At 66.2% G+C, this 222,787-nt stretch carries 222 protein-coding genes, 1 tRNA gene, 1 pseudogene and 1 riboswitch (2 of these 225 cut by a window edge); of the genes and pseudogenes, 119 read left to right on the top strand and 105 right to left on the bottom strand.

Annotated features, from left to right (window positions below; all coding sequences use genetic code 11):
- The 9 genes from ABID97_RS15885 to ABID97_RS15845 all read right to left on the bottom strand — a co-directional run.
- Positions 1–1,036, bottom strand: the 5' portion of a protein-coding gene (locus tag ABID97_RS15885) for a PqiB family protein (RefSeq protein ID WP_354399406.1). It extends 608 nt beyond the left edge of the window; the window shows 1,036 of its 1,644 coding nt (coding positions 1–1,036); its start codon is at positions 1,034–1,036; its stop codon lies beyond the left edge, outside the window.
- Positions 1,033–1,749, bottom strand: coding sequence for a paraquat-inducible protein A (locus tag ABID97_RS15880; RefSeq protein ID WP_354401776.1), 717 nt, complete (start codon positions 1,747–1,749; stop codon positions 1,033–1,035). Before ABID97_RS15880 ends, ABID97_RS15885 begins: the two co-directional genes overlap by 4 nt.
- Positions 1,749–2,381: a paraquat-inducible protein A gene (locus ABID97_RS15875; protein ID WP_354399405.1), complete on the bottom strand. Its 633-nt coding sequence runs from the start codon at positions 2,379–2,381 to the stop codon at positions 1,749–1,751. Before ABID97_RS15875 ends, ABID97_RS15880 begins: the two co-directional genes overlap by 1 nt.
- A gap of 20 nt (positions 2,382–2,401) precedes the next feature.
- Entirely contained in the window at positions 2,402–3,844 is a 1,443-nt protein-coding gene (locus tag ABID97_RS15870; protein WP_503012775.1) for an MFS transporter, read from the bottom strand.
- A gap of 221 nt (positions 3,845–4,065) precedes the next feature.
- Entirely contained in the window at positions 4,066–4,956 is an 891-nt protein-coding gene (locus ABID97_RS15865) for an AP2/ERF family transcription factor (RefSeq protein ID WP_354399404.1), read from the bottom strand.
- Between the two features lie 292 nt (positions 4,957–5,248).
- The gene (locus tag ABID97_RS15860; RefSeq protein WP_354399403.1) at positions 5,249–5,863 is read right to left on the bottom strand and encodes a pyridoxamine 5'-phosphate oxidase family protein; all 615 of its coding nucleotides are present in this window, start codon (positions 5,861–5,863) and stop codon (positions 5,249–5,251) included.
- Between the two features lie 18 nt (positions 5,864–5,881).
- Positions 5,882–6,439 (bottom strand): methylated-DNA--[protein]-cysteine S-methyltransferase, encoded by a 558-nt coding sequence (locus tag ABID97_RS15855; protein ID WP_354399402.1) that lies wholly within the window; start codon positions 6,437–6,439, stop codon positions 5,882–5,884.
- Positions 6,440–6,460: 21 nt separating this feature from the next.
- Positions 6,461–9,538: an FAD-binding and (Fe-S)-binding domain-containing protein gene (locus ABID97_RS15850; protein ID WP_354399401.1), complete on the bottom strand. Its 3,078-nt coding sequence runs from the start codon at positions 9,536–9,538 to the stop codon at positions 6,461–6,463.
- Between the two features lie 12 nt (positions 9,539–9,550).
- The gene (locus ABID97_RS15845) at positions 9,551–10,246 is read right to left on the bottom strand and encodes a GntR family transcriptional regulator (protein WP_354399400.1); all 696 of its coding nucleotides are present in this window, start codon (positions 10,244–10,246) and stop codon (positions 9,551–9,553) included.
- 121 nt (positions 10,247–10,367) lie between these two features.
- Here ABID97_RS15845 and ABID97_RS15840 point away from each other — a divergent pair, with 121 nt between their 5' ends.
- The 3 genes from ABID97_RS15840 (at position 10,368) to ABID97_RS15830 (ending at position 13,632) form a co-directional block, all read left to right on the top strand.
- Positions 10,368–11,612 (top strand): pyridoxal-phosphate-dependent aminotransferase family protein, encoded by a 1,245-nt coding sequence (locus ABID97_RS15840; protein WP_354399399.1) that lies wholly within the window; start codon positions 10,368–10,370, stop codon positions 11,610–11,612.
- 54 nt (positions 11,613–11,666) lie between these two features.
- Positions 11,667–12,644: a Bug family tripartite tricarboxylate transporter substrate binding protein gene (locus ABID97_RS15835; RefSeq protein WP_354401773.1), complete on the top strand. Its 978-nt coding sequence runs from the start codon at positions 11,667–11,669 to the stop codon at positions 12,642–12,644.
- A 217-nt stretch (positions 12,645–12,861) separates the two neighbouring features.
- Positions 12,862–13,632, top strand: coding sequence for a 2-keto-4-pentenoate hydratase (locus tag ABID97_RS15830; RefSeq protein WP_354399398.1), 771 nt, complete (start codon positions 12,862–12,864; stop codon positions 13,630–13,632).
- Here ABID97_RS15830 and ABID97_RS15825 read toward each other — a convergent pair.
- Positions 13,581–14,543, bottom strand: coding sequence for a LysR family transcriptional regulator (locus ABID97_RS15825; RefSeq protein ID WP_354399397.1), 963 nt, complete (start codon positions 14,541–14,543; stop codon positions 13,581–13,583). The two genes, ABID97_RS15830 and ABID97_RS15825, sit on opposite strands and share 52 nt — an antisense overlap.
- A 97-nt stretch (positions 14,544–14,640) precedes the next feature.
- Here ABID97_RS15825 and ABID97_RS15820 point away from each other — a divergent pair, with 97 nt between their 5' ends.
- The 3 genes from ABID97_RS15820 to ABID97_RS15810 all read left to right on the top strand — a co-directional run bounded on the left by ABID97_RS15820 (position 14,641) and on the right by ABID97_RS15810 (position 17,532).
- Entirely contained in the window at positions 14,641–15,831 is a 1,191-nt protein-coding gene (locus ABID97_RS15820; protein ID WP_354399396.1) for an MFS transporter, read from the top strand.
- Positions 15,832–15,866: 35 nt separating this feature from the next.
- Entirely contained in the window at positions 15,867–16,904 is a 1,038-nt protein-coding gene (locus ABID97_RS15815) for an aldo/keto reductase (RefSeq protein WP_354399395.1), read from the top strand.
- A gap of 292 nt (positions 16,905–17,196) precedes the next feature.
- Complete coding sequence (locus ABID97_RS15810; protein ID WP_354399394.1) at positions 17,197–17,532, top strand: hypothetical protein; 336 nt, start codon at positions 17,197–17,199, stop codon at positions 17,530–17,532.
- A 152-nt stretch (positions 17,533–17,684) separates the two neighbouring features.
- On the opposite strand, the gene ABID97_RS15805 is transcribed toward ABID97_RS15810, so the two are convergent.
- Positions 17,685–18,497: a DUF7822 domain-containing protein gene (locus tag ABID97_RS15805; RefSeq protein WP_354399393.1), complete on the bottom strand. Its 813-nt coding sequence runs from the start codon at positions 18,495–18,497 to the stop codon at positions 17,685–17,687.
- A gap of 171 nt (positions 18,498–18,668) precedes the next feature.
- Positions 18,669–19,370, bottom strand: coding sequence for an FMN-dependent NADH-azoreductase (locus tag ABID97_RS15800; RefSeq protein WP_354399392.1), 702 nt, complete (start codon positions 19,368–19,370; stop codon positions 18,669–18,671).
- A 109-nt stretch (positions 19,371–19,479) separates the two neighbouring features.
- Here ABID97_RS15800 and ABID97_RS15795 point away from each other — a divergent pair, with 109 nt between their 5' ends.
- Complete coding sequence (locus tag ABID97_RS15795; protein WP_354399391.1) at positions 19,480–20,484, top strand: LysR substrate-binding domain-containing protein; 1,005 nt, start codon at positions 19,480–19,482, stop codon at positions 20,482–20,484.
- A 100-nt stretch (positions 20,485–20,584) separates the two neighbouring features.
- Here the strand turns inward: ABID97_RS15795 and ABID97_RS15790 are convergent, their stop codons facing one another.
- From ABID97_RS15790 to ABID97_RS15705, 17 genes are all read right to left on the bottom strand, one after another.
- Entirely contained in the window at positions 20,585–21,490 is a 906-nt protein-coding gene (locus ABID97_RS15790) for an SDR family oxidoreductase (RefSeq protein WP_354399390.1), read from the bottom strand.
- Positions 21,491–21,605: 115 nt separating this feature from the next.
- On the bottom strand, positions 21,606–22,544 hold the full coding sequence (locus ABID97_RS15785) for a glutathione S-transferase family protein (protein ID WP_354399389.1): 939 nt from the start codon (positions 22,542–22,544) through the stop codon (positions 21,606–21,608).
- A gap of 35 nt (positions 22,545–22,579) precedes the next feature.
- Positions 22,580–24,220, bottom strand: a complete 1,641-nt coding sequence (locus tag ABID97_RS15780; protein ID WP_354399388.1) for an isovaleryl-CoA dehydrogenase — start codon at positions 24,218–24,220, stop codon at positions 22,580–22,582.
- A 53-nt stretch (positions 24,221–24,273) separates the two neighbouring features.
- A complete protein-coding gene (locus ABID97_RS15775; RefSeq protein WP_354399387.1) occupies positions 24,274–25,290 on the bottom strand; it encodes an NADP-dependent oxidoreductase in 1,017 nt (338 codons plus the stop codon).
- Positions 25,291–25,309: 19 nt separating this feature from the next.
- The gene (locus ABID97_RS15770; RefSeq protein ID WP_354399386.1) at positions 25,310–25,771 is read right to left on the bottom strand and encodes a PaaI family thioesterase; all 462 of its coding nucleotides are present in this window, start codon (positions 25,769–25,771) and stop codon (positions 25,310–25,312) included.
- A 3-nt stretch (positions 25,772–25,774) separates the two neighbouring features.
- The gene (locus ABID97_RS15765) at positions 25,775–26,569 is read right to left on the bottom strand and encodes an SDR family oxidoreductase (protein ID WP_354399385.1); all 795 of its coding nucleotides are present in this window, start codon (positions 26,567–26,569) and stop codon (positions 25,775–25,777) included.
- Positions 26,570–26,608: 39 nt separating this feature from the next.
- Positions 26,609–28,759 (bottom strand): acyl-CoA dehydrogenase family protein, encoded by a 2,151-nt coding sequence (locus ABID97_RS15755; protein WP_503012774.1) that lies wholly within the window; start codon positions 28,757–28,759, stop codon positions 26,609–26,611.
- A 200-nt stretch (positions 28,760–28,959) separates the two neighbouring features.
- Positions 28,960–30,135 (bottom strand): acetyl-CoA C-acyltransferase, encoded by a 1,176-nt coding sequence (locus ABID97_RS15750; RefSeq protein WP_354399383.1) that lies wholly within the window; start codon positions 30,133–30,135, stop codon positions 28,960–28,962.
- 40 nt (positions 30,136–30,175) lie between these two features.
- Positions 30,176–31,651, bottom strand: a complete 1,476-nt coding sequence (locus ABID97_RS15745) for a M20 family peptidase (protein ID WP_354399382.1) — start codon at positions 31,649–31,651, stop codon at positions 30,176–30,178.
- A gap of 20 nt (positions 31,652–31,671) precedes the next feature.
- Positions 31,672–33,777, bottom strand: a complete 2,106-nt coding sequence (locus ABID97_RS15740) for a 3-hydroxyacyl-CoA dehydrogenase NAD-binding domain-containing protein (RefSeq protein ID WP_354399381.1) — start codon at positions 33,775–33,777, stop codon at positions 31,672–31,674.
- A gap of 259 nt (positions 33,778–34,036) precedes the next feature.
- Positions 34,037–34,732: an ABC transporter ATP-binding protein gene (locus ABID97_RS15735; RefSeq protein ID WP_354399380.1), complete on the bottom strand. Its 696-nt coding sequence runs from the start codon at positions 34,730–34,732 to the stop codon at positions 34,037–34,039.
- A gap of 5 nt (positions 34,733–34,737) precedes the next feature.
- Positions 34,738–35,514 carry an ABC transporter ATP-binding protein gene (locus tag ABID97_RS15730; RefSeq protein WP_354399379.1) on the bottom strand — a complete coding sequence of 259 codons (777 nt, stop codon included), beginning with the start codon at positions 35,512–35,514 and terminating at the stop codon, positions 34,738–34,740.
- A complete protein-coding gene (locus ABID97_RS15725; RefSeq protein ID WP_354399378.1) occupies positions 35,514–36,830 on the bottom strand; it encodes a branched-chain amino acid ABC transporter permease in 1,317 nt (438 codons plus the stop codon). The genes ABID97_RS15730 and ABID97_RS15725 overlap by 1 nt, the downstream gene beginning before the upstream one ends.
- 90 nt (positions 36,831–36,920) lie before the next feature.
- Positions 36,921–37,874 (bottom strand): branched-chain amino acid ABC transporter permease, encoded by a 954-nt coding sequence (locus ABID97_RS15720; protein ID WP_354399377.1) that lies wholly within the window; start codon positions 37,872–37,874, stop codon positions 36,921–36,923.
- An 80-nt stretch (positions 37,875–37,954) separates the two neighbouring features.
- Positions 37,955–39,193, bottom strand: a complete 1,239-nt coding sequence (locus ABID97_RS15715) for a branched-chain amino acid ABC transporter substrate-binding protein (protein WP_354399376.1) — start codon at positions 39,191–39,193, stop codon at positions 37,955–37,957.
- 198 nt (positions 39,194–39,391) lie between these two features.
- Positions 39,392–40,621 carry a branched-chain amino acid ABC transporter substrate-binding protein gene (locus ABID97_RS15710; RefSeq protein ID WP_354399375.1) on the bottom strand — a complete coding sequence of 410 codons (1,230 nt, stop codon included), beginning with the start codon at positions 40,619–40,621 and terminating at the stop codon, positions 39,392–39,394.
- A gap of 122 nt (positions 40,622–40,743) precedes the next feature.
- Positions 40,744–42,387, bottom strand: coding sequence for a 3-(methylthio)propionyl-CoA ligase (locus ABID97_RS15705; protein WP_354399374.1), 1,644 nt, complete (start codon positions 42,385–42,387; stop codon positions 40,744–40,746).
- 168 nt (positions 42,388–42,555) lie between these two features.
- Between ABID97_RS15705 and ABID97_RS15700 the strand changes: the two genes are divergently transcribed.
- From ABID97_RS15700 to ABID97_RS15680, 5 genes are all read left to right on the top strand, one after another.
- Positions 42,556–44,037, top strand: a complete 1,482-nt coding sequence (locus tag ABID97_RS15700; protein ID WP_354399373.1) for a protein adenylyltransferase SelO — start codon at positions 42,556–42,558, stop codon at positions 44,035–44,037.
- On the top strand, positions 44,034–44,444 hold the full coding sequence (gene msrB, locus ABID97_RS15695; RefSeq protein WP_307700903.1) for a peptide-methionine (R)-S-oxide reductase MsrB: 411 nt from the start codon (positions 44,034–44,036) through the stop codon (positions 44,442–44,444). Before ABID97_RS15700 ends, msrB begins: the two co-directional genes overlap by 4 nt.
- Positions 44,445–44,465: 21 nt before the next feature.
- On the top strand, positions 44,466–45,008 hold the full coding sequence (locus ABID97_RS15690; RefSeq protein WP_354399372.1) for a septation protein A: 543 nt from the start codon (positions 44,466–44,468) through the stop codon (positions 45,006–45,008).
- Positions 45,005–45,286, top strand: coding sequence for a BolA family protein (locus ABID97_RS15685; RefSeq protein ID WP_354399371.1), 282 nt, complete (start codon positions 45,005–45,007; stop codon positions 45,284–45,286). Before ABID97_RS15690 ends, ABID97_RS15685 begins: the two co-directional genes overlap by 4 nt.
- Before the next feature lie 140 nt (positions 45,287–45,426).
- Complete coding sequence (locus ABID97_RS15680) at positions 45,427–46,212, top strand: peptidylprolyl isomerase (protein WP_354399370.1); 786 nt, start codon at positions 45,427–45,429, stop codon at positions 46,210–46,212.
- Between the two features lie 70 nt (positions 46,213–46,282).
- On the opposite strand, the gene purL is transcribed toward ABID97_RS15680, so the two are convergent.
- Positions 46,283–50,278, bottom strand: a complete 3,996-nt coding sequence (purL, locus tag ABID97_RS15675) for a phosphoribosylformylglycinamidine synthase (protein ID WP_354401772.1) — start codon at positions 50,276–50,278, stop codon at positions 46,283–46,285.
- A 156-nt stretch (positions 50,279–50,434) separates the two neighbouring features.
- On the opposite strand from purL, the gene map reads away from it, so the two are divergent.
- From map to pgm, 3 genes are all read left to right on the top strand, one after another.
- Positions 50,435–51,259 carry a type I methionyl aminopeptidase gene (gene map / locus ABID97_RS15670; RefSeq protein ID WP_354399369.1) on the top strand — a complete coding sequence of 275 codons (825 nt, stop codon included), beginning with the start codon at positions 50,435–50,437 and terminating at the stop codon, positions 51,257–51,259.
- A 34-nt stretch (positions 51,260–51,293) separates the two neighbouring features.
- Positions 51,294–53,900, top strand: a complete 2,607-nt coding sequence (locus ABID97_RS15665; RefSeq protein WP_354399368.1) for a [protein-PII] uridylyltransferase — start codon at positions 51,294–51,296, stop codon at positions 53,898–53,900.
- Between the two features lie 84 nt (positions 53,901–53,984).
- The gene (gene pgm / locus ABID97_RS15660) at positions 53,985–55,640 is read left to right on the top strand and encodes a phosphoglucomutase (alpha-D-glucose-1,6-bisphosphate-dependent) (RefSeq protein ID WP_354399367.1); all 1,656 of its coding nucleotides are present in this window, start codon (positions 53,985–53,987) and stop codon (positions 55,638–55,640) included.
- A 13-nt stretch (positions 55,641–55,653) separates the two neighbouring features.
- Here the strand turns inward: pgm and ABID97_RS15655 are convergent, their stop codons facing one another.
- From ABID97_RS15655 to ABID97_RS15645, 3 genes are read right to left on the bottom strand one after another with little or no spacing between them, the layout of a single operon-like run.
- The gene (locus ABID97_RS15655; protein ID WP_354399366.1) at positions 55,654–56,712 is read right to left on the bottom strand and encodes an amino acid ABC transporter permease; all 1,059 of its coding nucleotides are present in this window, start codon (positions 56,710–56,712) and stop codon (positions 55,654–55,656) included.
- The gene (locus ABID97_RS15650; RefSeq protein WP_354399365.1) at positions 56,709–57,707 is read right to left on the bottom strand and encodes an amino acid ABC transporter permease; all 999 of its coding nucleotides are present in this window, start codon (positions 57,705–57,707) and stop codon (positions 56,709–56,711) included. Before ABID97_RS15650 ends, ABID97_RS15655 begins: the two co-directional genes overlap by 4 nt.
- The gene (locus ABID97_RS15645; protein WP_354399364.1) at positions 57,704–58,738 is read right to left on the bottom strand and encodes an amino acid ABC transporter substrate-binding protein; all 1,035 of its coding nucleotides are present in this window, start codon (positions 58,736–58,738) and stop codon (positions 57,704–57,706) included. Before ABID97_RS15645 ends, ABID97_RS15650 begins: the two co-directional genes overlap by 4 nt.
- Positions 58,739–58,909: 171 nt before the next feature.
- Here ABID97_RS15645 and ABID97_RS15640 point away from each other — a divergent pair, with 171 nt between their 5' ends.
- Positions 58,910–59,305: a DoxX family protein gene (locus ABID97_RS15640; protein ID WP_354399363.1), complete on the top strand. Its 396-nt coding sequence runs from the start codon at positions 58,910–58,912 to the stop codon at positions 59,303–59,305.
- Positions 59,306–59,341: 36 nt separating this feature from the next.
- Here ABID97_RS15640 and def read toward each other — a convergent pair whose 3' ends face one another.
- The 5 genes from def to smc form a co-directional block, all read right to left on the bottom strand.
- Positions 59,342–59,881, bottom strand: a complete 540-nt coding sequence (gene def, locus ABID97_RS15635; protein ID WP_354399362.1) for a peptide deformylase — start codon at positions 59,879–59,881, stop codon at positions 59,342–59,344.
- A 54-nt stretch (positions 59,882–59,935) separates the two neighbouring features.
- Positions 59,936–60,382 carry a hypothetical protein gene (locus ABID97_RS15630; RefSeq protein ID WP_354399361.1) on the bottom strand — a complete coding sequence of 149 codons (447 nt, stop codon included), beginning with the start codon at positions 60,380–60,382 and terminating at the stop codon, positions 59,936–59,938.
- Positions 60,383–60,491: 109 nt separating this feature from the next.
- Complete coding sequence (gene ligA, locus ABID97_RS15625; RefSeq protein WP_354399360.1) at positions 60,492–62,576, bottom strand: NAD-dependent DNA ligase LigA; 2,085 nt, start codon at positions 62,574–62,576, stop codon at positions 60,492–60,494.
- 22 nt (positions 62,577–62,598) lie between these two features.
- Positions 62,599–63,699, bottom strand: coding sequence for a cell division protein ZipA C-terminal FtsZ-binding domain-containing protein (locus ABID97_RS15620; protein WP_354399359.1), 1,101 nt, complete (start codon positions 63,697–63,699; stop codon positions 62,599–62,601).
- Between the two features lie 14 nt (positions 63,700–63,713).
- A complete protein-coding gene (gene smc / locus ABID97_RS15615) occupies positions 63,714–67,229 on the bottom strand; it encodes a chromosome segregation protein SMC (protein WP_354399358.1) in 3,516 nt (1,171 codons plus the stop codon).
- Positions 67,230–67,342: 113 nt separating this feature from the next.
- Between smc and ABID97_RS15610 the strand changes: the two genes are divergently transcribed.
- The 4 genes from ABID97_RS15610 (at position 67,343) to ABID97_RS15595 (ending at position 70,539) form a co-directional block, all read left to right on the top strand.
- Positions 67,343–68,104, top strand: coding sequence for a hypothetical protein (locus tag ABID97_RS15610; protein WP_354399357.1), 762 nt, complete (start codon positions 67,343–67,345; stop codon positions 68,102–68,104).
- A gap of 59 nt (positions 68,105–68,163) precedes the next feature.
- Positions 68,164–68,478, top strand: a complete 315-nt coding sequence (locus tag ABID97_RS15605) for a helix-turn-helix domain-containing protein (protein WP_354399356.1) — start codon at positions 68,164–68,166, stop codon at positions 68,476–68,478.
- Entirely contained in the window at positions 68,475–69,773 is a 1,299-nt protein-coding gene (locus ABID97_RS15600; protein WP_354399355.1) for a type II toxin-antitoxin system HipA family toxin, read from the top strand. The genes ABID97_RS15605 and ABID97_RS15600 overlap by 4 nt, the downstream gene beginning before the upstream one ends.
- Positions 69,774–69,846: 73 nt before the next feature.
- Complete coding sequence (locus ABID97_RS15595) at positions 69,847–70,539, top strand: P-loop NTPase family protein (protein WP_354399354.1); 693 nt, start codon at positions 69,847–69,849, stop codon at positions 70,537–70,539.
- A gap of 9 nt (positions 70,540–70,548) precedes the next feature.
- On the opposite strand, the gene ABID97_RS15590 is transcribed toward ABID97_RS15595, so the two are convergent.
- The 8 genes from ABID97_RS15590 to ABID97_RS15555 all read right to left on the bottom strand — a co-directional run bounded on the left by ABID97_RS15590 (position 70,549) and on the right by ABID97_RS15555 (position 77,314).
- On the bottom strand, positions 70,549–71,055 hold the full coding sequence (locus ABID97_RS15590) for a disulfide bond formation protein B (protein ID WP_354399353.1): 507 nt from the start codon (positions 71,053–71,055) through the stop codon (positions 70,549–70,551).
- A complete protein-coding gene (locus ABID97_RS15585) occupies positions 71,052–72,149 on the bottom strand; it encodes a sulfate/molybdate ABC transporter ATP-binding protein (RefSeq protein WP_354399352.1) in 1,098 nt (365 codons plus the stop codon). Before ABID97_RS15585 ends, ABID97_RS15590 begins: the two co-directional genes overlap by 4 nt.
- An 88-nt stretch (positions 72,150–72,237) precedes the next feature.
- Positions 72,238–73,131 carry a sulfate ABC transporter permease subunit CysW gene (gene cysW, locus ABID97_RS15580; protein ID WP_354399351.1) on the bottom strand — a complete coding sequence of 298 codons (894 nt, stop codon included), beginning with the start codon at positions 73,129–73,131 and terminating at the stop codon, positions 72,238–72,240.
- Position 73,132: 1 nt separating this feature from the next.
- Complete coding sequence (cysT, locus tag ABID97_RS15575; RefSeq protein WP_354399350.1) at positions 73,133–74,020, bottom strand: sulfate ABC transporter permease subunit CysT; 888 nt, start codon at positions 74,018–74,020, stop codon at positions 73,133–73,135.
- A complete protein-coding gene (locus ABID97_RS15570) occupies positions 74,021–75,037 on the bottom strand; it encodes a sulfate ABC transporter substrate-binding protein (RefSeq protein WP_354399349.1) in 1,017 nt (338 codons plus the stop codon).
- Positions 75,034–75,609: an RBBP9/YdeN family alpha/beta hydrolase gene (locus tag ABID97_RS15565; protein WP_354399348.1), complete on the bottom strand. Its 576-nt coding sequence runs from the start codon at positions 75,607–75,609 to the stop codon at positions 75,034–75,036. Before ABID97_RS15565 ends, ABID97_RS15570 begins: the two co-directional genes overlap by 4 nt.
- 21 nt (positions 75,610–75,630) lie before the next feature.
- Positions 75,631–76,272: a peroxiredoxin gene (locus ABID97_RS15560; protein WP_258506056.1), complete on the bottom strand. Its 642-nt coding sequence runs from the start codon at positions 76,270–76,272 to the stop codon at positions 75,631–75,633.
- Positions 76,273–76,399: 127 nt separating this feature from the next.
- A complete protein-coding gene (locus ABID97_RS15555) occupies positions 76,400–77,314 on the bottom strand; it encodes a LysR family transcriptional regulator (protein ID WP_354399347.1) in 915 nt (304 codons plus the stop codon).
- A gap of 131 nt (positions 77,315–77,445) precedes the next feature.
- Here ABID97_RS15555 and ABID97_RS15550 point away from each other — a divergent pair, with 131 nt between their 5' ends.
- Positions 77,446–78,093 carry an FMN-dependent NADH-azoreductase gene (locus ABID97_RS15550; protein ID WP_354399346.1) on the top strand — a complete coding sequence of 216 codons (648 nt, stop codon included), beginning with the start codon at positions 77,446–77,448 and terminating at the stop codon, positions 78,091–78,093.
- A 70-nt stretch (positions 78,094–78,163) separates the two neighbouring features.
- Here the strand turns inward: ABID97_RS15550 and ABID97_RS15545 are convergent, their stop codons facing one another.
- A complete protein-coding gene (locus ABID97_RS15545) occupies positions 78,164–78,721 on the bottom strand; it encodes an NADPH-dependent FMN reductase (protein ID WP_354399345.1) in 558 nt (185 codons plus the stop codon).
- 180 nt (positions 78,722–78,901) lie between these two features.
- Here ABID97_RS15545 and panE point away from each other — a divergent pair, with 180 nt between their 5' ends.
- Entirely contained in the window at positions 78,902–79,834 is a 933-nt protein-coding gene (panE, locus tag ABID97_RS15540) for a 2-dehydropantoate 2-reductase (RefSeq protein WP_354399344.1), read from the top strand.
- A 12-nt stretch (positions 79,835–79,846) separates the two neighbouring features.
- Positions 79,847–80,524, top strand: coding sequence for an Asp/Glu/hydantoin racemase (locus ABID97_RS15535; RefSeq protein ID WP_354399343.1), 678 nt, complete (start codon positions 79,847–79,849; stop codon positions 80,522–80,524).
- Positions 80,525–80,537: 13 nt separating this feature from the next.
- Here the strand turns inward: ABID97_RS15535 and ABID97_RS15530 are convergent, their stop codons facing one another.
- From ABID97_RS15530 to ABID97_RS15465, 14 genes are all read right to left on the bottom strand, one after another.
- Positions 80,538–81,905, bottom strand: coding sequence for an NAD(P)/FAD-dependent oxidoreductase (locus ABID97_RS15530; RefSeq protein ID WP_354399342.1), 1,368 nt, complete (start codon positions 81,903–81,905; stop codon positions 80,538–80,540).
- An 80-nt stretch (positions 81,906–81,985) separates the two neighbouring features.
- Positions 81,986–82,900 (bottom strand): serine O-acetyltransferase EpsC, encoded by a 915-nt coding sequence (gene epsC / locus ABID97_RS15525; RefSeq protein ID WP_354399341.1) that lies wholly within the window; start codon positions 82,898–82,900, stop codon positions 81,986–81,988.
- A 180-nt stretch (positions 82,901–83,080) separates the two neighbouring features.
- Positions 83,081–83,419, bottom strand: a complete 339-nt coding sequence (locus ABID97_RS15520; protein ID WP_354399340.1) for a hypothetical protein — start codon at positions 83,417–83,419, stop codon at positions 83,081–83,083.
- Between the two features lie 205 nt (positions 83,420–83,624).
- Positions 83,625–83,840, bottom strand: a complete 216-nt coding sequence (locus ABID97_RS15515; RefSeq protein ID WP_007829250.1) for a TOBE domain-containing protein — start codon at positions 83,838–83,840, stop codon at positions 83,625–83,627.
- Between the two features lie 61 nt (positions 83,841–83,901).
- Positions 83,902–85,191 (bottom strand): O-acetylhomoserine aminocarboxypropyltransferase/cysteine synthase family protein, encoded by a 1,290-nt coding sequence (locus ABID97_RS15510; RefSeq protein WP_354399339.1) that lies wholly within the window; start codon positions 85,189–85,191, stop codon positions 83,902–83,904.
- A 34-nt stretch (positions 85,192–85,225) separates the two neighbouring features.
- Positions 85,226–86,056 carry an ATP-binding cassette domain-containing protein gene (locus ABID97_RS15505; RefSeq protein WP_354399338.1) on the bottom strand — a complete coding sequence of 277 codons (831 nt, stop codon included), beginning with the start codon at positions 86,054–86,056 and terminating at the stop codon, positions 85,226–85,228.
- Positions 86,053–87,030, bottom strand: coding sequence for an aliphatic sulfonate ABC transporter substrate-binding protein (locus ABID97_RS15500; RefSeq protein ID WP_354399337.1), 978 nt, complete (start codon positions 87,028–87,030; stop codon positions 86,053–86,055). Before ABID97_RS15500 ends, ABID97_RS15505 begins: the two co-directional genes overlap by 4 nt.
- 11 nt (positions 87,031–87,041) lie before the next feature.
- Complete coding sequence (ssuC, locus tag ABID97_RS15495) at positions 87,042–87,890, bottom strand: aliphatic sulfonate ABC transporter permease SsuC (protein ID WP_354399336.1); 849 nt, start codon at positions 87,888–87,890, stop codon at positions 87,042–87,044.
- An 8-nt stretch (positions 87,891–87,898) separates the two neighbouring features.
- Positions 87,899–89,068, bottom strand: coding sequence for an FMNH2-dependent alkanesulfonate monooxygenase (ssuD, locus tag ABID97_RS15490; protein WP_354399335.1), 1,170 nt, complete (start codon positions 89,066–89,068; stop codon positions 87,899–87,901).
- A gap of 32 nt (positions 89,069–89,100) precedes the next feature.
- The gene (locus tag ABID97_RS15485; protein WP_354399334.1) at positions 89,101–89,250 is read right to left on the bottom strand and encodes a hypothetical protein; all 150 of its coding nucleotides are present in this window, start codon (positions 89,248–89,250) and stop codon (positions 89,101–89,103) included.
- On the bottom strand, positions 89,250–90,206 hold the full coding sequence (locus tag ABID97_RS15480) for a sulfonate ABC transporter substrate-binding protein (protein WP_354399333.1): 957 nt from the start codon (positions 90,204–90,206) through the stop codon (positions 89,250–89,252). The genes ABID97_RS15485 and ABID97_RS15480 overlap by 1 nt, the downstream gene beginning before the upstream one ends.
- Before the next feature lie 12 nt (positions 90,207–90,218).
- Positions 90,219–90,353, bottom strand: coding sequence for a hypothetical protein (locus ABID97_RS15475; protein ID WP_354399332.1), 135 nt, complete (start codon positions 90,351–90,353; stop codon positions 90,219–90,221).
- A 102-nt stretch (positions 90,354–90,455) separates the two neighbouring features.
- Positions 90,456–91,040, bottom strand: coding sequence for an NADPH-dependent FMN reductase (ssuE, locus tag ABID97_RS15470; protein WP_354399331.1), 585 nt, complete (start codon positions 91,038–91,040; stop codon positions 90,456–90,458).
- Between the two features lie 18 nt (positions 91,041–91,058).
- Entirely contained in the window at positions 91,059–92,084 is a 1,026-nt protein-coding gene (locus tag ABID97_RS15465) for a sulfate ABC transporter substrate-binding protein (protein WP_354399330.1), read from the bottom strand.
- A 136-nt stretch (positions 92,085–92,220) separates the two neighbouring features.
- On the opposite strand from ABID97_RS15465, the gene ABID97_RS15460 reads away from it, so the two are divergent.
- The 5 genes from ABID97_RS15460 to msrA all read left to right on the top strand — a co-directional run bounded on the left by ABID97_RS15460 (position 92,221) and on the right by msrA (position 97,876).
- A complete protein-coding gene (locus ABID97_RS15460) occupies positions 92,221–92,493 on the top strand; it encodes an oxidative damage protection protein (protein ID WP_070060844.1) in 273 nt (90 codons plus the stop codon).
- Positions 92,494–92,500: 7 nt separating this feature from the next.
- Positions 92,501–94,342, top strand: coding sequence for a bifunctional tRNA (5-methylaminomethyl-2-thiouridine)(34)-methyltransferase MnmC2/FAD-dependent 5-carboxymethylaminomethyl-2-thiouridine(34) oxidoreductase MnmC1 (mnmC, locus tag ABID97_RS15455; RefSeq protein ID WP_354399329.1), 1,842 nt, complete (start codon positions 92,501–92,503; stop codon positions 94,340–94,342).
- 80 nt (positions 94,343–94,422) lie between these two features.
- Positions 94,423–95,325: a transglutaminase family protein gene (locus ABID97_RS15450; RefSeq protein WP_503012773.1), complete on the top strand. Its 903-nt coding sequence runs from the start codon at positions 94,423–94,425 to the stop codon at positions 95,323–95,325.
- 205 nt (positions 95,326–95,530) lie between these two features.
- A complete protein-coding gene (locus tag ABID97_RS15445; RefSeq protein ID WP_354399327.1) occupies positions 95,531–97,039 on the top strand; it encodes an alpha/beta hydrolase family protein in 1,509 nt (502 codons plus the stop codon).
- Positions 97,040–97,171: 132 nt separating this feature from the next.
- Entirely contained in the window at positions 97,172–97,876 is a 705-nt protein-coding gene (gene msrA, locus ABID97_RS15440; RefSeq protein WP_354399326.1) for a peptide-methionine (S)-S-oxide reductase MsrA, read from the top strand.
- A gap of 2 nt (positions 97,877–97,878) precedes the next feature.
- Here msrA and ABID97_RS15435 read toward each other — a convergent pair whose 3' ends face one another.
- Both ABID97_RS15435 and ABID97_RS15430 read right to left on the bottom strand, forming a co-directional pair.
- Positions 97,879–98,910: a class I fructose-bisphosphate aldolase gene (locus ABID97_RS15435; RefSeq protein WP_354399325.1), complete on the bottom strand. Its 1,032-nt coding sequence runs from the start codon at positions 98,908–98,910 to the stop codon at positions 97,879–97,881.
- Positions 98,911–98,955: 45 nt separating this feature from the next.
- Entirely contained in the window at positions 98,956–100,128 is a 1,173-nt protein-coding gene (locus tag ABID97_RS15430) for an NAD(P)/FAD-dependent oxidoreductase (RefSeq protein ID WP_354399324.1), read from the bottom strand.
- 84 nt (positions 100,129–100,212) lie between these two features.
- On the opposite strand from ABID97_RS15430, the gene ABID97_RS15425 reads away from it, so the two are divergent.
- The 16 genes from ABID97_RS15425 (at position 100,213) to ABID97_RS15350 (ending at position 117,476) form a co-directional block, all read left to right on the top strand.
- Positions 100,213–101,106, top strand: coding sequence for a LysR substrate-binding domain-containing protein (locus ABID97_RS15425; RefSeq protein WP_354399323.1), 894 nt, complete (start codon positions 100,213–100,215; stop codon positions 101,104–101,106).
- A gap of 144 nt (positions 101,107–101,250) precedes the next feature.
- Complete coding sequence (locus tag ABID97_RS15420; RefSeq protein ID WP_354399322.1) at positions 101,251–102,213, top strand: MurR/RpiR family transcriptional regulator; 963 nt, start codon at positions 101,251–101,253, stop codon at positions 102,211–102,213.
- Complete coding sequence (locus ABID97_RS15415) at positions 102,210–103,166, top strand: isoaspartyl peptidase/L-asparaginase family protein (RefSeq protein WP_354399321.1); 957 nt, start codon at positions 102,210–102,212, stop codon at positions 103,164–103,166. The genes ABID97_RS15420 and ABID97_RS15415 overlap by 4 nt, the downstream gene beginning before the upstream one ends.
- A gap of 22 nt (positions 103,167–103,188) precedes the next feature.
- Positions 103,189–105,066 carry a dipeptide ABC transporter ATP-binding protein gene (locus ABID97_RS15410; protein WP_354399320.1) on the top strand — a complete coding sequence of 626 codons (1,878 nt, stop codon included), beginning with the start codon at positions 103,189–103,191 and terminating at the stop codon, positions 105,064–105,066.
- 56 nt (positions 105,067–105,122) lie between these two features.
- Entirely contained in the window at positions 105,123–106,673 is a 1,551-nt protein-coding gene (gene gsiB / locus ABID97_RS15405) for a glutathione ABC transporter substrate-binding protein GsiB (RefSeq protein ID WP_354399319.1), read from the top strand.
- Positions 106,674–106,805: 132 nt separating this feature from the next.
- Positions 106,806–107,726: a glutathione ABC transporter permease GsiC gene (gene gsiC / locus ABID97_RS15400; RefSeq protein WP_354399318.1), complete on the top strand. Its 921-nt coding sequence runs from the start codon at positions 106,806–106,808 to the stop codon at positions 107,724–107,726.
- Positions 107,727–107,736: 10 nt separating this feature from the next.
- A complete protein-coding gene (gene gsiD, locus ABID97_RS15395; RefSeq protein WP_354399317.1) occupies positions 107,737–108,666 on the top strand; it encodes a glutathione ABC transporter permease GsiD in 930 nt (309 codons plus the stop codon).
- Between the two features lie 18 nt (positions 108,667–108,684).
- A complete protein-coding gene (locus ABID97_RS15390) occupies positions 108,685–109,764 on the top strand; it encodes a DmpA family aminopeptidase (RefSeq protein WP_354399316.1) in 1,080 nt (359 codons plus the stop codon).
- The gene (locus tag ABID97_RS15385; protein ID WP_354399315.1) at positions 109,761–110,579 is read left to right on the top strand and encodes a M55 family metallopeptidase; all 819 of its coding nucleotides are present in this window, start codon (positions 109,761–109,763) and stop codon (positions 110,577–110,579) included. The genes ABID97_RS15390 and ABID97_RS15385 overlap by 4 nt, the downstream gene beginning before the upstream one ends.
- Before the next feature lie 328 nt (positions 110,580–110,907).
- Positions 110,908–112,686: a nitrite/sulfite reductase gene (locus ABID97_RS15380; protein WP_354399314.1), complete on the top strand. Its 1,779-nt coding sequence runs from the start codon at positions 110,908–110,910 to the stop codon at positions 112,684–112,686.
- Positions 112,683–113,078: a DUF934 domain-containing protein gene (locus tag ABID97_RS15375; protein ID WP_354399313.1), complete on the top strand. Its 396-nt coding sequence runs from the start codon at positions 112,683–112,685 to the stop codon at positions 113,076–113,078. Before ABID97_RS15380 ends, ABID97_RS15375 begins: the two co-directional genes overlap by 4 nt.
- A 21-nt stretch (positions 113,079–113,099) precedes the next feature.
- Complete coding sequence (locus ABID97_RS15370; RefSeq protein ID WP_354399312.1) at positions 113,100–113,732, top strand: phosphoadenosine phosphosulfate reductase domain-containing protein; 633 nt, start codon at positions 113,100–113,102, stop codon at positions 113,730–113,732.
- A gap of 43 nt (positions 113,733–113,775) precedes the next feature.
- Positions 113,776–114,729, top strand: a complete 954-nt coding sequence (gene cysD / locus ABID97_RS15365; RefSeq protein WP_354399311.1) for a sulfate adenylyltransferase subunit CysD — start codon at positions 113,776–113,778, stop codon at positions 114,727–114,729.
- Complete coding sequence (locus ABID97_RS15360; RefSeq protein ID WP_354399310.1) at positions 114,729–116,069, top strand: sulfate adenylyltransferase subunit 1; 1,341 nt, start codon at positions 114,729–114,731, stop codon at positions 116,067–116,069. Before cysD ends, ABID97_RS15360 begins: the two co-directional genes overlap by 1 nt.
- Before the next feature lie 43 nt (positions 116,070–116,112).
- On the top strand, positions 116,113–116,442 hold the full coding sequence (gene fdxA / locus ABID97_RS15355) for a ferredoxin FdxA (protein WP_354399309.1): 330 nt from the start codon (positions 116,113–116,115) through the stop codon (positions 116,440–116,442).
- A complete protein-coding gene (locus ABID97_RS15350; protein WP_354399308.1) occupies positions 116,400–117,476 on the top strand; it encodes an NAD(P)/FAD-dependent oxidoreductase in 1,077 nt (358 codons plus the stop codon). Before fdxA ends, ABID97_RS15350 begins: the two co-directional genes overlap by 43 nt.
- On the opposite strand, the gene ABID97_RS15345 is transcribed toward ABID97_RS15350, so the two are convergent.
- Positions 117,473–118,774, bottom strand: a complete 1,302-nt coding sequence (locus ABID97_RS15345) for an aspartate aminotransferase family protein (protein WP_354399307.1) — start codon at positions 118,772–118,774, stop codon at positions 117,473–117,475. The genes ABID97_RS15350 and ABID97_RS15345 overlap by 4 nt on opposite strands.
- Positions 118,775–118,847: 73 nt before the next feature.
- Between ABID97_RS15345 and ABID97_RS15340 the strand changes: the two genes are divergently transcribed.
- Both ABID97_RS15340 and ABID97_RS15335 read left to right on the top strand, forming a co-directional pair.
- The gene (locus ABID97_RS15340; protein WP_354399306.1) at positions 118,848–119,582 is read left to right on the top strand and encodes a TetR/AcrR family transcriptional regulator; all 735 of its coding nucleotides are present in this window, start codon (positions 118,848–118,850) and stop codon (positions 119,580–119,582) included.
- Positions 119,583–119,608: 26 nt separating this feature from the next.
- Positions 119,609–119,717: riboswitch (TPP riboswitch) on the top strand.
- Between the two features lie 76 nt (positions 119,718–119,793).
- Positions 119,794–121,134: a purine-cytosine permease family protein gene (locus ABID97_RS15335; protein ID WP_354399305.1), complete on the top strand. Its 1,341-nt coding sequence runs from the start codon at positions 119,794–119,796 to the stop codon at positions 121,132–121,134.
- Here the strand turns inward: ABID97_RS15335 and thiD are convergent.
- On the bottom strand, positions 121,088–121,948 hold the full coding sequence (gene thiD, locus ABID97_RS15330) for a bifunctional hydroxymethylpyrimidine kinase/phosphomethylpyrimidine kinase (protein ID WP_354399304.1): 861 nt from the start codon (positions 121,946–121,948) through the stop codon (positions 121,088–121,090). The two genes, ABID97_RS15335 and thiD, sit on opposite strands and share 47 nt — an antisense overlap.
- Positions 121,949–122,007: 59 nt before the next feature.
- On the opposite strand from thiD, the gene ABID97_RS15325 reads away from it, so the two are divergent.
- From ABID97_RS15325 to ABID97_RS15295, 7 genes are all read left to right on the top strand, one after another.
- Positions 122,008–123,099, top strand: coding sequence for an FAD-dependent oxidoreductase (locus ABID97_RS15325; protein WP_354399303.1), 1,092 nt, complete (start codon positions 122,008–122,010; stop codon positions 123,097–123,099).
- Positions 123,096–123,299, top strand: a complete 204-nt coding sequence (gene thiS / locus ABID97_RS15320) for a sulfur carrier protein ThiS (protein WP_354399302.1) — start codon at positions 123,096–123,098, stop codon at positions 123,297–123,299. The genes ABID97_RS15325 and thiS overlap by 4 nt, the downstream gene beginning before the upstream one ends.
- Before the next feature lie 54 nt (positions 123,300–123,353).
- Entirely contained in the window at positions 123,354–124,157 is an 804-nt protein-coding gene (locus ABID97_RS15315; RefSeq protein WP_354401771.1) for a thiazole synthase, read from the top strand.
- Positions 124,154–125,086: a thiamine phosphate synthase gene (gene thiE / locus ABID97_RS15310; RefSeq protein ID WP_354399301.1), complete on the top strand. Its 933-nt coding sequence runs from the start codon at positions 124,154–124,156 to the stop codon at positions 125,084–125,086. Before ABID97_RS15315 ends, thiE begins: the two co-directional genes overlap by 4 nt.
- 10 nt (positions 125,087–125,096) lie before the next feature.
- Positions 125,097–127,253, top strand: coding sequence for a TonB-dependent siderophore receptor (locus tag ABID97_RS15305; protein WP_354399300.1), 2,157 nt, complete (start codon positions 125,097–125,099; stop codon positions 127,251–127,253).
- A 90-nt stretch (positions 127,254–127,343) separates the two neighbouring features.
- Positions 127,344–127,419: transfer RNA gene (locus ABID97_RS15300), tRNA-Asn, on the top strand.
- Between the two features lie 125 nt (positions 127,420–127,544).
- Positions 127,545–128,501: a HEPN domain-containing protein gene (locus ABID97_RS15295; RefSeq protein ID WP_354399299.1), complete on the top strand. Its 957-nt coding sequence runs from the start codon at positions 127,545–127,547 to the stop codon at positions 128,499–128,501.
- A gap of 65 nt (positions 128,502–128,566) precedes the next feature.
- Here ABID97_RS15295 and ABID97_RS15290 read toward each other — a convergent pair whose 3' ends face one another.
- Positions 128,567–129,292 carry a hypothetical protein gene (locus tag ABID97_RS15290; protein WP_354399298.1) on the bottom strand — a complete coding sequence of 242 codons (726 nt, stop codon included), beginning with the start codon at positions 129,290–129,292 and terminating at the stop codon, positions 128,567–128,569.
- 379 nt (positions 129,293–129,671) lie between these two features.
- On the opposite strand from ABID97_RS15290, the gene ABID97_RS15285 reads away from it, so the two are divergent.
- The 5 genes from ABID97_RS15285 to ABID97_RS15265 all read left to right on the top strand — a co-directional run bounded on the left by ABID97_RS15285 (position 129,672) and on the right by ABID97_RS15265 (position 134,684).
- The gene (locus ABID97_RS15285) at positions 129,672–129,917 is read left to right on the top strand and encodes a hypothetical protein (RefSeq protein ID WP_354399297.1); all 246 of its coding nucleotides are present in this window, start codon (positions 129,672–129,674) and stop codon (positions 129,915–129,917) included.
- Positions 129,918–129,925: 8 nt separating this feature from the next.
- Entirely contained in the window at positions 129,926–130,261 is a 336-nt protein-coding gene (locus ABID97_RS15280; RefSeq protein WP_354399296.1) for a hypothetical protein, read from the top strand.
- Positions 130,248–130,643, top strand: coding sequence for a hypothetical protein (locus ABID97_RS15275; protein WP_354399295.1), 396 nt, complete (start codon positions 130,248–130,250; stop codon positions 130,641–130,643). The genes ABID97_RS15280 and ABID97_RS15275 overlap by 14 nt, the downstream gene beginning before the upstream one ends.
- Positions 130,644–131,836: 1,193 nt before the next feature.
- Positions 131,837–133,183 carry a ParA family protein gene (locus tag ABID97_RS15270; protein ID WP_354399294.1) on the top strand — a complete coding sequence of 449 codons (1,347 nt, stop codon included), beginning with the start codon at positions 131,837–131,839 and terminating at the stop codon, positions 133,181–133,183.
- Between the two features lie 28 nt (positions 133,184–133,211).
- Positions 133,212–134,684 carry a hypothetical protein gene (locus ABID97_RS15265; RefSeq protein WP_354399293.1) on the top strand — a complete coding sequence of 491 codons (1,473 nt, stop codon included), beginning with the start codon at positions 133,212–133,214 and terminating at the stop codon, positions 134,682–134,684.
- Between the two features lie 186 nt (positions 134,685–134,870).
- Here the strand turns inward: ABID97_RS15265 and ABID97_RS15260 are convergent, their stop codons facing one another.
- Complete coding sequence (locus ABID97_RS15260) at positions 134,871–135,890, bottom strand: phage portal protein (protein WP_354399292.1); 1,020 nt, start codon at positions 135,888–135,890, stop codon at positions 134,871–134,873.
- Positions 135,890–137,668 carry a terminase ATPase subunit family protein gene (locus tag ABID97_RS15255; protein ID WP_354399291.1) on the bottom strand — a complete coding sequence of 593 codons (1,779 nt, stop codon included), beginning with the start codon at positions 137,666–137,668 and terminating at the stop codon, positions 135,890–135,892. The genes ABID97_RS15260 and ABID97_RS15255 overlap by 1 nt, the downstream gene beginning before the upstream one ends.
- A gap of 159 nt (positions 137,669–137,827) precedes the next feature.
- Here ABID97_RS15255 and ABID97_RS15250 point away from each other — a divergent pair, with 159 nt between their 5' ends.
- From ABID97_RS15250 to ABID97_RS15200, 11 genes are all read left to right on the top strand, one after another.
- Positions 137,828–138,670, top strand: coding sequence for a GPO family capsid scaffolding protein (locus tag ABID97_RS15250; RefSeq protein ID WP_354399290.1), 843 nt, complete (start codon positions 137,828–137,830; stop codon positions 138,668–138,670).
- A gap of 48 nt (positions 138,671–138,718) precedes the next feature.
- A complete protein-coding gene (locus tag ABID97_RS15245; protein ID WP_354399289.1) occupies positions 138,719–139,726 on the top strand; it encodes a phage major capsid protein, P2 family in 1,008 nt (335 codons plus the stop codon).
- A gap of 5 nt (positions 139,727–139,731) precedes the next feature.
- Positions 139,732–140,439, top strand: a complete 708-nt coding sequence (gene gpM, locus ABID97_RS15240; protein WP_354399288.1) for a phage terminase small subunit — start codon at positions 139,732–139,734, stop codon at positions 140,437–140,439.
- 111 nt (positions 140,440–140,550) lie between these two features.
- Positions 140,551–141,021: a head completion/stabilization protein gene (locus ABID97_RS15235; protein ID WP_354399287.1), complete on the top strand. Its 471-nt coding sequence runs from the start codon at positions 140,551–140,553 to the stop codon at positions 141,019–141,021.
- Positions 141,021–141,224 carry a tail protein X gene (locus ABID97_RS15230; protein ID WP_354399286.1) on the top strand — a complete coding sequence of 68 codons (204 nt, stop codon included), beginning with the start codon at positions 141,021–141,023 and terminating at the stop codon, positions 141,222–141,224. The genes ABID97_RS15235 and ABID97_RS15230 overlap by 1 nt, the downstream gene beginning before the upstream one ends.
- Before the next feature lie 4 nt (positions 141,225–141,228).
- Entirely contained in the window at positions 141,229–141,642 is a 414-nt protein-coding gene (locus ABID97_RS15225; RefSeq protein WP_354399285.1) for a hypothetical protein, read from the top strand.
- Positions 141,639–141,938 carry a hypothetical protein gene (locus ABID97_RS15220; protein WP_354399284.1) on the top strand — a complete coding sequence of 100 codons (300 nt, stop codon included), beginning with the start codon at positions 141,639–141,641 and terminating at the stop codon, positions 141,936–141,938. The genes ABID97_RS15225 and ABID97_RS15220 overlap by 4 nt, the downstream gene beginning before the upstream one ends.
- Complete coding sequence (locus ABID97_RS15215) at positions 141,931–142,506, top strand: lysozyme (RefSeq protein WP_354399283.1); 576 nt, start codon at positions 141,931–141,933, stop codon at positions 142,504–142,506. Before ABID97_RS15220 ends, ABID97_RS15215 begins: the two co-directional genes overlap by 8 nt.
- The gene (locus ABID97_RS15210; RefSeq protein WP_354399282.1) at positions 142,503–143,033 is read left to right on the top strand and encodes a lysis system spanin subunit; all 531 of its coding nucleotides are present in this window, start codon (positions 142,503–142,505) and stop codon (positions 143,031–143,033) included. Before ABID97_RS15215 ends, ABID97_RS15210 begins: the two co-directional genes overlap by 4 nt.
- Positions 143,017–143,529 (top strand): phage tail protein, encoded by a 513-nt coding sequence (locus tag ABID97_RS15205; RefSeq protein ID WP_354399281.1) that lies wholly within the window; start codon positions 143,017–143,019, stop codon positions 143,527–143,529. The genes ABID97_RS15210 and ABID97_RS15205 overlap by 17 nt, the downstream gene beginning before the upstream one ends.
- Positions 143,526–143,984: a phage virion morphogenesis protein gene (locus ABID97_RS15200; protein ID WP_354399280.1), complete on the top strand. Its 459-nt coding sequence runs from the start codon at positions 143,526–143,528 to the stop codon at positions 143,982–143,984. The genes ABID97_RS15205 and ABID97_RS15200 overlap by 4 nt, the downstream gene beginning before the upstream one ends.
- Positions 143,985–144,003: 19 nt before the next feature.
- On the opposite strand, the gene ABID97_RS15195 is transcribed toward ABID97_RS15200, so the two are convergent.
- Complete coding sequence (locus ABID97_RS15195) at positions 144,004–145,434, bottom strand: ATP-dependent nuclease (protein ID WP_354399279.1); 1,431 nt, start codon at positions 145,432–145,434, stop codon at positions 144,004–144,006.
- A 240-nt stretch (positions 145,435–145,674) separates the two neighbouring features.
- On the opposite strand from ABID97_RS15195, the gene ABID97_RS15190 reads away from it, so the two are divergent.
- From ABID97_RS15190 to ABID97_RS15130, 13 genes are all read left to right on the top strand, one after another.
- Positions 145,675–146,412, top strand: coding sequence for a phage baseplate assembly protein V (locus tag ABID97_RS15190; RefSeq protein ID WP_354399278.1), 738 nt, complete (start codon positions 145,675–145,677; stop codon positions 146,410–146,412).
- Positions 146,409–146,771: a GPW/gp25 family protein gene (locus tag ABID97_RS15185; protein WP_354399277.1), complete on the top strand. Its 363-nt coding sequence runs from the start codon at positions 146,409–146,411 to the stop codon at positions 146,769–146,771. The genes ABID97_RS15190 and ABID97_RS15185 overlap by 4 nt, the downstream gene beginning before the upstream one ends.
- A complete protein-coding gene (locus ABID97_RS15180) occupies positions 146,768–147,652 on the top strand; it encodes a baseplate assembly protein (RefSeq protein WP_354399276.1) in 885 nt (294 codons plus the stop codon). The genes ABID97_RS15185 and ABID97_RS15180 overlap by 4 nt, the downstream gene beginning before the upstream one ends.
- Positions 147,645–148,211 (top strand): phage tail protein I, encoded by a 567-nt coding sequence (locus ABID97_RS15175; protein WP_354399275.1) that lies wholly within the window; start codon positions 147,645–147,647, stop codon positions 148,209–148,211. Before ABID97_RS15180 ends, ABID97_RS15175 begins: the two co-directional genes overlap by 8 nt.
- Before the next feature lies 1 nt (position 148,212).
- Complete coding sequence (locus ABID97_RS15170; protein WP_354399274.1) at positions 148,213–149,289, top strand: gp53-like domain-containing protein; 1,077 nt, start codon at positions 148,213–148,215, stop codon at positions 149,287–149,289.
- Complete coding sequence (locus tag ABID97_RS15165) at positions 149,286–149,870, top strand: DUF4376 domain-containing protein (RefSeq protein WP_354399273.1); 585 nt, start codon at positions 149,286–149,288, stop codon at positions 149,868–149,870. Before ABID97_RS15170 ends, ABID97_RS15165 begins: the two co-directional genes overlap by 4 nt.
- A 25-nt stretch (positions 149,871–149,895) precedes the next feature.
- Positions 149,896–151,074: a phage tail sheath protein gene (locus ABID97_RS15160; protein ID WP_354399272.1), complete on the top strand. Its 1,179-nt coding sequence runs from the start codon at positions 149,896–149,898 to the stop codon at positions 151,072–151,074.
- Positions 151,075–151,118: 44 nt separating this feature from the next.
- A complete protein-coding gene (locus ABID97_RS15155; RefSeq protein ID WP_354399271.1) occupies positions 151,119–151,628 on the top strand; it encodes a phage major tail tube protein in 510 nt (169 codons plus the stop codon).
- Between the two features lie 52 nt (positions 151,629–151,680).
- Positions 151,681–151,992 (top strand): phage tail assembly protein, encoded by a 312-nt coding sequence (locus ABID97_RS15150; RefSeq protein ID WP_354399270.1) that lies wholly within the window; start codon positions 151,681–151,683, stop codon positions 151,990–151,992.
- 8 nt (positions 151,993–152,000) lie between these two features.
- Positions 152,001–152,117 carry a GpE family phage tail protein gene (locus ABID97_RS15145; RefSeq protein WP_093019185.1) on the top strand — a complete coding sequence of 39 codons (117 nt, stop codon included), beginning with the start codon at positions 152,001–152,003 and terminating at the stop codon, positions 152,115–152,117.
- Between the two features lie 78 nt (positions 152,118–152,195).
- Entirely contained in the window at positions 152,196–154,880 is a 2,685-nt protein-coding gene (locus ABID97_RS15140) for a phage tail tape measure protein (RefSeq protein ID WP_354399269.1), read from the top strand.
- 13 nt (positions 154,881–154,893) lie between these two features.
- On the top strand, positions 154,894–155,319 hold the full coding sequence (locus ABID97_RS15135; RefSeq protein WP_354399268.1) for a phage tail protein: 426 nt from the start codon (positions 154,894–154,896) through the stop codon (positions 155,317–155,319).
- Between the two features lie 2 nt (positions 155,320–155,321).
- Entirely contained in the window at positions 155,322–156,380 is a 1,059-nt protein-coding gene (locus ABID97_RS15130; RefSeq protein WP_354399267.1) for a contractile injection system protein, VgrG/Pvc8 family, read from the top strand.
- Positions 156,381–156,405: 25 nt separating this feature from the next.
- Here ABID97_RS15130 and ABID97_RS15125 read toward each other — a convergent pair whose 3' ends face one another.
- The 6 genes from ABID97_RS15125 to ABID97_RS15100 all read right to left on the bottom strand — a co-directional run bounded on the left by ABID97_RS15125 (position 156,406) and on the right by ABID97_RS15100 (position 160,941).
- Positions 156,406–156,789: a helix-turn-helix domain-containing protein gene (locus tag ABID97_RS15125; protein ID WP_354399266.1), complete on the bottom strand. Its 384-nt coding sequence runs from the start codon at positions 156,787–156,789 to the stop codon at positions 156,406–156,408.
- A gap of 12 nt (positions 156,790–156,801) precedes the next feature.
- The gene (locus ABID97_RS15120) at positions 156,802–157,113 is read right to left on the bottom strand and encodes a type II toxin-antitoxin system HigB family toxin (RefSeq protein WP_354399265.1); all 312 of its coding nucleotides are present in this window, start codon (positions 157,111–157,113) and stop codon (positions 156,802–156,804) included.
- 143 nt (positions 157,114–157,256) lie between these two features.
- Positions 157,257–158,174 carry a trypsin-like peptidase domain-containing protein gene (locus tag ABID97_RS15115; protein ID WP_354399264.1) on the bottom strand — a complete coding sequence of 306 codons (918 nt, stop codon included), beginning with the start codon at positions 158,172–158,174 and terminating at the stop codon, positions 157,257–157,259.
- Between the two features lie 89 nt (positions 158,175–158,263).
- Complete coding sequence (locus ABID97_RS15110) at positions 158,264–160,036, bottom strand: AAA family ATPase (protein WP_354399263.1); 1,773 nt, start codon at positions 160,034–160,036, stop codon at positions 158,264–158,266.
- Positions 160,037–160,139: 103 nt separating this feature from the next.
- A complete protein-coding gene (locus ABID97_RS15105) occupies positions 160,140–160,475 on the bottom strand; it encodes a helix-turn-helix domain-containing protein (RefSeq protein WP_354399262.1) in 336 nt (111 codons plus the stop codon).
- Positions 160,476–160,620: 145 nt separating this feature from the next.
- Positions 160,621–160,941, bottom strand: a complete 321-nt coding sequence (locus ABID97_RS15100) for a helix-turn-helix domain-containing protein (RefSeq protein ID WP_354399261.1) — start codon at positions 160,939–160,941, stop codon at positions 160,621–160,623.
- A gap of 89 nt (positions 160,942–161,030) precedes the next feature.
- Between ABID97_RS15100 and ABID97_RS15095 the strand changes: the two genes are divergently transcribed.
- The 16 genes from ABID97_RS15095 to adh all read left to right on the top strand — a co-directional run bounded on the left by ABID97_RS15095 (position 161,031) and on the right by adh (position 173,389).
- A complete protein-coding gene (locus tag ABID97_RS15095; RefSeq protein ID WP_354399260.1) occupies positions 161,031–161,234 on the top strand; it encodes a hypothetical protein in 204 nt (67 codons plus the stop codon).
- 29 nt (positions 161,235–161,263) lie between these two features.
- The gene (locus tag ABID97_RS15090) at positions 161,264–161,458 is read left to right on the top strand and encodes a hypothetical protein (RefSeq protein WP_354399259.1); all 195 of its coding nucleotides are present in this window, start codon (positions 161,264–161,266) and stop codon (positions 161,456–161,458) included.
- A gap of 55 nt (positions 161,459–161,513) precedes the next feature.
- Positions 161,514–161,717, top strand: coding sequence for a hypothetical protein (locus ABID97_RS15085; RefSeq protein WP_354399258.1), 204 nt, complete (start codon positions 161,514–161,516; stop codon positions 161,715–161,717).
- Positions 161,714–162,037, top strand: coding sequence for an ogr/Delta-like zinc finger family protein (locus ABID97_RS15080; RefSeq protein ID WP_354399257.1), 324 nt, complete (start codon positions 161,714–161,716; stop codon positions 162,035–162,037). Before ABID97_RS15085 ends, ABID97_RS15080 begins: the two co-directional genes overlap by 4 nt.
- Positions 162,038–162,188: 151 nt before the next feature.
- Entirely contained in the window at positions 162,189–165,041 is a 2,853-nt protein-coding gene (locus ABID97_RS15075; protein WP_354399256.1) for a toprim domain-containing protein, read from the top strand.
- 20 nt (positions 165,042–165,061) lie between these two features.
- Complete coding sequence (locus ABID97_RS15070; RefSeq protein ID WP_354399255.1) at positions 165,062–165,268, top strand: hypothetical protein; 207 nt, start codon at positions 165,062–165,064, stop codon at positions 165,266–165,268.
- A gap of 1 nt (position 165,269) precedes the next feature.
- Positions 165,270–165,416, top strand: coding sequence for a hypothetical protein (locus ABID97_RS15065; RefSeq protein ID WP_354399254.1), 147 nt, complete (start codon positions 165,270–165,272; stop codon positions 165,414–165,416).
- Entirely contained in the window at positions 165,413–165,619 is a 207-nt protein-coding gene (locus tag ABID97_RS15060) for a hypothetical protein (RefSeq protein ID WP_354399253.1), read from the top strand. The genes ABID97_RS15065 and ABID97_RS15060 overlap by 4 nt, the downstream gene beginning before the upstream one ends.
- 54 nt (positions 165,620–165,673) lie before the next feature.
- Complete coding sequence (locus tag ABID97_RS15055; RefSeq protein WP_354399252.1) at positions 165,674–165,949, top strand: hypothetical protein; 276 nt, start codon at positions 165,674–165,676, stop codon at positions 165,947–165,949.
- A 26-nt stretch (positions 165,950–165,975) separates the two neighbouring features.
- A complete protein-coding gene (locus ABID97_RS15050; RefSeq protein WP_354399251.1) occupies positions 165,976–166,677 on the top strand; it encodes a nucleoside/nucleotide kinase family protein in 702 nt (233 codons plus the stop codon).
- The gene (locus tag ABID97_RS15045) at positions 166,674–168,464 is read left to right on the top strand and encodes a DNA cytosine methyltransferase (RefSeq protein WP_354399250.1); all 1,791 of its coding nucleotides are present in this window, start codon (positions 166,674–166,676) and stop codon (positions 168,462–168,464) included. The genes ABID97_RS15050 and ABID97_RS15045 overlap by 4 nt, the downstream gene beginning before the upstream one ends.
- Positions 168,461–168,778 (top strand): DUF4224 domain-containing protein, encoded by a 318-nt coding sequence (locus ABID97_RS15040; RefSeq protein ID WP_354399249.1) that lies wholly within the window; start codon positions 168,461–168,463, stop codon positions 168,776–168,778. Before ABID97_RS15045 ends, ABID97_RS15040 begins: the two co-directional genes overlap by 4 nt.
- A gap of 1 nt (position 168,779) precedes the next feature.
- Positions 168,780–169,910, top strand: a complete 1,131-nt coding sequence (locus ABID97_RS15035) for a site-specific integrase (protein ID WP_354399248.1) — start codon at positions 168,780–168,782, stop codon at positions 169,908–169,910.
- The gene (locus tag ABID97_RS15030; RefSeq protein WP_354399247.1) at positions 169,895–170,440 is read left to right on the top strand and encodes a hypothetical protein; all 546 of its coding nucleotides are present in this window, start codon (positions 169,895–169,897) and stop codon (positions 170,438–170,440) included. Before ABID97_RS15035 ends, ABID97_RS15030 begins: the two co-directional genes overlap by 16 nt.
- 613 nt (positions 170,441–171,053) lie before the next feature.
- Positions 171,054–171,347 carry a hypothetical protein gene (locus ABID97_RS15025; protein WP_354399246.1) on the top strand — a complete coding sequence of 98 codons (294 nt, stop codon included), beginning with the start codon at positions 171,054–171,056 and terminating at the stop codon, positions 171,345–171,347.
- A 521-nt stretch (positions 171,348–171,868) separates the two neighbouring features.
- Complete coding sequence (gene adh / locus ABID97_RS15020; RefSeq protein WP_354399245.1) at positions 171,869–173,389, top strand: aldehyde dehydrogenase; 1,521 nt, start codon at positions 171,869–171,871, stop codon at positions 173,387–173,389.
- Positions 173,390–173,491: 102 nt separating this feature from the next.
- Here adh and ABID97_RS15015 read toward each other — a convergent pair whose 3' ends face one another.
- Positions 173,492–174,346 carry a substrate-binding periplasmic protein gene (locus tag ABID97_RS15015; protein WP_354399244.1) on the bottom strand — a complete coding sequence of 285 codons (855 nt, stop codon included), beginning with the start codon at positions 174,344–174,346 and terminating at the stop codon, positions 173,492–173,494.
- 10 nt (positions 174,347–174,356) lie between these two features.
- Positions 174,357–174,875, bottom strand: coding sequence for a cytochrome c-550 PedF (gene pedF / locus ABID97_RS15010; protein WP_354399243.1), 519 nt, complete (start codon positions 174,873–174,875; stop codon positions 174,357–174,359).
- Positions 174,876–175,154: 279 nt separating this feature from the next.
- On the opposite strand from pedF, the gene ABID97_RS15005 reads away from it, so the two are divergent.
- Positions 175,155–177,287, top strand: a complete 2,133-nt coding sequence (locus ABID97_RS15005; RefSeq protein ID WP_354399242.1) for a sigma-54-dependent Fis family transcriptional regulator — start codon at positions 175,155–175,157, stop codon at positions 177,285–177,287.
- Between the two features lie 24 nt (positions 177,288–177,311).
- Here the strand turns inward: ABID97_RS15005 and ABID97_RS15000 are convergent, their stop codons facing one another.
- The 3 genes from ABID97_RS15000 to ABID97_RS14990 all read right to left on the bottom strand — a co-directional run bounded on the left by ABID97_RS15000 (position 177,312) and on the right by ABID97_RS14990 (position 179,942).
- The gene (locus tag ABID97_RS15000) at positions 177,312–177,659 is read right to left on the bottom strand and encodes a high-potential iron-sulfur protein (protein ID WP_354399241.1); all 348 of its coding nucleotides are present in this window, start codon (positions 177,657–177,659) and stop codon (positions 177,312–177,314) included.
- Between the two features lie 10 nt (positions 177,660–177,669).
- Positions 177,670–179,463: a PQQ-dependent methanol/ethanol family dehydrogenase gene (locus ABID97_RS14995; protein WP_354399240.1), complete on the bottom strand. Its 1,794-nt coding sequence runs from the start codon at positions 179,461–179,463 to the stop codon at positions 177,670–177,672.
- A 242-nt stretch (positions 179,464–179,705) separates the two neighbouring features.
- Positions 179,706–179,942, bottom strand: a complete 237-nt coding sequence (locus ABID97_RS14990; protein ID WP_354399239.1) for a hypothetical protein — start codon at positions 179,940–179,942, stop codon at positions 179,706–179,708.
- Between the two features lie 240 nt (positions 179,943–180,182).
- On the opposite strand from ABID97_RS14990, the gene ABID97_RS14985 reads away from it, so the two are divergent.
- The 3 genes from ABID97_RS14985 to ABID97_RS14975 all read left to right on the top strand — a co-directional run bounded on the left by ABID97_RS14985 (position 180,183) and on the right by ABID97_RS14975 (position 181,384).
- On the top strand, positions 180,183–180,395 hold the full coding sequence (locus tag ABID97_RS14985) for a hypothetical protein (protein ID WP_354399238.1): 213 nt from the start codon (positions 180,183–180,185) through the stop codon (positions 180,393–180,395).
- Positions 180,396–180,411: 16 nt separating this feature from the next.
- Positions 180,412–180,738, top strand: a complete 327-nt coding sequence (locus tag ABID97_RS14980) for a hypothetical protein (protein WP_354399237.1) — start codon at positions 180,412–180,414, stop codon at positions 180,736–180,738.
- Between the two features lie 430 nt (positions 180,739–181,168).
- On the top strand, positions 181,169–181,384 hold the full coding sequence (locus ABID97_RS14975; protein WP_354399236.1) for a hypothetical protein: 216 nt from the start codon (positions 181,169–181,171) through the stop codon (positions 181,382–181,384).
- Positions 181,385–181,413: 29 nt separating this feature from the next.
- On the opposite strand, the gene ABID97_RS14970 is transcribed toward ABID97_RS14975, so the two are convergent.
- The 5 genes from ABID97_RS14970 to ABID97_RS14950 all read right to left on the bottom strand — a co-directional run bounded on the left by ABID97_RS14970 (position 181,414) and on the right by ABID97_RS14950 (position 186,127).
- Positions 181,414–181,716: a hypothetical protein gene (locus ABID97_RS14970; RefSeq protein WP_354399235.1), complete on the bottom strand. Its 303-nt coding sequence runs from the start codon at positions 181,714–181,716 to the stop codon at positions 181,414–181,416.
- Between the two features lie 28 nt (positions 181,717–181,744).
- Entirely contained in the window at positions 181,745–183,214 is a 1,470-nt protein-coding gene (locus ABID97_RS14965) for a DegQ family serine endoprotease (protein ID WP_354399234.1), read from the bottom strand.
- A gap of 100 nt (positions 183,215–183,314) precedes the next feature.
- Positions 183,315–184,646 (bottom strand): ATP-binding protein, encoded by a 1,332-nt coding sequence (locus ABID97_RS14960; protein WP_354399233.1) that lies wholly within the window; start codon positions 184,644–184,646, stop codon positions 183,315–183,317.
- Complete coding sequence (locus ABID97_RS14955; protein WP_354399232.1) at positions 184,643–185,302, bottom strand: response regulator; 660 nt, start codon at positions 185,300–185,302, stop codon at positions 184,643–184,645. The genes ABID97_RS14960 and ABID97_RS14955 overlap by 4 nt, the downstream gene beginning before the upstream one ends.
- Before the next feature lie 54 nt (positions 185,303–185,356).
- Entirely contained in the window at positions 185,357–186,127 is a 771-nt protein-coding gene (locus ABID97_RS14950) for an IclR family transcriptional regulator domain-containing protein (protein ID WP_354399231.1), read from the bottom strand.
- A gap of 131 nt (positions 186,128–186,258) precedes the next feature.
- On the opposite strand from ABID97_RS14950, the gene pobA reads away from it, so the two are divergent.
- Complete coding sequence (gene pobA / locus ABID97_RS14945) at positions 186,259–187,440, top strand: 4-hydroxybenzoate 3-monooxygenase (RefSeq protein WP_354399230.1); 1,182 nt, start codon at positions 186,259–186,261, stop codon at positions 187,438–187,440.
- Here the strand turns inward: pobA and ABID97_RS14940 are convergent.
- Together ABID97_RS14940 and ABID97_RS14935 are read right to left on the bottom strand one after the other, a co-directional pair.
- Entirely contained in the window at positions 187,437–187,859 is a 423-nt protein-coding gene (locus ABID97_RS14940) for an SRPBCC family protein (protein WP_354399229.1), read from the bottom strand. The two genes, pobA and ABID97_RS14940, sit on opposite strands and share 4 nt — an antisense overlap.
- Before the next feature lie 132 nt (positions 187,860–187,991).
- A complete protein-coding gene (locus ABID97_RS14935) occupies positions 187,992–190,322 on the bottom strand; it encodes a xanthine dehydrogenase family protein molybdopterin-binding subunit (RefSeq protein WP_354399228.1) in 2,331 nt (776 codons plus the stop codon).
- A 221-nt stretch (positions 190,323–190,543) separates the two neighbouring features.
- Between ABID97_RS14935 and aat the strand changes: the two genes are divergently transcribed.
- Genes aat through ABID97_RS14920 form a run of 3 tightly spaced genes read left to right on the top strand, consistent with a single transcriptional unit; the run spans position 190,544 to position 192,918 of the window.
- Entirely contained in the window at positions 190,544–191,299 is a 756-nt protein-coding gene (gene aat / locus ABID97_RS14930; RefSeq protein WP_354399227.1) for a leucyl/phenylalanyl-tRNA--protein transferase, read from the top strand.
- Positions 191,296–192,051 carry an arginyltransferase gene (locus ABID97_RS14925; protein WP_354399226.1) on the top strand — a complete coding sequence of 252 codons (756 nt, stop codon included), beginning with the start codon at positions 191,296–191,298 and terminating at the stop codon, positions 192,049–192,051. The genes aat and ABID97_RS14925 overlap by 4 nt, the downstream gene beginning before the upstream one ends.
- A 30-nt stretch (positions 192,052–192,081) precedes the next feature.
- A complete protein-coding gene (locus tag ABID97_RS14920; RefSeq protein ID WP_354399225.1) occupies positions 192,082–192,918 on the top strand; it encodes an IclR family transcriptional regulator in 837 nt (278 codons plus the stop codon).
- A 58-nt stretch (positions 192,919–192,976) separates the two neighbouring features.
- Here the strand turns inward: ABID97_RS14920 and ABID97_RS14915 are convergent, their stop codons facing one another.
- From ABID97_RS14915 to ABID97_RS14885, 7 genes are all read right to left on the bottom strand, one after another.
- Positions 192,977–194,149, bottom strand: a complete 1,173-nt coding sequence (locus ABID97_RS14915; protein WP_354399224.1) for a serine hydrolase — start codon at positions 194,147–194,149, stop codon at positions 192,977–192,979.
- Between the two features lie 115 nt (positions 194,150–194,264).
- Positions 194,265–195,803, bottom strand: a complete 1,539-nt coding sequence (locus ABID97_RS14910) for a 2-isopropylmalate synthase (RefSeq protein WP_354399223.1) — start codon at positions 195,801–195,803, stop codon at positions 194,265–194,267.
- 59 nt (positions 195,804–195,862) lie between these two features.
- A complete protein-coding gene (gene leuA, locus ABID97_RS14905) occupies positions 195,863–197,566 on the bottom strand; it encodes a 2-isopropylmalate synthase (RefSeq protein WP_354399222.1) in 1,704 nt (567 codons plus the stop codon).
- Between the two features lie 184 nt (positions 197,567–197,750).
- The gene (gene pssA, locus ABID97_RS14900) at positions 197,751–198,575 is read right to left on the bottom strand and encodes a CDP-diacylglycerol--serine O-phosphatidyltransferase (RefSeq protein WP_354399221.1); all 825 of its coding nucleotides are present in this window, start codon (positions 198,573–198,575) and stop codon (positions 197,751–197,753) included.
- 183 nt (positions 198,576–198,758) lie between these two features.
- On the bottom strand, positions 198,759–199,775 hold the full coding sequence (gene ilvC / locus ABID97_RS14895; protein WP_354399220.1) for a ketol-acid reductoisomerase: 1,017 nt from the start codon (positions 199,773–199,775) through the stop codon (positions 198,759–198,761).
- A 45-nt stretch (positions 199,776–199,820) separates the two neighbouring features.
- Entirely contained in the window at positions 199,821–200,312 is a 492-nt protein-coding gene (gene ilvN, locus ABID97_RS14890; protein ID WP_055800077.1) for an acetolactate synthase small subunit, read from the bottom strand.
- Between the two features lie 103 nt (positions 200,313–200,415).
- Positions 200,416–202,200 (bottom strand): acetolactate synthase 3 catalytic subunit, encoded by a 1,785-nt coding sequence (locus ABID97_RS14885; RefSeq protein WP_354399219.1) that lies wholly within the window; start codon positions 202,198–202,200, stop codon positions 200,416–200,418.
- A 285-nt stretch (positions 202,201–202,485) separates the two neighbouring features.
- Between ABID97_RS14885 and ABID97_RS14880 the strand changes: the two genes are divergently transcribed.
- The 6 genes from ABID97_RS14880 to ABID97_RS14855 all read left to right on the top strand — a co-directional run bounded on the left by ABID97_RS14880 (position 202,486) and on the right by ABID97_RS14855 (position 205,970).
- Positions 202,486–203,052 carry an RNA polymerase sigma factor gene (locus ABID97_RS14880; protein WP_354399218.1) on the top strand — a complete coding sequence of 189 codons (567 nt, stop codon included), beginning with the start codon at positions 202,486–202,488 and terminating at the stop codon, positions 203,050–203,052.
- Positions 203,049–203,471 (top strand): DUF3619 family protein, encoded by a 423-nt coding sequence (locus ABID97_RS14875; RefSeq protein WP_354399217.1) that lies wholly within the window; start codon positions 203,049–203,051, stop codon positions 203,469–203,471. Before ABID97_RS14880 ends, ABID97_RS14875 begins: the two co-directional genes overlap by 4 nt.
- Before the next feature lie 126 nt (positions 203,472–203,597).
- Entirely contained in the window at positions 203,598–204,365 is a 768-nt protein-coding gene (locus ABID97_RS14870; RefSeq protein WP_354399216.1) for a DUF3106 domain-containing protein, read from the top strand.
- Positions 204,366–204,377: 12 nt separating this feature from the next.
- On the top strand, positions 204,378–204,944 hold the full coding sequence (locus ABID97_RS14865) for an RDD family protein (RefSeq protein ID WP_354399215.1): 567 nt from the start codon (positions 204,378–204,380) through the stop codon (positions 204,942–204,944).
- Positions 204,941–205,348 carry a diacylglycerol kinase gene (locus tag ABID97_RS14860; RefSeq protein ID WP_354399214.1) on the top strand — a complete coding sequence of 136 codons (408 nt, stop codon included), beginning with the start codon at positions 204,941–204,943 and terminating at the stop codon, positions 205,346–205,348. The genes ABID97_RS14865 and ABID97_RS14860 overlap by 4 nt, the downstream gene beginning before the upstream one ends.
- 31 nt (positions 205,349–205,379) lie before the next feature.
- On the top strand, positions 205,380–205,970 hold the full coding sequence (locus ABID97_RS14855) for an LOG family protein (protein ID WP_354399213.1): 591 nt from the start codon (positions 205,380–205,382) through the stop codon (positions 205,968–205,970).
- A gap of 24 nt (positions 205,971–205,994) precedes the next feature.
- Here the strand turns inward: ABID97_RS14855 and ABID97_RS14850 are convergent, their stop codons facing one another.
- Both ABID97_RS14850 and ABID97_RS14845 read right to left on the bottom strand, forming a co-directional pair.
- Complete coding sequence (locus ABID97_RS14850; RefSeq protein WP_126746480.1) at positions 205,995–206,333, bottom strand: P-II family nitrogen regulator; 339 nt, start codon at positions 206,331–206,333, stop codon at positions 205,995–205,997.
- Entirely contained in the window at positions 206,330–206,668 is a 339-nt protein-coding gene (locus ABID97_RS14845; RefSeq protein WP_354399212.1) for a hypothetical protein, read from the bottom strand. The genes ABID97_RS14850 and ABID97_RS14845 overlap by 4 nt, the downstream gene beginning before the upstream one ends.
- Before the next feature lie 19 nt (positions 206,669–206,687).
- On the opposite strand from ABID97_RS14845, the gene ABID97_RS14840 reads away from it, so the two are divergent.
- The gene (locus tag ABID97_RS14840) at positions 206,688–207,869 is read left to right on the top strand and encodes a GNAT family N-acetyltransferase (protein WP_354399211.1); all 1,182 of its coding nucleotides are present in this window, start codon (positions 206,688–206,690) and stop codon (positions 207,867–207,869) included.
- Between the two features lie 77 nt (positions 207,870–207,946).
- Positions 207,947–208,699, top strand: coding sequence for a hypothetical protein (locus tag ABID97_RS14835; protein WP_354399210.1), 753 nt, complete (start codon positions 207,947–207,949; stop codon positions 208,697–208,699).
- A gap of 46 nt (positions 208,700–208,745) precedes the next feature.
- Here ABID97_RS14835 and ppa read toward each other — a convergent pair whose 3' ends face one another.
- Complete coding sequence (gene ppa / locus ABID97_RS14830; protein WP_093019105.1) at positions 208,746–209,273, bottom strand: inorganic diphosphatase; 528 nt, start codon at positions 209,271–209,273, stop codon at positions 208,746–208,748.
- A 254-nt stretch (positions 209,274–209,527) separates the two neighbouring features.
- Here ppa and ABID97_RS14825 point away from each other — a divergent pair, with 254 nt between their 5' ends.
- The 3 genes from ABID97_RS14825 (at position 209,528) to ABID97_RS14815 (ending at position 213,170) form a co-directional block, all read left to right on the top strand.
- A complete protein-coding gene (locus ABID97_RS14825) occupies positions 209,528–211,723 on the top strand; it encodes a sodium-translocating pyrophosphatase (protein WP_354399209.1) in 2,196 nt (731 codons plus the stop codon).
- 13 nt (positions 211,724–211,736) lie between these two features.
- Positions 211,737–212,105: a nuclear transport factor 2 family protein gene (locus tag ABID97_RS14820; protein ID WP_354399208.1), complete on the top strand. Its 369-nt coding sequence runs from the start codon at positions 211,737–211,739 to the stop codon at positions 212,103–212,105.
- A 216-nt stretch (positions 212,106–212,321) separates the two neighbouring features.
- On the top strand, positions 212,322–213,170 hold the full coding sequence (locus ABID97_RS14815; RefSeq protein WP_354399207.1) for a metal-dependent hydrolase: 849 nt from the start codon (positions 212,322–212,324) through the stop codon (positions 213,168–213,170).
- A gap of 10 nt (positions 213,171–213,180) precedes the next feature.
- On the opposite strand, the gene ABID97_RS14810 is transcribed toward ABID97_RS14815, so the two are convergent.
- From ABID97_RS14810 to ABID97_RS14775, 8 genes are all read right to left on the bottom strand, one after another.
- Positions 213,181–213,741 carry a hypothetical protein gene (locus ABID97_RS14810; RefSeq protein WP_354399206.1) on the bottom strand — a complete coding sequence of 187 codons (561 nt, stop codon included), beginning with the start codon at positions 213,739–213,741 and terminating at the stop codon, positions 213,181–213,183.
- A gap of 215 nt (positions 213,742–213,956) precedes the next feature.
- Positions 213,957–214,187: a hypothetical protein gene (locus tag ABID97_RS14805; RefSeq protein ID WP_055800144.1), complete on the bottom strand. Its 231-nt coding sequence runs from the start codon at positions 214,185–214,187 to the stop codon at positions 213,957–213,959.
- The gene (locus ABID97_RS14800; protein ID WP_503012772.1) at positions 214,174–214,542 is read right to left on the bottom strand and encodes a hypothetical protein; all 369 of its coding nucleotides are present in this window, start codon (positions 214,540–214,542) and stop codon (positions 214,174–214,176) included. Before ABID97_RS14800 ends, ABID97_RS14805 begins: the two co-directional genes overlap by 14 nt.
- A gap of 17 nt (positions 214,543–214,559) precedes the next feature.
- Entirely contained in the window at positions 214,560–215,459 is a 900-nt protein-coding gene (locus tag ABID97_RS14795; protein ID WP_354399204.1) for a DUF6999 family protein, read from the bottom strand.
- Entirely contained in the window at positions 215,443–217,383 is a 1,941-nt protein-coding gene (locus ABID97_RS14790; RefSeq protein ID WP_354399203.1) for an iron-containing redox enzyme family protein, read from the bottom strand. The genes ABID97_RS14795 and ABID97_RS14790 overlap by 17 nt, the downstream gene beginning before the upstream one ends.
- 3 nt (positions 217,384–217,386) lie before the next feature.
- Positions 217,387–218,343, bottom strand: coding sequence for a fatty acid desaturase (locus tag ABID97_RS14785; protein WP_354399202.1), 957 nt, complete (start codon positions 218,341–218,343; stop codon positions 217,387–217,389).
- Positions 218,327–219,115 (bottom strand): sterol desaturase family protein, encoded by a 789-nt coding sequence (locus tag ABID97_RS14780; protein WP_354399201.1) that lies wholly within the window; start codon positions 219,113–219,115, stop codon positions 218,327–218,329. Before ABID97_RS14780 ends, ABID97_RS14785 begins: the two co-directional genes overlap by 17 nt.
- A gap of 9 nt (positions 219,116–219,124) precedes the next feature.
- Positions 219,125–220,699, bottom strand: coding sequence for a phospholipase D family protein (locus ABID97_RS14775; protein ID WP_354399200.1), 1,575 nt, complete (start codon positions 220,697–220,699; stop codon positions 219,125–219,127).
- Between the two features lie 122 nt (positions 220,700–220,821).
- Between ABID97_RS14775 and ABID97_RS14770 the strand changes: the two genes are divergently transcribed.
- A complete protein-coding gene (locus tag ABID97_RS14770; RefSeq protein ID WP_354399199.1) occupies positions 220,822–221,376 on the top strand; it encodes a peroxiredoxin in 555 nt (184 codons plus the stop codon).
- A 45-nt stretch (positions 221,377–221,421) separates the two neighbouring features.
- A pseudogene (locus ABID97_RS14765) lies at positions 221,422–222,787 on the top strand (aldehyde dehydrogenase family protein); it runs 69 nt beyond the window's last position.

Raw genomic sequence — 222,787 nt, 5'->3', positions numbered from 1 at the left:
CCGGCATGCGGAACTCGCGCTCGGCGCGATCGAACTCCACGCCGATCGACTTGACCTCGCCGATCACCACGCCGCGGAAGTCGACCGGCGCTCCCGGCGAGAGGCCGCGCAGCGACTGGTTGAAGTACATGAGCAGCGTTTGCGGCGGACCGTCGGGCTCCTTCATGGCCGAGGTCTCGTCTTCCGCCAGCGTGAAGGCCGTGTTCTCCTTCGCGAGCGGCCCCATGGCGTCGTCGGGCGCCTTGAAGGCAATGCCGCCGAGCAGGATGGTGGCGAGCGATTGCGTGCGCAGCGTGAAGCCGCTGGCGCTCAGCTGCGCATCGATGCCGCTGGCCTGCCAGAAGCGCGTGTTGACGCCCACGAACTTGTCGTACGGCGCGTTGACGAAGATGCGCAGCGTCACGCCGCGGCCGTCGCCGTCGAGCTCATAGGCCGCCACCTGGCCGACCTTGATGCGCCGGAAGTACACGGGCGAACCCACGTCGAGCGAACCGATGTCCGTGGCACGCACCAGGAACTGCTGGCCCGAGGCGTCGCGCGTGACGATCGGCGGCACCTCCAGCCCCTTGAACTCGCTCGCGGTCTCCTGCGACACGCCCGCATCGGCACCGATGTAGGCGCCCGAGAGCAAGGTGCCCAGGCCGGAGATGCCGGAGGTGTCCAGGCGCGGCCGCACCACCCAGAAGCGCGAGTCCTCGGCGGTGAATCCCTCGGCCTCCTTGCTGAGCTGCACCAGCACGCGCACGTGCGAGCGGTCGCGTGCCAGCCGCAGGCTCTGCACCGTGCCGATCTGCACGTCCTTGTACTTGACGGCGGTCTTGTTGGCCTCCAGGCCTTCGGCGGTCTCGAAGGTCAGCACGATCTCGGGGCCGCGCGCCATCAGGATCCGCACGACCAGCATCACGCCCACGAGCGCGGCGACGATGGGAATGAGCCAGATCAGCGAAGGCAGCCACTGGCGCCGGCGCACCACGCGCGGCGGAGGCAGCCCCGCCGGGGCCGGTTTGTCATCGGGTCTGGCTTCTTCGTCACTCATGCTGGCTTTTCTTCCCTGTTGCCATGTGGCTGTTGCTCGCGTTTGCTCTCACCTTCGGCCTCCTGCTCTTGCCTGCTGTCCCATGTGAGCCGCGGATCGAAGCTCAGTGATGCGAGCATGGTCAGCACCACCACCGATCCGAATGCCGCAATGCCCACGCCCGCGTTGATGACCGCGAAACCCTGGATCTGCACCAGCCCGGTGAGCAGCGACACCACGAACACGTCGAGCATCGACCAGCGGCCGATGATCTCGATGATGTGATAGAGCCTGGCGCGCTCGGGCCGGCGCCAGCGGCTTGCGCGCTGCGCCAGCAAGGCAAGCAGGATCAATACCGTGAGCTTGAACAGCGGCACCAGGAAGCTCGCGATGAAGATGATGGCCGCTAGCCCGTAGGCGCCCGAGACCCAGAAATAGATCACGCCGCTCAGGATGGTGTCGTACTGCGCGCCGAACAGCGTGCGCGTGATCATCACCGGCAGCAGGTTGGCCGGGATGTACATGATGCAGGCCGCGATCAGGAAGGCCCAGGTGCGGCTCAGGCTGTAGGGCTTGCGCGTGTACAGGTGCGTGCCGCAGCGGCCGCATGGTTCACCCTCCTGTGCATCACGCCAGACGGCATCGCAATGCGGGCAGGCCAGGAGGCCGAGCGAGGCGGCGGTGGCCACCGGCGCTTCGTCTTCATCGCCTTCTGCCGGAAGCAAGGGGCCGATCACGCGGTCTCCTCCGCGGGCTCGCCGGGCGGCCGGAAGGTCATTTCCCAGAAGGCGTTGGGATTGAACGAGAGCACGGCCGTCAGCATGACGGTCAGCGCCACGAAGGCCCAGAGCGCCGGGCCGGCCACCACCGTGGCCATGCTCGACAGCTTGACGATGGCCACCAGCACGCCGAGCAGGAACACCTCGATCATTCCCCAGGGCCGCAGCATCTGCATGGCGCGCACCAGGATGGCGAAGCCGGCGGGCCGGTGCTCGCGCTGGAGCGGAACCAGCAGGTAGGCCAGGATGCACAGTTGCAGCAGCGGAAAAAGAAGCGTCGTTGCCAGCACCAGCAGCGCGACGATCGACATGCCCTCGGCGCTCAGCACCGCCACCGCGCCCGCGAGCGTGGTCTGGCTGCGCAGGCCCTGGAGCTCGATCTCGACGATCGGAAACAGGTTGGCAATGGCGAACATGATCAGGCACGCCACGGTGAGTGGCAGGATGCGGCGGTGCTGGTCCCCGGGGTGGCGATAGAGCTCGGTGCCGCAGCGGGCGCAGCGCGACACCTCGCGCGGCTGCAGGGGCGCACGGCTGAAGACCGCATCGCAGCCCGGGCAAACCACGGTATCAGGTACTTCCGTCATGGGGCCGTACCCTAACCTATTCAGCCGTGCGGCCCTGTCGTCTTCAGCCGCAGGCTGCTGAAAACCGCCGCCACGCCCGCACAGCACGCCGCCAGCACCAGCGCGACCACCGGCCCGCGGCCGCCGTGCGGCGTCCAGATGCTGAACACGCCCGCCAGCACCACCGCCCCCAGCGTCTGCCCCGTGAGGCGCGCCGTGCCCAGCATGCCGCTGGCTGCACCGCTGCGGTGCGCGGGCGGCGAGGTCACGATGGTGTGGTTGTTCGGCGACTGGAACAGCCCGAAGCCGAGGCCGCACAGCGCCATGCGCCAGGCGATGTCGGCATTGCCCGGCTGCGCCGGCAGCGCAGCCAGCAAACCCAGGCCGAGCGCCAGCAGGCCGAGCCCGATGCCGCCGAGCAGCCCGTCCGGGTAGCGCCCGATCAGCCGGCCCGCGACAGGCGCCATGGCCACGATGGCGAGCGGCCAGGCGGTGATGAGCAGCCCGGCCTCGATGTGGCTGCGGCCATACACCTCCAGCAGCAGGAAAGGCAGCGCGATATAGGCCAGCATCTGCGCGCAGAACGCGGCCACCGACGTGCCCATGGACAGCGCGAACACCGGAATGCGCAGCAGGTCGATGGGAAAGAGCGGCACCGCCAGGCTGCGCTGCCGACGGATATAGACCACGCCCACCGCCACGCCGGCCAGCAGGATCGCCCAGGCCATGGGCGACGGCGCGCCGCCCTCGCGCACGCCGAGCCGGTCGACGCCCAGGAACACCAGCGAGAACATCAGCACGTTCAGCGCCACGTCGAGGGGCGAGAACCGCAGCCCTGCTGCGGGCGCCACGCGGTTGAACGGCAGCGCCTTCATGCCCAGCACGAAGACGAGCAGCCCGAGCGGCACGTTGATCGCGAACAGCCACGGCCACGACGCCACCGAGAGGATGGCCGCGGCCACGGATGGGCCCGCCACCGACGAGGTGGCCACCACCATCGAGTTGATGGCCATGCCGCGCCCCAGCAAGGCCGACGGGAAGGTCAGCCGCACCAGCGCCGCGTTCACGCTCATGATGCCCGCCGCACCCAGGCCCTGGAAGGTGCGCGCGACGATCAGCGTGCCGAGCGAATCGGCAAAGGTGGCGCCGAGCGACGACACGGTGAACACCGCCATGCCCACCAGGTAGACCCGCCGATAGCCCACCAGGTCGCCCAGCGAGGCGAGCGGCAGCAGCATGACCAGGGTGGCGATCTGGTAGGCGTTGACCACCCAGATGGCGTGCGACGGACTGGCCTGCAGTTCCCGCGCGATGCCGGGCAGCGCGAGGTTCACGATGGTGCCGTCGAGCACCGCCACCATGATGCCCAGGATGATGACCAGCATCGCGCGGCGGCGCGCGGAGGGTTCCAGCCCGTCGACCGGCTGCAAGGCGTCGATGCTTCCGGGCGCCGCGGCTTCGGCGCCTGCGCGTGCGGTGTTCAAGCTTCCTGTGCCCCTTGCGTATGTGCCGTGGGCTTGCCTGTCGCGAAGGGAGCGATGGAAGAGAGCAGGCCCGGCAGCAAGGCCATCCTGAAGAACGGGGAAGAACGCATCGGACCGATTGTCGCCAAGGCCGGCAACCGGTGCAGGCGTGGGGTCGGCGGCCGGCTGTTGCTAATTCTGGTCGAAGAGTACGACCTTGGTATTCACGCCATTCACCTCATTCACGTCGACGCGTGCCTACCCCGCGCGAGACGGGGCCGCCCGCCAGGGGCAGCAGCAGTCTTGCCGGCATGGCTCTCGGCCCTTGTCTGCAGCTGCCTGTTGCGAGCCTCGATGGCCAGTGCCTTGGCTTGCTCGTAGCCATGGACCATCACGGAAAAGCCCGAGCTCATCTGTTTGTCTCCCACCCGCGTGGTCGCAATCCATCGCCGCGCACGCCCCTTCTTGTCGGTCAACAACGCAACGCCGGCGAGGCCCGACGTGTTGGTGGACAGGAGCGTGGCGCCGCGCGCAACAGCTTGGGGCAGCGTCTCCGGCGGGAGCGGCGGCGCGGCCCTGACAAGGGGCTCCCCCGGATGGATCCGCCGCAGGCCCGTCATCTGCTGCAGCTGCTTCTGGCGTTCGGCGATGGCAAGCAGCTTGGCCTCGACGGGACCGAAGCGGGCGACGCCAAAATACTTGCTGACGTGATTGCCCGTTCCCAGGTGTGTCTGCGCGATCCAGCCTGTGGGCTCGCCTTGCGCATCGCGCATGCAGCTCACACCGGGGATGCCCGACTTGTTGTTGCGCCGAACCTTTTCGGCGAGGCTCTGCCGCGACACGGGCGGGTGCTCTCTCACCATCTCGTCGCGCCAGGCCTGCGCCCGGAGAAGCGCTTCTTTTTCACCGCCGTAGATGCTGAAGCTGAACGACTTGTACAGGCAGACGCCCTCGCGCACGAGGCTGACAGCCCAGCTCCTGCCGTCGCTGCCGAGGCTGAGGCCGTACATGGCGGCCGCATGGAACACCCGGCCGCGGCTTTTTCGTGCGGCGGGCGCTTGTTGCGGCGGCGTGGTCGTGCTGCCGTCGCGTTCGTCGGATTTGCGGCCCGTGCCGCGTTCGCTCTTTGCCATGTCCGTTTTTGCATCCATGAGCTCCCGATGGCGGCAGCTACAGGCCCGGATTCTGGGAGCGGCAAAGGCGAAGAAATGTCAAGGAATCTCAGGCCGCGCAGCTTCCTTTTGAAAGCGATGCATATGTCACACGCAGGCCGGTTGCACTGCATCGTTGGTGTCTCGCCGAGGCGATCGGCGGCGGTTCGTCCCCTACCATGGCGAAGGCAGCCGTGACCTCATGCACTCCTGCGTGAGGCTGCCCCTTCCACCCGCCAGGACCTCCCCCTGGCGGGTTTTTTTACGGCTCCGCTCAGTACAGGCTGGCCCGCTGCCGCGCCGGCAACTCGCGGTCGTAGGCCGCGCCGTCGAAGGCTGCATCGGTCAGCGCCGACAGGATGGCGCCAGGCGTGGGCACCTCCCGCCGCACGCCTTCGGGCAACGGCGCCCAGAGCTTCGAGCGCTGGATCGCGCGGGCGCACTGGAAGTACACAGTCTCCACCTCGATCTCGATCACGCACTGCGGCGGCTTGCCATCGACCGCGAAGCGCGCGAGCAGTTCTGGTGCCACCGTGATGCGCGCGCTTCCGTTCACGCGCAAGGTCTCGCCCACGCCGGGAATCAGGAACAGCAGCGCCACGCGCGGATCGGCCAGGATGTTGCGCAGGCTGTCGATGCGGTTGTTGCCGCGTCGCTCCGGCAGCAGCAAGGTCTTCTCGTCCTGCACCGCAACGAATCCCGGTGCATCGCCGCGCGGCGATGCATCGAGCCCGCCCGGGCCGGTTGTGGCGAGCACCGCAAATGGCGATGCGGCGATCAATGCCTGGTAGCTCGGGTGCAGGTAGGGCACCTCCTTCTTGAGCGAAGCTTCGCCAGGCTGGCCGAATAGCGCTTCGAGCTGCGCGATGGTCTGGATGGCATGGGTCATGGGAGGCTCATTGTTCGTCTAGAAAAGCGAAGCCATGCCGTTCGGGCGGGCGCCTTCGATGTCGAGCATGCGCAGTTTCGTCAGTGCGCCGCCGCCCGCCGAAAAGCCGCCGGGCTTGTTGCCCGCGGCCAGCACGCGGTGGCATGGCACCACGGGCGCAAAGGGGTTGTGGCCCATGGCCTGCCCGACCGCGCGCGACAAGCCCTTGTCGCCGAGCTCGGCCGCGATGTCGCCGTAGGTGCGCGTCTGGCCGGGCGGAATGCGCCGCGCGATCGCGTAGATGCGCTGGTGAAACTCCGACACGCGGCTCATGTCGAGCACGATGTGGCAGAGGTCGTCGGATGCGCCGTTCAGCAGGCCCTGGATGGCCGCGATGGCCTGCCGTGCGATTTCGGGCGGCGCCGACTCGGCCAGGTCCGCAAAGCGGCGGCGCATGCGGGCGCGCGTGGCGGCCTCGCCGTTGTCCTCGGGCAGTTGCACGCCCATGAGTCCGCGCGGCCCCCAGGCCAGGGCGCAGGTGCCTATCGCGGTGTCGAACAGCGCAAAGCCGGATTCCGCCGAGATGGCTGCATTCATCGTGCCATTGTGGGCCAGCCGCTAGATCTTCTCGGCCGGCAGGGTTGGCGGCACAAGGTGGCGCTCGAGCAGCACGGCCACGTGCACCGCCTCGCGCGCTGCGCCATCCGCGATCTGGTGGCGGCAGCTGGTGCCGTCGGCCACCACGATGGCTTCGGGCCGGGCGCGGATCGCCGGCAGCAGGCTGGCCTCGGCCATCTGCATCGAGACCTCGATGTGGCTCGCCTCGTAGCCGAAGCTGCCCGCCATGCCGCAGCAAGAGCTCTCGATCAGTTCCGGCTCGGCGCCTGGAATGAGCTTCAGCACCTCCAGCACCGGGCTCACGGCGCCGAAGGCCTTCTGGTGGCAATGGCCGTGCAGCAGGATCGGCGCCGTGGCCGGCGTGAGCGCGAGCTTGAAGCGGCCGGCCTTCATTTCGCGTGCGATGAATTCCTCGAACAGCAAGGCTTGCCTGCCCACCGTCTCGGCCTTCTTGCCGAAGCCCATCACCAGGGTTTCGTCGCGCAGCGTGAGCAGGCACGAGGGCTCGAGCCCGACGATGGGAATGCCCGCCTCGGCCAGCGGCCGCAGCGCATCGATCAATGTCTCGGCGCGGCGCCTGGCCTCTTCCACCATGCCGCTGGCCAGGAAGGTGCGGCCGCAGCAGTGGTGGCCGCCGCGCTTCTCGACCGTGTGCAGCGTGTAGCCCGCGGCCTTGAGCACGTGGGCCGCGGCCAGCGCGTTCTCGCCTTCGAAGGTGCCGTTGAAGGTGTCGACGAACATCACCGCGGCCTTGCCGCCGCTGGCCTGCACCGACAGCACGGCTTCGCGGCTCGCGAACATGCCGTGCAGGTCGGCCTTGGCGCGCCAGAAGGTGTCGGAGCGCCATTCGGGCAGCGACCGGCGCGCGGAAAACCCCAGCAGCTTTTCGCCCAGCCACGCGGCGCCCGGCACGGTGTTGCGCAGGTTCAGCAGCCACGGCACGCGGCTCGCACGGTGTGCGTAGTCCGGCATGTAGGCCACCAGCTTGTCCTTCAGCGTATGGCCGTGGCGCTTCTTGTAGTGATCGAGAAACTCGATCTTCATCTTCGCCATGTCCACGCCCGTCGGGCAGTCGCGCTTGCAGCCCTTGCAGCCGACGCACAGGTCCATGGTGTCGTGCATTTCCTGGCTGGTGAAGGCGTCGGCGCCGAGCTGGCCCGAGAGCGCGAGCCGCAGCGTGTTGGCGCGTCCGCGCGTCAGGTGCTGCTCGTCGCGCGTCACGCGGTAGCTGGGGCACATGGTGCCGGCATCGAACTTGCGGCAGTGGCCGTTGTTGTTGCACATCTCCACGGCCTTGGCGAGGCCGCCGGTGCTGTCGCCGCCGGTGCCCGGCGCCGTGGTTGCTTCGGTCACGGGATCGGCATTGACGTTCCAGGCCGACCAGTCGAGCACGGGCTTGAGCTCGATGCGCCGATAAGGCCTGGGCGCGGTGGGCGGCGCAAACCGGAACAGCGAAGCGTCGTCCATGCGCGGCGTGTCGACGATCTTGCCGGGGTTGAACAGGTTGGCCGGATCGAGCTTCTGCTTGATGGCGCGAAAGGCCTCGTTGATGGCCGGGCCGAACTGCCACTCGATCCATTCGCCTCGGCACAGGCCGTCGCCATGCTCGCCGCTGAAAGCGCCCTTGTACTTGCGCACCAGGGCCGCGGCCTCTTCCGCAATGGCGCGCATCTTGGCGCCGCCGTCCGCGCGCATGTCCAGGATCGGCCGCACATGCAGCGTGCCGACAGAGGCATGCGCATACCAGGTGCCGCGGCTGCCGTACTTCGCAAACACTTCGGTCAGCGCGTCGGTGTATTCGGCCAGGTGCTCGAGCGGCACGGCGCAGTCCTCGATGAAGCTCACCGGCTTGCCGTCGCCTTTCAGGCTCATCATGATGTTGAGGCCGGCCTTGCGCACTTCCCACAGGTTCTTCTGGCGCGCGTCGTCGGGCATTTCGACCACGCTGCCGGGCAGGCCCAGGTCGCCCATCAGCTCGACCACCTGCCTGAGGCGCGGCAGCAGCGCCGCCTTGTCGGCGCCGGCAAACTCGACCAGCAAGATGGCCGCCGGCTTGCCGATCAGCGCGGTCTCCACGGTCGGCTTGAACGCCGGGTTGGCCAGGCTCAGCTCGATCATCGTGCGGTCGACCAGTTCCACCGCCGTGGGGCCGAGCCTCACGATGTGCTGCGCCGCGTCCATGGCCGAGTGGAAGGTCGGGAAGTTCACGATCCCCAGCACCTTGGCGCGCGGCAGCGGCGCGAGCTTGAGCGTGAGGCTCCGGGTGTAGGCCAGGGTGCCTTCGGCGCCCACCAGGAGGTGCGCGAGGTTCACGCTGCCGTCGGCGGTGTAGGGCTTCTCGCTCTGGTTGTCGAAGATGTCGAGGTTGTAGCCCGCCACGCGGCGCAGCACCTTGGGCCAGTGCGCGCGGATCTGCTCGCGGTGCTCGACCGCGAGCCCGTGCACGAACTTCGCGATGCCGGCCGCACGCGCGTCCAGCGTGGCCTCCGGACCGAACTTCACCAGCTCGCCGCTCGAGAGCCAGGCGCTCGCGCCCAGCACGTTGTGCACCATGTTGCCGTAGGCGATGGAGCGCGAGCCGCAGGAGTTGTTGCCTGCCATGCCGCCCAGCGTGGCTTGCGCGCTGGTCGACACATCGACCGGAAACCACAGGCCGTGCGGCCTGAGCTGCGCGTTCAGGTGGTCGAGCACCAGGCCGGGCTCGACGGTGGCGGTGCCCTCCTCCAGGTTCACGTCGAGCACGCGCCGGAAGTGCTTGCTGTTGTCGATCACCAGCGCCGCGCCCGTGGTCTGGCCGCACTGGCTGGTGCCGCCGCCGCGCGCGAGCACCGGCACCTTCAGGTCGCGCGCAATGTCGATGGCGGTAGCGATGTCGTTTTCATTCGTCGGCACGAAGGCGCCCACCGGCACGATCTGGTAGATCGACGCATCGGTGGCATAGCGCCCACGCGAGCCGGCGTCGAACAGCACCTCGCCTTGGGTTTCCGCGCGCAGCCGCCGCGCCAGCGCCTCGCAGGTGTCGTTGGGTGGAAGAACAGTTCCGGCGGGCTGGATGTGGCTGGCGGGATCGACGCGCATGGGAATGTGGGCTCAGCTCGCCTTGTGGGCTTGGGGATAGATTTCGCCGGCGCGCAGCAGCGCCAGCACGGTGTCTCGCTTGCGGATGAGGTGCGCGACCAGCAACTTGCGCATGGCCGGCGCATCGCGCGCGGCCAGAGCCTGGATCATCTGCTCGTGCTCCTCGACCGCGTGCTTCCACTTGGCCTCGTCCTGGTTGGTGCGAAAGCGCAGCGACTGCACGCGCGCATTGATCGAGCGGTAGGTGCTGGCCAGCACCGGATTGCCCGCGGCCTCGTTGATGGCGGTGTGGATGCGCGCGTTGAGGCGGTAGTAGCCCGAGAGATCGCGCCGCGCGAAGCAGGCCATCATTTCGTAGTGCAGCGCGCGCACCTCGGCCAGTTCTTCATCGGTGATGCGCTTGGCCGCCAGCTCGCCCGACATGCCTTCGAGCATGGCCAGCACCTCGAAGGTGTCGAGCACATCGGCCTCGGTGAGCTTCACCGCCACCGCGCCACGGTTGGGCAGCAGGTCGACCAGCCCTTCGGCCGCCAGGAGCTTGATGGCTTCTCGCAGCGGCGTGCGCGACACGCGCAGCTGAAGGCACAGCTCGCGCTCGTTGAGCTTGGCGCCCGGGGCGATCTGCCCTTCGACCAGCATCGTGCGCAAGCGCGCCGCCACCTGGTCGTGCAGCGCGAGGCGCGAGATCTCGATGATTTCTGCAGTCATGTCTGTTTCCCTCGAATGCATTTTGAATGCAAAAACGAGCATCAACAATGCTTGAACATACGGGTAAACCATCATGTTGTTATCGCTTTTGAATGCAAAACTGAATGCGAAAGGACAGTCCATGCTGCAACTCGACATCCATCCCACCGGCCGCCACTTCCTGCAGATTCCCGGGCCCAGCCCGGTGCCCGACCGCATCCTGCGGGCCATGAGCCTGCCGACCATCGATCACCGCGGGCCCGAGTTCGGCACCCTGGGCCTGAAGGTCCTCGGCGGCATCAGGCAGGTCTTCAAGACCAGGCATCCGGTCGCGATCTACCCCGCGTCCGGCACCGGTGCATGGGAAGCCGCACTCGCCAACACGTTGAGCCCGGGCGACCATGTGCTGATGTACGAGACGGGCCACTTCGCATCGCTGTGGCAAAAGATGGCCACGCGCCTGGGCCTTTCGACCGAATTCCTGGCCTGGTCCGGCAAGGACGAGCAGCTGCCCGCCGCGCCCGGCTGGCGCCGCGGCGTGCAGGCCGACCTGATCGAGGCGCGCCTTCGCAAGGACACCGAAAAGAAGATCAAGGCCGTGTGCGTGGTGCACAACGAAACCTCCACCGGCGTCACCTCCGACATCGCCTCGGTGCGCAAGGCCATCGATGCGGTCGGCCACCCGGCGCTGCTCATGGTCGACAGCATCTCGGGCCTCGCGAGCGCCGATTTCCGCCACGACGAATGGGGTGTGGACGTCACCATCAGCGGCTCGCAGAAGGGCCTGATGCTGCCGCCGGGCATCAGCTTCAACGCGCTTTCGCCGCGCGCGCTCGAAGCCTCCAAGAGCGCGAAGCTGCCGCGCGCGTTCTGGGCCTGGGACGAGATCGTGGAGATGAACAAGGACGGCTACTGGCCCTACACGCCCAACACCAACCTGCTCTATGGCCTGTCGGAGTCGCTCGACATGCTGCTGGGCGAAGGGCTGGACAACGTGTTCGCGCGCCACCAGCGCTGGGCCGCCGGCGCGCGCGCGGCGGTCAATGCCTGGGGCCTGCCGATCCAGTGCGCCGACGCCGCCGTGTATTCGCCCGTGCTCACCGGCGTGATCACGCCCGAGGGCGTCGACGCCGATGCGCTGCGCCGCCTCATTCACCAACGCTTCGACCTGTCGCTGGGCACGGGCCTGGGCAAGCTCAAGGGCCGCATGTTCCGCATGGGCCACCTGGGCGACAGCAACGACCTGACGCTGGTGGCCATGGTTGCGGGCGTCGAAATGGGCATGAAGCTCGCGGGCATCAAGCTGGCGGGCAGCGGCGTGCAGGCCGCGATGGACCATTTCGCGAGCCACCCGGCGGCGCCGGTCGGCCTCCAGAAAGCCGCGTAGTCAGTCGCCCGCACCGGCACGCATCGGACCCACCACACCATGGAGACAAAGATGATGCACAGACGTTCGTTGATCCAGGCCGCGGGTGCCGCGGCCGCCACGCTGGGCGTGCCCCGGCTCTTCGCGCAGGAGTGGCCTTCGGGGCCGGTGCGCATCGTGGTGGGCTTTCCACCCGGAGGCGGCACCGATGCGCTCGCGCGCGTGGTGGCGCAGAAGCTCACGACGATGTGGAACCAGCAGGTGATCGTCGAGAACAAGGCCGGCGTGGCCGGGGTGTTGGCGGCCGAATACGTGTCGCAGCAACCCAGCGACGGCAGCACGCTGCTCATGGCGCACATCAACAGCCATGCGCTCGCGCCCAGCCTGCAGCCGAAGCTGCGCTACAGCGTGGAGCGCGACTTCGTGCCGATCGTGCTGGTGGGCGTGACGCCCAACCTGCTGATTGCCAGCCCGGCGCAGAAGGCGCTCACCGTCAACGACATCGTGGCCGCGTGCAAGGCGTCTCCCGGCACGGTGAGCTTCGGTTCCGCCGGCGCGGGATCGGCGCAGCACCTGGCGCTGGAAATGTTCAAGCTTCAGGCCGGCGTCGATGCGATGCATGTGCCCTACAAGGGCAGCGGCCCGCTCCTGGCCGACCTGATGGGCGGACAGATCCAGTACAGCTTCGAGACCATGACCGCGGCCACGCCCCATGTGAAGAGCGGCCGGGTGCTGGCGGTGGCGCAGACCCGGGCCAAACGCGCCAAGGGCCACCCTGGCGTGCCCACGATGCAGGAGCAGGGCTTCGCGGGTTTCGAGGCCACCACCTGGTACGGGCTTGCGGGTCCGGGCAAGCTGCCGGCCAGTGTTGCCGAGAAGGTGAACCGCGACGTCAACACGGTGCTCGCGATGCCCGACGTGCAGGAAAAGCTCGACACCTATGGCGCGGAGGATGGCGGCGGGTCGCAGGACAAGTTCAAGCAGTTCATCTCGACGGAGATCGCCAAGTGGGCGAAGGTGGTGAAGGATGGGAAGGTGCACGTCGAGACTTGACGCGGGGCACTATTGACCGAGGGTCGTTCAGGGCGGCGCTCCCGCCGACGGGGTGCCTTGCTCCGCGAATGTCCCCCGGGGCTGCGCCCCTCCTCCTTTATTTCGCTGCGCAAGGCACCCCGCCAGCGGCAGCGTGATTCAGAGCAATCGTTGATCGGCGGTACACCGGCGCCCTGTGCACGCGCCCTGAAAAAGCAACACTGACAAAATCAGAACAATGAACCGATCCACGACCGCCCTCGCCGAAGCGCTGATCGCTGCGCGTCGCAACAACACGACCCTCGATGCCACACCCTGGACCGACACGCTGCAAGACGCAACCCAAGCCTATGAAGTGCAGGACGCCATCGGTGCCGTGCTCGGCTGGTTCGAGGCAGGCACAGTGCCGGGCTGCTGGAAATCCGGCGGAGGCTCGCGAACCGCAACGCTCACGCACGCGCCGCTGCCTTCGCACGGCGTGCGCACGAGTCCAGCGGACTTCGGTGACCTGACACTCCACACGCCCGGCATCGAGGCAGAAATTGCACTGCGGCTAGGACAGGACGTCACACCCGCCATGGCCGCGACGCTCGGCCAGGAAGACGCGGCTTCGCTGATCGACGCCATGGCGGTCTCGGTGGAGATCGTCGACTCGCGCTGGCAAGACCTGGCCGCCACGCCCGCCTTGCTGCGCCTGGCCGATTCGCAAGTGCACGGCGCGCTGGTGATCGGCGAATGGCAGTCCTATGCGGCCGTCGACTGGGCTTCGCAGCGCTGCGAAACGAAGGTCGGCAATTCGGAAACGGTGGTGCGCGAAGGCACCCATCCGCTGGCCGACCCCGCGTGGTTGCTGCCGATCTGGCTGCGCCACGTCACGCGCCACGGCCAGACCGCGCCGGCCGGCACCGTCGTGACCACGGGTTCTTGGGTCGGCGTGCTGCCCTGCCGCCGCGGCGATCAGGTGACGGCGGAGTTTGCCGGCATCGGCGCGGTGCGCTTGAGGGTGTAACGCCCTCCCCCCACGCCCGAGCACGCCACCAGGAAATCGAGCACCGCGCGCACGCGGGCCGGCAAGGTGCCGGCCTTGCCGATGTACACCGCGTGGATCGGCTCCACCTCGCCCGGATTGAATTCCTCGAGCAGCGGCACGAGCCGTCCCGCGTCGATGTCGTGCTGGATGTGATACAGCGACAGCCGCGCCACCCCCGCGCCGGCAATCGCCAGCTGCCGCAAGGTTTCGCCGTCGCCAGCGCGCACCGGCCCGGCCACGGGCAGCGAAATCATTCGCCCGTCGACACGCAACGGCCAGTCGGGCGTGCTGCGCCGGTAGCTCCAGCCCAGCCGGTTATGGGCCTCCAGTTCCTCGGGCGTGTGCGGCGTGCCGTACCTGGCAAGGTAGGCGGGCGAGGCCACGATGGCCTGGCTGGTCTCGCCGAGGCGCCGCGCCACCAGGTCGGAGGACGGCAGCTGGCCCCAGCGGATCGCGATGTCGGCGCGCTCGTCCATCATGTCGACGACGCGGTCGGTCAGCGCAATGTCCAGCGTGATCTGCGGATGCAACTCAAGGAGGCGCGGCACCAGCGGCACCAGCTTGTGGTGCCCGAATGACACGCTGGCATTGATGCTCACGCGTCCGCGCGGGGAGGCGCCCGCGGCCGCGCAGCGCTCCGCCTCGTCCATGTCGGCAAGCACGCGCGTGCTGCGCTCGTAGAAGTGCAGTCCCTCGGGCGTGAGCTGCAGCTTGCGCGTGGAGCGGTGCACCAGCTGGATGCCCAGACGCAGCTCCAGCCGCGCGACCAGCTTGCTCACGGCCGACGGCGTCACGTCGAGCTGGCGCGCGGCCGCAGAAAAGCCGCCGGCTTCGACGATCTGGACGAAGGCTTCCATTTCGCCTGAGCGGTTGACGTCGATGCGGGGCATGGCGGTTTCTTTCGCTTTATTGTGAGTTCAACTCACAAGTGTCTGTCCAAGCGGCATTCTAGTCATCGATGGTCAAAAGCCGGACCATAGGACCATCATGCCCATCGCTCTCCTCGCCCTCACCGCCGGTGCCTTCGGAATAGGCACCACCGAATTCGTCATCATGGGCCTGCTGATGCAGGTCTCGGCCGATCTCGGCGTCTCCATCACGGCCGCCGGCCTGCTGATCTCGGGCTATGCGCTCGGGGTCGCGGTCGGCGCACCGCTGCTCACCATCGCCACGCGCAAGCTGCCGCGCACGACCGTGCTGCTCGCGCTGATGGCGATCTTCACGCTCGGCAACCTGGCCTGCGCGCTCGCGCCCAACTACGAACTGCTGATGGCCGCGCGCGTGGTCACCTCGCTCGCGCACGGCACCTTCTTCGGCGTCGGTTCGGTCGTGGCCACTGGCCTGGTCGCGCCCGAGCGCCGCGCCTCCGCCATCGCGATCATGTTCACCGGCCTCACGGCCGCCACGCTGCTGGGCGTGCCGGCCGGTGCATGGCTCGGCCTGCACCATGGCTGGCGCGCCACCTTCTGGGCCGTCGCGCTGATCGGCGTGCTGGCGTTCGCGGTGCTCGCGCTGTTCGTGCCGCACGTGCGCAGCGACGCCAAGGCCGTGCCGCTGCGCGACGAGCTCGCGGTGCTCGCCCGCCCGCAGGTGCTGCTCGGCCTGGCGATGACAGTGCTTGGCTTTGCGGGCGTGTTCGCGGTGTTCACCTACGTCCAGCCTTTGCTGACGCAGGTCACGGGCCTGCCCGAATCGGCCGTGTCGCCGATCCTGCTGGTGTTCGGCGGTGGCCTGGCCGTCGGCAACATCCTTGGCGGCCGGCTGGCCGATCGCGCAACCATGCCGGCAGTGATCGGCACCCTTGTCGCGCTGGCCGCCGTGCTCGGCGCGATGCAGTTCACCATCGCCACGCCGTTCACTGCCGTGGTGTTCGTCGGGCTCCTGGGCATCGCCTCTTTCGCCACTGTGGCCCCGATGCAGCTGCGCGTTCTGGAGAAAGCCTCGGGCGCGGGCCAGAACCTGGCCTCGAGCCTCAACATCGCGGCCTTCAATCTCGGCAATGCGCTCGGCGCGTGGGCGGGCGGCGTGGTCATCGACCACGGGCCGGGACTGCGCGCACTCGGCTGGGTGGCCGCGCTGCTCACGCTCGCGGGCCTGGCCATCGCACTCTGGAGCCGCGCGCTCGACCGGCGCGAGGGTCGCCCCTCGCCAGCCGATTGCGCCTCGTTGCAAGCCTGACGCGCACTACTTCTTTCTAAGACAAGGACAACTTCATGGAACAACGCTTTCTCGGCCGCTCCGGCTTCAAGGTCCCCGCCCTGGGCTTCGGCGCGGGCACCTTCGGCGGACAGGGCCCGCTTTTCAGCGCCTGGGGCAATACCGATGTCGAAGGTGCGCGCAGCATCGTCGACATGGCGCTGCATGCCGGCGTGACGCTGTTCGACACGGCCGACGTCTATTCGAACGGCGCGTCCGAATCGATCCTCGGCGCCGCGCTCAAGGGCCGGCGCGACAAGGCCATCGTCTCGACCAAGCTGGCGCTGCGGGCCGGCGACGGGCCCAACGACGTCGGCGCCTCGCGCCATCACCTGATTGCCGCGACCGATGCCGCGCTGAAGCGCCTGGGCACCGACTACATCGACATCCTGCAGCTGCATGCCTTCGACGCAATGACGCCGGTCGAGATCGTGCTCGACACGCTCGACGACCTGGTGCACGCGGGCAAGGTACGGCTCATCGGTGCCTCCAACTTCTCGGGCTGGCAACTGATGAAGTCGCTCGCGGCCTCCGATCGGCTCGGCTTGCAGCGCTTCGTGGCCAACCAGGCCTACTACTCGCTGATCGGCCGCGACTACGAATACGAACTGATGCCGCTCGGCATCGACCAGGGCGTGGGCGCCATCGTCTGGAGCCCGCTGGGCTGGGGCCGCCTGACCGGCAAGGTGCGCCGCGGCCAGCCGCTGCCCGCCGGCAGCCGGCTGCATGAGACCGCCGGCTTCGCACCGCCGGTGGACGACGAGCGCCTGTACCGCGTGGTCGACGCCATGGACCAGGTGGCCGAGGAAACCGGCAAGACATTGCCGCAGATCGCGCTCAACTGGCTGCTGCAGCGGCCCACCGTATCCAGCGTGCTGATCGGCGCGCGCAATGAAGAGCAGCTGAAGCAGAACCTCGGCGCGCTCGGCTGGCAGCTCAGCGCCGAACAGGTGAAGCGGCTCGATGCAGCCAGCGCAGTGACTCCGCCCTACCCCTACTACCCGTACTGGAACGGGCAGTTTGCGGAGCGCAGTCCGGTGGCGGTTCTGGCCTAACGAAGGCGGGAAGGAGTCGACGGGTCATGCCGAGCGCTGACCTAGGCTCCTACCGCCCAATATGCGGTTTGAGAACGTCATGCCCCTGAAGTAGATGCGCAACGAACTCGGACCCATTGCCATACTTCCAAGACCCGTCCCCTTCAAGGAGGGCGACAACGGCATGTTCGCTCAGGACCTCTTGCCAATCGGAATAGTCCTAGTGGGGCAATGCGTTTCCGTAGCCGAAAGTCGCCGCACTAACGGTTCCAGCTATTTCCGTTGAGTGGTTGTCCACCACGACAAGTCTCGCATGAACATCACCGCCGATCGCCAGTCGGCCGTGACCACCGTATCCCATGATGACTTCGGTTGCGTGCACATCTCCCTCCACCACGATTTCTGCACATCCACCCACGAGGCTGACCACGGAAAGGTTCCCTTTGACGAACACGAAGGAGCTCAGCGTATCGCTTTCGAAATCGACGATCGAGCCATCGATCCTGAGATTTCCCAAGGCGATGATCCCCGCGATGCGCTGATGGACGACGACCCGCGATTGAAGCCGAGACGATCAACGCAAGCAAGTGCTTTGACAATTGTTTTGAAAGCCAGCGCGGAGATCCAAACGACGCCACTCAACCAGTGAACTAAATCGCGCTGCAGCCCTTGTCGCCCATCTCGCCGATGTCAAGCGGCTGCTGCTCGTGCTGCTGGATGGCTGGACTCGGCGCGGCAAAATTCGCCGCGCGCGCGCCCATCGCTGTCCAGACTAGCGTCCCAGCCGAATGAGCTGGGACGCTAGTCTTGTCGCGCCTCGTATTCGGCACGGTTGAGCAGTTTGAAATACAGCACCTCGAACCACTGCAAGCCGAGCGGGTGTTCCGTCGCACCAGTCCGAGTGCTGTCGCAATCGTCATCCAGGCGAAGCCCGAAAAAGGCGTCGAATGGGGCCTCGCACTTCTGCGCGATGGCCCGTTTCAGTTGCAAGACCGCTTCGGCAATGTCGTTTGGCAACGCGTCGATCGCGGCACCCACATGAAGGCATCGCGCGATCTCCTGTTCGACGCAGGACAGCAGCGCCGCCTCTTCGTCGTAAGACATGATGTCGAGCTCGATCGTCTCCAAGAGCAAGTACTGGTCGCGATGAGCCTCAAGGAAGGCGAGCGTTTCGTCCAGCCAGATGGGCATTTGCGTCGCGGCGGCAGGCGCCGCCTTCGACGCGGCGGGCGCAGCCTCGCTCCCCGGAAAAACAAACCCCTTGAGACGCCCGAGCAAGGATGTCGGTCGCATTGCGACAGCGGCTTGCGGCTCGGCCGATGGCACGTACTCTGCCAGCGAAGCCCGCACGATCCGGGTGAAGCGCTGCACGCGGTCAAAGCCAAGATCGAAGCGGCTGCTGACCGCACGGATCACAGTCGGGTGCCCGGGTTCGTCACCGCTCAAGCCGTCCGCCACCAGCGAGCCGCACAACTGCGGATCGCCGGACATGAGCGCGCGGTACATGAACGGTACGTCGTACGCCCATTCGGACAGGCCAGAAATCGTCTCCGGACGATCCGCGAACGAACTGGGCCGATTGCTGAGGCTGTAGAGGTAAGAACGGTTGGCCATGTCTGACGAGAGAGGAAGACGACGTGATGAGGGGACGTAATCGCCGGATCACCAAGGCTTCCGGGTGAAAACCGGTATTGGGCCGAATGTATCCCGTCAACTTGGACACCGAGTCGCACCGCACAATAAAGCCAAGGCGGCCGTGCCAAATGTCCATCTCAGCTGCGACACCTACGATGAAATCGCCTCGGCGCGCTCGTTCGCAAGCGTGCCGCTGAGCTGGTCGACCAGCCGGTCGACCTTCCGCTCCGCCTCCCGCAGCGACTGCGCGAGCTGCTCGCCACCAAATTCGTCGAACTCCACCGCCGCTTCGTGGACGTCGGTAACGCCGATGTAGCCGAACACCGAGCGCACGCTGCTTTCGGTGTGGTTGAGGTGTGCGATGCGTCCGCCGGGGTCGTAGCCGTGGTCGCCGCGTGCGCCGAGCAGCACCATGCGCTTGCCGGCATCGGCGAGCATCGGCCAGTACGGGACTGCGCCACGCGCACGATCGAAGCCGAAGGTGCGGCCCACGCGCACGATGTTGTCGATCCAGGCCTTGAACTGGGAGGGCACGCTGAAGTTGTACATCGGCAGGCCGACGACGATCAGGTCGGCGGCGACCAACTGGTCGACCAGCCGGTCGCTCTCGGCCAGCACTTCGGCCATCCAGGGCTCGCGCTCGGCGGGCGCGGTGAATGCGGCATGGATCCAGCGGCCATCGACGTGCGCGGGCGGGTGCTGTCCCACGTCGAGGTAGTCGATGCGGTCGTTGGGCCGAGCCTGCCGCCAGCGCGCGATGAAGCGCGCGGAGAGCCGGCGCGTGTGCGAGCCGTGGGGGTCGATGCCCGAAAGCCCGGGGCGGCCGCTGGTGTCGATATGGAGAAGGTTCATGGTCTTCGATGGGTGAATTGAGCTGTTTCGTCTGGCGCAGTCAGAATGACTGCACAGGCTCCAATCTATGGATGCAATGAGCCTGCGACAAACGATCATTTCTCCATCGATGAATGAAACCACCTCACCCATCCGCCGCCCCAGGCGCCTGCCGCCCCTGCGCTCGCTGCACGCCTTCGAAGCGGCGGCTGCGCACCTGAGCTTCCAGCGCGCGGCGCTCGAACTGTCGGTCACGCCATCGGCCATCAGCCACCAGGTGCGCGCGCTGGAAGACACGCTGGGCCGGCCGCTGTTCCGCCGGCTCACGCGGCAGCTTGCCTTGACGCCCGCGGGCGAGCGGCTGTTCGACGATCTGCGGGCCGGATTCGATGCGCTGGAGGCCGCGGTCGAGAGGCTGCGCCAACCTTCCGCCTCCCAAGCCGTCACGCTCACCACCAACACCGCCTTTGCGGCGCGCTGGGTGCTGCCGCGCATGGCGGCTTTCCGCAAAGCTTGCCCCGGCATCGAACTGCGGCTGCATGCCAGCGACACCCTGGTCGACCTGGCACGCGGAGATGCCGACATCGCGGTGCGCTCCGGCAGCGGCAACTGGCCGGGCCTCGTGGTGCGCGAACTGATGCCCGAACGCTATGCGCCGCTGTGCAGCCCGATGCTGGGCCTGAAGCGCGTGAGCGATTTGCCGAAGCACCAGCTGATCCATGCCGATTGGCAGCCCGGCGCAGCTGCGCCCGCAACCTGGTCGCGATGGTTCCGCGAAGCCGGCATCGCCGCGCCGCGCGGCCGGTCGATGAAGGCCGCGGGCCTGTCGTTCTCGGACGAAACCCACGCCATCCTCGCCGCGCTCGCGGGCCACGGCGTGGCGCTGCTGAGCCTCACGCTCGCGGCCGAAGAACTGCGAAGCGGTGCGTTGGTGCAGCCCTTCGGGCCCGCGCTCGATACGGGCAGCTACTTTCTCGCAGTGGCGAGCGGGCGGGAAGACGAAGCTGCAATCCGTATCGTGTGGGACTGGATCGCCTCGCAGCGACCAGGCATTCCCGGAGCGCTCGTTGACGACGCAGCACCACGACAGCGCCCAGTGGGCGCAGGGCGCCGGGTGCTCCCCGCAGCGAAATAAAGGAGGAGCCGAAGGCGGGGGACATTCGCGGAGGGGAGTACCCGGTGGCCTGTGCACGCGCCCCGAACAGGCGCGCCTCGAACAAGACCCAGCGCGAGGTTCAGGCCGCGCGCAATTGTTCCCGCAGCTTCTGCCCGATCTCGGGCCGCTCCAGGAACGGATCGGCCGGATTCGAGCCCGCCACGATGTTCTCCATGCGGCTGCGCACATTGCCGAGGGCCTTCGGATGGCTGAACACGTAGAACTGGTTCTCGCTGATCGCATCGAACACCTTGGCCGACACTTCGGCGGCGGTGATCTTGCCGCTGCTCACGGCCTTGTTGCTCATCGCCTGGCCGATGAGCTGGCTCTTGGTGAGCTCGGTTTCCTTCGGTGCGTTCGGACGGTTGCGCTCGCTGCTGGTGATGCCGGTCGGCACGAAGTACGGGCACAGGAGGCTCGCGCCGATCTGGTCGGTGACGAGGGTCAGGTCCTGGTACAGCGTTTCGGTCAGGCTCACCACCGCGGCCTTGGCTGCGTTGTAGATGCCCATGTTGGGCGGCGTGAGCAGCCCGGCCATGCTTGCTGTGTTGGTGATGTGGCCGCGGTAGGCCGGGTCCTTGGCGGCGGCTTCGAGCATCATGGGCGTGAACAGGCGCACGCCGTGGATCACGCCCCACAGGTCGACGCCGAGCACCCATTCCCAGTCGGCCACGGTGTTCTCCCACACCAGGCCGCCAGCGCCCACGCCGGCGTTGTTGAACACGAAATGCGGCGCCCCGAAGCGCTCCTTCACGGCAAGGGCCAGGGCCTCCATCTGCGCGGCATCCGACACGTCGACCTTGCGCGCCAGCACCTGCGCGCCGGTGGCTTCCATCTCGGCCCGGGCCTTGTCGAGCGCGTCCTGCTGCACGTCGACGAGCACGAGGTTCATGCCACGTGCCGCGCCAATGCGCGCGCACTCCAGGCCGAAGCCCGAACCCGCGCCGGTGAGTACGGCCGTCTTGCCCTTGAAGTCCTGAATCATTTGCCGGTGTCCTTCTGCGTTGAATGTCTGTCTCTGACGTTGGAGCCGCTATTGAAAACCCAAACGCGCGCCGGCGCAGTCACGAAGGTTCCCGCCTGCACGGCCGCGGAAGGCGTCAGGCCTCCGCTTTCCTGAGCACGTAGCCGATGCGCGGAAAGTGCACGTGCACCGTGCCGATGCGCTCGTTGCTGCGCTCCAGCGTGTAGTGCGTGCGCGTGGCGGCCACCAGGGTGCCGGGGGTCTCCTCGAGGCCGAAGCTTTCGGCGCGCACCGTGACGGCACTCCCGAGCGGAATGCCGTGGTCGTCCTGGAAAGTGCTGTCGGTGAGCAGCGTGTGCGGCGTCGCAGCCTTGGCGATTGCGATGGCTGCTTCGGAGCCGAATTTCTCGATCGCGCCGTGGCCGATGGCGGCCATGCGGTCCATCCAGTCGACGACCGCGGGCGTGAGGTCGAGGATGCCGCGCACCGAGTCGATGCGTCGTGTGTACCAGAGCGGGTGGTAGGCCGAGAAGTCGGCGATGCACGGCGCTTCGCCCAGGAGGTAGGGCTTGTCGTCGAGCATGTCGGACAGCCGGCGCAGGTACGACTTGTAGGCGCTGGTGGCATCGGCCGGGCGCAGCCGGGTCATGTTGCCGGCGCTCATCTTGCCGCGGTCTTCGCCGAAGGCCTTGGCGGCCTCCGGCGGCGCATTGGCAAACACCTCGGCCGCGCCCCGGGGCTGCAGGTTCCAGGCCATGGCGGCCCAGAACAGCGTGGTGTCGGCCCACTGCGCAAGGATGCGCGACATGCCCTTCTCGGGCTCCGGGTATAGCGTGGCTTCGGGTTGCAGATGCTCGAGCACGTCGGCGATGAGCGCGCTGTCGCAATACATGTCGGCACCGATCTGCAGGAACGGCGTCTTGCGGTAGCCGCCGGTGAGCACCTCCACCTCTGGCTTGGGCATGATGGGTGGAATGAGGACCGACTTCCAGGGCAGCTTCTTGGCGCCGAGGATGAGGCGCACTTTTTCCGAGAACGGCGAGGTGTTGTAGTGATGCAGGATGAGGTCGGCCATGTGCTTGTTCCCTTGGGTGCTTGAAATCGTTGTGTTCAGAGCGGCTGCGCGCGCTCGATGATCGAATCGAAATGCGTGCCGGCGCCGAGCGTCCCGAAGGCGTTGCCCCAGTCGCCGCCCAGGCGCGATGCGCAGAAGGCGTCGGCCACGGCCGGCGGCGCAGTCTGCGCGAGCAGCGAAGCCTGCACCGCGAGCGCCACGTCCTGCGCGAGGCGGCGCGCCTCGGCTTCGGAAGCCATGGCCTCGATGCGCGCCGGAAGCGCATCGGCCAGCCGGTCGAGCGCCGCGTGGTGGCCGCGCGCCGGTGCCAGTTCCGCGCCGAGCGCGGCCACCGCATCGCCCTTGCGCAGGCCGCGCAGCAGGTCGAGCGCCATGATGTTGCCGGCGCCTTCCCAGATCGAGTTGAGCGGCATCTCCCGGTAGATGCGCGCCATGATGCCTTCGCCGCCCTCTTCCACGTAGCCGTTGCCACCGAGGCATTCCATGGCTTCCTGCGCAAAGTGGCTGCCGCGCTTGCAGATCCAGAACTTGGCGACGGGCGTGAGCAGCCGGGCCATGAGCCGCTCGTGCGCATCGTCCGGGCGGTCGAAGGCGCGCGCGAGCCGGATGGCCAGTGCCGTGGCGGCTTCGCTTTCGAGCGCGAGGTCGGCAAGCACGTTCTTCATGAGCGGCTGATCGATCAGCGGCTTGCCGAAGGCGCTGCGCTGGCTCGCGTGATTGAGCGCGATGCTCAGGGCCTGCCGCATCAGCCCGCTGGTGCCCAGCGCGCAGTCGAGCCGGGTCATGGTGCCCATTTCGAGGATCTGCGGAATGCCGCGGCCCTCTTCACCCACAAGCCATGCGCTGGCGCCATGGAACTCGACCTCGGAACTCGCGTTGGCCTTGTTGCCGAGCTTCTCCTTCAGGCGCTGGATGTGAATGGTGTTGCGGCTGCCGTCCGGCAGCACGCGGGGCAGGAAGAAGCAGCTCAACCCGGCCGGCGCCTGGGCCAGCACCAGGAAGGCATCGCACATCGGCGCCGAGAAGAACCACTTGTGGCCCGTGATGGCATAGCGCTCGCCCCAGTCGTCGCTGCCGTTGCGCACGGCCTGCGTGGTGTTGGCCCGCACGTCGGAGCCGCCCTGCTTCTCGGTCATGCCCATGCCCATCGTCACACCGGGCTTGTCCCTGGCGGGGGCCAGCGCCGGGTCGTACCAGAGGCTCGCGAGCTTGGGGCCCCAGTCGGCGTAGACGGCGGCATTGCCGCGCAGCGCGGGCGTGGCCGCGTAGGTCATCGAGATGGGGCAAAGGATCGACGGCTCCAGCTCGGTGAAGAGCATGAAGCCGGCGGCGCGCTGCACATGCGGGGATTCCGAAATGCCGGTCCACGGCGTGCCATGCAGCCCCGCCCCGACCGCAGCGGCCATGAGCAGGTGGTAGCTCGGATGAAACTCCACCTCGTCGATGCGCCGGCCGAAGCGGTCGTGCGTGCGCAGCTGCGGCGCGTGGGTGTTGGCGAGCCGCGCATGCGCCTGCATCTCGGCCGAGCCGAGCGTGACCCCGAGCTCCTGCAGTTGCGCCACATGCAGCTTCGGCGCGTTGAACTTCAGCGCGTCGCGCAGCGGCCGGTTGGTTTCGAAGAGGTTGTATTCCACCAGCGGTTCAGGCTGGTTGAAGACCTCGTGCGTCGAATTCATTCGAGTACCTCCGTGCTTCGCACCGCGGTGCACGCTGCCGCGGGTTCAGCTCATCAGACCAGCTTGACCAGTTGCTTGCCGAAATTCTTGCCCTTGAGCAAACCCAGGAAGGCCTCAGGGGCGGCTTCGATGCCTTGTGCCACCGATTCTCGCGGCTTGAGCTTGCCGGTGCCCACCAGCGCGCCGAGTTCGGCCAGCGCCTCGGGCCACACGTCCATGTGCTCGCTGACGATGAAGCCTTCGATCTTCATGCGGTTGATGAGGATCAGCGCCGGGTTGGCCAGCGCCAGCGGCTGCCCGTCGTAGCCGGCGATCATTCCGCACAGGGCCACCCGTGAGAAGGCGTTGGCACGCAGCAGCACGGCGTCGAAGATGTAGCCGCCCACGTTCTCGAAGTAGCCGTCGATGCCGTTCGGGCAGGCCTCCTTGAGCGCGGCGCTCATGCTCTTCACGTCGGGGTGCTGGCGGTAGTCGATGCAGGCGTCGAAGCCGAGTTCGTCCGTCACGTACTTGCACTTGTCCGGGCCGCCCGCAATGCCCACCACGCGGCAGCCGCGTGCCTTGGCCAGCGCGCCGAAGGCGCTGCCCACGGCGCCGCTGGCGGCCGTGACGACCATCGTCTCGCCGGCCTTCGGCGCAATGATCTTCACCAGGCCGTACCAAGCGGTGACGCCCGGCATGCCGACCGCGCCCAGGTAGTGCGACAGCGGCACGTGCGTGGTGTCGACTTTCTTCAGCGCACCGGGCTGCGAGGCGTCGACCACGCTGTATTCCTGCCAGCCGCCGAAGCCCACCACCTTGTCGCCAGCGGCGAATCGGGGATGCCTGCTCTCGACCACTTCGCCGGCCGTGCCGCCCTGCATCACCTGGCCGAGCGGCTGCGGCTGCGCGTAGCTCTTCGAATCGTTCATGCGGCCGCGCATGTAGGGGTCCAGGCTCATGAAATGGTGGCGCACCAGCACCTGGTTGTCGGCCAATGCGGGCGTCTCGGCGGTCACGAGCTTGAAGTTGCCGGCGACGGCTTCGCCCTCGGGGCGGTTGTCGAGGTGGATCTGCTTGTTGGTGGGCATGGAAGTCTCCGGAATGCAGTTAGTCGGTGGAAGGCGGACGCATCGCGTTCGCGCTGGCGGGGCCGGTGGGCAGGCGGCGCTTCACGTACTTGAAGGTGCCGGTGGCATGCGCGCACACGCGCTCCAGCTCGTCGTAGATCTTGGCTTCCGTGAAAGCCAGCGTCGCGGTGCGGTGAATGAGCGTGCCGCGCGCATGCAGCGGGCCGACGGAAGGCTGCATGAAGCTGGTCTTCATCTCGATGGTGACCACGCCCATCTCGGGTGCCACGCTGCGCGCGGCAGCCGCCATGGTGATATCGAGCAGCGTCATGCAGGCACCGCCGTGCGTCACGTCGAAGGTGTTCAGGTGCTCGGGCTTGGCGGTGTAGACGATCTCGGACTCGCCGCCCTCGAACTTCGTGAGCTCGAAGCCCAGGTGGCGCGCGAACGGGATCTGGCTCGTGTACGAGCGGATGTTGATGTCGGTGGAATCTTCCGCCATTTTTCAGGCACCGAGGACCACGCTCACGCCGCCGTCCACGGCCAGCCACTGGCCCGTGATGTGCTTGCCGGCATCGCTCGCGTACAGCAGCGTGATGCCTTTCAGGTCTTCCTCGTCGCCCAGGCGGCCGAGCGGCGCGTGCGAGGCCATTTTTTCCTCGCCCAGCGACTTGATCAGGCCGGCGGCCATCTTCGTCATGAAGAAGCCCGGGCAGATCGCGTTCACGTTGATGTTGTAGCGGCCCCATTCGGCCGCGAGCGTGCGGGTGAAGCCGATCACCGCCGTCTTCGAGGTGTTGTAGGCCAGCGTCTGCATCTCGGGCGGATTGCCGTTCAGGCCCGCAATGGAGGCGATGTTGATGATGCGACCGGTCTTCTTCGGAATCATGTAGCCGTTGGCGACATGCTGCGACAGGATGAAGTAGCCCCGCACGTTGAGGTTCATCACCTTGTCCCAGGCCTCGACCGGATGGCTTTCGGCCGGTGCGCCCCAGCTGGCGCCCGCGTTGTTGACGAGGATGTCGATCGCGCCCATGCGCTGCAGCGTTTCGTCGGCCAGGCGGCGCGTGTCTTCTTCCTTGGAACAGTCGGCGGCGATCCAGCGCGCGTCGATGCCGGCGGACTGCAGCTCGGCCGCGGCCTGCTCCAGGTCTTCGGCCTTGCGCGAGCTCAGCATGATCTTGGCGCCGGCTTCACCCAGCGCATGCGCCATCTGCAGGCCCAGGCCGCGCGAGCCGCCGGTGATGAGGGCGGTCTTGCCGGTGAGATCGAACAGCTTCTGGGTGGTGCGAGGGGTCATGGGTGTCTCCGGTTCGGGGGTGTTCAGGTTTCGCGCTTGCTATTTGTCGTCGAGCCGCGACCGCACGTAGATGAGCACGAAGCCCACGAGTGCGATCACGGCGCCCGGCGCCGCCATCGACCAGCCGATCACCGGCTCGGTGCGGCCCGTGGCTATGCCGAGGATCACGAGAAAAAGGCCGCCGTAGATCAGGATCCAGATCCACTTCTCGAGCCGGGCATGCGGCTTCGGCGGTTTGGCGGGGTTCGGTGTGTTCTTGGGAGCGGCGTTGGCCATTGTCAGAAGGCGTCCTCGGGCAAAGCTGTACAGGTGGGGTCGCGGCTTTCGACCACGTTGAGCCAGGCGCCGATTTTCGGCAGCTCGTAGTGGAAGAAATAGTCCGTGGCGCCAATCTTGCCAGCTGTTACCGCCTTCGCCTTTTCTGCGTCGATTTCCAGTGCGCGCCGCGCCACGTCCAGCCAGATCCAGGCCAGCACGGTGTGGCCGAATGCCTGCATGTACGGCACGGCGTTGGCCAAGGCGTCGGCCGGGTCGCCGGTGGACCAGGCGGCCTTGGTGGCGCTGCCGATGCGCTGCAGCGCGGCGCCGAGCGCCTTGGCGTGGGCCGCCAGCGCGGGCACCTGGGCCGCGCGGCCGATGGTGTCGGCAATGCGCCCGGCCAGCAGCTGCAGGCCCCGGGCCTTTTTCCATCAGCACCTTGCGGCCCAGCAGGTCGGCGGCCTGGATGCCGTGCGTGCCCTCGTGGATCATGTTGAGGCGGTTGTCGCGCCAATATTGCTCGACCGGGAAGTCGCGCGTGTAGCCGTAGCCGCCGTGCACCTGGATGGCAAGCGAATTCGCTTCCAGGCACCACTCGCTGGGCCAGCTCTTGGCAATGGGCGTGAGCACCTCCAGCAGCAGGCGCGCGTCGTCGGCAGCCTCTGCGCCGCCGGTCTTCTGCTCGTCGACCAGGCGGGCGCAGTACAGCTCCAGCGCCAGCGCGCCCTCGCAGTACGACTTCTGCGCGAGCAGCATGCGGCGCACGTCGGCGTGCTCGATGATGCGCACCTGCGGGCTGGCCGAGTCCTTCACCACCTGGCTGCCGGCGCCGGCTTCGGGCTTCTTCACGACACGGCCCTGCGGCCGGGTCTTCGCATACTCGAGCGAGGCGTAGTAGCCGGCCATGCCCAGCATGGTGGCGGCCGTGCCGACGCCGATGCGCGCCTCGTTCATCATGTGGAACATGCAGTGCAGGCCCTTGCCGGGTTCGCCGACCAGGTAACCCACCGCGCCGGCCTTGCCGCCAACCGGGTACTTGCCCTCGCCGAAGTTCAGCAGCGTGTTGGTGGTGCCGCGCCAGCCGAGCTTGTGGTTGAGGCCTGCCAGCGCCACGTCATTCCTGCTGCCCAGCGTGACCTTCACGCTGCCGACCTCCCCCTCTCCCGCTTGCGGGAGAGGGCCGGGGTGAGGGTTCTCCACGTTCACCATGCGCTTGGGCACGATGAAGAGCGAGATGCCGCGCGTGCCCGGCACCAGCTTGCCGTTGGCGTCCGGAATCTTCGCGAGCACGATGTGCACGATGTTCTCGGTCAACTCATGGTCGCCGGCCGAGATCCACATCTTGTTGCCCGTGAGCCGGTAGCGTGGTCCGAGCGGATCGTCCCGGTAGCCGTCGCCGTCGGGCACCGCGCGCGTGGCCACGTCGCTCAGCGACGAACCGGCCTGCGGCTCCGAGAGGCACATGGTGCCCGCCCAGCGGCCCGAAAATTCGTTCTTGGCGAACACCTCTTTCTGCATCTCGGTGCCATGCACCATCAGCAGGTTGGCGTTGCCGCTGGTGAGCATGTTCGAGCCGATGCTCACCGACGCCATCGCGAAGAAGCCATTGGCCGCGGCTTGCAGCGTATAGGGCAGCTGCATGCCGCCGATGTCGTAGTCCTGCGCCGCACTCATCATTCCCGACTCGACGAAGGCCTTGTGCGCGTCGTGCGTGGCCTGCGGCAGCACGACCTTCTCGCCGTCGAAGTGCGGCTCCTGCGTATCGACGATGCGATTGGCCGGTGCGTACTTTTCACGCGCGATGCGCTCGCAGGTGTCGAGCACCGCGTCGAAGGTCTCGCGCGAATGGTCGGCAAAGCGCTCGCGCTGGTTCAGCGACTCGGCGTCGAGCCAGTCGTAGAGCAGGAAGTCGAGGGTGGGACGAAGGCTCATGGTGTTCTCCGGGGGCGAGTGCGGGAGCGGGAGCGGGGAGCCGAACGCAGAAGGAATTCAAAGGGTTCGCAGAAGTCGCGGAAGAGAAACCAAAGAATGAAAAGTTCTTTTTTGAAGTTCCTTCTGCGACTTCTGCGCAACCTTCGCGACCTCTGCGTTCTGCACCCCGAATTCAGCGGCCTTGAAAAAGCCGCGACCGGTCAAAGAACTTCAAATACGCCCGCAGCGCCCATGCCGCCGCCGATGCACATCGTGACCAGCACCTTCTTCGCACCACGGCGCTTGCCTTCGATGAGCGCGTGGCCCGTGAGGCGCTGGCCGCTCACGCCGTAGGGGTGGCCCACGGCGATGGCGCCGCCGTCCACGTTCAGGCGGTCGCCCGGGATGCCGAGCTTGTCGCGGCAATAGATCACCTGGACCGCGAAGGCTTCGTTCAGCTCCCACAGGTCGATGTCGTTGACCGTGAGGCCCAGGCGCTTGAGCACCTTCGGAATCGCGAAGACGGGGCCGATGCCCATCTCGTCGGGTTCGCAGCCGGCCACGGCAAAACCGAGGAAGCGGCCGATCGGCTTCAGGCCCTTTTGCTGCGCGTACTTTTCGTCGACCACCACGCAGGCGCCGCCGCCGTCGGAGAACTGGCTGGCGTTGCCGGCCGAGATGAGGCCGCCGGGCATGGCCGAGCGGATGCCGCTGATGCCTTCCTTGGTGGTGCCGGGGCGGATGCCTTCGTCGTTCTCGACCGTGACTTCCTTGGTGCGCAGGCCCATCACCGGGTCGGCCACGCCGGCCAGCACGGTGATCGGTGCGATCTCGTCCTTGAACCGGCCGGCCTCGAGCGCGGCGGTGGCCTTCTGCTGGCTGGCGGCGCCGTATTCGTCCATGGCGTCGCGGCCGATGTTGTAGCGCTTGGCGACCTGCTCGGCCGTCTGCAGCATGTTCCAGTAGATCTCGGGCTTGTGCTTCACGAGCCAGGGGTCGGCCAGCATGTGCTTGTTGGCTTCGTTCTGCACGCACGAGATGCTCTCGACGCCGCCGGCCACGTACACGTCGCCCTCGCCCGCGATGATGCGCTGCGCGGCCGTGGCGATGGTCTGCAGGCCCGACGAGCAGAAGCGGTTGATCGTCATGCCCGAGGTGGTGACCGGGCATCCGGCGCGCAATGCGATCTGGCGCGCGATGTTGGAGCCGGTGGCACCTTCGGGCGTGGCGCAACCCATGATCACGTCGTCGACCTCGGCGGCCTCGATGCCGGCGCGCGAGATGGCGTGCTGCACCGCATGGCCGCCGAGCGTGGCGCCGTGCGTCATGTTGAAGGCACCCTTCCAGCTCTTCGCGAGCGGCGTGCGGGCGGTGGAAACGATGACGGCGCTGGTCATGGTGAGGTCCTTTGGAGATGGAAGGAAAAGAGGGTTGTCGTCATTGCGCCGGCGCACCGTTGGTGTTGCGCAGGAGCTGGTGGTAGAAGCCGATCATCTCGCCGTAGTTGGAGATGGCGAGGCGTTCGTTGGTGCCGTGGAAGCGGGCCAGGTCCTCCCCCTTCATGCGGAAGGGCGAGAAGCGGTAGACCGCATCGCTTACCAGGCTGAAGTGGCGCGAGTCGGTGGCAGCCGTCATGAGCCCGGGCGCCACGATCACATCGGGGAACGACTGGCGCACCGCCTGCTGGATCGCACGGTAGCCGGTGCTGTCGGTCGGCGACACGGGCGATGGCTCGGAGTTGCCAGGGTAGCGCTTGATCTTGATCTCGTCGTTGCCGAGCGCCTTGCGCAGGTGCGCTTCGACGCTGTCGATGCTGTCGCCCGGCAGGATGCGGAAGTTGACCGCCGCCTCGGCACGGCCGGGCAGCACGTTGTCCTTGTTGCCGGCGCGCACGATGGTGAGCGCGGTGGTCGTGCGCAGCATGGCGTTGCTGCTCGGGCTTTTTTCGAGCTGGCCGCGCACCAGCGGCTCGGTGAGCCACAGGTTGGACAGCATCACGCGGTTGACGCCGCCCATCTCGGGCGCGAGCGCACCGAACATCTGGGCCGCCACGCCCCGGATGCCGCCGGGCATCGGCGTGGCTTCGAGCCGCGCGAGCGCCGCGCTCATGCTGCCGATGGCGCTGTGCTGCGGCGGCATGGACGAGTGGCCGGGCGCCGTGTCGAGCGAAAGAAAGAAGGTGCCGTAGCCCTTCTCGGCCAGGCCGATGAGTGCCGCGGGTTTCGACAGCCCGGGCAGCACGCCGTCGAGAATCAGCAAACCTTCGTCGAGCACCCAGTCGAGCCGAACATTGCGCGACTTGAGCAGTTCGGCAATCGGCCGCGCACCGCGCAGGCCGCTCACCTCCTCGTCATCGCCCATCACGAGGTAGACAGTCTGCCTCGGCTTGAAGCCGCTCGCGACCAGCAGCTCGACGGCTTCCATCTGTGCGAACAGGTTGCTCTTGTTGTCCAGCGTGCCGCGGCCCCAGACGAAGCCGTCCTTGATCTCGCCCGCGAACGGGTCGACCGACCAGGCCTTCTCGGTGCCGGGCGCAATGGGCACCATGTCCTGGTGCGCCATGAGCGCGATGGGCTTGGCCTGCGGATCGGTGCCGGCCCAGGTGTACAGCAGCGCCCGCTGGCCCACCACTTCCTTCTTGAGGGTGGCATGGAGCTGTGGAAACTGCTGCGCGAGGTAGGCGTGGAGCTTGTCGAACTCGGCCAGGCTTGCGGCCGGATCGTCGAGGCTCGAAACGGTTCGGATCGGAATCGCGCCGGCCAGCCGTTTGGCGGCGGCCTGCACGTCGATCTCGAGCTTGGGCGCCGGCGCCACCGCCAGCTGCTGCGATGGCGTGCGCCAGGTCTTGACCGCCACGGCGGCCACCAGCGCCACGAGCACCAGCAGCAGCCCGAGGAAGATGCGTTTCAACATGGGCGGTCAGGCTTCCCGCATCAGCTGAAGGACTTGCCTTCGGCGACCAGCTTCTGGATCAGCGGCGCGGGCTGCCAGAACTCGGCGTCGTCGCGCGGGTTCTTGGCAAAGCGCTTCATGGTTTCGGCCACGTTGTACAGGCCGACCTGCGACGCGTAGTGCATCGGGCCGCCGCGCCAGATCGGGAACCCATAGCCGGTGAGGTACACCATGTCGATGTCGCCCGGCTTGGAAGCGATGCCGTCCTCGAGGATGTGCGCGCCTTCGTTCACCAGCGCATACACCAGGCGCTGCACGATTTCTTCGTCGGAGATCTTGCGCGGCGTGATGCCCAGCTCCTTGCGGTGGTCCTCGATCATCTTGTTGACGAGCTCCGACGGGATCGCGTCGCGCTTGCCGGCCTGGTAGTCGTACCACCCTGCCCCGGTCTTCTGGCCGAAGCGGCCCAGCTCGCAGAGCTTGTCGGCGGTGCGGCTGTACTTCATGTCCGGATGCTCCACCGCGCGGCGCTTGCGAATTGCCCAGCCGATGTCGTTGCCGGCCAGGTCGCCCATGCGGAACGGGCCCATGGCAAAGCCGAACTTCTCGACCGCCTTGTCGACCTGCTGCGGCGTGGCGCCTTCGTCCAGCAGGAAGCCGGCCTGGCGCGAGTACTGCTCGATCATGCGGTTGCCGATAAAGCCGTCGCACACGCCCGAGACCACGGCCGTCTTCTTGATCTTCTTGCCGATGTCCATGACCGTGGCGAGCACGTCCTTGGCCGTTTCCTTGCCGCGCACCACTTCGAGCAGCTTCATCACGTTGGCGGGGCTGAAGAAGTGCATGCCGACCACGTCCTGCGGACGCTGGGTGAAGGCTGCGATCTTGTCGACGTCGAGCGTCGAGGTGTTGGAAGCGAGGATCGCGCCCTTTTTCGCGACGCGATCGAGTTCCTTGAACACCTTCTCTTTCACGCCGAGTTCCTCGAACACCGCTTCGATGATCAGGTCGGCGTCCTTCAGGTCGTCGTAGCTCAGCGTGGTGCTCAGGAGCGCCATGCGCTGCTCGTACTTGTCCTGCTTGAGCTTGCCCTTCTTGACCTGAGACTCGTAGTTCTTCCTGATGGTGGCGATGCCGCGGTCGAGCGCTTCCTGCTTCATCTCGAGAATCTTCACGGGGATGCCCGCGTTCAGGAAGTTCATCGAGATGCCGCCGCCCATGGTGCCGGCGCCGATCACGCCGACCGACTTGACCTGGCGCTTGGGCGTGTCGTCGGCCACGTCGGGGATCTTGGAGGCTGCACGCTCGGCCATGAACAGGTGGCGCAGCGCCAGCGATTCGGGCGTGAACATCAGCGAGGTGAAGATGCGGCGCTCTTCGGCCATGCCGGCGTCGAACTTCATCTGCGTGGCGGCCTGCACGGCGTCCACGCACTGCAGCGGCGCGGGGTAGTTCTTCGACATGCCGCCGACCATGTTCCTGGCAAACTGGAAGTAGGCGTCGCCCTGCGGGTGCTTGCACGGCAGGTTGCGCACCAGGGGCAGTGCGTCGCCGCCCTTGGCCCCCACGCTTTTCGCGAATGCCACGGCTTCCTCGAACACCGATTCGGGCGAAGCCGCGAGCCTGTCGAACAGCTTCTGGCCCGGCAGGCCGGCGAGCAGCTCGCTCTTGACCGGCTCGCCGCTCACGATCATGTTGAGTGCGGTTTCCACGCCCAGCACGCGCGGCAGGCGCTGCGTGCCGCCGGCGCCGGGAATGAGGCCCAGCTTGACCTCGGGCAGCGCAATGCTGGTACCGGGTGCCGCCACGCGGTAGTGGCAGCCCAGCGCCAGCTCGAGGCCGCCGCCCATGCACACCGAGTGGATGGCCGCGACGATGGGCTTGGGCGAGGCTTCGAGCGCAAGGATCACGCTCAGCAGGTTGGGCTCTTGCAGCGCCTTGGGCGTGCCGAATTCCTTGATGTCCGCACCGCCAGAGAACGCCTTGCCTGCGCCCGTGATGACGATGGCCTTGACGGCGTCGTCGGCATTGGCCTTCGCGAGCCCATCGGTGATGCCGATGCGGGTCGAGAAACCGAGACCGTTGACCGGGGGATTGGTCATGGTGATCACGGCGACATCGCCGAGCACTTTGTATTCAGCCGTCATGCTGCGTTCCTTGGTGTGTGAAGAGAAGAAGAAAAAGCACGAGTGTTCTTTTTCGGGGATTCTAGGCGTTTGGCGCAGCGCAGCAATGGCATGCAGTCGCTGTTGGGACAAGGCGGGCCGGCAGCGCGGGTTCAGAACGCAGAAGGCGCGAAGATTCCGCAGAGGTCGCAGAAGGAAAACCAAAAATCATGAGTTCCCTTCCGCGCCTTCTGCGTAACTTTTGTCTTCCTCCTGCGTTCGGAAGTCCGCTTTCAGCCGCCTAGACTTCCAGCCATTCCTTGCGCGTGTTCGCGTCCGCGCGCAGGCTGTCGGGCGTGCCGTCGAACACGATGCTGCCGTGGCCCATGACGAGCGCGCGGTCGGAGATCTGCATGGCGATGGTCAGCTTCTGCTCGATCAGCAGCACCGAGACGCCTTTTTCCTTGAGCGTCTTGAGGTATTGGCCCACCAGTTCGACGATCTTGGGCGCAAGGCCTTCGGTAGGCTCGTCGATGATGATCAGGTCGGGGTCGCCCATGAGGGTGCGGCACAGTGTGAGCATCTGCTGCTCGCCGCCCGAGAGCACGCCGGCCTCGGTGTGCTGGCGCTCCTTCAGGCGCGGGAACATGCCGTACATGTCGTCGAACTGCCAGCGGCTGCCCTTGCCCGAGCCCTTCTGGCCCAGGAGCAGGTTCTGGTGCACGGTGAGCTTGGGAAAGATGTCGCGGTTCTCGGGCACGTAGCCGATGCCCAGGTGGGCGATTTCGTAGGCTTTCCTGCGCAGGATGTCCTGGTCTTTCCAGCGCAGCGTGCCTTCGGCATGCACCAGGCCCATGATGGCCTTGGCAGTGGTCGAGCGGCCGGACCCGTTGCGCCCCAGCAGCGCGACGATCTCCCCCGCGCCAACCTCGAATGAAACGCCATGCAGCACATGGCTCTTGCCGTAATAGGCGTGGATGTCGTGAAGCTTCAGCATGTTAGTCAGTGTCCCGCCCCTTGCGCATCGGCAACCGAAGACCCCAGGTAGGCTTCCTGGACGCGTGCATTGGCGCGCACGGCGGCCGGCACGTCGAAGGCAATGACCTCGCCATACACCACCACCGCGATCTTGTCGGCCAGGCCGAAGACCACGCCCATGTCGTGCTCGACCGTGAGCAGCGTCTTGCCGACCGTCACCTGCTTGATGAGCGAGATGAAGTGCGCGGTCTCGGTCTTGCTCATGCCGGCCGTGGGTTCGTCCAGCAGGATGACGTTGGCACCGCCCGCAATGGTCACGCCAATCTCCAGCGCGCGCTGCTCGGCATAGGTGAGGTTCACCGCATGCACGTCGCGCTTGCGCTCCAGGCCGATCTGCTTGATGAGCTGCTCGGTGCGCGCGTTCGCGTCGTCCAGGTTCGAGAGAAAGCGAAGGAAGGTGTAGCGGTAGCCCAAGCTCCACAGCACGCCGCAGCGCAGGTTCTCGAACACGCTGAGCTTCGGGAAGATGTTGGTGATCTGGAAGCTGCGCGACAGGCCGAGCCGGTTGATCTCGAAGGGCTTCTTGCCGTCGATGCGCTGGCCGTTCAGCAGCACTTCGCCGCTGGTGGGCGCCAGCCGCCCGCTGATCAGGTTGAACAGCGTCGACTTGCCCGCTCCGTTCGGGCCGATGATGGCCACGCGTTCCCCGGCATTCACCGCCAGGTCCACGCCGCGGATGATTTCGGTCTTGCCGAAATTCTTTCGCAGCGCCTTCAGTTCCAATGCGTATTGCGCGCTCATCACGCCGCCTCCCGACGTTTGATTTCTGCTTCGATTTCTTCCTGTGCCTGGCCCCACACCCGCACGAAGCGGCGGCGTGCCACCTCGAGCGCGCCGAGGCCGATCACCAGGATGGCGGCGGCACCGAGCCAGCTTGCCATGCCCGAGGTGTCGAGCGTCACGCCGAAGAAGTTGAGGTTGGGTCCCATCGCCGCGTTGAGCTGGATGTGATAGATCATCTCGATGAGCGCCGCGGCCCCGATGACCACCGGCACCAGCGCCACCGCGATGGCGACGTACAGCAGCCAGAGGCGGTTGAACTTGCCGAACTTGGCGACCCGCAGGTTCATCATCACCAGGCTGGCAATGCCACCCGGCGCGAACATCACCATGAAGACGAACACCAGGCCGAAGTAGAGCTGCCAGGCCTTCGAAAGCTCCGACAGCAGGATCGACGCGAACACCAGCAGCACCGCGCCGATGATCGGGCCGAAGAAGAACACCGCGCCGCCCAGGAAGGTGAACAGCAGGTAGCCGCCGGAGCGGATGGCGCTCAGGCTGTCGGCCGCATTCACGATCTCGAAGTTGATCGATGCCAGCCCGCCGCCGATGCCCGCGAAGAAGCCGGCGATGATGAACGCGATATAGCGCACGCGCTGCGTGTTGTAGCCGATGAACTCCACCCGCTCCGGGTTGTCGCGCACCGCATTCAGCATGCGGCCCAGCGGCGTGCCGGTGAAGGCATACATGAGCGCGGTACACACGAAGCAGTAGGCGGCGATCAGGTAGTACACCTGGATCTGCGAACCGAAGTTGAAGCCGAAGAAGGTCGGGCCGTAGACCCGGTCGGTGGTGATGCCGCCCTCGCCGCCGAAGAAGCTCGGGAACATCAGCGCCATGGAGGCAACGAGCTCGCCGATGCCCATGGTGATCATCGCGAAGGTGGTGCCCGACTTCTTGGTGGTGACGAAGCCCAGCAGGATGGCGAAGAACATGCCGGCCAGCCCGCCGACCAGCGGAATGGCCACCAGCGGAATCTGCAGCCCGCCCTTGGCGCCCATGTTCATCGCATGGATGGCAAGGAAGGAGCCGAGCCCGACGTACACCGCATGGCCGAAGCTCAGCATGCCGCCCTGCCCCAGCAGGATGTTGTAGCTCAGGCAGATGATGATGAGGTAGCCCATCTGCGAGAGCATGGTGAGCGCAAGGCTGCTCTTGAACACCAGCGGCGAGATGATCAGCACGATCGCGAACAGCGACCAGATCAGGTAGCGCCCGATGTTCCAGGGCTTGAAGCGGTAGTACTGCGTGGCAGGGGCTGCGGTTGTCGATGTCATTTCGGTTCCACCCTTTCTTGTGCCCTCTCCTGGCGGAAGAGAGTTGGTGCGAGGGTCGGCGGCAATGGCGGGAGACTGTGGGTGCGTCATTCAGTCCTCCCGGGTGCCCAGCAGGCCCTTGGGCCTGAAGATGAGGATCAGCACCAGGAACAGGTACGGAAGGATCGGCGCGACCTGCGAGATCGTGAGCTTGAGCAGCTCGTAGCCGAAGGTCTGGTCGGTCACCGTGACGCCCAGCATCTGCAGGCCGCCGGCAAACGACTGGTCCATGGCCACCGCGAAGGTTTGGATGATGCCGATCAGCAGCGACGCGAGGAAGGCGCCCGCCAGCGAGCCCATGCCGCCGACCACCACCACCACGAAGATGATCGAGCCGACCGACGCGGCCATGGCCGGTTCCGTGACGTAGGTGTTGCCGCCGACCACGCCCGCGAGGCCCGCGAGTGCGGCGCCGCCGCCGAACACCAGCATGAACACGCGCGGCACGTTGTGGCCCAGCGCCTCGACCATGTCGGGGTGCTTGAGCGCCGCCTGGATGACGAGCCCGATGCGCGTGCGCGTGAGCAGCAGCCACACCGAGATGAGCATCAGCACCGCGACCAGCATGATGAACGAGCGCGACTTCGGAAACTGCGTTCCGTAGAGCGAGAACAGCGGGCCCTGCAGCTGCGTCGGCAGGCCGTACGGGACGGTGGAGCGGCCCCACGCGAGCTGCACCAGTTCGAGAATCAGGTACGACAGGCCGAAGGTCACCAGCAGTTCGGGCACATGGCCGAACTTGTGCACGCGGCGAAGGCTGTAGCGCTCGAAGGCGGCGCCCAGGAGGCCCACCAGCAGCGGCGCGATGAAAAGCGCCGGCCAGAAGCCGATGATGCCGGAGAGCGTGTACGCGATGTACGCGCCGAGCATGTAGAAGCTGGCGTGCGCGAAATTGAGCACGCCCATCATGCTGAAGATCAGCGTAAGGCCAGAGCTCAGCATGAACAGCAGCAGCCCGTAGCTGACGCCGTTGAGCAGCGAGATGACGAAGAATTCGACGTTCATCGGTCTTTCGTGTCGGTTGAAAAAGAAAAAGGCCCGAGTGGTGAAGTCGGGCCTCGACCGGTCAGTGCGCGATCAAGCGATCAGGAATTGCTTGGCCGCTTCATCTGGCACGAGGTCGGCGTGCTTGCGACGTAGGCCTCGTAGAACTTGACCGGCGCCAGCGTGTAGCCGGTGTTCTCGGGGCTGTAGGGGTTCTTGGCATCGGCCTTCTGCCAGCGCGTGATCCACAGGCCCTGCTGCAGCTGGTGGTCGGCCTTGCGCATCTCGACGTCGCCGTTGAAGCTCTTGAACTTCATGCCTTCCATGGCGGCCGCCACCTTGACGGGCTCGGTCGACTTGGTGCGCACGAAGGCTTCGCTCAGCATGGCGTACACCGTGTAGATGTCGGTGGTGTACATGTCGTCGTTGAAGCGCTTCTTGTACTCGCCCATCAGCGGCTGGACCGGGCCCGGCGCGTTGTAGTGGCTGTAGCCCACCTGGTACACCTTGCCGTCCGAGGCCGCGCCCATGGCCGTGGGGGTGCCGGTGGTGACGGCGTAGTAGGTGTAGAACTTGACGTTCAGGCCCGAGTCGTTGGCCGACTTGATGAGCAGCGCGAGGTCGGAACCCCAGTTGCCGGTGATGACCGAGTCGGCGCCCGAGGCCTTGATCTTGGCGATGTAGGGCGAGAAATCGCGCACCTGCGCCAGCGGATGCAGGTCGTCGCCGACGATCTCGATGTCGGGACGCTTGTCCTTCAGGTTCTGCTTGGCGTACTTGGAGACCTGCTGGCCGTGCGAGTAGTTCTGGTTGATCAGGTAGACCTTCTTGATGTCCGTCTGCTCCTTCATGAAGGCGGTCAGCGCCTCCATCTTCATGGAGGTGTCGGCATCGAGGCGGAAGTGCCAGTAGCTGCACTTGCTGTTGGTGAGGTCGGGATCGACCGCCGCGTAGTTGATGTAAAGCACTTCCTTGCCCGGGTTGCGGGCGTTGTGCTTTTCGAGCGCGTCGATGATGGCCAGGGCCGGACCGGAGCCGTTGCCCTGCACCACGTAGCGCGCGCCCTGGTCCATGGCCGAGCGCAGCGCGCTGGTGGTTTCCTGCGGGCTCAGCTTGTTGTCGATGGCGATGATCTCGAACTTCACGCCGGCCGCATTCTTCTTGTTGAACTCCTCGGCCAGGAACTGGAAGGTCTTGAGCTGGTTGGTGCCCACCGCAGCCATCAGGCCGGACAGCGGGTCGAGCCATGCGATCTTCACGGTTTCACCCTTCTGGGCCAGCGCACCGGTGGCGGCGGCGGAAAGGATGGCTGCTGTAGCGATTTTCAGAGCGAACTTCACGATCTATATCTCCTGGTCAAACCGTTCAAAAGGCCGCACGAGAGTACAAGCGTTTGCAGCCCCTCCCCTCAGGGAATGCCCGTAAGAGGCCGGCTGCAAGGGCCGTTTCTATCGCGAAGGCGACACTGCATTTCCCCGCGTGGCCGCCGTGGTCGTGCCGGTGCTACCCACGGGTAGGAAATGCGTTTGCAAAATACCTTACGGGCGCTTCATCTGGCAGCTGGTGGGCGTGCTTGCCACATACGATTCGTAGAACTTCACCGGCGCCATCGTGTAGCCCGTGTTCTCCGCGTCGTAGGGGTATTTGCCGCCGGCCTTCTGCCACTTGGTGATCCAGAGGCCTTGCTGCAGCTGGTGGTCCGCCTTGCGCATCTCGATCTCGCCGTTGAAGCTCTTGAACTTCATGCCTTCCATCGTGGCGGCCACCTTCACGGGGTCGGTCGAGCGGGCCCTGTCGAAGGCGGTGTCGAGCATCGCGAAGGCGTGATAGATCGACGTCTGCACCATGTCGTCGTTCATCTTCTTCTTGTACTCGCCCATGATCCGCTGGATGTCGCCGCCCATGTTGTAGTGGCCGTAGCCGACCACGAACACGCGGCCGTCGGCGCCCGAGCCCATGGCCGTGGGGGCGCCGGTGCCGTAGGCGTAGTAGGTGTAGAACTTGACGTTCAGGCCCGAGTCGTTGGCCGACTTGATGAGCAGCGCGAGGTCGGAACCCCAGTTGCCGGTGATGACCGAGTCGGCGCCCGAGGCCTTGATCTTGGCGATGTAGGGAGCGAAGTCGCGCACCTGCGCGAGCGGATGCAGGTCGTCGCCGACGATCTCGATGTCGGGGCGCTTGTCCTTCAGGTTCTGCTTGGCGTACTTGGAGACCTGCTGGCCGTGGGCGTAGTTCTGGCCGAGGATGTAGACCTTCTTGATCTCGGGCTGGTCCTTCATGAAGGTGGTCAGCGCCTCCATCTTCATGGAGGTGTCGGCATCGAGGCGGAAGTGCCAGTAGCTGCACTTGCTGTTGGTGAGGTCGGGGTCGACCGCCGCATAGTTGATGTAGACCAGCTCCTTGCCCGGGTTGCGGGCGTTGTGCTTCTCGAGCGCATCGATGATGGCAAGGGCCGGGCCGGAGCCGTTGCCCTGCATCACGTAGCGCGCGCCCTGGTCCATGGCCGAGCGCAACGCGCTGGTGGTTTCCTGCGGGCTCAGCTTGTTGTCGATGGCGATGAGCTCGAACTTCACGCCAGAGATGTTCTTCTTGTTGAACTCCTCGACCATGAACTGCGTGGTCTTGAGCTGGTTGGTCCCCACCGCGGCCATCAGGCCGGACAGCGGATCGAGCCAGGCGACCTTGACGGTCTCGCCCTTCTGGGCGAAGGAGGCTGCGGCGCTGAGCAGCATGGCGCAAAAAGCTACTGACTTGATAGCACGAGGCATGAAGAGTCTCCAGGGGTGAGGGGCCGAGCTCGCAGCGTACAAGCGCCTTTTTCTTCGCCGCACAGGGAATGCCCGCAAGCGAGGCCGCCGGGACGGCCTGGCTATCGCCTGCGCGACAGCGGCTATGCGGTGGGCAGCTGGTAGTCCTTCAGAAGCTCGCGCAGCCGGGTCTTGAGGATCTTCCCGGTGGCGCCGAGCGGAATGGCCTCGACGAAGACCACGTCGTCGGGTATCTGCCACTTGGCTGTCTTGCCTTCGTAGAACTTGAGCAGCTCTTCGCGCGTGACCTCGGCATTGGGCTTTTTCGTCGCGACGACGATCGGCCGCTCGTCCCACTTGGGATGCGCCACGCCGATGCACGCGGCCATGGCGATGCCAGGATGCGCGACGGCGATGTTCTCGATCTCGATCGAACTGATCCATTCGCCGCCGGACTTGATCACGTCCTTGCTGCGGTCGGTGATCTGCAGGTAGCCGTCGGGGTCGATGGTGGCGACGTCCCCGGTGGGGAACCAGCCGCGTCCCTGCCCGTCGGCAACGAGCGGATCGCCGCCCTCGCCCTTGAAGTATTCCTTCACGACCCAGGGCCCCTTGACCAGCAGGTCGCCATAGGCCTTGCCGTCCCAGGGCAGTTCGTTGCCGTTGCCGTCGATGATCTTCATGTCGACGCCGAAGATCGCGCGGCCCTGCTTGAGGCGGATGGCGAGCTGCGCGTCGGGCGGCATGGCCAGGTGCTTGTTCTTGAGCGTGCACAGCGTGCCGAGCGGGCTCATCTCGGTCATGCCCCAGGCATGCAGCACCTCGACCTTGTAGATGTCCTGGAACGCGCGGATCATGGCCGGCGGGCAGGCCGAGCCGCCGATGACGGTGCGGTCGAGCGTGGAGAACTTCAGCTCGTTGGCCTGCATGTGGCCCAGCATCATCTGCCACACGGTGGGCACGCCGGCCGCGAAGGTCACGCCTTCGGCCTCGATGAGTTCGAACACCGACTTGCCGTCGAGCGCCGGGCCGGGGAACACGATCTTCGCGCCGACCAGGGCGGCCGAATAGGGAATGCCCCAGGCGTTGACGTGGAACATCGGCACCACGGGCAGCACCGAATCGCGCGCCGAGATCCGCATCACGTCGGGCAGGGCCGCGGCATAGGCGTGCAGCAGCGTGGAGCGGTGGCTGTAGAGGGCCGCCTTGGGATTGCCGGTGGTGCCGCTCGTGTAGCACATGCTCGACGCGGAGTTCTCGTCGAAAGTGGGCCAGTCGTAGTCGGTCGATTGCCCGCTCATCCAGTCTTCGTAGCTCACGAGACCGGGAATGCCGCTGTCGGCCGGCAGCTTGTCGGCATCGCACAGCGCAACCCACTTCCGGACGGTGGTGCACCTGGCATGCACCGCCTGCACCAGCGGAAGAAAGCTCAGGTCGAAGCACAGGATCTGGTCTTCGGCATGGTTGGCGATCCATGCGATCTGGTCCGGGTGCAGGCGCGGATTGATGGTGTGGAGCACCCGGCCCGTGCCGCTCACGCCGTAGTACAGCTCCAGGTGGCGGTAGCCGTTCCAGGCCAGGGTGGCGATGCGGTCGCTGAACAGCAACTGCTCGCCGTCCAGCGCATTGGCCACCTGGCGGGCGCGCGACGCGATCTTGCTCCAGGTGCTCCGGTGGATATCGCCCTCGACCCGGCGCGAGACGATTTCGGCGTCGCCATGGTGGCGCTCGGCGAACTCGATCAGCGACGAGATCAAAAGCGGTTGGTCTTGCATCAAACCCAGCATCGGGAGGCTCCTGTCATTTGTGAAATGGCTGCTAAAACTTTGCGGACAACGGATTCACGCAATCTTCGGCCATTCGCACAATGACAAAAACCCGCACGCACTGAACCTTCCCGCGGGCGCGATGGCCCGCGCCGCAAGGGGTTACGCGCTCTGCCGGACAATGTCGGCATGAGCTTGCTTGCCGAAGACACGGTCGCCGCCGACCTGGGACTGCAATGGAAACCCGGGTACCTGGCGCTGGGCCCCGCGTTTCTCACCGAACTACGCCCCACGCCGCTGCCCGATCCCTACTGGGTGGGCCACAGCGAGGCCGTCGCGCGCGAATTGGGCCTTCCGGCCGGCTGGCGCGAGTCGGACAGCACGCTGGCCGCCCTGACCGGCAACCTGCCCGTTGCGGGAACCCGGCCCTTTGCCACCGTGTACAGCGGGCACCAGTTCGGCGTCTGGGCGGGCCAGCTCGGCGACGGTCGCGCCATCATGCTCGGCGAAACGGCGGGCGGGCTCGAGGTGCAGCTCAAGGGCGCGGGCCGCACACCCTACTCGCGCGGCGGCGACGGCCGTGCGGTGCTGCGTTCGAGCATCCGCGAATTTCTCTGCAGCGAAGCCATGCACGGGCTCGGCATACCGACCACCCGCGCGCTCTGCGTCACCGGCTCCGATGCGCGCGTGTACCGCGAAGTACCGGAAAGCGCAGCCGTGGTGACCCGCGTGGCGCCCAGCTTCGTGCGCTTCGGCCATTTCGAGCACTTTGCGGCCAACCAGCGGGAGGCCGAACTGCGCGCGCTGGCCGATTACGTGATCGACCGCTACTACCCGGCCTGCCGCACCACCGAGCGCTTCGGCGGCAACGCCTATGCGGCCTTCCTGGAAGCCGTGAGCGAGCGCACCGCCGCCCTGCTCGCCCGGTGGCAGGCGGTGGGCTTCTGCCATGGCGTGATGAACACCGACAACATGAGCATCCTCGGGCTCACCATCGACTACGGGCCGTTCCAGTTCCTGGACGGGTTCGATCCGCGCCACATCTGCAATCACAGCGACACCAGCGGGCGCTATGCCTTCAACCAGCAGCCCAACGTGGCCTACTGGAACCTGTTCTGCCTGGCGCAGGCGCTGCTGCCGCTGATCGGCGACCAGGAGGTCGCGGTGGCGGCGCTGGAGTCTTACAAGACGGTGTTCCCGGGCGAGTTCGAGGGCCGCATGCGCGCCAAGCTCGGCCTGGCGGCACCGGCCGAGGGCGATCGTGCGCTCATCGAAGGCGTGCTCAAGCTCCTGGCCGCCGAAAAGGTCGACTACACGATCTTCTGGCGCCGCCTTTCGCAGCACATGGCAGGCGGCAGCGCCGAACCGGTGCGCGACCTGTTCCTCGACCGCGCCGGCTTCGACGCCTGGATGCTATTATTTTCGGAGCGGCACGCAAAGGCTCCGCGCTCCGAGGCCGCGGACCTGATGCTCCGGTCGAATCCGAAATACGTGTTGAGGAACCACCTGGGCCAGCAAGCCATCGAAGCGGCTGGCCAGAAGGACTTCTCGGGCGTGGCAACCTTGCTGACCCTGCTCCAAACCCCATCTGAAGAACATCCCGGCGCCGATGCCTATGCCGGGTTCCCGCCCGACTGGGCCTCCACGATCGAAATCAGCTGCTCATCATGACCACTCCCGTACAGAAAACCGACGCCGAATGGAAAGCCCTGCTCGCTGAAAAAGGCGCAGAGCCCGCGGCCTTCGAAGTCACACGCCATGCGGCCACCGAGCGACCCTTCACCGGCAAGTACGAGGCGCACTGGGAAGACGGCACCTACCATTGCATCTGCTGCGGCGCCAAGCTGTTCGAGGCCTCGACCAAGTTCGACGCCGGCTGCGGCTGGCCGAGCTTCTCGGAAGAAGCCGTGCCCGGCGCCATCCGGAACATCGTCGACCGCTCGCACGGCATGGTGCGCACCGAAAACGTCTGCGCGAACTGCGGCGCCCACCTGGGCCACGTGTTCCCCGACGGCCCCACCGAGACCGGCCTGCGCTATTGCATGAACTCCGCTTCGCTGGACTTCCAGAAGAAATAACCAACCCGCCCTCTCCAGCGCATGAAACTGATCCTCGACTTCTTCCCGATCCTGCTGTTCTTCGGCGCCTACAAGCTGGGCGACATCTACACCGCCACCGGCGTGCTCATGGCCGCCACCGCGGTGCAGATGGGCATCATCTACGCCATGGAGCGCAAGCTGCAGCCCATGCAGAAAGCCACGCTGGTGCTGATCCTCTTGTTCGGCACGCTCACGCTGGTGCTGCACGACGACCGCTTCATCAAGTGGAAGCCCACGGTGCTCTACGGCGCCATGGCCATTGCCCTCGCGGTGGCGCTCTGGGCGCTGAAGAAGAACTTCCTGAAGATGCTGCTGGGCTCGCAGCTGCAGCTGCCCGACCGCGTGTGGGGCCGCCTGAACGTGGCGTGGATCGGCTACTGCCTCTTCATGGCCATCGTCAACGGCTACGTGGCGGCGTACTTCACCACCGAGGCCTGGGTCAATTTCAAGCTCTGGGGCTATGTGTTTCCCATCGTGTTCCTGGTGGCGCAGGGGCTCTACATCTCGCCGCACCTCAAGGGCGACGACAAGCCGGCCGCATGAGCGTCGCAGCGAACCACCCCTTGCCCACCGCGCGCGACCTCGAAGCGGCGCTGCGCGAGGCGCTCCGGCCCAGCGTGCTGGAAGTGATCGACGAGAGCAGCGCCCATGCCGGCCATGCGGGCGCCAACGCCGAAGGCCGCGGCACGCACTTCCGGGTTCGCGTGGCTTCCCCACTGTTCGAAGGGAAGCCCCGCGTGGCGCGCCATCGCCTTGTGTATGATGCCCTCCAAGTTTTTATCGCGCAGGGTCTGCACGCCATCGCCATCGAGGTGCTCTGAATCGTACGATCAGTTGCATGCCGCCATCCGCCCGCCTTCGTGGCCGGGCCGCGGCGGCCCCCTCCCCATCTTCTTTTCCTTCGCTTTCTTCCACGCGCCTCTTCCATACGCGCATTTCCCTCCAGCCTGATATCCATTCCATGAAAAAACAAATCTTGCAGGCCGTTGCGGCCGCGGCGCTGCTCGGTGCGATTCCCGTGGCGGCCATGGCGCAGAACGCGGCCATCGTCAACGGCAAGCCCGTGCCCAAGGCGCGCATGGACGTGCTGGCGCAACAGCTGGCGGCGGCCGGCCGGCCGGTGACGCCGGAAATGCAGGGCCAGCTGCGCGACGAGATCGTCGCGCGCGAAGTCTTCATGCAGGAAGCGCAGAAGCAAGGCCTGGACGCGACCGACGACTACAAGAACCAGCTCGAGCTCGCCCGCCAGGCCATCCTGATCCGCGCGCTGTTCGAGAATTACCGCAAGACCAATGCGGTGTCGGACGCCGACGTGAAGGCCGAGTACGACAAGTTCGTGGCGGCCAATGGCGGCAAGGAATACAAGGCCCGCCACATCCTGGTCGAGACCGAAGACCAGGCCAAGAAGATCATGGCCGACCTGAAGAAGGGCGCCAAGTTCGAGGACATCGCCAAGAAGCAGAGCAAGGACCCGGGATCGGGCGCCAACGGCGGCGACCTCGACTGGGCCAACCCCGCGAGCTTCGTGCCCGAGTTCTCCGAAGCGATGATCAAGCTCAAGAAGGGCGAAACCACCCCTGCGCCCATCAAGACGCAGTTCGGCTACCACATCATCCGCGTCGACGACATCCGCCAGGCCCAGCTTCCCAAGATGGAAGAAGTCAAGCCGCAGATCACGCAGCAGCTGCAGCAGCAGCGCCTGCAGAAGTACCAGGAAGAACTGCGCGCCAAGGCAAAGGTCGAGTAAGGCTCGGCCCTCCTGCCCCAACGAAAAAAAGCGGCCCGCGGGCCGCTTTTTTCGTTCCGGGTTCTTTCTCTCAGCCCACCCAGCGTCGCGCATTGCGCCAGATGCGCATCCAGGGGCTCGGTTCGCTCCTGTCGCCGCCGGTCCAGCTCATCTGGATGTTGCGGAACACGCGCTCGGGGTGCGGCATCACCGCGGTGAAGCGGCCGTCCGGCGTGGTCACCGAGGTCAGGCCGCCGGCGCTGCCGTTCGGGTTGAACGGGTATTGCTCGGTAGCGTTGCCGTGGTTGTCCACGAAGCGCATGGCGGCAATGGCCTTGGCGGCATCGCCGCGGTGCTTGAAGTTGGCATAGCCCTCGCCGTGCGCCACCGCGATCGGCAGGCGCGTGCCCGCCATGCCCGCAAAGAAGAGGCTCGGCGATTCGAGCACCTCGACCATCGACAGGCGCGCCTCGAAGCGTTCGCTCTGGTTGGTGGTGAAGCGCGGCCAGGCCTCGGCGCCCGGAATGATGTCGGCCAGCTCGGCGAACATCTGGCAGCCGTTGCACACGCCCAGGCCGAAGGTGTCTTCACGACCGAAGAAGGCCTTGAACTGCTCGGCGAGCTTCGGGTTGAAGGTGATGCTGCGCGCCCAGCCGATGCCGGCGCCCAGCGTGTCGCCGTAGCTGAAGCCGCCGCAGGCGACGACGCCCTTGAAGTGGGCGAGGTCCGCCCGGCCCGACTGCAGGTCGGTCATGTGGACGTCGTGGGCCTCGAAGCCGGCCTCGGTGAAGGCGTAGGCCATCTCGACATGCGAGTTGACGCCCTGCTCGCGCAGGATCGCGACCTTGGGGCGCGATTGGAGGATGGCGGGGGCGTTGATGCCGCGGCCCTCACCCCTGCCCTCTCCCGGAGGGAGAGGGAGGAAGATGTGCATGCCGGGGTCGCCCGGCTCGCCGGCCGCGGCGTGCTCGGCATCGGCGCAGGCCGGGTTGTCGCGTTCGCGGGCAATCTTCCAGCTGACCGAGTCCCACACCTGGTGCAGGTCGTGCAGCGTGGCGCTGAACACCGACCTGGCATCGCGCCAGACCTCGAGCTTGCCCTTGCCGGCGTCCATGGTGGAGCTTGCAGGACGCGTCTTGCCGACGAAGTGGCTGTGCGCGCTGAGGCCGTGGGCGCGCAGCACCTGCATCACCTCGTTGCGCTCGGCGGTGCGCACCTGCAGCACCATGCCGAGTTCTTCGTTGAACAGCGCCTTGAGCGTGAGCTCCTCGCGCCGGGCGCTGACCTGCTGCGCCCAGTTCTTCGCGTCGCCGGTTTCCATGCGGCTGTCGGAGATGCCGTCGCCTTCGGTCACCAGCATGTCGACGTTCAGGGCCACGCCCACATGGCCCGCAAAGGCCATTTCGCAGGCGGTGGCGAACAGGCCGCCGTCGCTGCGGTCATGCATGGCGAGGATCTTGCCGTCCGCGCGCAATGCATTGACGGCGTTGACCAGCGCCACGAGCTGCGCTGGGTCGTCGAGGTCGGGCACCCTGTCGCCGCTCTGGTTCAGCGTCTGCGCCAGGATGCTGCCCGCCATGCGGTGCTGGCCGCGGCCCAGGTCGACGAGCACGAGCGTGGTGTCGGCCTCTTGCGCATCGAGCTGCGGCGTGAGCGTGCCGCGCACGTCGGCCAGCGTCGCGAAGGCGGTGACGATCAGGCTCACGGGCGACGTGACCTTCCTGGCTTCGCCGTTGTCCTTCCACTGGGTGCGCATCGACAGCGAATCCTTGCCGACCGGAATCGACACGCCCAGCGCCGGGCACAGTTCCAGGCCCACGGCCTTGACGGTTTCATAGAGCGCGGCGTCTTCGCCCGGTTCGCCGCAGGCGGCCATCCAGTTGGCCGACAGCTTGACGCGCGAAAGCTCGATCGGTGCGGCCAGCAGGTTGGTGATGGCCTCGGCCACCGCCATGCGGCCCGAAGCCGGGGCGTCGAGCGCGGCCAGCGGCGTGCGCTCGCCCATGCTCATCGCCTCGCCGGCAAAGCCCTTGAAGTCGGCCAGCGTGACGGCGCAATCGGCCACGGGCACCTGCCATGGGCCGACCATCTGGTCGCGATGGCTCAGGCCGCCCACGGTGCGGTCCCCGATGGTGATCAGGAAGCGCTTGGAGGCCACGGTCGGGTGCGAGAGCACGTCGATGGCGGCCTTCTGCAGGTCGACGCCCGTGAGGTCGAGCGGCTTGAAGCTGCGCGCCACGGTCTTCACGTCGCGGTGCATCTTGGGCGGCTTGCCGAGCAGCACGTCCATGGGCATGTCCACAGGCTGCACTGCGGCGCCTTCATCGGCCACCAGCAACTGGCGCTCTTCGGTCGCCACGCCCACCACCGAGAACGGGCAGCGCTCGCGCTCGCAGAAGGCCTTGAACTGTTCGAGCGATTCCGGCGCGATGGCCAGCACGTAGCGCTCCTGGCTTTCGTTGCACCAGATTTCCTTTGGCGCCATGCCCGACTCTTCGAGCGGCACCGCGCGCAGGTCGAAGCGCGCGCCGCGGCCGGCGTCGTTGGTCAGCTCCGGGAAGGCATTGCTCAGGCCGCCCGCGCCCACGTCGTGGATCGCGAGGATCGGGTTGGCCGCGCCCTGCTGCCAGCAGTGGTTGATGACCTCCTGCGCGCGCCGCTCGATCTCGGGGTTGCCGCGCTGCACCGAGTCGAAGTCGAGCTCGGCCGCGTTGGCGCCGGTCGCCATCGAGCTCGCGGCGCTGCCGCCCATGCCGATGCGCATGCCGGGGCCGCCGAGCTGGATGAGCAGCGAGCCGGCCGGGAACTGGATTTTCTTGGTCTGCGTGGCGTCGATGCTGCCGAGGCCGCCCGCGATCATGATGGGCTTGTGATAGCCGCGCTGCACGGTGTCGATGTCGCTCGCGACCGTCTGCTCGTACTCGCGGAAGTAGCCGAGCAGGTTGGGCCGGCCGAATTCGTTGTTGAACGCGGCGCCGCCCAGCGGGCCCTCGGTCATGATCTGCAGCGGGCTCGCAATGTGCTCGGGCTTGCCGTAGTGGCCCTCTTCCGGCCAGAGCCTGGACACCGTGAAGCCGGTCAGGCCGGCCTTGGGCCTGGAGCCGCGGCCGGTGGCGCCTTCGTCGCGGATCTCGCCGCCCGCGCCGGTGGAGGCGCCGGGAAACGGCGAGATGGCGGTCGGGTGGTTGTGCGTTTCCACCTTCATGAGCACATGGCTCAGGGCGCTATCTTTTTGATAGCTTTGCGCATCCGTCCGGGCGACAAAGCGCTCGATGGTCGTGCCCTCCATCACCGAGGCGTTGTCCGCATAGGCGATGACCGTGTGCTGCGGGTTCTGCTTTTCCGTGTGGCGGATCATCGAGAACAGGCTCTGCGGCTGCGCCACGCCGTCAATGGTGAACTGGGCGTTGAAGATCTTGTGGCGACAGTGCTCGCTGTTGGCCTGCGCGAACATCATCAGCTCGACGTCGCTGGGATTGCGGCCCAGGCGGGTGAAGGCGTCGACGAGGTAGTCGATCTCGTCTTCGGCCAGCGCCAGGCCGAAACCGGAGTTGGCCGCCACCAGCGCATCCCGGCCGCCGCCCTGCACGTCGACCAGCGCCATGGGTTGTGCCGGCAGTTCGCTGAACAGGCTCGCGGCCTGGTCCACGGTGGCGAGCACCGATTCGGTCATGCGGTCGTGCAGCGGGCCGGCCACGGCGGCCAGCACGTCACCTTCGAGCACCGGTGCCTTGCCGATCAGGGGCGACTTGAGCTTCAGGTGGTATTGCGTGACGCGCTCGACGCGGCGCAGCGCCAGTCCGCAGTTGTGGGCGATGTCGGTGGCTTTGGAGGCCCAGGGCGACACCGTGCCCAGGCGGGGGGTGACGACCACGGAAGTGCCGGCCTTGGCCAGGGCCTCGAAGGGCTCGCCGTAGGTCAGGAGTGCGGCGAAGCGGTCGTGATCGGCGGCGCCCAAGGCGGCGTCGGTGACCACCAGGTGCACGAAGCGGGCGGCAACGCCTTCGATGCGCGGCTCGATGGCCTGCAGCCTGGGCAACAGCTGCCGCGCGCGGAAATCGCTGAGTGCGCTGCCGCCCTCGAACATGGTTACGACGGGAAGGGCTTGGGATGCGGGCTGCGTCACGGTCGAGGGGGCCCTGGGGGGCCGCGTTGGGAATCAAAGAATCGAGGCGGATGGCCGCTGACTGGGGTCATCCGCGTTAACCCGGAATTTTAGCGTGCTGAATGGGATAATTCCGGGATGAGCATTACCTACAAAGACGCCGCAGGCATCGAAGCCATGCGGGTCGCCTGCCGCCTGGCTTCCGAGGTGCTGGACTACCTCACGCCGTTCATCAAGCCCGGCATCACCACCAACGATGTCGACCGGCTGGCCGCCGAATACATGGTCAAGCAGGGCACGACCTCGGCCACGGTGGGCTACATGGGCGCGAGCAGCGTGCCTTTCCCGAAGTCGCTGTGCACCTCGGTGAACCACGTGGTGTGCCACGGCATACCGAACGACAAGCCCTTGAAGAAGGGCGACATCATGAACGTCGACGTGACCGTCATCAAGGACGGCTGGTTCGGCGACAACAGCCGCATGTACGTCATCGGCGACGCTTCCATTGCCGCCAAGCGGCTGTGCCACATCACCTTCGAAGCCATGTGGCACGGCATCCTGCAGGTGCGCCCGGGCGCGCACCTGGGCGACGTGGGCTACGCGATCCAGAAGTTCGCCGAGGGCCAGGGCTTTTCGGTGGTGCGCGAGTTTTGCGGCCACGGCGTGGGCCAGCGCTTCCATGAGGAGCCGCAGGTGCTGCACTACGGCCGGCCGGGCACGCTGGAAGAGCTCAAGCCCGGCATGATCTTCACCATCGAGCCGATGATCAATGCCGGCAAGCGCGAGGTGAAGGAAGACTTCAGGGGCGGCCAGTACGACGGCTGGACCATCGTGACCCGCGACCATTCGCTGTCGGCGCAATGGGAGCACACGGTGCTGGTCACCGAAACGGGCTACGAGGTGCTCACGCTGTCCGAAGGCAGCCCGCCCCTGCCCTCGTTCGTCACTTCCACGAAAACGTGAGCCGCGCGCGCGGCGCACGGCCCCGGACAACGCCGTGATCGAACCAGCCAAGATCGACGTCGCCACGCTGCGCGAAGCCTATCGCGCGAAGAAGCTGGCGCTGTTCGACACCCTGCGCTTTGCGCGCGCGCCCACCCGCAGCGTCCACACCGTGCTGCGCCAGCTGTCGGCGCTGGCCGACCAGACGTTGTGCGCGCTCTGGCAGGAAGCCGACTTCGGCGACGCGCTCTCGCTGGCAGCAGTTGGAGGCTATGGCCGCGGCGAGCTGTTTCCGTACTCCGACGTCGACGTGCTGCTGCTGCTGCCGCCCGAGGGCCACGCCAGCGAAATCGATCCGGCGCGCATCGAGGCGTTCATCGGCCATTGCTGGGATGCAGGGCTTGAGATCGGCTCCAGCGTGCGCACGGTCGAAGAGTGCCTGGCCGAGGCCGAGAAGGACGTCACGGTCCAGACCTCGCTGCTCGAATCGCGCCTGGTCGCCGGCGACAAGAAGCTGTTCGTGGCGTTCCGCAGGCGCTTTGCGAGGGCGATCGATCCGCAGGCATTCTTCGTCGCCAAGTCGCAGGAGATGCGGCACCGCCACCAGAAGTACGACAGCACGCCCTACGCCCTGGAGCCCAACTGCAAGGAATCTCCCGGCGGCCTGCGCGACCTGCAGACCATCCTGTGGATGACCAAGGCCGCGGGTTTCGGCAACCGCTGGGACGACCTGGCCAAGAACGGCCTGGCCACCTCCTTCGAGGCGCAGCAGATCAAGCGCAACGAAGCCCTGCTCTCGCTGATCCGGGCGCGCCTGCATGTGATTGCCAAGCGCCGCGAAGACCGCCTGGTGTTCGACCTGCAGACGGCCGTGGCCGCGAGCTTCGGCTACGAAAGCGAATCGCAGCGCAAGTCGAGCGAGGCGCTGATGCGGCGCTACTACTGGGCCGCCAAGGCGGTGTCGCAGCTCAACCAGATCCTGCTGCTCAACATCGCGGAGCGGCTGCAGCCGGTGGACGAGCAGCACACGCCGATCAACGAGCGCTTCTACGAGCGCTCCGGCCTGATCGAGATCGCGAGCGACGATCTCTACGAGCGCGAGCCGCACGCGATTCTCGAGACCTTTCTGCTCTACCAGAAGACCATCGGCGTCCAGGGCCTCTCGGCCCGGACGCTGCGCGCGCTCTACAACGCGCGCCACGTGATGGACAGCAAGTTCCGCAACGACCCGGTCAACCACGAGACCTTCATGCGCATCATGCTGCAGCCCTACGGCATCACGCATGCGTTCCGGCTCATGAACCAGACCTCGGTGCTGGGGCGCTACCTGCGGGTGTTCCGCAGCATCGTCGGGCAGATGCAGCATGACCTGTTCCACGTCTACACGGTGGACCAGCACATCCTGATGGTGCTGCGCAACGTGCGGCGCTTCTTCATCGCCGAGCACGCGCACGAATACCCGTTCTGCTCGCAGCTCGCGGCCGGCTGGGACAAGCCGTGGATCCTGTATGTGGCCGCGCTCTTCCACGACATTGCCAAGGGCCGCGGCGGCGACCACTCGACGCTGGGCGCGCGCGACGTGCAGCGCTTCTGCAAGCAGCATGGCATTGCGCGCGAAGATGCCAAGCTGATCGAGTTCCTGGTGGCCGAGCACCTGGTGATGAGCCAGGTGGCGCAGAAGCAGGACCTGAGCGACCCGGAGGTGATCGGCGCCTTCGCCAGGCGCGTGGGCAACGAGCGCTACCTCACGGCGCTCTACCTGCTCACGGTGGCCGACATCCGCGGCACGTCGCCGCGCGTGTGGAATGCCTGGAAGGGCAAGCTGCTCGAAGACCTGTACCGCTACACCCTGCGCGCGCTCGGCGGGCGCATGCCCGACCCGGACGCCGAGGTCGAATCGCGCAAGCGCGAAGCGCTGGTGCAACTGGCGCTGCATGCCCAGCGTTTCGAGGCCCACAAGGCGCTCTGGGACACGCTCGACGTGGGCTACTTCATGCGCCACGATGCCACCGAGATCGCGTGGCACGCCAAGCAGCTTTCGCGATTCGTGCCGCCGCCCAACGTGCCGGTCGATCCCAAGGCGCCGCCGGTGGTGCGGGCGCACCTGTCACCCGTGGGCGAAGGCCTCCAGGTGGTGGTCTACACGCCCGACCAGCCCGACCTGTTCGCGCGCATCTGCGGGTACTTCGACCAGTCGTCCTTCAGCATCCTGGACGCGAAGGTGCACACCGCGAGCAACGGCTATGCGCTCGACACCTTCCAGGTGGTGACCACGTTCCAGCCTGACCACTACCGCGACCTCATCAGCATGGTCGAGTCGGGCCTCGCGCAGACACTGACCGAAGCCGGCCCCTTGCCAGCGCCGAGCGTCGGACGCGTGTCGCGCCGCGTGCGCAGCTTCCCGATCAAGCCGCGCATCAGCCTCTTGCCCGACGACAAGGCGCAGCGCTGGCTGCTCAACATCTCGGCGAGCGACCGCGCGGGACTCCTGTATTCGGTGGCGCGCGTGCTTGCGCGGCACCACCTGAACCTGCAACTGGCCAAGGTGACCACGCTCGGCGAGCGCGTGGAAGACACCTTCCTGATCAGCGGGCCCGAACTCCAGGGCCAGAAGACGCAGCTGGCCATCGAGACCGACCTGATGGAAGCGCTGGCCTCGTAGGGCGCTTGCCGCTTGTTTCATCCGCAGGTGCATCCTGCGGCATGATGTTGCCGACGTGATCCAAACCGAAGGGCAGCATCCGACATGAGCCAGAAAACCAATCCCCTCGCAGGCCAGCCCGCCCCGCTGGCGCTGCTCGTCAATGTTCCGCGCCTCGTGTCCGCCTACTACTCGGGCCGGCCGGATGCATCGGTCGCGGCGCAGCGCGTGGCCTTCGGCACGTCGGGGCATCGCGGCTCCTCGTTCGACAACGCATTCAACGAATGGCATGTGCTGGCGATGAGCCAGGCCATCGCCGACTACCGGCGGCAAAAAGGCATCGATGGGCCGCTGTTCCTCGGCATCGACACGCATGCGCTTTCCACGCCGGCCTTCAACAGCGCGGTGGAAGTGCTCGCGGCCAACGGCGTCGAGCTGATGCTGTCGAAGGACGACGAGTACACGCCCACGCCGGCCGTCTCGCACGCGATCCTGGTCTACAACCGCGGGCGCACCACAGGCCTGGCCGACGGCATCGTCATCACGCCTTCGCACAACCCGCCCGAAAGCGGCGGCTTCAAGTACAACCCGCCCAACGGCGGACCCGCGGGCACCGACATCACTTCCGCCGTCGAGGCAGCCGGCAACGCCTTTCTTGCCAGCGGATTGCAGGGCGTGAAGCGCCTGCCGCTCGCGCAGGCACTGCGTGCCTCGACCACGCACCGGCACGACTACCTGAACACCTATGTCGAAGACCTGGGTCAGGTGCTCGACATGGCGGCGATCCGCGGCGTGCCGGTCGACCTGGGCGTGGATCCGCTCGGCGGTGCGGGCGTGCACTACTGGCCGGCCATCGCCGAGCGCTACAAGCTCGATCGGCTCAGCGTGCTGAGCCAGGAGGTCGACCCGACCTTCCGCTTCATGTCGCTCGACTGGGACGGCCGCATCCGCATGGACCCTTCGTCGCCCGATGCGATGCACAAGCTGATCGCGCTGAAAGACCGTTTCGGCATCGCCTTCGCCTGCGACACCGACCACGACCGCCACGGCGTGGTCGCGCGCAGCACGGGCCTGATGCAGCCGAACAGCTATCTCGCCGTGATGATCGACTACCTCTACACGCACCGCCCCGATTGGCCGGCGCATGCGGCCGTGGGCAAGACGGTGGTGAGCAGCCAGATGATCGACCGCGTCACGGCCCGGCTCGGCCGCAGGCTCCACGAGGTGCCTGTGGGCTTCAAGTGGTTCGTCGACGGGCTGGTGGACGGATCGCTGGGCTTCGGCGGCGAGGAAAGCGCGGGCGCAACCTTCCTGCGCTTCGACGGCTCGGCGTGGACCACCGACAAGGATGGCATCGTCCCCGCCCTGCTCTCGGCCGAGATTGCCGCGCGCACCGGGCGCGACCCGGGCGAGCGCTATGCGGGTCTGACCGAGGCGCTGGGCCAGCCGGTGTCCGACCGTGTCGACGCGGCCGCCACGGTGGAACAGAAAAAGAAGCTGTCGAACCTGTCGCCCAAGCAGGTCAGCTCGACCGAACTGGCGGGCGACAAGATCGAGGCGGTGCTGAGCCATGCGCCGGGCAATGGCGCGGCCATCGGCGGCGTCAAGGTGGTCACGCAGAACGGCTGGTTCGCGGCGCGGCCCTCTGGCACTGAGAACATCTACAAGATCTACGGCGAGAGCTTCAAGGGTGCGGAGCACCTGGGGCGCATTCTCGAAGAGGCCCAGCAGCTGGTGGACAAGGCGCTGTCGGCCGGCTGATGCAGGGACCCGTTCAGCGCGTGCCCTCTCCCAGCCGCCGCTCGAGCCACACGCTGTAGCGCGAGAGCCCGAAGCACAGCACCCAGTACACCGCCGCAATGAAGAGGTAGCCCTCCAGGTAGAACGGCCGCCAGGTCGGGTCGCCGCCGAGCGCCAGCCCCAATGCGCCGGTGAGCTCGAACAGACCCACCACGGTGACCAGCGAGGTGTCTTTCAGCGTGCCCACCACGTTGTTGGTCAGTGCGGGCACCACGAGCCGCAAAGCCTGCGGCAGCACGATGTCGCGCTGCACGGGCCAGCGGCCGAAGCCCAGCGCCATCGCCACCTCGGTCTGCCCGCGCGGCACGGCTTGCAGCCCGCCCCGGATGATCTCGGCCAGGTAGGCTGCCACGAACAGTGCCAAGCCCGCGAGCACGCGCACCAGCACATCGGGCTGCCACCCTGCGGGCCAGAGCAGCGGCAGCAGGAACGAGGCCATGAACAGCACGGAGATGAGCGGAACCCCGCGCACCAGCTCGATGTAGCTGGCGCTCAGCGTGCGAACCACCGGCCAGCCCGAGCGGCGCCCGAGCGCCAGCAGCAGCGCCAGCGGAAACGCCAGCGCCAGGCCCACCACCGCAAGCCCGATGGTGAGCGGCAATCCGCCCCAGCGGCTCGTCGGGACGGCGCTCAAGCCGGGCACGCCGCCGCGCATCAGCAGCACGAAGAGCAGCAGCGCCACCGCCCAGAGCGGCAGCAGCCACCAGCGCCAGCTGCGCGGCCAGGCGCTGAGCACCGTGACGGCAGAGAGCACGACCACGGCAATGGCGGGGCGCCATTGCTCTTCATAGGGGAAGCGGCCAAACAGCATCGGCCGCCATTTCTCGGCCACCACGCCCCAGCACGCGCCATGCTGGATCGCGCGGCAGGCTTCGGCGTCGGGCCGGAATACCGCGTGCACGACGCCCCATTCGACCGCGTAAAAACCGCCCCAGGCGAGCACCGCAAGCAGCAGCACGGTGGCCAACGCACGCAGCGGCGAACCCCAGAGCTCGCTGCGCCAGGCGATCGGGCCCTGAGCGACGTTTCTCATTGCCACCCTCGCAGTGCCACGCGTGCGTTGTAGCGGTTCATGCCGAACGAGATCACGAGCGACAGCAGCAGGTAGACCGCCATGATGATGGCAATGCACTCGAAGGCGCGGCCGTTCGAACCGATGGTGGTGTTGGCGACCGACACCAGTTCCGGATAGCCCACGGCCACCGCGAGCGACGAATTCTTCGTGAGGCTCAAGAGCTGGTTGGTGAGCGAAGGCACGATCACGCGCAGCGCTTGCGGCAGGATCACGATGCGAAGCTGCTGCACCGTCGTGAGCCCCAGCGCCTGCCCCGCCAGCACCTGCCCTTGCGACACCGAGAGGATGCCGGCGCGCACGATCTCCGCCACGAAGGCGGCCGAGTAGAAAGTCAGGCCCGCGACGATGGTCACGTACTCGGGGCTCAGCGCCGCACCGCCGCTCACGCCGAAGTCGCCCTTCTCGGGCCACTCGAAATGCGTGGGCCACCAGCCGCCCTCGCCCGACACGGGCCAGGGGACGCTGAGGCCGCCCTTGCTGAGGTACACACCCGGCAGCAGGCGCACCGGTTCGGTCGGATCCGGCAGCAGGTTGGCGATGGCAAAGGCCAGCATCAGCAATTGGACCAGGAGCGGCACGTTGCGCAGCAGTTCGACATAGGCGGTGCAGATGCCACGCAGAAGCACGTGCGGCGCGAGACGTCCGATACCGATCAAGGTGCCGAGCACGACCGAAAAGATGGCGGCGGGCACCGCGGCGCGTACCGTGTTGATCAGGCCCGCCAGGAAGGCGCGCCAGAACGGCTGGCTGGCATCGAAGTCGAGCCAGCCTTCACTGATGGAAAAGCCCGCAGGCTCGGCCAGGAAGTCGAAGCCCGAACGCACACCGCGCGAGCGCAGCACCTCGAGCGCATGGTGCACCACCCAGGCGGCGCCGGCCACCACGGCCAGCACCAGCAGCGCCTGGACGACCCAGGCCAGCCAGGCGCCGCGGCGCGAGGCCCCGCCGCTCATCGAACCGGGGGTGCGTAGATCAGGCCGCCCTTGTTCCAGAGGTTGTTGGAGCCGCGCGGCAGCTTGAGCACCGACTTGGGACCGACGTTGCGCTCGAACATCTCGCCGTAGTTGCCCACGGCCTTGATGGCGCGGAACGACCAGTCCTTGTCGAGGCCGAGCAGCTTGCCCAGGTCTTCACCGGTGCCCACCAGCCGTTGCTGCGCCGGGTCCTTGCTGCTGGCCTTGAGCTCGTCGGCATTGGCCTGCGTGACACCGAACTCTTCGGCCTCGATGAGCGCATTGGGCACCCACTTGGCGATGGCGAACCATTCGTCGTCGCCGCGGCGCACCAGCGGCGCGAGCGGCTCCTTGGAGATCAGCTCGGGCAGGATGACGTAGTCGTCCGGGTTGGGCGCTTCCTTGTTGCGCAGGCCTGCGAGCGCCGAGGCGTCGGTGGTAAAGGCCTGGCAGCGGCCCGAGAAGAAGGCCTTGAAGGAAGCCTCGAAGCTTTCGAACACGACGGTCTTGACCGGGATGTTCTGCGCGCGGAAGTAGTCCGACACGTTCTTCTCGTTGGTGGTGCCCGACTGCGTGCAGATGGTGGCGTTCTTGAGTTGCTTGGCGCTGGTGACCTTGAGCTTCTTGGGCACCAGGAAGCCCTGGCCGTCGTAGTAGGTGATGGTCGTGAAATTGAAGCCCAGCGATGCGTCGCGCGTCAGCGTCCAGGTGGTGTTGCGCGCGAGGATGTCGATCTCGCCGGCCTGCAGGGCCGAGAAGCGCTGCTGCGAATTGAGCGGGACGAAATCGACCTTCTTCGCGTCGCCCAGCACGGCCGCGGCAATGGCACGGCAGGTGTCCACGTCCAGGCCCGACCAGTTGCCCTGCGTGTCGGGCGCGGAAAAACCGGCCACGCCGTTGGTCACGCCGCACTTGACGGTGCCGCGCTGCTTGACGGCATCGAGGGTCTTGCCCGCAAACGCGGGAGCGGCGGCGGCGAGCGCCACGACGGAGGCGGCCGCGGCCAGCGCGGGACGGAATCGGCTCTTCATTGGTGTGTTCTCCTCAACAGTAGGCGAAAGGCAGTGTACGGGGCTGCGCGCCAGTCTGCCAAAGAACGGACGGTTGGATGCATATGCCGCAAGGCGTCCTGGCCGGTCTTTTGTTGCCAGCCGCATTCACTAACATACGGCCCTTCAATCACTCTCACCAGGAATCCGTTCATGACCAAATCCGACGACACCGGCAAGCTCGTTCTGCGTGTGGCACTCGGCATCCTCATCCTGTTGCATGGCATCGCGAAGGTCGGCAAGGGCGTGGATGGCATCGGCGGCATGCTGGCATCCCATGGCTTGCCAGCCGCCACCGCCTACCTGGTCTACGTCGGCGAGATTCTTGCGCCGGTGCTCCTGATCGTTGGACTGTTCACCCGGCCCGCGGCGCTGATCATCGCGATCAACATGGTGGTGGCGATCTGGCTCGCGCACTTCAAGGACCTTGGGGCGCTCAACAGCCAAGGTGGCTGGGCGCTCGAGCTGCAGGGCATGTACCTGTTCGCCGCGCTGGCCATCAGCCTGTTCGGCGGCGGCCGCTTCGGCCTGGGCGGAAGGTACAACTGAGATCGTGCGGCCGGCGGGAGGGCCGGCCGTTTTGCGTCAGTCGTCCTCGTTCGCGTCGAGGCCTGGAAACAGGACCTCGGTGTAGCCGAACCGGGAGAAATCGCGCACCCGCATCGGATAAAGCTTGCCCAGCAGGTGATCGACCTCGTGCTGCACCACGCGCGCATGGAACCCGCTGGCCATGCGATCGATCGGGTCGCCGTAGGGATCGAAGCCGGTGTAGCGGATGTTCGCAAAGCGCGGCACCACGCCGCGCAGGCCGGGCACCGACAGGCATCCTTCCCAGCCCTCTTCTTCCTCGTCGCCGAGAGGGGTGATGACGGGATTCAGCAGCACGGTGCGCGGCACCGGCGGGGCATCGGGGTAGCGGGGATTGACGACGTCGGTACCGAAGATCACGAGCTGCTGGTCGACGCCGATCTGCGGCGCCGCGAGGCCGGCGCCATTGACGGCGTGCATGGTCTCGAACATGTCGCGCACCAGGAGGTGCAGCTCGTCGGTATCGAAGGCGGCGACCGGCTGCGCAACGCGCAGCAGCCGGGGGTCGCCCATCTTGAGGATTTCGCGGATGGCCATGGCGGGATTATGGCGGCCGCCGGCCGCATCGACGGCTACCCGCCCGCCATGCGATCAGGGAGGCGATTGGGTCTTCGAGTCGGGCGACGAGTAGAGCCGTTGGCGCGCATTCGGCGCCTGCGGGCGGTACTGCGGCAATGGCGAGACGCCTGTGTTTCCGGTCGGCGGCACGATTGCGCCTGCCGAGGGTCGTCCGGAGCCGCCCCATCCGGGGCGCACGGCCGGCACCGGGTAGCCCGGACGCACCGCCGGATAACCCGGCCGCCCGTAGTAGGGCCGGTCACCGTAATAAGGCCGCCCGCCGTAGTAAGGACGGCGGCCTTCATAGTAGGTGCCGCCCTCGATGTAGACGGGCGCGGGCTGGACGACCACCGGATTGTCGTAGTACGGCTGCGAGTAGCCCCCGCTGTAGTAAGGGTCGGCAGGAACACCCACGCAGCCGCCGAGCAGCGCGATGCCGCCGATGGCGACGCAGGTACCGAGAAAACGAATCTTTTGCATGAGGGTCTCCTTGTCAGCCTTCTGTCTCTTCAACGCCAGCTTGTAGGCCCTGTTGACTGCGCTGGTGTGAAGTCGCGTAACGGGCGGTAAGCACACCGCGCCGCCGCCTTCAACCCTGGACGCCATCGGCGAGTATGGCCAGCATACGCGCCTCGTCGATCACGTCCACGCCAATCTCCCGGGCCTTGTCGAGCTTGCTGCCAGCTTCCTCCCCAGCCACAAGATAGTTCGTCTTCTTGCTGACCGAGCCTGCCACCTTGGCACCGGCGGCCTCCAATTTATCCTTTGCCTCATCCCTGCTGAGCGTAGGAAGGGTGCCGGTGATCACGAAGGTCAAGCCCGCCAGCGGCTTGGGCGCGCGTGCGGCGGGCTCGCCCTCTTCCCACGTCAGTCCGCAGGCGCGCAGCTGCTCGACCACCTCGCGGTTGTGCGGCTGTTCGAAGAAGGTGCGCAGGCTCTGCGCCACCACCGGGCCGACATCGTTGACCTCGAGCAGTTGTGCCTCGGTCGCGTCCATGATCGCGTCCAGCTTGCCGAAGTGCTTGGCCAGGTCCTTCGCGGTGCTCTCGCCCACATGGCGGATGCCGAGGCCGAACAGGAAGCGCGGCAGCGTGGTTTTCTTCGAGGCTTCGAGCGCATCGACGATGTTCCTGGCCGACTTCTCGCCCATGCGGTCCAGCCCGGCCAAGGTGGTGAAGCCGAGCCGGTAGAGGTCGGGCAAGGTACGGATCAGGTTGGCGTCGACCAGTTGCTCCACCAGCTTGTCGCCGAGCCCGTCGATGTCGACCGCGCGGCGGGCCGCGAAGTGCAATATGGCTTCCTTGCGCTGCGCCGCGCAGAACAGGCCGCCGGTGCAGCGGTAGTCCACTTCGCCCTCTTCGCGCAGCGCTTCCGAGCCGCACACCGGGCACTGGCGCGGCATGGTGAAGAGCGGCCCGCGTTCGGTGTCGGGCCTGGCCAGGCTTTCCGGCACCACGTCGACCACTTCGGGGATCACGTCGCCGGCACGGCGCACGATGACCTTGTCGCCCACGCGCACGTCCTTGCGGCGCGCTTCGTCCTCGTTGTGCAGCGTGGCGTTGGTCACGGTGACACCGCCGACGAAGACGGGCGCGAGCTTGGCCACGGGCGTGAGCTTGCCGGTGCGGCCCACCTGCACCTCGATGCCGAGCACGTCGGTGATCTGCTCCTGCGCCGGGTACTTGTGCGCCACGGCCCAGCGCGGCTCGCGCGAGACGAAGCCCAGCCGCCGCTGCAGTTCGAGGCTGTCGACCTTGTAGACCACGCCGTCGATGTCATAAGGCAAGGCATCGCGCTGGCGGCCGATGTTTTCATGGAACGCGATCAGCTCGATGGCGCCCCTGGCGCGCGCGGTCTGCGTGGCGACCGGGAATCCCCAGGCATCGAACTGCTGCAGCCAGTCGAACTGCGTCGAAAAGTCCGGCCCGCCTTCACTGGCGGGCGTGACCTCGCCCAGACCGTAGGCAAAGAAGCTGAGCGGGCGTGCCGCCGCAATGGCGGGGTCGAGCTGGCGCACCGCGCCGGCTGCCGCATTGCGCGGATTGACGAACACCTTCTCGTTCTTCTGGCCGGCCGCAATCTTCTCGCGCTGCCGCTCGTTGAGGGCCTCGAAGTCGGCACGCTTCATGTAGATCTCGCCGCGAACTTCGACCACGGGCGGTGCCTGGCCTTTGAGCCGCAGCGGAATCTCGCGCACCGTGCGGATGTTCTGCGTCACCTCTTCGCCGATCTCGCCGTCGCCGCGCGTCGCGGCCTGCACCAGCACGCCGTTCTCGTAGCGCAGGTTCATGGCCAGGCCGTCGAACTTGAGCTCGCAGACGTACTCGACCTGCGGCCCGTCTTCGGCCAGGCCGAGTTCCTTGCGCACGCGGGCGTCGAAAGCGCTCGCCCCCGCCGGCGTGATGTCGGTCTCGGTGCGGATCGAAAGCATCGGCACCTTGTGGCGCACCTTCACGAAGCCTTCGAGCACCTTGCCGCCCACGCGCTGCGTCGGCGAATCGGGGGTACGCAGTTCCGGATACTCGGATTCCAGGGCCTGCAGCCGCTGGAACAGCTTGTCGTACTCGGCGTCGGGCAGCTCGGGCGCGTCGAGCACGTAGTAGAGATGGGCGTGCCTGTGGAGCTGTTCGCTCAGTGCGGCGGCTTCGCGTGCCGCTTCGTCGCGCGTGGTCATGGGTGTCTCCCGAACGATCGGATCAGCTGAAGAGGCGGCGCGCCAGCGGCGAGCCCGCGGCCAGGTCGCGCGACTCGAGCGTGTCGTAGAGCTGCTCGAGGTCGGCGCCGATCGCGTCCATTGTTTCCTCGCGCAGCAATTGGCCGTCGCTGTCGGTCACCACGCCGTCCATCTCGCGCGCCAGCGTGGCGGCGGCCTCGCGCATGCGGCGGAACGGCTGCTCGGTGCGGTCGACCTGCGGCACGTCCAGGCTCAGGCTGAGTTCGCGGATGGCCGATTGAGCCGGGTCGTCGGCCAGTGCGGCCTGCGTGTCGAAAGAGAGCCCGAGGATCGGCGGCAGTCCGGCTTCGCTGGTCGGCAGCACCATGCGGCCCGGGATGATGCCGGCCACGAAACCCAGCCGGGCCGCGTTCTGCTGAACATAGCCGGGACTCCAGGCCGCATGCAGCGCGCGCAGCACGAAACCCAGCTGGGCATCGTGCGCGCTGGCGAACTGGTCGAGCTCACGGGCACGTGCCACTTCGTCGAGCATCTCGGGAAACTCGAGCGCGCCGTTGACGGCATCGGCAAAGGCCTGGGCCTTCACGACGAATTCGGAGTACTCGATCTCGTTCAGTGCACCGGTGCGGTTGGCCAGCTGCACGCCCACCTGGAACGCGCTGTAGCGCTGGCCCGGCACGGGAGGCTCCCACTGGCCGGTGTGCTCGTTCAAGCCTTCGATGGCCACGGGCTTGCTGCCCGCGCGGCGGGTGGACGGCATGGCCGCGATCGCCGCGTCGCCAGAAGCCAGTCCATCGAGCGACACGGGTGCGATCACGTCGATGAGCGGATCGAGCCCGCCGCGGCGCTCGGCCGTGGGCACGGGCGTCGCGCCGGGCGCGGGCAGGTCCGGATCGAACAGCGGTTCGTGGCGCTCATGGCCCGGCGCCTGGTTCGGATCGACGTGCAGCATCGGCTCGACGTCGCGGGAGGGCGACGAAGGCCGCTCGCCATCGGAGTTGTCATGGTCCCGCGCGTCGGGTTGCCGCGGCGCATTGCGGCGCGAAGTGACCGTGTTGTAGGCAACGACGGCCGCGAGAACGAGGCCGCCGAGGATGGCCAGGGCGAGAGTGAGATTGCTCATCGGTGCTGCTCGGCTTAAGCAGCTTCGACCATCGAGGCGGCCGATTCCATGTCGACCGCCACGATGCGCGAGACGCCCTGCTCCTGCATGGTGACGCCGATCAACTGCTCGGCCATTTCCATGGCGATCTTGTTGTGGCTGATGAAGAGGAACTGGGTTTCGCGGCTCATGGCGGTCACGAGTTTGGCATAGCGTTCGGTGTTCGCATCGTCCAGCGGCGCATCCACTTCGTCGAGCAGGCAGAAAGGCGCGGGATTGAGCTGGAAGATCGCGAACACGAGCGCAATGGCCGTGAGCGCCTTTTCCCCGCCCGAAAGCAGGTGGATGGTCTGGTTCTTCTTGCCCGGCGGCTGCGCGAGCACCTGGACGCCGGCATCGAGGATTTCATCGCCTGTCATCACCAGCCGCGCATTGCCGCCGCCGAAAAGCTCGGGGAACATGCGGCTGAAATGCTCGTTGACGATCTTGAAGGTGCCGCCGAGCAGCTCGCGCGTTTCGCCGTCGATCTTGCGGATGGCATCTTCGAGCGTGCCGATGGCTTCGTTCAGGTCGGCGGACTGCGCATCGAGGAACGTCTTGCGTTCGCTGGCCACCGCCAGCTCGTCGAGCGCGGCGAGGTTCACCGCACCCAGGGCCACCACTTCGCGGTTCAGGCGGTCGATTTCGCCCTGCAGGCCCGCGAGGCGCACCTTGTCGGTTTCGATCGACTGCGCGATGGCTTCGAGGTCGGCTCCCGCGTCGTCGAGCAGCTGCTGGTACTGCTCGACGCCCAGGCGCGCGGCCTGTTCCTTGAGCTGGAACTCGGTGATGCGCTGGCGCAGCGGATCGAGCTCGCGCTCGAGCTGCAGCCGGCGTTCGTCGCTCGCACGCAGCTTCATCGTGAGGTCGTCGTACTGGCTGCGCGCGGCACCCAGCGCGGCCTCCCGCTCGAGCTTCAGGGCCAGCGCGTCCTGCAGCCCGGCCTGGGCCGCCGCATCGGACAGGCGGCCGAGCTCGGCCCGGGCGCGCTCGTCTTCGTCGGTGAGGGCGACCACCTGCTGCGACGCGGTCTCGATCGCGCGGTTCAGCTCGCCGCGGCGTGCCTCCAGCGTGCGCTGCGAGAAGGTGGCTTCCTGCGCCTGTCGTTCGAGGCTGCGGTGCTGCTCGCGGCTGGCAGTGAGGGCACGACCGGCCTCGATCACGCGCTCGTCGAGTTCCGCATGCCGCTCCTGGCTGTCGGCCAGCTGCATGTCGAGTTCCTCGAAGCGGCCTTCGGCGGCCATGCGCTTTTCCTGCAGCTCTTCGAGTTGCGCATCGACCTCGGCAAGGTCGGCGGCCAATTGCTCGCTGCGGGCGCGCGTCTGCTCGGCCAGCTGCGTCATGCGCAGCGTCTCGACCTGCAGTTCGTGCGCGCGGGACTGCGTTTCGGCCGCTTCGCGGCGCGCTGCCACGAGGCGCTGCGCGGCTTCGGAATAGGCGGCTTCGGCGCGGATCAAGGCGGTGCGCGCCTCTTCGCTGATGAGCGTTTGCGCGCGCAGCTGGCGCTCGAGGTTTTCCATTTCCTGCTGGCGCGCCAGCAGCCCGGCCTGCTCGGAATCGGGGGCGTAGAAGTTCACGCTGTGCGAGAACACGGCATGGCCGCTCTGCACGTAGATGACTTCACCGGGCTTCAGCGTGGCGCGCTCGGCGAGCGCTTCCTCGAAGCTCTGCGCGATGTAGCAGCCGTGGAGCCAGTCGGTCATCAACGCCTGCAGGCCCGCGTCGTTCAGGCGCAGCAGGCCCGACAGGCGAGGCAGCGTGCCGCTGTCCTGCGACACACCGGCGTCCGGCGGGCTGTAGAACGCCAGCTTGGCGGGGGGCGCGTCGTTGCCGAAGGCGCGCACCATGTCGAGACGGCTGACTTCGAGCGCACCCAGGCGTTCGCGCAGCGCCGCTTCGAGCGCGTTTTCCCAGCCTTGCTCGATGTGGATGCGGCTCCACAGGCCCTGCATGCCTTCGAGCCCGTGCCTGGCGAGCCAGGGCGCCAGCTTGCCGTCGGTCTTGACCTTTTCCTGCAGTGCGCGCAGCGCCTCGAGCCGCGCCGAAAGCTCGGCGTGGCGGGCGCTTTCGGTGTTGACGGCCTGCTGCTTCACGCGGCGGTCGTCGTCGAGCTGCGGCACCGATTCCTGCAGTTCATGCAGGCGGGCGTCGGCTTCGCCCGCGGCCTCTTGTGCGGCGGCATGCTCTTCCTGCATCGCCTGCAGGCGGGCTTCGTCCGGCGCGGCGAGCGCGTTCTGGTCGGCGCGCAGGCGTTCGCTGCGCTGCGTGAGCTGCCGGCTCTGGTCTTCGATGTTGCGCTGGTCGGCGGCCAGCACCTGGATCTGCTGCTGGATCTGGCCCACCGCAGCGCGCTGCGAATTGGCCACGTCCTGCGCGCGCTGCACGGCTTCCTCGAGCTCCGGCATGCGCGCGTCGTGTTCTTCGAGCTGCGCTGCCAAGAGCACGGCCTGTTCCTCGGCATCGACGCCCTGGCCGGCCAGCGTTTCTATTTCCGCCTCGGCCTCTTCGCGGCGGCGGCCCCACTGGCCCATCTGCTCGCGCAACTGGACGAGCCGCTGCTCCACGCGTTGGCGGCCTTCGACAACGAAGCGGATCTCGCCTTCCAGGCGGCCGACTTCGGCGCTGGCCTCGTAGAGCTTGCCCTGCGCCTGGTTGACCTGGTCGCCTGCCGCGTAGTGGGCCTGGCGCACGGTCTCGAGCTCGGCCTCGATGCGGCGCAGGTCGGCAGTGCGCGATTCGAGGTCGTTGATCGCCTTCTCGGACTCGGCCTTGATCTTCGCCTGGTCGGCGTCGCTTTCACTGCGCTTGAGGAACCAGAGCTGGTGCTGCTTCTTGCTGGCTTCGCCCTGCAGCGTGTTGTAGCGCGCGGCCACCTCGGCCTGCTTCTCGAGCTTTTCGAGGTTGGCGTTGAGTTCGCGCAGGATGTCTTCCACGCGCGTCAGGTTCTCCCGCGTGTCGCCCAGGCGGCTCTCGGTTTCGCGCCGGCGCTCCTTGTACTTGGAGACACCCGCCGCTTCTTCGAGGAACAGGCGCAGTTCCTCGGGCTTGGATTCGATGATCCGGCTGATCGTGCCCTGCCCGATGATGGCGTAGGCCCGCGGACCGAGGCCCGTGCCCAGGAACACGTCCTGCACGTCGCGCCGGCGCACCGGCTGGTTGTTGATGTAGTAGCTGCTGGTGCCGTCGCGCGTGAGCACGCGCCGCACGGCAATTTCGCCGAACTGGTTCCACTGGCCACCCGCGCGGTGATCGGCGTTGTCGAACACCAGTTCCACGCTCGAACGGCTCGCCTGCTTGCGCGTGGTCGTGCCGTTGAAGATCACGTCCTGCATCGACTCGCCGCGCAGCTCCGATGCGCGCGACTCGCCCAGCACCCAGCGCACCGCATCCATGATGTTCGACTTGCCGCACCCGTTGGGCCCGACGACGCCGACCAGTTGGCCTGGCAGCAGGAAGTTGGTGGGTTCGGCGAACGACTTGAAGCCCGAAAGCTTGATGGAATTGAGACGCACGACTTGTCGGCCTGCCTTGACGTAGCGCCAAGGTATTGATTTGTAAGGAAAATTGCACGGGCCTGCCGCTGGAGGCAGGCCGCCGCCCCAGCGGTGGATGATAACGTCAGGCCATGAGCGATTCCCTGCTTTCCTCACCCTTCGCCACCCGCCGCGGCTGCCTGCTGGCCGGCGCCGCCGCCCTGCTGGGCCTTGGCGGCTGCGCGGCCGTGCGCTCCACAGAACGCGCCGAACCCTATGGCAACCAGGAATGGCTGCAATCCAGCGCCAACCGCATTGCCAACCTTTCGCTGCGGGACAACCTGCAATCGATCCGCCGCGTGCAGACCACGCTGTACCGGCGCAATCCGCGTGAATGGCGCAAATCCGCCGCCAGCATCGAGGCCGCCTCCCAGCGCGCCTGGGACGCGGTGCTCACAGGCCCTGCCCTGCCCGAACTGCGCGGCGCCACCGGCATCGAGGCGATCCGGCTGGCTTTCGACACCGGCCCGCAGGGCTACCAGGGAGACCGCGTCGCGGCACTGGTCGTCGGTTGGGCCACGATGCTCAAGCAGGCGAACGGCGACACCTGGGACCAGAGCCTGCTCGACGGCATCAATGCCGAGAACAGCTACCGCGCGGCGCGCAATTTCGAGATCTCGCTGTGGTTGATTTCGTCCAAGACCGGGCCGGACGGCCAGCCCCTGCTGCTGGCCACCGAGATCAGCGAGCGCGGCCGCAACCTCGTGGCCGACCGCGAACTGTCCAAGGTGGTGGCCAGGCTCGACCTGCTGGCGGCGCAGGCGGACGAGAAATACCGGCGCGCCGCGCTCGACTTCGGGCAGAACTGGATCATGGGCGCGGTCCTGCCTTTCTTCACGCTGCTACCCAGATAGCAGCGCCAGCCGCGTCGGAAATATATTTCCCAGAAGGCGGTTTGCGGTAATATCTTTCCGTGACCAAACAGGAGCTCATCATCGCCCTCTCCGCACGGCGTGATGCCGCGGGGCTCACCCATGCGGAGATCGCGCAGCGCTCCGGCCTGACCGAACGCTCGGTGCGCAACGCCCTGAGCCTCAAAGGCAATCCGCAGCTGTCTTCGCTGCTGGCGCTCGTCGATGCGCTCGGGCTGGAACTGCAGCTGGCGCCAAAGGGCTTCGGGGAAAGCGTGGGCACCGATCCCGGCTATCGCCCGGTCGCCACGCGGGTGGGACACGCCGTTGCACAGGCGCCCGCTCCGCCGTACGCCAACAAGCGCCGCCCGCCATGAACGTCAAGATCCTCGAGATATCGCTCGGCACGCGGCGTTTCGGCAAGCTCTTCCAGTACGCGGACCTGTGCCGCTTCGTCGCCGAGCCGGAACTGGTGGCGGCGCCGCCGGCCGAGGTGCTTTCGCTGTCGATGGTGGCAAGCGATGCCGCCACGCAATCGGCGCTCTGGGCCGACGTGAAGAACCCGCTGTTCAACGCCCAAGGCGGCCAGCTGCCGCGCTTCTTTCAAAACCTTCTGCCCGAAGGCGTGCTGCGCAGCCATATCGCGCAGCTGCGCGGCTGCCGTGACAACGACCACTTCGAGCTCCTCGCGGCCTGCGGCGGCGACCTGCCCGGCGCCGTGAGCGCCAAGCCCGTGGCTGTGGACCGCCAGACGCTGCAGCGGCTCATCACGCAGGACCAGGACGCGCTCGAGATGTCGGTCGTCGAGCTGCCCATGCCTCAAGGCATCTCGGTTTCGGGCGTGCAGCCCAAGCTGGGCCTGCGCAGGCAGGGCGGACGCTACGTGGCCCGCACCCGCGCCGGCGCCAGCACGCGCGTGATCGCCAAGCTGCCCGTGGCGGGAAGGCCCCACATGCCGCAGCTCGAGATACTCTCGCTCCAGCTCGCGGGCGCGGCCGGTGTCGAGGTCTGCCATGCCGAGCTGGCACCGCTTTCCGCCATTGCGGCCGAGCACAGCTATGCCCTGCCCGACGAGCCGGACTTTTTGGCCGTGACGCGCTTCGACCGCGAAGGCGCGCGCCGCATCCACTTCGAGGACTTTGCGCAGGTGCTCGCCGTCGACCCGATGCACAAGTACAGCGCCAGCTATCTCGACATGGCACTGGCCATGCAGGCGTTTCCGTCGCTGGGCGAAGAGGCGGTGCTCGAGCTCGTGCGCCGTCTCGCGGTGAACGACCTGCTCGGCAACCCGGACGCGCACCTGAAGAACTTCGGCGTGCTCTATCCGGACGGCATCGCCCCCCGGCTCGCACCCGCCTACGACATCGTGGCGTATGCGGCGCTCCAGGGCGTCGACGGCCACGCCCTTCCCCTGCTGCCCGCCGCGCCGGGCGGTGCCGCTCCCAGGCGCACTGCCCTGTTCACGCCCGCCAACGTGCGCGCCTTCTGCTTTTCCACCGGCTTGCACGAGCCGCAGGTCCGGCGTGTCGTGGCCGACACGGCGCGGCTCGCGCGCAGCCACTGGCCGACGATGATCGAGGCCTCGGCGCTTCCCGCCGCATGGAAAAAGCGGCTGCGGCAGCGCCTGCAGGCACATCCCTTGCTGCAAGGCATGGCACGGCGCGGCAAATAGAGGAAAAGAAAATCGCGGCCCCTAGAATGAATCAGCCCTTCACTCCTCCACCCACCCGAGGCAGCAGCAACTCATGAGCTCCATCAATTTCATCGGCGGCGAAAAAGGCGGGGTCGGCAAGTCGGTTACCGCGCGCGTATTGGCGCAGTACTTCATCGACCACAGCAAGCCCTTCATCGGCTTCGACACCGACCGTTCGCACAGCTCGTTCACGCGCTTCTACGAAGGCTTTGCATCGCCCATCGTGGTCGACAGTTTCGAGGGACTCGACACCGTGGTGAACGGCTTCGAGAGCAATCCCGCGCAAAGCGTGATCGTCGACCTGGCGGCCCAGACGCTGGCGCCGCTGTCGCGCTGGATCAAGGAATCCGATCTGTTCGACGTGTTCGACGAACTCGGCGTGGCCGTCAACTTCTGGCATGTGCTGGACGACGGCAAGGACTCCACCGACCTGCTCGGCACGCTGATCGACACCTTCGGCAACCGGCCCAACTACATCGTGGTGCAGAACTACGGCCGTGGCAGCGATTTCGGCATGCTGCTGGCGTCGCAGTCGCTCTCCAAGGCAACGGCGAACGGCGCGCGGGTGATCACCCTGCCGCGCCTGCACGAAGCGAGCATGCGCAAGATCGACGCACAGAACACCAGCTTCTGGAAGGCGGTGAACGACCGCGAAGGCGCGCATGCGCTCGGCCTTTTGGAACGCCAGCGCGTGAAGTCGTGGCTGGCCACCGCCTACGCGGCCTTCGATACCCTGCCGCTGTAGCCGTCGGGCTCAGCGGGCGGCCGGGCGCTTGCGCAAAAGCAGCACGAGCAGCAGCACCGCAAGGACGGCAAAGGCGACGAACGACCAGTTCGCCAGCGTCAGGCCGAACAGCGACCAATCGACCTTCGAGCAATCGCCGCCGCCGCGAAAGATCATCGGCAGCGCGCGCTTGAGCGGAAAGGTCTCGATCATCCCGTACAGGTCGCGCCCGCACGACACGACCTCGGGCGGATTCCACTGGAGCCAGCTTTGCGATGCGGCCGTGTAGGCGCCGCCGATGGCCGCCAGCAGCGCGAGACCACCGCCCGTCGACTGCAGGCCCCGGCCGCGGAACACGCCGGCCAAGCCCGTGAAGAGCGCCACCAGCACCAGCGCATAGCGCTGCACGATGCACATGGGGCAAGGCTCCAGGCCCACCACATGCTGCAGGTAAAGGCCGAAAGCCAGCATCAGGACGCAGGCCAGGCAGATCAGCCCGTACGCGCGGCGCGGCGCGCCGAAAAACCAATCGATCAAGGGGAAACCCAATCTTCTTCTACGAACACCCGGGCCTTGCGCGGCGTGGCGACCACTGTGTCGCCCTCGTGCAAGCCCAGTTCACGGAACTGTTGCGCAGGGAGTTGCGCTTCGATGATGGTTCCGGAGCCCGGATTATCTGGATTCGTTTGAGTGGGCTCAAGTTCCAGCCGCGCGATGGGGCCGACGACGATGGCGCGCGACAAGGTGGCCACGATGCCGGTCGCGCCGGGGGCGTAGCGCTCCACCGTGAGGTCGTGCGGGCGCACATAGGCCATGGCCTTGGCGTCGCGCGCACCGCTGTGCTCCGGTGAATCCAGGCGCATGCCGTCGAGCTGCACCGCGCCGTTGTCGGCCCGGCCGTGGAACAGGTTCACGTCGCCCAGGAAGCCGTAGACGAAGGGGCTCGCCGGCTGGTCCCACACCTCCTGCGGTGAACCGACCTGTTCGATGCGCCCCTTGTTGATGACCACCACGCGGTCGGCCACTTCGAGCGCCTCTTCCTGGTCGTGCGTGACGAAGATCGAGGTGACATGCAGCTCGTCGTGCAGCCGGCGCAGCCAGCGGCGCAGTTCCTTGCGCACCTTGGCGTCGAGCGCGCCGAAGGGCTCGTCGAGCAGCAGCACCTTGGGCTCCACCGCCAGAGCACGCGCCAGCGCGATGCGCTGCCGCTGGCCGCCCGAGAGCTGCGACGGATAGCGGTCGGCCAGCCAGTCGAGCTGCACGAGCTTGAGCAGGTCGGTCACCTTCTGCTTGATCTGCGCATCGCTCGGGCGTTCCTTGCGCGGCTTCACGCGCAGGCCGAAGGCCACGTTCTCGAACACCGTCATGTGGCGGAACAGCGCGTAGTGCTGGAACACGAAACCCACCTGACGCTCGCGCACGTGCACATCGGTGGTGTCTTCGCCAGAGAACAGGATGCTGCCGGCGTCGGCCGTTTCCAGGCCCGCGATGATGCGCAGCAGCGTGGTCTTGCCGCAGCCCGAGGGGCCGAGCAGTGCGACGAGCTCGCCCGACTCGACGTCGAGGTTCACGTTGTTCAGGGCCCGGAAGTCGCCGAACTGCTTGCTGATGTTGCGGATTTCGATACTCATGGAATCTCTTCCTCTGCCTTCTTCTGATGACTCCCTCTCCCATGGGGCGAGGGTCGGGGTGAGGGTTCTCCCCTCACCGCGGGACTTTTCAAGCTTGCGTCGGACGCTCCGGCGGCAGTTCGGCAATCGCCTTCATTTCGCGTTCATGGCGCCATTCGATGACCGACTTGATCACCAGCGTGACCAGCGCCAGGATGGCCAGCAGCGAGGCCACGGCGAACGCGGCCACCGATTGGTATTCGTTGTAGAGCACTTCCACATGCAGCGGCATGGTGTTGGTCTGGCCGCGGATGTGGCCCGACACCACCGACACCGCGCCGAACTCGCCCATGGCGCGCGCATTGCAAAGAATCACGCCGTACAGCAGGCCCCACTTGATGTTGGGCAGCGTCACGCGCCAGAAGGTCTGCCAGCCGGTGGCGCCCAGCACGATGGCCGCCTGCTCTTCGTCGGTGCCCTGCGCCTGCATCAGCGGCACGAGTTCGCGCGCGATGAACGGAAAGGTCACGAACACCGTCGCCAGCACGATGCCGGGCACGGCGAAGATGATCTTGATGTCGTGCGCGGCGAGCCAGGGACCGAACCAGCCCTGCGCGCCGAACACCAGCACGTAGATCAGGCCCGCCACCACCGGCGACACTGCGAACGGCAGGTCCACCAGCGTGGTCAGGAAGGCCTTGCCGCGGAACTCGAACTTGGCGATGGCCCACGCCGCGGCAACGCCGAACACCAGGTTCAGCGGCACCGCGATCGCGGCTGTGATCAGCGTGAGGCGGATCGCGCTCCAGGCGTCGGGCTCCTGCAGTGCTTCGAGGTAGGCGCCGACGCCCTTGCGCAAGGCTTCGGTCGCCACGGCCGCAAGGGGCAGCACCAGGAACAGGAACATGAACGCGAGCGCAACGCCGATCAGCGACCAGCGCACCCAGGGCGACTCGGTGGTGCCGGCCTGCGCGCGGCGGATGACTTTGGAAGGAGCACTCATGTCAGGCTCCCGCGCGGCGGCGCTGCCAGGCTTGCAGGCCGTTGATGACCAGCAGCAGCACGAAGGAAATCACCAGCATCACCAGCGCGACCGCCGTGGCGCCCGCGAAGTCGTATTGCTCCAGCTTGCCGATGATGATGAGCGGCGTGATCTCCGAGATCATCGGCATGTTGCCGGCGATGAAGATCACGGAGCCGTATTCGCCGATGGCCCTTGCGAAAGCCATGGCAAAACCCGTGAAGAGCGCCGGCGCGATCGACGGGAAGATCACTTTCGTGAAGGTCTGCAGGCGTGTGGCGCCGAGCGAGGTGGCGGCTTCCTCGAGTTCCTTCTCGGCGTCTTCCAGCACCGGCTGCACCGTGCGAACCACGAACGGCAGCCCGATGAAGATCAGCGCGATGACGATCCCCGCCGGCGTGAACGCCAGCTTGATGCCATGCGGCTCGAGCAGTCGGCCGATCCAGCCGTTGCCCGCGAGCAGTGCCGTCAGCGAGATGCCGGCCACCGCCGTCGGCAGCGCGAACGGCAGGTCGACCAGTGCATCGACGATGCGCTTGCCCGGAAACCTGTAGCGCACCAGCACCCAGGCCACCAGCAGGCCGAATACCGTGTTGACCAGTGCCGCGATCAGCGAGGCACCGAACGTGAGCCGGTACGAAGCCATGACGCGCGGCGCCGTCACGGCCACCCAGAACTGCTCCCAGCTCAGCGTGAAGGTCTTGAAGACCAGCGCCGAGAGCGGAATCAGCACGATCAGGCAAAGGTAGAAAATCGAGAAGCCGAGCGTGATGTGAAAGCCCGGCAGCACCCGCCTTGCGCCCCCGGCACGGTTCACATGCGAAAGCGGCGCTCCCGCGGACGGGAGCGCCGAAGAAACAGCGCCGCTCATTTACTTTGCGCCGGGCGTGTAGAGCTTGTCGAACTGCCCGCCGTCGTTGAAGTGCACCTTCTGCGCATCGCCGAGGCTGCCGAAGAGTTCCTGCACCGTGAACAGCTGCAGCGGCTTGAACGTGGCGGCATGCTTCTTGAGCACGGCTTGCGAGCGCGGGCGCAGCGCATGCTTGGCCGCGATCTCCTGCGCTTCTTCGGAATAGAGCCAGTCGAGGTAGGCCTTGGCGAGTTCGCCGGTGCCCTTCTTCCTGGTCGTGCGCTCGACGATGGCCACCGGGTTCTCGGCCACGATGCTGATCGACGGGTAGACCGAATCGACCTTGCCCGAGCCGAATTCGCGATCGATCGACACCACTTCGGATTCGAAGGTGATGAGCGCATCGCCGATGTTGCGTTGCAGGAAGGCGGTGGTCGCGTCGCGTCCGCCGCGCGCCAGCACCGGCACGTTCTTGAACAGCTTGCCGACGAATTCGGCGGCCTGCGCGTCGGTGCCGCCCTTCTTCTTCACATAGCCCCAGGCCGCAAGGTAGGCATAGCGCCCGTTGCCGCCGGTCTTGGGGTTGACGATCACGACCTGCACGCCGGGCTTGACGAGGTCTTCCCAGTCCTTGATGCCCTTGGGATTGCCGTTGCGCACCAGGAACAGCATGGTCGAGGTGGTCGGCGATGCGTTCTCGGGGAATTGCTTGTTCCAGTCCTTCGCGACCACGCCGGTGTTGGCCAGGAAGTCGATGTCGGTGGAGGTGTTCATGGTCACCACGTCGGCATCGAGGCCGTCGGCCACGGCGCGCGCCTGGGCGCTGGAGCCGCCATGCGACTGGTCGATCTTCACGTCCTTGCCGGTGGTCTTCTTGTAGTGGGCCACGAACGCGGCGTTGTAGTCCTTGTAGAACTCGCGCGCCACGTCGTAGGAGGCGTTCAGCAGCGTGCTGCCCTGCGCGAAGGCGCTGCTGCCTGCGAGTGCGGAAGACGCCAACGCGAGCACGGCGGCGAAGGTCTTGAGTCTGGAAGTCATGAGGTTGCCAAGGTTTCTGAAATTTCACGGCCCGCCGGCCATGCGGCGGGCTCGTCGGTCAACGACTGGAGCAGGGCCAGGCCGAGCGGCCAGTCTCCATGTCCCGAATCGATGTTGATATGGCCCGCATTCTGCATGCGAACGAACTCACTGCCCCAGGCGCGGGAATAGGCGCCGGCCAGGCGGATCGGGCAATACGGATCGTTGCTGCTCGCCACCACGATGCTGCGGTAGGGCAGCGCCGCGTACGGCACCGGTGCGAAGTCGGACAGCACGGCACGGCGCTCCGGGTCGGCCGGCGCCACCAGGAGCGCCCCGCGGATGCGCGAAGCGGCTTCCGCCGGCAGGTGCGCCGTGGCAATGCAGCCCAGGCTGTGGGCCGCAATCACCACCGGGCCGCGACTCTCGAGCACCAGCCTCGCCAGCGTGGCCACCCAGGCCTCGCGCTTGGGCGAGGCCCAGTCGTCCTGCACCACCCGCGCCGCGCCCGGAATGCGCTCTTCCCACAGGCTCTGCCAATGGCCGGGCCCGGAATCGCGCCAGCCCGGCACGATGATCACGGAGGTCTGCATGTCGGCGACGCCCTGCCCCGTTTACTTGTTGGGCTGCGGGGTGATGCGCAGGTAGGGCTTCACGGCCTTGAAGCCCTTGGGAAAGCGCTCGGCGAGCTCTGCCGGGTCCTGGATGCTCGGGATGATCACCACGTCGTCGCCGTCCTTCCAGTTCACCGGCGTGGCCACCTTGTGGCTGTCGGTGAGCTGCAGCGAATCGATCACGCGCAGGATCTCGTCGAAATTGCGGCCGGTGGACGCCGGGTACGTGATGGTCGCGCGGATCACCTTCTTGGGGTCGATGATGAACACGCTGCGCACCGTGGCCGTGGCGGAGGCGTTCGGGTGGATCAGGTCGTACAGGTCGGCCACCTTGCGGTCGTGGTCCGCAACAATGGGAAAGTTCACCGTGGTGTTCTGCGTCTCGTTGATGTCGCCGATCCATTCCTTGTGCTTGGTGGCCGGGTCGACGCTCAACGCAATGGGCTTCACGCCGCGCTTGGCGAATTCGCCGGACAGCGCCGCGGTCTTGCCCAGCTCGGTGGTGCACACGGGCGTGAAATCGGCCGGGTGCGAGAAGAACACCACCCATGAATCGCCGGCCCATTGGTAGAAATCAAGAGGGCCTTCGCTGGAATCCTGGGTGAAATTGGGGGCGGTGTCGCCGAGTCGCAGGGTTGCCATGGTCGCTCCTTGAATGGGATGGGACCTCGGATTGTGCGAAGCACTGCTTCAATGCCAAACGAATATCTACTTGTTTGGTTATGGCATTTTTCGCATAAGGAGCAATGAAACCGGCGTGGCGCAGGCGCTAGTACATGCCCGTCTCGCTCCCATGGAGGTGCTCGGCCAGGAAATCGATCAAGCGGCGCACCGCCGGCACCAGCGCTCTCCGGGCCGGAAAGACCAGATGCGCGATGACCGGCGCCGGCCCCCATTCGGGCAGCACTCTCGCGAGCCGGCCCGCTTCCACCTCGTCGCGGCACATGTAGCCCGGCAGCAAGGTGGCGCCCACGCCTTCGATGGCGGCCAGCTGCAGTGTCGCAAGATCGTCGGCCACGTAGCGCGGGCTGTGCGTGTGCACGTGGACCTCGCTATGGGGGCCCTCGAGGCGCCATTCGCTGCGCCCCTCGTTGTTGGCCGACATGGCGGTCGTGGGCAAGCGCACGAGGTCGGCCGGCGTGTGCACAGGGCCGAGGCGCTTCAAAAGTTCCGGCTTCGCCACGAGGAAGCCGCGGCTCGTTCCCAGGACCTTGGCGACCAGCGTCGTGCTGTCCTCGATGGCCGGCCGCACGCGCAGGGCGATGTCGATGCCCTCCTCGATCAGGTCGACCGGCCTGTTCATCACCCGCAGGTCGACCCGCACGGCCGGATAGAGGGCCATGAACCGGGGCAGCAATTGGCCCAGTCCGCTGTGCACGATGGTGATCGGGCAGCTCACGCGCACCGTGCCGCTCGGCTCGGTCTGCACCTGCGCCACCGCTTCGGCCGCCGCCTGGGCCGCATCGCGCATGGCGGCGGAATGCCGCAGGTAGATCTCCCCGGCCGGCGTGAGCGACAGGCGCCGTGTGCTGCGCTGCATCAGCTGTACGCCGAGCCGTTCCTCGAGCTCCGCCACGCGCCGCGAGAGGCGTGACTTGGGAATGCCCAGGGCGCGGCTGGCCGCCGCAAAGCCGCCGCGCTCTGCCACTTCGGCGAAGAAAACCATGTCGTTGAGGTCTTGCATGGCCCCATTGTCCTGCAAATGGAACGATGAAGTGATTTTTTGCCTACTTATCAATCACTCGCACCAAAAATAGAATTCATCCATCGCCGGCCCACTTCAGCGCCGACTCACCCCAACGAAAGTGACTGACCATGAAGCTGCTCCATATCGACTCCAGCATCCTGAGCGCCCATTCGAGCTCGCGCCTTTTGACGGCCGAGATCGTGTCGGCCTGGAAATCCGCGCATCCCGACACCGCTGTCGAGTACCTCGACCTTGCGACCGACGCACCGTCGCACTTCGGCCCCGACGCCCTCGCCATCAAGACCGGCCTGCAAGCCGAGCCGACCGAAGCCCAGCAGCGCGAAAACGCGCTGTCTGAAAAGCTCGTGAGCCAGTTCCTCGCCTCGGACGTGATCGTCGTGGGTGCGCCGCTCTACAACTTCTCGGTGCCGACCCAGCTCAAGGCCTGGATCGACCGGCTGGCGCAAGTCGGACGCACCTTCAAGTACACCGAGAAGGGCCCCGTCGGCCTGGCCGGCGGCAAGACGGTGATCGTGGCGTCGACCCGCGGCGGCATCTACTCGACCACCGAAGGCGGCCAGGCCGCGGAACACCAGGAGAGCTACCTGAAGGTGGTGTTCGGTTTCTTCGGCATCACCGATGTGCGGTTCGTGCGCGCCGAAGGCCTCGCCATGGGTGACGCACCCAAGGCCGCCGCGCTGGCCGCCGCAAGGGCCGAGATCCTGGTGGCAACGGCTGAAGCCGCCAACCAGAAGAACCTGGCCCAGGCCGCCTGAAGCAGCGTCCGCCACGAGAAGAAAAGCCGCCTCCGGGCGGCTTTTTCACGTCGGTGGCCAAGTGGCGGTGTCAGGCCGCCGAGTGGCGCTTGATCCAGGCCACGTACTTGTCCATCCAGCCCTGCAGGAATTTCTTCGTGCCCTCGTTGCCGATGTGGCCGCGGTCGTCGAACAGACCGTCCTTGAACTGCAGGAATATCTCGGGCGCACCCATCGTCGGGACGTCGAGGTAGGCGAGCACGTTGCGCAGGTGCTGCTGCGCCAGCGCGGTACCGGTGGCGCCCACCGAGATGCCCACGACCGCGGCCGGCTTGTCCGCCCAGGCACTCTGTCCATACGGGCGCGAGGCGTGGTCGATCGCGTTCTTCAGCAGGCCCGGGAACGACCGGTTGTATTCGGGCGTCACGAACAGCAGGCCCTGGGCCGCCGCGATTTCCGTCTTGAGCCGCTTCACCGATGGGGCCTGGTTGCCGTCGTCGTCCTGGTTGTACAGCGGCAGATCGTCGATGGGCAAATGCTCGAACGTGAAGTCCGAAGGCGCAAGGTGTGCCAGCGCGAGGGCCAGCTTCTGGTTGTACGAATCCTTGCGAAGGCTGCCGACGATCACGGCAATTCGGGTCTGGCTCATGAATGAAGCTCCTTGAATGAAGAAGGAAGGGAATGGATGGGGAAAAACAATTATGCGAAGGGGCCATGACCTTTTCCAGGAAAGCTCTTCCGTTCGGCTTTGGCTTTCCCGCGCATGCGAAGCAGGTTCGCGCAATCGCGTGCATCATCGACCGGGTCCTTTCGACTCTGGAGCGAATCAATGCGATTTCTGGTGGTGGGTGCCGGTGCACTCGGTGGGTATTTCGGCGGCCGGCTGCTGGAGGCGGGACGCGACGTGACTTTTCTGCTGCGCGCACGGCGCGCGGCACAGATCGCGAAGACCGGGCTGGTGGTCCAGAGCCCGTTCGGCAACCTGCAACTGCCCTCGCCGCCCCACCTGATGGCCGAGGACATCCGGGCGCCGTTCGACGTGATCGTGGTGGGAAGCAAAGCCTACGACCTCGCGTCGACCATGGATTCTTTCGCGCCCGCCGTCGGGCCGCAGACGGTCATCCTGCCCCTGCTCAACGGCCTGCAGCACATCGACCGGCTGGCCGAGCGCTTCGGCAGCGAGCGCGTGCTGGGCGGCCTTTGCATGATCTCCGCCACGCTGGACGACGATGGCCGCGTGCTGCACCTCAACGACCTGCACGGCCTGGCTTACGGCGAGCGAGCGGGCGGCCGGTCGGCGCGGGTCGACGCCATCCAGGCGCAGTTCGCGGGGGCGAAGTTCGATGCGGTGGCCAGCGACACCATCTCGCAGGACATGTGGGAGAAGTGGGTCTTCATCGCCTCGGCCGCCGGCCTCACGAGTCTCATGCGCGCGTCCATCGGCGACATCGTGGCGGCCGGGGGCCAGGACGTGGCGCTCTCGATCTTCGACGAATGCTGCGCCATCGCCGCGCACAACGGTTTCGCGCCGCGTCCCGCGGCCATCGAGCGTGGCCGCAAGATGATGACCGCAGCGGCATCGCCGATGACGGCCTCCATGTACAAGGACATCGTGCGCGGCACGCCCGTCGAAGCCGACCACATCATCGGCGACCTGCTCCGCCGCGCCGGGCGCACCGGATCGACCGTGCCTTCGGTGCTGCGCACCGCCTATGTCCACCTGAAGGCCTACGAGGCGAAGCGCGCCCGCGAGGCTGCCTGAGTTTTCTTCCCCATGGCCGACACCATTGCATTCCTCCATACGGCGCAGGTCCATGTGCAGACCTTCGAGCGCCTGACGCGCGAGATTGCACCGGACCTCGAGGTGCGCCACCTGGTGAGGGAGGAACTGCTGCACGAAGCGCGCACCACGGGCACTGACAACCCGATGCTCGCTGCACGCGTGCACGAGGCCATGCGCGACGCCGCGTCCGGCGGCGCCGCCGTGGTCGCCTGCACCTGCTCCACCATCGGCGGCCTGGCCGAACAGACCGCCACGGGCGGCGCATTCGCGGCCCAGCGCATCGACCGGGCGATGGCCGACCGCGCGGTGCGATGCGGCCCGCGCGTGCTGGTGGCCGCGGCGCTCGAAAGCACGCTGGAGCCGACGACCGCGCTGATTCTTTCGGCCGCGGCGCGGGCCGGGGTGGGCGTGAAGCCGAGCGTCCTGCTGGTCGAAGAGGCCTGGGCCCATTTCGAGGCCGGGGACCTCACCCGCTACATCGCGGTGCTGGCCAGGGAAATTCGCGCCGCGGCCGTTGCGGCCGATGTCGTGGTGCTGGCACAGGCCTCGATGGCGGCCGTGGCGGCGGACCTGGCGGACATCGGCGTCGAGGTGCTCGGCAGCCCCGGGCCCGGCGTGGCGCACGCGGTGGCCACGTTGCGCGCCTCGCGCACGGCGTGGGCCACCTAGGCCCGCACCCCGTCTAGTCCGACTTGAGGATCGTCTCGCCCTTCAATGCGCCCATGTCGCGGACGTTGAAGCGGTGCCGCTTCCAGCCCTCCCACGTGCGGCGCATGTGGGTGATCGAGATGAAGTAGTAGAGGAACTTGAACATGCCCAGCGCGCGCCACATCGGCGTGCCGCGGTAGATGTCGCCGGCCAGCAGCGACATCAATCCCTCCTTCACGCGGAACGGATTGCCCGGGTGCATGAACATGTCGCGGATCGTCGGGTTGGTCACGCGGTAGATGAACCACGAATACTCTCGCGGTCCCTTGCGCATCATGGCCTCGAAGTCCTTTCGCGCGGGTGCCAGCTCGGCCGGCTTGTCGAGGGCCGTGGCCACCAGTTGGGCACCGTCGAAGGCGCTGTGCATGGCAAGGTACACGCCCGACGAGAACATCGGGTCGATGAAGGTGAAGGCATCGCCCAGCATCAGGTAGCGGTCGCCCGTGGCATGGGTGCTCGAGTACGAGAAATTGCCCGTGGCATGCACGGCGTCATCCACCAGCGTGGCGTTCCTGAGCCGCTCCACCAGCACCGGGCACAGGCCGATGGTGTCGTAGAAGAAGTCCTTCAGCGGCTTGTCGCGCGTCTTCAGGTAGTAGGGCCAGCAGACCGCACCCACGCTCGTGGTGCCATCGGCCAGCGGAATGAACCAGAACCAGCCATGCGGGAACCAGCAGATGCTGATGTTGCCTTCCTTCTTGCCTTCGAGCCGTTCGGCGTTGGTGAAGTGGCCGAACAGCGCCGTGCTGTTGTGGTCCGGATTCTTTTCCTTGCAGCGGAATTTGTTGGCCAGCAGAGTGTCGCGGCCCGTGGCGTCCACCACGAAGCGGGCGCGCCAGCTGCGCCTGGCACCGTCGTCCATCTCGGCCTGCACCGTCGCGCCGTCGGCATCGAAGGCCACATCGCGCACCTTGCAGCCTTCGATGGTCTGCGCGCCGCGCGTGGCGGCATTGCGGAACAGCAGCTCGTCGAGGTCCGAGCGGCGCACCTGCCAGGCGGAGTCGAGCGCCTTGTCCCAGCCCTCGGAGAAATCCACGTAGCTGCGGTGCTCATGTTCCGGTGAGACGAACTCGATGCCGAACTTGGGCATGCCGATCTTCTCGACCTGGTCGCGTACGCCGAGCTTTTCGAAAAGCTCCACGTTCGCCGGCAACAGCGATTCGCCGATGTGAAAGCGCGGGTGATGCGCCTTTTCGAGCAGCACCACTTGGCGGCCCTGCTGCGCGAGCAGCGCCGAGATCGTGGAACCCGCGGGCCCGCCGCCGATCACGAGCACATCGCAGGACTCCTCCGTGGCAGGAGGCATCGAGGGGGCGGAGGAAACGGCTTGAGGCAAGGACATGCGGGTGCAAGCGACAGTGTTGAGACCGGCGAAGCATAGCGCGGACGGAACCGACCGGATTCCGGCGCCCCGCCGGCCCCCTACGGCCCATTGGCCCGGGGTGCGTTCTGGAGGCTGGCCTGCGTCACGCTGGCGCCCGGCTTCACGTCCTCGGTGATCCACACGTTGCCGCCGATCACGGCGCCCTTGCCCAGTGTCACGCGGCCCAGGATGGTTGCGCCGGCGTAGATCACCACGTCGTCCTCCACCACGGGATGGCGCGGCAGGCCCTTCTGCAGGTTGCCTTCGGCATCCGTCGGAAAGCGCTTGGCGCCCAGCGTCACGGCCTGGTACAGGCGCACGCGCTTGCCGATGACCGCCGTCTCGCCGATCACGACGCCCGTGCCGTGGTCCATGAAGAAGCCGGCGCCGATCTGCGCGCCGGGGTGGATGTCGATCCCCGTCTGCGCGTGCGCCAGCTCGGCCACGATGCGCGCCAGCAGCGGCAGGTCGAGCTGGTAGAGCCGGTGCGCAAACCGGTGGTTGATCATCGCGAGCACGCCGGGGTAGCACAGCAGCACCTCGTCGACGCTGCGGGCGGCCGGGTCGCCCTGGTAGGCCGCGAGCACGTCGCTGTCGAGCAGGCGGCGCAGTTCCGGCAGCGTGCCCGCGAACTGGCGCACCGCTTCCGTCGCCGTCTCGTCGATCTCGCTGGCCGAGCGCGGCTGGCGGCGCGCATTGAAGTTCAATTCGAGCCGAGCCTGCACCAGCAGCGACTGCAAGGCGGTGTTCAGCGTGTGGCCGACGTAGAAGTCCTCGCTCTCGTGGCGCAGCTCGGGGGGACCGAGCCGCATCGGGAACAGCGCGCCCTTGAGCAGTTCCACGATCTGGGCAAGCGCGTCGCGGGACGGGAATTCGCGCGCGCCGGGCTCGCGCGAGCGGCCCTGGGAATCGCGCCACTCGTCGCGCGCGTCGTGCAGCGCGCGCACGATCGTGCTGACTTCGAAATTGACCATGGTTTTCTCCGGGCGTTGTAGCCAATACTTTAGAGCAGACTTAAATGTCAGATCACCTATTAGTTGAATCCTGACAGCTTTGACGTTCTGCGTCCGAGGATGGGGATCGACTGCGCCGGCATCTTGGACGATTGAAGTACTGCCCTCGCCTGAGATTCGGAGATTTGTGCGCCACAGCCGCTAGTCAAACTCATCGGGTTGGTCTGTCGATTGCTGCTCGCCCTTCGGCTCTCTGCATACAAGAACCAACATAAGCACATGCGATGCAACCACGAAAATTAATGACGCTGCTCCCAACCATCGCTCGGGCGATCCCCATCGCCAGTTGCGAAGATCATTGAAATGAACGATGCCAAGTATTGCTAGGGCAATCAAAGGAACGAGCATCAGCACCGCAATAGCGCCGTGGGAAGCCACCAAGGCGAGTTTCGATCCCTCTCCGTACTTCGAGCCTTTCGGCCGCTCGCAGGTTTCACTGTGCTCCTTGTGCGATTGCTTGGTCGATGTCTTTTTTGCCACTCCGAATCCACCCTAAATAGTACTGGGAGAGATTCTGGCCGGCTGGCCGGGTTAATTCAGTTATCACCTGATGTCAATAGTTAACTGGTCAGGTCAGCTCATGATTTCTCTTGAAATCCCGGTCAAAGTTCCCACGAACAAAGGCGCAGGCAAAAAAAACCCGGCGCCACAAACGGCGCCGGGTGGTCGCGGGCCCGAGGGTCCGTCAGAGCTTCGCGATCGAAACCTCCGTCGACTTGACGAGCGCCACCACGTCGGAGCCGACCTTGAGCTGCAGCTCGTCGACCGAGCGCGTGGTGATGACCGAGGTCACGATGCCCCAGGCGGTTTCGACGTCGACTTCGGAGACGACGTCGCCGCGGATGATTTCGCGGACCTTGCCCTTGAACTGGTTGCGCACGTTGATGGCTTGGATGGACATGAGGTTTTCTCTTTCGGGTTGCAGGTTCGGATGGAAATGAATGAAATGGAAGCGGTCCGGATCACGCCGCAGCGGCGGCCAGCGCCACGTCGAGGTCGGCGATCAGGTCATCGATGTGCTCGATGCCGACCGACAGCCGCACGGTGTCTTCGGTCACACCGGCGCGTGCCAGCTCTTCCGGCGAGAGCTGCCGGTGCGTGGTCGAGGCCGGGTGGGTGGCCAGCGAGCGCACGTCGCCGATGTTCACGAGGCGCGTGAAGAGCTTCAGCGCGTCGAGGAACTTCGCCCCGCCCTCGCGGCCGCTGCCGATGCCGAAGGTCAGCACGCCGCTGGACTTGCCGCCGAAGTACTTCTTCGCGAGTGCATGGTCGGGATGGTCTTCGAGCGCGGCATAGTTGACCCAGTTCACGGCCTTGTGCGTCTTCAGGTGCTGCGCGACCGCGAGCGCATTGCTGCTGATGCGGTCCATGCGCAGCGCGAGCGTCTCGATGCCCTGCAGGATGAGGAAGGCGTTGAACGGCGAGATGGCCGCCCCCGTGTTGCGCAGCGGCACCACGCGTGCACGGCCGATGTAGGCAGCCGGGCCCAGCGCCTCGGTGTAGACCACGCCGTGGTAGCTCACGTCGGGCTCGTTCAGGCGCCTGAAACGCGCCTTGTGCTCGGCCCAGGGGAACTTGCCCGAATCCACAATGGCGCCGCCGATGCTCGTGCCGTGGCCGCCCAGGTACTTGGTGAGGGAGTGCACCACGATGTCCGCGCCATGCTCGATCGGCCGGCTCAGGTACGGCGAAGGCACGGTGTTGTCCACGATCAGCGGCACGCCGTGGCGGTGCGCGATCTCGGCGATGGCTGCGATGTCGGTCACGTTGCCGGCGGGGTTGCCGAGCGACTCGACGAACACCGCCTTGGTCTTCTCGTCGAAGAGCTTCTCGAAGCTCTTCGGATCCCGGTGGTCCGCGAAGCGCGTCGTGATGCCGAACTGCGGCAGCGTGTGGGCGAACAGGTTGTAGGTGCCGCCATAGAGCGCGGTGCTGCTGACGATGTTGTCGCCCGCCTCCGCAATGGTCTGGATCGCATAGGTCACCGCGGCCTGGCCCGAGGCCAGCGCCAGCGCCGCGATGCCGCCTTCGAGCGCGGCCACGCGCTGCTCGAGCACGTCCTGCGTCGGGTTGTTGATGCGGGTGTAGATGTTGCCCGGCACCTTCAGGTCGAACAGGTCGGCGCCGTGCTGGGCACTGTCGAACGCATAGGCCACCGTCTGGTAGATGGGCGGCGCCACGGCGCGCGTGGTCGGTTCCGGCGAGTAGCCGGCGTGCACCGACAGGGTTTCGAATTTCCAGTTCTGCGACATGCGATGGCTTTCCCGTTGTTGTGGATGAAAGGATTCAGATGGCCCAGCGCAGCGTGTGCGCGGAGGGCTGCAGCCAGCTCGCATCCGTGCCGGGCGCCTCGGGCTCTCCGGCCTTCTGCAGCACGCGGTCGAGAATGCGTTTCTCGATGGCGGCAAACGCCGGATCGCCCTGGGAGCGCGGCCGTGCGAGCGCGATGTTTTCGTCCAGCGCAATACGGCCGTCCTCGATCAGGATCACCCGGTCGGCCAGCGCCACGGCCTCCTGCACGTCGTGCGTGACCAGCAGCGCAGTGAAGCGGTGCTGTTGCCAGAGGTCTTCGATGAGCCGGTGCATCTCGATGCGGGTCAACGCGTCGAGCGCACCCAGCGGCTCGTCGAGCAGCAGCAGGCGCGGGTGGTGCACCAGGGCGCGCGCCAGCGAGACGCGCTGGCGCTGTCCGCCCGACAGCCGCGCCGGCCACTCGTTCTCGCGGTCGGCCAGGCCCACCTGCGCAAGCACCTCCTTGCCGCGCGCCTTGGCTTCGGCGGGCAGGCCCAGCGTCACGTTGTCGAGCACGCGGCGCCAGGGCAAGAGGCGCGCCTCCTGGAACATGATCCGCGTGTCGTGGTGCAGGCCATCGATCGCCTTGCCGTCGGTGTAGAGGCCGCCGGAGCTGGCTTCCTCGAGCCCGGCGATGAGCCGCAGCAGCGTGCTCTTGCCGCAGCCGCTGCGTCCCACGATGGCGATGAACTGGCCCGGCTCGATGGCGAGCTGCGTGTTGCGCAGCACATCGCGCTCGCCGTAGCGCTTGTGCAGGCCGCGCGCCTCGAGGCGCACGCCGCCTGCGATGGCCGATGGCTGGATGTCTTTCAGAACGGCACTCATGATGATTTCGGGTTCGGTTGGAACAGCGCCACGTCGAGCGCGTTGATTTTTCGGGGCAGCAGCTTCTCGGCAAAGAAGGTATCGGCAATGCGCTGCTGCTCGGTCAGCGCCTCGGCCACCACGGGCCGCACCGCATAGCTGCGGCGCGCATTGGCCTGTTCGATGGTCGCGGCGTCGAGCCCCCAGACCGGCGACAGCAGCGCCGCCGCTTCCCTCGGGTTCTGCTTGACCCACCGGCCGGTTTTCTCGAGCTCCGCATACACCACGCGCAGCACGTCCGGACGCGCCTTCGCGAACTTGGTGCTGGCAAGGTAGTAGCGCTGGTACGAGGCGATGCCCGTGCCATCGGCCAGCACGCGCACCTTCGCCTGGCGCTGCGCCGCGGCAAGGAACGGGTCCCAGACCACCCAGGCATCGATGGCGCCGCGCTCGAATGCGGCCCGGCCATCGGCCGGCGTCAGGTAGGCGGGATCGATGTCCCTGAAAGAAAGGCCGGCTTTCTCCAGTGCCGCGATCAGCAGGTAGTGCGCCCCGGCCGCCTTGGCGAACCCGATCTTCCTTCCTTTCAGGTCGGCGACCGATCGGAGCGGCGAATCTTCCCGCACGAGGATGGCCTGTGCGGCGGGCGAAGGCGCCTCTTGCGCGACGAAGGTCAGGTCGGCGCCGGCAGCCTGCGCGAACACCGGCACCGTGTCGGCGACGTCGGCGCTGATGTCGAGGTTGTCGAGGTTCAGCGCCTCGAGCAGTGGCAGGCCGCTGGTGAATTCATGCCAGCTCGGTACGGCATTGAGCGTGGCGAGCTGCTTTTCCAGCGTGCCCTGCACCTTCAGCAAGGCGATCAGTGTGGAGGACTTCTGGTAGCCGAGCCGCACCGTGGCAGGCCGCGCCGTCGCGCCCTGGGCCAGCACCGCGCCAGCACTCCATGCGCTCAAGGCCACGATCGCCGTGCGGCGTGTGATGGAAGAGGTAGTCATCTGCCCTGCCCTCACTTCGGCTTCTTCTGGTAGCCGGGATGCCAGCGCAGCCACCACTGCTCCAGGCCGCGCGCGAACAGGTCCGCCAGCTTGCCGAGCAGTGCGTAGAGCAGGATGCCCACCAGCACGATGTCGGTCTGCAGGAACTCGCGCGCATTCATCGTGAGGTAGCCGATGCCGGCCTGCGCCGAGATGGTCTCGGCCACGATCAGGATCACCCACATGAGCCCGAGAGAGAAGCGCAGGCCCACGAGGATCGACGACAGCGCGCCCGGCAGGATCACCTCGCGGTACAGCTGCCAGCGCGAGAGGCCGTAGGTGCGGCCCATCTCGATCAACTGCGGATCGACGTTGCGGATGCCGTGGAAGGTGTTGAGGTAGATCGGAAAGAACACCGACACCGAGATGAGGAACAGCTTGGCCGATTCGTCGATGCCGAACCACAGGATCACCAGCGGAATCAGCGCCAGCGCGGGGATGTTGCGCACCATCTGGATCGTCGAGTCGAGCAGCGTCTCGAAGAACTTCACCGATCCCGTCAGCAGTCCCAGCACCAGGCCGGTTCCGCCGCCGATGGCGAGCCCGGCGAGTGCGCGTCCCGCGCTCACCTTGACATGCGTCCAGAGCTCGCCCGACACGGCCAGCCCCCAGGCCGCCTTGACCACGTCGACCGGTGCCGGCAGCACCCGCGTGGAAAGCCAGCCCAGCGACGAGGCGACCTGCCAGAAGACGATCAGCCCGACCGGCACCAGCCAGGGCACCAGGCGGCCCGCCACGCTGGCGCCGAAGGCCTTGAACGCGCCGCCCGCGTTTTCTTCCGAAGGCGCCACCGCCGGCAGTTTCTGTACTTGTTCCGTCATGGCAGTCCTCAGCTTTGGGAAACCAGGCGCGAAGGCGCATCGAGATTGGCGACGACTTCGCCGAAGGGGCCGCTCAGCGAGCCGCCCGCGAGCCGGGCCTGAGCCTTGCGCGAGAGCAGCGGGAACACCAGCTCCGCGAAGCGGTAGGCCTCTTCGAGATGCGGGTAGCCCGAGAGAATGAACTTGTCGAGGCCGAGTGACGCGTACTCCTCGATGCGCGCCGCCACGGTCTGCGGATCGCCCACCAGTGCGGTGCCCGCGCCGCCGCGCACCAGGCCCACGCCGGCCCAGAGGTTGGGCGAAATCTCGAGGTCGGCGCGGGAGCGCTTGGCCCCCCCGGCGTGCAGCGCCGCCATGCGGCGCTGGCCTTCCGAATCCATGCGCGCGAAGGCGGCTTGCGCGCGGATCACGGTCTCGTCGTCGACACGGCTGATCAGCTCTTCGGCGGCCTTCCAGGCGGCGTCTTCGGTTTCGCGCACGATCACGTGCAGCCGGATGCCGAACTGCACTGTGCGGCCCTTGCGCGCGGCGCGGTTGCGCACGTCGGCAATCTTCCTGGCCACTTCGGCCGGCGGCTCGCCCCAGGTGAGATAGGCATCGACCTGCTCGGCCGCAAGCTCGTGCGCGGCGGGCGACGAGCCGCCGAACCACACCGGCGGGTACGGGTTCTGCACCGGCGGATAGAGCAGCTTCGCACCCTTCACGCTCAGGTGCCGCCCCTCGTAGTCGAAGCCCAGGCCGTCGTGGCTGCGCGCAAGGATCTCGCGCCAGATGCGGATGAACTCGGCCGACTGCTCGTAGCGCGCCGCATGGTCCAGGTAGACGCCGTCGCCTTCGAGCTCGGCCTGGTCGCCGCCCGTGACCAGGTTCACCAGCAGGCGGCCGCCCGAAAGCCTGTCGAAGGTCGCGGCCATGCGCGCAGCAAGGCTGGGCTGGTGCAGCCCGGGCCGCACTGCGACGAGGAACTTGAGGTTCTTCGTCGCGCCGATCAGGCTCGATGCGATCACCCACGGGTCTTCGCACGACCGGCCGGTGGGAATGAGCACGCCCTCGTAGCCGAGGTTGTCGGCCGCGCCCGCGATCTGCTGCAGGTAGGCCAGGTCGACGGGCCGTGACCCTTCGCTCGTGCCAAGGTAGCGGCTGTCGCCGTGGGTGGGGAGAAACCAGAATATCTGCATGTCGTCGTTTCGTCGGTTCGGGCCGGAGCCCCTCAGATGGCGAAGAAAAAGCCGCGTACGCGGGGCAGCGCGAAGCGCAGGCGCGGCAAGGCGGCACGGGTGCGCTGTTGCTTGGTGGCAAGGGCCCAGGCGTGCGTGGTCGTGGCGTGCACGCGGGCGGCACGGTCTTGCACGGGCTGCATCACGCGATACCCGCCGCGGCGGCCTCGAACACGTTGATCTTTCGGGGGATCAGCTTCAGCTCGAAGAAGGTGTCGGCGATCTTCTGCTGCTCGGCGAGCACGGCCTTGCTGATCGGGCTGGTGCCGTAGGCGGCGCGCGCCACCGTCAGGTCGGCCACGGGCTTGGGCAGGCCCCACAGCGTGGCGAATTCGGCGGCAAGCTCGCTCTTGTGGGCCGTGCCCCAGACATCGACCTTGTTGATCTCCTCGATCGCAATGGCCAGCACGTCGGCGTTCTTCGCCACGAAGCCAAGCGACGAGAAGTAGTAGCCGCGGTTGCCGACCACCCCGGTCGCATCGGCCAGGATGCGGGCCTCGAGCAATTTCTCGGCGGCGGCAAGGAACGGATCCCAGATCACCCACGCATCGACCGAGCCCTTCTCGAAGGCCGCGCGCGCGTCCGATGGCGGCAGGTAGACGAGGTTCAGGTCGCTGTAGGCGAGGCCGTGCTTCTCCGCCAGCTTGACGATGAAGTAGTGGACGTTGGAACCCTTGTTGAGCGCGATCTTCTTGCCCTTGAGGTCCGCCACGCTTCGGATGGCGGAGCCCTTGGGCACCAGCACCGCTTCCGACTGGGGCCGCGGCAGCGTGGTTGCGACGTAGGCCAGCGGCGCCCCCGCGGCCTGCGCAAAGATGGGCGGCGCTTCGCCCACATCGCCGAAGTCGATGGAGCCGACGTTCAGCGCCTCGAGCTGCACCGGGCCGGCGGTGAACTCGGTCCACTTGACCGAGACGCCGAGCGGCGCCAGGCGCTTCTCGAGCGTGCCGCGGCCCTTGAGGATGCTCAGCGCCCCCTTCTGGTGGCCGATGCGCAGCTGCCGCCCCTGGGCCTGGGCCAGCGCGGCGAACGAAGGCAGGGCCAGCGCGGCGGCCGTGCCCTGCAGCAGGCGGCGGCGGGGAATGGAAATCGAAGTCATGGGTGCTTCCTTTCAGGCCGAGATGAAGCCGACGATGAGCGCGATGGCGGTCACCACGATCGTGCTGATGGCAAGGTCCCGCAGTGCGTGCCAGAGGGAACGTGGCGGCGTGTCGAGCGCGGAGTCTTCGGTGGCGACGGGGTTCATGTGTGGATTCCTTTGGGCAAAGCTGTCCCCTGGCCGCGGTCGGCGGCTTCAAGAAAGGGAACGGAGACGGGAGGGGCTGCGCGAGGGTTCGGCGACGAACCGTCAGACGCTACATCGCACCCGGGAGAACGGCACCGGCTCGAAGCCGTGCGTGGCGGGCAGCTTGAGCCCTTCGGTGGCGAGCACCTCGACGGCCTCGTTGAGCCGCTCGGCCAGGTCGGCGTGCACCTGGTAGGCGTTCTCGGGCGTCAGCGTGATTTGCGAATCGGTCGCGTAGACGCCCGGCAGGATGTGGCGCGCCGACAGCGCATGCAGCACCGGCCGCAACGCATAGTCGAGCGCGAGCATGTGGTGCGGGCTGCCGCCGGTGGCCAGCGGCAGCACCGTCTTGCCCTTGAGCGCGTTCTGCGCCAGCAGGTCGAGAAAGACCTTCAGCACGCCGCTGTAGGCGGCCTTGTAGACCGGCGTGGCCACGACGACCACGCGCGCATGCGCCACCTGCGCAATCGCGCGCTGGATGGCCGGATGGTTCCAGTCGGCCAGCAGCAGCGCGGCGGGCGGCAGGTCGCGGATCGCGAGCCGCTCGATCTGCGCACTGCGGCCGGCGAGCCGCTCGGCCACGGCCTCGAGCAAGGCGGTGGAACGCGACGGGGCCGAAGGACTGCCGGCAATCAGGAGAACGGACACAGGGCGCTTTCCGGGTTTTTACTTGTAGATCTGGTCGAACGAGCCGCCGTCCGCAAAGTGCGCCTTGTCGGCCTTCGCCCAGCCGCCGAAGGCCTGGTCGATGGTCACCAGCGTCAGCTTGGGAAACTGCTTGTCGTACTTGGCCTTGGCCTTTTCCGAGGTCGGGCGGTAGAAGTTGCGGCCCGCAATGTCCTGGCCCTCGTCGGAATACAGGTACTTGAGGTATTCCTCGGCCACCGCGCGGGTGCCCTTCTTGTCGACCACCTTGTCGACCACCGCCACCGTGGGCTCGGCCAGGATGGAGATCGAAGGCACCACGATCTCGAATTTTTCGGCACCGAACTCCTTCAGCGCCAGGAAGGCTTCGTTCTCCCAGGCCAGCAGCACGTCGCCCACGCCACGCTGCACGAAGGTGATGGTGGAGCCGCGTGCGCCGGTGTCCAGCACGGGCACATTCTTGAACAGGCTGCCGATGTATTCCTTGGCCTTGGCGTCGCTGCCATACTTGCGCTTGGCGAATTCCCAGGCGGCCAGGTAGTTCCAGCGCGCGCCGCCCGAGGTCTTGGGGTTGGGCGTGATCACCTGCACGCCGGGCTTGACGAGGTCGTCCCAGTCCTTCAGGCCCTTGGGGTTGCCCTTCTTCACCAGGAACACGATGGTCGAGGTGTAGGGCGCCGAATTCTGCGGCAGGCGCTTCTGCCAGTCGGCCTTCACGTTGGCACCGTGCGTGACCAGCGCGTCGATGTCGCCACCCAGCGCCAGCGTGGCGACGTCGGCGTCGATGCCGTCGATGATCGAGCGCGCCTGTTTGCCCGAACCGCCGTGCGACTGCTTGATGGTCACGTCCTGGCCGGTCTTGGCCTTCCAGTATTTGGCGAAGGCGCGGTTGTAGTCCACGTAGAGCTCGCGGGTCGGGTCGTACGACACGTTGAGCAGCGTCACAGGCGCGGTGCCCTGCGAAAACGACGGCAATGCCGCCAGGGCCATGGCACCGGCCACGCCGGCCCCCAGGGAAAGCTTGATAAAGTCGCGGCGAAGGCTCATGGTGTCTGTCTCAAAAAGGCATATCGATGAAGCCACGTATTCTCAATACGACATATAGAAACTGGAACGACCGAGTTCTCAGTTCTAAATAGCGAAATCAACTAAGCAACCGCTTTCCCCACCAGAGGCATCCAAAATGGCACGCATGGTTCAGTGCATCAAACTCGGCAAAGAGGCCGAAGGGCTCGACTTCCCGCCCTATCCCGGAGACCTGGGCAAGCGCCTGTGGGAGAACGTCAGCAAGGAAGCCTGGGCCGCCTGGCTCAAGCAGCAGACCATGCTGGTGAATGAAAACCGGCTGAATCTGGCCGATCTGCGCGCCCGCCAGTACCTGGCGCGGCAAATGGAAAAGCACTTCTTCGGCGAAGGCGCCGACGTGGCGCAGGGCTACGTCCCCCCCTCGAACTGAGCCCGCCTTGGCCGCCGCGCCCGTCGCCTGGCGCGCCGACGGCGTGCCGTACAGCGAGCGCTTCGGCGACGTCTACCACACCGAAACCGGTGCGCTGGCGCAATCGCGCCATGTGTTTTTGGGCGGCTGCGACCTGCCGGGGGCCTGGTCCGGGCAGCCGCAATGGCGGATTCTCGAAACCGGCTTCGGCCTGGGGCTCAATTTCCTGACAGCCTGGCAGGCCTGGCGCGCGGACGCCCACCGGCCTAGGCTGCTGCATTTCGTCTCGGTCGAGGCGCACCCGGTCGGCCCTGAAGACCTGCTGCGCGCCGCCGGGGCGTATCCCGAACTGGCCGCGCTCGCCAAAGAACTCGTGGCGCAGTGGCACGGGCTGCTGCCGGGCTTTCACCGGCTGGCCTTCGACGAAGGCCGGGTCTTGCTCACGCTGTGCATTGGCGATGTGCAGGCCATGCTGCGTACGCAGCGATTCGAGGCCGACAGCATCTTTCTCGACGGCTTCAGTCCCGAGCGCAACCCCGCCATGTGGTCGCCCGACACGCTCAAGGCCGTGTCGCGCTTTGCACGCCAGGGCACCGGCATTGCCAGCTGGACCTATGCCCAAGGGGTGCGCGACGTGCTCGCGCAGAACGGTTTCCAGCTTGAAAGGCGCGAAGGCCTGCCGCCCAGGCGCGACCGCCTCGCCGGCGTGTTCGCCCCGGCCTGGACGGTGCGCCGACGCGGCCCCGTGTCCGCGCATGTCGAAAGGCCCGGGCGCTGCGCGGTCATCGGTGCCGGACTCGCTGGCGCGGCGGTTGCGGCCAGCCTCGCGCGGCGCGGGTGGCAAGTCACGGTGCTCGATGCGGCCGAGCGTCCCGCCGCCGGCGCCTCCGGCCTGCCGGTCGGCGTCCTCGCGCCGCATGTCTCGCCTGACGAAGCCCTGCTCTCACGGCTCACGCGTGCGGGCATTCGCGCCACCTGGCTGGAATTGGACCGGCTGCTGGAAGAAGGCCGCGAATGGCGTGGCAGCGGCGTGCTGGAGCGCCGGCCCGACGGTGACACGCGCGTGCCTGTCGGGTGGAACGCAAGCGGCCCGAACGAATCTTGGCCTGCAAATGCCGCGCAGCTGGCGGATGCAGGCCTACCGGCCGGCGCGCCCGCGCTTTGGCATGCGCGAGCGGGCTGGGTCCGGCCTGCCCGGTTGATCGAAGCCTGGCTGCGCGAGCCCGGCGTCGAGTTCCTCGGCCACGCACCGGTCGCGCGCCTCTCACGCAGCGCCGGTGGTTTGCAGCTCTGTGATGCCGCCGATCGCTTGCTGGCCGAAGCCGATCGCGTGGTCGTCGCGGCGGGCCATGAATCGGGCCGCTTTGCGCCGGCGCTGCCGCTGCAGTCGGTGCGCGGGCAAGTCGCGTGGGGGCGCATGGCGGACGGCCTTGCATTGCCAAGCACGCCGCTCAACGGCGACGGCCATCTGATTGCCCATGTGCCCGGAGATGACGGCACCCTGCTCTGGCTTGCCGGCGCCACCTTCGACCGCGACAGCACGCACCTGGCCCCTCGAGCGGCCGATACCGATGCAAACCGCGCGCGCCTGGAACGCCTGCACCCCGGCGCCGCGGCAGCGCTGGCACCGGAATTCGCGCGTGGCGGGGCCCAGACGTGGGTGGGCGTTCGGTGCGCCTCGGGCGACCGCCGCCCGCTGGCCGGCCCGCTTTCCGAGCCGGGCGTCTGGGCCTGCACCGCGCTGGGTTCACGCGGCCTCACGTTCGCGGCGCTGTGCGCCGAGCTGCTGGCTGCGCAATGGCATGGCGAGCCCCTGCCGCTGCCCGCCAACCTGGCGAAGGCACTGGGCACGCAACGCACCCGGTCCTGAACGCACTCATTTGCCGCATTCGGCGGCAACTGGCCGCCTGCGGCAACCATGGCCGCCTCCAACACGGGAGAATGCTCCGCATGGCCATTCAATACGACATCACGCACACCACCGTCTACCGCTACAGGAAACCGGTGACCTTCGGGCTGCATCGCGTCATGTTCCGCCCGCGCGACAGCCATGACCTGCGGGTGCTGGCCACCGACCTGCAGGTGAGCCCGCAGTCGTTCACGCGGCTGATCCAGGACCCGCATTCGAACTCGGTTGCGCTCGTGCAGCCCATGGGCGAGGCCATGGAGCTGCGCATCGTGTGCTCGTTCACCATCGAGCACGTGCCGGCGCAGCAGGACCAGCTGGCGCTCGATCCGGCCGCCGAGTTCCTGCCCTTCGCCTATTCGGTGCAGGAGCGGCTCGACCTCGAACACTACTTGCGCCCGCACCACGACGACAACGCGCAGGGAACGCTGATCCGCTGGGCGCACCAGTTCCTGCGCACCGACCAGCCCAACAGCACGCGCGAAGTGCTTGCGCGCATGAACGCGCACATCGGCCAGAGCCTCGAATACAAGGCGCGCGACGAGGAAGGCACGCAGACGCCGCTGCAGACGCTGGCGCTGGGCAGCGGCAGCTGCCGCGACTACGCGCTCCTGATGATGGAAGCCGCGCGGCGCCTCGGCATCGCGACCCGTTTCGTTTCGGGCTATCTCTACGACGCCGCGCTCGATCGCGCGGCCCAGGCGCCCGGCGAATCGATGACGGGCGCCGGCACCACGCACGCGTGGCTGCAGGCCTACCTGCCGGGCATCGGCTGGCTCGCCTTCGACCCGACCAACAACCTCATGGGCAGCGGCCAGCTGATCCGCGTCGGCGTCACGCGCGATCCGGCGCAGGCCGCGCCGATCTCCGGCAGCTGGTATGGCGACGCCGAGGCCTACGAAGGGCTCGAGGCCACGGTCGTGGTGACGCGCCGCAAGGAAGGCTGAGGGTCTTCCGCGCAGGTCTCGCGCAGGTGTCATGCACCTGTCGCGCAGGCGATAGCAGCTACGGGAAAGCCCGGACCGGCGCGCCCTGCAACGCCCCTACGCTGCCCCGCCGGTCAGCGAAATAGCACGGTCGTTCTCTACGGTCGGGCGAGGCTGCGCTGTGCCGGCTTCTTCCCAACATCAAGAAAACGGAGAGAGACACCCCATGCATTCCGCGCGCCTGACACTTCTTGCCCTTGCCGCCAGCCTTGCCGTCGCATCCTGCGGCGGCGGTGGCGGGGGCAACGGTTTCGCCTTCACGCCGCTGCCGCCCGCCCCGGCCCCTGCGCCGCCGCCACCTCCTCCACCGCCGCCACCACCGCCCGAAGAGACCCGGCTGCAGGACAGCCGCAACTCGTTCGCGCCCGCCGATGCGTCTGCCACCACCTTCGCCGCGCTCGCGGCCGATGCCGGCGACAGCGTCGACAACGCCACCACCAGCCGCTGGGCCGGCATGCTCGGCGGTGCGCAGTACCGCGTCGAAGTGCCCGCCAACTGGAACGGCAAGCTGGTGATGTACGCGCATGGCTATGCCGGCGACGTCAACCTGCTGAAGGTCGACAACCCGTCCATCCGCCGGTACCTGATCCAGAACGGCTACGCCTGGGCTGCGTCGAGCTACAGCAAGAACTTCTACGACGTGCGCGCGGGCGTGGAAGACACCAACGCACTGGCCCTTCAGTTCAATGCCATCGCCAAGGCCAACGGCCGCGAGCTTGCGGCGCCCTCCAGGATCTACATCACCGGCCATTCGATGGGCGGCCACATCACCGCGGCGGCCATCGAGGACGAGGCCTACGCCACCGCCAACCACAAGGTGAAGTACAACGGCGCGGTTCCGATGTGCGGCGTGGTCGGCGACACCGAGCTGTTCGACTACTTCGCGGGAGCCCAGGTCGCGGCGCAGGCGCTGGCGGGACTGCCGAAGTACCCGACCGTCAACTGGCTCGACATCCGGACGCAGGTGACCGGCACGCTGTACACCGCGTTCCCGGGCACGCCCACGGCCACGGGCCTGAAGTTCGGTTCGGTCGTGAAGAACCTGACGGGCGGGGAGCGGCCCATGTTCGACCTGGGCTTCACGCAGGGCGGTTCGTTCGCGGCGGTGTGGGGCGTGTTCGGCAGCGACGGAACGGTCAACGGCATCCTGAACAGGAGCACGCTCGACACCAACCGCTTCACCTACACGATCGATGGCGACGTGCCGGGAAGCACGGCGCTGAACGCCTCGGTGCTCAAGCTCACCGTCGCGGCCGACGCCAACCGCCTGCGCACCGATGGCCTGCGCTGGATCCCCAAGGCCAACGGCGAGTTCAAGATTCCCGTGGTCACGCTGCACACGCTGGGCGACCTCTACGTGCCGTTCAGCATGGAGCAGATCTACAACCGGCGCGTGGCGGACAAGGGCAACAGCGCCTGGCTGGTGCAGCGCGCGGTACGGGGCATCTCGCATTGCGACTTCACGCTCGCCGAGCAGGTCGAAGCCTTCGACGCGATGGTCAAGTGGGAGCGCGACGGCGTGAAGCCTGCGGGCGACGACGTGATCACCGCAGCCACGGTGGCGAACCCTGCCTACGGCTGCACGTTCACACGGCCGCTGGGCACGGTGGACGAAGGCAACACCAGCAAGGCGACACGTCCGGGCGCCGCGGCCGCCCGCCCCTGCCCAACCTGAGCGGCAGGTGAAGAAGGCCGCGCGAGCGGCCCTCCTGCCGCAGGAGGCGGGGAAGCGACATTGACGGCCGTTTGAAACGGCGGCAATGTCGCGCCATCGGCCTTGCGCCGGACTCGCCTCCAAGGATCACGCATGAGACTCCTCGCACTCGCCGCCTCCTCATTGGCGGCCGCAGCCCTGGCCTGGCAGGCAGGCCCCTCGTTCGCCGCCGAGCCGGCGCAGCGCGTGCCGCCGCCCAGGTTCGATGTAATGACCCCGCCCACCGCCATCTACGAAACCGCCGTGTTCGCCGGCGGCTGCTTCTGGGGCGTGCAGGGCTTGTTCCAGCGTGTGAAGGGCGTGAGCAACGCGGTGTCGGGCTATGCGGGTGGCGAAGCGAAGACTGCGCGCTACGAGCAGGTGGGCACCGGCCGCACCGGCCACGCAGAAGCGGTGCGCATCGTCTACGACCCGAAGCAGGTGAGCTACGGCAGGCTGCTGCAGATATTTTTCTCGGTGGCGCACAACCCGACCGAGTTGAACCGGCAGGGACCGGACACCGGTCCGCAATACCGCTCCACCGTGTTCCCCGAGAACCCCGAGCAGGCTCGCGTGGCCAGGGACTACATCGCACAGCTGAACCAGGCCAGGACCTTCGGCAAGCCGCTCGCGACCACAATCGAAATGTCCAAGCTCTTCTATGCCGCCGAGCCCTACCACCAGGACTTTCTCACGCGCAATCCGCGGCATGCCTACATCGTGATCCACGACATGCCGAAGATCGAGAACTTCAAGAAGCTGTTTCCCGAGAATTACCGCGCAACGCCCGTGCTGGTGAACGCGGCAAAAGGCGGGTGAACTCAGGCGCCTGAAGGCGCATCGGCGAGTGCATCGTATGCGCCGCGGCGCGCCGCCTGGTTGCAGCGCGCGCGATGCACGAGCGCCTTCTGCGCCGGCTCGATGTTGGCGGCGTCGCCTTTCCAGGCGTCCAGTGCCGGCTGCTGCACGGCGCGCGAATATGAAAACGCGAGCGCCCATGGGAGCCGGCCCCGGAAGCGCTCGTTCATCGCATTCAACCGGGCGGAAGCGAGCTGGGCCGACTGGCCACCCGACAGGAACGCGATGCCCGGCACCGCGGCGGGCACGGTGCGCAGCAGGCACGCCACCGTGGCGTCGGCCACTTCTTCCACGCTCTCCTGCTGCGCGCACGCCTGTCCGGGCAGCACCATGTTGGGCTTCAGGAGCATGCCCTCGAGCAGCACGCCTTGCAGGCGCAGTTGGGCGAACACCGCGGCCAGGGTTTCCTCGGTGATTTCCGCGCAGCGTGCCAGGGAATGGTCGCCGTCCATCAGCACTTCGGGCTCGACGATGGGAACGAGGCCCGCCTCCTGGCACAGGGCCGCATAGCGGGCCAGCGCGTGGGCATTGACCTCGATGCATGCGCGGCTGGGCAGGCCGGGGCCGGGCTTGATGACCCCTCGCCATTTGGCAAAGCGCGCGCCCATGTCGGCGTACTCGGCCAGGCGCTCGCGCAGGCCGTCCAGCCCCTCTGTAACCGTCTCTCCGGGATGGCCCGCCAGCGGCTTGGCGCCGGTGTCGACCTTGATGCCCGGAATGATGCCCACCGCGCCGAGCGCCGCGACGAACGATGCGCCCGTGCCGGTTTGCTGCCGAATGGTTTCATCGAACAGGATCGCGCCGCTGATGCATGCGCCAAGCCCCGGCGCGGTGACGATCAGCTCGCGCCAGTCGCGCCGCGCGGCCTCCGTCTGGGGAATGCCCAGCTTGGCAAAGCGCTTGTGGCAGGTGGCGTTGCTCTCGTCCATGGCGAGCAAGCCCTTGTCGCCGGCGACCAGCGCCCGTGCGGTATCGATCAGTGCCTGTGCAGTCATGGTGACCTCGCTTGAAAAGATCGTACGCCGGTGCCTGGCGTCCGGCTAGATCACGTTCTTCTCGACCAGCGGCCGGTTTTCCAGGATCCGCGCGAACGAGAGCGGCGACAGGTCCAGGCCGCGGTATTCGCCGTAGCGGATGAGCTCGGCCACGCCGCGCCCGGCTGCCGGACACTGCTGGAGGCCGTGCCCCGAGAAGCCATTGGCGAAATACAGGTTCTCGCAGTCCGGGTGCCGGCCCAGGATCGCGTTGTGGTCGAACAGGTTCATCTCGTAGTAGCCGGCCCAGGCGCCCGTCATGCGGATGGCCTCGAAGGCGGGCACACGCCGGGCCAGCGCAGGCCAGATGAAATCGTCGAACACGCGGTAGTCGACTTCGAGCGGTGCATCGTCGCGGTCCCGGTCCTGGGGCGGCGCAAAGCCGCAGATGAACCGGCGGCCTTCGGGGCGCAGCCAGAGGCCCGAGGTGTCGATCACCAGGGGGCAGCCCGGCAGCGTCTCGGGACACGAGAAGCTGAACACCATGCGGCGGCGGCCGCGCACCGGCAGGTCGATGCCGGCCCAGTCGGCCACCTTGGCCGCCCAGGCCCCGGCGGCATTGACCACCACGTCGGCCGCAAGAACGTTGCCAAGATCGAGTTCGACGCCCTTCACCTGCCGGCCCTCGCACCGCAGCCCGGTCGCCTTGGCCTGCACATAGAGCGCTCCCTGCGAGATCGCCTTCTTGCGGAACGCCTGCAACAGGCTGTAGCCGTCGTACCAGCCCTCGCCAGAAACGCCCAGCGATGCGAGCGCGATGCCCTCGGTCGACAGCCAGGGGAAGCGTGACGCCAGGTCGTCGGGGCCCATCAGCATCACGTCGACGCCATGCGCCTTCTGCAATGCATGGTTCTCGCGCAGCAGGCCGGCACCGGCCTCCGGCGCGAGATACAGGTAGCCCGGCTCGACCAGGCCGATGTCGGGCACGTTGTCGCCGACGCGCAAGGTTTCGCCCAGCGCGCGGAAGAACGCAATGCCGTAGAGCGACATCTCGATGTTGATGGCGGTGGAGAACTGCTGGCGGATCGAACTGGCCGACAGCGCCGACGAGGCCTGCGTATAGGAAAAGTCGCGCTCGACCACGGTGACCTCGAACGGTTCCTCCTGCGGGTCCCGGTTCAGGAAATAAGCGATGGCGGAGCCAATGGCGCCGCCGCCGATGATCACCACACGACGCATGAAATCCCTTTCTTGCTGCCCGCAGAGAAGCCATTGTCCCAAGCGCCGCAAAAAAGCGCGAGCCCGGCACGCAGAATAGCAACGATGAGAAAAGACATTCCCAACCTCGGTGCCCTGCAGGCCTTCGAGGCCACCGCGCGGCTGGGGAGCTTCACCCGTGCGGCGGCCGAACTCGCACTGACACAAAGCGCCGTGGGCCGGCAGGTCGCCACGCTCGAGCAGCGGCTGGGCGTGGCGCTGTTCTCGCGCGTGCGCCGGCGCCTGACGCTCACCGACACCGGGCGCGAATACGCGGCGCGCATCCGCCGCCACCTCGACCAGATCCGCCGCGACACGCTGGAGATCAGCGCCGGCCACGACATGGGTTTCGTGCTCGAAGTGGCGGTGGTACCCACCTTCGCCACGCAGTGGCTCATTCCGCGCCTGCCCGACTTCAGCCGCCGGCATCCGAACATCACCGTCAATCTCTCGGCCCGGTCGCAGCCCTTCTCGTTCCAGGAAAACGCCTACGACGCGGCCATCTACTTCGGCGACCAGTTCTGGCCCGGCACCCAGGGCGGCCTGATCTTCTCCGAAGGCGAGATGGTGCCGGTCTGCAGCCCGGCATTCCGCGATGCCAACGGTCCGTGGGACGAAGAAGCCTTCGGGCGCTGCCGCCACGTGCACCTGGGCACGCGCGCGCACGCCTGGCGCGACTGGTATGCGCAGCAAGGCTGGGACTACACCGTGCATGCCTCGCGCGGGCCACGCTACGAGCTCTTCACCATGGTCACCGCCGCCGCGGCGGCCGGCATGGGCGTGGGCCTGGCGCCGCGCATCCTGATCGAGCGCGAACTGCGCACCGGCGAACTCGTCGTCCCCATCGACCGGCACCTGGACGTGCGCCAGGGCTACTACTTCGCGCATCCGGAAGGCCGTCCGGCGTCCGGGGCGCTGGAGCATTTCAAGCACTGGGTGCTGGGGCTCACGCCCGGCTGACCGGGCCTTCATAGCGTTCGAGCGGGCCCCTGCTGGCCTGCAATTTGCTCATTCAACCAAAAATGACAGAAAATTTTCTTTTTTGTCTTATATTTGTAAACTCGTTTTCATCCATCGCCCCTTTTGGGGTGCACGACCGCACGCATGAGCACCAACGTCGACAACACAGGCACCACCGTGGCCCAGCGCATCGCGCACGCCCTGCCGCGGCTGACGCGTTCGCATCGCCAGGTGGCCGACTTCGTGCTGGAACACCCGCTGCAGGTTGCGACTTTGCCCATCGATGAGCTCGCAGCCGCTGTGGGCGTGTCGGTCGCCACGGCGAACCGCTTCGCGCGGGCGCTCGACTTCGACGGCTACGCCACCTTCCGCGCGGAGCTGGTGCGCGGGTTCGAATCCTTGGTGGCGCCGGTGGAGCGGCTGCGCGGCAACCTTGCGCATCCGACCACGGTGGCCGAGGTGTTCGCCACCGCGCTCGACGAAAGCCGCCGCAACATCGAGGCCACCCGCCAGTCGCTCGACTACGCCGCCTGCGAGGCCGCGGTGGAGCGCATCGGCAAGGCGCGCTCCGTCTACATTGCCGGCTTTGGCGCCAGTGCCTGGCTCGCGGGGCTGCTTCAGCACGGGCTCGATGGCAGCTGCAACGACGTCCGGATGCTCTCCAGCGTCAGCGGGGTGACGCATGCGGCGCGCACCCTGATGCACGCGGGGCCGCAGGACCTGTTCATCGGCCTGACCTTTCCGCGCTACCTCACCGACACGGTGGCACTGGCCCAGATTGCCAGGGGCCAGGGCTGCGCCGTGCTGGCGCTGACCGACCGGCCGAGCTCGCCGATCGCGCCGCTGGCCGACGTGGTGCTCTATTGCCAGACCGAAACCAGCTACCGCCCGAACTGCGAGACCAGCGTGCTCGCGTTGATCGAGGCGCTGACCAGCGCGGTGGCGCTGCGCGCGCCGCGCGCGGTGCAGTCCGCGAGCCGCATCCTGCAGGCCGTGCGGCCCTGGCTGCACGGCGCGCAAGGGCTGCCGCGGCCCGATGCCGCCACGCCACCCGGTGCCGCAACGGCGGCCGGCGTCCGCAAGACAAGGAAGAAAGCCTCCCGATGAAGAACGTCACGCCCGTCATCGCCATTCACGGCGGCGCCGGAACCATCAGCGCCGCAACGACCAGCGCCACGCAGGCCCAGGCCTACCACGACGCATTGCAGGACATCGTGCGCGCCGCGCAGGCGGTGCTGCTCCAGGGCGGCTCCGCGCTCGACGCCACCTGCCTCGCAGTGGAACTGCTCGAAGAGTGCCCGCTTTTCAATGCGGGCCATGGCGCGGTCTTCACGCACGAGGAAACCCACGAGCTCGACGCCGCGGTGATGGACGGTGCGAACTTGGCCGCGGGCGCGATTGCCGGCGTGTGCCACATCCGCCGTCCTGTGCGCGCAGCGCGCGCCGTGCTCGAGGACGGCGCCCATGTGCTGCTCGCCGGCCCCGGTGCCGAAGCATTCGCGCGCGAGCACGGACTTGAAATGGTCGAGCCCTTCTTCTTTTCCACGGATGCGCGCCGCCAGCAGCTCTACCGCGTGCGCGACACCGGCCGCGTGGTGACCGACCATGAAGGCGCCGCCATGACGCCGCCGCTCGACGAAGACAAGAAGTTCGGCACCGTGGGCGCCGTGGCGCTCGACATGCACGGCCACCTGGCAGCGGCCACCTCGACCGGCGGAATGACCAACAAGCGCGTCGGCCGGATCGGCGATTCGCCGCTGATCGGCGCCGGTACCTATGCGGACGACCGCACCGCCGCCGTCTCCTGCACAGGCAGCGGCGAGATGTTCATCCGCGTGGCGGCCGCCTACGACGTCTGTGCCCGCATGGCCTACGGCGGCGCCACGCTCGATGAGGCGACGCATGCGGTCGTGCACCGGTCGCTGCCGGCCATCGGCGGCACGGGCGGCCTGATCGCCGTCGACCGGCACGGCCACCTGAGCCTTGCCTTCAACAGCGAAGGCATGTACCGCGGCCACGCCCGCGGCGACGCATCCCCGGTCACGGCCATCTTCGCCTGACGCCCTCCTTTATTCGCACTTCATGTCCACCCCTGCCCTCGCCCTGCCGGACGGCCGCGTCCTCGCCGTCGACGACCTCAACGTGCGCTTCTCGACCTCGGAGCGCACCGTCGATGCCGTCAAGAATCTCTCGTTCCACGTCGACCATGGCGAGACGCTCGCCGTGGTGGGCGAATCGGGCTCGGGCAAATCGGTCACCTCGCTCGCGCTGATGCGGCTGGTCGAGCACGGCGGTGGCCGCATCCTGGGCGGGCGCATGGCGTTCCGTCGGCGCAATGGCGAAGTGCTCGACCTGGCGCAGGCCCGCGACACCACGATGCGCGGCATTCGTGGCGCGGACATCGCAATGATCTTCCAGGAGCCGATGACGTCGCTCAACCCGGTGTTCACCGCCGGTGACCAGATTGCCGAAGCCATCCGCATCCACCAGGGCAAGCGCAATGCGGCGGCGCGCGCCGAGGCGCTGCGCATGCTGGAGCTGGTGCGCATTCCAGAGGCGCGCAACGTGCTCGACCGCTTTCCGCACCAGCTCTCGGGCGGCATGCGCCAGCGCGTGATGATCGCCATGGCGCTCTCGTGCAAGCCGCAGCTGCTGATTGCCGACGAGCCCACGACCGCGCTGGACGTGACGATCCAGGCGCAGATCCTCCAGCTCATCCGCGAGCTGCAGAAGGAGATGCGCATGGGCGTGCTCTTCATCACGCACGACATGGGCGTGGTGGCCGAGATTGCCGACCGCGTGCTGGTGATGTATCGCGGCGACAAGGTGGAAGCCGGTAGTTCCGACAGCGTGTTCTCGTCACCGCAGCACCCCTACACCCGGGCGCTGCTGTCGGCCGTGCCCAAGCTGGGTGCCATGCAGGGCACCGACCTGCCCGCCAAGTTCGAGCTGCTGCGCACCGAAGGCAGCCCGGACACCGTGCCGTGCGCCGATACCCAGCCGCAAACCACCGTGCGCGAAGAGGCGGGCCCGATCCTGCGCGTGCGCGACCTCGTCACGCGCTTCGATGTGCGCAGCGGCATCTTCGGGCGCGTGAAGCGCCGCGTGCATGCGGTCGAGAAGATCAGCTTCGATCTCTATCCCGGCGAGACGCTGGCGCTGGTGGGCGAATCGGGCTGCGGCAAGTCGACCACGGGCCGCTCGCTGCTGCGCCTGGTCGAAAGCCAGAGCGGCGCCATCGAGTTCGGCGGCAGGAACATCCGCGAGCTGCCCACGCGCGAGCTGCAGGCGCTGCGCCGCAACATCCAGTTCATCTTCCAGGACCCGTTCGCCTCGCTCGATCCGCGCGTGACGGTCGGCTTCTCGATCATGGAGCCGCTCCTGATCCACGGCATCGCCAAGGGCGCCGAGGCGCAGCAGCGGGTCGACTGGCTGCTGCAGAAGGTCGGCCTGCCTCCCGAAGTGGCGCAGCGCTATCCGCATGAGTTCTCGGGCGGCCAGCGCCAGCGTATCGCGATCGCGCGCGCGCTCGCCCTGAACCCCAAGGTGGTGGTGGCCGACGAATCGGTGTCGGCGCTCGACGTGTCGATCCAGGCGCAGATCGTCAACCTGATGCTCGACCTGCAGCGCGAACTGGGCGTGGCCTTTCTCTTCATCTCGCACGACATGGCCGTGGTCGAGCGCATCAGCCACCGCGTGGCCGTGATGTACCTCGGGCAGATCGTCGAGATCGGCCCGCGGCGCGCGGTGTTCGAGGCGCCGCAGCACGCCTACACCCGCAAGCTGATGGCCGCGGTGCCCGTGGCCGATCCGTCGCGCCGCCACAAGCCGCGCGCGCTGCTCGAAGGCGAGATCCCGAGCCCGATCCGCGCCGTGGGCGACGAGCCCGATGTGCCGCCGCTGGTGCAGGTCGCGCCGGGCCACTTCGTTGCACGCCACGCCATCGGCGGCGCGTTCTGATTTTCCAACCCGCAGGCCCTCCTGCTTTCTTTCTCGAACCGACCGGAGTTCTTTCCATGAAGCAATCTTCTTCCTCCCTGCGATGGGCATCGGCACTGCTGGGCCTGGCCGCACTGGGCGCATCGGGCACGGCCCTGGCCGCCAAAGACGTGGTGCTGTCGATCGGCTACCAGCCCGAGACGCTGGACCCCTACAACACCAACACCACCATCACCACCGCGGTAACCAAGACCTTCTATGAAGGCCTCTTCCAGTTCGACAAGGACCTGAAGGTGCAGAACGTGCTCGCCGAGAGCTACGAGGTCTCGAAGGACGGCCTGGTCTACACCCTCAAGCTGCGCACCGGCGTGAAGTTCCACGACGGCACCGACTTCAACGCCGAGGCCGTCAAGTTCACGCTGGACCGCGTCCTGAACCAGGACAACAAGCTGCTGCGCTACAACCAGTTCAACCGCGTGGGCAAGGTCGAGGCGCTCAACCCCACCACCGTGCGCATCACGCTCAAGGAGCCCTTCGGCCCCTTCATCAACTCGCTCGCGCATGCCTCGGCCGCGATGATCTCGCCCACGGCGCTCAAGAAGTGGGGCAACAAGGACATCGCCTTCCACCCCGTGGGCACCGGCCCGTTCGAATTCGTCGAGTGGAAGCAGACCGAAGCCGTCAAGGCCAGGAAGTTCGACGGCTACTGGAAGAAGGGCTACCCGAAGGTCGACACGGTGTCATGGAAGCCGGTGCTCGAGAACAACACCCGCGCCGCAATGCTGCAGACCGGTGAAGCGGACTTTGCGTTCCCGATTCCCTACGAGCAGGCCGACCTGCTGAAGAAGAGCGAGAAGCTCGAAGTGGTGGCGATCCCTTCGATCATCACGCGCTTCCTGGCCTTCAACATGCTGCAGAAGCCCTATGACAACCCGAAGGTGCGCGAAGCCATCGGCTACGCCATCAACAAGGAAGCGCTGGCCAAGGTCGCGTTCGGCGGTTATGCGTTCCCCGCGCAGGGCATCGTGCCGCAGGGCGTGAAGTACGCCGAGAAGATGGCGCCGATTCCCTACGACGTGAAGAAGGCCAAGGAGCTGATGGCCGAAGCCGGCTACCCCAACGGTTTCGAGTCGGTGCTGTGGAGCGCCTACAACAACACCACGAGCCAGAAGACCATCCAGTTCGTGCAGCAGCAGCTCGCGCAGATCGGCATCAAGCTGCAGGTGCAGGCGCTCGAAGTGGGCCAGCGCACCGAGCAGGTCGACGCATGGCCCGATCCCAAGACGGCCAAGGTGCGCATGTACTACACCGGCTGGTCGTCGTCGACCGGCGAGGCCGACTGGGGCCTGCGCCCGCTGTTCGCCTCCGAGGCCTGGGCGCCCAAGCTCAACAACATGTCGTTTTACAAGAGCGAGGTGGTGGACAACGCACTGGCCAGGGCGCTGGTGACGGTGGACGAGAAGGAAAAGGCCGCGCTCTACAAGACCGCGCAGGAAGAGATCCGCAAGGACCTGCCGCGCGTGCCGCTGGTGACCGAACAGAACCTGTCGGCGCATGCCAAGCGCCTGTCGGGCGTGTTCGTGATGCCTGACGGCAACATCAACATCGACGCCATCGAAACGAAGTGACCCACCCCGAAGCGGCTCACTTCGTGTAGCCGCCTCCCCCTCGAGGGGGCGACCAGCGGCCCGGCAAAGCCGGTTCCGCGGTGTCTCCCGATCGGCCCCTAGGCCCCAATGAGGGGTGACTGTCTGTATGCCATGCTGAATTACTTTCTCAAACGACTGTTGGGCCTCGTTCCCACGCTGCTGATCGTGGCGGTGCTGGTGTTCCTGTTCGTCCACATGCTGCCCGGCGACCCGGCGCGCCTTGCCGCCGGCCAGGATGCCAATGAGGAGACGGTGGCCATGGTGCGCCAGGAGCTGGGCCTGGACAAGCCGCTGCCGCAGCAGTTCGCGAACTTCTTCACCCACATGCTCCAGGCCGACTTCGGCACCTCGATCCGCACGCGGCGGCCGGTGTCCACGGAGATTGCCGAGCGCTTCTTCCCGACGGTGATGCTGACCATCACCAGCATGGTGTGGGCCGTGATCTTCGGCATGGGCATCGGCATTGTCTCGGCCGTGTTCCGCAACCAGTGGCCCGACCGGCTCGGCATGACGCTGGCGGTGTCGGGCATCTCGTTTCCGGCATTCGCCCTCGGCATGCTGCTGATGCAGATCTTTTCGGTCCAGCTCGGCTGGCTGCCGACGGTGGGTGCCAGCAGCTGGAAACACTACATCCTGCCCTCGATCACGCTGGGCGCGGCGGTGGCCGCGGTGATGGCCCGCTTCACCCGCGCATCGTTCGTCGAAGTGATCCAGGAAGACTTCGTGCGCACCGCACGCGCCAAGGGCGTGCGCGAACGCACCGTCATCGTCAAGCACTGCCTGCGCAATGCGCTCATTCCGGTGGTCACGATGATGGGCCTGCAGTTCGGCTTTCTGCTCGGCGGCTCGATCCTGGTCGAGGCGGTCTTCAACTGGCCCGGCCTCGGCCGCCTCTTGGTCGATGCCGTGCAGATGCGCGACTACCCCGTGATTCAGACGCTGGTGCTGCTGTTCTCGCTCGAGTTCATTCTGATCAACCTGGTGGTCGATGTGCTGTATGGCTTCATCAATCCCACCATCCGCTACAAGTGAGCAAGCAGCCATGACGCAAGCTTCCGGCATGCCTGCCGCCGAAACCATCGTTCCCCTTTCCCCCGTGGCCGCGGTGCAGACCGCAGGCAAGGTACGCACGCCCTGGGGCGAATGCTGGCGCCGCTTCAAGAAGCAACCGGTGGGCATCGTCGCCGCGGCCTTCGTGCTGCTGCTGGTGTTCATCGCGGTGTTCGCGCCGTGGATCGTGCCCTTCGATGCGGAGAACTTCTTCGACTACGACATGCTGAACACCGGGCCCTCGGCCACGCACTGGTTCGGCGTCGATCCGCTCGGGCGCGACATCTTCAGCCGCATCCTGATGGGCACGCGCATCTCGCTGGCCGCGGGCTTCCTGTCGGTGCTGGTGGGCGGCTTCGTCGGCACCGCCTTCGGCCTGCTCGCGGGCTACTACGAAGGCTGGTGGGACCGCATCGTGATGCGCATCTCCGACGTGCTCTTCGCCTTTCCGGGCATCCTGCTGGCGCTGGGCGTGGTCGCAATCCTGGGCAGCAGCATGACCAACGTGGTGGTGGCGGTGTCGGTGTTCAGCGTGCCGGCCTTCGCGCGGCTGGTGCGCGGCAACACGCTGGTGCTCAAGCAGCAGACCTACATCGAGGCCGAGCGCAGCATCGGCGCATCGGACTGGACCATCATCGTGCGGCACATCCTGCCGGGCACCATCTCTTCGATCGTGGTGTATTTCTCGATGCGCGTGGGTACGTCGATCATCACGGCGGCGAGCCTTTCGTTCCTCGGCATGGGCGCGCAGCCGCCGACACCCGAGTGGGGCGCCATGCTCAACGAAGCGCGTGCCGACATGGTCACCTCGCCCCACGTGGCGCTGTTCCCGAGCCTGGCCATCTTCTTCACCGTGCTGGCCTTCAACCTGCTGGGCGACGCGCTGCGCGATGCACTCGACCCGAAGATCGACCGCGAGTAGGCCATTCCTTTCTGCTTCATGGCACTGAATCCACCCCGCATCGGCCACCTGCCCCAGGGCCTGCGCAACACCGTCGCCGACGTCGAAGGCGTCACGATCGGCCACCGGACGCTCGATGACGGCGCGGTGCAAACCGGCGTGACGGTGATCCGGCCCCATGCCGGCGACCCGTTCCGCGACAAGGTGCCGGCTGCCGCCGTGGTGCTCAACGGCTTCGGCAAGAGCGTGGGCCTCGTGCAGATGGCCGAGCTTGGCGTGCTGGAGACGCCGATCGCGTTGACCAACACCTTCTCCGTCGGCACCGTGTCCACGGCGCAGATCCGCCATTGCGTGGCAGCCAACCCGGAGAGCGGCCGGGCGCTGCCCACGGTGAACCCGCTGGTGTTCGAGTGCAACGACGGGTTTCTCAACGACATCCAGCGCCTGGCGGTGAGCGAGGACGACTACCTGCATGCGCTGGAGAGCGCCGGCAGCGACTTCGCGCAAGGCTCCGTGGGCGCCGGGCGCGGCATGTCGTGCTTCCAGCTCAAGGGCGGCATCGGGAGCGCATCGCGCCGCGTGTCGTCGCAGCACGGCGGCGTGCACACGGTCGGCACGCTGGTGCTGGCCAACTACGGCCGGCCGTCGCAACTGGTGCTGGCCGGCCATTCGGTCGGCGAGCAACTGGTGGCCAGGCTGGCCGCGGAAGGCAGCCGGACATCGAGGGAGCCGGAAAAGGGCTCGATCATCATCGTGCTGGCCACCGACGCGCCGCTCGACGCTCGCCAACTGCGCCGGCTGGCGCTGCGCGCGGGCGCGGGGTTGGCACGCACCGGCTCGGTCTTCGGCCACGGCAGCGGCGACATCGTGCTGGCCTTTTCCACCGCCTACACCGTGCCCGACGTTGCGCAGCGCCCGATGCCCGCCATCGCGATGGTGCACGAGAGCCTGCTCGACGGGCTGTTCGAGGCCGCCGCGGACAGCACGGAGCAAGCCATACTTCATGCACTGTGGCACGCCACGCCCGTGACCGGGCGCGACGGCCACCACCGGGCGACGCTGACCGAATTGCTGCCCTCTTCCGCTCTTTCTTCTCTCGCACCGACGAACGCCCCATGAAAGTCCTGATCTCCACCGACATCGAAGGCGTCGCGGGCGTCTACCACGCGGAGCAGACGCGCCCCGGCAATCCGGAGTTCGAGCGCGCCCGGCTGCTGATGGCGCAAGAGGCCAACGCGGCCATTGCGGGTGCCTTCGAGGCCGGCGCGACCGAAGTGCTGGTCAACGACTCGCACGGCGGCTTTCGCAACATGCCGCCCGACGTGCTCGACCCCCGCGCCCGCGCGGTGCAGGGCAAGCCGCGCTACCTGAGCATGGTGGCGGGCGTCGAGGAAGGCGTGGACGCCGTCTGCATGGTGGGCTACCACTCGCGCGCGCAGGGGCGCGGCATCCTGGCCCACACCATCAACAGCTTTGCCTTTGCCGGCATCCGGCTGGGCGACCAGGAACTGGGCGAAGCCGGACTCTATGGCGCATTGGCGGGCGAATACGGCGCGCCGGTCGTCATGGCCAGCGGGGACGATGTGTTCATCGCCGAGAACCGGGCGCTCTTTCCGCGGGCGGTCTTTGTCGAGACCAAGCGCGCCACCGGATTCACCAGCGGCGTGTCGCTGTCGCCCGAGCAGTCGCGCGAGGCGATCCGGGCCGGCGTGATGCAAGCGCTGGCCGGGCGCGCCGATGCAAGACCGCTGGTCTTCAAGGGTCCGCAGGTGGTCACGCTGCGCACCCAGTCGCCGGCGATGGCCGACCTGTTCTGCCAGTGGCCAGCTTTCGAGCGTGTCGACGGCGTGACCCTTCGATTCACCGCCGAAACCGTGGAAGCTGCGGTGCGAATGCTGAACTGCTGTTCAGCCATGTCGTCGATGCTGCGCTGAAAGTATTACTCCCTCTCCCTCCGGGAGAGGGCTGGGGTGAGGGCCGGCAGCGGTAAACCTTGCGCAACTGCCCTCTCCCCAGGGAGAGAGTGGACAAACGCGAATCGCCCGCGGGCGTTATCCTTGCCTTGCGAGAGTACTCCCGCCTTATCCAGAATAAGCATTCAACCGCCCGGAAACCCGCATGGGCATTGAAGAATAAGCTTATCCGCATAAAGCGCGAACCAAAAAATAGTTTGCTTCCATAAGCCGCGCTTACAAAATCGCGGCTTCTTGCTGGGGCGCCCCGTTGGACGTGCGGCACCGCACCTTCTTCAAGAATCACACGATGTACCAATACACAGACTTCGATCGCCAGTTCGTTCGCCAACGCGCTGCCCAATTCAGAGACCAGCTCGAGCGCTGGCAAAAGGGCAAGCTTGCCGAAGACGAGTTTCGCCCGCTGCGGCTGCAAAACGGCTGGTACGTGCAGCGCTATGCACCCATGCTTCGCGTGGCCGTGCCTTATGGCGAACTTTCGAGCCGCCAGCTGCGCGTGCTGGCCCGCATTGCCCGCGAGTACGACGAGCCCGAAGCGGAGGTCTACCGCAAGGCCATCGAAACGCAGGGCCTGCTCGGCAGCCACAAGCTGCCCACGCACTATGCGCATTTCTCGACGCGCCAGAACGTGCAGTACAACTGGATCCCGCTCGCCAAGTCGGCCGACGTGATGGACCTGCTGGCCTCGGTGGACATGCACGGCATCCAGACCAGCGGCAACTGCATCCGCAACATCACGAGTGACGAGCGCGCCGGCATCGCGGTCGACGAGATCGCCGATCCGCGCCCCTACGCCGAAATCATGCGCCAGTGGAGCACGCTGCACCCCGAGTTCGCGTTCCTGCCTCGCAAGTTCAAGATCGCGATCACCGGCGCCGCCGAAGACCGCGCCGCCACCGGCTGGCACGACGTGGGCCTCAAGATCGTGAAGAACGAAGCCGGCGAGATCGGCTTTCGCGTGCAGGTGGGCGGCGGCATGGGCCGCACGCCGATCATCGGCACCGTGCTGCGCGAGTTCCTGCCGTGGCAGCAGATCATGAATTACCTCGAAGCGGTGATCCGGGTCTACAACCGCTACGGCCGCCGCGACAACATCTACAAGGCGCGCATCAAGATCCTGGTGAAGGCCGAAGGCCAGCGCTACATCGACGATGTCGAGGCCGAATACAAGCAGATCATCGAGCACGACGGCGCACCGCACACCATCACGCAGGAAGAGTTCGACCGCGTGGCCGCCTCCTTCGTGCCGCCGACGCTCGCGACCCGCGTGCTGCAAAGCGCCGAGAAGACCGACGCCGAGCTGCGCGCCCATGCCGCCGACGACGTGTTGTTCGCCCGCTGGCTGGCCCGCAACGTGGCCGCGCACAAGAACCCCGCACTGCGCGCCGTGACGCTCTCCTTCAAGCGCCTGAAGCAGGCGCCCGGCGATGCCTCGGCCGACCAGCTCGACACGCTGGCCGAACTGGCCGACCGCTTCTCGGCCGGCGAAGCCCGCGTCACGCACGACCAGAACGTCGTGCTGCCCTGGGTGCATGCCGAAGACCTGCATGCGCTGTGGCTCGCGGCCCGCGCGGCCGGCTTTGCCAGCGCCAACGTGCACCTGCTCACCGACATGATCGCCTGCCCCGGCGGCGATTTCTGCGCGCTGGCCAATGCGCGCTCCATTCCGATCGCCGAGGCCATCACCGAGCGTTACCAAGACCTCGACGAGCTCGACGACCTGGGCGAGATCGACCTGCACATCAGCGGCTGCATCAATTCCTGCGGCCATCACCACAGCGGGCACATCGGCATCCTGGGCGTCGACAAGGACGGCAAGGAGTGGTACCAGGTCACCCTGGGCGGCTCCGACGGTTCCGCGCTCAGCGGCACGCCGCAGGCCGGCAAGGTGGTCGGACCCTCGTTCTCGGCGGCCGAAGTGCCGGGCGTGATCGAGGCCGTGCTCACCACCTACCGCGACACGCGCGAAGGCGGCGAGACCTTCATCGACACCCTTCGCCGCGTGGGCCAGGACCCCTTCAAGGCCGCCGCCAACGGTGCGCGCTTCAAGGAGGAGGAAGCAGCATGAGCCGCAAACTGAACATCCTGGCCGCCGAGGAACACATTGACGACGGCGACCCGAAGGTGCTGCAGCTGCCCAACGATGCCGACCCGCTCGCCATCGAGGTGTGCCTGGAAGACATCGAGCGCATCGACCTGAACTTTCCGAAGTTCACCGACGGCCGCGCCTACAGCCAGGCCTTCCTGCTGCGCCGCCGGCTCGGCTTCAAGGGCGACATCCGCGCCACCGGCGACGTGCTGATCGACCAGCTGGTGCAGATGGAGCGCACCGGCTTCTCCAGCGCCGTGCTGAAGGAAGGCGTGGACGCCACCGACGCGCAGCGCCAGTTCGACCGTTTTTCCGCCTTCTACCAGGGCGACGCGGTCAAGACCGTGCCGCACTTCGCGGCCGCCGCCTGAGCCCGCATGGGAACCTCCGACATGAGCATCGCCACGGACATCGACTTCGCACGCATCAACACCGAGCTCGGCCGCAACGCCGAGGGCCTGGTGGACTGGGCGATCGGCCTCGGCCAGCCCTCGATCGTCACGACCAACTTCCGTCCGTTCGAGGCCGTGATCCTTCACATGGTCGCGCGCGCCAAGCCGGATGTTCCCGTGATCTGGATGGACAACGGCTACAACACCGAAGCCACCTATCGCTTTGCCGACGAGGTGACCGGGCAGCTGGGCCTTCGCCTGCACATCTACCTGCCGCGCCGCTCGCGTGCGCACCGCGAAGCGGTCGAAGGCCCGACCCCGGCGCTCGACGACCCGCGCCATGCCGCGTTCACCGAGGAAGTGAAGCTGGAGCCCTTTGCACGCGCGCTGCGCGAAACCGCGCCGAAGGTCTGGTTCACGGCGCTCAGGGCCACCGACACGGCCGTGCGCGCACAGATGGACCCGGTCAGCGTCAATCCCGACGGCCTGATCAAGGTCGCGCCGCTCTTGCATTGGTCGTCCAAGGACCTGTACACCTATTGCGAGGCCCACGGCCTGCCGAACAACTTCGACTACGTGGACCCGACCAAGGGCGAAGACAACCGCGAATGCGGATTGCACCTGTCGCACTGAGCGCCACCGCCCCGTTCCCACCGCATCCAGCACCCCCAATTCCATGAACGCCCGTACCGAATCCGAACTGCTGGCGCCGCCCATGCACTCTCCTGCGCACCTGTCCAATACCCACCTCGACGCCCTCGAGGAAGAAACGATTTTCATCCTGCGCGAAGTGGCGGCCGCTTTCGAGCGCCCCACCCTGCTGTTCTCGGGCGGCAAGGATTCGCTGGTGCTGCTGAAGTGCGCCGAGAAGGCCTTCGGCGCGGGCCGCATCCCTTACCCGCTGCTGATGATCGACACCGGCCACAACTTTCCCGAAGTGACGGCCTACCGCGACCAGCGCGCCCAGGAACTCGGCGCCGAGCTCATCGTGCGCAGCGTCGAGGATTCGATGGCGCGCGGCACCGTGCGCCTGGCGCACCCGGGCGAATCGCGCAATGCGCACCAGTCGGTCACGCTGCTCGAGGCCATCGAGGAATTCCGCTTCGACGCGCTCATCGGCGGCGCCCGCCGCGACGAGGAAAAGGCCCGCGCCAAGGAACGCATCTTTTCGCACCGCGACAGCTTCGGCCAATGGCAGCCCAAGGACCAGCGCCCCGAGCTGTGGACGCTGTTCAACACGCGCCTCGCACCGGGCGAGCACTTTCGCGTGTTCCCGATCTCGAACTGGACCGAGCTCGACGTGTGGCAATACATCGAGCGCGAGCACGTCGGCCTGCCCTCGATCTACTACACGCACAAGCGTGAAGTGGTGGAGCGCCGCGGCCTGCTGGTGCCGGTGACCGAACTGACCCCACCGCGCGACGGCGAAACCGTGCAGGTGCGCGACGTGCGCTTTCGCACCGTGGGCGACATCACGACCACCTGCCCGGTCGAGAGCCTGGCCGCCGACGCCGGCGACGTGGTGCTGGAGACGCTGTCGGTCGACGTGAGCGAGCGCGGCGCGACGCGGATGGACGACATGACGTCCGAGGCTTCGATGGAAAAACGAAAGAAAGACGGTTACTTCTGATGAGCGCGACGACCACTGCAACTCCCGTCACGGCCGACATCCACGGCGACACCGGCACCGCCCTACGCTTCATCACCTGCGGCTCCGTGGACGACGGCAAGAGCACGCTGATCGGCCGCCTGCTGGTCGACAGCAAGACCGTGCTGCAAGACCAGCTCGCCGGCGTGCAGCGCGGCGGCGAAACCGACCTGGCGCTGTTGACCGACGGCCTCTCGGCCGAGCGCGAACAGGGCATCACGATCGACGTGGCCTACCGCTACTTCTCGACCGCCCGGCGCAAGTTCATCATCGGCGACGCGCCGGGCCATGAGCAATACACCCGCAACATGGTCACGGCCGCCTCGGCCGCCGATGCCGCCGTGGTGCTGGTCGATGCCACCAAGCTGGCCTGGGCCGCCGAAGTGGAAGACGGCACGGTCGTCAAGCGCGAACTGCTGCCGCAGACGCGCCGCCATACGCTGCTGGCGCACCTCTTGCGCGTGCAGTCGATCGTGTTCGCGGTCAACAAGCTCGACGCCATCGACGATGCCGGCCTGGCCTTCGAACGCATCTCGACCGCACTGAGCGTCTTCGCCGAAGCGGCGGGCGTCGAAGTCGCCGGCATCGTGCCGATTTCCGCCCTCAAGGGCTGGAACGTGGCCACGCGCCATGCCGACTGGGTCGGCTACGAAGGACCCAGCCTGCTCGAGCTGCTCGAACAGCTGCCGGTCACCGTGCAGGACGAGGCCGTGCCCTTCGCCTTCCCGGTGCAGTGGGTCGAAAAGTTCTCGTCCTCGGCCGACACCTCGCAGGGCCGCCGCGTGTTCTGGGGCCGCGTGGCGGCCGGCCATGTGGAACCCGGCCAGCGCGTGACCGTGCTGCCGAGCAACCAGACCGCCACGGTGGCGCAGGTGCTGAGCCACACGCGCCAGCCCAAGGCGGTGCATGCGGGCCACAGCGCCGGCATCGTGCTCGACCGCGAACTCGACGTGTCGCGCGGCGACTGGCTGCTGGCGCCCGGCGCCTTCGAGCCGGTGCGCGAGATCACCGCCACGGTGGCCTGGCTCGACGACGAGCCGCTCGTCGCGGGCCGCGTGTACTGGGCGCTGCAGGGCCATCGCTGGGTCAAGGCCAAGGTGGCGCGCATCGTCGATCGCGTGAACATCACGACGCTCGAATCGGAGCCCGCAACGCAGCTGGAAGCCAATTCCATCGGCGACGTGGTGCTGGCGCTGCAGCAGCCGCTGGCCGTGCTGCCGTTCACCCAATCGCGTGCATTGGGCTCGCTGGTGCTGGTCGATACGGCCACCCACAAGACCGCTGCGGCGGTGCTCGTGCAGCCTGCCGCCGCAAAGGCCTAAAATCCCGGGTTTTCCCCGACCTCACACTGACGTTAGAAGACAAATGACCCACGTCGTCTCAGAAGCCTGCATCCGCTGCAAATACACCGACTGCGTGGACGTATGCCCCGTGGATTGTTTCCGCGAAGGCCCCAACATGCTGGTGATCGACCCGGACGAATGCATCGACTGCGCGGTCTGCATCCCCGAGTGCCCGGTCAACGCCATCTATGCCGAGGAAGACCTCCCGGCCAACCAGATCGCGTTCATCAAGCTGAACGCCGAGCTCGCTCTGGCCGATGGCTGGAAGAGCATCACCAAGCGCAAGCCCGCCCTGCCCGACGCCGACGAGTGGAAAGACAAGACCGACAAGATCGGGGAGCTGGTGCGCTGAGCACCTCCGCAGTCCCCATTGAAACCGACGCCCTGATCGTCGGTGCTGGCCCTGTCGGCCTGTTCCAGGCCTTCCAGCTGGGCCTGCTCGAAATCTCCTGCCACATCGTCGATGCGCTGCCCGCTGCGGGCGGCCAATGCGTGGCGCTCTATGGCGACAAGCCGATCTACGACATTCCGGGCACCCCGGTGACCAGTGGACGCGCCCTTGCGCAATCGCTGCTGGCGCAGGTCGCGCCCTTCAAGCCGCAGTTCCATTACGGCGAGCAGGTGGCCACGCTCGCCCGCCAGGACGACGGGCGCCTGCTGCTGACGACCTCGGCCGGCAAGGCTTTCCTCGCCAGGACCGTGTTCATTGCCGCCGGCGTCGGCGCCTTCGTGCCCAAGCGCATCGCGGTCGAAGGCATTGCCCGGTTCGAAGGCAGCTCGCTCTTCTATCACCCCGATTCGCTGGACCGCTTCGTGGGGCAGACGGTGGTGGTCAATGGCGGCGACGACGTCGCGCTGGCAACCGCCCTCGCGCTCGCGGACATTGCCAGGCACGTCACGCTCGTTCACCGGCGCGACGGCTTCCAGGCCGACGAGAGCCTCGTCGCCTCGATGCGCGCGCGGGTGGCCGAAGGCAGGCTGGCCTTCAAGGTCGGCCAGCCCACGGCCTTCGATGGCAAGCAGTTGCAGGTCACCACGCCCGATGCGACGACGGTCGACCTGCCGCTCGATGCGCTGGTCGCCTGCCTGGGCATTTCCCCGCGCCTCGGCCCGATTGCCGACTGGGGCCTCGCGCTCGAGCGCAAGCAGGTGCCGGTCGAGACCGAGACATACCAGACATGCGAGCCCGGCGTCTTCGCGGTGGGCGACATCAACACCTATCCGGGCAAGAAGAAGCTCATCGTCTGCGGCTTCCACGAGGCCACGCTGGCCGCCTGGGGCGCCGCGGCCCTCGTGTTCCCGGGCAAGGCCATCCCGCTGCAATACACGACCACCAGCACGCGGCTGCATGAGCTGCTCGGGGTCGCCGGCACCTCGTCCCGCTAGGCCGCGGGCAACAGCGAACGGTACTCGCCGATGAAGCTGCCGATGGCGGCAACGAAGCGGTCGATGTCCGTATCCGTGATCGGCAGCGACAGCACGACGAAGCCGCGCGGCGAGGCGTAGATGCCCTGGCGCAGGAGGTGGAAGAACAGCAGCTGGCGCAACCGCCCGTCCACCGCCGCCAAGTCGTCCACGCGCCGCACTTCGCCCCTCAGGAAGTGCGCGTTCATCAGCGATCCCACCCCGGTGAACTGCATGGCGACGCCTTCCCCGTCGCACAGGGCGTTCAGCCGCGCGCGCATCGCCTCGCCGCGCCCGGCCAGCGCGCCGGCCGCTTCGGGAGTGAAGAGTTTGGTGAGGCCCGCATACCCGGCCGCCATGGTCATGACGTTGTTGTTGAAGGTGCCCGAATGCGTGAGCGAGCCCGTGCGCGGATCGAATTGCGCCATCACGTCGGAGCGGCCGCCGAAAGCGCCGAAGGACATGCCGCCGCCGATGTACTTGCCTAATGTGGTGAGGTCGGCCCGTATGCCCAGTTGGTTGGCCAGGCCGTTCGGTGCCAGGCGCGAGGTCATGACCTCGTCGAAGACCAGCAGCGCACCGGCCTTCGTCGCACCTTCTCGAAGGGCGTGAAGAAAGTCGAGCCGGCCCGGAATGCAGCCGCTCGCGCCCTGCATCGGTTCGACCAGGATCGCGGCGATTTCCGCACCGTGCCTTTCGATCTGCTCGCTCGCCGCCGCCGCGTGGTTGTAGGGCAGCACCAGGAAGTCGAAGGGCACCGTCGTCGGCAAGGGCCTGGCGCCGAAGCCGAGCACGCCGCCGTGATACCCGCCCGAGAACACCATGATCTTTCGCCTTGCCGTGAAGTGCAGCGCGGCCGTGAGCGCCATCAGGTTCGCCTCGGTGCCGGAGTTGGTGAAGCGCAAGCGTTCGATCTGCGGAAAGCGCTCGCAGATGGCCTTGGCCAGCCGCCCTTCGAGCAGGTTGTGCCCCGTGAGGTTGATGCCGCCCTGCATCGCCTCGATCACGGCGTCGCGGATCTCCGGCGCCGAGTGGCCGTAGACGCCTGCCGTGTACTCGGCGATGAAGTCGGCATAGCGGTGGCCGTCTGCGTCCCAGAGCACCGCGCCTTCACCCCTGGCGATGGTGAGCGGGAACGGCGCGTAGAAAAGCACCGAGCGGCTGTTGGCGCCGGGCATGTAGCGCGAGTGCTCTTCGAACTGGCGCCGGCTTGCGGGGTTGCTGTCGGCGAAGCGTCGATGAGCCCCTGCGAGGGCGAGGTCGATGGCGGCGTCGGTCATGGTTTTTAATTGCTCGCTGATCAATTAATATTGTTTATACAGCCAATTTTCCTGCCGCACAATGGCAGCATCCATGAAGAAACCTGCCACCGAGCCCAGACCCAGGACCGCAGGCCGCCCTCCCGGCGGTGGCGCGCTGTCGAAACGGCGCATCGCCGAAGCCGCCCTGGCGCACATCGACGAGTTCGGCCTCGGCGCTTTCAGCATGCGGGAGATCGCGGCACGGCTCGGCGTCTACCCGGCCGCGGTGCACTGGCACGTGAGCACGCGCGAGGCACTGCTTGCCGAAGTGGCCGCCATGGTGATGGCCGATGTCACGCCGCCGCGGGGCAAGCAGGGCTGGCAGGAATGGATCGCGCAGCTGTTCCGCCGCTGCCGCGCCGCCGTGCGCCGCCACCCGAACGTGGCGCAGTTGCTGGGCGCGCAGCTGGTGTCGAACGGCAGCCTGCCGACCGAGCTGGTCGAGGGCGTGCTCGCGGCGCTGGTCGAGGCCGGGTTCGAGGGCGAGCCGCTGCTGGAGGCCTACAACTGCGTGGTCGCGGCCATGCTCGGCTTCGTGACGATGGAGTTCTCGCCCCTGCCTTCCGACAACACGCAGGCCTGGGCCGAGGAGCTGCGCGAGCGCGTCCACACCATCCGTCCGCTCGACCATCCGGTGCTCGCGCGCAACCTGCCGCTCCTGGCCAACCGGGCCTTCATCGTGCGCTGGGACAACGGCGGCAGCGTTCCGCTGGACGCCAGCTTCGAGCGCCATATCCAGATCGTCATCGATGGTTTGGAGTCTTTCGCGCGCAGGCTCGTACAATAGTTTCCGCTTTGCGCCACGGCGCGGAGCACCACCGCTAGGGGTGTCGAACCGGGATCCGTTCCCGGGGCTGACTGAGAGAGTCCCTTTGAACCTGACTGAGGTAATCCTCGCGCAGGGAAGCTGGTCCGGCGGCCTGTCGCGTTGTCTCGCGCGATGGCCTTGCCGCCGGGACCTCGCCCACCTGCCAAACCTTTTGCACTGGAGCAACTGGATGGCACATGACGACGACTTTTCTTCCGCCAACGAGGCGCTGACGCCGCTGCCCGCGTCCAGGCGGGTGTTCGGCTGGAATGACCACGCATCGCTGTGGTTCAGCCTGGGCGTGGGGCTGCTGGTGATGCAGATCGGGGCCTACCTGGTGCCCGCCGTGGGCACGCGCGACGCAGCCATCGCAATCGTGCTGGGGTCGCTGCTCGGTGCCGGCCTCTTGGCCTGGACCGCGCGGCTGGGCTGCGAAAGCGGCCTTGCGAGCGCCGGGCTGATGCACGCCACCTACGGCAGCGCCTTCGCACGATTGCCGGTGCTGCTGAACATCGTGCAGCTGGTGGGCTGGACCACCTTCGAGCTCGTGATCATGCGCGAGGGCACGCAGGCCATCGGCCAGCAGGCGTTCGGCCTGACGCTCACCGGGCCGCTGGGCGGCGCCCTCACCACGCTGCTCTGGGGCGCTGTGCTGCTGGCGCTGCTGGCAGGCTCGATGGTGAAGCTGGTGCGGCGTTTCGTGAGCCGCTTCGGCCTGCCGCTGGTGGTGCTGTCGCTGCTCTGGCTGACCTGGCAGTTCGCAACGCGCCTGCAGGCCAAGGGCCTCGACGACTTCTGGGCCCGGCCGGGCGACGGCGGCATGGGCATATTCGGCGCGCTCGATCTCGTGATTGCCATGCCGGTGTCGTGGCTGCCGCTGGTGGCCGACTACGCGCGGCACGGCAAGCGCAGCGCGGGGGGTCTCGGCAGTGCCTTCAGCGGCACCTGGATCGGCTATGCGCTGGCCAACGTCTGGTGCTATGCGCTCGGCGTGATGGTGGTGAGCGTTGCGGAGCCGGGCACCGGCCTGGTCACCGCCCTGCTGCTGGCGCAAGGCGGCCTGGTGGCGCTCGGCCTCATCCTCATCGACGAGCTCGACAACGCCTATGGCGACGTGTACTCGGGTTCGGTGTCGACCCACAGCCTGCTGCCGCGCTGGAGCGTGCGCCAATGGGGCCTGCTGCTGGCGGCGCTTTGCACCGCGCTGGCGCTGGTGCTGCCGATGCACACGCTCGAGCCGTTCCTGCTGATGCTGAGTTCGGTGTTCGTGCCGCTCTATGGCGTGATCCTGGGCCGGCTGGGCACGGGCCAGTCGATGGCATCGCTGGGCACGCGCCGGGTCGACCTGGGCGCGGCGCTGATCTGGATCGGCGGCATCGCGGCCTATCACGCCTGCGCCCGCTGGGCGCCGCAGTTCGGCTCGGCGCTGCCGACGCTGGCGGCCACCTTCGTGCTGGCCTGGATCAGCCGGCCCAGGCCCACGTCTACGACGGCAGGCGATGCGTCGGCACTGGCGCAAAGCCGTGGTTGAGCGGACCGTGCCCGGCACCGACCTGCACGCCGGCACCGGCGGCCATGGCGCCGACGACAAAGGCGCGCGCGCGCTCGACGGCCTCGGGCAGCGCCGCGCCGAGCGCAAGTTGCGCGGCAATGGCGGACGACAGCGTGCAGCCCGTGCCATGGAGGTTGCGGCTCGCGATGCGGGACGAGGACAGGCGCTTGCGCACGCCATCGCGCCCCAGCAGCACATCGACCACGTCGTTGCCCGCCAGATGGCCGCCCTTGAGCAGCACGGCCCGTGCGCCGAGCGCCAGCAATTCGTCGGCCGCCGTATCGAGCGCATCGACGCCGTCGATCGCATGGCCGATGAGCAGGGCGGCCTCGTCGAGATTGGGGGTCACCACCACGGCGCGCGGAAACAGCTCGCGCACCAGCACCTGCACCGTCTCCGAAGCAATCAGGCGGTCGCCGCTGGTGGCAACCATCACCGGGTCGAGCACCACGTTCGGCAGCCGGTAATGATCGATGGCCCAGGCCACCACCTCGACGACCTCGGGCGCATGCAGCATGCCGAGCTTCACCGCATCGACGCCGATGTCCTCGACCACGGCCTGGATCTGCGCCTTGAGAAAAGCCGGCGGCACGCCATGGATGCCCGACACGCCCAGCGTGTTCTGTGCAGTGAGGGCGGTGATGGCCGTCATGCCGTAGCAGCCGAGCGCCGCGAAGGTCTTGAGGTCGGCCTGGATGCCGGCACCGCCGCCGCTGTCGGAGCCGGCGATCGAGAGCACGCGGGCGTAGCGCAGGGGCGCTTGCGGCGCGACGGGATGTGCAGCTTGGGTCATGCCGAAAATTATCGGCGACTCGGCTCGCCCTGCGCCCTCCCCCTCCGGGGAGCAAGACCATGAGCCTGCCATTTCGATCGGCCGCGATCCTCGGCGCGGGCCTCATGGGCCGGCTGCTCGCGGTCACGCTGGCACAGGCCGGCTGCAAGGTGGCGCTGTTCGAAGCCGGCAGTCCCGAAGCCGAAGGCGCTGCCGCGCGCGTGGCAGCCGCCATGCTCGCGCCGCTGGCCGAATCGGCCGTGGCGCCGGTGTCCGTCGTGCGCATGGGCCACCACGCGCTCTCGCGCTGGCCCGAACTGCTGGCGCCGCTGGCACAGCCCGTGTTCCTGCAACGCGAAGGAACGCTGGTGCTGTGGCACCGGCAGGATGCCGCCGAGGCGGCACGGCTCGCACGCGTCCTGGCGCGCACCGGTGCCGAGGTGCCGGAACTCGCCCCGATTCAGGCGCTCGACGGCGCGGGCATTGCCGCGCTGGAGCCATCGCTCGGCCAGCGCTTCGCGCAGGGTTTGTTCCTTCCCGGTGAAGGCCAGCTCGACAACCGCGCGCTGCTCTCGGCCTTGCTCGCGACGCTGCAGGCCAGCCCGCAGGTCACGCTGCATTGGCAGTCCCCGCGCGCGCCGGCCGACTTTGCGCCCGGCGCGCCGGGCCAGCCCGACTGGGTCATCGACTGCCGCGGCCTTGGCGCGCGGCCGCAATGGAGTGCCCTGCGCGGCGTGCGCGGCGAAGTCATCCGCGTGCACGCACCCGAGGTGGCATTGCAGCGGCCCACGCGGCTGGTGCATCCGCGCTATCCGCTCTACATCGCACCCAAGCCCGGCGGCGTGTTCGTGATCGGCGCGACCGAGATCGAGTCGGACGACATGTCGCCCGCCAGCGTGCGCTCCACGCTCGAACTGCTGAGCGCGGCCTACGCGGTGCACAGCGGCTTTGCCGAAGCCCGCATCCTCGAGATCGCGACGCAGTGCCGCCCCACGCTGCCCGACAACCTGCCCGCCATCCGCCAGCCGCAACCGCGCGTGCTGCAGATCAACGGGCTGTACCGCCACGGCTTCATGATTGCGCCGGCCGTGCTCGACGCCGCGATGGAACTGCTCGTGCATGGCCGCTCCACGCTCGCGCAGGACCTTGGCCTCAACACATCCGAAGCATGACGATGAACGTCCTGATCAACGACAAGCCCTTTGCACTGCCCGAGCGCGCCACGCTGGTCGACGCGCTGGCCGCAGTGGACGCCGTGCCGCCCTTCGCGGTGGCGGTGAACCGCGAGTTCGTGCCGCGCTCCGCCTATGGCGCGCGCGCACTGCAACCCGAAGACCGCATCGAAGTGATCCGCCCGGTGACCGGCGGCTGAACCACAAGCGACATAGCGATGGAGACGACCCACACCATGACAACCACTTCTTCCATGCCGGACAGCGATCCGCTGGTTCTCTACGGCCAGACCTTCCAAAGCCGCCTGCTGCTGGGCACCGCGCGCTACCCTTCGCCGGACCTGCTCGAAGCCGCGGTGAAGCGCGCGAAGCCCGCCATGCTGACCGCTTCGCTGCGGCGGCAGTCCGCGAGTCCGGGTGCGAGCGACAGCGGCAACGGCTTCTGGGAGCTGTTGCGGCGCCTGGCGGTGCCCGTGCTGCCCAACACCGCCGGCTGCCACAGCGTGCAGGAAGTGATCGCCACGGCGCAGATGGCGCGCGAGCTCTTCGACACGCCGTGGATCAAGCTCGAACTCATCGGCGACGACTACACGCTGCAGCCCGACACCCTGAACCTCGTCGATGCCGCATCGCAGCTGATTCGCGACGGCTTCCAGGTGCTGCCCTATTGCACCGAGGACCTCGTGCTGTGCCAGCGGCTGGTCGATGTGGGTTGCCAGGCCGTCATGCCGTGGGCCGCGCCCATCGGCACCGGCCGTGGCCCGGTCAACCCCTACGCGCTGCAGCTGCTGCGCGAACGGTTGAGCGTGCCGATGCTGGTCGATGCGGGCCTCGGCCTGCCATCGCATGCCTGCCAGGTGATGGAATGGGGCTACGACGGCGTTCTGCTCAATACCGCGGTGGCGCTCGCGCAAGACCCGGTGTCGATGGCCGGCGCCTTCGCCGAGGCCGTGCAGGCCGGCCGGGCCGCGTATCGTTCCGGCGCCATGGCCGCGCAGGACTCCGCTCAGCCGAGCACGCCGGTGCTCGGCACGCCCTTCTGGCATCACGCACCATGATCGCATCGAACGACCCTCGGGCCGTAGCCCATGCCATCGTCGCAGCCCACGGGCTGCGCTTCGGCGCCATCACGGCCGCAGCCATTTCGGCGGGCAGATTCTCTTCGGACGATCCGGTGTATCGCGGCGCCAAGCAGGCCTGCTCGGCACTCGGCTTCATCGAGATCGATGCCGAATGCCTCGCGCTCGCGTGGCAGGCCCGGACCGTGCGCACCGGCGCGTTCGATGCGAACCAATGGCCCGAGACGCCGGCCGATTTCGGCCTGCGCCCCTTTCCGCCCACCGCGCGCGACGATGCCTTCGCACCCTGCCCCGAGCGCCTCGGCCTGTATGCCGTCTTGCCCGATGCGCAATGGGTCGGCCGCATGGCACGCGCCGGCGTTCCCACCGTGCAGTTGCGCTTCAAGTCGGACGACGCATCGGCCATCGAACGCGAAGTGCAAGCGGCTGTCGACGCGGTGCGCGGCACGGGTGCGCTTCTCTTCATCAATGACCATTGGCAAACAGCCATCGCCGCCGGTGCCTACGGCGTTCACCTGGGCCAGGAAGACCTCGATGCGCTTGCGCCCGAGCAGGTCCGGCGGATTCGCGATGCGGGCCTGCGGCTTGGGGTCAGCACCCACGGCTATGCCGAGATGGTGCGCGCCGATGCAGTGAGCCCAAGCTACATCGCGATGGGCGCGGTGTATCCGACCACCCTCAAGAAGATGGCGACGGCCCCGCAGGGCGTCGCACGCCTCGCGGCCTATGCGCGCCTGTTGCGCGGCTATCCGCAGGTGGGCATCGGCGGTATCGACGCGGTGCGATTGCCCGAGGTGCTTGCCACGGGCGTCGGCTCGGTGGCCGTGGTGCGCGCGTTGGTCACGGCAGAAGACCCCGAGGCCACGGCCGCGCAATGGATGGCCGCCGTGGGCGCAGCTTCCGCCTGAACAGAACAAGATGACAACACGAATCCACCCTCCCTCACGGCCGCTGTCGCCCATCTCGCATGCAGTGGCCGCCGCCTTGCTTCTTGCCGCCAGCGCGGCGCAGGCGCAGCAAACAGAGCTGCCCGCCATCACGGTGAACGAAAGCAATGCCGCACCGCAAGCCGAGGTGAGCGGCTTCGGCGATGTGCCGCTGCGCGAGCTGCCGCTGTCGGCCACGGTGATCGACAGCGCGCAGCTTCGCGCGAGCGGCGCACGCCGCCTTGCGGATCTCACGCAGTTCGATTCCTCGGTGACCGATGCCTACAACTCGGCCGGCTACTGGGACTACCTGACGGTGCGCGGCTTCGTGCTGGACAACCGCTTCAACTACCGGCGCGAAGGCTTGCCGATCAGCGCGGAAACCTCGATTCCGCTCGACAACAAGGAACGCGTCGAGATCTTGCGCGGCACCAGCGGCATCCAGGCCGGCACCAGCGCGCCGGGCGGGCTGGTCAACTACGTGGTCAAGCGGGCGACCGAGCAGGACCTGCGCACGCTGCGGCTGGAAACCACCAGCCGCGGCAGCATGCTCGGCGCGCTCGATCTGGGCGGGCGCTTCGGCGCGGAGCGCGAGTTCGGCTATCGGCTCAACGTGGCGAACGAAAACCTCAAGCCGCTCACCCACAACCTGGACGGCAACCGCAACCTGTTTTCGCTCGCCGGCGACTGGCGCATCACGCGCGATTCGGTGCTCGAGTTCGAGATCGAGCGCAGCCACAAGACGCAGCCGAGCCAGAACGGCTTCAGCCTGCTGGGCAGCGCGCTGCCCGCGCCGGTCGATCCGAAGATCAACCTCAACAACCAGCCGTGGTCGCAGCCCTCGGAATTCAATGCGCTCACCGGCAGCGTGCGCTTCAGCCAGGCGCTCAACGCCGACTGGCGCTGGAGCGCGCAGATCGGCCAACAGCGCCTCAAGACCGACGACCGCCTGGCGTATGCCTTCGGATGCGGCGCCGAGGGCAACTACGACCGCTATTGCTCCGACGGCACCTTCGACTTCTATGACTTTCGAAGCGAGAACGAACGGCGCACCCAAACCGCCGGCAGCCTGAACCTCAAGGGCACCGTGATGACCGGCAGCGTGAAGCACGAACTGGGATTCGGCCTGCTCGCGAGCCGTGTGCGCAACCGCTTCCAGGACCAGGCCTACAACTATGTCGGCACCGGCAACGTGTGGGCCACGGCCGTGGTGCCGCCGGACCCCACGCTGACGGACGCCAACACCCACCGCGACGAGCGTTCGACCGAGCTCACGGTGCAGGACGCCATCCGATGGAACAGCCGCTTCACGACCTGGCTCGGCGTGCGCCATACGCGGCTGGACCGCGACAGCATCCGCACCGACGGCACGCGCCCCACCGGCTACAAGGACGGCCTCACCACGCCATGGATCGCTGCGAGCTACGCCATCCAGCCCGGCCTCCTGGCCTACGCGAGCTGGGGCAAGGGTGTCGAATCACAGGTGGTTCCCAACAAGAGTTCGCAGTACACCAACGCTGGCGAGGCATTGCCCGCGCTGACATCGCGCCAGTGGGAATTGGGCCTCAAGGGCGGCAGCGAGGCTTTCAGCTGGCAGCTCGCATGGTTCGACATCAAGCGCCCCATGACGAACCTCGATGCCTGCAACCGGCTCGGCACCACTCCCTGCGACGCGCGCTACGACGGCAGCGCGGTGCACCGCGGGCTCGAAGCCGGCGCGCAATGGAACACGGGACCATGGCGCCTTGGCGGCAGCGTCACGCTGATCGATGCCAAGCGCCGCGGCAGCACCGCCGAGCCGGCGACCAACGGACAGTCGCCCACCAATGTGCCCAAGCAGGTGCTGCGTGCGCAGGCCGGCTACCGCGTGGCGTCGGTGCCAGGCCTCGAACTCCTGGGACAGCTGTCGCACGAAGGCCGGCGCAACGTGCTGCCCGACGGTTCCATCGCCCTGCCCTCATGGACGCGCGTCGATGCGGTGCTGCGCTACGACACCAGGATGCGTGGCGTGCAGACAAGCTGGAGCCTTGCCATCGACAACCTCTTCGACCGCCGCTACTGGAAGGAATCGCCCTACCAGTTCGGCCACGTGTACCTCTTTCCCGGCGCGCCGCGCACGCTGCGCCTCGGGCTGAGCGTGTCGCTCTGAGCACGAGCCCAAAAATTTTCCAGAAATTTATTCCGGCCGCATCGGCCCCTTCAAAACGCCAAAAAAACCACGCTATAATCTGAGGCTTGTTCCTCGATAGCTCAGTTGGTAGAGCGCCGGACTGTTAATCCGTAGGTCCCTGGTTCGAGCCCAGGTCGAGGAGCCACTACAAGCCGCAAGGCCTCTGGAAAGCCCGCTACATTCTTTGTAGCGGGCTTTTTACTTTTTGGGCGGGATATTTGGCAACTGCCAAATATCCAGTGTTCTGGCTCCCCATGGCATCATGATCCCATGACGCCTCAAGATTGGACGTGGCCCTCCAAACCGACGACGGCCGATGAGTTCGAGCGAATGATGCTTTCGCTTGACGCTCACTTCGGTCACTGCAACATACCTGTCCCTCATCGAGATTTTCAAGCGATCACCATGGTCTCGAGGGCATTCGGGATCTCGGGCAATGTGATGCCTGCTCGTCACTCCCCTCGCCCTCCGTTCTGTCCAGAGGACATCTATCTTCGAATTGGCGACTGGTTCGAACTCGTCTATGGCGATCGCACGAAGGTTGATCCTTCTCCGGGAAGCATCGTCTTCGAGATGGCAGGAATCCACTGGCGGCTCCGGCTACCGCGCTACTACGGCACGTTGGAGTTTTTTGTGGACCGTAACTTGGCCCACCATGGCATTGCGCTTGGCCTGCATGGGCCGGCGACCCACAATTTGCTTTCGTCGATCGATTCGCTAACCCCCGCCTACGCGGCTCGACTCTCCGATCAAGACTGCAAGATCATTCAAGACACGTTCCTCTTGGGAGCAGACGCCATATATTGGCTCGACAAGGCCACTGGCAACGACCTGCTTCACCAAGCCCGGCAAGACTACAAGTCCAGCGTCAATGCTCTTTTGGAGAGGCAGGGGGCCAATCAAGCTCGCTGGGACACCGCACAATGCGCGGAGAAGGTCTTCAAGGGGCTACTCGCTCGCACTGGTCACGCCTATCCCAGGGACAAAGTCGGCCACAACATACCCGTGATCGGCAAGTTGGTCACGGAGAAACTTGGTGTGGTGCTCACGACCACGGCACTCGCAACCATCGACTGCAAGCCAGCTGTGCGGTATGGAGAAGTTGCAGTAAGTGCGTCCGACGCACTTCATGCCCACCATGCATTGCTCAAGGTGATCTCAGAGCTCTCCCAAGTGATTTCTCCTCAGCAACAGAGCGCGACCACCGGCACAAGACTCAAACCTTGAGCGGGCGCCCTGCTAGCTGAACTCATCATGCGAATTGGCCTACGCGAGTTCACAACCACTGGAGCCTAGGGTTTTGGCAGCGCGATTGGCTTACCTGAGATGAGCTCAACACCGTCGCGCGGAATGACCCGAGCGCGCTGCAGTCGCACATCAAAGATTGCGATATACGAAGGCGACCCCTCCAGCACAAACCCCGAGCCCAGTGCTTCGCCTCCCTTCTTAACTTCGACACACGGGTACTTAGACGTCTCGCAGCCCTTCTTGAACTCCGCAGCCTCCCGCTCGGCATGCGCTTTACCATTTGCTTCGCCTATGAGGGCAGGAGACACCAGCACGGCGGTCCAGATGAGGAGGACAACCGGGATGATCGCGGTAGCCAAGAAGGCACCTTGCAGGTATCGCACCAAGCGTTGACACCAGGCAGGACGCTTGGCCAGCCATTTCGGCAAGACGCCAGAGCTTGTGCCCGTTGGGGAAAGCAGAACGAAAAGATAGAGCGCAGTTGCGACCGTAGCGGCCACCCACCACCCTAGGTTTTGAACGATCGCAAGGAGAGCAAGCGCTGAGCGGTTCGCCAGACCGTGGTACCCGTTGATCAACAACCAATCAGTGGATTTGGGAAAAGCCCCAGCGTCGACACCCCAAAACTGGAGGTAGGCCCGATGTGATGACTCCCCCATGACATGGAGGGTGACAGCACCAACGGCCATGAGTGCCGTCGCGATACTTAGCGCGCTAGCCAAGGTCAAGCTGGCGGTGCGGACAGGCGATACAAATTCTTCTGCGGGCATCAGCTAAATGTAGCGCCGGCCTCGTCGGCCTGATGCTGTGCTGCGGGATCGGCAAATTCTCATGCGCCGGACATCCGCGCTCTGATGATGAAACACGTCGAGGAGCCTTGTAGCTGGGGCGATTTACGGCACTCGGAGATTGGCCTCGGCCAATCCACCGCAGCTTCGTCCGGCGGCGTCGATCCGCTCGTCGCTCCACAGATCGCGCGCTACATCTTCTAGGTCGCGAGGATCGACGGTATGCCACTGCTGCTGAAGACGCTGCGCGCAGGCGGCGATCCACGTTGATGAAGGAGCGCTTTGCATACTGGCATTCCATGCAAAATACTGTATATTTGTACAGCACAAAAGTGCTAGCCGCCTGACCTCCGAAGACCCCATGCCCGAGCCTCCCATCGAAGAAGAGATCGCCCAGATGGCGCGACGAGCAGGAGAGCTTGCCGCAGGCGAGCCACTCCGCCCGACATTGCTCGACTTCGCAGATCTGGTGTCGGGCCGCTGCGCGAGGATCGGGGACCTGTATGGCGACGTGGATCGAAACGCGGGCGACCACATCCGTGCAGTGATGCACGGGATTCCGGGCCTGCTGCCCAAGCCGCCCAAGGCCGACAGTGAGCTCCTATGAGAGTCAGGATGCGTCGCCGATACCGCGGCGGCACCTTGTTGAGCAAGCGGGAGTTTGTGGACCAGCCGTGGCTGTCCGGGATGCTGACGCTGCGGCCGGTGGAAGGACGGATGCAACTCGGCTTGTGGAGTTCGGGGCCCGGTGATGTAGCGCCGCCGATCGGCCTCCTGTGGCGGCCCGAGGTGGTCGCGTGCGCACTCGACACCATCAGCTTCGCGGGAACCGAACAAGTCGGCGGACGGTGGTGCTACCAGGTCTGGTACTGCGAGGTTCACAGCCTGCCTGGATCCCTTTCTCTGCAATTGCTTCAGAACGCTGTGAATTCGAACCATGACCCAAGCTGAACTTTTCGCCCCGAACGTGCAGGTCAAGGCGATCACTGCGGATCTAGCCACGCACGAGGAAGATGCACCATTCCGCTTCGAAGACGTCGAGCCCGTGCACCGGGTGACCTACAGGGTGCGCTTGGTGGACTACCCGGCCGTCGACGCGCTGAAGGTCGCGGAACAGCGCTTCCGGCGCGAGCTCGATCGGCAACTGGGCGATGACGTGGTACTCGCGCTCCGGGCTTTTCAGAACGCGAGCGAGTCTGGTGAAAGCGACCTTGCGAAGCACGAGGTGGCGCTGGCCAGCCGATGGATCAAGGCCTTCGACGCGGCCAGGACCGCAGGCTTCCGAGATCTGGGCGACACCAATGAGGCGTACTTCGAGGTGCGGCCAATCTGACAAGCGACAAGGGGCTATCTGCTTGCCTCCAAGCACCCGCGTCATCCTAGTCTTCGCGCCGGTTCAGTTGGTTGTTTGTTGTCCGCCAAATCCGCGCGGACATGTGGTCGCGCGCCGTCAGTTGCTCCGCTCCAAAATTCCGGTAAGGGTTCGGGGAAAGCCTGATCTTCCTAATCGACATGCCCAAACACCCCGCAAAGCCTTTATCCATGCGGGTTTCGGCTGTTTTGAGAAACCTGATTTTTTCCTAATCTGAACCTAACCAGATCAGGGTTGTCGACTCTGATCTTCCGGAAAACAAATCCCTATATAGATCAACAACTTAGGAAAAAATTAGGTTTCAGGTTAGGTCAGATCAGGGTGAAACCTAACCTGCTCAGCGCCAGGCGCCACGGGGGTTCGCGGCCGGTTTGGGACCCCCGATTAGGAAATCAGGCTTTCCCCGAACCCAAACCGGATTCGCCCCTCCGAGGGTCGGCCATTCCCCGGGACGAACCGGCAGAGAAACCGCTGCAAGAGGCGTCGATGAGCGTCATCTACGGAAGGGCGCCATCACGTTCGGCCTGGCAGATGCGCGCCGCACCCGAACTAGCGCGACGGTGCCGACGAAAGCAACACATCTAGCGCGCGGGCGGGGCGGGGTCTCGACCGCGCGCGGAAAACCAAACCGGATCGAGGCTGCGGCAGTGAACCAACGTCCGGCGATCGATGTCGAGGGCCAAGATTGTGTTGGTACTATCAACACGAGAGGAAGCACTCTTCAAGCCGCCCGCTCCCAGGCACGGCGGTGCTCACGTCCCACAACTCCCGACAAGAATGGCGTACACGACAGATATGAGAGCTGCAGCGCAAAGGCACTACGCAGATGGATGCAAGCTCCTAACCGACAAGCGCTTTGACAACGCCGGTTACCACTTTGGCCTGTCAGCAGAGTGTGCGATCAAGCAAAAGCTAACGGAGTTCGGCTTATTACAGGATGAAGAAGCAATGTGGAAACATTGGCCGAGTTTGAGAGGACTTGCACGAATTGCCATAAAGGGACGTCAAGCCTCTGCTGCGCGAAGCCTCTTGGCACGAGAAAGTTTCATGCAGTATTGGGAAATCGTGATGCGATACGCCCAAACCGGGTCGATCAGCGAAGCCCAGGCAGAGCGATGGAGATCGGATGCCAACGACGCACTAGGACTGCTCATATGACCGACCCAAAAGTTACGCCCCGCTTCGACACCAGTCTGGCCCTTTTCGCGGAAGCCATGGTTCAGATCCTTGGCCTCGAAACGGTCGAGAAAGGTTGGATACTGAGGAACTCAGAGGGCCACCTCACGTTCATTGCTTTGGAGCCCCTTCCAGACGACCTGTTGAAACGAGCAGCGGAAGCTGCGATCGCAGCGGCTGGTCCCTACTGTCTCGAAGATTTCGTGGTCACTGACGCACAAAGTCCTGGCGTTAGTGGACTAATAAAACGGAGCCGCCCTTACCGAGAAGCCGTATCTGTACTAGGGCAATCTCTCTACGTCAACCTGATCGACCAACGGATCGTTGGCGCCGACTGGTTGCTTGCACCGGCAAATTCCAGTCTTCCGACCCCTCGGTATGCCTTCGCGAGCATCAAAGGTGGAGTTGGTCGCACCACAGCGCTCGCGGTTGCAGCAACTCACTTCGCAGAGGCCGGCAAGAAGGTCTTGGTGATTGATTTGGACCTTGAGGCCCCCGGAATCGGTGCAATGATGCTTCCACCAAATGAACTGCCGGCGTACGGTCTTTTGGATGGCTATATCGAACGTTCGCTGGGCAATTTCGATGACAGCTTCCTTTTTGACATGATGGCACCCAGCCCTTTCGGCAAGGGCAAGGGACTTATCGATGTAGTGCCAGCCGTTGGAGCAACGGCCCAAGAGCATCCGGCCAACGTTTTGGCGAAGCTTGCGCGAGCCTATGTCGAATCATCTACAGCGGATGGAGCTTTGGCGAGTTTCTCTGATCAAACAAGATGGCTCGTCGATACGATCGCGGGATCAAAACAGTACGACGCCGTTCTGGTCGATGTGCGAGCCGGTCTGAATGAATCAACGGCTGCTGCGTTGCTGGGTTTGGGCGCGCAAGTCCTGCTGTTTGGCGAAGACACGCCGCAGACTTTTGCCGGGTACAGATACTTGTTAGCCCATCTCGCACGTTCGCCGCGCAACTTCCAGGACGACTGGCTCGTCCGGCTGAAGATGGTTCATGCGAAAGCCTCCCCTCTGGCCGAGCGCCAGCAGGCTTTCCGCGACCGGGCACACGACCTCTTTCGAGAGTTTCTTTATCGGGACATTCCACTCGGAGAGGACTCAAGCAGTCCTGTACTTGATCAATCAGGAGAAGGTGTGGTCACGATGCCAGAATTTTCTCTGGACGACGTTGAAGCGCCGCACTACGCAGTGCCGATCCTTCGAGACTCCAACTACTTTGAATTCGATCCGCTGTCTGCTCCGTCCCAACTTTCAGCCGCACTCTACGAGCGGACATACGCAGCGCTACTAGATAGGCTCATCCCCGCGTGAGTCCCGACAATATTAACGGCCTCAAGACATGATCGCTGAAGAAATCGACGAACTCCGAGCAGCGCTGTCGCGACTCACGCCTGCGCCAAGCCATGATGCAGTAAGTCCTCCGCAATTGCAGCAGATCTACACTCCAGAGGGTCACGAAGCTGCGTTGGATCCCGAACGGGTACTAGTGGTCGGAGGTCGAGGGACTGGTAAGAGTTTTTGGTCAGCAACGCTTCTGAACGACGACACGCGGACCTTCGTATCGCAAAGTTATCGACGCCTCAACCTCGACAAATGCAAGGTAGGCTTGGGCTTCGCCGGTGTTGATACGGACGCAAACGGCGCTCCCAGTCGAGAAGAGCTTGACGACCTTATCGAAACAGATGGGCATGAGCCAGAGAAGGTGTGGCGCGCCGTGTTCCTCCGAGCGGTGAGCCAATTCGTTCCGATGGGGCTTCCGACTATGCTTCGTGGCCCAGAAGGATTGGTCCATTGGGTTGAACAGGATGCCGCCCGAGCACAGCAGTACCTAAGGAAAGCCGACGAAGCGCTGCGCGTTGAAGGCGTCAGGGTCGTTGTCCTGTTCGACGCACTTGATCGTCTAGGAAGAGATTGGCAACAAATTCGTGAGCGAACGCGTGCTTTGCTGTTGGTGACGCTTGCCCTGCGCACGTATAAGTTCATCAAACCAAAAATCTTTCTACGTGTTGACCAAGCTGAAGACGCGGGCGTCGCGGCATTCCCTGATGCCTCCAAGCTTTTAAGCGCTGGAGCAAGAGTGGACTTGACGTGGGAGCATCGAGACCTGTTTGGTCTGCTTTACACGCTGCTGGCCAACGACGTGCATGCTGGCAACACATTCGTGAAGCTCGTGGAGCGCGCTACCTCGATTGCGATTCGCGACGTATTTCAGATCGGGCTACCTGCTGCTTTGAAAGATTCAGAATCGGCCCAAGCTCAAGTGTTCGTGGAACTAGCCGGCCCGTACATGGGTGCCAGCGCATCTAAAGGCCGAACTTATACGTGGCTGCATAAACACCTCGCAGATGCATACAACAGAGTAAGTCCTCGAACATTCTTGGAAGCGGTTAGGCAGGCGTCCCTTTATCGAAGTTCCACCGCAGACGCGGGCTTCGCCATTTCTCCTGCCGGGCTTCGGGCCGGAATCCAAGCCGCTTCGGAGCTCAGGCTCCGACAGCTCAAGGAGGAATACAACTGGATTGACAGCGTGATTGAGCCTCTCGCCGACCAGCAGGTACCCTGCCGTGCGGAAGATCTGTACTCACGTTGGCAGGAGTCGGGCACCATTGCAGATATTTCGCACTCGCAAGGGCAGTATCTTGAGCCTATTGAATTCAGCGAAGGTGACAGCAATCAACCTGCAGCAATTTTGAAGGCATTGCTTCGAATCGGAGTGGCAGAGCGCCGAGCAGACGGACGAATCAACATCCCGGACATATACCGAGTTGCAGCAAAAATGCTCCGCAAGGGTGGGGTGCGGCCTAAGCGATAGGCTTGCCGTAGTTTTTGAATGTTGATCAACAGTTCGTGCGATCCGGAACGATGGTCAGGCACCGCCCACGCTGTGGGTGATAAAGCTCGGGTGTAAGTTGAGCCTAGAGAAGGTCTCGCGTATCTCGAAGGGTCATTCAGGAGCGTCGCTTTGCGCTGGCGAAGGTCGCTCATCTTTTTCATGAACTCACGGTGCGGCAGCCGCCTCACCCGTCGGCACCTCGTAGTCCGTAAACCGCACCACCTCCTCCCCCATCCACTCATTGATCTCCCGAAACCTGTCCTGCAGCGGCTTGATCTCGTTGCGCGCGAAGACCTGAGCCGCGGGCAGCACGGCGCCGAAGCCGCCCGTGTTGCTCGGCACGATGCCCATCAGCTGCGGCGGGACGCGATGGGCGGCGAGCACGTCGTCGCGGCTCACGTTCTTGATGTTGAAGAACTCGTCCTTGGCAGCCACTTCGCTGACCGGGATCAGCTGCACACCGTCCTTCTTTCCGTTCGGCGAGTAGAGGAACAGGTTGCGGAAGTTGCCTGGCCCCTTGCTCTCCTTGAGCGCGGTGCGCATGGCATCGATGTCGTCCTGCTGTTGCGCAGGATCGCTGATGTACAGGATGAAGCCGGCGTGGCTGCCGTTGTTGTAGTAGCGGCGGCGGAACAGCGTGGCGCTCTCGTTCAGCCAGGCCGACTGCAGCGCACTTAGGTACTCCGGCAGGCCGTACACCTCCTGGTTGATGTCCGCCTCACGCATGTGGAACACACTGCCGGCCTTGAACTCGTGCTCGTCCTTCCACCCGCGCACGAAGAAATAGGTGTCCAGGTCGGCGCCGCGGCGCATGTACTTCGCGAGCGCGTGTTTCAGGCCCACGGCGCGGCGCGTCATCGAGTCGCGCCGCTCGAGGTACGCGTTGCCGAAGATCAGAAAATCCAGCGCATAGGCACTGAAGGTCGCCCGGTCGAACAACTTGTGCGGCACGAAGGTGCTCAACAGGATGTTGCGCTTGAAGTAGATCGAGCTGCTGTGGTGCGTGCTGGCGCGGAAGGAGCGCGCCAGGCCTTCCAGGCTGATCGGCGGCTCGTACCAGCGGCCGTTCATCCAGCACTCGATGTAGTCGAGCAGCTCGCGCCGGTCCATCACCGGCGTCGGGTCGCCGAAGCTGAAGGCTTCCATCCGAGCCGGGTTGTTGGCGGGGGTAGTCGTCGTGTCCATCAGGAAATCTCCATGAAGCCGCTGTTGGCGGCGTTGAGGCCCTCGAGAGGCTCGTTGTCGAGGGCATGCATGCAGGCCCATGCGAGGTCGGCGTGGCCGGTCTCCTCATTCCGGCCGGCGTCGAAGGTGACGTTCCGGCCGCTGGCCGTGAGCGTTCGCCGGATAGCGAGGAAGGCGTGCGCCAGGTCCGTCCAGCCGGCGTCGAACTCGAGGCGCCCTTTGCCGATGACGTTCTTCGCCTTGAGCACCAGGCGCGTCTTCACTTCCACCGAATAGTTGATCGACTTCGCCGCGGGAAAGAACTTGGTCACGAGCTGGTAGACGCCCTGCCCCAACCCGGTCGTGTCCACGCCGATGAACGTGACGTTGTAGCGAAGCGTGATCTGCCGGATCGCTTCCGCCTGCGCTTCGAAGTCGAGCCCGCGCCACTGGTGGCGCTCGAGCACGCGGAACTTGCCGCCGGGCTTCTCGGGCGGCGCCAACACCACGCAGCCGGCCGTGTCGCCGGTGTGCGAAGGGTCGTAGCCCACCCACACCGGGCGGTAGCCGTACGGGCGCGCGGTGAACGGCTTGTAGAACTCGGCCCAGTCCACCCATGAATCGACCATGCAGCCCTGCAGCTCCGACATGGGGAACACCGACTGCGTGTCGTCGATGAACTCGCACATCAGCAGGTTGGCAAACTCGTCCGAGTTGTACTCGAGCCGCAGCTCGTCGATGTCGAACAGGTCGCAGCCGCCCGCCTCCGCGTCCAGGATCGTGACGATGTTGCGCCACACCTTGTCTTCGCCCGTGAAGCCGCCGGCGAGCCGGTCGTGCGACAGATCCAGCAGCACGCGCTGGTCCTTCGGCCGGCGCTTGTTGAAGCGGTCCCCGTTCCAGTAGGCAAAGGCCGCATGCTGGATCGAGCTGGGCGTGCTGAAGTAGGTCTTGCGCCACTGCTTGTGCATCGCCATGCCGCTCGCAACCTTGTTCAGCTCCTCGAAGCGGTGCGTCCAGAAGAATTCGTCGAAGTAGAAGTTGCCGTGGTAGCCCTGCGCCGTGCGCGCATTGGTGCCGAGGAAGTACAGGTGCGCGCCGTTTGCCAGGATGATCGGATCGCCGGCCAGGTCGACCCCGCAGGCCTCGTGCGCGAACTGCACGATGTACTGCTTGAAGATGTGCGCCTGCGCCTTGCTCGCGCTGAGGAAAATCTGGTTGCGGCCCGTCTTGATCGCATCCAGCAAGGCCTCGCGGGCGAAGTACCAGGTAGCGCCGATCTGCCGGCTCTTGAGCACCATGCGCGTGCGCTCGTGGCTGTTGCGGAACCAGACCTTCTGGTGGCCGAAAAGCGAGTCGCGGAAGGCCTCCTCGAGCTGGGCCGCCTGCTCGTCATTGACGTCATTGCGCGAAGGCCGCTTCTTCGGCCCGGCATTGCGCCGGTCGATGTTCGGATTGAGGTCCGCTTCCTTGCCGGTCTTCTCGTACTTGTGGACCCGTGCGAGCCGCTCGATCTGCCGGCCGAGCAGGTCGATCTCCTTGAAGTCGCCGCCGGTCTTCGGCTCTTTCGCGATCAGCTGCACCAGCCGGGTTTCAAGTGCCCCTTCGACGCGCTCGATGGGTTGCGCCTTGTCCCATTGCTCGGCATCCTTCCACCCGTGCAAAGTCGTCCGGGGTTCTCCAAGGAACTCCGCGATGGACGAAATCCGCCACCCTTGCCAATAGAGGTGGCGTGCAGTCCGGCGCCTTTCGGCGACCGGCGCCACGGGCGTATCTGAGTCGGCATGGCTTGAAGACATGGCCCGAGGCTATGGGCGGGGGCGCTGCGGCGCGCCTCTTCGCCGGGCGCTTTCACTTGTAGACCGCAGCTCTACAAGCGAAACGCGTTGAGCCGCGCGGGCGCTGGGCCGACCATCGGTCCCAACGCATCCCGCACCTCAACCTACCCGCACACCACCATGGCTAAAAAGTCCAAGATGTTCCGCGTCGCCACCGAAGGCGCCACCACCGATGGCCGCCGCATCGAGCGCTCGTGGATCGAGCAGATGGCCAGGAACTTCGATCCGAAGAAATACGGCGCCCGTGTGTGGCTGGAGCACATGCGCGGCATCTACCCTGACAGCTCGTTCAAAGCCTATGGCGACGTGCTCTCCGTCGAAGCGCGTGCGGTCGAAGACGGCAAGCTCGCGCTGTTCACCGAGATCGCCCCGCTGCCCGACCTGGTCGCGATGACCACCCGGGACAAGCAGAAGATCTACACCTCAATCGAGGTGAACCCCAAGTTTGCCGACACCGGCGAGGCCTACCTGGTGGGCCTTGCCGTGACCGACAGCCCCGCGAGCCTCGGCACCGAAGTGCTGAGCTTCGCCGCGAAGAACCCGGCTGCCAACCCCTTCGCCAGCCGCAAGACCTCGCCCGACAGCCTGTTCTCCGAGGCGGTCGAGGTCGCGCTCGAATTCGAAGACGAGGCGCAGGACAACACGCTGATCGATCGCGTGAAAGGCTTCGGCGATTCGTTCAAGAAGAAGTTCGCCGGCTTCACCCGGAAGACCGACGACACGGTGAGCGAGCTGCTCGGCGTGGTCGAGGAAGTCGGCGGCGCAGTGAGCGAGCTCGCGCAGCGCCACGGCGCCGATGCGAAGGGCCTTGCCGACCTGCGGAAAAGCTTCGCCACGCTGGAAACCGAGCACAAGGCACTGAAGGCGAAGTTCGAAACCATCGACACCACCGACGCCGGCCAGCACACCCAGCGCCCTCCCGCCACGGGTGGCGACCCGAAGCAGCAGAAAACGGACTGCTGATCGCCGCCGCCGAGCCACGCCCCACATTCGCACCACCCCGGAGCCCTCATGCAAAACGCCACCCGCCTCGTCTACAACAACCTGCTGATTCGACTCGGCGAACTCAACAACGTGCCCTCGGCGCGCGAGCAGTTCGCCGTCGAGCCGTCGGTGCAGCAGACGCTCGAAACCAAGATCCAGGAATCCAGCGAGTTCCTCAAGCTGATCAACATCATCGGCGTGAAGGAGATGAAGGGCGACAAGCTCGGGCTGGGCGTGAGCGGCCCCATCGCCAGCCGGACCAACACCGATGTCGCCGATCGCGATCCCCGTTCGGTCGAGACGCTCGACCAGAAGGGCTACGAGTGCAAGAAGACCAACTACGACACCTTCATCAAGTACGCCACGCTCGATGCCTGGGCGAAGTTCGCTGATTTCCAGACCCGCGTGCGTGACCTGATCCTCAAGCGCTCGGCGCTCGATCGCATCATGATTGGCTTCAACGGCACCAGCGCTGCCGCGACGACCAACCTCGCGCTGAACCCGCTGTTGCAGGACGTCAACATCGGCTGGCTGCAGCACATCCGCGAAGACGCCCCTGCGCGCGTCCTGGACGACGGCGCCGTCGACGGCAAGGTCACTGTGGGCGAAGGCGGCGACTACAAGAACCTCGATGCGCTGGTCTACGACGCCTACAACACCCTGCTGGATCCGTGGTTCCGCAATGACGGTGCACTGGTCGCGATCGTCGGACGCAACCTCATGCACGACAAGCTGTTCCCGCTCGTCAGCGATCCCACCGCCCCGACCGAAATGCTCGCCGCCGACATCGTGCGCAGCCAGCGCCGCCTCGGCGGCCTGCCGGGCGTCACCGTGCCGTACTTTCCCGAGAACAAGGTGCTGATCACGCGCATGGACAACCTGTCGCTCTACTGGCAGGAGTCGGCGCGGCGCCGCAAGCTCGAGGACAACGCCAAGCGCGACCGCATCGAGAACTACGAATCGAGCAACGACGCGTTCGTGGTCGAAGACTACGGCCTCGCCTGCCTGGTCGAGAACATCGAAGTCCTCGGCTGACCGCCATGCGCCAGACCCCCGCCCAGCGCCACCTCGAGCGAAAGCTCGCCGTCCTCGCGGTTGCCGCGGCGCCGGCGGGCGGCCAGCTCGAGGGCAGCGCCTACGAACTCATGCTGGTGCAGCTTGCCGAGCACCGCCGCCGCCTCAAGGACATCCAGTCCATCGAACGGAAGATCGAAGCCAAGCGCCAGTTCCTGCCCGACTACGACGCATGGATCGACGGTGCGCTGGAGGCCGGCAACGGCGCGCAGGACCAGATCTTCACCACCGTGCTGGTCTGGCACATCGACGCCGGCAACTACCGGCGCGCGCTGCAGATGGCGCCCTATGCCATCAAGCACGCCCTGCAGATGCCGGACCAGTACGACCGGAGCCTGGGCACCGTGCTGATCGATGAATTCGGCGCCGCGGCACTGGGCGGCAAGATGACCATCGAGGAGGCCCGCGAGCTGCTGCCGCATGTGCTGGAACAGACCGCAGAGCTCGACGCGCCCGACCAGGCCCGCGCCAAGCTGCACAAGGCCATGGGCTACGCGCTGATCGGCAAGACCGGCCCTGCGGACGTCGACTACGACACGGTGCCGCTGCCCGCCGTCAAGGCCGGCCTCGACCAGCTGCAGCGCGCCCTCGGCCTGTTCGACCAGGTCGGCGTGAAAAAAGACATCGAGCGCCTGGAGCGTCGGCTGAAGAATGCCGCGCCCCCGTCGCCGTAACGATTCCGGACCCCGGAACCCCGGCGGCTCGGGCTGATTCCTGTAGGCCCCCGGCTTCCATGGACGAAGCCCGATCACCGCCACCTATTCCTCCGCGCACCAGCCCACCCCATGAGCTTTCTCGCCAACCCGCCCACGCCGACCGCGACCGAAGAGCAACAGCTGGAGAACGACGGCTGGTTTCCGGCCATCGACCTGGCGAAGCTGCGCGCCACGGCGCGGCTGGACGGCACCGTGACGCCCGAGCGGCTGCGCTACAGCGCGCTCACCGCGGTGCTCGGCATCAATGCGGAGTTGGCCGCCTACAAGAGCGCGCAACAGTTGCTCGGCCATGCCAACCTGGCGGCCGTGCCCGCGCCCGGCATCGACGGCCAGAGCGCGCAGACCGCGCGCTACCTGCGCGCCGTCTACAGCAGCGTGCAGGCCGATCTCATCGAGCACTACCGCGACTTCGACACCACCGGCGCTGGCGACAAGGTGGCCGAGAAACTGGCGCTGCGCACCGGCGAGCTGCGGCGGGATGTGCGCTGGGCGGTGTCCGACCTGCTCGGCATTCGCCGCACCACCGTGGAGCTCATCTGATGAAGGCGCGCGCCATGCAGGGCGACACGCTCGATCTGCTGTGCTGGCGCGCGCTCGGCACCAGCGACATCGTGGAGGCCACCTACCTGCTCAACCCCGGGCTGGCAGACCACGGGCCCGTGCTGCCCACCGGCCTGCTGGTCGACCTGGCAGCGCCGGCTGCCGCCACTACCACCCGCCCGACCGTGAGCCTTTGGGACTGACCACATGCAAGACTGGCTCAAGAAACTCTTCACTGAACCCCACACCTTCGGGATCATCCTTTCCAGCGCGCTGGTCGGCCTGTTCGCCGGCCTCGCGCAGGGCGTCGTCGAGAAGCGCCATGGCGGCTGGGGTGGATTCGTGCGCGCCCTTCTCACCGGCGTTGCCGTCGCGGTGATCGTCGGCCTCGGCATCCAGGGCTTCGTGGCCTCCGAGACGCTGCGCCTGGCCATCGTCGGCGCCTGCGCGGTGATCAGCGAAGACATCTGGATGGGCCTGCGTGCGCTGGGCGGCGCGATGCGCAACGACCCGCTGGGTTTTGCGGTGCGCCTGCTGGACGCTGTCCGCGGCCGCGACCATGCCCGCGTGCCGCCCAGCCCCGACCTTGCGCCGCGGCCCGACGAAGGGAGCAAACCATGATGTGGGCCCTTGCCGTGCTGCTCGGCCTGGCCGCGCTGCTGCAGCTCGCCGTGCAGCTCGCACCGGACATCCACGATGCGCCACTGCGCGGCAAGGCCCGCAGGATCAAGATCGCCGCGCTGTCGCTGCTGTGCGGCTACTTCGGCTGGGCGGCCTTCCTCGGCCACCGCGAACACCCATGGCTGCTGCTTGCGCTGGTCCTGGCCTGCCTGGCCGAGCTGGGGTTCGCGATCAACCGGCTCTTTCCCGCAGAAAACAACCGCCTGCGCGGCGCAAGGGAGGCTCGCCATGAATGAACACCTCAGCATGGGCCCCGACGGCCATGCCGTTGCGCGCTACTTCGAGGATTGCAAGCTGCGCGCCTACCCGGATCCCGGCTCGCCGCTGTTCGCGGCGCTGCGCAGGGCGGGCGTCGATCCCTTCGCGCTCATATCGGTGCCTTCGGCGTTCGCGCATCTGAGCGGCGCGCCCTGGACCATCGGCCGCGGCGACACTGGCCCCGGTGTCGTGCCCGGCCTCGTCATCGGCCAGGCCGAGGCAGACCGGCGCTATGCCCGCCGCATGGCGAGCGAATTCGAACCGGCCGTGCGGTGCGCCGTCGACGTGCCGCTGACGCAGCGCCAGTTTGATGCGCTGGTTTCCATCTTCTACAACGGCGGGGCCAGCGCGCTGGGCAAGTCGACACTGGTACGGCTGCTCAACGGCGGTGACCACGATGGCGCCGCCGCGGAGTTCCCGCGCTGGAACAAGTCACGCGGCAAGGTCATGAAAGGCCTCCAGCGCCGGCGCGAAGCCGAGCGGCTGCTGTTCCTCGGCGCCGAGGCGCAGAGCGCCATCGCCGCTGCATTGGCAAAGTTCCCATGAGCACGCTGCTGAAGGCACTGCCCTACCTGTTGTCGGTCGCTGCCGCGCTTGCATGGACCGCGCTGGCGTATCACCTGGGCGGCGAATCCCGGGGCGATGAGGTGCGCCTGCAATGGCAGTCCGAGCGTGCAGGCAATGCGCGCGCCGTCCTCAACGCGCTCGAGCGCACCCTCGACGCCGAGCGCGGCCTCGGCGAAACCCTTGCCGCGCACGATGCGCGGCATCAGAAGGAGTTGGAACGTGTCCAGTCTCAAAAGCAGCTTCTCGAGCACCAGCTTGGCACTGGTGCTGTGCGCGTGTCAGTCCCCGCCCGGCCTGCCGCCTGTCGCGCCGTCATCGCTTCAGATCCCGCCCCTGCCGGCGACCCTCAGCAAGCGCGAGCCGAACTTGACCCGGCGTTTGCGGCAGCTCTGGCAGGAATCACCAGTGACGGCGACAGCGCCATTGCCGACCTCAACGCCTGCATCGACCGCTACAACGCTGTCCGAGACGCAGCCGCCGCCCTGAGCCATGCGCAAGCCCGCTAGCCTGCGCGCGCACCTCACGGCCGCCACGCCCGAACTGCGGCGCGACCCGGACAAGATCAGCATCTTCGTGCGCGAAGGCCGCATCGTCGCCGCTGGCGCCGAGTCGCTGTCGTTCGAATACAGCTACACCGTCAACGTGGTGCTGCTCGACTACGCCGGCGACGCCAACGCCCTCATGGTGCCGCTGCTCGCCTGGCTGCGCATCAACCAGATCGAGATCTTCGAGAACACGGCGCTGCGGCAGAAGTCGATCCGCTTCGATGTCGAGCCGCTCAACAAAGAGACGGCGGATATCTCGATCGAGGTCGACCTCACCGAGCCCGTCGTCGTGGCGGCCGGCGCCGACCCGGCGTCGCCAGAGACGACGAAGCGCTACACGGTGAGCAGCCCGGCCGAGCCGGCGCGCGTCGGTGCGCTCACGGCCGCCGAGCACTGGGAGGTCTGGTTCCGCGGCGAGCTGCTCGCGGACTGGGACTTTCCGGCGACGGAACCATGAAGCACGGCGATCCGCTCAGCGCCCTCGAGGACTGGGTAGCGCCGCTCCTCAACAAGCTCGCGCCGGCCGAACGGCGCGCCCTCGCCCGCCAGGTCGGCCAGGCGCTGAGGCGCAGCCAGGCGGAGCGCATCGCGGCGCAGCAGAACCCGGACGGCAGCGCCTATGCGGCGCGCAAGCCGAGCAAGGCGCGGCAGCAGAAGGGGCGGATTCGCCGCACCATGTTCGAGAAGATGCGGACGGCGCGGCATATGCGGATGCACGCCGACGAAGATGCGGTCACCCTTGGCTTCCTGAGCCGAACATCGCGCATTGCGCGCGTGCACCAAGAAGGGCTGAGCGACCGCGTAGAAGCGGGCGGTCCAGAGTACCGCTACCCGCGACGCGAACTGCTCGGCTTCTCTGACGCGGAACGTGCATCCATTAAGGATCTGCTGCTGGACAGACTAAACAGCTGAGTGTTGACCCGCGCTTGTCTCATGCTTGCGGGTGCGGCTCCGCATTCGTTGGCTCGACGTCACCCTTGGCGTAATCGAGTTGCTGAGGGCTCATGTGGATTGAAAGCTCTGAAAGTAGTTGCTTCATCGCCTCCTCGAACTCCGGCTTTAACCGCATCTTCGCATCAAGCAAACCGGGAGTTTCTTCAGCGGCCTTTCTCTCCGGTTTGGTCCTTATGTCCTTGGCAGGGATACATGCAAAATGGAACAGAGGGAACTCGACGCGCAAGGCTTCGGCCTCCGCGACCTTATCGCCATCGAGTAACCCCGCGACTTTCGCGAATCCCAGTGCTTTCAGCACACGGCAGAAGTGCGCAATGTTGCTAGCACCGCCAGCACCCCAACCAAAAAAGTTACCCGCTATTGTCTGATTCAACTGCTCGGCAACTATGGGATAGAAAAGTACGTCCTCTTGCCCCTCGGTGAGGATGATGCGGTCCTCTTGGAAGAAGAGCTCCTTGGCATCCAGGCCGAAAACATGAGGGTTGTTCAGGTTACGTTCGGAAAGTTTTTCCAGCGAAACTTTCGCCTCGTCGGTCAATTGAAAAATCTTCGTTCCAGACTCGCCCGTTATGACTCTTGCCAAGTGCCCTCCATTGCGAAGCGCTCCGAGGTCGATGAAGTAAGGCGAGTGAGTTGATACGACGATTTGCCTATCTTTGGAAAATCTGTTCAGCAACGCCGACACTCGTTTTTGCAAGCTGGGATGCAGAGAAAGTTCGGGTTCATCGATGCCGATTACGTCACCTGGTTTTGAATCGTAGAGCGAATCAACGATTGCAAATACGCTAATGATTCCCTCGCCCATCCCGTCACTAGAGTGCGCGCGCTCACCATTGAAAAACTTCAAAAAATACTGGCCTTGGTCTGATTGATCCATCGTCCAGGTTGGTTCGAATCCCAAGGCCTCGCTGAGCAGAGAATTGAACGCTGCTGGGTCTTTCAAAGTGTTGAAAAGCCGATACTCGAATCCCGTGAGAACCGATGATCTTTGCGGTGGCAACGGTGTACTCGCAAGGTATGTCTCCCGCGACCACTCACTCTTTCCAAAATATGGATGGAATGCTCTTCGTGAAGGAAGAACAAAAACTTGAAACGATTGATCGACACCAACCTTGATAGATTCGCTAGAGCCCTTTGCAATCGACCTAATTGACTCTTCCTGTCCCTTGACCGTGTACTTGATCTCTATCGCCTGGACATCTGCATTTCTCGTTCCGGCAGTGAAGCTAACCGGCACAGTCCCGGTACGTGCTCGCAAACATTCGAGGATGCAAGACTTTCCAGAATTGTTTGCGCCCGTCAGCAGCGTCAGCCCGCTCCCAGCGCGGCCATCCGGTACAGCGAAGTCGAGTGCTCCGCGCTCCTTGAATCCACGATAGCCAAGGATTTCGATCCGATTCAAAGCCATTAAATTCTGGGCTCCTAAGATAGTTAGACGCTGCGAGGGACACGGTGCCGGACGTGTTCTTGATGAAGGAAAGGCACGATCGCTGCCAGTTGAATGTAGCTGCACTCGGGCATTTGCTTTGCAGCAGCCTCTCAACCTTTTCTCATACCGCAGTCACCGTCGGCCAAACTTCGCTTGTACAACGCCCTTCTACAAAGCGGATCAAGTGCAGCCCGCGCGGCCCCTCGGCACCATCGGTGCATGGTCAGTCAAGGCTCCAGCAACGCTGAATTGGTTCGCTGCATCGAGAACATCGTGCGGGCGGGCACCATCGCCCAGGTGGATCATGGGGCGGCTCGCTGCCGCGTCAAATCCGGCGGGCTCGACACCGACTGGCTACCGTGGATCTCGATGCGCGCGGGTGATGTGCGGCGCTGGTCGCCGCCCTCCGCCGGCGAGCAATGCGTGGTGTTCTCGCCCGGCGGAAACATGGCTTCGGCCTTCGTGCTGGTCGGCGTCTTCAGCGATTCCATCCCGGCGAATGGCGACACGGGCGATGTGGAGCGCACCACGTATCCCGATGGCGCGGTCATCGAATACGACCACGCCGCGCATGCCCTGACGGCCACGCTGCCGGGCGGCGGCACCGCAGATATCACGGTGCCCGATTCGGTCACCGTGCACTGCAAGACCGCCGACGTGACTGCCAGCGAGAGCGCCACGGTGCACTCGCAGCAGATCACCCTCGATGCGCCGATGACCATTGCCACCGGGCAGCTGCTGGTGCAGGGCCTGCTCACCTACACGGCCGGCATGGCCGGCTCGGGCGCCGGGCCGGGCGGCAAGACCGCGCAGATCGACGGCGACATGGAGTTCGTCAACGGCCACGGCCTGGCCACGGATGGCGGTGACATCGTTGCCGGCAACATCAGCCTGCTGAGCCACAGAACCTCCGGCGTGGTCAAGGGCGGCGACACCAGCGACGGGCCGGTGCCATGAGCGGGATGAGCCGGCTCACCGGCAAGCCGCTGGACGCCATCGAACACCTGCGCCAGAGCATCGCCGACATCCTTGGTACGCCGATCGGCAGCAGACTCATGCGGCGCACCTATGGCAGCCAGTTGCCTGAGCTGATCGACCAGCCCGACAACGGCGCCACGCGCGTGCGCGCCTACTCGGCGGTTGCCGGCGCGCTGATGAAGTGGGAGCCACGCCTGCGCCTTTCGCGCGTGCAGCTCTCCAGCGGCACGCGGCCCGGCCAGGTGGTGCTCGATCTGTCGGGCGTCTACACGCCGCCCGGCTTGGCCGCGAGCGTGCTTTCGTTGCGCGTGCCGGTGCAGATGAGGGCCGCCGCATGACCATCGACATTTCGCAGCTGCCCGCGCCGCAGGTGATCGAGCCGCTGGACTACGAGACGATCTACCAGCGCAAGCTGGCGGAGTTCCAGGCGGCGTGCCCGGACTTCACGCTAGCGCTCGAGTCCGACCCCGCGGTGAAGCTGCTGGAGGTCATCGCGTACCAGGAGCTCGTCATGCGCCAGCGCATCAACGACGCGGCCAAGGCATGCATGCTGGCCTATGCGGTCGGCGCCGACCTGGACAACCAGGCGGCCAACCTCGGCGTGACCCGCCTGGTAGTGACGCCGGCCAACCCCGATGTGGTGCCTCCGGTCGCAGCAGTGATGGAAAGCGACGATCGCTTGCGCGAGCGCGCCCAGATGGCGTTCGAAGGGCTGACCACGGCCGGCCCGATCGAGAGCTACCGCTTCCATGCCATGACGGCGAACGCGCATGTGGCCGATGCCGGCGTCGACAGCCCGCTGCCGGGGTCGGTGCGCGTGTCCATCCTGGGAGACAACGCGTCCGGCGTCCCCGACGAAGCATTGCTTTCCGTGGTGCGCAACGCGCTCAACCAGGAGAAGATCCGCCCGCTGTGCGACCTGGTCACGGTGCAGTCCGCGCAGATCCTCGCGTCGCCGATCGTGGCCGTGCTCCATCGAAGGAACGGCCCTGCCGGAGAAGTCGCCGCGGCAGCCGGCCGCACCGCCCTTGACAGGTGGCTGCTGCAGATCCGCCGGCTCGGCGCCGGCCTGGCGCGCTCGGGCATCGACGCCGCGCTGCACCAGCCCGGCATCGACCGCGTCGCGCTGATCGCACCGCCTGCCGACGTGCTCTGCGATCGCACGCAGTGGGTGCGCATCGAGAGCATCACGATCACCGAAGAGGTGAGCAATGAGTGACGCGCGGCTGCTGCCGCCCAACCGCACGGCGCTCGAATCGGCCATTGCATCCGTTTCCGCGTTAATGCTGGACACCTCGGGCCTGCGCCATCTGTGGAGCGCACGCCAGTGCCTGCCGGCGGCGCTGCCGTGGCTCTCGTGGGCCCTGACCGTGGAAGGCTGGAGCGACGCACGCAGCGACGATGCGCGCCGCGCCGTGATCCTCGACAGCATCAACATCCATCGCCACAAGGGCACGCCCTGGGCCATCCGCGCGCTGATTCGCGCCATCGGCTTCGGCGAGGTGACCATCATCGAGCGCGTCGGCGGGCGCACCCACAACGGCGCCATCAACCGGAACGGCGAGTTTCCGCACGCCTCCCTCGCAGCGACCTGGGCCACCTACAAGATCGTGCTGGAGCGCCCCATCACCAACGTACAGGCCGAGCGCCTGCGCAAGCTCCTGCCCGCCGTGGCGCCCGCGCGCTGCCACCTGGTCGGCCTGCGCTACGCCAGCGTCGCCAACAGCCACAACGGCGCCACGCGACGCGACGGCGCCTACAACCACGGAAGCGCCTGACATGGCCAGCCTCAATGAAACCGACCTCTGGGAGCCGGGCATCTACCAGCTCGAGGAAGACGATCCGGTGCTTGGCGGCCCGCAGGGCATCGACAACCTGGCACCGCGCCAGCTTGCGAGCCGCAGCCGCTACCAAAGACTGCGCAGCGTCACGCCGTGGGACATTGCGCTCCCCTATCCCGAGGGCGCGTATGCCGCGCACGGCGGCAAGACGTGGAGAAGCCTGGCTCCAAGCACCGGCGTGCAGCCCGGAAGCGATGCGACCAAATGGGAACGCTGGGGCTTCACGGCCAGTGAGATGGGCGCGGAGATCTCGGCGCATGAAGCGAAGGAAGACCCCCACACCCAGTACGTGAAGGTCGCTGGCGACGAGATGCAGGGGCCGCTTCTCCTGCAGGCACCCGCCCAGTTCGATCAGTCGGCGCAGGCGGCAACCGCGGCGCACGTACAGCGCGCACTCGGCAGCAACGCCGGCTTCCGCCTCATCGCCGTCTCGACCGCATTGACCCACGCCGACATCGGAAAGATGGTGGCCTGCAGCAGCCTGGCCAATCCGGTCGTGGTCACCCTTCCGCCCGTTGCAGGCCTGCCGCCCGGTGCGGTCGTCGAGATCTCGGCCCTTGCCGGCACCTTGGGGGTGACGATCCAGCCCGCCGGCGCCGAGCGGATCTACTTCGTCGGCAACACGCCCGCCGTCACGCCGGTGATGCGCTTTGGCGACACGGCCCGGCTGCTGTGGACGGGCTTCGAATGGGACATCGTCGGCGGTTCGCTGCAGCTCAAGTACTCCGCCCCCTTCGGCGCGCAGCTCAGCGCATCGTGGTACCAGCTGAACCCCAGCGGGCTGCTTGTGCAAGGCGGTACCGCGACCACGACTTCCTCGGGCGTCACCGTCAATTTTCCGGTGGCGTTTCCGGGTGCGGTGCTCGGCGTCAACCTGACGGTCATCACCAACAGCGGCGCCGGGGCGTTTGCGACCTCGTTCCCGCCAGCGCTGACGGGCATGTACGTCCAGGGCTGGTCGACCAATGCAACTCAGATCGCCACCACCGTCAGCTGGACCGCCTGGGGTAAATGAACGTGCCGATCTTTTTCTCTCCTTCCTTCCTGTCGTTCTACGACAGCGCCATCAACCCCGTCATCCCGAACGATGCGCAGGAGGTTTCTGCCGAGGTGCGCGATTCGGTTCTCTCGAAGACCCACAGCGGCAACTTCGTGCTCGCGTACGACGCCAGCGGCGCGCCAGTTGCCGCGCTCCCGGCGCCGCTGACGCTGGAAGCCACCAGACAGGCGCTCACCGCGGAAGCGACGGCCACACGATGGGAGATCGAGACGAACGGGATCACGCTCGCCAACGGGCTCGTGTTCAAGACAGGCGTCGAGCATCGAACCCGCGTCGACCAGGTCATTTCGGACATGGAAACCGAAGGTGAACTGGACGTCGACTTCAAGGCCGCATCCGGCTGGGTCACGCTCGCGCTCACCGACGTCAAGGAACTGCGGCGCGCCATGTCCCGGCATGTGCGGGGCTGCTTCACCGCAGAACGTCAGCACCACGAAGCCATTGCAGCGCTGAAAACGATGGCCGACGCGCACTCGTACGACCTTTCGGCCGGCTGGCCGGATCCGGGAGCCGCCGCCGGCTCGCCCGAAACCTGAACTCATTTCTCCAGGAGCTCTCCCCATGTCCCTCATCGACTACCACCACGGCGTCCGCGTCCTCGAAATCACCGAGGGCACGCGGCCGATCCGCACCATCCAGACCTCGATCATCGGACTGGTGGCGACCGGGCCCGACGCCGACCCGGCCACCTTTCCGCTCAACACCCCGGTGCTGATCACCAACGTGTACAGCGCCCTGGCCAAGGCCGGCACGGGTGGCACGCTGGCTCGCACGCTGCAGGCCATTGCCGACCAGGCCCGCCCGATCACGGTGGTGGTTCGGGTCGAACAAGGTGCGGACCAGGACGCGACCACCACCAACGTGCTGGGCGGCGTGAACGCGCAGGGCCAGTACACGGGCATGAAGGCCCTGCTGGCCTCGCAGGCCAAGCTGGGCATCAAGCCGCGCATCCTCGGCGCGCCCGGGCTGGATACGCAGCCCGTGGCGGCTGGGCTGGCCGCCATCGCGCAGCAGCTGCGCGCCTTCGCCTACGTGAGCTGCTGGGAGTGCGAAAAGATCGAGGAAGCCACGGAATACCGCGACCAGTTCGGCGCGCGCGAGCTGATGGTGATCTACCCCGACTTCCAGAGCTGGGACAGCATGTCCAACTCGAAGACCGCCGTGCCGGCCGCGGCCTATGCCCTGGGCCTTCGCTCCAAGATCGACAACGAGACCGGCTGGCACAAGACGCTGTCGAACGTGTCGGTGAATGGCGTGCTCGGGATCTCCAAAGACATCTACTGGGACCTGCAGGACCCGAACACCGACGCCGGCGTGCTGAATGCCGCCGACGTGACCACGCTGATCAACAGCAACGGCTACCGCTTCTGGGGTTCGCGCACCTGCAGCGACGAGCCGCTGTTCGCTTTCGAGTCGGCCACGCGCACTGCGCAGGTGCTGGCCGACAGCATCGCGGAGGCGCACATGTGGGCCGTGGACAAGCCGATGCATCCGAGCATCGTCAAAGACATCATCGAAGGCGTGAACGCCAAGTTCCGCGAGCTCAAGGCCGGCGGCTACCTGCTCGACGGCTCGGCCTGGTACGACGAGGAGATCAACCAGAAGGAGACGCTCAAGAGCGGCAAGCTGGTGATCGACTACGACTACACGCCCATTCCCCCGATCGAAGACCTGGCCTTTCGCCAGCGCATCACCGACCGCTACTTTGCCGACTTTGCGGCCCGCGTGGCGGCCTCCTGAGCGCGGCGCGGCCGAACACACCCTGATTCACCGAGGAACACACCATGTCCCTGCCCCGCAAGCTCAAGAACTACACGCTCTTCAACGACGGCCGCGCCTACCTCGGCGAAGTGCCCGAGGTGACGCTGCCCAAGCTCACCCGCAAGACCGAGGATTACCGCGCCGGCGGCATGAACGGCCCCATCAACGAAGACCTGGGCATGGAAGGGCTGGAACTGCAATGGACCGCCGCCGGCTACATCCGCGACCTGCTGGGCCAGTGGGGGGCGGCCAGGCACGACCAGATCCTTCTGCGCTTTGCCGGCGCCCTGCAGGACTCCACCACCGGCAACGTGAGCGCGCTGGAGATCGTGGTGCGTGGCCGCCATACCGAGATCGACTCCGGCACCGCCAAGGCTGGCGAGCTCACCGAGATCAAGGTGACGACCGCCTGCAGTTACTACAAGCTCAGCATCGACGGCGCCACGGTGATCGAGATCGACTTCGTGAACATGGTCGAGACGGTGAACGGCACCGACCTGATGGCCGACATTCGCGCCGCCATCGGCCTGTAGGCCCGGCCAGCGCACCGCACCCCTTCCCCCAACCTGACCCCCCGCCAGCACCATGACCGACACGACCATCACCGACGACAACACCATCACGCTCGATACGCCCATCCGCCGCGGGGAAACCGTCATCGACAGGATCACCCTGCGCAAGCCCAAGTCCGGCGAGCTGCGCGGCGTGTCGCTCACCGACCTGCTGCAGATGGACGTGAACGCGCTGTGCACGGTGCTCCCGCGCATCAGCTCACCCATGGTGCTCAAGCAGGAGGCCGGCGACCTCGATCCCGCCGACCTGGTACAGATCGGAACGCGGGTGGCCGCTTTTTTGTTGACGAAGGCCGCGATGGCGTCCGTCTCCCCGAGCGCGTAGAGGCGGCCATGGCGGACCTGGCCGTGGTCTTTCACTGGGCCCCGGCCGACATGGACGCCTTTTCGCTCGAGGAGCTCATGCAGTGGCGCGAGCGCGCCCGAGAACGCACCGAACCGCAGGATTAGCCACCATGGGCCACCGTGCTCTCCACCGCCCTTCCCCGCCGCCCTCTCGCGGGCAACTGACAAGCAGCCGAGGCGCCCGTGGCCTCCGGTAACCTGCAGCTGCAGGTCATCCTGCAGGCGATCGACAAGGCCACAGGTCCACTGCGCCAGGTTCGCGGCGCCAGCGGCGATGCCGCGCGTGCGCTCAGGGACATGCGCAGCAAGCTCAAGGAGCTCAACGACCAGCAGAAGGCGGTAGGCCAGTTCCGCGAGGTGCGCAGCGGCCTCAAGGCCACCGAGAGCGACATGCAGGCGGCACAGGCCCGCGTGCGTGCGCTCGCGCAGCAGATGGCGCAGGCGAGCACTCCCACCAAGGCCCTGACGCGCGACTTTAATACCGCGCGCCGGGAAGCCGCCGCGCTGGGCACGCAGTTCCAGCAACAGCAGCAGCGCGCCCAGCAGCTGCGCGACAAGCTCGGTGCCGCCGGCATCAGCACGCGCGACCTGGGCACCCACGAGCGCAGGCTGCGCGGCGAGATCGAGTCCACTTCGGCGTCCATCAACACCCAGACCACCGCGCTCAAGCGCCAGGGCGAGCAGCTGCGCCGCACAGCGCAGCTCAAGGCGCAGCACGCCAAGGCCACGATGTACACCGGCGTGCTGGCCGCCGGCGGCGCGGCAGGCATGGGCGCCGGCCGCGCGCTCACGCGCCCGCTGCGCTCCATCGTCGAGGCCTATGCGCCGCAGGAAGATTCGGCCACCCAGCTCAGCGCGTCGATGATGCGCAGCGACGGTTCGGTGCCGGAAGACTTCAAGAAGATCACCGAGCTGGCATCGCGCCTGGGCGACCGGCTGCCCGGCACCACGGCCGACTTCCAGGAAATGATGACCATGCTCATCCGCCAGGGCATGAGCGCGAAGACCGTGCTCGGCGGCCTTGGCGAATCGGCCGCCTACCTGGGCGTGCAGCTGCGCATGCCGGTCACGCAGGCCGCCGAGTTCTCCGCCAAGATGCAGGACGCCACCCGCACCACCGAGGGCGACATGATGGGCCTGATGGACGTGATCCAGCGCACCTACTACCTCGGCGTGGATTCGGGGAACATGCTGCAGGGCTTCACCAAGATGTCGCCGGTGCTGGGCCTCATCCGCAAGGAAGGGCTCGAGGGCAGCAAGGCGCTGGCGCCGCTCCTGGTGATGATGGACCAGACCGGCATGGCCGGCGAGTCGGCCGGCAACGGCATCCGCAAGGTGTTCCAGGCCGGGCTCGACGCCAAGAAGCTCGGCAAGGCCAACGCCGAGCTGAAAGGCATGAAGGCCGGTTTCTCGCTCGATTTCACCGATGGCAAGGGCAAGTTCGGTGGCATAGAGCAGGTGTTCGACCAGATCGAGAAAATCGGCTCGATCAAGGACGACATGAAGCGCACCGGCGTGATCAAGCAGGTGTTCGGCGACGACGCCGAGACGCTGCAGGTGATCAACACGCTCATGGCCAAGGGCAAGGCGGGCTACACCGAGATCCTGGGCAAGATGGAGGCGCAGGCCGACCTCCGGCAGCGCGTCGACAAGCAGCTGGGCACGCTCTCCAACGTGATGGAGGCGGCGCAAGGCAACTTCACCAACGTGCTGGCCGAGATCGGCACCACCGTCGCGCCGCAGCTGAAGGAGCTGGTCAACTGGATCGGCGAGATCTCCGGCAAGGTGCGCGAGTGGGTCAAGGCCAACCCGGAGCTCACCGCAACCATCGTCAAGGTGGTGGCCGTGGTCGCGGGCCTCTACACGGCCGTGGGCGGGCTCATGCTGCTGCTGGCGGGCGTGCTGGGACCCATGTTCATCTTCAAGTTCCTGATGGCGTCGATGGGCTTGCCGCTCGGCCCGCTGGCGGGCATGCTGGCGGGCCCGCTCGCCACGGGCCTGCGGCTCGTGAGCGGCCTCTTCCTGACACTGGGTCGGGCGCTGCTGATGACGCCCATCGGCCTCATCATCACGGCCATCGCCGTGGCGGCTTTCCTGATCTACAAATACTGGGGGCCGATCAGCGCCTTCTTCACCGGCCTGTGGGCCTCCGTCACCGCCGCGTGCAGCAGCGCCTGGACGGCGATCAAGGCCAGCTTCGACGGCGCCATGGCATGGTTCGGCCAGCTGCCCACGCTGTTCCAGGCGTCGCTCTGCGGCATCTCCGCGGCCATCCTGAACTGGTCGCCGCTGGGCCTCATGTACACGGCCTTTGCGGGCGTGCTGAACTACCTCGGGCTGGAGCTGCCGACCAAGTTCACCGACTTCGGCGTGCAGATGATGCTGGGCCTGGCCAGCGGCATCACCGGCGCGCTGGGCCACGTGCGCGAATCGATCACCGGCGCGGCCGATGCATCGCTGGGCTGGTTCAAGGAGAAGCTCGGCATCCGCAGCCCCAGCCGCATGTTCATGCTCGCGGGCAACGAGATCAGCAACGGCGCCGCCGAAGGCATCACCGAGCAGCAAGGCCGCGTGCGCCAGGCCGCGCTTGCCATGGCGGCCGCAGCAGCCGCCGCGGTGCCCATGGTGGCCGGCGCGGGCGGCCCGGGCAGCGATGGCGGCGGCGTGATGATCGACCGCCGCCCGCCCATCAGCGCCGCCGCGGCGCAGCGCAGCGTCTCGTTCGCGGGCGATTCCATCCAGATCACGATCCAGGCCGCGCCCGGCATGGATGCGCAGGCGCTGGCCCGCGCCGTCAGCGCCGAGCTGGACCGCCGCCAGCAGGCCCGGCGCGCCACCATGATGTCCGCGCTGTCGGATCTCGATTGAAAGGGCCACTCCCATGATGATGGCGTTCGGCCAGTTCGTTTTCAGCCTGGACACGCTGGCCTACCAGGACCTGCAGCGGCAGACCAGCTGGCGGCACCCCACCAACAGCCGCGTGGGCGCGAGGCCGGCGCGGCAGTTCACCGGGCCGGGCGAAGACACCATGAACCTTTCAGGCCTGCTGCTGCCCGGCCTGGCCGGCGACACCGGCTCGTTGACCGAGCTGCGCGCCATGGGCGACGCCGGCACGGCCTGGCCGCTGGTGGACGGCACCGGCATCGTCTACGGACAGTTCGTCATCGAATCGCTCAACGAGACCCGCACGCTGTTCTTTCGCGACGGCACGGCCCGGCGCATCGAGTTCCACCTGCAGCTGGCGCGCGTCGACGACGATCGCACCGACACCGTGGGCGACGACGATGCGGCCGGGGACGAAGGCTGAACATGGCCGAACCCACCGGCGCCGCAGACGGCGGCAGCCCGCCCTACCCCACGCCCAGCTACCGCATCACGCTCGGCGACCGCGACATCACGCCCACCGTCGATGCGCGCCTCATCAGCCTCACGCTCACCGAATGCCGCGGCGACGAGGCCGACCAGCTGGACCTGACGCTGGACGACTGCGACGGCGCGCTGGAGATCCCGAGCAAGGGCGTCACGCTCTCACTCGCCTTCGGCTGGGCCGGCTCGCCGCTCGTCGACAAGGGCACCTTCGTGGTGAACGAGGCTGAGCACAGCGGCGCGCCGGACCAGGTCACCATCCGCGCGCGCAGCGCCGACCTGGGCAAGGACCTGCGCGAGCGCAAGGAGCAGAGCTGGCACCGGACCACCCTGGGCGCGATCCTCGAGGCAGTTGCGCAGCGCAACAGCCTGAAGGCACGCGTCGATGCGAAGCTCGCCGGCAAGGACGTCGCGCACATCGACCAGACCCACGAGAGCGACCTGAACTTTGTCACCCGCCTGGCGAAGCGCTACGACGCCGTCGCAACAGTCAAGAAAGGCATGCTGCTGTTCCTGCCCATTGTGGGCACCACCACCAGCAAGGGCGAAGCGCTACCGACCATCACCATCACCCGCGCAGACGGCGACAGCCACCGGTACCACTCGAGCGACCGCGAGGCCTACAACGGCGTGCGGGCCTACTGGCATGACTCGAAAGGCGCCAAGCGGCGCAGCGTGCTGGTGGGCCAGAGCGGCAACGCCAAGCGGCTGAAGGAAGGGCATGCGTCGGAGGCCGATGCGCGCGCCGCGGCGGAGGCCGAGTGGCGGCGCGTGCAGCGCGGAGCGGCGACGTTCGAGTTGGCGCTCGGGCTGGGGCAGCCGCTGCTTGGGCCGCAGACGCCTGTGCGGGTGCGCGGGTTCAAGCCGCAGATCGACGAGATCGAGTGGCTGGCGATCAAGGCGTGCCATACCTTCGGGGATGGGGGCTACACGACCAAGGTCGAGCTCGAGGTGGCCGGGGCGAAGGAAGCCGACGCAAGCAGTGCCGGCACAGCGGACTGAGAGCACGCCGAAGTGACGAACTCCATCAAGCCGCCAAGGCCTCGTCCTGCTCCTGGCCGATCAACACGTCGGCGGGAATGCCCATGCCCTTGTTCAAGCGGCGGATCATGTGCAGTGTCAGCGGGCGCTTGCGCGCGAGCACTTCGTAGACGCGGTTCAACGGCCCGATGTAGGGCACCAGGTCGCGCACCGCCATGCCCGACTGTTCCATGCGAAAACGGATCGCCTCGATGGGGTCCGGCGGGTCGATGGGGTGATGCTCGGCTTCGTAGGCCTGCACCAGCGTGCCGATCACCTCGAGGCGCTCGCCCTCCGGCGACTCGCGATCGGGGTCGAGGTCGATCAGTGCGGACACTTCGCGCAGCGCCGCGCGGTAGTCGGCATCGGTGCGGATGGCTTTGACTTCCATGGTCGGGCTCCTTTACCTGAACTGGTCAACGGTTGCGGCATCGATCGCATCGTATTGAGCGTGCGTGCCGACGAACTTGATGAACACGTACTGCATCTTGTAGGCGATGGCGACGATCAGGCGGTAGTCGTTGCCCTTGATGTTGAAGACCACGCGGTTGTTCGCAATGATGCTGGCGTTGGCGTACTGGGCCTTCACCACGGCTGGGGTCGTCCACTTCGCATTCTTCGCCTCTTCGTACCATGCCTTCAGACCGGGTTCGGCATCACGGTAGCTCGGGTCCTGGTAGAAGGCGATCAGGTTGGAATTTGCGACTACGTGCATTGGAAGTGAGTATAGTCCCAAATTGGGACTAGTGCAAGCGACTGGACGATGGCGCGCACGTCGACCAGACCCATGAGGGCGATCTGCACTACGTCTCCGCCTAGCGAAGCGCTCGCGGTCTGGCATCGACTGAGTTTGCAGATCTACGAAAGAACGCCGCAGCATTCTTTAAATCGTTTACCGCTCTGGCACGGGCACGGCGAATTCCTCGCTACCCGGCTGGTCACGAGCGTTCTGATGACCTCTTCTTCAAGCGTTCGGAGTTCGCTCGCCTGAATAACATAGCCTAGATTGTTCGGGATCGTGCCGACCGCGATCGACTTGGTGTCCGTGGGGACGTCCACCACGACTATCTCCCCTTTGGTGGTGTGTTGAGGTCCGGCGTATAAAGTCCCGAGCAAAGCCACTCTGCTGCCCGCGCACAAGGCGCCATTCGAATCGACATAGCTCCCGATGTTCGCGAGAAAAACCGGAGATCCGGACGACCCGGGGAAGCACGCTGCATCTATCAGGAACTCCGGCTTTCCGTTGAGTCGCAGCTTGGGATGTGTAGCTGTTATTCCCTTCCGGATGATTGGAAGATTATGGCGCTCATCCCATAGCCCGTTCGGATACCCGATCATGACAATCTCTTCCATGTGTGGAAGTGAATCGAGCAATTCAGGAGTGGCCAAAGTCTCCATGCTGATCTGCACAATATGATAGTTTTTATCGTCTTTCTGCGCGCTGTTCAAAATAGCGCCGATGGGAACGGCGACCAGATCGATCCGTGGATCAGGATGAGGTATGCAGTATTGCCCAATATTTCTTACGGTCACAGCTTCGTGATTTTCTAGATCGGGTGTTCCGTTAGCGTTGCGTCTCGTGAGATGAAATACTCCGGTCACTGCCCCACGCACCACATGCTTGTTAGTAACGATGCAGGGAATCCCCGCGTCGTCCTTGCGGTTAAAGGCGCAGATGTACCCTGAACCAAAAGACATTTCATTCGCAGCGTTGCTGCAGACGATGCGGACCGTGCTATGCACAAGCTGAGTAATAGGGTGGATGTACGTGTTCATAGACGGGGCATGCATCGAGCCGGGCGTGAGCAGTTAGCTGCAGCCATCTGGCAGCGCAATGCTGAAGGTTTCTAGGGCACATGCTGCAGTTAATCGCTGCGACTGAATGATGGACCGTGACCCGCCTCACGAATCAGGGTAACGAGTTCGTTAATACGAATGCGAAGGTCCAAAACGTTGAGGTCCGCAGGTTCGAAGCAAACTGCGGATGCCACCGCGACTTTGTCCACCCTATCGAGCTTCGTCCCGTCAGCTCGTTTAAACGGAAGGACGTGGTCAAACTGGCCCGTCTTTAAACGGCTTGCGAAACGATCACCATAGACTCGTTGGAGTGCTGCGGTCATCAACTCCTTCGGTACGTAGTTCTCGATCTCCCTGCCTTCAGTCAACCAGCCTCTGCTGCGGCCGTCATCGAGTTCAGACAGAATGCGTAGCTTCGTAGCATTCACCGATGCGTCGACGTGAGCCTTGTCACTGTCAAGGACAACATAGAGGTTCCGGTTCAGCCGGCGCACCGCGATCAGGGCTTCGACATCTTTCTCTCCCTCTTCGTCATTCGCGCTCAAGTGGCTTAGCAGCCGCCCGCCGTAGAACATCACGGAGAAGTCGATGCCTTCTTGCAGATCTGGTGCAAGCGCCCCGATCCAATGCTTGATGTAGATTCGATCGGATGGCCCTTCCACCCAAACGATTGCGTTTGCCTGGAGCAAATCCGAAGCTCGGTAGCCCAAGTCTTTGCATACTTGAAATCTGCTAGAGGACGTCACTGCAGATTCGATCGACGTGTTACCTTCCCGATTGGACACATGAAAAACTGCGGCGTCGATGGCATCGATGACGCTCGCCGAATGTGTGGCAACGAAGTACTGATTGGTCGTGTGCTCGCCCAAATATTTCACAAGCCGGCGCTGCAAAAGCGGGTGAAGGTGAATCTCAGGTTCTTCGATACAGATGATCTGTTGTTGCAGCAGCGTACACGATGCTGCAAGCATGATCACTTCGTGAATCCCGGTTCCTAGAGCGCTCAGTGGGAGCTGCTTCCCGTCCATGTGAACAATAATGTGCTCTCTATCGTGCGGAACTCGTATCTCGGCTGATGCATTGTCAGTCACGGCCTTCAGGAAGGCGTTGATGTCGTTGAACTTGACGCGTTTGTGCTGCTCGTTGTAGTCAGGGTCTTGGTGCCGCGCAAGCTCCTCTATCAATCCTCGTCCAGACCAGTCGGCAAAGACTTCGCCTTTTGCCGATACTTCGCGGATAGCAGGGATCAACGCAATTTCAGGGAGGCTTACCGGGATGGTGGAGAAAATACGATTTGCAATTTCGCGAACCCACGTCTCCTGCCCCCCACCTCGTTGATTCGTCAGCTGGCTCCACAACTCGCTCACCAGGCGCGAATCGTGTGCCCTCAGAAACTCAGTCAACTTGAACGTGGCTTTGATCGGTTCGAGAATTCTGTTTCGCTCGTTAGAGCGCGTGAACCAGAGCATTCCGTCACGCTGATATGTGGCGAGAAAGTCCCGGGCGAGCTTTGCATAGGGGCTTCGCTCCGGCAGCAGCGCGTCGATTGTTGCGTTGCCACTAGCTAGCGGCACTCCGATGCCCAGAATTACGGTACCTTCTGGATTCGAGATGTTCTTGTCGAGCGGTCCCAGAGCGATGGTCCCCTTTTTATCGAGCAAGGGGTCTGTGACCAATGGCCGAAGGTGGCGCGCGATGTAGTTCAACATTGTCGACTTGCCAACATTGTTGGGACCGACAAAAAAGTTGAACCGCTGAAAGGGCCCGACATAGGCAACTTCGTCGCCAACGCCGCGATAGTTTGCTAGAGCGATTCCGCTCAAGTACGTCGATGCAGCCATCTCCCTCTTCTCCCTATAAGTATTCTGTGGCGACGCCCTGAAGCCGACCCGAACCGCACGTGTTTCGCTCGACCTTTGTTCGTGAAGCGCCTTTAGATCTTGCCTACCCTTTCGCGAGCGATGAAAGTACGCGTCGCGCGGCAGCCTGCCCGTTCTGGTCGGCTCGCTTGTAGTCGTCGATCAACATCGCCTGCTCAGGCGTAAGCGATGCGAACGTGGAGGGCGTTCGCTGACCGGTAACGATGTAGAGAGCATCGAAGCCATGCTGCGCCAGCAGTGCCAGCGCATCAGCGCCTGGAACCGTAGCGCCACTTTCCCACGCACCTACTGTCCTTCGAGCAGCGCTCGCCGCATCCGCGAGTGCGGCTTGTGACCACCCGAGCCTTTCCCGTTCCTTTTTTAGGCGTGCGCTCACGCTTGCACGTATTTCTTTACTCATGACTATTCAAATTGGACCGTCACGCCGGTGTGCACTTGCGCAGCACCGAACTTCCGATAACGCGACAGCCGCCTTTGACCTTCCCTTTTTCTAGTTAGAACACACCCTCGTGTGTGCGGGAACACAATTCGGTTTGACCTCCCGCCTACACGTTCCTCTTCGCCAGCGACGCAACAACGCGCCGAATAGCTAGCTGATCTTCTGCACCGAGCTGCTTGTAGTCAGCGAGCAGCTGCAGCTCATCGACGCTCTGTGGCGCTTCCATACGACGCACTCCGGTGAGCAGAAACTGGACGTCCACCCCGATCCCAGCTATGGCGGAGAGATAGGTCGCGTCCGGGTTGCGGCTGCCGTTTTCATAGTTGAGCTGTGCGTCCTTCGACACGCCGCCAGCCGTTCCCAATGCCGTCTGGTTGAGCCCGAGGCGCTTGCGCTCTTCGCGTAGCCGATCCCTCAAATTAGTCAATTGACCACCAAAATATGTTGACTTGTGGTCTAACGACCACCAGAATGCTCCCCGACTGTGCAATTTCTTGTTTCACAAGCATACCGTCCATGAAAACAGCCCCTAAAGCAACGCGCACGCCGAACGGCGCCGTGAGCAACAAGCCGATCGCGCTTCGTCTCCTGCCGTATGAACTCGAGAAGGTCAGAGCCGTCGCGAAGCGGGAGCAACGTTCCCTGGCGTCGGTCGCTCGGCTGGCCCTTTTGCGGGGCCTCGCGGATTGCGAGCGCAAGAAGCAACCTCTCGCTGCGTGATCCGTCACCTTCGCTCTTCAGGCAAGACCATGACCTATCCCGACCCCAAGCGCATCCGCGACAACCGCCTCACCTTGCGCCTCGACGACTACGAGCACGGGCTCGTCCAGGCGTTGGCGAACTACCAGGGCGAACAGCTCTCGACGCTGTTGCGCGATCTGGTGATGCGGGAGGCTCAGCAGGTTTTGTCGCATGCCCTGAGTGTCAACGAACGGGCGGCCTGAGCGAAGGCCGCTACGAGCCGCCACCAAGCGCAAAAACGTCAGCCGAACAGCACGCATGCCCGAGCACACCATCCACCTGACCGATGCAGACCGCACGCTGATCGAGCGCGTGCGCCAGGAGCGCGGGTTTCCCTCGCCGGAAGCCGCGGCCGAGTGGCTCATCAAGACGCGGCTGCGGCGTGCGGCGCGCAACAGCACCGGGCGCGGCCGCGCGCTGTACCTGGTCGATCGCGCGCCCGGCATCAAGGGCTTCGCATGAGGATCAGCTGCCCGCATTGCAAGCAGCTCGGGACCATCCGCTCGACCGAGCGGCTTTCACCGACCGTCTCGCAGCACTACGTGATCTGCAGCAACAAGGAATGCGGCCACACCTGGCGCGCCACGACGGTGGCCGACATGACGCTGTCGCTCTCGTCGACGCCCGACCCCACGGTGGCCCTGCCGCTGTCGACCCACATGCGCCGCGCCGTGCTCGCACACCTGATCCGCTGCGCGGCCGAGGCGGAATACACGCCGCAGTCGACGCATCCCACCACGCTCGACCTGTTCCCGCCGGGCGGCCCTGACGGGCCCTCATAGCCGCCAGGGCGCGCGCTCCTTCCCTTTTCCATACCCACCCCCTGCGGTGCCTGTTCGGAGGCACTGCGGGATGTGCTCACCCCGAATTTGTTGACATGAAGAAGACCACGCCCTCCGCCCTTCGAACTTGCCTGCAGGCCGCGAGAACCCGATGAACCGGGATCTGCTCGAGGAGATTGCCGCCAGCCTGGTGCAGGACTTCGACTTCAAGCGCTCGCCGGACGGCAAGTACCTGCGCGCCGGCGTGTGCCCGGCGTGCGGCAAGAAGTCGATGTGGACCTACGCCGCGAGCCCGTGGGTGGTGAAGTGCGAGCGCACCAACAACTGCGGCTACGAGGATCACGCGAAGGAGCTGTACCCCGACCTCTTCAACTCGTGGACGGAGCGCTACCAGAAGCCCGAGCTGGGGAAGCCGCTGGAGCAGCAGAACCCGAACGCCGCGGCCGACGCCTACCTGCGGGACGGCCGCGGGTTCGACCTTGTGCTGATCAAGGGCACGTATTCACAGGAGAGCTACTTCGATGCGCGCGCCGACCAGGGCCGGGGCGCGGGCACGGGGACCGTGCGTTTTCAGTTGGCGCAGACCTGGTGGGAGCGGTTCTTCGACCGTCCGCAGCGCTTCGGGAAGAAGAAGGCCAACTTCAAGACGGGCGGCAGCTACGCGGGCACCTGGTGGGCGCTGCCCGGGCTGTCGTTCGAAGCGCCGGCGGCGCCGACGCCAGAGACGGCGCTGGCACGCGCGATGCAGGCGGCCTCGCCCGCCGGGCCCGCGCGGCCGGCGCTGCCGCCGCCGGCGGAGCTGTGGCTGGTGGAAGGGATCTTCGACGCGATCGCGCTGGCGCACCACGGCATTGCGGCGGTGGCGCTCCTGAGCTGCAACAACTACCCGGAGAAGGCGCTGGCCGAGCTGAAGGCGACGGTCGACGGGCAGAACGGCGCCGTCGACATGCCGCGCCTGGTGTGGGCCTTCGACGGCGACAAGGCCGGGCGGGATTTCACGCTGAAGTACGTGCGGCGCGCCCGCGATGCGGGCTGGATCTGCAGCGCGGCGCAGATTCCGCAGACGGACAAACGCAAGATCGACTGGAACGATCTGCACCAGCGCGGCCGGCTCGAGGAGAACCACCTCGAGGACTACCGCTACCACGGCGCCCTGCTGCTGGCCGCAACGCCGCAGGACAAGGCGCTGCTGATCTACAACCGCACCAGCAAGGCGAGCTTCGACTTCGACCACAGCAACCGGCTGTACTGGTTCAAGCTGGACCTGGACCGCTACGGCAAGGCGGAGGACCGGATCAAGGAGTCGATCGCGCAGGGCCACACGGAGCCGCTGGATGACGAGGCGCTGCGCACGCAGGCGCTCAAGGAATCGGGCGTGCTGCAGCCGATTGCCAACTGCAAGCCGGAGGCGCTGTACTACCAGAAGAACGAGATCACGGGCGATGCCTGGTACTACTTTCGCGTGGCGTTTCCGCACGACGGGCCGGAGGTCAAGGGCACCTTCACGGCCGGGCAGCTGACGACCGGGAGCGAGTTCAAGAAGCAGCTGCTGCACATGGCCGCGGGCGCCATCTACAGCGGCACCAGCCTGCAGCTGGAGATCATGATGCAGCGGCAGCTGGACAACATCAAGATCGTGCAGACGGTCGATTTCATCGGCTACAGCGCGGCGCACAAGACCTACATCCTCGGCAAGGTGGCGGTGCGCGAGGGCGCGGTTCACGAGGCCAACAAGGAGGACTATTTCGACTTCGACAAGCTGTCGATCAAGACGCTGCAGAAGTCGATTCACCTGCACGTGAACACGGACCGCCAGGGCTACGACCGCGCCTGGCAGAAGCACCTGTGGTCGGCGTTCGGCGCCAAGGGCTACATCGCGCTGGCCTACTGGTTCGGCAGCCTGTTTGCCGAGCAGGTGCGCGCCGAGCAGCAGAGCTTTCCCTTCCTGGAGATCGTGGGCGAGCCGGGCTCTGGCAAGACGACGCTGATCCAGTTCCTGTGGAAGCTGTTCGGGCGCGACTACGAGGGCTTCGATCCGTCGAAATCTACCTCTGCGGGACGGCTGCGCACCTTCACGCAGGTGAGCAACCTGCCGATCGTGCTGATCGAGTCGGACCGGGAGACGAAGAGCGGCAGCCAGTCGCATGTGAAGAGCTTCGACTGGGACGAGCTCAAGGATGCCTACAACGGCAACAGCATTCGCACCACGGGCGTGAAGACCGGGGGCAACGAGACCTACGACCCGCCTTTTCGCGCGTCGATCGTTATCAGCCAGAACAACCAGGTGCAGGCCTCGCAGGCCATCATGGAGCGGATCTGCCACATGACCTTCGACACGCGGGGGTTCACGTCGGCCAGCTACGAGAGCGCCAAGGCACTCGAGAAGGTGGAGATCGAGCAGGTGAGCGGCTTCATCCTGGCCGCGCTTCGGCGCGAGGCCGAGGTGATGGCGACGGTGGTGGCGAACCACGACACGAACATCCGCTTCCTGCTGGCGCAGGACGGGATCCACAAGCCGCGGATCGCCAAGAACCACGCGCAGCTGCTCGCCATGGCGACGGCCATGCGCAGCGTGGTGGCGCTGGACGACGCGCAGTTTGCGCAGGTGCAGGCGCAGATCGTGGCGATGGCGCGCGAACGCCAGCAGTCGATCAACGCCGACCACCCGCTGGTGCACGAGTTCTGGGAGGCGTTCGACTACCTCGACAGCCTGGGCGTGGAGTCGGTGAAGCACGGGCACATCGACCGGCCGCTGCTCAACCACAGCCGCGATGCCGAGCAGGTTGCCTTGAACCTGAACGAGTTCGTCGAGAAGGCGAACACGCACCGCCAGCAGATCCCGCTGCTGGCCGACCTGAAAAAGGTGCTGCGCACCAGCAAGACCCGCCGCTTCATCGACATCAAGTCGGTGAACAGCGCCATTCGCGTTCGCAGCGAAGGCGGCACCGAGGTGCCGAAGACGGTGCATTGCTGGGTGTTCGAACGCCCGGGCCGCGGCTCCTGAAACCCCTGACGCCCTGCCCCATGCACATCACCCGCTCCCAGCCCTTCCGCTGCCACTACCGCCATGCCGTTCCGGGCCAGGCGCCCGTCGCCCTGTTCGTGCAGCTGCGTGCACGCGATGCCGAGGCGGCCCGCCTGCTGGCCGAGACGGCGCTGGGCTGCCTGGTCGACCGGGTGGAGCCGGCGCCCTTCTCTTTTTCAACCACCCACCTTGCAAAGGAGATCTGACATGCACGCCTACCTGGTGAAGGTCATCGACGCGGCCGGCATCTTCCACGGCTACGTGCAGCTGGCCACTTCGTGCGCCGCGGCCGAGGGCTTTGCCTTCGACCGCTTCGGCGACCTGCGGCTGCTGAGCGTGCGGAGGTCCGCATGAGCGCGCCGCGCAAGACGCTGCCGACGCGCAGCGTCTACACGCCGGGCTTCAAGTACCGGGACGCGGCGCACACGGACATTCGGGAAACGTTCAAGGCGGCGCGCCGCGCGCTGGCCCGCGAGGCGCAGCGCAGGGCCGATGAGCGCCAGCAGAGCCTTGAACTGGACAACGTGGTGCCCATGCCGGCGCGAGGCGCGAAGTGATGGACACGCGGCCGCACGGCATGCCGGCCTGGCACTGACCTGGGCGGCCCGGCCATGGCCCACGCGATCGAGCCAACCGACCAGCTGCTGCGCGATGCCTGCGCCCGCATGGCGGCGCGCTTCCGATGGGCGGAGGACTTCGAGACGGTGATGCAGGACCGGGTGCGCAGCCGGCTGGTGCGCATCGCGGCCAGGCACCCCACCGCCGCCGGGCTGGCCCCGCCGCGCGTGCAGCGCCAGCCGGCCTGCCGCCCGCAGCAGCTGCTTGGCGGCCTGGCCTTTTTCGATTGCAAGCGCGCCGCTTCGGGCGAGCGCGACGACGACGACTGATTTTTCAACCACAGGGAAAGACGGCAATGAACCGTAGCAACTTCGAATCGCCCAGCCGTGAGGCCACAGCCTCGCACCGCCGCGTCACCGTGATCGCATTCACCGGCAAGGCCGGCGCGGGGAAGGACAGCGCCGCGGCGGTGCTGGTCAACCACCGGGCCTTCCTGTCCATCGCATTCGGCGATGCCTTGAGGCGCGAGATTGCCGGGGCATGGCGCATCGACGAACGCATGCTCAGCCATCGGCCCACGAAGGAACTGGCGATTCCGGCGCTGGCCGTGGGCATGTGCGGCGAGCCGGCGTTCATCAGCTGGTGCTTCGAAGGCGGCGAAAGCCTGCACGAGCCACGCAGCGCGCGCTGGGCGATGCAGCAATGGGCGGACTTCCAGCGCCGGTACAGGCCGGCCCACTATGCCGGCATCGTGACGCGGTGGATCGGCCGGCAGGCCTCGCTGGGCTTTCGCCGCATTGCGGTCACGGATCTGCGCGACCCGGTCGAAGCGGCGGCGCTGCGCGCGCTCGGCGTGCAGATCTGCGTGGTTCGCGTCCACAGCCCCCGCGCGGTTGCCCTGGCGGGCGGCACGGCGCTGCACAGCAGCGAGCGGCACCAGGTCGCTGCCGACTTCGATCTGCAGAACGACGGGAGCTTCGAGGCGCTGCGGGACAGCGTCCTGGCCCTGCCGCCGGTGGCGTGCCTGGCCGCGGCCGCGGAAGGCCGCGCGGCATGAGCGCGACCGAGATCCGCCACGGACACCTGTTCTGCGGGCTTGGCGGGGGCGCCAAGGGCTTCAACAAGGCCCGGCCGACCCTCGGCAGCCAGGAGGCGCGCTTTCGCTGTGTGGGGGGCATCGACAACGATGCGGCGGCCATCGAGGATTTCACGCGCGCCGCCGGCGTGCGCGGGACGGTGCTCGACCTGTTCGACCGCGACCAGTACATCGCCTTCAACGATCGCGAACCGCCGCCCGGCTGGCGCGAGGCTGGCACGGCCGAGGTGCATGCGGCGTTCAACCATGAGCATCCGCACATCGTCTTCCTGTCGGCACCATGCAAGGGCTTCAGCGGCCTGCTGGCCGAGGGCAAGAGCAAGACGGACAAGTACCAGGCGCTCAACCGGCTGACCTTGCGGGGGATCTGGCTGCTGCTCGAGGCCTACAAGGACGACCCGGTCGAGCTGCTGCTGTTCGAGAACGTGCCGCGCATCGCCACGCGCGGGCGGCACCTGCTGGACCAGATCACCAGCATGCTGCGGAGCTACCGGTACGCGGTGGCCGAGACGACGCACGACTGCGGGCAGCTGGCCGGGCTGGGCCAGAGCCGCAAGCGCTTCCTGCTGGTGGCTCGGCACATCGAGAAGGTGCCGCCCTTCCTCTACGAGCCGCCGCAGCGCGGCCTGCGATCGGTGGGCGAAGTGCTCGGCCGGATGCCGCTGCCTGGAGATCTGCGCGTGGGCCCGATGCACCGCATACCTGCCCTCCAGTGGAAAACCTGGGTGCGGCTGGCCTTCGTCGAGGCAGGGAGCGACTGGCGCAGCCTCAACAAGCTGGCGGTGGAGAACGGGTGCTTGCGCGACTTTCTCATCGTGCCGGAATCGTGTGGCGGGGCCGTAGCGGGCGAATCGCTGCAGCCCAGCGGGCGGTTTGCGGTGACCGACCCTCGCTTCGAGCAATCGGCGAAGTGGCACGACGGCCAGGCCTACGGCGTGCGCCGGTGGAATGCGCCCACCGGCACCATCACCGGCCAGAACTCCCCGGGGCAAGGGGCGTTCACAGTGGCCGACCCGCGCCACGCGGGTCCGCCCAAGCACAACAACGAATTCCGCATCGTGCCCTGGCACCAGGCCAGCGGCGCGGTGACTGGGGCGCACGGCACAGGCCAATGCATCGCGGACCCGCGGCGCGACGGACCGAGCTTCGCGAAGTACGCGGTGACGGCGTATGACCAGCCGGCGGGCACGGTGATCGCCGGCGGCACGACCGGCCAGGGCGCCTTTGCAGTCGCAGATCCGCGCAGCGGCATCCAGCGCAGCAAAGGCGACAACTACCTGACCGCCGGCCACTACGGCGTCATTCCGTGGAACGAGCACGCCGGCACCGTCAGCGCATCGGCCAACCACGACAACGGACGCTGGAGCGTGGCGGATCCGCGCGGGGCGGCCGCCCGGTGCGAGGCCGCGCTGCCGGGCAAAGCCATGCCCAAGGCCTCCGAGCACCTGGTCTGCCGGATCCATTCTCAGGACGGCACCTGGCACCGGCCCTTCACGACCTTCGAGCTGGCCGCGCTGCAGTCACTGGTGGAGCCCGAGGAGCACTTCGAGCTCGAAGGCCTGAGCGACCAGGCCTGGCGCGAGCGCATCGGCAACGCGGTGCCGCCCGACGCGGCAACCGCCATCGCCGAAGAGATGGGGCGCACGCTGCTGCTGGCGTGGAGTGGAGAGACGTTCGCGCTCGGCAGCACGCCAATCTGGGTGCGCAATGTCGCGGTGGCGATCAGCGTGGCGGGAGGTGCCGCGTGAAGCGCTTGGGCAGATCCGGCAGCCAGGACGTCGATCCTTCCCTCGGCATGTTCCTGAGCGACGCAGAGATCGACGGCATCTGCGAGGGCCTGGGCGCCAACTCTCATGCCGCCAAGTGCAGGCGACTGGCGAGCCTGGGCCTGCGCGTGAACCGCAAGCCGAACGGACGGCCGCTTGTGGTGCGATCGCACGCAGAGGCAGTGCTGAGCGGCCACGCCGCTCTGGGCTCGACGCAGGCAACTCACGACCCACAGTGCGCAATAAGTGGCAACCGCGCCGGCGTGATCGCGCTTTTCGGCAGGAAGACCGCTTAGCATGCCCTCCAAAATGGGCCGCCGCCGCAAAACCGACACAGGGCTGGAGCCCCGCGTCTACCTCAACCACGGGTCGTATTACTACGTTCACCGGGGCGGGAAGTGGGAGCGCCTCGGCACCGACAAGGACGAGGCGAACCGCAAAGCCCGGATCCACAACGACCCTGAGAGCAACTACGGCACCATGGTCTACTGGCTCGACCAGTTCCTGCTGCACTGCGACCAGCGCGTCCTGAAAAAGACCATGGCGGCGCGCACGCGCGACGACTACTGCCACGCGATCGAGGCACCCACCGAGAAGCGCAAGTGCGGAGCGCTGCGCGTGTTCTTCGCGCCACCGCGCACGCCGAACGACATCACGCCGGCCATGGTGCAAGACTTTCTCACCACGATGCAGGAGCTCGGCCGGCCCACCCCGGCCAACCGTGAGCGCGCATGCCTGTCGGCGTGCTTCGGCTGGCTGCTGCGCACGGGGAAGGTGCCCGGCCTGGAATACAACCCTTGCCTGCGCGCGAGCGGCGTGCAACGCAACAAGGAAGAGCGCCGGGCGCGCTACGTCACGCATGACGAGTTCCGCGAGGTCTACGAGGTGGCCGCAGCGAGCGAGCGCCTGATGATGGAGCTGACTTATCGAACCCTGCAGCGGCCCGAGAGCGACATCGTGCTGTGGACATCGGCCAACCTGATCGTCGAAAACGGGGTGCGCAAGCTGCACCACATCCAGAACAAGACGAAGGTCGAACTCAAGATCGCGCTACCGGCCAGCGTCACCGCCCTGCTGGACAAGGCGCTTGGCACCGATGGCAATGTGGTGCGCCTCAAGCAGCCGCTCGTGCATCGATTGGACGGCCACGCCTACACCTACGACGGCATCTGTTCGAACCTGAAGAAATCCATCGAGGTTGCCAACCTCCGGCGCAAGGCCCGCGGCGTTGCGCCGATGGCGTCCTTCGGCTTCCGTGACCTGAAGGGCAAGGGCGCCACGGACATGTGGCTGGCCGGCGTGCCGATCGAGCAGATCCAGCTGCTGTGCGGGCACCGGAACAAGTCGACGACCGAGGTCTACATTAAGCAGCGTTGGCGCGAAACTGCGCAACCGAACCTGGTGGAGATTGCATGTCAGATGAACTAGAAAAATTGCGGAGTCTCGCAAACCGCGTCCATGTGTCACTGCACGATGTGGAGGAAGCACTTCAGTTCGCAGAGACGTTCAAGATGCTCAGAGGCAACCCCGCCATCGCCGACATTCCCAGCCATGGAAAAGCAATCGAAGCTTCGCTCGGGATGGCCGCGATCGTCAGTTACGGCCGCCCCTTCGTAGCGTCACAGTCGAACGGCGTTGCGGATCGACTTTTGAAGACGACGGAGCTGGGTCTGTTCAACGGGAAACCAGATCTCGAGGCCTCGCACGATTTGTTCCTCATGCTTCGCCAGAAAGTAGTGGCGCACTCGGATTGGCAGTTCCGCTTCTCCGCCGTGAACACGAACGACGCATGGCAGTCCAGCATTCGGCAGATCTGGGCCTTCGACCCGACGCTACTACTGACGAACTTCTATGACTTTATCGATCTGGCCAGACATGTTCGCAATTTTTTGACGTCTCAGCTGATGAAGCTGGACCTGCGCATTTCGAACTTGGCCGATCAAGGAGGCGCGAAATAGATGTGCCAAATATCCAGTAGTTTCGCCCCTGCATTTGCACGAACACTAGGCAGTTCCAAGGGGCTGATCCGCCGAAATACTTTGGCGTTGCGAGGGCGAAAATCGAGCAAGCATGCGGTCTGGAGCCTCGAAGCACTCCCGGACTGTTAATCCGTAGGTCCCTGGTTCGAGCCCAGGTCGAGGAGCCACTACAAGCCGCAAGGCCTCTGGATGCCCCGCTACTCAAAAGGTAGCGGGGCATTTCGTTTTGGGGGTCGAGCGCACGCCAGGTCCGTTGCATTCACAGCGGCTTCTTTCCCCACCGCAGAGCGCCGTTGGGTACCCCACTGAGCTTCCACGTTGGCAGGGCTTGCGCCAAGATCAGAACACCTGCCCCAACAGGACAGCCAGTGTTTTCTCGACGGTGATGCACGTCAGCGCGGTGCACGCCGGATCACCCCGTCCACGGGAAGACCCTTCAGAGCCTCCAGTGCCCAAAGCCTGGAGGCTTTGTTGTTTTGGGTCCTTCCACATGCCTACACGTCCGATCGACTTTTTCTGACGTGGCAGCTGGCTCGAATGCGAAAAATTCCCATCAAACGTAACCAAACAACGCAGGCAGAACAGCCGAAAAATGCTCTTGGAGGATCAGATGCCACTCTCATTTCTCTCGCGGTTGCACAAGGTGCAGCTGCCCGTTCGCGTGACCGATCCGGAGGAAGTCCGGAAAGTATCGGTGCTCCTGGCGACTGGCCTGATCGAGGCCGAATTCAACGTCATCAGGTCGCGCGCTGTGCGCGACGGGAACCGGGTACCTACCGTGATCCGCATCACGGAAGATGGCTTGGCCGAACTTGCGACGGCTGGCGCCTCGGCCTCGTTCGCCAAGCCGTTGATTCGATTTTCGGGCGGCTTGCGCCTGATGTGATTCACGCCAGGCCTTTTCTGCGCATGTGGAAACCGATCGATCCCATCATCGTCGCAGGAAGCCCCCTGGCTTCCGCCGAGCCGTGGCGGCACCGGGCGGCGTCCGGAGAGTCGCGCACGGTGGCGGATCTGGCAACCAAAGCCGAGTCACTCAAGGTGCGGGTGCAGCGGCTGGCCGAAGAGTCATTGCTGCTGCGTGAGGAGGCTCAGGCACTCCGGGCCCAGTGGGCAAGGGTCCGGCAACGCTCTCGACACGGGGCTGCCAGCGCCAGCTGATCGAAGGCCCCGGGCGGTTCCACCTCATCGCCCCCTTGGATCACGTTGTCGGTCCGTCCTGCAGCAATTGCGCTGCTTTGGAGCAACAGGGCCCGTGCGGGCCCCACCCGGAGCGCTGCCAGCTCCACACAAACCCTTGAATCTGGACGCTCCGAGAGCGCCTTTGCGCCTTGCGGCCGGCTGGCCCGCGGATTGCAGAAAGGGATGCGTCCCTTCCTCATCAATCCACCTCAACGGAGACACCCCATGGACATGGCAGAAATGCGCAACCTCGGCATCGCGAGCCCTTTCAAGAAGCAGTACGGCAACTACATCGGCGGCCAGTGGGTCGCACCGATCGACGGCCGGTACTTCGACAACGCAACGCCGGTCACCGGCCAGACCTTCACCAGCATTCCGCGTTCGAACGAGAAAGACGTCGAAGCTGCGCTCGATGCCGCACACGCGGCCAAGGCGGCCTGGGGCCGCACCTCGACCACCGAGCGCGCGAACGTCCTGCTGAAGATCGCCGAACGCATGGAGCAGAACCTCCAGACGCTGGCAGTGGCCGAGACGCTCGACAACGGCAAGCCGCTGCGTGAAACGACCTTGGCCGACCTGCCGCTGGCCATCGATCACTTCCGCTACTTCGCAGGCTGCATCCGTGCCCAGGAAGGCGGCATCAGCGAGATCGACCACGAGACCTACGCCTACCACTTCCATGAACCGCTCGGCGTGGTGGGCCAGATCATTCCCTGGAACTTCCCGATCCTGATGGCGGTGTGGAAACTCGCGCCGGCGCTGGCGGCGGGCAACTGCGTGGTGCTCAAGCCGGCCGAGCAGACACCGGCCTCGATCCTGGTGCTGATGGAGATCATCGGCGACCTGCTGCCGCCGGGCGTGGTGAACGTGGTCAACGGCTTCGGCCTGGAGGCAGGCAAGCCGCTCGCATCCAGCAGCCGCATCGCCAAGATCGCCTTCACCGGCGAGACATCCACGGGCCGCCTGATCTCGCAGTACGCGAGCCAGAACCTCATTCCCGTCACGCTGGAGCTCGGCGGCAAGTCGCCCAACATCTTCTTCGAGGACGTGCTGGCCGCGGACGATGCGTTCTTCGACAAGGCGCTGGAAGGCTTCACCATGTTCGCGCTGAACCAGGGCGAGGTCTGCACCTGCCCGAGCCGCGCGCTGATCCAGGAATCCATCTACGACCGCTTCATGGAGCGCGCGATCCAGCGCGTCGAAGCCATCACACAGGGCCATCCGCTGGACACGGCCACCATGCTGGGCGCGCAAGCCTCGCAGGAGCAGATGGAGAAGATCCTGTCGTACATCGAACTGGGCAAGCAGGAAGGCGCGCAGTGCCTCACCGGCGGCGCACGCAACGTGAAGCCTGGCGAACTTGCCGGCGGCTACTATGTCAAGCCGACCGTGTTCAAGGGCCACAACAAGATGCGCATCTTCCAGGAAGAGATCTTCGGCCCGGTGCTCGCGGTGACCACATTCAAGACCGAGGAAGAAGCGCTCGCGATCGCCAACGACACGCTCTTCGGCCTCGGCGCCGGCGTGTGGAGTCGCGACGGCGCACGGGCCTTCCGCATGGGCCGCGGCATCCAGGCCGGCCGCGTGTGGACCAATTGCTATCACCAGTACCCTGCGCACGCGGCCTTCGGTGGCTACAAGCAGTCGGGCATCGGACGCGAGAACCACAAGATGATGCTCGACCACTACCAGCAGACCAAGAACCTGCTGGTGAGCTACAGCCCGAACAAGCTGGGTTTCTTCTGACCTGACCGTCAGTGAAAATGCCGCGGTCCGACATTGATCGGACCGCGGCATTTCTTTTTTCTGGCTGCACTGCCCACGGACAGCGCAGCGCAGCGCATCGCGTCACGGCGCCTGCCAGGCGACGTTGCCTCCTTCGAACATCATGCGGAGCCGCCCACCCCCGGCCAGCGCATTGACGGTGGCCTGCAGCGCCTGCGCCAGGTCCGTCGCATCCTTCTTGACTGACATGCCCACCGCCCAGCCGTTGCGCTGGATGCGCACCGAAGGCAGCGGTGCAATGGCAAAGCGAGCATCGCCGTGCAGCACCGATTCCATTTCGGAGGCAAGGCCGGCGGCGGCAGCCACCTCGCCGCGCTGCAGGGCCCGTGCGGCTTCGACGCCGTCTTTCGCCTGGGTGTCGAGCTGGCTGCGGTAGGCGCCCTGGTCGGCGCCGATCATGAGCCAGCCGGCCAGCGTCTTGCCAGCCACCGCGACCTTCGCATCGCCCAGCGCAGCGAGCGTTTCGAGCTGTGGCAGGCGGTCGAGCCGCCGCGCCAGCACCACGCGCTCGCGGTAGTACGGCGCAAGGATGAGCGCCTGCGGTGTGGCGTCCATCAGCGGGCGGTCCACGGGAACATGCAGCAGCACATCGGCCGGGCCATGGCCCAGGTAATGGCCGCGCCACACCATGTTGCGCAGGTCGTCGCCCATGTTCTCGTCGGCCAGGAACGGCAGCAGCGAGAGCTTCACGTCCAGCGAACCGGCCAGCGCTTGCGCCAGCGCCACGTCGATGCCTTGGCCAGCCAGGTGGAACGGCGGCATGTCCTGGTAGATGGCCACGCTCAGCGTGCCGCGTGCGCGGATCTTGTCGAGCGCGCCGGCGCGCACCGTGCCGGCGGTCGCGGCCACGCCGGCGGCCGCGGCCCATCGCAGGCAGTCGCGGCGCGACAGCCGCGAGGAAGAGGAAGGTGAGTGCATGGCAGGCGCCTCACATCGGCTTGTCGCGCCGCGTCTCCAGGTAGGACTTGATGGCCCAGATCGCCTCCTGGTTCATCGTCCCCTCGAACGGCGGCATGTAGACGGCGCCGTTGCGCGTGCGGCCTCGCCGCACGGTGGTGAGGAAGATGTCATCGATCTCTTTCGTGCAGGCTGCTTTTCGCGCCGCATCCTTGAGCGAGGCGCAATCGTTGTCGAGCTTGCGCAGGTCTGGGGCAATGCCGCCGGAGATGGCGTCGATGCCGTGGCAGCGCGCGCAGTTCTGGTTATAGGCGGACGTGCCGACCTGGACGGCGCTGCCATTGCCCCGGAACGGGTTTTCGGCACGCCACTGGTCGCCCAGCTTGGGCAGCGTCGACGTGTCGACAGCCTGCGGGGTGACATCGCCGTGCGCCCAGGCAGCGCCGCAAGCAGCCGCGGCCAGCACTGCGCACAGCACTGCGCGGGTGGTCTTCCGAAGCTTCGGCACATGGGACGCAGGCCGCAGGATTCGGGAATCGGGATTCGTCATGAAGGTCTCCGTTGTGGTTGATGGGGAACCCTCACGAATGCGCAATCGCTGTGCCAACGGCGCATTGCTGCAAGCGGGTACACAAATTGCCTTCCTTGTAGCGTCCCGGGCCAGGGACAGGGCCCCACAAGGGCTTGCTGCTGTGGCATCCTTGCCTGCGCGGCGTCGGCATCGAACACTTCGCACCCGGGGTGTTCCAGAATGAAGCGAACCGGTGAGAGCAATCGAACTGGCCAGAGACAAGCGGCCGGCTCAAAGAAGCAGGACAGGAGACAACAGATGGTTGACGCTCTTCATGCCCCAGGCAGCCCTTCCCAGGGGTGGACCACGCCGTCGGCGATGGCCGTGGCTCCGCCCCGGGCCGACCGCACCGAACTGATCGAGCAATGGCACCAGCGCTGCGCCGCGCTGGGCCTCTCGCGCGTCGAGCGGCCGGACTTCGAGCCGATGCGGCGCAGCGATCTGGTGGTGGCGCGCGAGCGCAACCAGCGGCTCTTCACGCACGCAGCGCCGGTGATGGAGATGCTGCTCGAGCAGATCGTCAACACCGACAGCATGATCGTGCTGGCCGACACCACCGGCACCATCCTCCACTCCGTAGGCGACGACAGGTTCCTGCAGCGCGCGAACAAGGTGGCGCTCACGCCGGGCGTGAGCTGGGCCGAGCATTCCAAGGGCACCAATGCCATCGGCACCACGCTGGTCGAGGAGACGCCGACGGTCGTGCATGGCGGCGAGCACTTCATTCACGCCAACAATTTCCTCACCTGCTCGGCCGCACCGATCTTCGACCCGCGCGGCGAGATGCTGGGCGTGCTGGACGTCACCGGCGACCAGCGCTCCTATCACCAGCACACCATGGGGCTGGTGCGCATGTCGGCGCGCATGATCGAGAACCAGTGGCTGTCGGACGACTACGGCAATCGCCTGCGGCTGCACTTCCATGGCCGCGCGGAGTTCATCGGCACGCTGCTCGAAGGGATCATCGTCGTGGGCGCCGACGGCAAGATCCTGGGTGCGAACCGCAGCGCGCTGGACCAGCTCGACATGAGCATCGCCGCCGTGCGCATGCAGAGCCTCGCGAGCCTGTTCGGCATCACGGCCTCGGCCGTGTTCGACCATTTCCGCTCGCCGCTGCCGGCGCCGATGATGCTGCATGCCGTCAGCGGACAGCTGTTCCATGTGAGCGCCCGGTTCAACGGACCGCAGCGCAGCGTGGTGCTGGACATGCCCGTGAGCTCGGTGGAGCCGCGGATGCCCGAGGAGCCGAACGCGCGTCCATCGTCCGCGGCGCGAGGCGATGAGGCAGCGGCGCGGCAGGCCGGCCCTTCGCCGCACGCCCCGCTCTCCGGCCTGCACTACCTGGACACCGGCGATGCGCAGATCGCCGCCACGCTGCTGAAGGTGCGGCGCGTCATCAACCGCGACATTCCGCTGCTCGTCCTGGGCGAAACCGGCACCGGCAAGGAGCTGCTCGCGCGCGCGGTGCACCAGGACTCGAACCGCGCCCGGCAGCCCTTCGTGGCGGTCAATTGCGCGTCCATTCCCGAGTCGCTGATCGAGGCCGAGCTGTTCGGCTACGAGGAAGGTGCCTTCACGGGCGCGCGCCGCAAGGGCGCGGTCGGGCGCATCGTGCAGGCCCACGGCGGCACGCTGTTCCTGGACGAGATCGGCGACATGCCGCTGTCGCTGCAGGCGCGGCTGCTGCGCGTGCTGCAGGAGCGCAACGTCACGCCGCTGGGAAGCCTCAAGTCGATCCCGGTGGACATTGCCGTCATCGGCGCCACGCACCGCAACCTGCGCGAGATGATCGCCGCCGGCACCTTCCGGGAAGACCTGTACTACCGGCTCAATGGCCTCGTGGTCAAGCTGCCGCCGCTGCGCGAGCGCAGCGACCTCGACGTGGTCGCGCGGCGCATCCTGCTGGCCGAATGCCCGCAGGACACGCCCGAGATCGCCCCTGCGGTGCTGGCGCTCTTCAAGGCCTACGCGTGGCCGGGCAACCTGCGCCAGCTCGCCAACGTGCTGCGCACCGCCGCCGTGATGAGCGCAGGCGAACGCCACATCTGCGAACACCACCTGTCGGACGACTTCCTCGAGGATGCCCGGCGCGTGCTTTCGCAGGCGGCGCCCGGCGCCGCGGCACCGGCGCCCTCTGCGCCGCAGGCAGCCGCCCTGCCGCAGGCGGCCCACGCCGCCGCGCCGCCCGAGCACACGATGCCTCCTTTGCGCGACAGCGAGTCCCTGCCCGTTGCGGCACCCGAAGCCCCGCGCACGCTGGGCGAAGCCGAGATCGACATGATCCGAAGCGCTTTGGCTGCGGCCGACGGCAACATCTCCGTCGCCTCCAAGCGCCTGGGCATCAGCCGCAACACGATCTACCGCAAGCTGCGCTGGAACAAGGGCGAATGACGCGGCCTGGGCCGCCAGGCCCGCTCAGGCGGGCTTGGCGGCCCAGGCCTGGCACCATCCCCTGGCCGCGATCTGCTTGCGCCCGAACATCGCGCAGCCCGCCCAGGCTTCAGTCGGCGTGCCCTGCCACAGCGCGCAGTTCACGCATTCCTGTGAGGCCGCATGGCGTGGATGCTTCTTCTTGTCGACGGTCTTCGTGTCGTGCCTGTAGCCCAGCTGCTGCGCGGTCTCGTCGCTCTCTTCGACGCGCGGCGGCGCGGCCCACGCGACGCGCACCGGCAGCGCCGCCAGCAAGCAGGCGCCGCCGGCCGCGCGGCCGACGAAATCCCGACGGGAAGCGCCAAGGCTCCCTTCGATCTTGCGATTCGTCATGCCGCCCTCCTCAGTCGGATGCCACTACGGCTTCGCCGGCGCGGGCGGTGCGCGTCGCACCGGCGGAAGGGATCTTGAAGACCCACACCATGCCGCCCTGCTCCAGCAGGTTGACCTTCTTGGCCACCTCGCCGCCCCACAGCGGCACCGCGCCGCCCCAGCCGGAAACCACAGCCACGTATTGCTCGCCGCCCTGCTGCCAGGTGACCGGCGGCGCCACCACGCCCGAGCCGGTCTGGAACTCCCACAGCACCTTGCCGGTCTTGGCATCGGCCGCCTTCAGGTAGCCCTCGGGCGTGCCCCAGAACACCAGGTTGCCGCCGGTGGTGAGCACGCCGCCCCACAGCGGCGCGCCGTTCTTGATCTCCCACGCGATCTTGCCGGTCTTGGGATCGACCGCGCGCAGCGCACCGATGTAGTCCTCGTTGAGCGGCTTGATGGTGAAGCCCGAGCCGAGGTAGGCCGCGCCCTTCTTGTAGGCCACCGGCTCGTTCCAGATGTCCATGCCCCATTCGTTGGCGGGCACGTAGAACAGCCGGGTGTCCGGGCTGTAGGCCATCGGCATCTGGTTCTTGCCACCCAGGAACCCCGGCGCAGCGAAGACCGAGTTGCCTTTCTTGCCGCCGTCACCTTCGAGGGGGTCGCCGGGACGGTTCCCGGGCACGAAGTTCGGCCGGCCCGTCTTCAGGTCGATGCCGTCGGCCCAGGTCGTCTTCTTCACGAAGGGGAAGGCGTTGAGCAACTGCCCGGTGGCCGCGTCGTTCACGTAGAAGTAGCCATTGCGGTCGGCCTTGCCGCCCACGCGCCGGCCGTCCATGTCAAAGGTGACGAACTCGTTCACGCCGTCGAAGTCCCAGCTGTCGCTGGGCGTGTTCTGGTAGTGCCACTTGATCTGGCCGGTCTTCACGTCGATGGCCACGGTCGCGCACGAGAACAGGTTGTCGCCCTTGCGCAGGTGGCTGTTCCACGGCGCCGGGTTGCCGGTGCCGAAGTAGGCCAGGCCGGTCTTGGCATCGAAGGTGCCGCCCAGCCAGGTGGCGGCGCCGCCGGTCTTCCAGAGGTCGCCCGGCCAGCTCTTGTTGGCGGTGCCCGAGACGCCGGCCTCCTGCTTGTTGCCATCCTTGTCGTAGGTGTAGCCCATGTGGCCTTCGACGGTGGGGCGCGACCAGACCATGCGGCCCGTCCTGGCGTCGCGCGCCTCGACGCGGCCGACGACGCCGAACTCGCCGCCCGACACCCCGGTGAGGATCAGGCCGTTGGCGATGATGGGCGCCGCGGTGGCGGAGTAGCCTGCTGCGTAGTCGTCGATCTTCTCTTTCCAGACCACGTCGCCGCTGGCCTGGTCGAGCGCCACCAGCTGCGCGTCCAGCGTGGCGAAGATCACGAGGTTGTCGTACAGCGCCGCGCCGCGGTTGACCACGTCGCAGCAGGGCATGATGCCCTCGGGCAGGCGATGCTCGTACTTCCACAGCTTCTTGCCGGTGGTGGCATCGAGTGCGTAGATGCGCGAATAGGAAGCGGTGACGAACATCTTGCCCTTGTGGATCACGGGCTGCGACTCCTGGCCCCGCTGCTTCTCCCCGCCGAAGGAAAAGGCCCACGCCGGCACCAGCCGCGACACGGTGGCGGTGTTGACCTGCTTCAGCGGCGAGTAACGCTGGCCCTGGGTGTTCACACCCCAGGTCAGCACGTTGCCGTTCTTCGTCGCCTCGGACTGGATCATCTTGTCCGTGACTTGCGCGCTGGCGCCGCCGGCCGCGGCCAGGCCGATGGCCATGAGCGCATTCAATAGCTTCAATTGCATGGGGTGTCTCCTCGTGGGTGTGGATGGCGGATCGGGCGTGCCACAGGGGCATGCCTCCACGGGAGTCAAGGGCAATGTCCATGCCACGCACCGTGCCGTCTTGCGGGCGGTGCGAGGGGCATTGCGGCGTGCCCCGGCTGCGGGTTTCCCCGCTGCGCTGCTACAGGCTCGAACAGCGTCCGGGCGACGGCCGCTGCAGCACGCCACAGTGCGGCGCAGCGCCCCGGCGCGCTGGAGCAGCGCTAGCTGGGCTGCGTGAGCCTCGCATTCCATTCCGCCACGAAGCGGGCGGCCTGGAACTTCATGCATTCGATCGCGGCCTCGCGGGTCGGCTGCTGGGTCACCACCAGCACGCAGCACTGCGTGAACTCATGCCGCAGTTCGGCCCGTCCCGCATAGACGCCTTCCGCCGTGAGCTCGAACTCGACGGAGCAGCTCCAGTCTTCGGGAAGATCGAAATCCATCAGGGACGAGGTCATGGCCGCGAGAGCTTAGGCCTCCGCGGGCAGGTATGAAATCCCTCATGAGTACCCTCTTTGCGCGTTCCGCCGGTCCGTTGGCGATGCCAAGGCCTATGCCGGACGAGGAATCGATAGGTTGCGACGGACCGGGTATCTTCCGGATCGGTTCGGCTGCGCCAACGAACGCGCGCGCCGATCCGGATCCAAGCCCCGGGTGGCGGCATGCCGCCGGATTCCTCTTGAATCGGGAGATGCAACTTGGCGTACGCGCTTTTCAAACAGATCCTGGCATCGCGATTGCCCGTGCAGTTCTGCACGCCTTCCGAGATAGACCGGCTCAAGGACCTGCGCGACGCCGGGTACATCAAGGTGGCGTTCTCCCCCCCGCACAGCGCCCTGCCGCTGTGCGCCACGGTGAGCGAGATCACGAACCTGGGCCGCGCCGCCGCTCGCTACTTCGGGTCGGCCTAGCGCCCGCTCATCCCGTTTGTCCGACATTCCGGTCGGGTCCGATTCGCACAACGGCATCGGACTCGGCCTGCGTTTCCCTCCGGCGCGGTTCTGCGACTATCCTCGGACCGTGCCAGCCACACCGATTGAGTACCTGCTCGAGATCGAGCACGCCAGCTTCCCGGTCCACGTCCGAGACCCGGAAGTGATCCAGGCCATTGCCGTGCTCTGTGCGCTCGGATGCGTGGAGGCGGAGATTTATCCGCCGCTGGACCTGCGCCGCTCCTTCGGTGAATACGAGTGCGCGGTCGTGAAGAAGATCACCCCGGAAGGCATCAGCGAACTCGCGCTGGAATACAGCTAGCGAGCCCACGGCCTGAGCCTCTTGAATCCGGGGGGCTCGCCCGCATCATTGATGCGATCAAAAAAACCGGAGGAAGATGATGGCGAGCTCTTCGGATTCGCGGACCGTCGCAAAGCTGGCGTGGGAAGCCGCTTGGGAGCGGCTCGGCAACGCCTTGCAGCCGCCCCCGGGCTACCCCGAGCCGACGCCGGAGCAGCTCATGGAGTGCTTCCGTATCGCGCAGGAACGGTTGGACAGCCTGCGCCGAGCCCACGATACCGCGCCGGCCGGGAACGAGTGAGGCAGCGCCCCCGGGCCGCGCCGGGGCGTCGATGGCGAGGTGTAGCGAAATGGGGAAAACCCGAAAAAAGAGGGTTTGTCCCGAACCTGAAGTCAGGCCTCGGGCAGCCAACGCCGCTACATTACCGCCAACGTACTATTTACGCGGTCCATGCACTTGAATTCTTTACTCTTGGTTGCGTTGCTTCTTCTTGCGAGCGGCCTGTTTTGGTGGTGGATCTTGGGCAGCGGTTACTTCGCGGTGATCTTCGTTGTGGTGCTTGGCTTGGGCGCCGTGCTCTACCTCGCCGTTCGTGGCGACAGGAGCATCAAGGACGAACTCGACGCGCAGGTTCCGGAGAACGAAGGCAGCAGCCGCGAGCTGTAAGCGCAACCCGTTTGCGGCCTGGCATCTGTTCAGCGCAAGGCGAAGGCCAGCGTGACGGCGCCCAGCGCCAGCAGCGCCAGCCCGGCGATGAAGACCACCTCGCCCCATGACTCCAGCCGCATGCCCGACTTGCGCGAGCGCATCGAGATGAACGACAGCAGCGCACTGGCCAGGAAAATCAGTGCGTCGATGGCCAGCATGCGGTCGATGACGAGCCGCAGATCGTCGCGCGGACCCAGGTGGCCGATCGACATCACCGTCATGCACACGCCGATCATGGTGGCCGACGTGGGCAGGATGTGCGCAGAAAGGCCGCCGGTGGAGGGTGTCATGTCTTGTCCCGGCGCCTCGGCCCGGTCCTCATCCAATCCGCACCGGCACGAAGATCTTGTCTTCGCCGCGCTGGATCAGCAGCGCCACCGACTTGTCGGCCCTGGCCACCACCTCGCGCACCTGTTCCAGGCTCTTGGCCGGTGTGCCGTTGATGGCCAGCAGCACGTCGCCGGCCTGTACCCCGGCCATGGCAGACGGACCCGCAACGTCTTCGATCAACAGGCCGTTCTCGATCGCCGCCTCGCGCTTTTCCTGCGGCTGCAGCGGCCGCAGCGCCAGTCCGAGCTTGCCCTGCCCCGCCGCGCTTTCGTTCTTTGCGACCTGGGTGGGCTTGTCGCTGGCATCGCCCAGCCTGGCTGAAAGCGCCTGGCGCTCGCCCTGGCGCCACACTTCCAGCGTCACCTTCTTGCCGGGTGCCTGCTGTCCGATCACGGCGGGCAGGTCGCCCGATGAGACGATGGGCTGGTCGTCGACCTTGCGGATCACGTCCCCCGCCTTCAGGCCGGCCTTGTCGCCGGGGCCGCCCTTCTCGATGTTCGAGACCAGCGCGCCTTCGGGCTTGTCCAGCTTGAACGAGTCGGCAAACGCCTGGTTCACCTCCTGCACCGCCACGCCCAGCCGCGCGTGCGTGGCCTTGCCGGTCGCGACGATCTGGTCCTTCACCTGCACCGCCACGTCGATCGGAATGGCGAACGACACGCCCTGGTAGCCGCCGCTGCGGCTGTAGATCTGCGAGTTGATGCCGACCACCTCGCCGCGCGTGTTGAGCAGCGGGCCGCCGGAGTTGCCGGGATTGACGGCCACGTCGGTCTGGATGAACGGCACGTAGCTGTCGTCCGGCAGCGAACGGCCCTTGGCGCTCACCACGCCGGCGGTGACCGTGTTCTCGAAGCCGAAGGGCGAGCCGATGGCCAGCACCCATTCGCCGACCTTCAGGTCCTTGGTGTTGCCGAGCGCCAGCGTGGGCAAATTCCTGGCATCGATCTTGAGCACCGCGATGTCGGTCTTGGCATCGGCGCCGAGCACCTTCGCGCGGTATTCGCGCCGGTCGGTCAGCTTGACGGTGACCTCCTTGGCGTCCTTCACGACGTGCGCATTGGTCATGATGATGCCGTCGGGGCTCACGATGAAGCCCGAGCCCTGTGCGCGCACCGGCACGTCGCGCTGCTGGGCGCGCGGGCCCGCCTGGCCCTGGAAGCGGCGGAAGAACTGGAACATCGGATCGTCGGGATCGATGCCCTGCATCTCGGCCGCGGCTTCGGCGTCGGATGCCTTCGCGGTGCCCGTGACACTGATGTTGACCACCGCGGGGCCGTCGCGCGAGGTGATGGTCGAGAAGTCGGGCAGCGTGACCATGGCGGGAGCCACGCTCGCCGCATTGGTGGGCGCATTCACGGCGCGGGCACTGGTGTAGGCGCCGGCGCCGACGGCACCGATCACCCCGGCTGTCGCCAAGGCGGCGACCAGGGCATGGGGAGAAGTGAGGCGGGTGTTCATTCTGGCTTTCCTTTCAATGCGTCTCGACGCAAACACGATGAAAGGAATGTCGGTGCACAGGCTTAAGCGCGGCTTAAACCGCGCCCAGTGCCGCAGGCCCTCAGGCGCGGGGAGGAAAGCGCACCAGCACCTGCAATCCGCCCAGGCTCTCCGAGGCGGCCAGCGCCACGGTGGCGCCATGCAGGTCGGCAATAGACTTGACGATGGCAAGGCCCAGTCCGCTGCCCGGCGCCTGCGGCTCGCCCGAGCGATAGAAGCGGTCGAGCACCCGCTCGCGCTCTTCCTCGGGCAGGCCCGGTCCGCTGTCCTCCACACTGAGTTCGACGGCCGAACCTACCGCCGCAATCCCGACGTCGACGCGGCCTTCTTCCGGCGTGTACTTGACGGCGTTGTCGATCAGGTTGCGCAGCAGCATGCGCAGCGCCTCGGGCTGGCCGTCGACCACGGCCTCCGCATCGGCGTGCGCAATGCCGATGTCGATGCGCCGCGCCTGCGCCGCCGCAACCACGTCGGAGATCGCCAGGCGCGCCACCTCGGCAAGATCGACCGGCTGCGGCTTGGCGCCCGCGGCCATGCTCGCCTCGTGCCGGGCCAGGGCCAGCATCTGCTCGACGAGCCGCGTGGCGCGGTCGATGCCAGCGACAAGCCGGGTCACGGCGAGTTCACGGGCCGCGGCGTCCGGCGCGCGCTGCAAGCCCTGCACCTGGAGTTTCAGCGCTGCAAGGGGCGAGCGCAGCTCGTGCGCCGCATCGGCCACGAAGTGCTTCTGCGCGTCGAAGGCGTGGCGCACCCGGTCGAACAGCAGATTGAGTTCCTGCACCAGCGGACGCACCTCGTCGGGCAGGTCTTCGTCGCTCACGGCGGAAAGATCGTCGGCCTGCCGCGACGCCACCTGCTTGCGCACGCGCGCCACGGGCGCCAGAGACCGGCTCACCACCCACCAGACCACCAGCATGAGCAGGGGCGCCATCAGCGCCACCGGGGCGACGGTGCGCAGGGCCAGCGCCCCGGCCATGTTGCGGCGTGCCGCCATGTCCTGCGCCACCTGGATGACCAGTCCGCTCGTCTGTATCGAGAACACGCGGTAGGTGGTGCCGCGCGCCCGCACGTCGGCAAAGCCCAGCACCGCGAGTTGCGGCAGCGCGGCCTGTTCGGCGGACTCGAAGATGCGCACGCCGTCGGCGGTCCACACCTGCACCACGAACTCGAAGTTCTGCTCGCCGCTGCCGATGCCGCCGACCGCGGCACTGGGCGGCAGGCCGGCGCGCAACGATTGCGCCATCTGCTGCATGTGATAGTCGAAGATGTCGTCGGCCTCCTTGAGCACCGTGCGGTAGGCCACCAGCGCCTGCGCGCCGGCGGCCAGCACGATGGCCGCGAGCAGGAACCACAGCAGGCGCGCGCGCAGCGAACCGGTCAGTGCGCGGATCATGCCTTCGGCACCATGTAGCCCACGCCGCGCACGTTGCGGATCAGTTCCGCGCCCAGCTTCTTGCGAAGGCCGTGCACGTAGACCTCGACGGCGTTGCTGCTGATCTCGTCTTTCCAGCTGTAGAGCTTTTCTTCCAGCTGCGCGCGCGACAGCACCATGCCGGGCCGCGCGATCAACGGCTCGAGCACGGCCCATTCGCGGGCCGAAAGCACCACCGGCTGGCCGGCCACCGTCACCTCGCGGGTGGCGGGATTGATGCTCACGCCCATGTGCTCGTACACCGGCTCGGCGCGGCCCGCCGCGCGGCGCAGCAGGGCCCGGATGCGCGCGAGCAATTCGTCGAGGTCGTAGGGCTTGAGCACGTAGTCGTCGGCGCCCGCATCGAGCCCTTCGATGCGCTGCTGCACCGAGTCGCGCGCGGTGGCAATCAGCACGGGCATGCGCTGCTTGCGGGCGCGCAGGCTGCGCAGCACCTCCAGGCCGTCCCGTCGCGGCACGCCCAGGTCGAGCAGCACCAGGTCGTACTGCTGGGTGCGCAGGGCGGACTCGGCCGCATCGCCGTCTTTCACCCAGTCCACGGCGTATTGTTCCGCACGCAGCAGGTCGAGCACGGCTTCGCCGATCATCACGTCGTCTTCGAGAAGCAGGAGTCGCATGGTTGTCTTGGTCCGTTGTCGAGATTCGAGGCAGCGGTAGCGCAGAAGTTCAGGTCACAGCAGCGACCTGACCTCGCGTGCCGCCTCGAAGAGCAGCGGCAGCATTTCGCGCTGGAGCGTTTCTTCCTGGTAGCGCGTGCCCGAGAGCACCACGTTCAACGCGGCCACCGTGTGGCCCTGCATGTCGCGCAGCGGTACCGCGAGCGCCTGCACGCCCAGCTCGTGCTCTTCGCTGGCAAAGCAGTAGTCGTTCTTGCGCACGCGGGACACCAGCTGGCGCAGGCTGCGCGCCTGGGTGGTGGTGTTGGGCGTGAGCCGCGCGAGGTGGCGCCCCTTGAGCCACTGGGTGAGCTGTGCGGGCGCCATGGCTGCGAGCAACACCCGGCCCGTGGAGGTTGCGTGGGCCGGGAGCCGTGCACCCAGGTGCAGGCCGTAGGCCAGCACGCGCGTCGGGGTGCCATAGCTGCCGCTGCGCGCGACGATGACCACCTCTTCGCCATCGAGCACCACGGCCGAGAAAGATTCTCCCGTTTGCGCCGCAAGCCGGTTGAGCGTGGGCTGCAGCGCGCGCGGCAGGCGCGATGACGCCAGGTAGCTGCCCGAGAAGCGCAGCACCTTGGGCGCCATCCAGAAATAGCTGCCATCCGTCTCCAGGTAGCCCAGATGGGCCAGCGTGAGCAAGTGGCGCCGGGCGGCGGCGCGCGTGAGGCCGGCACGCTCGGCGGCCAGCGTGGCATTGAGCCGCTGGCGCTCGGTGTCGAAGCTTTCGAGCACGGCCATTCCCTTGGCGATGCCCTCGATGAAGTCGGCTTTGGCGATGGTCATCGGGATCCCGGTACGAAGTGTTGCGCGATCATCGCGCAGCCGCTCGCATGATCGCACAGTGCCTTGCCAGCCGGCGCGCCAGCCCGCTCCGGACGCCCTACGCTTGCGAAAACCTCAACGGAGACACGAACATGCGCACACAGGTCGCGATCATCGGCGCGGGCCCGGCCGGCCTGCTTCTGGGACAGCTGCTTTTCAAGGCGGGCATCGACAACGTCATCGTCGAGCGCCAGAGCGGCGACTACGTGCTCGGGCGCATCCGCGCGGGCGTGCTCGAGCAGGTCACGATGGACCTGCTGGCGCGTGCCGGCGTCGACACGCGCGCCAAGGCCGAAGGGCTGCCGCACGAGGGCATCGAGCTGCTGTTCAAGGGTGCGCGGCACCGCATCGACATGCATGGGCTGACGGGCGGCAAGCAGGTCACGGTCTATGGCCAGACCGAAGTGACGCGCGACCTCATGGAGGCGCGCGCTGCCGAGGGCCTGACGACCATCTACAGCGCGGCCAACGTCAGCCTTCACGATTTCGATTCAGCGCGCCCACGCGTGCGCTATGAGAAAGACGGCCAGGCGCACGAGATCGAATGCGACTTCATCGCCGGGTGCGACGGCTACCACGGCGTGAGCCGCGCCAGCGTGCCCGAAGGCGCCATCCAGACCTACGAGAAGATCTATCCTTTCGGCTGGCTGGGCGTGCTGGCCGACGTGCCGCCGGTGTCGCATGAACTCATCTACGCCAACACGGAACGCGGCTTTGCGCTGTGCAGCATGCGCAGCGCCACGCGCAGCCGCTACTACGTGCAGGTGCCGACCGGGGAGCGGGTGGAAAACTGGAGCGACGAGGCCTTCTGGAACGAACTGCGCGCGCGGCTCGACCCGGAGGCGCGCGAGCGGCTGGTGACCGGACCTTCGCTCGAGAAAAGCATTGCGCCGCTGCGCAGCTTCGTGGCCGAACCGATGCGCTTCGGCTCGCTGTTCCTGGCCGGAGACGCAGCCCATATCGTGCCGCCGACCGGGGCCAAGGGGCTCAACCTCGCAACGGCCGACGTGGGCTATCTGTCGCGCGCGTTCGAGATCTTCTACGGCGAAAAATCGCCCTCGGCGCTCGACCGGTATTCGGACCTTTGCCTGCGCCGCGTCTGGAAGGCCGAGCGATTCTCGTGGTGGTTCACCTCGCTCATGCACCGCTTCCCCGAAACCGGGGCCTTCGGCCAGAAGATCCAGGAAGCCGAGCTCGACTACCTCGTTCATTCGCAGGCTGCCTCCACCGCCCTGGCGGAGAACTACGTGGGCCTGCCGCTCGAAGACTTCTAGGACGCGGCCCGAGGCGCAGGGCCGTTCTGCTCGAGCGTCGTCTTCATGGCGATGCCGCCCTGGTCCATCATCGATCCGATGTAGCCGGCGAATTCGTCGGGCAGCACGTCGGTGATCCAGACGAAGCGCGACCGGCCTGGGCCGTGCGCGAACACCTGGGCCGAGGCATGGTGGTGGCTGGCCTTGCCGCCGGTGATGGTGTAGGCCAGGCGGCGGTTGGGCTCGTCGATGCCCACGAGCAGCTCGCGCGCCACCAGCCCGTTGGCAAAGCTCACGATGCGGGCGCCCTGCCCGTCCAGCGTGCAAGCGGTCAGGAAGCCGGGCGCAAGGCGCGCGTGGACGGCGCCGAAATCGCGCAATGCGTCCCACACCGTTTCCGCGTCCGCTTCGACGATGAATTCCTTGTAGATCGTTGCCATGGTGGTACGCCTCAGTGAGTCAGGCGCTCATCTTCGCGCAGGGCTGCCAACCGGTCTTGGAAAATCTCGTCGACGCGTTCGCTGATGACGAGCATTCCGCATCACCGAAGCGATGCTGCGCCAGGAGCGGGTTCAGTCCGCAGTGTGCATGGCCTGCCATACCCGCGACGGGCTCAGCGGCATGTGCAGCCGCGGCGTCCCGTTGACGAGGCCATTGCGCGCGAAGGCATCGGCGACGGCATTGACGATGCTCGGCGTGGCCCCGATGGTGCCGAGCTCGCCCACGCCTTTCACGCCCAGCGGATTGTTCACGCACGGGGTCGACTCGTCCATTTCCATCTGGAACATGGACTGGACGATGTCGGCGCGCGGCACGGCGTAGTCCATGAGGCTGCCAGTGACGGGCTGGCCTGTTTCCTTGTCGTACACCACCTGCTCGTACAGCGCCTGCCCGATGCCCTGCACCGCGCCACCTTCGAGCTGGCCGCGCACGATCATCGGGTTGACAACGCGGCCCACGTCGTTGACGGAGCTGTAGGCCACCACGGCAATCTCGCCGGTGGGCGGATCGAGTTCGATCTCGCAGATGTGGCAGCCGTTCGGCCAGGTCGGTCCGGCCACGGTGCTGGTGGAGTCGACGAAGATTTCGCGCTCGGGCTGCTTGCCGGCAAGATCGAACAGGTCGAGCGCCAGGTCGGTGCCTGCGACGGTGAACACGCCCCGGGTGTAGGTCACGTCGTCGACTGCGGCCTCGAACTCCTGCGCCGCGAGTTCGCGTGCCTTGTCGATGGTGCGCTCGGCGCCGATGCGCACGGCCGAGCCGCCGGTGAACAGCGAGCGCGAGCCGGCGCTGCCGAAGCCATCGCCCCGGTCGGTGTCGCCGAGCACCACGCGGACCTTCTCGATCGGCACGCCGAAGGCATCGACCGCCAGTTGGGCGAGCGAGGTGGCAATGCCCTGCCCCATGGCGTTGACGGCGGAGAACACCTCGATCACGCCGTCGGCCTGCACCGAGACCGTGACCCGCTCCTCGAACACATTGCCGCCGGTCCATTCGAGAAAGGTGGCGATGCCCAGGCCGCGGTGCTTGCCGCGGGCTGCCGATTCGGCCGCGCGCGCCTCGAAGCCGCTCCAGTCGGACAGCGCCAGCGCCTGGTCCATCACCGATTCGAACTTGCCCGTGTCGTAGGTCTGCGCCATCGGGTTGGTGTAGGGCATCTGCTCGGGGCGGATGAAGTTTCGGCGGCGCAGCGCGATACGGTCGATGCCGGTCTGGCGCGCAGCCTCGTCCATCAGCCGCTCGATGGTGAAGATCGCCTCGGGACGGCCCGCGCCGCGGTAGGCGCCGGTGGGCGCGGTGTTGGTGAGCACCGCCTTGAAATGGAAGTCGATGGTCTGGATGTCGTAGACGCTGGTCTGCACCCAGGGGCCGATGAGAAGCTGGATCGCGACGCCGGTGCCGGTGGCGTAGGCACCGACGTTGGCGTGTGTCTTGATGCGCAGGGCGAGGATCTTTCCGCCGGCATCGAGCGCGAGTTCGGCCCTGGCCTCGATGTCCCGTCCGTGCGCACTCGAAAGAAACTCTTCGCTGCGGTCGGCCACCCATTTCACAGGGCGCTTCACTTGCAGCGCAGCGTAGGCCACGGCGATGTCCTCGGGGTAGGCACCCGTCTTCATGCCGAAGCCGCCGCCCACGTCGCCCACCACCACGCGCACTTTTTCCTTCGCGAGGCCGATGGCGGCGCAGACCGAGTCGCGCACGCCCGAGGGCATCTGGGTGCTCATGCGGATGGTGAGGCGTTCGGACCCGGCCTCGGGTGCCGCGAGCACCGACCGCGGCTCGATCGTGAGCGCCACGACACGCTGGTTGACCACGTCGAGCGCCACCACGTGCTTGGCCTTGGCAAAGGCGGCCGTCGTGGCGTCGCTGCTGCCGTGGCGCATTTCGGCCGCAATGTTGCCCGACGCCTCTTCGCAGAGCAACGGCGCGCCGTCGGCGGTTGCGCTTGCAAGATCGACCACCATGGGAAGTTCCTCGTAGTCGACCGCCACGGCCTCGGCGGCATCGCGCGCCTGCTGGACCGTTTCGGCCACCACCACCGCCACCGCCTCGCCCACGAAGCGGGCTCTCTCGTGCGCCAGGGCAAACCTTGGCGGACTGGCGCAATCGCTGCCGTCGGCGCGCTTGAAGCCCGCGGCGCCCGGCAGCGGCTTGACGCCGGCCTCGGCCAGTTCGGCACCCGTGATCACGCGCAGCACGCCGGGCATGGCGGCCGCGGCCGAAGCGTCGATCGAGACGATGCGCGCATGCGGATAGGGAGACCGAACGAACACGAGGTGCGCCTGGCCGGGCAGCGTGACGTCGTCCGTGTAGCGGCCCTTGCCGGCCAGCAGGCTTTCGTCTTCGAGGCGGCGCACCGCATGTCCGCTGCCGAAGCGCGTGGGGTTGGATTCAGTGGTCAACGACGTGGTCCTTTGGGCTGGCTCGCCCGCCAGGCGACGCCGGCCTGGGGGTCGCCATGGAGAGCAAATGGAAGCAGCACTATATGGGCTCTGGGTCATTCTTGTGCGCTTGGCGCGCGGAGCCCGCGGGCTGCGGTTGAAATCGATTGCCGTTCGGCCGGAGATCGGCCATTTTCCGCAGCCGGATGAAGCGTGCTGCGAAGCCGTGTATACCTACGGTCATGCAACAACTGCCCTGGCTCGAACCCGGCGACGCACTGCCCGACCCCTCCTCCGCCTGGGGGGAGGCCGACCCCGTGCCGGGCCTGCTTGCGGCCGGCGGTGCGCTCGACGTCGACACCCTCGTCCAGGCCTACGGCCGCTGCGTGTTCCCGTGGTTCAGCGAAGACCAGCCGATTCTCTGGTGGAGCCCGGACCCGCGCATGGTGCTCCAGGTGGCCGAGTTCAGGCTCCACCGGTCGCTGCGCAAGACCCTGGCCCGCTTTGCCCAGGCCCCCAACTGCGAAGTGCGCATCGACCACGACTTCGGTGCCGTCATCAGGGCCTGCTCGCAATCGCCGCGCACCGGACAGTCGGGCACCTGGATCGTCCCGGACATGGTGAACGCCTACATGGCGCTGCATCGGGCCGGCCATGCGCACAGCGTGGAAACCTGGGTCGACGGCCAGCTGGCGGGAGGCCTCTACTGCGTGGGACTCGGGCGCGCGGTGTTCGGCGAATCGATGTTCACCCGCCGCCCGGACGCCTCGAAGATCGCTCTGGCGGCGCTGGTGTGCCTGTGCCGGCGCTCCCAGGTGCGGATGATCGACTGCCAGCAGAACACCTCCCACCTGGCAAGCCTGGGAGCCCGGGAAATGTCGCGCGCAAGCTTCGTGGCGCACGTGGCCAAGGCACGCGAACAGCAGGGCCCACAGTGGCATTTCGAGCCCGTATACTGGACAGAACTCCTTTCCACGCGGCCTTCTGAATCGACGTGACGCACCTCAAGGATCTTCCGCTTCACACGCTGCAGTTCTACGCAACGGCGCCCTATCCGTGCAGCTACCTGCCCGATCGCCAGGCCCGGTCGCAGGTGGCCACGCCCAGCCACCTGATCCACAACGACGCGTATTCCGACCTGGTGCTCAGCGGATTCCGGCGCAGTGGAATGTTCACCTACAGGCCCTATTGCGACGGCTGCCGCGCCTGCATCCCGCTGCGGGTGCTGGTCAACGGATTCCGACCCAGCCGCAGCCAGCGCCGGGCCGTGAAACAGCACAAGGAACTGCAGGCGCGCGTGCTCAAACTGTGCTTCGTGCCCGAGCACTACCAACTCTACCTGCGCTACCAGAACGGCCGCCATGCCGGCGGCGGCATGGACCACGACAGCATCGACCAGTACACGCAGTTCCTGCTGCAAAGCCGCGTCAATTCCAGGCTGGTCGAGTTCCGGGAGACGCTGCCCGACGGCAGCGCCGGCGCGCTGCGGATGGTGTCGATCCTGGATGTGCTGAATGACGGAATCTCGGCCGTCTACACCTTCTACGAGCCGGAGCCGGAAGGCAGGGCCGGCTATGGCACTTACAGCGTGCTCTGGCAGATCGAACAGGCGCGCAAGCTGGGCCTGCCGCACGTCTACCTGGGCTACTGGATCGAAGGCAGCGCCAAGATGAACTACAAGGCGCGCTTCAGCCCACATGAACTGCTGGTCGACGGCCGCTGGCAAGCGCCGGATGATTTCACAAGGTAAAATGGCGCCCGGTCCACACCGCATCGCGCCATGAGAAAAACCCAATCCGACGTTCCTGCCGTTCCAGTCATCCAGGTGATCGAGCGCATGTTCGCGCTGATCGACGTGCTCGCCTCTCGTGAAGAGGCAATTTCGCTGAAGGAGATCAGCGAGAAGACCGGCCTGCACCCTTCCACGACGCACCGCATCCTCAACGATCTCGCGGTCGGCCGCTTCGTCGACCGGCCCGAGGCCGGCAGCTACCGGCTCGGCATGCGCCTGCTGGAACTCGGCAACCTGGTCAAGGGTCGCCTCAACGTGCGCGATGCCGCACTGGGACCGATGCGGGAGCTGCACAAGCTCACGCAGCAGCCCGTCAACCTCAGCATGCGGCAGGGCGACGAGATCGTCTACATCGAGCGCTCATACAGCGAACGCTCGGGCATGCAGGTGGTACGCGCCATCGGCGGCCGTGCCGCGCTGCACCTCACGTCGACCGGCAAGCTGTTCCTGGCTGCCGACGATCCGCAGCGCGTGCGCAGCTATGCGACGCGGACCGGCCTTGCGGGGCATACGCGCAACAGCATCACGCAGTTGCCCGCACTGGAACGCGAATTGTCGAAAGCACGCCAATACGGCATTGCACGCGACAACGAAGAGCTGGAGCTGGGGGTGCGCTGCATGGCCGCCGGCATCTATGACGACCAGGGCAAGCTGGTGGCGGGGCTGTCGATTTCAGCGCCCGCCGACCGCCTCGACGAAGGCTGGCTGCCGAAGCTGCAGGCCACGGCCAACGAAATTTCCGGGGCCCTCGGCTACAAGGATGCCGCCGCGGAGGCTTCAAGGGCAGCTGCGTCGGACGGCAGCGGCTCTTCGGCCGCAGCCTGATCCGAGGTCTTTGCCGCAGCCGGTCAGTCGAGCGGCCCTTTTCAGGGCCGCTGTTCGATCAGCCCGCTACCTGGAGGCTGGCAGCGCGCGAAGCGGCCGCCGGCGATCCCGAAGCATGCGTGGCCTCGACCCAGCGGCGCACGCGTTCGGCGTCGGCGATGCGGCTGAACTTGCCGGCCGAATCCAGGAACACCATGATCAGCTTGCGGCCGGCCACCTTGGCCTGCATCACGAGGCACTGGCCGGCCTCGGAGATGTAGCCTGTCTTCTGCACGCCGATTTCCCAATCGGGGCTCTTCACCAGACGGTTGGTGGTGTTGAACTGCAGCACGCGGTTGCCCACCTCGACCTGGTACTCGGGCGAGGTCGAAAGCGAACGCACCGTGGCATCGGAATAGGCGGCATTGACCAGCAGCGCGAGGTCTTGCGCACTCGACTGGTTGCGGCTCGAGAGGCCCGTGGGCTCCACGTAGCGCGTGTCCTTCATGCCGAGCATCTTGGCCTTGGCATTCATGATGCTCACGAAGGTTGCCAGGCCGCCGGGATAGGTGCGGCCGAGGGCGTGCGCCGCGCGGTTCTCGCTCGACATGAGGGCGAGATGCAGCAGCTCGCCGCGGGGCAAGGTGGTGCCCACTGTCAGGCGCGAGCGGCTGCCCTTTTCGGTATCCACGTCGTCCTGCGTGATGGTGATCAGTTCGTCGTTGGGAAGGCGCGCTTCGCTGATCAGAAGGCCGGTCATCAGCTTGGTGAGCGACGCGATCGGGAGCACGGCATGGTCGTTCTTGCTGAACAGCACTTCGTGCGTGTCCTGGTCGATCACCAGGGCGACGCTCGACTTCAGTTCGAGCACGTCGTCGGTTCCATGCAGGCCAGCCAACTGTCCGAAGGACTGGCGCGCGGGCGTTTCGACGCGGACCACCGAACGGCGCTGCACGGCGACCACGGTCCTGCCGTTCTTCTGGCGAATGGAGGCCACCACATTGCGGCCACCGCGAACGACTTTCTCGCCACGGTCGACGCTGCGCGACGACTTGGTGTTTCGTTTGACTTCCACCGGCACCGGGCCCGCTGCCTTCTTGGCGAGCGAGGTCTTGGCGGTGCTTGTTTTTTCCTTCTTGGCGGCCTGGGCCCCGGACAGCAAAAACGCCGTGGCGCAGAGCGCGACGGCGACGAATTTGACTGCGGGCAGGAACCGCTGGCTGGAAACTCGGCGGAGACGGGCTTCAGGCATTAATAAATCTCCAGCGGCGAAAATGAGAACCGCAGTGTATCCAAATCAAAAAAGGCACGCAATATCAGTTACTTGCATCCTTTTCTTCAATCGAATACCAAGGATCGCCAGTTATCTAACCTTGTGCCGCCACTCTCTCAGCTTGGCTCTGTAACTTATTGAGCGCACTCAAATAAGCCTTTGCCGATGCGACCACGATGTCTGGGTCTGCACCTACTCCGTTCACCACCCGCCCTGCATTTTGTAACCGAACTGTAACTTCTCCCTGGCTTTCTGTCGAGCCACTGATGGCATTGACTGAGTAAAGCACCATTTCGGCGCCGCTTTTGACATGCGACTCGATGGCCTTGAGAGAAGCATCGACCGGGCCATTGCCGTCGGACTCTCCGGTGACTTCCTTGCCCTGGACCGTGAAGACGACTTTGGCTTGGGGACGCTCCCCGGTTTCGCTGTGCTGGGCGAGAGAAACAAAAGCGAACTGTTCGTCAACGTGCGAATGCTCTTCTGCGCTGACGAGCGCGAGGATGTCCTCGTCGAAAATCTCGGACTTGCGGTCGGCCAGTTCCTTGAAGCGCAGGAAGGCGGCGTTGATGTCGCCCTCGCTTTCCATCGTCACGCCGAGTTCCAGCAGGCGCTGCTTGAACGCGTTGCGGCCGCTGAGCTTGCCCAGCACGATCTTGTTGGCGCTCCAGCCCACGTCTTCGGCCCGCATGATCTCGTAGGTGTCGCGCGCCTTGAGCACGCCGTCCTGGTGGATGCCCGACGCATGCGCGAAGGCGTTGGCGCCCACCACCGCCTTGTTGGGCTGCACCACGAATCCGGTGGTCTGGCTCACCATGCGGCTTGCCGCCACGATGTGCTGGGTGTCGATGTTCAGGTCGAGGCCGAAGTAGTCCCTGCGGGTCTTCACGGCCATCACGACCTCTTCGAGCGAGCAATTGCCTGCGCGCTCGCCCAGGCCGTTGATCGTGCACTCCACCTGGCGCGCGCCGCCGATCTTCACGCCGGCGAGCGAGTTGGCCACCGCCATGCCGAGATCGTTGTGGCAATGCACCGACCAGATCGCCTTGTCGCTGTTGGGCACGCGCTCGCGCAGCATCTTGATGAAGTTGCCGTAGAGCTCCGGAATGGCGTAGCCGACGGTGTCCGGCACGTTGATGGTGGTGGCACCCTCGTTGATCACGGTCTCCAGCACGCGGCAGAGAAAATCGGGATCGCTGCGGTAGCCGTCTTCGGGGCTGAACTCCACGTCGGCCACGAGGTTGCGCGCAAAGCGCACGGCCAGCCTGGCTTGCTCATGCACCTCGTCCGGCGACATGCGCAGCTTCTTTTCCATGTGCAGCGGCGAAGTCGCGATGAACGTGTGGATGCGGCCGCGCGCCGCGCCCTTGAGGGCCTCGGCCGCGCGCGAGATGTCGCGGTCGTTCGCGCGCGACAAGCCGCACACGGTCGATTCCTTGATGGCATTGGCGATCGCCTTCACGGCTTCGAAGTCGCCGTTCGAGCTGGCCGGAAAGCCCGCTTCGATGACGTCGACCTTGAGCCGCTCCAGTTGCTTGGCGATGCGCATCTTCTCGTCGCGCGTCATCGAAGCGCCGGGCGATTGCTCGCCGTCGCGCAAGGTGGTGTCGAAAATTATGAGTTGGTCGGACATCGTGGACTCCTTGGTTCCTTTGATCGTTTCGCACCTTGCGCGCACGGGGGCAGACTGCGTCAGGCGAGCTCAACCACCGATTGTGCGCTGTGCGCGCCGCGGGCCCTTGCACGCTGCACGCCCGACACGATGGCTTTGAGCGACGCCGAGATCACGTCCGCGTCGATGCCCACGCCGAACAATGTCTGGGCCTCGTCGACGCGCAGCTCCAGGTAGGCGACGGACCTGGCATCGGCACCCGCGCCGATGGCGTGCTGGTGGTAGTCCATCACGCGCACGGTGTGGCCTGTGGCCTGGCTCAGCGCCTGGGTGAAAGCATCGATCGGACCGTTGCCGCGGCCTTCGATGGCGCGGATCTCGCCATCCCAGGGCAGGTCGCCGCGCAGGACCACGGAAGCATTGGCGCCTTCGCCTTCTTCCTCGAGCACGCGGTGCTGCAATGCGTGCGCGGCTTCGATGCCGTACTCGCGCACGAAGAGCTGCCAGAGGTCGGCGGCGGTGAGTTCCTTGCCGGCCACGTCCATCACGCGCTGCACGGTCTGCATGAACTCCATCTGCAAACGGCGCGGCATCTCGATGCCGTATTCGCTTTCGAGCAGGTAGGCCATGCCGCCCTTGCCGGACTGGCTGTTGACGCGGATCACCGCCTCATAGCTGCGGCCCACATCCTTCGGATCGATGGGCAGGTAGGGCATGTCCCAGATATCGCCTTCCTTGCGCGCCGCAAAGGCCTTCTTGATCGCGTCCTGGTGCGAGCCGGAGAACGAGGTGTAGACCAGGTCGCCCACGTAAGGATGGCGCGGATGCACCGGGATCTGGTTGCAGTGCTCGACGGTCGCGCGAATCTCGTCGATGTTCGAGAAGTCGAGTTCCGGCGAGACGCCCTGCGTGTAGAGGTTGAGCGCAACGTTCACGAGGTCGAGGTTGCCGGTGCGCTCGCCGTTGCCGAAGAGGCAGCCTTCGATGCGCTCTGCGCCCGCCATCAACGCCAGCTCGCCGGCCGCAGTGCCGGTGCCTCGGTCGTTGTGCGGATGCACGCAGAGCACGATGGCATCGCGACGCGCCAGGTTGCGGTGCATCCACTCGATCATGTCGGCAAAGATGTTGGGCGTGGAATGCTCGACCGTGGTGGGCAGGTTGACGATGCACTTGTGCTCGGGCGTCGGCGCCCAGACTTCGGTGACGGCATCGACCACGCGCTTGGAGAACGCGACGTCGGTGCCCGAGAACATCTCGGGCGAATACTGGAACGTCCACTGCGTGCCCGGCTGCCTAGCGGCAAAGTCGTTGAACATGCCCGCATGGCTGCTGGCGAGCTCGACGATCTGGTCTTCGTCCATGCCGAGCACCACGCGGCGCATCACGGGCGCCACGGCGTTGTAGAGGTGGACGATGGCGCGCGGCGCGCCTTGAAGCGACTCGAAGGTGCGCGCAATGAGGTGGTCCCGCGCCTGCGTGAGCACCTGGATCGTCACGTCGTCGGGAATGCGGTCTTCCTCGATCAGCTTGCGCACGAAGTCGAACTCGACCTGCGAGGCGGAGGGAAAGCCGACCTCGATCTCCTTGAAGCCGATGGCCACGAGCGTCTCGAACATGCGCATCTTGCGGGCGATGTCCATCGGCTCGACCAGCGCCTGGTTGCCATCACGCAGGTCCGTCGACAGCCAGATCGGCGCCTTGGTCAGCACGGCATCGGGCCAGGTGCGGTCCTTGAGGCCGATCGGGGCGAATGCGCGGTATTTGGCTTGAGGTTGCTTCAACATGTCGATTTCTCTGTGATGGTTGGAATCAACCAGCAACCCCAAAAACAAACGGCCCGTTGCTGGTGCGAACGGGCCGTGGTGAGGGATTTGCGCGTGCGCTACCGTCTCCGCCCGTGAGGGAGAATTAGTAGGGCCAGCAGCGAAATCTTGGTCATGAGAGCTGCGAATGTAGCACAAGCTGCCGTCAGTTATGCAAGCCACGCTCGTCAGGCTCTTCGGTCGAGGTGCTGATCACGCTCGCCGGCTGCCCCTTGGCCTTGCGCCATGCGTACACCACGTAGCCGCTCAGGCCATACGCCACGAAGAGGCCGAACAGCACCGTGGGCGGATGGATGTTGATGACCGCGATGCCGAGCGCAATCAGCACGATCACCACGAACGGCACGCTCTTCTTCATCTGCACGTCCTTGAAGCTGTAGAAGGGCGCGTTCGTGACCATCGACAGTCCGGCATAGAGCGTGAAGCCGAAGGTGATCCAGGTGATCTGCGTCCACGACAGATACAGCACCTCCCCGCCGCGCTTGCCCCACTCCGTCATGAGCCAGATGAAGCCGGCCACCAGTGCGGCCGCGGCCGGCGACGGAAGGCCCTGGAACCAGCGCTTGTCGACCACGCCGGTATTGACGTTGAAGCGCGCCAGGCGCAGCGCCGCACAGGCACAGTACACGAAGGCCGCGATCCAGCCCCATCGGCCCAGGCCCTTGAGCGACCACTCATAGGCGATCAGCGCCGGAGCAGCGCCGAAAGAGACCATGTCGGACAGCGAATCCATCTGCTCGCCGAACGCGCTTTGCGTGTTGGTCATGCGGGCGACGCGGCCGTCCAGGCTGTCGAGAATCATCGCCGCGAACACGCCGAGCGCCGCGAGATCGAAGCGCGCATTCATGGCCATCACGACCGAATAGAAGCCGCCGAACAGCGCAGCGAGCGTGAACAGATTCGGCAGTATGTAGATGCCCTTGCGGCGCTTGCGCTGCGGCACCTCGTCGGGAACCGTGTCGTCATGCATCGAGTGTGCCTCCGTCCCTCGTGGACACTGCGCGAACGACTGCCCGTCCGATAGCGTCTTGGTCTTTGAATCGCATGGGTTCGCAGTGTAGTTCAGGGGATCGTTCGTCCCCGCCATGAAAAAGGCCACCCCAGCGGGTGGCCCTCGTGAAACGGACGCCGCGGCGCCCGATTCGCTTGCAGATCAGTTGCGGGTCTGGTCGACCAGCTTGTTCTTCTTGATCCAGGGCATCATCGCGCGCAGCTTTTCGCCGACGACTTCGATCTGGTGCTCGGAGTTCAGGCGGCGGCGGCTGATCAGCGTCGGTGCGCCGCCGGCGTTCTCGAGCACGAAGCTCTTGGCGTATTCGCCGGTCTGGATGTCCTTGAGCACCTGCTTCATGACCTTCTTGGTCTCTTCGGTCACGATGCGCGGGCCCGTGACGTACTCGCCGTATTCGGCGTTGTTCGAGATCGAGTAGTTCATGTTGGCGATGCCGCCTTCATAGATCAGGTCGACGATCAGCTTGAGTTCGTGCAGGCATTCGAAGTACGCCATTTCGGGCGCGTAGCCGGCTTCCACCAGCGTTTCGAAACCGGCCTTGATCAGTTCGACCGTGCCGCCGCACAGGACCGCCTGCTCGCCGAACAGGTCGGTCTCGGTTTCTTCGCGGAAGTTGGTCTCGATGATGCCGGCCTTGCCGCCGCCGTTGGCGGTGGCATAGCTCAGCGCGAGGTCGCGCGCCTTGCCGGTCTTGTCCTGGTGCACGGCCACGAGGTGGGGCACGCCGCCACCCTGGGTGTAGGTGCTGCGCACGGTGTGGCCAGGGGCCTTGGGAGCGACCATCCACACGTCGAGGTCGGCGCGCGGCTGCACGAAGCCGTAGTGCACGTTGAAGCCGTGCGCGAAGACGAGCGAAGCGCCTTCCTTGATGTTGGGGGCCACGTCGTTCTTGTAGACGTTGGCGATCTGCTCGTCGGGCAGCAGGATCATGACCACGTCGGCGGCCTTCACGGCGTCGGCCACTTCGGCGACCTTGAGGCCGGCCTTCTCGACCTTGGGCCACGAGGCGCCGCCCTTGCGCAGGCCGACCACGACCTTGACGCCGCTGTCGTTCAGGTTCTGCGCGTGTGCGTGACCTTGCGAACCGTAACCGATGATTGCGACCGTCTTGCCCTTGATCAGGCTCAGATCCGCGTCCTTGTCGTAATAAACCTTCATGTCGATGCTCCTTCGTTGATTCGGGGGGTGGTGATTGCTGAAAAACTAGACGCGCAGGATGCGCTCGCCGCGGCCGATGCCGCTGGCACCGGTGCGCACTGTCTCGAGAATTGCGCTGCGCTCGATGGCCTCGAGAAACGCGTCGTTCTTTCCGTGGTCGCCGGTCAGTTCGATGGTGTAGCTCTTGTCCGTGACGTCGATGATGCGGCCGCGGAAGATCTCGGCCATGCGCATCATTTCTTCGCGCTCCTTGCCGACCGCGCGCACCTTCACCATCATGAGCTCGCGCTCGGTGTAGGCGCCTTCGGTCAGGTCGACGACCTTGACCACTTCGATCAGGCGGTTGAGGTGCTTGGTGATCTGCTCGATCACGTCGTCCGACCCGGCCGTGACGATGGTCATGCGCGAGAGGCTCGGATCCTCGGTCGGCGCGACGGTCAGCGATTCGATGTTGTAGCCGCGGGCCGAGAAAAGGCCCACCACGCGGGAAAGAGCACCGGGCTCGTTTTCCAGCAGCACTGCAATGATGTGTTTCATGTTTGCGTGACTCCTCTTTTCGCCGCCCTCCCCCGTGCACGGTAATGCGCGGGCTTGGCGGGCAATAGATTCGTCAGTGAAGAGTTAAGCGAATGCGCCGCGATCAGAGATCTTCGGCACCCAACAGCATCTCGGTGATGCCCATGCCGGCCTTCACCATCGGGAACACGTTCTCGGTGGGGTCGGTGCGGAAATCCATGAACACCGTGCGGTCCTTGAGCTTGCGTGCTTCGCGCAGCGCGGGCTCCACGTCCTGGGGACGCTCGATCAGCATGCCGACGTGGCCATAAGCCTCGGCGAGCTTCACGAAATTGGGCAGCGCATCCATGTAGCTGTGGCTGTAGCGGCCGGAGTATTCGATCTCCTGCCACTGGCGCACCATGCCCAGGTAACGGTTGTTGAGCGAGCAGATCTTGATCGGGGTGTTGTACTGCAGGCAGGTGGAGAGCTCCTGGATGCACATCTGCACCGAGCCCTCGCCCGTGATGGTGAACACTTCCGAATCGGGCTTGGCGAGCTTGATGCCCATGGCATAGGGGATGCCCACGCCCATGGTGCCCAGGCCGCCCGAGTTGATCCAGCGGCGCGGCTCGTCGAAACGGTAGTACTGCGCGGCCCACATCTGGTGCTGGCCGACGTCCGACGTGATGTACGCGTCGGCATCCTTGGTCATGTTCCAGAGGGTCTCGACGACGTACTGCGGCTTGATCACGTCCTTGTTGCCGCGGTCGTACTTGAGGCAGTCGCGCGAGCGCCAGGCTTCGATGGTCTTCCACCAATCGGCCAGCGCGCCGGCGTCGGGCTTGGTGGTGCTCTCGCGGATCATCGAGATCAGCTCGGTCAGCACGTCCTTCGCGTCGCCGACGATCGGAATGTCGACCTTCACGCGCTTGGAGATGCTCGACGGATCGATGTCGACGTGGATGATCTTGCGGTCGTTCAGCGCGAAATGCTTCGGGTTGCCGATGACGCGGTCGTCGAAGCGCGCGCCCACGGCCAGCAGCACGTCGCAATTCTGCATCGCGTTGTTGGCTTCGATGGTGCCGTGCATCCCGAGCATGCCCAGGAACTTGCGGTCGCTCGCCGGATAGGCGCCCAGGCCCATCAGCGTGTTGGTGACCGGGTAGCCCAGCATGTCGACCAGGGTGCGCAGCTCATTGCAGGCGTTGCCGAGCAGCACGCCGCCGCCGGTGTAGATGTAAGGGCGCTTGGCGTTCAGCAACAGTTGCAAGGCCTTGCGGATCTGCCCCCCATGGCCCTTGCGCACCGGGTTGTACGAACGCATCTCGACCTTGTCGGGATAGCCGGCGTACGGGGTCTTCTTGAAGGAGACGTCCTTGGGCACGTCCACCACCACGGGGCCCGGCCGGCCGCTGCGTGCGATGTGGAAGGCCTTTTTCATCGTCATGGCCAGATCCTTGGGATCCTTGACGAGGAAGTTGTGCTTCACGATGGGGCGCGTGATGCCGACGGTGTCGCATTCCTGGAACGCATCGAGGCCAATGGCCGCCGTGGGTACCTGGCCCGAGATGATCACCATCGGGATCGAGTCCATGTACGCGGTGGCGATGCCGGTGACCGCATTCGTCAGGCCGGGGCCCGAGGTGACCAGCGCCACGCCGACCTCGCCGGTGGCGCGTGCGTAGCCGTCGGCCGCGTGGACGGCGGCCTGCTCGTGGCGCACCAGCACGTGCTGGATGGTGTCCTGCTTGTAGAACGCGTCGTAGATGTAGAGAACCGCGCCGCCCGGATAACCCCAGATGTACTGGACGCCTTCGGCCTGCAGTGCCTTGACCAGCACTTCAGCGCCCATGAGCTCTTGCGTTTGATTGCCTGCGCCAGAAGACGCGGCTGCTGCGGAAGCGAGTTCCGCCTTTGAAATTTCCATGATCAACCTTTGGAGTTTTTTCGGGAACGAAAAACCTTGGGTGCCCCTTGCCAGCCCTTGTGGGGCCGCGCCAGGACTTGAGGCCAAAGCCATGAGCGGACTGATGTTCCGCCGGACCGTGACCCGTTTGCCTTTTGACTTGCAGCGCGGATTATGACATTGATGAGGGCGCCTCCAGACGGAACCCCTCGCAAAAGGGGCGCGGGGCATAATCCGCGGCAGAAAAACATAAGCGCTTCCCAGACATCCCACTTCCCACGCGGCGCCTCTGACGCCCCCTCTCGCTTGGCCACTGAACAAGAACTTTCCGACTTTCTGAAGAGCGTCGAACGGCGCGCTTTCAAGCGCTCGGTCTATCACGTGCGGGACGAGGAAGCCGCCCTGGACATCGTGCAGGACAGCATGATGAAGCTGGCGCAGCACTACGGCGACAAACCGCCGCAAGAGCTGCCGATGCTGTTCCAGCGCATCCTTTCCAATTGCACCCTGGACTGGTTCCGACGGCAGAAAACCCGCCGCGCCCTTTTCTCGAACCTCGGCGACTTCGAGGCTGCGGGCGACGAAGGCGATTTCGATCTCCTGGAGAACTTCGTCTCGCCAACCGACTCTAGGGAAACGGAGAGCGCGGAGGACACCACCCGACGCGCCCAGGTGTTCCATGAGATCGAAGAACAGATCGCGGCTTTGCCGGGACGTCAACGCGAGGCTTTCCTGATGCGTTACTGGGAAGAAATGGATGTGGCGGAGACGGCCGCTGCAATGGGCTGCTCCGAAGGCAGCGTCAAAACCCATTGTTCGCGGGCCGTGCACGCCCTGAGCAAGGCGCTCAAAGCCAAGGGAATTTCGCTATGAATACTAAGGTCTCAACCTCTTCTTTCGCCGTCGAAGACCAATTCGGCCGGCGTGTGGCTGCGCGGCTTTCCGCCGGCAGCCAGGAGCTGCCGCACGACATCGGCGAGCGGCTGCGCGTGGCACGGGCGCAAGCCGTGGCCATGCGCAAGCAAGCCCCGCAGTTGCGTTCGGCATCGGTGATCATGCAATCCGGTCATGTGGCCACCATGGGTGGCGGCTGGTGGACGCGCATCGGTTCCGTCGTGCCCCTGATCGCGCTCGTCGCGGGGCTGATCACCATCACCGTGATGCAGGACGAAGACCGTGCCAGCGAATTGGCCGAAGTCGATTCCGCCCTCCTGACCGGCGACCTGCCCCCCGCGGCCTACACCGACCCGGGGTTCGCCCAGTTCCTCAAGGCCGACAGCGCCTCCGACTGACAGCCGCCACACCGAATGCGACGCTCATCCGTTTCCCGCCCCGACGCGTCCCACCCGTTGCGCCCGCCAAAGTCGGGCGCAGTCTTTTGGGCGCTTGCCCTCGCCGTTGGGGCGTTCGGCCTGACGGTGGCCGACGCCCAGACGCGCGCCGTCTCGCCTGGCGATTCCGCCCACCCTGCGCCCACGGCGGCCTCGGGTTCTTCCGCCACAAAGGCCATCCCGGCAACCAAGCCCTACTGGAGCGAGCTCACCGCGGAGCAGCAGCAGGCACTGCAGCCGCTCGCATCGCACTGGCACGCCCTGAATGCCGCGCACAAGCGCAAATGGCTGGCGCTGTCACGCAACTATGCAGACATGTCGGCCGATGACCGGACCACGCTGCACAGCCGCATGATCGAATGGGCCGCCCTCAGCAACCAGCAGCGCGCCCAGGCACGGCTCAATTTCGCCGAGGTCAAGCGCGTTCCTGCCGACGAGCTCAAGGCCAAATGGGAGCAATACCAGGCCTTGAGCGAGGAAGAAAAGCGCCGGCTCGCGGAGCGCGCGCCCGCCAAGCCGCGTGGCGCAGCCATTCCGGTGCGCCCTGTTCCGGCTCAGAAACTCGTGACCGTGCCGGCCGTGACGGCCGCGGGGCAGCACACGCCGCGCATCATGCTGGCGCCGCCGCCGTCCGTGCCCGTCGGGCCCGCCGCGGCGCCTGCAGCCGCGGTCATGGTGGCTTCCCCGCCCGAGCGTGTGCCAGGCGCGGTGTCCGCACCGGCACCGTCCAACCCGTCCAACGTGGCGTCACAGCCGGTTCCCCCGGCCGAAGCCCAGGTGCTCGTGCCCTCCGCCCCGGCGCCCTCGCCTTCCTCTCCTGCAGGCCGCACTGCCGAGCAGCCTTCCCCTCCCTGATCCAAGGTTTCGATGGTCTTCAATTCTTCCGAAAATTCGGAATCGAATCTCTCTTCATCGTCCGCAGAACCTTCAAGCAGCGCTCCTCTTTCGATAGTGCCCGGCCTGTGGCGGCGAATGGCATGCTGGCTCTACGAGGGCATGCTGCTGTTCGCCGTGGTGTTCGTCGCGGGCTGGCTGTTCAGCACGCTCGGCCAAATGCGCGACGCCATGGACGCCCGCAGGCACCTGCTGCAGGCCTTCCTCTTTGTCGTTTTCGGCGTCTACTTCGTCTGGTTCTGGACCCGCGGCCAGACCTTGGCCATGAAGACCTGGAACATCCGCATCGTCGACCCGCACGGTCGCCCTGTCACCCAGCGCCGCGCGCTGGCGCGCTACCTGCTGAGCTGGATCTGGTTCCTGCCGCCGCTCGCCGCCATCGCACCCTTCAAACTGTCGGGAGGAGAATCGGCGGTGCTGATCTTCGGATGGGTGGCCGTCTGGGCATTGCTGGCCCGCTTTCACCCTGAGCGCCAGTTCTGGCACGATGCCTGGGCCGGTACGCGGCTCATCACCTCCAAGCCCATGAGCCGCCAATGAGTGCCCTGCCCAAGTTGCCAGACCCCGCCGTGAACCCGCAAAAGTCCCGCAAGGGCCTGGAGCGGGTGTGGCACGCCACGCTGATCTCGCTGCAAGGCCTTCGCGCGGGATGGAGCGAGCCGGCGTTCCGCCAGGAAGCCGTCATGTCGATCGTGATGATGCCGGCGGCGTTCTGGCTCGGCCGTGGCTGGGTCGAGGTGGCCCTGCTCGCCGGAAGCGCCGTGCTGGTGATGATCGTGGAACTGCTCAACACCGCCGTCGAAGCCGCCATCGACCGCATCGGGCCCGAGTGGCACGACCTCTCCAAGCGCGCCAAGGACATGGGCAGCGCCGCCGTATTGCTGTCGCTTGCGCTGTGCGGCGGCATCTGGCTGGCGGCTTTGTGGCAACGCTTCGCGTCATGAAGGCGCCTGCCGCCCAAGGCATGATGGCGGCATGAATCCTGAATTTTCGATCTGTGTGTATTGCGGCTCGCGCCCCGGCGAGCGGGCCGAGTTTTCGGATGCGGCGCAAGCCGTCGGCGAGTGGATCGGCGCGCACCGCGGGCAGTTGGTCTACGGCGGCGGCCGCACGGGGCTGATGGGCACCGTGGCCGAAGCCACCCGCAACGCCGGCGGACGCGTCGTCGGCATCATTCCCAAGGCCCTGGTCGACCGCGAGCTGGCCAATCCGCTGTGCGACGAACTCCACGTGGTCGACACCATGCACGAACGCAAGGCCATGATGGGCGAACGCGCCGACGCCTTCATCGCGCTGCCCGGCGGCATCGGCACCTTCGAGGAACTGTTCGAGATCTGGACCTGGCGCCAGCTTGGCTATCACGACAAGCCCACAGGCATCCTGAATACCGCCGGCTACTACGACGGCCTGCTCGGCTTCCTGGCCCATAGCGTGCGTGAAGGATTCATGGGCGAATGGCAGATGGGGCTGATCCGAGCCGGAACCGACCCCATCGAACTGCTCAGCGCCCTGCGCGCCGAAGTGCCGCTGCACCCCCGAGACGATCGACTGGCTGAAAACCTGTAGCGCCCGGCCGCGAAAACCAGTCGGTCAGACGGCGTTTTCGTTCTCCTCGCCGGTGCGGATGCGCACGATGCGCTCCACTTCGGTGACGAAGATCTTTCCGTCGCCGATCTTGCCGGTGCGCGCCGAATTGACGATCGCCTCGATGCAGCGTTCCACATCGCCCTCGTTGACGACCACTTCGACCTTCATCTTCGGCAGGAAGTCGACCACGTACTCGGCACCGCGATAGAGCTCCGTGTGGCCTTTCTGCCTGCCGAAGCCCTTCACTTCGGTCACCGTGAGGCCGGTTACGCCCACTTCGGCCAAGGCTTCGCGCACGTCCTCGAGCTTGAAGGGTTTGACGATGGCGGTGATCTGCTTCATGGTTTATGCGCTCCGGCGGTTTCGTTGAACTTGCTGCTGATAGGGTAACGCCAATCCTTGCCGAAAATGCAATGGGTGACCCGGATGCCCACGGACGCGCGGCGCCCGCCGTATTCATTGGTCTCGTCGATGCGCTCGTCGTGTTGCATGTTGCGTGCCAGGACGCCGTGCCGCGCCATTGCCGTGATGTCTTTGAGACCGGCCGAAGCGGCGGCGATGCCTTTCGCGGCATCATCGCAAGCTTCATCGAGCGCGGGGCGAAGACAAAAGTCCTCTGCCCCGCAGCCGGCACCCGCCACGAAAATGAATTGCGCCATGGCGAGCACGAGCGTCATACGGAAGGAAGAAAAAGGCTTGAACGATTATGTCATTCGGGTGGTCGCGTCGCTGTCGGATCTGAGCCCGAAAGCATGGAACGCGCTGCTCGCGGGCGAGGCGGAACCGTCGCCTTTCATGCGCCACGAGTACCTCGTTGCGCTGCACGAGAGCGGCAGCGCCTCGCCGGAGAGCGGATGGACGCCGCAGTACATCACCCTGTGGCGCGGCGGGGAGCTGCGGGCCGCCTGCCCTGCGTACATCAAGACCCACTCGTACGGTGAATACGTGTTCGACTGGGCCTGGGCGAATGCCTATGAACAGCACGGGCTTGCCTACTATCCCAAGGCCGTGGTGGCGGTTCCGTTCACGCCGGTGCCCGGTGCACGCCTCCTGGCGCGCGATGCGCAAAGCCGCACGCTGCTGGTGCAGGCATTGGTGGCCTGGTGCAAGCAGGAAGAGCTTTCATCGCTGCACCTGCTGTTCGGCGCGGATGCCGACATCGCCGCCTGCACCGAAGCGGGTTTGATGCTGCGCAATACGGTGCAGTTTCACTGGACCAACGCGGTGCGCGGGGATTCGGATCCAGCGATCGGCTACGCGGATTTCGACGCCTTCCTTGCCAGCCTGTCGCACGACAAGCGCAAGAAAATCCGCCAGGAGCGGCGCAAGGTGGCCGACGCCGGCGTGACTTTTCGCTGGTCGCGCGGCGCCTGCATCGCAGCGGCGGACTGGGACTTTTTCTACCGCTGCTACGCGCGCACCTACCGCGAGCATGGCAATCCGCCCTACCTCTCGCGCGACTTCTTCGGCCGCATGGCGGACACCATGCCCGAGGCCTGGCTGCTCTTCATCGCCGAACGCGAGGGAAAGCCGATTGCCGCGAGCCTGATCGCCCTTTCCACCCACGACGATGACGCGCTGGTCGCCTACGGCCGCTACTGGGGTGCCGTCGAACGCGTCGACTGCCTGCATTTCGAAGCCTGCTACTACCAGCCGCTGGCCTGGTGCATCGCGCACGGCGCCAGGCGCTTCGAAGGGGGCGCGCAGGGCGAGCACAAGATGGCCCGCGCCCTGATGCCGGTGAAGACCACGAGCGCCCATTGGCTCGCGCATCCGGCGTTCGCCGATGCCGTCGAGCGCTTTCTCGAACGCGAGGGCGAAGGCATCGAGAACTACATGGACCACCTGGGCGAACGCAGCCCGTTCAAGGCCGGTTGAGGCCCCGCGGATGGCGGTCGCCCCCCAATCCGGGGCTGCTATAAACGCGCCCAAGATCCAACAAAAGAAAGAAGTCGATGCCATTCGTCGGACTGGGGCTGCACATCCTCGTTGCGCTGTTTTTCGCGGTGCACGCGATGCGCCATGGCAAGCAGATGTACTGGCTCATCATTCTTTTCAGCTTCCCACTGCTGGGCAGCATCGTGTACTTCGTGATCGAGTACCTGCCCGCCTCACGCATGCAGCGCACCGCCGGAAAAGTGGCGAGCGCCGCCATCGGCTTCATCGATCCCGAGCGCGAATACCGCGCGGCCACCGAGGCCTACGACCTCGCACCCACGGCCCAGAACAAGCTGCGCCTTGCGAAAGCCGCACTGGACAAAGGGCAGGCGGCCGACGCGGTAGGGCACTATCGGGACGCGCTGACAGGTCCGCTCGCATCCGATCCTGAATTGCAGTTTGGCCTGGCCAGCGCCCTGCTGGCGGCCGGCGGCTCGGCCTCGGGCCGCGAGGCGCTGCAAGCGCTCCAGGCCCTGCGTGCCGGACGCGACGACTACCGCCGGGACGAGGTGGCCGTGCTCACCGCCCGCGCCTTGGCCGTTGATGGACGCCAAGAGGAGGCACGCGAGGCCTTCGAGGCCGCGCTGAGCCAGTACAACACGGTCGAGGCCCGTGCCCGCTACATCGCCTGGCTGGCCCAGCAAGGCGACACCACCGGCGCGCAGCGCCAGTGGAGCGAGCTCCAGCAGGCCGCGCGCCACTGGAACTCGCATGCACGCTCGGTCAATCGCGAATGGCTGCGGCTCGCGGGAGACGCGGTACAGGGCTGAGGCGCCGCTGCAGGGCGCCCGCCCCCGCCGAACGGAACTGCGCTTTTTACTTCTTGTAGGCAGCGATGCCGTCGATGACTTCCTTCTTGGCGGCATCGATGCCTTCCCAGCCCAGCACCTTGACCCACTTGCCCGCTTCCAGGTCCTTGTAGTGCTCGAAGAAGTGGCTGATCGCCTTCAGGCGCATCGGGTTCACGTCGTCGACCGACTTCCAGTGGCTGTAGATCGGCAGCACCTTGTCGGTGGGCACGGCCAGCACCTTGCCGTCCACGCCGGCTTCGTCTTCCATCATCAGGATGCCGAGCGGGCGGCATGGCACGACGACGCCGGGCAGCAACGGGTACGGCGCGATCACCAGCACGTCGACCGGGTCGCCGTCGCCCGACAGCGTCTGCGGCACGTAACCGTAGTTGGCCGGGTAGTACATCGCGGTCGTCATGAAGCGGTCCACGAAGATCGCGCCCGATTCCTTGTCGACTTCGTACTTGATCGGGTCGGCATTCATCGGGATTTCGATCACGACATTGAAGGCGTCGGGGATGTTCTTGCCGGGGGAGACTTTGTCGAAGGACATGACGTTTTCGGGTAGTTGAAAAGTATGAGGGGAGATGGGGACAAACCCGGAGTTTACTTTCCGGGCCATGGCGCGGTCGCACACGCCCGCGTTTTTGCCTGTAAATTGCAACCGTTGGCCAATCGGCTCGCCACTTCGGTGCAGCGAGCTTCGAGGAAGCAACGCGACGGAAAACCTGGGTCCCGTACGCGTTGCGCGCAGGATCCATGCTGTCCGTCTCCACAAGTCACAACGAACGAATGGAGAAGCTAAGCATGATCGGCAACACCCCCCTGATACTCGCCATCGTCTGCGGCCTCGTGGCTGTCGGCTACGGTTTCTGGGCGCGAAGTTGGATTCTCGCCAAGGACCCCGGCAACGCGCGGATGCAGGAAATCGCGGCGGCCATCCAGGCCGGCGCATCGGCCTACCTTGCCAAGCAGTACACCACCATCGCGGTGGTCGGCGTGGTACTGGCCATCCTCATCGGCATCTTCCTGGACGCGACCACGGCCGTCGGCTTCGTGGTGGGCGCCGTGCTCTCGGGCGCCTGCGGCTTCATCGGCATGAACGTGTCGGTGCGGGCCAACGTGCGCACCGCACAGGCCGCCACCCAAGGCATCGGCCCGGCGCTCGATGTCGCGTTCCGCGGCGGCGCCATCACCGGCATGCTGGTCGTGGGCCTCGGGCTCCTGGGTGTCTCGGTCTTCTACTGGTTCCTCGCGGGCAACGGCAACCTGACGCCGGACCGCAGCCTCTCGGCCATCCTCAACCCGCTGATCGGTTTTGCCTTCGGCTCCTCGCTGATCTCGATCTTTGCGCGGCTGGGCGGCGGCATCTTCACCAAGGGTGCCGACGTGGGCGCCGACCTGGTGGGCAAGGTCGAAGCCGGCATTCCCGAAGACGACCCGCGCAACCCCGCCGTCATCGCGGACAACGTGGGCGACAACGTCGGTGATTGCGCCGGCATGGCGGCCGACCTGTTCGAGACCTATGCAGTCACGCTCATCGCCACCATGGTGCTGGGCGCGCTGATGGTCACGGCGGCACCGGTGAACGCGGTGCTCTATCCGCTGGCGCTCGGCGGCGTGTCCATCATCGCCTCGATCATCGGCTGCTTCTTCGTCAAGGCCTCCCCCGGCATGACCAACGTGATGCCGGCGCTCTACAAGGGCCTGGCGGTGGCGGGCATCCTGTCGCTGATCGCCTTCTGGTTCGTCACGGCCTGGCTCATCCCCGACAACGCCATTGCCCCGAGCGGCAGCCAGCTCAAGCTGTTCGGCGCGTGCTTCGTGGGCCTGGCGCTCACGGCGGCCCTGGTGTGGATCACCGAGTACTACACGGGCACGCAGTACAAGCCGGTGCAGCACATCGCACAGGCATCGACCACGGGCCACGGCACCAACATCATCGCGGGCCTCGGCGTCTCGATGCGCTCCACGGCATGGCCGGTGATCTTCGTCTGCGTCGCGATCATGGCCTCGTACATGCTCGCGGGCCTGTTCGGCATCGCGGTGGCCGCGACGGCCATGCTCAGCATGGCGGGCATCGTGGTGGCGCTCGACGCCTACGGTCCCATCACCGACAACGCCGGCGGCATCGCCGAGATGAGCGAGATGCCCGCCAGCGTGCGCGACATCACCGACCCGCTCGACGCGGTCGGCAACACCACCAAGGCTGTGACCAAGGGCTATGCCATCGGGTCGGCGGGCCTCGCCTCGCTGGTGCTCTTTGCCGACTACACCCACAAGCTGGAAAGCTTCGGGCTGAACATCAGCTTCAACCTGAGCGACCCGATGGTGATCGTCGGCCTCTTCATCGGCGGGCTGATCCCCTACCTGTTCGGTGCCATGGCCATGGAAGCCGTGGGCCGCGCGGCGGGTGCGGTGGTCGAGGAAGTGCGCAGGCAGTTCCGCGAGATCCCCGGCATCATGGAAGGCACCGGCAAGCCGGAATACGGCAAGGCCGTGAGCATGCTGACGGGCGCGGCCATCAAGGAAATGATGATCCCCTCGCTGCTCCCGGTGGTGGTGCCGATCCTGGTCGGCCTGCTGCTCGGGCCCAAGGCGCTGGGAGGCCTGTTGATGGGCACCATCGTCACCGGCCTGTTCGTTGCCATTTCGATGTGCACGGGCGGCGGCGCCTGGGACAACGCCAAGAAGTACATCGAGGACGGGCACCACGGCGGCAAGGGCTCCGAGGCGCACAAGGCGGCTGTCACGGGCGACACGGTGGGCGACCCCTACAAGGACACGGCAGGTCCGGCGGTGAACCCGCTCATCAAGATCATCAACATCGTGGCGCTCCTGATCGTGCCGCTGGTGGTCAAGTTCCATGGCGGGGATGCGGCGGCGGCCATGCCGCACAAGGTCGAGACGCCGGCGGCGGTGACAGCGCCGGCGGCTTCGTCCCCGCCAGCGGCGGCGCCCGTGGCACCGGCCGCCCCGGCTGCGTCAGGCACCGTGAAGTGAAGGCCGCGCCCTGATGCCCTCTACCCAAAGGCTCGAAGCCTTCATTGCCGCCGTGGAAAGCGGCGCGCATGCCCAGGCCATCGAGAACTACTACACCGAGGACGCGACCATGCGCGAGAACCAGGCCGAGCCGCGGCGCGGCCGCGGCACGCTGGTTGCCCAGGAGCAGGCGGTGCTCGAGCGCACCGAATCCGTCGCGTCCACCTGCGTGCGCCCGGTGTTCGTGAACGGCGACCACGTGGTGATCCGCTGGGTGTTCGACTTTCGCTTCAAGGGCGGCAAGACGATGCGCATGGAAGAGCTCGCCTGGCAGCGCTGGGAAGGCGACCGCATTGCGCAGGAAGAGTTCTTCTACGACCCTGCGCAACGCAAGCCGGCCTGAGGCAGAAACGCCCTACCCGAGGCTTTCGGCCGCCACCGCGCGCACCAGCCGGACGGCCGGCGGCCACAGCTGTCGCGATGCCGCCGACCACCGTCATGGCCATTTCGCCGGTCAGGTGTGCGGCGGGACCCGGGGAAGTGCCGTTGCTGTTGATGGCCGCCTGGATCCGGGCATCGGTACGATTGTGTACCAATGTGAACTTACCAGGCTTTTTTCATGACCGATCTCGTGGTGCGCCGGCTTCTGATCGACCTGCAGACGCCATTCGAGCGCAATTGGTGCGGGGGCGATGCATTCGCCACGGCCTTCTTCAATGCGCTGTCGATGAGCTTTCCGTTCGGCGAGCAGTTCTTCATCGACGCCGTGAGGGATGTCGTGGCGACGCTGTCCGCAGAAGACCAGGACAAATTCCGCGCCGACGTGCGCGGCTTCATCGGCCAGGAAGCCACGCATCGCCGCATCCATGCGTTGTTCAACGCGCACCTGGAGAGCCAGGGTTTGGTCGATGGCTGGTCGCCCCGGGCCGCCAGCCGCATGCAGCTCATGGAGGGCGCCGATCCTCGCCACGCACTCGCAGTGACGGCGGCCACGGAGCATTTCACCGCCATGTTCGCCGAATGGCTGCTGGCCCATCCCGAAGTGCTCGAAGGGGCGGAATCGCGCCTCGCGACCATGTGGCTTTGGCACAGCGCGGAAGAACTGGAACACAAGGCCGTCGCCTTCGATCTCTACAAGGCGGCCGGTGGTTCGGACCCGTGGCGCAATCGATGGTTTCGCCGCGTGACGCTCATGTTCCTCGGGGACCTGGCGCGCCAGACCGTCGCCAACCTGCGCCATGAAGGGCAGTTGTGGAAATGGGCGACGTGGAAGAGCGCCGGGCGCATCCTGATGGGCAAAGGTGGCCTGCTTCGAGGCAACTGGGGCGCCTGGCGCAGCTACTTCCGCGCAGACTTTCATCCGGCGCATCAGGACAGCAGCCTTTCGGCGCGCTGGCTCGAAGACAATCGCGCGCAGTACACGCCGGTGGGCGCTGCAGCGGCCGAGGCGGCTGCAGACTTTCAGTAGAAGGCGCGGCTCAGTGGGCGGGTGCGCCAGCGCCCTGCTGGGGGCGCAGCGTCAGTTCGTGCAGGGTGTCGAAGTCCGACGGCGTATCGGGCACGCGCATGACCGGTTCCTCTTCGGTCAGCGAAGCGACCCAGAGGCCCGCAGGCGAATCGGCCGGCTCATCGTTGGCGAAGGTGCCGTCGCGGATGTAGAGGGTTTCGCCCTCCGCCCGCTCCGCATGCAGTTCGACGAGGCGCGCGATCGAGAAGTTGTAGGTCACGAGCTTCTCGCGCGTGCTGCTGTCCTTGCCGCCGCAATTGAACGAGCCTTCGGAGGAGATCACGATACAGGAGCCTTCGACGCCCGTGTCGACATGGCTCCCCGTGCGCCAGACGGCATTCGGAAGCCGCACGCGGACCTTGTCGATCACCAGGTCGCGCAGCCGGTTGAGGGTCCCGAGAGGTGGGACCAACGAGCGCAACTGCCGCAGCCGTTCCGCAAAGGTGTCGTCCATGAGGAAATCGACGTGGTGGGTTGCGCTGCCGGAAGAGCGCTTGACAACCTGCATCACGACATGGCGCGGCTTACTCATTGCAAGTCCTTCCGCAGATCGTCCGGCGCTGGACGGTGCCTGTATACAAAATCATTTGTCGTCGACTACAAATTAGAACTTTTTATTGACGCAATTCATGCATCATTTGTTTCTAACTGTATATCTATTCCAGACATTGTGGAAAGAAAATCTGCAATACCGGTACGGGATATGTCGCAAAAGCGACGCCCCGGCAGACGTCGGTAGATTCCGGCTTATTCCAGCGATTCGTCCAGTGCCTTGCACGACGGCGCGCACACCGTTTGAGACTTGCCGAGCACCTGGCGGGTACGCAGCTGCGAGCGCACGCGGTGCTTTCCGCACATAAAGCAGGACATGGTGGCACCGCTGAACGACGCCGAGGCGCGAAACGGCGAACCGGGGGTTTTCGATTTGTAACGCAGGCCGTCGGCCACCACGGCGGTCTTGACCTCAGCTTTCGCCATCGGCTTTATCCTTTTTGGGTTCGGTATTGCGCATTGCGCGTTCAATGGCTTTCCTGGCGCTGACTTCGGCGGCAAGTGCCGCATCGAGCGCCGATCGGCACAGGCCAGCATGTTGATAGTTCAGATTTTCGTACACCTCGGCAGCTGCCGGGTACGCATCGAGCAGTTTGCCCAGATCGGCGCCGGGCTCGACATCGCTGAATTCGTGCACCAGGTGCTCGACCACCGAACGGTATTGCTCGGCGCTGACGGGAACGGCACTGTGCTCGAGCCGTTCCAGCAACTGGGCCAGCACATGGGTCACTGACAGGTCGGTCTTGGGAGACGGTTGGTCGGTCGTGTTCATGGTTTGCATCTGGGGGCAGCATACGCCTATGCAAGTGGCTGCTCCGGCGCGGGGGCTGTCTCGCGGGCCGCACGCATGCGCTGGAGCAGGCTGTGGAGCATCTCGGTCGACAACCCATGGATGACCAGCCGGTGGCCGGCGCGCAAGGTCGACAGCGGCACCAGCGGATGCTTGTTGTTCACCAGGATCAGGTGCTCGGGGGCGCCCAGCAACGTGGCCGCGTAGATCCCGATGGTTTCGTCGAGTTGCAGCGAATTGGCGGCCCGCCAGAAATCGTTGTCCGTCAGCATCAGCTGGTACATGGGCGTGAAAAGCTCGATGGCGCTCTGCAGGTCCAGAAAATTGAGCCTGCCTCGCGGCATGTCCGAAAGGCGCAATCCTGGGTCCTTGATCATCGAAAAGTCGACATCCGGCGCCTTGCCGAGCACCAGGCCCTGGTTGCGCAACGCCTGGTTCAGGCGGATCACGAAGTTGAACAGGTTCAGGTCGTGCTTCAGGAACATGTCGTCCTTCAGGGCATCGATGTCGGCCGGTTCCAGCGGCGACGTGCCGACCGGCGCGGGCGAATTGCGGCCGATGAAAGCCAGCACCTGCGAGCCGAGGTGAAAGTGGCGCAGGATGAGCCAGTTGGCTTCGGGCGACACGAAGCGCTTCAGCCCCCAGGCCAGCAGGCGGTGCAGCAGCTTCGAATGCGACCAGTTGCGCGGCACGAAAACCTTCACCACCTGGATCAGGATGATCGTCAGCCGCGCCACAGGCCGCAGGAACGGCAACAGGTATTGCCGCGAGCCCGAACTCGAATCAGCCAGCCATGCCGCCTTGACCTCGTCCGGCAGCGGGGTGCTCTGGTCGAGATAGAGCGCAAGCCAGGGACTGGGGTCGCGCTCGTCGTGCGCCCGAGCAAGAAAATCAGGCATTCGACTCATGTGGCGTGCGCTCCGTGATGTGCTGAAACTGCATCAGGTACAGCGCCGCCGCATGGCGCGCGGTATCGATGATCTGGCGGGCCGCCCTGCCCCGTCCGCCGTCCCTGCCTTCTTCCACTGCCATCACCATCTCGACCGCTGCGAGCCAGCGGTTCAGGTGGTGCTCGTCGTTGTGGCCGTGGTATTCGAGAAAGCGGAACGCATCGGGCGGCAGCTTCAGGCCCGCCTTGATGAGCGGCAGCAGCGCGGGCACGATGCGCTGGCCGGTTCCTTCGATGATGTAGATGGCGCCCAGCAAGCCGATGGGGTCGCGGGTCGCGGCCAGCCCGTGCAGGTAGGCATTGAGCGCCTCGCCGCCGGGGTTGCGGCGCAGGTCGTCGATGCGGGCCACGGTGCCGCCGGCTTTCTTGTAGTCGCTGAAGAGAATGTTGAAGTCTTCCTGCTCTTCGCCCGCATGCACGTCGATCAGCGCCGCGAGCGCCTTGTACGGCCCCGTCAGCGAAGCCGCGCCTTCGCGCATCCAGCGGCTGCCCTCGCGCACCTGCGGAATCCATTGTTCCATCCAGTTCAGGTAGTCGGGCAAGGCGAAGCGGCGTTCGCGGATCTGGCGGATCAGGGGGGTGCGCCAGGCGCGGGAGCGGTAGTCGTGCCAGATGCCGGCCAGTTCGGTCAGCAGCGCGCCCAGGCCTTCCGGCGCGGCGGCCGGGTCGTGCGGCGGCGCGATGACGCCGACATCGTCCGGCGCCGGTTCGGTGGCCATGCGCGGAGCGGCCACCGGCTGGGCCGGTGCGCCGGCCGCCTCGACCTCCAGCAGCATGTAGGCGGCCATGAAGCGCCCGGATTCAGGCACATAGCAGAAGATCTGCTCGCCGGGCTCGAGGGCCTTGGTGTGCAGGAATTCCGCCAGCATGACCAGGATCGACGCCGCGCCGGTGTTGCCGCGCCAAGCCAGGTTGCTCCACCAGCGCTCCCGCGGAATCGCAAGGTCGGCCTTGGCCATCAGGTCCTCGACCACCGGAATGAATTTTTCGGAGGAGTAGTGGCACAGGAAATGGTCCACCCGCTTCGGATCGACCCAGCCGCCTTGCACCAGCGTCGCGTACTCATGGATGCCGATGTCGAACAGGTGCGGCAGCAGGCGGATGTCCTGCCGCAGCGACAAGGCGCCGGCGGCTTCCGCCTCGGCCCATGAGCCGAAATCGAGGTGGCCGCGGGCGCGGTCCTCGGTCAGGCCCAGTTGCATGCACACGGGGTAGTCGCCCGAGAACGCGCGCTGGTGCACCCATTTCAATCGCAGCCGCAGCCCCGGATTGCCCGCCAGCCCGGGCATGCCGTCGGACAGCAGCAGCGCTCCGGCGCCGTCGGAAAGCATCCAGCGCAGGAAGTGCGAATCGAAGTCGGTTTCGTAGCCTCGCGCAGCGAAGCGCGAGCGCTTGAAGAGGCGCGAAGGCATCTCGCTCGCCACCGCCAGCGCGCTGCGATGCGCCCCCAGCTCGATGCCTTGCGCGGCCGACTGGATGGCCGACACACCCGCGGCGCAGATGCCGTGCACCGACAGCGTTTCCATCGGCGCCGCCGCCAGTTCGCCCTGGATCATGTTGGCGAACCCCGGCATCAGCGTGTCGCCTCCCGAAGACCCGCTGGCCAGCAGCGAGACCCGCGACAACTCGGCCCCGCCGCGCTGCAGGCAGTCGCGGATCGCGCCCGCCGCCATCTGCGCATTGGTGTGGCGCGTGACGCCCTCCTCGTCGATCGCATAGTGCCGCGTGAGAATGCCGTTCTCGGCCAGGATGCGCCGCTTGATGCGCTCCGACATGCGGTTGAGCGGCGCAACGTAGGTATCCATCCGCTCGTTGGGAATGGGTTCGCCCGGCATGAAATAGCCGGCGCTCTCGAGGTAGACGCGTTGAAATGGGACGGGCATGGTTCAGTGAGTTGAAGACTCGGGCGGCACGGATGGCATCAGCGGGCGGCTGCGAAAACGCGGCCACAGCGCGCCCAGCACGAAGACGCGAACCATGTAGGGCACGAGGCCCTGCTCGTTGAGCACGGGATCGACCCGTGCGCGATAGCGCGTACGGTGCAATTGCGTGAGCTCGGACCAATGGACATGCGGATTCTCGTGATGGGCGGTGTGCAGGCCGATGTTGAACAGCAATGGGTTCACCAGCCCCTCGAAATTGCGCGCGTAGTTCAGGCAGCTACCGGCGGTATCGCGCGGCGCCTCCGCCTTGGCATCCCACCCGGGCCGGCGCCCGTCGGCGTGCGCATGCTGCAGGTAGTTGGTCGCCAGCAGCCAATGCAATCCATGCAGCTGGGGCACGATGACGAACAGCAGGGCCTTGCGCCAATCGAGCAGCAACAGTGCGCCCCAGCTGCCGAGCCACAGCGCGTACTGCGCCATGCAATAGCGCCAGGGCCCGGGCTGGTGCCTGCGAAGCCGCCCCAGCCAGCCGAGGAACACCGGCACCAGCACCCACACCGCCTGGAACGGATGCAGCAGGTAGCCGCGCATGTCATTGGTGTCGCCGCCGAAACGGTAGGTGCGCGCCACATCGCGTGGCCCATGCCGGTGGCGATGATGATTGGCCACGTGCGCCGGCCAGAAAACAAAGGTGGGATGTCCCTGCAGCAGCGTGATCCAGAAGTCGGTGAACCGGTTCATGCGCCGCCCGCGCCACATGCGCAGGTGCACGTGGTTGTGATGGATCACGCCCACGCCCAGCGTCAGGAACAGCATCGGCCCGTAGAGCAGCGCATCGAAGCCATGCATCCATTGGCACGCCGCCAACACCGGCAGCGCCACAAGGTAGGCAAGGCTCTGCCAGTCGCGCCAATGGCGCAGCCGCGGCGGACGGTGCGCCGCCTCAGGCCGGCGTGCCATGCTGCCGTTCGCGCTGTTGCCTGGTGCGGAAGGCCGCGAACTGGGGCTCGGCCGCATCGGCGGCAATGCGCGTGCCGAACAACCGGTCCATGAAAGTGAACTGGAACCCGTAGTTGCCGCCGTGGCACGCATGGTGCAAATGGTGGCGGCGGCTGGCGGCGAACCAATGGCTGTAGGAGACGCGGGGGAAGTAATCGTAGTTGGAGTGGCCGATGCTGTTGAAGAACAGGCTGAACAGCGGCACCGAAGCGAGCGACCAAAAGCTGAAATCGTGCAGCAGCATCGGCAGCAGGATCACGTTGCCGAGCATCACCGCCTCGATCGGATGGAAGCTGTAGGTGGCCCAGGGCGTGGTCACGACCGAGCGGTGGTGCGGCCCGTGAAAACGCCGCAGCCACCGCGTGTGCAGCAAGCGATGGTTGAGCCAGAAGTGAACATCGTTCCAGACCGCGAGCACCAGCACTTCGGCAACGATCTGGCGCCAGCCTGCATCGCCGTCCAGCCGCGCCCAGCCCAATTGAAGCAGGCCCCATGGAAAGACCATGCCGAGCCCGAAGACGAGCACAGAAACACCCGACTGCGCCAGTTCGCGCCGCAGTTGCCCCGGTTGCAACGGCCTAGGGTCCAGCGTGCGGCCGATGTCCAGCGCCGGCAGCAGCCGCTTCGTGAGCAGCCAGTTGAGCGCGCCGAAGCCCAGGTAGATACCGCCGAAAAAAGCCAGTCCCCACAGCATCACCTGGAGAACGGACAACGAAGCAAAGGTTTGCGCCATCCCCCGAGGCTACAGCAGCATTTCGGGAACCAGCGGCGCGATGATCATGTTGTGAAGCCGCTGGAAAAACGTTGATTCGGGTTCCGAGGTCAAGATGATTTCCTTCTCGCCATCGGTCGTGAGCCACTGCAGCGTGCCCGTGTCCTTGGCGATGCGCAGGCGGTAGGAATTCTGCAGCTTGCTGATGTTGATGACCCGCAGCATCTCGCGCGCGAGCTGCGGGCTGTCGACCACCAGCCCCATCTCGGTGTTCTGGCTCGCCGAGCGCGGGTCGAGGTTCATCGAGCCGATGAAGATGCGCGTCTTGTCGATGGCCGCGGTCTTGGAGTGCAGCCGCCCGAGCGACTTGCCGAACATGCCGAAGCGCTCGCCCGCGGTGGTGCGCTGCGGGCTCAGCTCGTACAGGTCGGCGCCGCCCCTGAGCAGCCGCTCCCGATAGCGCGCATAGCCCGTGTGCACCAGCGGCTCGTCGTTGGCCGCCAGCGAATTGGTCAGCAGCGTGAGCTTCACCTTGCGCTTGGCCAGGTCTTCGAACGCCGCCATGCCGCGCTCGCCCGGCACCAGGTAGGGAGAGGTCAGGTCGACCTCGACCTTGGCTTCCATCAGCAGCGTCCAGACCTTCATCGTCACGCTGGTGGCGATGGCCTCGTCCTCGGTCATCGTGGTCGGCTTGGTGGGTGGATCGGCAATGGCGCGGGCCTCGCCCCACAACAGCCCGAGGCGGCCTTCATCCAGTTCTTCGGCAATCGGTCCGTAGCCCAGGATGTCGGAGGGCGGCAGCACGATCTTCGGCGGCGCGGCCGCCATGCCGATCCAGCTGTCGAAGTCGGCGGCCGTGGGCGTACGGCCGCCTTCGCCGCGAACGATGTCGGCCACCGGCCAGACCTGTTCGCTGTTCCAGTAGGCATCGAAGATCGACTCGAGCTGCGGCAGCACCTTGCCCACCACGAGCGCGTCCATGTCGATGAAGTTCTGTGCCTCGCTGAGCACGAAATATTCATCGGCGATGTTGCGCCCGCCGACCACGGCCATCGCCCCGTCGGCGACGAAGAGCTTGTTGTGCATCCGGTGATTGAGCCGGCCGATCTCGTGCGGCGACGCCGCGAAGCGCGACAGGAAGCCGCTGCGACCGCAACAGAACGGATTGAACAGGCGCACCTCGACATTGGGCGCCTGCGAAAGCGCCAGCAGCAGTTGCTGGCTCTTGACGGTGTAGAGGTCGTCCACCAAGAGCCGCACCTTCACCCCGCGCGCGCCGGCCTCGCGCAGCGCACGCATCAGGAGCCGACCCGTGGCGTCGTTCTCGAACTGGTAGTACTGGACCACCAGCGAGCGCTGCGCGCGTTCGGCGAGTTGCACCCGCGCGTCCAGCGAATACACGCCGAGCGGCATCAGCCGGAAGCCGGAGTGCTCGCCCGGCGGCGTCGAGGCGAGAGCGATCTTCGCCAGCGTAGTGGATGGATCGACCGCAGCCGCGTTGACTGCCGCCCGCTCGCGCGCCGGCGGCAGCGAACCGCAGGCGGCCAGTGCCGCAAGCATGGCGACGGCAAGGCAGGTTCGCAGAATTTGAGTCCAGGCGTTCATGATGGTCGGTGCTCGTGGCCCCTTCGGTTTTTTCGATCCCTGCCATGGATACGCTCTCCGGCGCACGCCGGTTTCGTTTGCAGCCGCCTAGAATTCGTTCCACACCCGTCTGGAGTTACACCATGGCAAGACCGATCCTCTCACGCATCGCACTGATGTCGGTCGCTGCCGGGCTGGCGCTCCCTGCCTGGGCCGCCCTGGACATCGGCGACCCGGTCCCCAAATTCACCGCCAACGCCGCGCTGGGTGGCAAGACCTTCCGCTATTCGCTGGCCGATGCACTGGCCAAGGGCCCGGTGGTGTTGTACTTCTTTCCGGCAGCCGATTCCAGCGACTGCTCGATCGAGGCCCATGCGTTTGCCGAGGCTGTCGACCAGTTCGCCGCGCTCGGCGCGACCGTCATCGGCGTGTCGGCCGACGACATCGGCACCCTCTCCAAGTTTTCGGTCAAGTCGTGCCAGAGCCGTTTCCCCGTCGCCTCCGACGAATCCAAGGCCGTAATCAACGGTTTCGACGCGCTGATGCAAACCCGGCCCGACTTCGCCAACCGCCTGTCCTACGTGATCTCGCCGGATGGCAAGGTGGCGTACTACTACCAGAACCTGAATCCGGACAAGCATGTGGAGCGCACGCTGAATGCGGTGCGGGCACTGCCCCGGCCGGCTTCGGCCAGGTAAGGTTGCGCCGGCGGGTTTATCGGGCTTCGCGCAAAATCCTGTCCCATGCAACTCAACTTCATCGCCAACGCCGACGTCCCCTCTTCCTCCGGCCGCACCCTGCAGGTGCTCGACCCCTCGGACGGCCAGCCTTTCGAAGAGATCCAGCGCAGCAATGCCGCCGACATCGATTCGGCCGTGCGTGCGGCGCGCGATTGCTTCGAAGGCGTCTGGCACAAGGTGAGCGCGGCGGACCGGGGCCGGCTGCTCTACAGGCTCTCCCAGAAGGTTGCCGAGCACGCCGATGAACTGGCGCTGATCGAACAGCGCGATTGCGGCAAGCCGGTGAAGCAGGCGCGCGCCGACGCCCTGGCGCTGGTGCGCTATTTCGAGTTCTATGCCGGCGCCTGCGACAAGCTGCACGGCGAGACCATTCCCTACCAGGACGGCTACAGCGTATTCACCTGGCGCGAGCCGCACGGGGTCACGGGACACATCATTCCCTGGAACTACCCGATGCAGATCTTCGGGCGCAGCGTGGGCGGTGCCCTGGCGGCCGGCAACGTGTGCGTGGTGAAGCCGGCCGAAGACGCCTGCCTTTCGTTGATCCGGGTCGCCCAGCTGGCGGCCGAAGTGGGTTTTCCGGCCGGCGCGCTCAACATCGTGACGGGCTACGGCCACGAGGTGGGCGACGCGCTCGCCCGCCACGAAGGCATCGACCACATCAGCTTCACGGGCAGTCCCAAAATCGGCACGCTGATCCAGCAGGTGGCGGCCGAGCGGCACTGCCCCGTCACGCTCGAGCTCGGCGGCAAGAGCCCGCAGATCATCTTTGCCGACGCCGACCTGGACGCCGCCGTTCCGGTGATCATCAACGCCATCGTGCAGAACGCCGGCCAGACCTGCTCGGCCGGCTCGCGCGTGCTGATCCAGCGCGGCATCTACGAGCCGCTGCTGGAGCGTCTCGGCCATGCCTTCACGGCCCTGCGCGTCGGGCCCGCGGCCATGGACCTGGACGTCGGACCGCTGATCCGCCAGACGCAGCAGCAGCGCGTGTGGGACTTCCTGAGCGACGCCCAGGTGGCTGGCATCCCGATGGTGGCCCATGGCGTCGTGGTCGACGAAGCGCCCGAAACCGGCTTCTACCAGGCGCCCACCCTGCTGCGCGACGTGCCGGTGGACCACCGCCTGGCGCAGGAAGAAGTGTTCGGCCCGGTGCTTGCGGCAATGCAGTTTGCCGACGAAGACGAAGCCGTGGCGCTCGCCAATGCCACGCAGTTCGGCCTCGTCGCGGGCGTGTGGACAGCCGACGGCGCGCGCCAATTCCGCATGGCCAAGCGCGTGCGCAGCGGCCAGGTCTTCATCAACAACTACGGCGCCGGTGGCGGCGGTGGAACTGCCGTTCGGCGGCGTCAAGTCGTCCGGCTACGGG

Source organism: Variovorax sp. OAS795, from assembly GCF_040546685.1.
In the GTDB taxonomy this organism is placed as follows: Bacteria; Pseudomonadota; Gammaproteobacteria; order Burkholderiales; family Burkholderiaceae_C; genus Variovorax.
Note: the sequence above shows the minus strand (reverse complement) of the source record. Positions and strands in the feature narration are given on the sequence as shown.

Excerpts from the sequence above, each read along its gene's own strand:
- ABID97_RS15815 (WP_354399395.1), top strand. The coding sequence starts at position 15,867 with ATGGAACAACGCTTTCTCGGCCGCTCCGGCTTCAAGGTCCCCGCCCTG.
- ABID97_RS15690 (WP_354399372.1), top strand. The coding sequence starts at position 44,466 with ATGAAACTGATCCTCGACTTCTTCCCGATCCTGCTGTTCTTCGGCGCC.
- ABID97_RS15705 (WP_354399374.1), bottom strand. The coding sequence starts at position 42,387 with ATGCTGGGTTTGATGCAAGACCAACCGCTTTTGATCTCGTCGCTGATC.
- ABID97_RS15630 (WP_354399361.1), bottom strand. The coding sequence starts at position 60,382 with ATGCAAAAGATTCGTTTTCTCGGTACCTGCGTCGCCATCGGCGGCATC.
- ABID97_RS15265 (WP_354399293.1), top strand. The coding sequence starts at position 133,212 with ATGATCGCTGAAGAAATCGACGAACTCCGAGCAGCGCTGTCGCGACTC.
- ssuC (WP_354399336.1), bottom strand. The coding sequence starts at position 87,890 with ATGACGGAACAAGTACAGAAACTGCCGGCGGTGGCGCCTTCGGAAGAA.
- ABID97_RS14775 (WP_354399200.1), bottom strand. The coding sequence starts at position 220,699 with ATGAACGCCTGGACTCAAATTCTGCGAACCTGCCTTGCCGTCGCCATG.
- msrB (WP_307700903.1), top strand. The coding sequence starts at position 44,034 with ATGACCACTCCCGTACAGAAAACCGACGCCGAATGGAAAGCCCTGCTC.
- ABID97_RS14920 (WP_354399225.1), top strand. The coding sequence starts at position 192,082 with ATGAGAAAAACCCAATCCGACGTTCCTGCCGTTCCAGTCATCCAGGTG.
- ABID97_RS15375 (WP_354399313.1), top strand. The coding sequence starts at position 112,683 with ATGAGCCGCAAACTGAACATCCTGGCCGCCGAGGAACACATTGACGAC.
- ABID97_RS15170 (WP_354399274.1), top strand. The coding sequence starts at position 148,213 with ATGGCCAGCCTCAATGAAACCGACCTCTGGGAGCCGGGCATCTACCAG.
- ABID97_RS15235 (WP_354399287.1), top strand. The coding sequence starts at position 140,551 with ATGAGCTTTCTCGCCAACCCGCCCACGCCGACCGCGACCGAAGAGCAA.
- ABID97_RS15085 (WP_354399258.1), top strand. The coding sequence starts at position 161,514 with ATGCCCGAGCACACCATCCACCTGACCGATGCAGACCGCACGCTGATC.
- ABID97_RS15030 (WP_354399247.1), top strand. The coding sequence starts at position 169,895 with ATGTCAGATGAACTAGAAAAATTGCGGAGTCTCGCAAACCGCGTCCAT.
- pssA (WP_354399221.1), bottom strand. The coding sequence starts at position 198,575 with ATGCATGACGACACGGTTCCCGACGAGGTGCCGCAGCGCAAGCGCCGC.
- ABID97_RS14875 (WP_354399217.1), top strand. The coding sequence starts at position 203,049 with ATGAATACTAAGGTCTCAACCTCTTCTTTCGCCGTCGAAGACCAATTC.
- ilvN (WP_055800077.1), bottom strand. The coding sequence starts at position 200,312 with ATGAAACACATCATTGCAGTGCTGCTGGAAAACGAGCCCGGTGCTCTT.
- purL (WP_354401772.1), bottom strand. The coding sequence starts at position 50,278 with ATGTTCGAGGGCGGCAGCGCACTCAGCGATTTCCGCGCGCGGCAGCTG.
- ABID97_RS14820 (WP_354399208.1), top strand. The coding sequence starts at position 211,737 with ATGCCCTCTACCCAAAGGCTCGAAGCCTTCATTGCCGCCGTGGAAAGC.
- ABID97_RS14975 (WP_354399236.1), top strand. The coding sequence starts at position 181,169 with ATGCACTTGAATTCTTTACTCTTGGTTGCGTTGCTTCTTCTTGCGAGC.
- ABID97_RS15825 (WP_354399397.1), bottom strand. The coding sequence starts at position 14,543 with ATGCCCCGCATCGACGTCAACCGCTCAGGCGAAATGGAAGCCTTCGTC.
- ABID97_RS15640 (WP_354399363.1), top strand. The coding sequence starts at position 58,910 with ATGACCAAATCCGACGACACCGGCAAGCTCGTTCTGCGTGTGGCACTC.
- ABID97_RS15295 (WP_354399299.1), top strand. The coding sequence starts at position 127,545 with ATGACGCCTCAAGATTGGACGTGGCCCTCCAAACCGACGACGGCCGAT.
- ABID97_RS15195 (WP_354399279.1), bottom strand. The coding sequence starts at position 145,434 with ATGGCTTTGAATCGGATCGAAATCCTTGGCTATCGTGGATTCAAGGAG.
- ABID97_RS15795 (WP_354399391.1), top strand. The coding sequence starts at position 19,480 with ATGAATGAAACCACCTCACCCATCCGCCGCCCCAGGCGCCTGCCGCCC.
- ABID97_RS15655 (WP_354399366.1), bottom strand. The coding sequence starts at position 56,712 with ATGAGAAACGTCGCTCAGGGCCCGATCGCCTGGCGCAGCGAGCTCTGG.
- ABID97_RS15515 (WP_007829250.1), bottom strand. The coding sequence starts at position 83,840 with ATGTCCATCCAAGCCATCAACGTGCGCAACCAGTTCAAGGGCAAGGTC.
- ABID97_RS15210 (WP_354399282.1), top strand. The coding sequence starts at position 142,503 with ATGAGCACGCTGCTGAAGGCACTGCCCTACCTGTTGTCGGTCGCTGCC.
- ABID97_RS14965 (WP_354399234.1), bottom strand. The coding sequence starts at position 183,214 with ATGAACACCCGCCTCACTTCTCCCCATGCCCTGGTCGCCGCCTTGGCG.
- panE (WP_354399344.1), top strand. The coding sequence starts at position 78,902 with ATGCGATTTCTGGTGGTGGGTGCCGGTGCACTCGGTGGGTATTTCGGC.
- gpM (WP_354399288.1), top strand. The coding sequence starts at position 139,732 with ATGCGCCAGACCCCCGCCCAGCGCCACCTCGAGCGAAAGCTCGCCGTC.
- ABID97_RS15070 (WP_354399255.1), top strand. The coding sequence starts at position 165,062 with ATGCACATCACCCGCTCCCAGCCCTTCCGCTGCCACTACCGCCATGCC.
- ABID97_RS15755 (WP_503012774.1), bottom strand. The coding sequence starts at position 28,759 with ATGAGCCTTCGTCCCACCCTCGACTTCCTGCTCTACGACTGGCTCGAC.
- ABID97_RS14960 (WP_354399233.1), bottom strand. The coding sequence starts at position 184,646 with ATGATCCGCGCACTGACCGGTTCGCTGCGCGCGCGCCTGCTGTGGTTC.
- thiE (WP_354399301.1), top strand. The coding sequence starts at position 124,154 with ATGATCGCATCGAACGACCCTCGGGCCGTAGCCCATGCCATCGTCGCA.
- ABID97_RS15785 (WP_354399389.1), bottom strand. The coding sequence starts at position 22,544 with ATGGCCGACCTCATCCTGCATCACTACAACACCTCGCCGTTCTCGGAA.
- ABID97_RS14860 (WP_354399214.1), top strand. The coding sequence starts at position 204,941 with ATGAGTGCCCTGCCCAAGTTGCCAGACCCCGCCGTGAACCCGCAAAAG.
- ABID97_RS15285 (WP_354399297.1), top strand. The coding sequence starts at position 129,672 with ATGCCCGAGCCTCCCATCGAAGAAGAGATCGCCCAGATGGCGCGACGA.
- ABID97_RS15730 (WP_354399379.1), bottom strand. The coding sequence starts at position 35,514 with ATGAGCGCGCAATACGCATTGGAACTGAAGGCGCTGCGAAAGAATTTC.
- ABID97_RS15855 (WP_354399402.1), bottom strand. The coding sequence starts at position 6,439 with ATGAATGCAGCCATCTCGGCGGAATCCGGCTTTGCGCTGTTCGACACC.
- ABID97_RS15465 (WP_354399330.1), bottom strand. The coding sequence starts at position 92,084 with ATGAGCCTTCGCCGCGACTTTATCAAGCTTTCCCTGGGGGCCGGCGTG.
- adh (WP_354399245.1), top strand. The coding sequence starts at position 171,869 with ATGGACATGGCAGAAATGCGCAACCTCGGCATCGCGAGCCCTTTCAAG.
- ppa (WP_093019105.1), bottom strand. The coding sequence starts at position 209,273 with ATGTCCTTCGACAAAGTCTCCCCCGGCAAGAACATCCCCGACGCCTTC.
- ABID97_RS15790 (WP_354399390.1), bottom strand. The coding sequence starts at position 21,490 with ATGATTCAGGACTTCAAGGGCAAGACGGCCGTACTCACCGGCGCGGGT.
- ABID97_RS15125 (WP_354399266.1), bottom strand. The coding sequence starts at position 156,789 with ATGGAAGTCAAAGCCATCCGCACCGATGCCGACTACCGCGCGGCGCTG.
- ABID97_RS15505 (WP_354399338.1), bottom strand. The coding sequence starts at position 86,056 with ATGAGTGCCGTTCTGAAAGACATCCAGCCATCGGCCATCGCAGGCGGC.
- ABID97_RS14955 (WP_354399232.1), bottom strand. The coding sequence starts at position 185,302 with ATGCGACTCCTGCTTCTCGAAGACGACGTGATGATCGGCGAAGCCGTG.
- ABID97_RS15000 (WP_354399241.1), bottom strand. The coding sequence starts at position 177,659 with ATGACGAATCGCAAGATCGAAGGGAGCCTTGGCGCTTCCCGTCGGGAT.
- ABID97_RS15155 (WP_354399271.1), top strand. The coding sequence starts at position 151,119 with ATGTCCCTGCCCCGCAAGCTCAAGAACTACACGCTCTTCAACGACGGC.
- ABID97_RS14815 (WP_354399207.1), top strand. The coding sequence starts at position 212,322 with ATGACCGATCTCGTGGTGCGCCGGCTTCTGATCGACCTGCAGACGCCA.
- ABID97_RS15740 (WP_354399381.1), bottom strand. The coding sequence starts at position 33,777 with ATGACGGCTGAATACAAAGTGCTCGGCGATGTCGCCGTGATCACCATG.
- ligA (WP_354399360.1), bottom strand. The coding sequence starts at position 62,576 with ATGACCACGCGCGACGAAGCGGCACGCGAAGCCGCCGCACTGAGCGAA.
- ABID97_RS15865 (WP_354399404.1), bottom strand. The coding sequence starts at position 4,956 with ATGGCAAAGAGCGAACGCGGCACGGGCCGCAAATCCGACGAACGCGAC.
- ABID97_RS15710 (WP_354399375.1), bottom strand. The coding sequence starts at position 40,621 with ATGCCTCGTGCTATCAAGTCAGTAGCTTTTTGCGCCATGCTGCTCAGC.
- ABID97_RS15095 (WP_354399260.1), top strand. The coding sequence starts at position 161,031 with ATGAAAACAGCCCCTAAAGCAACGCGCACGCCGAACGGCGCCGTGAGC.
- ABID97_RS15800 (WP_354399392.1), bottom strand. The coding sequence starts at position 19,370 with ATGAACCTTCTCCATATCGACACCAGCGGCCGCCCCGGGCTTTCGGGC.
- leuA (WP_354399222.1), bottom strand. The coding sequence starts at position 197,566 with ATGTTGAAGCAACCTCAAGCCAAATACCGCGCATTCGCCCCGATCGGC.
- ABID97_RS15205 (WP_354399281.1), top strand. The coding sequence starts at position 143,017 with ATGCGCAAGCCCGCTAGCCTGCGCGCGCACCTCACGGCCGCCACGCCC.
- ABID97_RS15600 (WP_354399355.1), top strand. The coding sequence starts at position 68,475 with ATGAACGTCAAGATCCTCGAGATATCGCTCGGCACGCGGCGTTTCGGC.
- ABID97_RS15050 (WP_354399251.1), top strand. The coding sequence starts at position 165,976 with ATGAACCGTAGCAACTTCGAATCGCCCAGCCGTGAGGCCACAGCCTCG.
- ABID97_RS15780 (WP_354399388.1), bottom strand. The coding sequence starts at position 24,220 with ATGAATTCGACGCACGAGGTCTTCAACCAGCCTGAACCGCTGGTGGAA.
- ABID97_RS15565 (WP_354399348.1), bottom strand. The coding sequence starts at position 75,609 with ATGCAGACCTCCGTGATCATCGTGCCGGGCTGGCGCGATTCCGGGCCC.
- ABID97_RS15560 (WP_258506056.1), bottom strand. The coding sequence starts at position 76,272 with ATGGCAACCCTGCGACTCGGCGACACCGCCCCCAATTTCACCCAGGAT.
- ABID97_RS15530 (WP_354399342.1), bottom strand. The coding sequence starts at position 81,905 with ATGTCCTTGCCTCAAGCCGTTTCCTCCGCCCCCTCGATGCCTCCTGCC.
- ABID97_RS15500 (WP_354399337.1), bottom strand. The coding sequence starts at position 87,030 with ATGACTACCTCTTCCATCACACGCCGCACGGCGATCGTGGCCTTGAGC.
- ABID97_RS15765 (WP_354399385.1), bottom strand. The coding sequence starts at position 26,569 with ATGACCCCTCGCACCACCCAGAAGCTGTTCGATCTCACCGGCAAGACC.
- ABID97_RS15130 (WP_354399267.1), top strand. The coding sequence starts at position 155,322 with ATGGCCGAACCCACCGGCGCCGCAGACGGCGGCAGCCCGCCCTACCCC.
- ABID97_RS15025 (WP_354399246.1), top strand. The coding sequence starts at position 171,054 with ATGCTCTTGGAGGATCAGATGCCACTCTCATTTCTCTCGCGGTTGCAC.
- ABID97_RS14970 (WP_354399235.1), bottom strand. The coding sequence starts at position 181,716 with ATGACACCCTCCACCGGCGGCCTTTCTGCGCACATCCTGCCCACGTCG.
- ABID97_RS15370 (WP_354399312.1), top strand. The coding sequence starts at position 113,100 with ATGAGCATCGCCACGGACATCGACTTCGCACGCATCAACACCGAGCTC.
- gsiC (WP_354399318.1), top strand. The coding sequence starts at position 106,806 with ATGCTGAATTACTTTCTCAAACGACTGTTGGGCCTCGTTCCCACGCTG.
- ilvC (WP_354399220.1), bottom strand. The coding sequence starts at position 199,775 with ATGAAGGTTTATTACGACAAGGACGCGGATCTGAGCCTGATCAAGGGC.
- ABID97_RS15480 (WP_354399333.1), bottom strand. The coding sequence starts at position 90,206 with ATGACTTCGATTTCCATTCCCCGCCGCCGCCTGCTGCAGGGCACGGCC.
- ssuD (WP_354399335.1), bottom strand. The coding sequence starts at position 89,068 with ATGCAGATATTCTGGTTTCTCCCCACCCACGGCGACAGCCGCTACCTT.
- ABID97_RS15175 (WP_354399275.1), top strand. The coding sequence starts at position 147,645 with ATGAGTGACGCGCGGCTGCTGCCGCCCAACCGCACGGCGCTCGAATCG.
- ABID97_RS14805 (WP_055800144.1), bottom strand. The coding sequence starts at position 214,187 with ATGGCGAAAGCTGAGGTCAAGACCGCCGTGGTGGCCGACGGCCTGCGT.
- epsC (WP_354399341.1), bottom strand. The coding sequence starts at position 82,900 with ATGGTCAATTTCGAAGTCAGCACGATCGTGCGCGCGCTGCACGACGCG.
- def (WP_354399362.1), bottom strand. The coding sequence starts at position 59,881 with ATGGCCATCCGCGAAATCCTCAAGATGGGCGACCCCCGGCTGCTGCGC.
- gsiD (WP_354399317.1), top strand. The coding sequence starts at position 107,737 with ATGACGCAAGCTTCCGGCATGCCTGCCGCCGAAACCATCGTTCCCCTT.
- ABID97_RS15045 (WP_354399250.1), top strand. The coding sequence starts at position 166,674 with ATGAGCGCGACCGAGATCCGCCACGGACACCTGTTCTGCGGGCTTGGC.
- ABID97_RS15225 (WP_354399285.1), top strand. The coding sequence starts at position 141,229 with ATGCAAGACTGGCTCAAGAAACTCTTCACTGAACCCCACACCTTCGGG.
- ABID97_RS15230 (WP_354399286.1), top strand. The coding sequence starts at position 141,021 with ATGAAGGCGCGCGCCATGCAGGGCGACACGCTCGATCTGCTGTGCTGG.
- ABID97_RS15255 (WP_354399291.1), bottom strand. The coding sequence starts at position 137,668 with ATGTCTTCAAGCCATGCCGACTCAGATACGCCCGTGGCGCCGGTCGCC.
- ABID97_RS15380 (WP_354399314.1), top strand. The coding sequence starts at position 110,908 with ATGTACCAATACACAGACTTCGATCGCCAGTTCGTTCGCCAACGCGCT.
- ABID97_RS15345 (WP_354399307.1), bottom strand. The coding sequence starts at position 118,774 with ATGACCGACGCCGCCATCGACCTCGCCCTCGCAGGGGCTCATCGACGC.
- ABID97_RS14795 (WP_354399204.1), bottom strand. The coding sequence starts at position 215,459 with ATGAGTCGAATGCCTGATTTTCTTGCTCGGGCGCACGACGAGCGCGAC.
- ABID97_RS15065 (WP_354399254.1), top strand. The coding sequence starts at position 165,270 with ATGCACGCCTACCTGGTGAAGGTCATCGACGCGGCCGGCATCTTCCAC.
- ABID97_RS15280 (WP_354399296.1), top strand. The coding sequence starts at position 129,926 with ATGCGTCGCCGATACCGCGGCGGCACCTTGTTGAGCAAGCGGGAGTTT.
- msrA (WP_354399326.1), top strand. The coding sequence starts at position 97,172 with ATGAGACTCCTCGCACTCGCCGCCTCCTCATTGGCGGCCGCAGCCCTG.
- ABID97_RS15830 (WP_354399398.1), top strand. The coding sequence starts at position 12,862 with ATGAACCGATCCACGACCGCCCTCGCCGAAGCGCTGATCGCTGCGCGT.
- ABID97_RS15820 (WP_354399396.1), top strand. The coding sequence starts at position 14,641 with ATGCCCATCGCTCTCCTCGCCCTCACCGCCGGTGCCTTCGGAATAGGC.
- ABID97_RS15035 (WP_354399248.1), top strand. The coding sequence starts at position 168,780 with ATGCCCTCCAAAATGGGCCGCCGCCGCAAAACCGACACAGGGCTGGAG.
- ABID97_RS14995 (WP_354399240.1), bottom strand. The coding sequence starts at position 179,463 with ATGCAATTGAAGCTATTGAATGCGCTCATGGCCATCGGCCTGGCCGCG.
- ABID97_RS15340 (WP_354399306.1), top strand. The coding sequence starts at position 118,848 with ATGAAGAAACCTGCCACCGAGCCCAGACCCAGGACCGCAGGCCGCCCT.
- ABID97_RS15545 (WP_354399345.1), bottom strand. The coding sequence starts at position 78,721 with ATGAGCCAGACCCGAATTGCCGTGATCGTCGGCAGCCTTCGCAAGGAT.
- ABID97_RS14850 (WP_126746480.1), bottom strand. The coding sequence starts at position 206,333 with ATGAAGCAGATCACCGCCATCGTCAAACCCTTCAAGCTCGAGGACGTG.
- ABID97_RS14800 (WP_503012772.1), bottom strand. The coding sequence starts at position 214,542 with ATGCAAACCATGAACACGACCGACCAACCGTCTCCCAAGACCGACCTG.
- ABID97_RS15555 (WP_354399347.1), bottom strand. The coding sequence starts at position 77,314 with ATGCAAGACCTCAACGACATGGTTTTCTTCGCCGAAGTGGCAGAGCGC.
- cysW (WP_354399351.1), bottom strand. The coding sequence starts at position 73,131 with ATGAGTGCTCCTTCCAAAGTCATCCGCCGCGCGCAGGCCGGCACCACC.
- ABID97_RS15425 (WP_354399323.1), top strand. The coding sequence starts at position 100,213 with ATGAGAAAAGACATTCCCAACCTCGGTGCCCTGCAGGCCTTCGAGGCC.
- fdxA (WP_354399309.1), top strand. The coding sequence starts at position 116,113 with ATGACCCACGTCGTCTCAGAAGCCTGCATCCGCTGCAAATACACCGAC.
- pedF (WP_354399243.1), bottom strand. The coding sequence starts at position 174,875 with ATGACGAATCCCGATTCCCGAATCCTGCGGCCTGCGTCCCATGTGCCG.
- ABID97_RS15645 (WP_354399364.1), bottom strand. The coding sequence starts at position 58,738 with ATGAAGAGCCGATTCCGTCCCGCGCTGGCCGCGGCCGCCTCCGTCGTG.
- ABID97_RS15475 (WP_354399332.1), bottom strand. The coding sequence starts at position 90,353 with ATGAACCCCGTCGCCACCGAAGACTCCGCGCTCGACACGCCGCCACGT.
- ABID97_RS14785 (WP_354399202.1), bottom strand. The coding sequence starts at position 218,343 with ATGGCACGCCGGCCTGAGGCGGCGCACCGTCCGCCGCGGCTGCGCCAT.
- cysD (WP_354399311.1), top strand. The coding sequence starts at position 113,776 with ATGAACGCCCGTACCGAATCCGAACTGCTGGCGCCGCCCATGCACTCT.
- ABID97_RS15770 (WP_354399386.1), bottom strand. The coding sequence starts at position 25,771 with ATGGCGGAAGATTCCACCGACATCAACATCCGCTCGTACACGAGCCAG.
- ABID97_RS15810 (WP_354399394.1), top strand. The coding sequence starts at position 17,197 with ATGAACATCACCGCCGATCGCCAGTCGGCCGTGACCACCGTATCCCAT.
- map (WP_354399369.1), top strand. The coding sequence starts at position 50,435 with ATGAGCATTACCTACAAAGACGCCGCAGGCATCGAAGCCATGCGGGTC.
- ABID97_RS15435 (WP_354399325.1), bottom strand. The coding sequence starts at position 98,910 with ATGACTGCACAGGCACTGATCGATACCGCACGGGCGCTGGTCGCCGGC.
- gsiB (WP_354399319.1), top strand. The coding sequence starts at position 105,123 with ATGAAGCAATCTTCTTCCTCCCTGCGATGGGCATCGGCACTGCTGGGC.
- ABID97_RS15510 (WP_354399339.1), bottom strand. The coding sequence starts at position 85,191 with ATGTCGCAGAACTGGAAATTCGAAACCCTGTCGGTGCACGCCGGCTAC.
- ABID97_RS15650 (WP_354399365.1), bottom strand. The coding sequence starts at position 57,707 with ATGAGCGGCGGGGCCTCGCGCCGCGGCGCCTGGCTGGCCTGGGTCGTC.
- ABID97_RS15875 (WP_354399405.1), bottom strand. The coding sequence starts at position 2,381 with ATGACGGAAGTACCTGATACCGTGGTTTGCCCGGGCTGCGATGCGGTC.
- ABID97_RS15270 (WP_354399294.1), top strand. The coding sequence starts at position 131,837 with ATGACCGACCCAAAAGTTACGCCCCGCTTCGACACCAGTCTGGCCCTT.
- ABID97_RS15005 (WP_354399242.1), top strand. The coding sequence starts at position 175,155 with ATGGTTGACGCTCTTCATGCCCCAGGCAGCCCTTCCCAGGGGTGGACC.
- ABID97_RS14950 (WP_354399231.1), bottom strand. The coding sequence starts at position 186,127 with ATGACCATCGCCAAAGCCGACTTCATCGAGGGCATCGCCAAGGGAATG.
- pobA (WP_354399230.1), top strand. The coding sequence starts at position 186,259 with ATGCGCACACAGGTCGCGATCATCGGCGCGGGCCCGGCCGGCCTGCTT.
- ABID97_RS15200 (WP_354399280.1), top strand. The coding sequence starts at position 143,526 with ATGAAGCACGGCGATCCGCTCAGCGCCCTCGAGGACTGGGTAGCGCCG.
- ABID97_RS15290 (WP_354399298.1), bottom strand. The coding sequence starts at position 129,292 with ATGCCCGCAGAAGAATTTGTATCGCCTGTCCGCACCGCCAGCTTGACC.
- ABID97_RS15315 (WP_354401771.1), top strand. The coding sequence starts at position 123,354 with ATGCCGGACAGCGATCCGCTGGTTCTCTACGGCCAGACCTTCCAAAGC.
- ABID97_RS15485 (WP_354399334.1), bottom strand. The coding sequence starts at position 89,250 with ATGCAGCCCGTGCAAGACCGTGCCGCCCGCGTGCACGCCACGACCACG.
- ABID97_RS15390 (WP_354399316.1), top strand. The coding sequence starts at position 108,685 with ATGGCACTGAATCCACCCCGCATCGGCCACCTGCCCCAGGGCCTGCGC.
- ABID97_RS15620 (WP_354399359.1), bottom strand. The coding sequence starts at position 63,699 with ATGAGCAATCTCACTCTCGCCCTGGCCATCCTCGGCGGCCTCGTTCTC.
- ABID97_RS14790 (WP_354399203.1), bottom strand. The coding sequence starts at position 217,383 with ATGCCCGTCCCATTTCAACGCGTCTACCTCGAGAGCGCCGGCTATTTC.
- ABID97_RS14855 (WP_354399213.1), top strand. The coding sequence starts at position 205,380 with ATGAATCCTGAATTTTCGATCTGTGTGTATTGCGGCTCGCGCCCCGGC.
- ABID97_RS15680 (WP_354399370.1), top strand. The coding sequence starts at position 45,427 with ATGAAAAAACAAATCTTGCAGGCCGTTGCGGCCGCGGCGCTGCTCGGT.
- ABID97_RS15835 (WP_354401773.1), top strand. The coding sequence starts at position 11,667 with ATGCACAGACGTTCGTTGATCCAGGCCGCGGGTGCCGCGGCCGCCACG.
- ABID97_RS15775 (WP_354399387.1), bottom strand. The coding sequence starts at position 25,290 with ATGCCCACCAACAAGCAGATCCACCTCGACAACCGCCCCGAGGGCGAA.
- ABID97_RS15360 (WP_354399310.1), top strand. The coding sequence starts at position 114,729 with ATGAGCGCGACGACCACTGCAACTCCCGTCACGGCCGACATCCACGGC.
- ABID97_RS15055 (WP_354399252.1), top strand. The coding sequence starts at position 165,674 with ATGGCCCACGCGATCGAGCCAACCGACCAGCTGCTGCGCGATGCCTGC.
- ABID97_RS15460 (WP_070060844.1), top strand. The coding sequence starts at position 92,221 with ATGGCACGCATGGTTCAGTGCATCAAACTCGGCAAAGAGGCCGAAGGG.
- ABID97_RS15105 (WP_354399262.1), bottom strand. The coding sequence starts at position 160,475 with ATGAGTAAAGAAATACGTGCAAGCGTGAGCGCACGCCTAAAAAAGGAA.
- ABID97_RS15840 (WP_354399399.1), top strand. The coding sequence starts at position 10,368 with ATGCTGCAACTCGACATCCATCCCACCGGCCGCCACTTCCTGCAGATT.
- ABID97_RS15860 (WP_354399403.1), bottom strand. The coding sequence starts at position 5,863 with ATGACCCATGCCATCCAGACCATCGCGCAGCTCGAAGCGCTATTCGGC.
- ABID97_RS15850 (WP_354399401.1), bottom strand. The coding sequence starts at position 9,538 with ATGCGCGTCGATCCCGCCAGCCACATCCAGCCCGCCGGAACTGTTCTT.
- ABID97_RS15110 (WP_354399263.1), bottom strand. The coding sequence starts at position 160,036 with ATGGCTGCATCGACGTACTTGAGCGGAATCGCTCTAGCAAACTATCGC.
- ABID97_RS15015 (WP_354399244.1), bottom strand. The coding sequence starts at position 174,346 with ATGCACTCACCTTCCTCTTCCTCGCGGCTGTCGCGCCGCGACTGCCTG.
- ABID97_RS15385 (WP_354399315.1), top strand. The coding sequence starts at position 109,761 with ATGAAAGTCCTGATCTCCACCGACATCGAAGGCGTCGCGGGCGTCTAC.
- ABID97_RS14845 (WP_354399212.1), bottom strand. The coding sequence starts at position 206,668 with ATGACGCTCGTGCTCGCCATGGCGCAATTCATTTTCGTGGCGGGTGCC.
- ABID97_RS14770 (WP_354399199.1), top strand. The coding sequence starts at position 220,822 with ATGGCAAGACCGATCCTCTCACGCATCGCACTGATGTCGGTCGCTGCC.
- ABID97_RS15275 (WP_354399295.1), top strand. The coding sequence starts at position 130,248 with ATGACCCAAGCTGAACTTTTCGCCCCGAACGTGCAGGTCAAGGCGATC.
- ABID97_RS15535 (WP_354399343.1), top strand. The coding sequence starts at position 79,847 with ATGGCCGACACCATTGCATTCCTCCATACGGCGCAGGTCCATGTGCAG.
- ABID97_RS14810 (WP_354399206.1), bottom strand. The coding sequence starts at position 213,741 with ATGAGTAAGCCGCGCCATGTCGTGATGCAGGTTGTCAAGCGCTCTTCC.
- ABID97_RS15150 (WP_354399270.1), top strand. The coding sequence starts at position 151,681 with ATGACCGACACGACCATCACCGACGACAACACCATCACGCTCGATACG.
- thiD (WP_354399304.1), bottom strand. The coding sequence starts at position 121,948 with ATGACCCAAGCTGCACATCCCGTCGCGCCGCAAGCGCCCCTGCGCTAC.
- ABID97_RS15735 (WP_354399380.1), bottom strand. The coding sequence starts at position 34,732 with ATGCTGAAGCTTCACGACATCCACGCCTATTACGGCAAGAGCCATGTG.
- aat (WP_354399227.1), top strand. The coding sequence starts at position 190,544 with ATGCAACAACTGCCCTGGCTCGAACCCGGCGACGCACTGCCCGACCCC.
- ABID97_RS15415 (WP_354399321.1), top strand. The coding sequence starts at position 102,210 with ATGAAGAACGTCACGCCCGTCATCGCCATTCACGGCGGCGCCGGAACC.
- ABID97_RS14865 (WP_354399215.1), top strand. The coding sequence starts at position 204,378 with ATGGTCTTCAATTCTTCCGAAAATTCGGAATCGAATCTCTCTTCATCG.
- ABID97_RS15445 (WP_354399327.1), top strand. The coding sequence starts at position 95,531 with ATGCATTCCGCGCGCCTGACACTTCTTGCCCTTGCCGCCAGCCTTGCC.
- ABID97_RS15335 (WP_354399305.1), top strand. The coding sequence starts at position 119,794 with ATGGCACATGACGACGACTTTTCTTCCGCCAACGAGGCGCTGACGCCG.
- ABID97_RS15745 (WP_354399382.1), bottom strand. The coding sequence starts at position 31,651 with ATGTTGAAACGCATCTTCCTCGGGCTGCTGCTGGTGCTCGTGGCGCTG.
- ABID97_RS15080 (WP_354399257.1), top strand. The coding sequence starts at position 161,714 with ATGAGGATCAGCTGCCCGCATTGCAAGCAGCTCGGGACCATCCGCTCG.
- ABID97_RS15115 (WP_354399264.1), bottom strand. The coding sequence starts at position 158,174 with ATGAACACGTACATCCACCCTATTACTCAGCTTGTGCATAGCACGGTC.
- ABID97_RS15220 (WP_354399284.1), top strand. The coding sequence starts at position 141,639 with ATGATGTGGGCCCTTGCCGTGCTGCTCGGCCTGGCCGCGCTGCTGCAG.
- ABID97_RS15610 (WP_354399357.1), top strand. The coding sequence starts at position 67,343 with ATGAGCGATTCCCTGCTTTCCTCACCCTTCGCCACCCGCCGCGGCTGC.
- ABID97_RS15250 (WP_354399290.1), top strand. The coding sequence starts at position 137,828 with ATGGCTAAAAAGTCCAAGATGTTCCGCGTCGCCACCGAAGGCGCCACC.
- ABID97_RS15090 (WP_354399259.1), top strand. The coding sequence starts at position 161,264 with ATGACCTATCCCGACCCCAAGCGCATCCGCGACAACCGCCTCACCTTG.
- ABID97_RS15685 (WP_354399371.1), top strand. The coding sequence starts at position 45,005 with ATGAGCGTCGCAGCGAACCACCCCTTGCCCACCGCGCGCGACCTCGAA.
- ABID97_RS15420 (WP_354399322.1), top strand. The coding sequence starts at position 101,251 with ATGAGCACCAACGTCGACAACACAGGCACCACCGTGGCCCAGCGCATC.
- ABID97_RS15595 (WP_354399354.1), top strand. The coding sequence starts at position 69,847 with ATGAGCTCCATCAATTTCATCGGCGGCGAAAAAGGCGGGGTCGGCAAG.
- ABID97_RS15410 (WP_354399320.1), top strand. The coding sequence starts at position 103,189 with ATGTCCACCCCTGCCCTCGCCCTGCCGGACGGCCGCGTCCTCGCCGTC.
- ABID97_RS15120 (WP_354399265.1), bottom strand. The coding sequence starts at position 157,113 with ATGCACGTAGTCGCAAATTCCAACCTGATCGCCTTCTACCAGGACCCG.
- ABID97_RS14780 (WP_354399201.1), bottom strand. The coding sequence starts at position 219,115 with ATGGCGCAAACCTTTGCTTCGTTGTCCGTTCTCCAGGTGATGCTGTGG.
- ABID97_RS15135 (WP_354399268.1), top strand. The coding sequence starts at position 154,894 with ATGATGATGGCGTTCGGCCAGTTCGTTTTCAGCCTGGACACGCTGGCC.
- ABID97_RS15570 (WP_354399349.1), bottom strand. The coding sequence starts at position 75,037 with ATGACTTCCAGACTCAAGACCTTCGCCGCCGTGCTCGCGTTGGCGTCT.
- ABID97_RS15245 (WP_354399289.1), top strand. The coding sequence starts at position 138,719 with ATGCAAAACGCCACCCGCCTCGTCTACAACAACCTGCTGATTCGACTC.
- ABID97_RS14915 (WP_354399224.1), bottom strand. The coding sequence starts at position 194,149 with ATGCCTGAAGCCCGTCTCCGCCGAGTTTCCAGCCAGCGGTTCCTGCCC.
- ABID97_RS15845 (WP_354399400.1), bottom strand. The coding sequence starts at position 10,246 with ATGACTGCAGAAATCATCGAGATCTCGCGCCTCGCGCTGCACGACCAG.
- ABID97_RS14825 (WP_354399209.1), top strand. The coding sequence starts at position 209,528 with ATGATCGGCAACACCCCCCTGATACTCGCCATCGTCTGCGGCCTCGTG.
- ABID97_RS15145 (WP_093019185.1), top strand. The coding sequence starts at position 152,001 with ATGGCGGACCTGGCCGTGGTCTTTCACTGGGCCCCGGCCGACATGGAC.
- ABID97_RS14885 (WP_354399219.1), bottom strand. The coding sequence starts at position 202,200 with ATGGAAATTTCAAAGGCGGAACTCGCTTCCGCAGCAGCCGCGTCTTCT.
- ABID97_RS15750 (WP_354399383.1), bottom strand. The coding sequence starts at position 30,135 with ATGACCAGCGCCGTCATCGTTTCCACCGCCCGCACGCCGCTCGCGAAG.
- ABID97_RS15720 (WP_354399377.1), bottom strand. The coding sequence starts at position 37,874 with ATGAACGTCGAATTCTTCGTCATCTCGCTGCTCAACGGCGTCAGCTAC.
- ABID97_RS14835 (WP_354399210.1), top strand. The coding sequence starts at position 207,947 with ATGCCATTCGTCGGACTGGGGCTGCACATCCTCGTTGCGCTGTTTTTC.
- ABID97_RS15180 (WP_354399276.1), top strand. The coding sequence starts at position 146,768 with ATGACCATCGACATTTCGCAGCTGCCCGCGCCGCAGGTGATCGAGCCG.
- ABID97_RS15165 (WP_354399273.1), top strand. The coding sequence starts at position 149,286 with ATGAACGTGCCGATCTTTTTCTCTCCTTCCTTCCTGTCGTTCTACGAC.
- ABID97_RS15305 (WP_354399300.1), top strand. The coding sequence starts at position 125,097 with ATGACAACACGAATCCACCCTCCCTCACGGCCGCTGTCGCCCATCTCG.
- ABID97_RS15075 (WP_354399256.1), top strand. The coding sequence starts at position 162,189 with ATGAACCGGGATCTGCTCGAGGAGATTGCCGCCAGCCTGGTGCAGGAC.
- ABID97_RS14990 (WP_354399239.1), bottom strand. The coding sequence starts at position 179,942 with ATGACCTCGTCCCTGATGGATTTCGATCTTCCCGAAGACTGGAGCTGC.
- ABID97_RS15700 (WP_354399373.1), top strand. The coding sequence starts at position 42,556 with ATGAGCTTGCTTGCCGAAGACACGGTCGCCGCCGACCTGGGACTGCAA.
- ABID97_RS15215 (WP_354399283.1), top strand. The coding sequence starts at position 141,931 with ATGAATGAACACCTCAGCATGGGCCCCGACGGCCATGCCGTTGCGCGC.
- ABID97_RS15185 (WP_354399277.1), top strand. The coding sequence starts at position 146,409 with ATGAGCGGGATGAGCCGGCTCACCGGCAAGCCGCTGGACGCCATCGAA.
- cysT (WP_354399350.1), bottom strand. The coding sequence starts at position 74,020 with ATGAGCGGCGCTGTTTCTTCGGCGCTCCCGTCCGCGGGAGCGCCGCTT.
- ABID97_RS15060 (WP_354399253.1), top strand. The coding sequence starts at position 165,413 with ATGAGCGCGCCGCGCAAGACGCTGCCGACGCGCAGCGTCTACACGCCG.
- ABID97_RS15160 (WP_354399272.1), top strand. The coding sequence starts at position 149,896 with ATGTCCCTCATCGACTACCACCACGGCGTCCGCGTCCTCGAAATCACC.
- ABID97_RS15450 (WP_503012773.1), top strand. The coding sequence starts at position 94,423 with ATGGCCATTCAATACGACATCACGCACACCACCGTCTACCGCTACAGG.
- ABID97_RS15430 (WP_354399324.1), bottom strand. The coding sequence starts at position 100,128 with ATGCGTCGTGTGGTGATCATCGGCGGCGGCGCCATTGGCTCCGCCATC.
- ABID97_RS15190 (WP_354399278.1), top strand. The coding sequence starts at position 145,675 with ATGGTCAGTCAAGGCTCCAGCAACGCTGAATTGGTTCGCTGCATCGAG.
- pgm (WP_354399367.1), top strand. The coding sequence starts at position 53,985 with ATGAGCCAGAAAACCAATCCCCTCGCAGGCCAGCCCGCCCCGCTGGCG.
- ABID97_RS14910 (WP_354399223.1), bottom strand. The coding sequence starts at position 195,803 with ATGTCCGACCAACTCATAATTTTCGACACCACCTTGCGCGACGGCGAG.
- ABID97_RS15325 (WP_354399303.1), top strand. The coding sequence starts at position 122,008 with ATGAGCCTGCCATTTCGATCGGCCGCGATCCTCGGCGCGGGCCTCATG.
- ABID97_RS14940 (WP_354399229.1), bottom strand. The coding sequence starts at position 187,859 with ATGGCAACGATCTACAAGGAATTCATCGTCGAAGCGGACGCGGAAACG.
- ABID97_RS15260 (WP_354399292.1), bottom strand. The coding sequence starts at position 135,890 with ATGGACACGACGACTACCCCCGCCAACAACCCGGCTCGGATGGAAGCC.
- ABID97_RS15550 (WP_354399346.1), top strand. The coding sequence starts at position 77,446 with ATGAAGCTGCTCCATATCGACTCCAGCATCCTGAGCGCCCATTCGAGC.
- ABID97_RS15585 (WP_354399352.1), bottom strand. The coding sequence starts at position 72,149 with ATGAGTATCGAAATCCGCAACATCAGCAAGCAGTTCGGCGACTTCCGG.
- thiS (WP_354399302.1), top strand. The coding sequence starts at position 123,096 with ATGACGATGAACGTCCTGATCAACGACAAGCCCTTTGCACTGCCCGAG.
- ABID97_RS15805 (WP_354399393.1), bottom strand. The coding sequence starts at position 18,497 with ATGGCCAACCGTTCTTACCTCTACAGCCTCAGCAATCGGCCCAGTTCG.
- ABID97_RS15725 (WP_354399378.1), bottom strand. The coding sequence starts at position 36,830 with ATGACATCGACAACCGCAGCCCCTGCCACGCAGTACTACCGCTTCAAG.